This window comes from Shewanella sp. Scap07, from assembly GCF_013394145.1.
GTDB lineage: Bacteria > Pseudomonadota > Gammaproteobacteria > Enterobacterales > Shewanellaceae > Shewanella > Shewanella waksmanii.
The window spans coordinates 4,763,014-4,993,699 of sequence record NZ_CP041329.1 but is presented as its reverse complement, the minus strand read 5'-3'; the positions used below and the strand labels follow the sequence as shown (position 1 = coordinate 4,993,699).

General features: G+C 46.1%; 207 protein-coding genes and 1 tRNA gene (1 of these 208 cut by a window edge). 87 read left to right on the top strand and 121 right to left on the bottom strand.

Going from position 1 to position 230,686, the window contains the following annotated elements:
* Positions 1-418: 418 nt before the first annotated feature.
* Genes FLM48_RS22035 through flhA form a run of 7 tightly spaced genes read left to right on the top strand, consistent with a single transcriptional unit; the run spans position 419 to position 6,693 of the window.
* Positions 419-1,300 carry a FliM/FliN family flagellar motor switch protein gene (locus tag FLM48_RS22035; protein WP_179026156.1) on the top strand — a complete coding sequence of 294 codons (882 nt, stop codon included), beginning with the start codon at positions 419-421 and terminating at the stop codon, positions 1,298-1,300.
* Positions 1,293-1,646 (top strand): flagellar motor switch protein FliN, encoded by a 354-nt coding sequence (gene fliN / locus FLM48_RS22030; protein ID WP_028774278.1) that lies wholly within the window; start codon positions 1,293-1,295, stop codon positions 1,644-1,646. The genes FLM48_RS22035 and fliN overlap by 8 nt, the downstream gene beginning before the upstream one ends.
* 1 nt (position 1,647) lies before the next feature.
* Positions 1,648-2,376: a flagellar type III secretion system pore protein FliP gene (gene fliP, locus FLM48_RS22025; protein ID WP_028774279.1), complete on the top strand. Its 729-nt coding sequence runs from the start codon at positions 1,648-1,650 to the stop codon at positions 2,374-2,376.
* Positions 2,377-2,414: 38 nt separating this feature from the next.
* A complete protein-coding gene (gene fliQ / locus FLM48_RS22020) occupies positions 2,415-2,684 on the top strand; it encodes a flagellar biosynthesis protein FliQ (RefSeq protein WP_028774280.1) in 270 nt (89 codons plus the stop codon).
* 2 nt (positions 2,685-2,686) lie between these two features.
* Positions 2,687-3,466 carry a flagellar biosynthetic protein FliR gene (gene fliR / locus FLM48_RS22015; protein ID WP_179026155.1) on the top strand — a complete coding sequence of 260 codons (780 nt, stop codon included), beginning with the start codon at positions 2,687-2,689 and terminating at the stop codon, positions 3,464-3,466.
* Entirely contained in the window at positions 3,463-4,596 is a 1,134-nt protein-coding gene (flhB, locus tag FLM48_RS22010; RefSeq protein WP_028774282.1) for a flagellar biosynthesis protein FlhB, read from the top strand. Before fliR ends, flhB begins: the two co-directional genes overlap by 4 nt.
* A gap of 15 nt (positions 4,597-4,611) precedes the next feature.
* Positions 4,612-6,693 (top strand): flagellar biosynthesis protein FlhA, encoded by a 2,082-nt coding sequence (gene flhA / locus FLM48_RS22005; protein WP_179026154.1) that lies wholly within the window; start codon positions 4,612-4,614, stop codon positions 6,691-6,693.
* 54 nt (positions 6,694-6,747) lie between these two features.
* Here flhA and FLM48_RS22000 read toward each other — a convergent pair whose 3' ends face one another.
* The 7 genes from FLM48_RS22000 to FLM48_RS21970 all read right to left on the bottom strand — a co-directional run bounded on the left by FLM48_RS22000 (position 6,748) and on the right by FLM48_RS21970 (position 14,441).
* Complete coding sequence (locus FLM48_RS22000; RefSeq protein WP_179026467.1) at positions 6,748-7,695, bottom strand: alpha/beta fold hydrolase; 948 nt, start codon at positions 7,693-7,695, stop codon at positions 6,748-6,750.
* Positions 7,696-7,782: 87 nt separating this feature from the next.
* Positions 7,783-9,618: a DUF885 family protein gene (locus FLM48_RS21995; protein ID WP_179026153.1), complete on the bottom strand. Its 1,836-nt coding sequence runs from the start codon at positions 9,616-9,618 to the stop codon at positions 7,783-7,785.
* Positions 9,619-9,738: 120 nt separating this feature from the next.
* Entirely contained in the window at positions 9,739-11,115 is a 1,377-nt protein-coding gene (gene hemN, locus FLM48_RS21990; RefSeq protein ID WP_179026152.1) for an oxygen-independent coproporphyrinogen III oxidase, read from the bottom strand.
* A 152-nt stretch (positions 11,116-11,267) separates the two neighbouring features.
* Positions 11,268-11,744 (bottom strand): DUF2489 domain-containing protein, encoded by a 477-nt coding sequence (locus tag FLM48_RS21985; protein ID WP_179026151.1) that lies wholly within the window; start codon positions 11,742-11,744, stop codon positions 11,268-11,270.
* A 76-nt stretch (positions 11,745-11,820) separates the two neighbouring features.
* On the bottom strand, positions 11,821-12,357 hold the full coding sequence (gene yihI, locus FLM48_RS21980; RefSeq protein ID WP_028772004.1) for a Der GTPase-activating protein YihI: 537 nt from the start codon (positions 12,355-12,357) through the stop codon (positions 11,821-11,823).
* Positions 12,358-12,405: 48 nt separating this feature from the next.
* On the bottom strand, positions 12,406-13,074 hold the full coding sequence (locus FLM48_RS21975) for a class I SAM-dependent methyltransferase (protein WP_179026150.1): 669 nt from the start codon (positions 13,072-13,074) through the stop codon (positions 12,406-12,408).
* Between the two features lie 746 nt (positions 13,075-13,820).
* Positions 13,821-14,441: a cytochrome c gene (locus tag FLM48_RS21970; RefSeq protein ID WP_028772003.1), complete on the bottom strand. Its 621-nt coding sequence runs from the start codon at positions 14,439-14,441 to the stop codon at positions 13,821-13,823.
* A 168-nt stretch (positions 14,442-14,609) separates the two neighbouring features.
* On the opposite strand from FLM48_RS21970, the gene yihA reads away from it, so the two are divergent.
* Positions 14,610-15,275 (top strand): ribosome biogenesis GTP-binding protein YihA/YsxC, encoded by a 666-nt coding sequence (gene yihA, locus FLM48_RS21965; protein ID WP_028772002.1) that lies wholly within the window; start codon positions 14,610-14,612, stop codon positions 15,273-15,275.
* A 597-nt stretch (positions 15,276-15,872) separates the two neighbouring features.
* On the opposite strand, the gene polA is transcribed toward yihA, so the two are convergent.
* The 7 genes from polA to FLM48_RS21930 all read right to left on the bottom strand — a co-directional run bounded on the left by polA (position 15,873) and on the right by FLM48_RS21930 (position 24,367).
* Positions 15,873-18,623 carry a DNA polymerase I gene (polA, locus tag FLM48_RS21960; protein WP_028772001.1) on the bottom strand — a complete coding sequence of 917 codons (2,751 nt, stop codon included), beginning with the start codon at positions 18,621-18,623 and terminating at the stop codon, positions 15,873-15,875.
* A 407-nt stretch (positions 18,624-19,030) separates the two neighbouring features.
* Positions 19,031-19,882: a rhomboid family intramembrane serine protease GlpG gene (gene glpG / locus FLM48_RS21955; protein ID WP_179026149.1), complete on the bottom strand. Its 852-nt coding sequence runs from the start codon at positions 19,880-19,882 to the stop codon at positions 19,031-19,033.
* Between the two features lie 38 nt (positions 19,883-19,920).
* Positions 19,921-20,223 carry a thiosulfate sulfurtransferase GlpE gene (glpE, locus tag FLM48_RS21950; RefSeq protein ID WP_179026148.1) on the bottom strand — a complete coding sequence of 101 codons (303 nt, stop codon included), beginning with the start codon at positions 20,221-20,223 and terminating at the stop codon, positions 19,921-19,923.
* Between the two features lie 84 nt (positions 20,224-20,307).
* On the bottom strand, positions 20,308-21,333 hold the full coding sequence (tdh, locus tag FLM48_RS21945) for an L-threonine 3-dehydrogenase (protein ID WP_179026147.1): 1,026 nt from the start codon (positions 21,331-21,333) through the stop codon (positions 20,308-20,310).
* A gap of 9 nt (positions 21,334-21,342) precedes the next feature.
* Complete coding sequence (locus FLM48_RS21940) at positions 21,343-22,536, bottom strand: glycine C-acetyltransferase (RefSeq protein ID WP_179026146.1); 1,194 nt, start codon at positions 22,534-22,536, stop codon at positions 21,343-21,345.
* A gap of 398 nt (positions 22,537-22,934) precedes the next feature.
* On the bottom strand, positions 22,935-23,594 hold the full coding sequence (locus FLM48_RS21935) for a TetR/AcrR family transcriptional regulator (protein ID WP_179026145.1): 660 nt from the start codon (positions 23,592-23,594) through the stop codon (positions 22,935-22,937).
* A gap of 134 nt (positions 23,595-23,728) precedes the next feature.
* Entirely contained in the window at positions 23,729-24,367 is a 639-nt protein-coding gene (locus FLM48_RS21930) for a TetR/AcrR family transcriptional regulator (protein ID WP_028771995.1), read from the bottom strand.
* 146 nt (positions 24,368-24,513) lie between these two features.
* Between FLM48_RS21930 and waaA the strand changes: the two genes are divergently transcribed.
* A complete protein-coding gene (gene waaA / locus FLM48_RS21925; protein WP_179026144.1) occupies positions 24,514-25,773 on the top strand; it encodes a lipid IV(A) 3-deoxy-D-manno-octulosonic acid transferase in 1,260 nt (419 codons plus the stop codon).
* Positions 25,774-25,776: 3 nt separating this feature from the next.
* Here the strand turns inward: waaA and FLM48_RS21920 are convergent, their stop codons facing one another.
* The gene (locus FLM48_RS21920; protein WP_179026143.1) at positions 25,777-26,514 is read right to left on the bottom strand and encodes a 3-deoxy-D-manno-octulosonic acid kinase; all 738 of its coding nucleotides are present in this window, start codon (positions 26,512-26,514) and stop codon (positions 25,777-25,779) included.
* Between the two features lie 158 nt (positions 26,515-26,672).
* Here FLM48_RS21920 and FLM48_RS21915 point away from each other — a divergent pair, with 158 nt between their 5' ends.
* The 4 genes from FLM48_RS21915 (at position 26,673) to FLM48_RS21900 (ending at position 30,896) form a co-directional block, all read left to right on the top strand.
* Positions 26,673-27,716: a glycosyltransferase family 9 protein gene (locus FLM48_RS21915; protein ID WP_179026466.1), complete on the top strand. Its 1,044-nt coding sequence runs from the start codon at positions 26,673-26,675 to the stop codon at positions 27,714-27,716.
* A 100-nt stretch (positions 27,717-27,816) separates the two neighbouring features.
* Complete coding sequence (locus tag FLM48_RS21910; RefSeq protein WP_179026142.1) at positions 27,817-28,884, top strand: glycosyltransferase family 9 protein; 1,068 nt, start codon at positions 27,817-27,819, stop codon at positions 28,882-28,884.
* Positions 28,877-30,004, top strand: coding sequence for a glycosyltransferase (locus tag FLM48_RS21905; protein WP_256870999.1), 1,128 nt, complete (start codon positions 28,877-28,879; stop codon positions 30,002-30,004). The genes FLM48_RS21910 and FLM48_RS21905 overlap by 8 nt, the downstream gene beginning before the upstream one ends.
* The gene (locus FLM48_RS21900; protein WP_179026141.1) at positions 29,994-30,896 is read left to right on the top strand and encodes a polysaccharide pyruvyl transferase family protein; all 903 of its coding nucleotides are present in this window, start codon (positions 29,994-29,996) and stop codon (positions 30,894-30,896) included. Before FLM48_RS21905 ends, FLM48_RS21900 begins: the two co-directional genes overlap by 11 nt.
* Here the strand turns inward: FLM48_RS21900 and FLM48_RS21895 are convergent.
* From FLM48_RS21895 to FLM48_RS21885, 3 genes are all read right to left on the bottom strand, one after another.
* Positions 30,883-31,668 carry a glycosyltransferase family 2 protein gene (locus FLM48_RS21895; RefSeq protein ID WP_179026140.1) on the bottom strand — a complete coding sequence of 262 codons (786 nt, stop codon included), beginning with the start codon at positions 31,666-31,668 and terminating at the stop codon, positions 30,883-30,885. The two genes, FLM48_RS21900 and FLM48_RS21895, sit on opposite strands and share 14 nt — an antisense overlap.
* A 211-nt stretch (positions 31,669-31,879) precedes the next feature.
* Positions 31,880-32,728 carry a glycosyltransferase gene (locus FLM48_RS21890; protein WP_179026139.1) on the bottom strand — a complete coding sequence of 283 codons (849 nt, stop codon included), beginning with the start codon at positions 32,726-32,728 and terminating at the stop codon, positions 31,880-31,882.
* A 35-nt stretch (positions 32,729-32,763) separates the two neighbouring features.
* Positions 32,764-33,867 (bottom strand): glycosyltransferase family 9 protein, encoded by a 1,104-nt coding sequence (locus FLM48_RS21885; RefSeq protein ID WP_179026138.1) that lies wholly within the window; start codon positions 33,865-33,867, stop codon positions 32,764-32,766.
* Between the two features lie 223 nt (positions 33,868-34,090).
* On the opposite strand from FLM48_RS21885, the gene FLM48_RS21880 reads away from it, so the two are divergent.
* Together FLM48_RS21880 and FLM48_RS21875 are read left to right on the top strand one after the other, a co-directional pair.
* Positions 34,091-35,155 (top strand): CDP-glycerol glycerophosphotransferase family protein, encoded by a 1,065-nt coding sequence (locus FLM48_RS21880; protein WP_179026137.1) that lies wholly within the window; start codon positions 34,091-34,093, stop codon positions 35,153-35,155.
* A gap of 1 nt (position 35,156) precedes the next feature.
* Positions 35,157-35,549: an adenylyltransferase/cytidyltransferase family protein gene (locus FLM48_RS21875; RefSeq protein ID WP_179026136.1), complete on the top strand. Its 393-nt coding sequence runs from the start codon at positions 35,157-35,159 to the stop codon at positions 35,547-35,549.
* A 33-nt stretch (positions 35,550-35,582) separates the two neighbouring features.
* Here FLM48_RS21875 and rfaD read toward each other — a convergent pair whose 3' ends face one another.
* Both rfaD and FLM48_RS21865 read right to left on the bottom strand, forming a co-directional pair.
* On the bottom strand, positions 35,583-36,536 hold the full coding sequence (gene rfaD / locus FLM48_RS21870; RefSeq protein ID WP_179026135.1) for an ADP-glyceromanno-heptose 6-epimerase: 954 nt from the start codon (positions 36,534-36,536) through the stop codon (positions 35,583-35,585).
* 55 nt (positions 36,537-36,591) lie between these two features.
* Positions 36,592-37,599, bottom strand: coding sequence for a glycosyltransferase family 9 protein (locus FLM48_RS21865; RefSeq protein ID WP_179026134.1), 1,008 nt, complete (start codon positions 37,597-37,599; stop codon positions 36,592-36,594).
* A 230-nt stretch (positions 37,600-37,829) separates the two neighbouring features.
* On the opposite strand from FLM48_RS21865, the gene hldE reads away from it, so the two are divergent.
* From hldE to FLM48_RS21850, 3 genes are read left to right on the top strand one after another with little or no spacing between them, the layout of a single operon-like run.
* Positions 37,830-39,260, top strand: a complete 1,431-nt coding sequence (gene hldE / locus FLM48_RS21860) for a bifunctional D-glycero-beta-D-manno-heptose-7-phosphate kinase/D-glycero-beta-D-manno-heptose 1-phosphate adenylyltransferase HldE (RefSeq protein WP_179026133.1) — start codon at positions 37,830-37,832, stop codon at positions 39,258-39,260.
* A gap of 22 nt (positions 39,261-39,282) precedes the next feature.
* Positions 39,283-39,759, top strand: coding sequence for a pantetheine-phosphate adenylyltransferase (coaD, locus tag FLM48_RS21855; protein ID WP_028771981.1), 477 nt, complete (start codon positions 39,283-39,285; stop codon positions 39,757-39,759).
* Positions 39,760-39,769: 10 nt separating this feature from the next.
* Positions 39,770-41,275, top strand: coding sequence for a capsule assembly Wzi family protein (locus tag FLM48_RS21850; RefSeq protein WP_179026132.1), 1,506 nt, complete (start codon positions 39,770-39,772; stop codon positions 41,273-41,275).
* A 64-nt stretch (positions 41,276-41,339) separates the two neighbouring features.
* Here FLM48_RS21850 and mutM read toward each other — a convergent pair whose 3' ends face one another.
* The 8 genes from mutM to FLM48_RS21810 all read right to left on the bottom strand — a co-directional run bounded on the left by mutM (position 41,340) and on the right by FLM48_RS21810 (position 48,346).
* On the bottom strand, positions 41,340-42,155 hold the full coding sequence (gene mutM / locus FLM48_RS21845; RefSeq protein WP_028771979.1) for a bifunctional DNA-formamidopyrimidine glycosylase/DNA-(apurinic or apyrimidinic site) lyase: 816 nt from the start codon (positions 42,153-42,155) through the stop codon (positions 41,340-41,342).
* A gap of 8 nt (positions 42,156-42,163) precedes the next feature.
* Positions 42,164-42,625 (bottom strand): hypothetical protein, encoded by a 462-nt coding sequence (locus tag FLM48_RS21840; protein WP_028771978.1) that lies wholly within the window; start codon positions 42,623-42,625, stop codon positions 42,164-42,166.
* Between the two features lie 80 nt (positions 42,626-42,705).
* On the bottom strand, positions 42,706-43,692 hold the full coding sequence (moaA, locus tag FLM48_RS21835; protein WP_179026131.1) for a GTP 3',8-cyclase MoaA: 987 nt from the start codon (positions 43,690-43,692) through the stop codon (positions 42,706-42,708).
* 21 nt (positions 43,693-43,713) lie between these two features.
* A complete protein-coding gene (locus FLM48_RS21830) occupies positions 43,714-45,516 on the bottom strand; it encodes a bifunctional molybdopterin-guanine dinucleotide biosynthesis adaptor protein MobB/molybdopterin molybdotransferase MoeA (protein ID WP_179026130.1) in 1,803 nt (600 codons plus the stop codon).
* 13 nt (positions 45,517-45,529) lie between these two features.
* A complete protein-coding gene (gene mobA, locus FLM48_RS21825; RefSeq protein WP_179026129.1) occupies positions 45,530-46,120 on the bottom strand; it encodes a molybdenum cofactor guanylyltransferase MobA in 591 nt (196 codons plus the stop codon).
* On the bottom strand, positions 46,104-46,826 hold the full coding sequence (locus FLM48_RS21820; RefSeq protein ID WP_179026128.1) for an ATP-binding cassette domain-containing protein: 723 nt from the start codon (positions 46,824-46,826) through the stop codon (positions 46,104-46,106). The genes mobA and FLM48_RS21820 overlap by 17 nt, the downstream gene beginning before the upstream one ends.
* Positions 46,827-46,829: 3 nt before the next feature.
* Positions 46,830-47,537, bottom strand: coding sequence for an ABC transporter permease (locus FLM48_RS21815; protein WP_028771973.1), 708 nt, complete (start codon positions 47,535-47,537; stop codon positions 46,830-46,832).
* On the bottom strand, positions 47,534-48,346 hold the full coding sequence (locus tag FLM48_RS21810; RefSeq protein WP_179026127.1) for a substrate-binding domain-containing protein: 813 nt from the start codon (positions 48,344-48,346) through the stop codon (positions 47,534-47,536). Before FLM48_RS21810 ends, FLM48_RS21815 begins: the two co-directional genes overlap by 4 nt.
* Before the next feature lie 274 nt (positions 48,347-48,620).
* On the opposite strand from FLM48_RS21810, the gene FLM48_RS21805 reads away from it, so the two are divergent.
* On the top strand, positions 48,621-50,003 hold the full coding sequence (locus FLM48_RS21805; protein WP_179026126.1) for a sigma-54 dependent transcriptional regulator: 1,383 nt from the start codon (positions 48,621-48,623) through the stop codon (positions 50,001-50,003).
* Complete coding sequence (locus FLM48_RS21800) at positions 49,993-52,143, top strand: HAMP domain-containing sensor histidine kinase (RefSeq protein ID WP_179026125.1); 2,151 nt, start codon at positions 49,993-49,995, stop codon at positions 52,141-52,143. Before FLM48_RS21805 ends, FLM48_RS21800 begins: the two co-directional genes overlap by 11 nt.
* 637 nt (positions 52,144-52,780) lie before the next feature.
* Here the strand turns inward: FLM48_RS21800 and FLM48_RS21795 are convergent.
* Positions 52,781-53,245, bottom strand: coding sequence for a GNAT family N-acetyltransferase (locus FLM48_RS21795; RefSeq protein WP_179026124.1), 465 nt, complete (start codon positions 53,243-53,245; stop codon positions 52,781-52,783).
* Positions 53,246-53,349: 104 nt separating this feature from the next.
* On the bottom strand, positions 53,350-54,009 hold the full coding sequence (locus FLM48_RS21790) for a 7-cyano-7-deazaguanine/7-aminomethyl-7-deazaguanine transporter (RefSeq protein ID WP_179026123.1): 660 nt from the start codon (positions 54,007-54,009) through the stop codon (positions 53,350-53,352).
* 279 nt (positions 54,010-54,288) lie between these two features.
* Here FLM48_RS21790 and FLM48_RS21785 point away from each other — a divergent pair, with 279 nt between their 5' ends.
* Entirely contained in the window at positions 54,289-55,035 is a 747-nt protein-coding gene (locus FLM48_RS21785) for an ABC transporter substrate-binding protein (RefSeq protein WP_256870998.1), read from the top strand.
* A gap of 5 nt (positions 55,036-55,040) precedes the next feature.
* On the opposite strand, the gene FLM48_RS21780 is transcribed toward FLM48_RS21785, so the two are convergent.
* Positions 55,041-56,399: an isochorismate synthase MenF gene (locus tag FLM48_RS21780; protein WP_028771967.1), complete on the bottom strand. Its 1,359-nt coding sequence runs from the start codon at positions 56,397-56,399 to the stop codon at positions 55,041-55,043.
* Between the two features lie 388 nt (positions 56,400-56,787).
* On the opposite strand from FLM48_RS21780, the gene FLM48_RS21775 reads away from it, so the two are divergent.
* The 7 genes from FLM48_RS21775 (at position 56,788) to FLM48_RS21745 (ending at position 63,865) form a co-directional block, all read left to right on the top strand.
* The gene (locus tag FLM48_RS21775) at positions 56,788-58,884 is read left to right on the top strand and encodes a TonB-dependent siderophore receptor (protein WP_179026122.1); all 2,097 of its coding nucleotides are present in this window, start codon (positions 56,788-56,790) and stop codon (positions 58,882-58,884) included.
* 3 nt (positions 58,885-58,887) lie between these two features.
* Positions 58,888-60,240 carry an ABC transporter ATP-binding protein gene (locus FLM48_RS21770; RefSeq protein WP_256870997.1) on the top strand — a complete coding sequence of 451 codons (1,353 nt, stop codon included), beginning with the start codon at positions 58,888-58,890 and terminating at the stop codon, positions 60,238-60,240.
* Positions 60,233-60,910, top strand: a complete 678-nt coding sequence (locus FLM48_RS21765) for an energy-coupling factor transporter transmembrane component T (protein WP_256870996.1) — start codon at positions 60,233-60,235, stop codon at positions 60,908-60,910. Before FLM48_RS21770 ends, FLM48_RS21765 begins: the two co-directional genes overlap by 8 nt.
* 22 nt (positions 60,911-60,932) lie before the next feature.
* Positions 60,933-61,472, top strand: a complete 540-nt coding sequence (locus tag FLM48_RS21760) for a core component of ECF transporter (protein WP_179026121.1) — start codon at positions 60,933-60,935, stop codon at positions 61,470-61,472.
* Between the two features lie 4 nt (positions 61,473-61,476).
* Positions 61,477-62,217 (top strand): DNA-binding protein, encoded by a 741-nt coding sequence (locus FLM48_RS21755; protein WP_179026120.1) that lies wholly within the window; start codon positions 61,477-61,479, stop codon positions 62,215-62,217.
* A gap of 8 nt (positions 62,218-62,225) precedes the next feature.
* Positions 62,226-62,435, top strand: coding sequence for a hypothetical protein (locus FLM48_RS21750; protein WP_179026119.1), 210 nt, complete (start codon positions 62,226-62,228; stop codon positions 62,433-62,435).
* A gap of 245 nt (positions 62,436-62,680) precedes the next feature.
* Positions 62,681-63,865: an HD-GYP domain-containing protein gene (locus tag FLM48_RS21745; RefSeq protein ID WP_179026118.1), complete on the top strand. Its 1,185-nt coding sequence runs from the start codon at positions 62,681-62,683 to the stop codon at positions 63,863-63,865.
* Between the two features lie 15 nt (positions 63,866-63,880).
* Here the strand turns inward: FLM48_RS21745 and FLM48_RS21740 are convergent, their stop codons facing one another.
* Entirely contained in the window at positions 63,881-67,144 is a 3,264-nt protein-coding gene (locus FLM48_RS21740) for an ATP-binding protein (protein WP_179026117.1), read from the bottom strand.
* A gap of 260 nt (positions 67,145-67,404) precedes the next feature.
* On the opposite strand from FLM48_RS21740, the gene FLM48_RS21735 reads away from it, so the two are divergent.
* Positions 67,405-68,085, top strand: a complete 681-nt coding sequence (locus FLM48_RS21735; RefSeq protein ID WP_179026116.1) for a DJ-1/PfpI family protein — start codon at positions 67,405-67,407, stop codon at positions 68,083-68,085.
* 246 nt (positions 68,086-68,331) lie between these two features.
* Here FLM48_RS21735 and FLM48_RS21730 read toward each other — a convergent pair whose 3' ends face one another.
* The 5 genes from FLM48_RS21730 to FLM48_RS21710 form a co-directional block, all read right to left on the bottom strand.
* A complete protein-coding gene (locus tag FLM48_RS21730) occupies positions 68,332-69,279 on the bottom strand; it encodes a YeiH family protein (protein ID WP_179026115.1) in 948 nt (315 codons plus the stop codon).
* A 152-nt stretch (positions 69,280-69,431) separates the two neighbouring features.
* Positions 69,432-70,400, bottom strand: coding sequence for a TDT family transporter (locus FLM48_RS21725; protein ID WP_179026114.1), 969 nt, complete (start codon positions 70,398-70,400; stop codon positions 69,432-69,434).
* A gap of 266 nt (positions 70,401-70,666) precedes the next feature.
* A complete protein-coding gene (gene gorA / locus FLM48_RS21720; RefSeq protein ID WP_179026113.1) occupies positions 70,667-72,022 on the bottom strand; it encodes a glutathione-disulfide reductase in 1,356 nt (451 codons plus the stop codon).
* 114 nt (positions 72,023-72,136) lie between these two features.
* Positions 72,137-72,607 carry a hypothetical protein gene (locus tag FLM48_RS21715; protein ID WP_179026112.1) on the bottom strand — a complete coding sequence of 157 codons (471 nt, stop codon included), beginning with the start codon at positions 72,605-72,607 and terminating at the stop codon, positions 72,137-72,139.
* Between the two features lie 136 nt (positions 72,608-72,743).
* The gene (locus FLM48_RS21710; protein ID WP_179026111.1) at positions 72,744-73,517 is read right to left on the bottom strand and encodes a hypothetical protein; all 774 of its coding nucleotides are present in this window, start codon (positions 73,515-73,517) and stop codon (positions 72,744-72,746) included.
* Positions 73,518-73,790: 273 nt separating this feature from the next.
* On the opposite strand from FLM48_RS21710, the gene prlC reads away from it, so the two are divergent.
* Both prlC and FLM48_RS21700 read left to right on the top strand, forming a co-directional pair.
* Positions 73,791-75,830, top strand: a complete 2,040-nt coding sequence (prlC, locus tag FLM48_RS21705) for an oligopeptidase A (protein WP_179026110.1) — start codon at positions 73,791-73,793, stop codon at positions 75,828-75,830.
* 147 nt (positions 75,831-75,977) lie between these two features.
* Entirely contained in the window at positions 75,978-76,508 is a 531-nt protein-coding gene (locus FLM48_RS21700; protein ID WP_028771939.1) for a thioesterase family protein, read from the top strand.
* 20 nt (positions 76,509-76,528) lie between these two features.
* On the opposite strand, the gene FLM48_RS21695 is transcribed toward FLM48_RS21700, so the two are convergent.
* A complete protein-coding gene (locus FLM48_RS21695) occupies positions 76,529-77,173 on the bottom strand; it encodes a glutathione S-transferase family protein (protein ID WP_028771938.1) in 645 nt (214 codons plus the stop codon).
* A gap of 84 nt (positions 77,174-77,257) precedes the next feature.
* Positions 77,258-78,154 carry a LysR family transcriptional regulator gene (locus FLM48_RS21690; RefSeq protein ID WP_179026109.1) on the bottom strand — a complete coding sequence of 299 codons (897 nt, stop codon included), beginning with the start codon at positions 78,152-78,154 and terminating at the stop codon, positions 77,258-77,260.
* A gap of 155 nt (positions 78,155-78,309) precedes the next feature.
* On the opposite strand from FLM48_RS21690, the gene FLM48_RS21685 reads away from it, so the two are divergent.
* The 3 genes from FLM48_RS21685 (at position 78,310) to FLM48_RS21675 (ending at position 83,885) form a co-directional block, all read left to right on the top strand.
* Entirely contained in the window at positions 78,310-78,996 is a 687-nt protein-coding gene (locus FLM48_RS21685; protein ID WP_179026108.1) for a DNA-3-methyladenine glycosylase I, read from the top strand.
* Positions 78,997-79,556: 560 nt separating this feature from the next.
* Entirely contained in the window at positions 79,557-80,723 is a 1,167-nt protein-coding gene (locus FLM48_RS21680; protein ID WP_179026107.1) for an efflux RND transporter periplasmic adaptor subunit, read from the top strand.
* Between the two features lie 9 nt (positions 80,724-80,732).
* A complete protein-coding gene (locus FLM48_RS21675) occupies positions 80,733-83,885 on the top strand; it encodes an efflux RND transporter permease subunit (RefSeq protein WP_179026106.1) in 3,153 nt (1,050 codons plus the stop codon).
* A 104-nt stretch (positions 83,886-83,989) separates the two neighbouring features.
* On the opposite strand, the gene FLM48_RS21670 is transcribed toward FLM48_RS21675, so the two are convergent.
* Positions 83,990-84,127 (bottom strand): hypothetical protein, encoded by a 138-nt coding sequence (locus tag FLM48_RS21670; RefSeq protein ID WP_157577415.1) that lies wholly within the window; start codon positions 84,125-84,127, stop codon positions 83,990-83,992.
* Between the two features lie 168 nt (positions 84,128-84,295).
* Here FLM48_RS21670 and FLM48_RS21665 point away from each other — a divergent pair, with 168 nt between their 5' ends.
* Positions 84,296-84,700 carry a hypothetical protein gene (locus FLM48_RS21665; protein ID WP_179026105.1) on the top strand — a complete coding sequence of 135 codons (405 nt, stop codon included), beginning with the start codon at positions 84,296-84,298 and terminating at the stop codon, positions 84,698-84,700.
* A gap of 52 nt (positions 84,701-84,752) precedes the next feature.
* On the opposite strand, the gene FLM48_RS21660 is transcribed toward FLM48_RS21665, so the two are convergent.
* Complete coding sequence (locus FLM48_RS21660) at positions 84,753-86,366, bottom strand: AbgT family transporter (protein ID WP_028771932.1); 1,614 nt, start codon at positions 86,364-86,366, stop codon at positions 84,753-84,755.
* A 1,363-nt stretch (positions 86,367-87,729) separates the two neighbouring features.
* On the opposite strand from FLM48_RS21660, the gene FLM48_RS21655 reads away from it, so the two are divergent.
* Genes FLM48_RS21655 through FLM48_RS21645 form a run of 3 tightly spaced genes read left to right on the top strand, consistent with a single transcriptional unit; the run spans position 87,730 to position 90,062 of the window.
* A complete protein-coding gene (locus FLM48_RS21655; protein WP_179026462.1) occupies positions 87,730-88,299 on the top strand; it encodes a LemA family protein in 570 nt (189 codons plus the stop codon).
* 57 nt (positions 88,300-88,356) lie between these two features.
* Positions 88,357-89,367 (top strand): DUF3137 domain-containing protein, encoded by a 1,011-nt coding sequence (locus FLM48_RS21650; protein ID WP_179026104.1) that lies wholly within the window; start codon positions 88,357-88,359, stop codon positions 89,365-89,367.
* 41 nt (positions 89,368-89,408) lie between these two features.
* A complete protein-coding gene (locus tag FLM48_RS21645) occupies positions 89,409-90,062 on the top strand; it encodes a lytic transglycosylase domain-containing protein (RefSeq protein WP_372847490.1) in 654 nt (217 codons plus the stop codon).
* Here FLM48_RS21645 and FLM48_RS21640 read toward each other — a convergent pair.
* A complete protein-coding gene (locus FLM48_RS21640) occupies positions 90,059-91,450 on the bottom strand; it encodes an MATE family efflux transporter (protein WP_179026103.1) in 1,392 nt (463 codons plus the stop codon). The two genes, FLM48_RS21645 and FLM48_RS21640, sit on opposite strands and share 4 nt — an antisense overlap.
* Before the next feature lie 97 nt (positions 91,451-91,547).
* Here FLM48_RS21640 and FLM48_RS21635 point away from each other — a divergent pair, with 97 nt between their 5' ends.
* Together FLM48_RS21635 and FLM48_RS21630 are read left to right on the top strand one after the other, a co-directional pair.
* The gene (locus tag FLM48_RS21635) at positions 91,548-92,438 is read left to right on the top strand and encodes a LysR family transcriptional regulator (RefSeq protein WP_179026102.1); all 891 of its coding nucleotides are present in this window, start codon (positions 91,548-91,550) and stop codon (positions 92,436-92,438) included.
* A gap of 53 nt (positions 92,439-92,491) precedes the next feature.
* Entirely contained in the window at positions 92,492-92,866 is a 375-nt protein-coding gene (locus FLM48_RS21630) for a DUF4440 domain-containing protein (protein ID WP_028771927.1), read from the top strand.
* A 40-nt stretch (positions 92,867-92,906) separates the two neighbouring features.
* Here the strand turns inward: FLM48_RS21630 and FLM48_RS21625 are convergent, their stop codons facing one another.
* Entirely contained in the window at positions 92,907-93,749 is an 843-nt protein-coding gene (locus FLM48_RS21625; RefSeq protein ID WP_179026101.1) for a 23S rRNA (adenine(2030)-N(6))-methyltransferase RlmJ, read from the bottom strand.
* Positions 93,750-93,923: 174 nt separating this feature from the next.
* Between FLM48_RS21625 and FLM48_RS21620 the strand changes: the two genes are divergently transcribed.
* Positions 93,924-94,697, top strand: coding sequence for a class I SAM-dependent methyltransferase (locus tag FLM48_RS21620; protein WP_179026460.1), 774 nt, complete (start codon positions 93,924-93,926; stop codon positions 94,695-94,697).
* Positions 94,698-94,769: 72 nt separating this feature from the next.
* Here FLM48_RS21620 and FLM48_RS21615 read toward each other — a convergent pair whose 3' ends face one another.
* The 10 genes from FLM48_RS21615 to FLM48_RS21570 all read right to left on the bottom strand — a co-directional run bounded on the left by FLM48_RS21615 (position 94,770) and on the right by FLM48_RS21570 (position 103,984).
* Entirely contained in the window at positions 94,770-95,477 is a 708-nt protein-coding gene (locus FLM48_RS21615; RefSeq protein WP_179026100.1) for a phosphate ABC transporter ATP-binding protein, read from the bottom strand.
* Between the two features lie 20 nt (positions 95,478-95,497).
* On the bottom strand, positions 95,498-96,343 hold the full coding sequence (locus FLM48_RS21610) for a PstA family ABC transporter permease (RefSeq protein ID WP_179026099.1): 846 nt from the start codon (positions 96,341-96,343) through the stop codon (positions 95,498-95,500).
* Positions 96,340-97,143 (bottom strand): PstC family ABC transporter permease, encoded by an 804-nt coding sequence (locus FLM48_RS21605; RefSeq protein WP_218645317.1) that lies wholly within the window; start codon positions 97,141-97,143, stop codon positions 96,340-96,342. Before FLM48_RS21605 ends, FLM48_RS21610 begins: the two co-directional genes overlap by 4 nt.
* A 61-nt stretch (positions 97,144-97,204) precedes the next feature.
* Positions 97,205-98,035: a phosphate ABC transporter substrate-binding protein gene (locus FLM48_RS21600; RefSeq protein ID WP_179026097.1), complete on the bottom strand. Its 831-nt coding sequence runs from the start codon at positions 98,033-98,035 to the stop codon at positions 97,205-97,207.
* Positions 98,036-98,164: 129 nt separating this feature from the next.
* Entirely contained in the window at positions 98,165-99,202 is a 1,038-nt protein-coding gene (gene selD / locus FLM48_RS21595; RefSeq protein ID WP_179026096.1) for a selenide, water dikinase SelD, read from the bottom strand.
* Between the two features lie 60 nt (positions 99,203-99,262).
* Entirely contained in the window at positions 99,263-99,427 is a 165-nt protein-coding gene (locus tag FLM48_RS21590) for a hypothetical protein (protein WP_179026095.1), read from the bottom strand.
* Between the two features lie 86 nt (positions 99,428-99,513).
* Entirely contained in the window at positions 99,514-100,422 is a 909-nt protein-coding gene (gene focA / locus FLM48_RS21585; RefSeq protein WP_179026094.1) for a formate transporter FocA, read from the bottom strand.
* 394 nt (positions 100,423-100,816) lie between these two features.
* The gene (locus FLM48_RS21580) at positions 100,817-102,331 is read right to left on the bottom strand and encodes an ABC transporter permease (RefSeq protein WP_179026093.1); all 1,515 of its coding nucleotides are present in this window, start codon (positions 102,329-102,331) and stop codon (positions 100,817-100,819) included.
* A gap of 1 nt (position 102,332) precedes the next feature.
* A complete protein-coding gene (locus FLM48_RS21575; RefSeq protein ID WP_179026092.1) occupies positions 102,333-103,106 on the bottom strand; it encodes an ATP-binding cassette domain-containing protein in 774 nt (257 codons plus the stop codon).
* The gene (locus tag FLM48_RS21570; RefSeq protein ID WP_179026091.1) at positions 103,106-103,984 is read right to left on the bottom strand and encodes a putative selenate ABC transporter substrate-binding protein; all 879 of its coding nucleotides are present in this window, start codon (positions 103,982-103,984) and stop codon (positions 103,106-103,108) included. The genes FLM48_RS21575 and FLM48_RS21570 overlap by 1 nt, the downstream gene beginning before the upstream one ends.
* A 260-nt stretch (positions 103,985-104,244) precedes the next feature.
* Between FLM48_RS21570 and FLM48_RS21565 the strand changes: the two genes are divergently transcribed.
* From FLM48_RS21565 to fdhD, 18 genes are all read left to right on the top strand, one after another.
* A tRNA-Sec gene (locus tag FLM48_RS21565) sits at positions 104,245-104,336 on the top strand.
* 160 nt (positions 104,337-104,496) lie between these two features.
* Positions 104,497-105,873, top strand: a complete 1,377-nt coding sequence (gene selA / locus FLM48_RS21560; protein WP_256871150.1) for an L-seryl-tRNA(Sec) selenium transferase — start codon at positions 104,497-104,499, stop codon at positions 105,871-105,873.
* A gap of 54 nt (positions 105,874-105,927) precedes the next feature.
* Positions 105,928-107,796, top strand: a complete 1,869-nt coding sequence (gene selB, locus FLM48_RS21555; RefSeq protein WP_179026089.1) for a selenocysteine-specific translation elongation factor — start codon at positions 105,928-105,930, stop codon at positions 107,794-107,796.
* 589 nt (positions 107,797-108,385) lie between these two features.
* Positions 108,386-109,012, top strand: a complete 627-nt coding sequence (locus FLM48_RS21550) for a 4Fe-4S dicluster domain-containing protein (protein WP_256870995.1) — start codon at positions 108,386-108,388, stop codon at positions 109,010-109,012.
* On the top strand, positions 108,999-111,026 hold the full coding sequence (gene hyfB / locus FLM48_RS21545; RefSeq protein ID WP_179026087.1) for a hydrogenase 4 subunit B: 2,028 nt from the start codon (positions 108,999-109,001) through the stop codon (positions 111,024-111,026). Before FLM48_RS21550 ends, hyfB begins: the two co-directional genes overlap by 14 nt.
* Positions 111,026-111,979, top strand: a complete 954-nt coding sequence (locus FLM48_RS21540; RefSeq protein ID WP_179026086.1) for a respiratory chain complex I subunit 1 family protein — start codon at positions 111,026-111,028, stop codon at positions 111,977-111,979. Before hyfB ends, FLM48_RS21540 begins: the two co-directional genes overlap by 1 nt.
* A gap of 12 nt (positions 111,980-111,991) precedes the next feature.
* Positions 111,992-113,437, top strand: a complete 1,446-nt coding sequence (locus FLM48_RS21535) for a hydrogenase 4 subunit D (protein ID WP_179026085.1) — start codon at positions 111,992-111,994, stop codon at positions 113,435-113,437.
* Between the two features lie 19 nt (positions 113,438-113,456).
* A complete protein-coding gene (gene hyfE / locus FLM48_RS21530) occupies positions 113,457-114,107 on the top strand; it encodes a hydrogenase 4 membrane subunit (RefSeq protein WP_179026084.1) in 651 nt (216 codons plus the stop codon).
* Positions 114,108-114,112: 5 nt separating this feature from the next.
* Entirely contained in the window at positions 114,113-115,708 is a 1,596-nt protein-coding gene (locus tag FLM48_RS21525; RefSeq protein WP_179026083.1) for a hydrogenase 4 subunit F, read from the top strand.
* Between the two features lie 13 nt (positions 115,709-115,721).
* Positions 115,722-117,515, top strand: coding sequence for an NADH-quinone oxidoreductase subunit C (locus tag FLM48_RS21520; RefSeq protein ID WP_218645316.1), 1,794 nt, complete (start codon positions 115,722-115,724; stop codon positions 117,513-117,515).
* Positions 117,516-117,523: 8 nt separating this feature from the next.
* Positions 117,524-118,087 carry a hydrogenase 4 subunit H gene (gene hyfH / locus FLM48_RS21515; protein WP_179026082.1) on the top strand — a complete coding sequence of 188 codons (564 nt, stop codon included), beginning with the start codon at positions 117,524-117,526 and terminating at the stop codon, positions 118,085-118,087.
* Entirely contained in the window at positions 118,074-118,898 is an 825-nt protein-coding gene (locus FLM48_RS21510) for an NADH-quinone oxidoreductase subunit B family protein (RefSeq protein WP_179026081.1), read from the top strand. Before hyfH ends, FLM48_RS21510 begins: the two co-directional genes overlap by 14 nt.
* 6 nt (positions 118,899-118,904) lie before the next feature.
* Complete coding sequence (locus FLM48_RS21505) at positions 118,905-119,309, top strand: formate hydrogenlyase maturation HycH family protein (RefSeq protein WP_179026080.1); 405 nt, start codon at positions 118,905-118,907, stop codon at positions 119,307-119,309.
* A gap of 2 nt (positions 119,310-119,311) precedes the next feature.
* Complete coding sequence (gene hycI, locus FLM48_RS21500) at positions 119,312-119,800, top strand: hydrogenase maturation peptidase HycI (protein WP_179026079.1); 489 nt, start codon at positions 119,312-119,314, stop codon at positions 119,798-119,800.
* Between the two features lie 674 nt (positions 119,801-120,474).
* On the top strand, positions 120,475-121,023 hold the full coding sequence (locus tag FLM48_RS21495; protein WP_179026078.1) for a 4Fe-4S dicluster domain-containing protein: 549 nt from the start codon (positions 120,475-120,477) through the stop codon (positions 121,021-121,023).
* Between the two features lie 53 nt (positions 121,024-121,076).
* Entirely contained in the window at positions 121,077-123,236 is a 2,160-nt protein-coding gene (gene fdhF, locus FLM48_RS21490) for a formate dehydrogenase subunit alpha (RefSeq protein ID WP_179026077.1), read from the top strand.
* 248 nt (positions 123,237-123,484) lie between these two features.
* Complete coding sequence (locus FLM48_RS21485; RefSeq protein ID WP_179026076.1) at positions 123,485-125,623, top strand: sigma 54-interacting transcriptional regulator; 2,139 nt, start codon at positions 123,485-123,487, stop codon at positions 125,621-125,623.
* Positions 125,624-125,704: 81 nt separating this feature from the next.
* Positions 125,705-126,607 carry a formate dehydrogenase accessory sulfurtransferase FdhD gene (gene fdhD, locus FLM48_RS21480; protein WP_218645314.1) on the top strand — a complete coding sequence of 301 codons (903 nt, stop codon included), beginning with the start codon at positions 125,705-125,707 and terminating at the stop codon, positions 126,605-126,607.
* A 136-nt stretch (positions 126,608-126,743) separates the two neighbouring features.
* On the opposite strand, the gene hypA is transcribed toward fdhD, so the two are convergent.
* The 8 genes from hypA to rimK (FLM48_RS21440) all read right to left on the bottom strand — a co-directional run bounded on the left by hypA (position 126,744) and on the right by rimK (FLM48_RS21440) (position 133,109).
* A complete protein-coding gene (hypA, locus tag FLM48_RS21475; RefSeq protein WP_179026075.1) occupies positions 126,744-127,106 on the bottom strand; it encodes a hydrogenase maturation nickel metallochaperone HypA in 363 nt (120 codons plus the stop codon).
* A 2-nt stretch (positions 127,107-127,108) separates the two neighbouring features.
* A complete protein-coding gene (gene hypE / locus FLM48_RS21470; RefSeq protein WP_179026074.1) occupies positions 127,109-128,122 on the bottom strand; it encodes a hydrogenase expression/formation protein HypE in 1,014 nt (337 codons plus the stop codon).
* Positions 128,115-129,287: a hydrogenase formation protein HypD gene (hypD, locus tag FLM48_RS21465; RefSeq protein ID WP_179026073.1), complete on the bottom strand. Its 1,173-nt coding sequence runs from the start codon at positions 129,285-129,287 to the stop codon at positions 128,115-128,117. The genes hypE and hypD overlap by 8 nt, the downstream gene beginning before the upstream one ends.
* A 3-nt stretch (positions 129,288-129,290) precedes the next feature.
* Positions 129,291-129,530, bottom strand: coding sequence for a HypC/HybG/HupF family hydrogenase formation chaperone (locus tag FLM48_RS21460; RefSeq protein WP_179026072.1), 240 nt, complete (start codon positions 129,528-129,530; stop codon positions 129,291-129,293).
* A gap of 10 nt (positions 129,531-129,540) precedes the next feature.
* Complete coding sequence (hypB, locus tag FLM48_RS21455) at positions 129,541-130,296, bottom strand: hydrogenase nickel incorporation protein HypB (RefSeq protein ID WP_179026071.1); 756 nt, start codon at positions 130,294-130,296, stop codon at positions 129,541-129,543.
* A gap of 394 nt (positions 130,297-130,690) precedes the next feature.
* Positions 130,691-131,131 carry a RimK/LysX family protein gene (locus tag FLM48_RS21450; protein WP_179026070.1) on the bottom strand — a complete coding sequence of 147 codons (441 nt, stop codon included), beginning with the start codon at positions 131,129-131,131 and terminating at the stop codon, positions 130,691-130,693.
* Between the two features lie 44 nt (positions 131,132-131,175).
* Complete coding sequence (locus FLM48_RS21445) at positions 131,176-132,204, bottom strand: succinylglutamate desuccinylase/aspartoacylase family protein (RefSeq protein ID WP_179026067.1); 1,029 nt, start codon at positions 132,202-132,204, stop codon at positions 131,176-131,178.
* Positions 132,204-133,109 carry a 30S ribosomal protein S6--L-glutamate ligase gene (rimK, locus tag FLM48_RS21440; RefSeq protein WP_179026457.1) on the bottom strand — a complete coding sequence of 302 codons (906 nt, stop codon included), beginning with the start codon at positions 133,107-133,109 and terminating at the stop codon, positions 132,204-132,206. Before rimK (FLM48_RS21440) ends, FLM48_RS21445 begins: the two co-directional genes overlap by 1 nt.
* A gap of 355 nt (positions 133,110-133,464) precedes the next feature.
* Between rimK (FLM48_RS21440) and secD the strand changes: the two genes are divergently transcribed.
* Both secD and secF read left to right on the top strand, forming a co-directional pair.
* The gene (gene secD, locus FLM48_RS21435) at positions 133,465-135,252 is read left to right on the top strand and encodes a protein translocase subunit SecD (protein ID WP_179026456.1); all 1,788 of its coding nucleotides are present in this window, start codon (positions 133,465-133,467) and stop codon (positions 135,250-135,252) included.
* A gap of 2 nt (positions 135,253-135,254) precedes the next feature.
* A complete protein-coding gene (gene secF / locus FLM48_RS21430; protein WP_218645357.1) occupies positions 135,255-136,154 on the top strand; it encodes a protein translocase subunit SecF in 900 nt (299 codons plus the stop codon).
* A gap of 61 nt (positions 136,155-136,215) precedes the next feature.
* On the opposite strand, the gene FLM48_RS21425 is transcribed toward secF, so the two are convergent.
* From FLM48_RS21425 to FLM48_RS21410, 4 genes are read right to left on the bottom strand one after another with little or no spacing between them, the layout of a single operon-like run.
* Positions 136,216-136,656, bottom strand: a complete 441-nt coding sequence (locus FLM48_RS21425; protein WP_179026068.1) for a RimK/LysX family protein — start codon at positions 136,654-136,656, stop codon at positions 136,216-136,218.
* 44 nt (positions 136,657-136,700) lie between these two features.
* On the bottom strand, positions 136,701-137,729 hold the full coding sequence (locus FLM48_RS21420) for a succinylglutamate desuccinylase/aspartoacylase family protein (protein WP_179026067.1): 1,029 nt from the start codon (positions 137,727-137,729) through the stop codon (positions 136,701-136,703).
* Positions 137,729-138,634, bottom strand: coding sequence for a 30S ribosomal protein S6--L-glutamate ligase (gene rimK, locus FLM48_RS21415; protein ID WP_179026066.1), 906 nt, complete (start codon positions 138,632-138,634; stop codon positions 137,729-137,731). Before rimK (FLM48_RS21415) ends, FLM48_RS21420 begins: the two co-directional genes overlap by 1 nt.
* Positions 138,635-138,680: 46 nt before the next feature.
* Complete coding sequence (locus tag FLM48_RS21410; RefSeq protein ID WP_051484418.1) at positions 138,681-139,025, bottom strand: DUF413 domain-containing protein; 345 nt, start codon at positions 139,023-139,025, stop codon at positions 138,681-138,683.
* Positions 139,026-139,334: 309 nt separating this feature from the next.
* Here FLM48_RS21410 and FLM48_RS21405 point away from each other — a divergent pair, with 309 nt between their 5' ends.
* Together FLM48_RS21405 and FLM48_RS21400 are read left to right on the top strand one after the other, a co-directional pair.
* Positions 139,335-140,222, top strand: a complete 888-nt coding sequence (locus FLM48_RS21405; protein ID WP_028771921.1) for a LysR family transcriptional regulator — start codon at positions 139,335-139,337, stop codon at positions 140,220-140,222.
* A gap of 112 nt (positions 140,223-140,334) precedes the next feature.
* Positions 140,335-140,808 carry a peroxiredoxin gene (locus tag FLM48_RS21400; RefSeq protein ID WP_179026065.1) on the top strand — a complete coding sequence of 158 codons (474 nt, stop codon included), beginning with the start codon at positions 140,335-140,337 and terminating at the stop codon, positions 140,806-140,808.
* Between the two features lie 79 nt (positions 140,809-140,887).
* Here FLM48_RS21400 and FLM48_RS21395 read toward each other — a convergent pair whose 3' ends face one another.
* The 13 genes from FLM48_RS21395 to FLM48_RS21335 form a co-directional block, all read right to left on the bottom strand.
* Complete coding sequence (locus FLM48_RS21395; RefSeq protein WP_179026064.1) at positions 140,888-142,858, bottom strand: methyl-accepting chemotaxis protein; 1,971 nt, start codon at positions 142,856-142,858, stop codon at positions 140,888-140,890.
* Positions 142,859-143,004: 146 nt separating this feature from the next.
* Positions 143,005-143,739 carry a response regulator gene (locus FLM48_RS21390; RefSeq protein WP_179026063.1) on the bottom strand — a complete coding sequence of 245 codons (735 nt, stop codon included), beginning with the start codon at positions 143,737-143,739 and terminating at the stop codon, positions 143,005-143,007.
* A 166-nt stretch (positions 143,740-143,905) separates the two neighbouring features.
* A complete protein-coding gene (gene envZ, locus FLM48_RS21385) occupies positions 143,906-145,219 on the bottom strand; it encodes a two-component system sensor histidine kinase EnvZ (RefSeq protein WP_179026062.1) in 1,314 nt (437 codons plus the stop codon).
* Positions 145,220-145,228: 9 nt separating this feature from the next.
* The gene (gene ompR, locus FLM48_RS21380) at positions 145,229-145,954 is read right to left on the bottom strand and encodes a two-component system response regulator OmpR (RefSeq protein ID WP_179026061.1); all 726 of its coding nucleotides are present in this window, start codon (positions 145,952-145,954) and stop codon (positions 145,229-145,231) included.
* A gap of 312 nt (positions 145,955-146,266) precedes the next feature.
* Positions 146,267-146,968 carry an outer membrane beta-barrel protein gene (locus FLM48_RS21375; protein WP_179026060.1) on the bottom strand — a complete coding sequence of 234 codons (702 nt, stop codon included), beginning with the start codon at positions 146,966-146,968 and terminating at the stop codon, positions 146,267-146,269.
* 373 nt (positions 146,969-147,341) lie between these two features.
* A complete protein-coding gene (locus FLM48_RS21370) occupies positions 147,342-148,106 on the bottom strand; it encodes a hypothetical protein (RefSeq protein WP_179026059.1) in 765 nt (254 codons plus the stop codon).
* 373 nt (positions 148,107-148,479) lie between these two features.
* The gene (locus tag FLM48_RS21365) at positions 148,480-148,836 is read right to left on the bottom strand and encodes a hypothetical protein (RefSeq protein WP_179026058.1); all 357 of its coding nucleotides are present in this window, start codon (positions 148,834-148,836) and stop codon (positions 148,480-148,482) included.
* A 179-nt stretch (positions 148,837-149,015) separates the two neighbouring features.
* Positions 149,016-149,801, bottom strand: coding sequence for a lipid-binding SYLF domain-containing protein (locus FLM48_RS21360; protein ID WP_179026057.1), 786 nt, complete (start codon positions 149,799-149,801; stop codon positions 149,016-149,018).
* 38 nt (positions 149,802-149,839) lie between these two features.
* Positions 149,840-151,000, bottom strand: coding sequence for a BamA/TamA family outer membrane protein (locus FLM48_RS21355; RefSeq protein ID WP_245608380.1), 1,161 nt, complete (start codon positions 150,998-151,000; stop codon positions 149,840-149,842).
* A gap of 66 nt (positions 151,001-151,066) precedes the next feature.
* Positions 151,067-151,420 (bottom strand): hypothetical protein, encoded by a 354-nt coding sequence (locus FLM48_RS21350; protein ID WP_179026056.1) that lies wholly within the window; start codon positions 151,418-151,420, stop codon positions 151,067-151,069.
* A gap of 252 nt (positions 151,421-151,672) precedes the next feature.
* On the bottom strand, positions 151,673-154,804 hold the full coding sequence (locus FLM48_RS21345) for an efflux RND transporter permease subunit (protein ID WP_179026055.1): 3,132 nt from the start codon (positions 154,802-154,804) through the stop codon (positions 151,673-151,675).
* 4 nt (positions 154,805-154,808) lie between these two features.
* Positions 154,809-155,939, bottom strand: a complete 1,131-nt coding sequence (locus FLM48_RS21340) for an efflux RND transporter periplasmic adaptor subunit (protein ID WP_179026054.1) — start codon at positions 155,937-155,939, stop codon at positions 154,809-154,811.
* Between the two features lie 150 nt (positions 155,940-156,089).
* On the bottom strand, positions 156,090-156,962 hold the full coding sequence (locus FLM48_RS21335; protein WP_028771909.1) for a LysR family transcriptional regulator: 873 nt from the start codon (positions 156,960-156,962) through the stop codon (positions 156,090-156,092).
* 109 nt (positions 156,963-157,071) lie between these two features.
* On the opposite strand from FLM48_RS21335, the gene FLM48_RS21330 reads away from it, so the two are divergent.
* On the top strand, positions 157,072-157,758 hold the full coding sequence (locus tag FLM48_RS21330) for a hypothetical protein (RefSeq protein ID WP_179026053.1): 687 nt from the start codon (positions 157,072-157,074) through the stop codon (positions 157,756-157,758).
* A 27-nt stretch (positions 157,759-157,785) separates the two neighbouring features.
* On the opposite strand, the gene FLM48_RS21325 is transcribed toward FLM48_RS21330, so the two are convergent.
* On the bottom strand, positions 157,786-158,907 hold the full coding sequence (locus tag FLM48_RS21325; RefSeq protein ID WP_179026052.1) for an MFS transporter: 1,122 nt from the start codon (positions 158,905-158,907) through the stop codon (positions 157,786-157,788).
* 790 nt (positions 158,908-159,697) lie between these two features.
* Here FLM48_RS21325 and greB point away from each other — a divergent pair.
* The gene (gene greB / locus FLM48_RS21320; RefSeq protein WP_028771906.1) at positions 159,698-160,174 is read left to right on the top strand and encodes a transcription elongation factor GreB; all 477 of its coding nucleotides are present in this window, start codon (positions 159,698-159,700) and stop codon (positions 160,172-160,174) included.
* A 200-nt stretch (positions 160,175-160,374) separates the two neighbouring features.
* Positions 160,375-162,702 (top strand): Tex family protein, encoded by a 2,328-nt coding sequence (locus tag FLM48_RS21315; protein ID WP_179026051.1) that lies wholly within the window; start codon positions 160,375-160,377, stop codon positions 162,700-162,702.
* Between the two features lie 73 nt (positions 162,703-162,775).
* On the opposite strand, the gene FLM48_RS21310 is transcribed toward FLM48_RS21315, so the two are convergent.
* The 3 genes from FLM48_RS21310 to FLM48_RS21300 all read right to left on the bottom strand — a co-directional run bounded on the left by FLM48_RS21310 (position 162,776) and on the right by FLM48_RS21300 (position 164,707).
* The gene (locus tag FLM48_RS21310) at positions 162,776-163,264 is read right to left on the bottom strand and encodes a hypothetical protein (RefSeq protein WP_028771904.1); all 489 of its coding nucleotides are present in this window, start codon (positions 163,262-163,264) and stop codon (positions 162,776-162,778) included.
* A gap of 60 nt (positions 163,265-163,324) precedes the next feature.
* Positions 163,325-164,098, bottom strand: a complete 774-nt coding sequence (bioH, locus tag FLM48_RS21305; protein WP_256870994.1) for a pimeloyl-ACP methyl ester esterase BioH — start codon at positions 164,096-164,098, stop codon at positions 163,325-163,327.
* Between the two features lie 210 nt (positions 164,099-164,308).
* On the bottom strand, positions 164,309-164,707 hold the full coding sequence (locus FLM48_RS21300) for a hypothetical protein (RefSeq protein WP_179026049.1): 399 nt from the start codon (positions 164,705-164,707) through the stop codon (positions 164,309-164,311).
* Positions 164,708-164,906: 199 nt separating this feature from the next.
* On the opposite strand from FLM48_RS21300, the gene FLM48_RS21295 reads away from it, so the two are divergent.
* Positions 164,907-165,860 carry a DUF2860 family protein gene (locus FLM48_RS21295; protein WP_179026048.1) on the top strand — a complete coding sequence of 318 codons (954 nt, stop codon included), beginning with the start codon at positions 164,907-164,909 and terminating at the stop codon, positions 165,858-165,860.
* A gap of 97 nt (positions 165,861-165,957) precedes the next feature.
* Here the strand turns inward: FLM48_RS21295 and FLM48_RS21290 are convergent, their stop codons facing one another.
* From FLM48_RS21290 to FLM48_RS21275, 4 genes are all read right to left on the bottom strand, one after another.
* Positions 165,958-166,887 carry a LysR family transcriptional regulator gene (locus tag FLM48_RS21290; protein ID WP_179026047.1) on the bottom strand — a complete coding sequence of 310 codons (930 nt, stop codon included), beginning with the start codon at positions 166,885-166,887 and terminating at the stop codon, positions 165,958-165,960.
* Between the two features lie 115 nt (positions 166,888-167,002).
* Positions 167,003-167,944, bottom strand: coding sequence for a LysR family transcriptional regulator (locus FLM48_RS21285; protein WP_179026046.1), 942 nt, complete (start codon positions 167,942-167,944; stop codon positions 167,003-167,005).
* Positions 167,945-168,074: 130 nt separating this feature from the next.
* On the bottom strand, positions 168,075-171,134 hold the full coding sequence (locus FLM48_RS21280; RefSeq protein WP_179026045.1) for an efflux RND transporter permease subunit: 3,060 nt from the start codon (positions 171,132-171,134) through the stop codon (positions 168,075-168,077).
* A gap of 1 nt (position 171,135) precedes the next feature.
* Positions 171,136-172,227 (bottom strand): efflux RND transporter periplasmic adaptor subunit, encoded by a 1,092-nt coding sequence (locus tag FLM48_RS21275; RefSeq protein WP_179026044.1) that lies wholly within the window; start codon positions 172,225-172,227, stop codon positions 171,136-171,138.
* Between the two features lie 241 nt (positions 172,228-172,468).
* On the opposite strand from FLM48_RS21275, the gene FLM48_RS21270 reads away from it, so the two are divergent.
* On the top strand, positions 172,469-173,212 hold the full coding sequence (locus tag FLM48_RS21270; RefSeq protein WP_179026043.1) for a ComF family protein: 744 nt from the start codon (positions 172,469-172,471) through the stop codon (positions 173,210-173,212).
* Between the two features lie 17 nt (positions 173,213-173,229).
* On the opposite strand, the gene FLM48_RS21265 is transcribed toward FLM48_RS21270, so the two are convergent.
* Entirely contained in the window at positions 173,230-175,680 is a 2,451-nt protein-coding gene (locus tag FLM48_RS21265) for a M14 family zinc carboxypeptidase (RefSeq protein WP_306294407.1), read from the bottom strand.
* 279 nt (positions 175,681-175,959) lie between these two features.
* Between FLM48_RS21265 and nfuA the strand changes: the two genes are divergently transcribed.
* On the top strand, positions 175,960-176,535 hold the full coding sequence (gene nfuA / locus FLM48_RS21260; protein ID WP_028771900.1) for a Fe-S biogenesis protein NfuA: 576 nt from the start codon (positions 175,960-175,962) through the stop codon (positions 176,533-176,535).
* 87 nt (positions 176,536-176,622) lie between these two features.
* On the opposite strand, the gene FLM48_RS21255 is transcribed toward nfuA, so the two are convergent.
* Entirely contained in the window at positions 176,623-177,969 is a 1,347-nt protein-coding gene (locus FLM48_RS21255; RefSeq protein ID WP_179026041.1) for an MATE family efflux transporter, read from the bottom strand.
* A gap of 21 nt (positions 177,970-177,990) precedes the next feature.
* Here FLM48_RS21255 and FLM48_RS21250 point away from each other — a divergent pair, with 21 nt between their 5' ends.
* Positions 177,991-179,037, top strand: a complete 1,047-nt coding sequence (locus FLM48_RS21250; RefSeq protein ID WP_179026040.1) for a polysaccharide deacetylase family protein — start codon at positions 177,991-177,993, stop codon at positions 179,035-179,037.
* A gap of 72 nt (positions 179,038-179,109) precedes the next feature.
* Here FLM48_RS21250 and FLM48_RS21245 read toward each other — a convergent pair whose 3' ends face one another.
* The 5 genes from FLM48_RS21245 to FLM48_RS21225 all read right to left on the bottom strand — a co-directional run bounded on the left by FLM48_RS21245 (position 179,110) and on the right by FLM48_RS21225 (position 183,137).
* Positions 179,110-179,742: an SCO family protein gene (locus FLM48_RS21245; RefSeq protein WP_028771897.1), complete on the bottom strand. Its 633-nt coding sequence runs from the start codon at positions 179,740-179,742 to the stop codon at positions 179,110-179,112.
* A gap of 3 nt (positions 179,743-179,745) precedes the next feature.
* A complete protein-coding gene (gene cyoE / locus FLM48_RS21240; protein ID WP_179026039.1) occupies positions 179,746-180,657 on the bottom strand; it encodes a heme o synthase in 912 nt (303 codons plus the stop codon).
* 12 nt (positions 180,658-180,669) lie between these two features.
* Positions 180,670-181,653, bottom strand: coding sequence for a heme A synthase (locus FLM48_RS21235; protein ID WP_179026038.1), 984 nt, complete (start codon positions 181,651-181,653; stop codon positions 180,670-180,672).
* Positions 181,653-182,201, bottom strand: coding sequence for a hypothetical protein (locus FLM48_RS21230; RefSeq protein ID WP_179026037.1), 549 nt, complete (start codon positions 182,199-182,201; stop codon positions 181,653-181,655). The genes FLM48_RS21235 and FLM48_RS21230 overlap by 1 nt, the downstream gene beginning before the upstream one ends.
* A gap of 186 nt (positions 182,202-182,387) precedes the next feature.
* On the bottom strand, positions 182,388-183,137 hold the full coding sequence (locus FLM48_RS21225) for an SURF1 family protein (protein WP_256870993.1): 750 nt from the start codon (positions 183,135-183,137) through the stop codon (positions 182,388-182,390).
* Between FLM48_RS21225 and FLM48_RS21220 the strand changes: the two genes are divergently transcribed.
* Complete coding sequence (locus tag FLM48_RS21220; protein ID WP_028771892.1) at positions 183,115-183,333, top strand: DUF2909 family protein; 219 nt, start codon at positions 183,115-183,117, stop codon at positions 183,331-183,333. The two genes, FLM48_RS21225 and FLM48_RS21220, sit on opposite strands and share 23 nt — an antisense overlap.
* 20 nt (positions 183,334-183,353) lie before the next feature.
* Here FLM48_RS21220 and FLM48_RS21215 read toward each other — a convergent pair whose 3' ends face one another.
* The 6 genes from FLM48_RS21215 to lexA form a co-directional block, all read right to left on the bottom strand.
* Entirely contained in the window at positions 183,354-184,229 is an 876-nt protein-coding gene (locus tag FLM48_RS21215) for a cytochrome c oxidase subunit 3 (RefSeq protein ID WP_028771891.1), read from the bottom strand.
* A complete protein-coding gene (locus FLM48_RS21210; protein WP_028771890.1) occupies positions 184,226-184,795 on the bottom strand; it encodes a cytochrome c oxidase assembly protein in 570 nt (189 codons plus the stop codon). The genes FLM48_RS21215 and FLM48_RS21210 overlap by 4 nt, the downstream gene beginning before the upstream one ends.
* A gap of 2 nt (positions 184,796-184,797) precedes the next feature.
* A complete protein-coding gene (gene ctaD / locus FLM48_RS21205; RefSeq protein WP_028771889.1) occupies positions 184,798-186,402 on the bottom strand; it encodes a cytochrome c oxidase subunit I in 1,605 nt (534 codons plus the stop codon).
* A gap of 9 nt (positions 186,403-186,411) precedes the next feature.
* Entirely contained in the window at positions 186,412-187,962 is a 1,551-nt protein-coding gene (gene coxB, locus FLM48_RS21200) for a cytochrome c oxidase subunit II (protein WP_179026036.1), read from the bottom strand.
* Positions 187,963-188,378: 416 nt separating this feature from the next.
* Positions 188,379-188,873, bottom strand: a complete 495-nt coding sequence (locus tag FLM48_RS21195; RefSeq protein WP_179026035.1) for a cell division inhibitor SulA — start codon at positions 188,871-188,873, stop codon at positions 188,379-188,381.
* Positions 188,870-189,487: a transcriptional repressor LexA gene (gene lexA, locus FLM48_RS21190; protein ID WP_028771886.1), complete on the bottom strand. Its 618-nt coding sequence runs from the start codon at positions 189,485-189,487 to the stop codon at positions 188,870-188,872. Before lexA ends, FLM48_RS21195 begins: the two co-directional genes overlap by 4 nt.
* 265 nt (positions 189,488-189,752) lie before the next feature.
* Here lexA and plsB point away from each other — a divergent pair, with 265 nt between their 5' ends.
* Together plsB and mtr are read left to right on the top strand one after the other, a co-directional pair.
* Entirely contained in the window at positions 189,753-192,167 is a 2,415-nt protein-coding gene (plsB, locus tag FLM48_RS21185) for a glycerol-3-phosphate 1-O-acyltransferase PlsB (RefSeq protein WP_028771885.1), read from the top strand.
* A gap of 5 nt (positions 192,168-192,172) precedes the next feature.
* On the top strand, positions 192,173-193,429 hold the full coding sequence (gene mtr, locus FLM48_RS21180) for a tryptophan permease (protein ID WP_179026034.1): 1,257 nt from the start codon (positions 192,173-192,175) through the stop codon (positions 193,427-193,429).
* Between the two features lie 23 nt (positions 193,430-193,452).
* Here mtr and FLM48_RS21175 read toward each other — a convergent pair whose 3' ends face one another.
* Positions 193,453-194,472: an AraC family transcriptional regulator gene (locus FLM48_RS21175; protein WP_179026033.1), complete on the bottom strand. Its 1,020-nt coding sequence runs from the start codon at positions 194,470-194,472 to the stop codon at positions 193,453-193,455.
* 136 nt (positions 194,473-194,608) lie between these two features.
* Here FLM48_RS21175 and FLM48_RS21170 point away from each other — a divergent pair, with 136 nt between their 5' ends.
* Positions 194,609-194,935 carry an MFS transporter gene (locus FLM48_RS21170; RefSeq protein WP_179026032.1) on the top strand — a complete coding sequence of 109 codons (327 nt, stop codon included), beginning with the start codon at positions 194,609-194,611 and terminating at the stop codon, positions 194,933-194,935.
* A 3-nt stretch (positions 194,936-194,938) separates the two neighbouring features.
* Complete coding sequence (locus FLM48_RS21165) at positions 194,939-196,162, top strand: HlyD family secretion protein (protein WP_179026031.1); 1,224 nt, start codon at positions 194,939-194,941, stop codon at positions 196,160-196,162.
* A gap of 38 nt (positions 196,163-196,200) precedes the next feature.
* On the opposite strand, the gene FLM48_RS21160 is transcribed toward FLM48_RS21165, so the two are convergent.
* Positions 196,201-197,394, bottom strand: a complete 1,194-nt coding sequence (locus tag FLM48_RS21160) for a diguanylate cyclase (protein ID WP_179026030.1) — start codon at positions 197,392-197,394, stop codon at positions 196,201-196,203.
* Between the two features lie 320 nt (positions 197,395-197,714).
* Here FLM48_RS21160 and FLM48_RS21155 point away from each other — a divergent pair, with 320 nt between their 5' ends.
* Entirely contained in the window at positions 197,715-198,503 is a 789-nt protein-coding gene (locus FLM48_RS21155; RefSeq protein WP_179026029.1) for a VOC family protein, read from the top strand.
* Here the strand turns inward: FLM48_RS21155 and FLM48_RS21150 are convergent, their stop codons facing one another.
* The 7 genes from FLM48_RS21150 to FLM48_RS21120 form a co-directional block, all read right to left on the bottom strand.
* On the bottom strand, positions 198,504-199,493 hold the full coding sequence (locus FLM48_RS21150) for a ribonuclease T (protein WP_179026028.1): 990 nt from the start codon (positions 199,491-199,493) through the stop codon (positions 198,504-198,506). It abuts the gene before it with no gap.
* Positions 199,494-199,575: 82 nt separating this feature from the next.
* Positions 199,576-202,710 carry an efflux RND transporter permease subunit gene (locus FLM48_RS21145; protein ID WP_179026027.1) on the bottom strand — a complete coding sequence of 1,045 codons (3,135 nt, stop codon included), beginning with the start codon at positions 202,708-202,710 and terminating at the stop codon, positions 199,576-199,578.
* Positions 202,711-202,722: 12 nt separating this feature from the next.
* On the bottom strand, positions 202,723-204,414 hold the full coding sequence (locus tag FLM48_RS21140) for an efflux RND transporter periplasmic adaptor subunit (protein ID WP_256870992.1): 1,692 nt from the start codon (positions 204,412-204,414) through the stop codon (positions 202,723-202,725).
* Between the two features lie 24 nt (positions 204,415-204,438).
* Positions 204,439-204,912, bottom strand: a complete 474-nt coding sequence (locus FLM48_RS21135; RefSeq protein ID WP_179026026.1) for a heavy metal-binding domain-containing protein — start codon at positions 204,910-204,912, stop codon at positions 204,439-204,441.
* A gap of 245 nt (positions 204,913-205,157) precedes the next feature.
* Positions 205,158-205,568, bottom strand: a complete 411-nt coding sequence (locus FLM48_RS21130) for a hypothetical protein (RefSeq protein WP_028771876.1) — start codon at positions 205,566-205,568, stop codon at positions 205,158-205,160.
* 115 nt (positions 205,569-205,683) lie between these two features.
* Positions 205,684-206,112 carry a DUF2057 family protein gene (locus tag FLM48_RS21125; RefSeq protein ID WP_179026025.1) on the bottom strand — a complete coding sequence of 143 codons (429 nt, stop codon included), beginning with the start codon at positions 206,110-206,112 and terminating at the stop codon, positions 205,684-205,686.
* Positions 206,113-206,221: 109 nt separating this feature from the next.
* A complete protein-coding gene (locus tag FLM48_RS21120) occupies positions 206,222-206,650 on the bottom strand; it encodes a hypothetical protein (RefSeq protein ID WP_179026024.1) in 429 nt (142 codons plus the stop codon).
* 387 nt (positions 206,651-207,037) lie between these two features.
* Here FLM48_RS21120 and FLM48_RS21115 point away from each other — a divergent pair, with 387 nt between their 5' ends.
* Positions 207,038-207,601, top strand: a complete 564-nt coding sequence (locus tag FLM48_RS21115) for a NapC/NirT family cytochrome c (RefSeq protein ID WP_028771873.1) — start codon at positions 207,038-207,040, stop codon at positions 207,599-207,601.
* A gap of 167 nt (positions 207,602-207,768) precedes the next feature.
* Positions 207,769-208,236: a GNAT family N-acetyltransferase gene (locus FLM48_RS21110; protein ID WP_179026453.1), complete on the top strand. Its 468-nt coding sequence runs from the start codon at positions 207,769-207,771 to the stop codon at positions 208,234-208,236.
* Between the two features lies 1 nt (position 208,237).
* On the opposite strand, the gene FLM48_RS21105 is transcribed toward FLM48_RS21110, so the two are convergent.
* Both FLM48_RS21105 and rsmD read right to left on the bottom strand, forming a co-directional pair.
* Entirely contained in the window at positions 208,238-208,519 is a 282-nt protein-coding gene (locus FLM48_RS21105) for a DUF1145 domain-containing protein (protein ID WP_179026023.1), read from the bottom strand.
* Positions 208,520-208,621: 102 nt separating this feature from the next.
* Positions 208,622-209,203 carry a 16S rRNA (guanine(966)-N(2))-methyltransferase RsmD gene (gene rsmD / locus FLM48_RS21100; protein WP_028771870.1) on the bottom strand — a complete coding sequence of 194 codons (582 nt, stop codon included), beginning with the start codon at positions 209,201-209,203 and terminating at the stop codon, positions 208,622-208,624.
* Positions 209,204-209,474: 271 nt separating this feature from the next.
* Here rsmD and ftsY point away from each other — a divergent pair, with 271 nt between their 5' ends.
* From ftsY to rpoH, 4 genes are all read left to right on the top strand, one after another.
* The gene (ftsY, locus tag FLM48_RS21095; protein ID WP_179026022.1) at positions 209,475-211,178 is read left to right on the top strand and encodes a signal recognition particle-docking protein FtsY; all 1,704 of its coding nucleotides are present in this window, start codon (positions 209,475-209,477) and stop codon (positions 211,176-211,178) included.
* 93 nt (positions 211,179-211,271) lie between these two features.
* On the top strand, positions 211,272-211,964 hold the full coding sequence (gene ftsE, locus FLM48_RS21090; protein WP_028771868.1) for a cell division ATP-binding protein FtsE: 693 nt from the start codon (positions 211,272-211,274) through the stop codon (positions 211,962-211,964).
* Between the two features lie 12 nt (positions 211,965-211,976).
* A complete protein-coding gene (gene ftsX / locus FLM48_RS21085) occupies positions 211,977-212,942 on the top strand; it encodes a permease-like cell division protein FtsX (protein WP_028771867.1) in 966 nt (321 codons plus the stop codon).
* Between the two features lie 229 nt (positions 212,943-213,171).
* Complete coding sequence (gene rpoH / locus FLM48_RS21080) at positions 213,172-214,029, top strand: RNA polymerase sigma factor RpoH (protein ID WP_028771866.1); 858 nt, start codon at positions 213,172-213,174, stop codon at positions 214,027-214,029.
* A gap of 433 nt (positions 214,030-214,462) precedes the next feature.
* Here rpoH and menE read toward each other — a convergent pair whose 3' ends face one another.
* The 5 genes from menE to FLM48_RS21055 all read right to left on the bottom strand — a co-directional run bounded on the left by menE (position 214,463) and on the right by FLM48_RS21055 (position 219,999).
* Positions 214,463-215,908, bottom strand: coding sequence for an o-succinylbenzoate--CoA ligase (menE, locus tag FLM48_RS21075; RefSeq protein ID WP_179026021.1), 1,446 nt, complete (start codon positions 215,906-215,908; stop codon positions 214,463-214,465).
* 2 nt (positions 215,909-215,910) lie between these two features.
* On the bottom strand, positions 215,911-216,945 hold the full coding sequence (gene menC, locus FLM48_RS21070; protein ID WP_179026020.1) for an o-succinylbenzoate synthase: 1,035 nt from the start codon (positions 216,943-216,945) through the stop codon (positions 215,911-215,913).
* Entirely contained in the window at positions 216,945-217,721 is a 777-nt protein-coding gene (gene menH / locus FLM48_RS21065; RefSeq protein ID WP_179026019.1) for a 2-succinyl-6-hydroxy-2,4-cyclohexadiene-1-carboxylate synthase, read from the bottom strand. The genes menC and menH overlap by 1 nt, the downstream gene beginning before the upstream one ends.
* Entirely contained in the window at positions 217,721-219,421 is a 1,701-nt protein-coding gene (gene menD, locus FLM48_RS21060) for a 2-succinyl-5-enolpyruvyl-6-hydroxy-3-cyclohexene-1-carboxylic-acid synthase (protein ID WP_179026018.1), read from the bottom strand. Before menD ends, menH begins: the two co-directional genes overlap by 1 nt.
* Before the next feature lie 143 nt (positions 219,422-219,564).
* Positions 219,565-219,999, bottom strand: coding sequence for an Lrp/AsnC family transcriptional regulator (locus FLM48_RS21055; protein WP_028773567.1), 435 nt, complete (start codon positions 219,997-219,999; stop codon positions 219,565-219,567).
* A gap of 155 nt (positions 220,000-220,154) precedes the next feature.
* Between FLM48_RS21055 and yjeH the strand changes: the two genes are divergently transcribed.
* On the top strand, positions 220,155-221,405 hold the full coding sequence (yjeH, locus tag FLM48_RS21050; RefSeq protein ID WP_028773568.1) for an L-methionine/branched-chain amino acid transporter: 1,251 nt from the start codon (positions 220,155-220,157) through the stop codon (positions 221,403-221,405).
* A 47-nt stretch (positions 221,406-221,452) separates the two neighbouring features.
* Here the strand turns inward: yjeH and FLM48_RS21045 are convergent, their stop codons facing one another.
* From FLM48_RS21045 to FLM48_RS21035, 3 genes are all read right to left on the bottom strand, one after another.
* The gene (locus FLM48_RS21045) at positions 221,453-222,064 is read right to left on the bottom strand and encodes an energy transducer TonB (protein ID WP_179026017.1); all 612 of its coding nucleotides are present in this window, start codon (positions 222,062-222,064) and stop codon (positions 221,453-221,455) included.
* 282 nt (positions 222,065-222,346) lie between these two features.
* A complete protein-coding gene (locus FLM48_RS21040) occupies positions 222,347-222,805 on the bottom strand; it encodes a TerB family tellurite resistance protein (protein ID WP_179026016.1) in 459 nt (152 codons plus the stop codon).
* Between the two features lie 127 nt (positions 222,806-222,932).
* Complete coding sequence (locus tag FLM48_RS21035) at positions 222,933-223,451, bottom strand: DUF2780 domain-containing protein (RefSeq protein WP_028773571.1); 519 nt, start codon at positions 223,449-223,451, stop codon at positions 222,933-222,935.
* Between the two features lie 163 nt (positions 223,452-223,614).
* Between FLM48_RS21035 and FLM48_RS21030 the strand changes: the two genes are divergently transcribed.
* The 3 genes from FLM48_RS21030 (at position 223,615) to FLM48_RS21020 (ending at position 227,183) form a co-directional block, all read left to right on the top strand.
* Entirely contained in the window at positions 223,615-224,328 is a 714-nt protein-coding gene (locus FLM48_RS21030; RefSeq protein WP_028773572.1) for a hypothetical protein, read from the top strand.
* Positions 224,329-224,362: 34 nt separating this feature from the next.
* Positions 224,363-225,817 (top strand): DUF4145 domain-containing protein, encoded by a 1,455-nt coding sequence (locus FLM48_RS21025; protein ID WP_028773573.1) that lies wholly within the window; start codon positions 224,363-224,365, stop codon positions 225,815-225,817.
* Positions 225,818-225,905: 88 nt separating this feature from the next.
* Positions 225,906-227,183: a hypothetical protein gene (locus FLM48_RS21020; RefSeq protein WP_256870991.1), complete on the top strand. Its 1,278-nt coding sequence runs from the start codon at positions 225,906-225,908 to the stop codon at positions 227,181-227,183.
* Here FLM48_RS21020 and FLM48_RS21015 read toward each other — a convergent pair.
* Positions 227,173-227,502, bottom strand: a complete 330-nt coding sequence (locus FLM48_RS21015; protein WP_179026015.1) for a hypothetical protein — start codon at positions 227,500-227,502, stop codon at positions 227,173-227,175. The two genes, FLM48_RS21020 and FLM48_RS21015, sit on opposite strands and share 11 nt — an antisense overlap.
* Positions 227,503-227,661: 159 nt before the next feature.
* Positions 227,662-228,636 (bottom strand): LysR substrate-binding domain-containing protein, encoded by a 975-nt coding sequence (locus FLM48_RS21010; RefSeq protein ID WP_179026014.1) that lies wholly within the window; start codon positions 228,634-228,636, stop codon positions 227,662-227,664.
* Between the two features lie 141 nt (positions 228,637-228,777).
* Here FLM48_RS21010 and FLM48_RS21005 point away from each other — a divergent pair, with 141 nt between their 5' ends.
* Positions 228,778-229,980 (top strand): multidrug effflux MFS transporter, encoded by a 1,203-nt coding sequence (locus FLM48_RS21005; RefSeq protein ID WP_028773577.1) that lies wholly within the window; start codon positions 228,778-228,780, stop codon positions 229,978-229,980.
* A gap of 118 nt (positions 229,981-230,098) precedes the next feature.
* On the opposite strand, the gene FLM48_RS21000 is transcribed toward FLM48_RS21005, so the two are convergent.
* Positions 230,099-230,686: the 3' portion of a putative porin gene (locus FLM48_RS21000; protein WP_179026013.1), read on the bottom strand. It continues 390 nt past the right edge of the window; the window shows 588 of its 978 coding nt (coding positions 391-978); the start codon falls outside the window, past its right edge; it ends in the stop codon at positions 230,099-230,101.

The window sequence follows — 230,686 nt, the reverse complement described above, 5'->3', positions numbered from 1 at the left end:
TAGATTATAAGTAAATGCTTTTTTTGTGAATTATTGTATTTTTTGATCTGCTTGTAAATATTGGTTTTAAAATATTAAAAATATATTCCAATTTGATGGTTTAATATGTTTGAATGCTTTTTTGTGATTGTCGGTTGAGGTTTTTGTGGGACAAAAATCTCTGGTGAAACAAAATATTTCATTTTTAAGGTATTGTTTTTTAATGGTTTGGAATTTTTATTCGAAAAAACTCAAAAAATAATTTAAGTTTTATGAAAAATTGTCGCTATATGGTTTATTTTGTTTTTTGATACTCAGTTTATTTATTAATTTTATGGTTTAACTTTGTGGTGGCGTCATATAAATGTCACCTGTCATTTTATTGGTGTTTATATTTTTTGTGTTGAGTTTTTGACGCTAATATATATTGGGGTGAGTTTTGAAAATAACATCTAAAGCTAGATTGATTAAAAATCCTGCAATGGAGAATATTAGACCGGTTGTTTTAATCAAAGAAAAACTCGCTAGAAGTCGGTTAATCATACAGATTGAAAGCTGTCAAAAGCAGTTAATAGAAAACATTAACACCGTGCTTAATCCGATTATTCGCCAGGGGCATCATGGAGTCTATGAGGGTGTGTTGTCGACTCAAGATCAAACGGTGACACCGGATATCCATGGCGCGTGGTTTTTGCTGAGCTACCAAGGTTCGCCATTGGCGTGGTGGCGTATTGATCGTTGCACATTAGACCAACTAGCTAGTGGGTATTATGGCAGCGTTGATAGCCCCTTGTGTTCACCACTTCGAGAGCCTAGCCAATCTGAGTTTCGTCTTGCCAAAAAACTGATGTTAGCGGCGTTGTCGGCTTTGCCCGTTGTCACGTTAGATGAACACGCGTTGCAGCTTAGTTTAGTCACTAACCAAACTCCCTTAGATGCACCATTTAGCTGGCAACTGTCTTTTCCACAAGAGCAGTGCGGTGCCGACATGCGTTTTTGTATGACCGAAAAACTGTTGGGCCTAATGGCTGAGCAGCCAAGTCATTACATGGCGGCTGCGGATTTACCTGAGCAACTGGCGCAAAGATTGAGTCAGATCCCTACCAAAATACTGTTAGAACTGGGGCGGCAAGTGACGCCGGTTACCTCGCTAAGCAACTTAAGTGTGGGTGACATTTTACCCATGAGTTTACATTCTCGCTGTCCGGTTACGGTCGGAAAGCGGCCCTTGTTTTACGCCACGGTCCATACCCACGATGGTCAGATGGTGGCCAAATTGACCCAAGATGCTTTTCCACAAGAGGAGATTCCCCATGACTGAACAAAGCTTAATTGATGATGACTTTTTACTCGATGATGATCTATTTGCGGCCGATGACACCCTAGCGGCACCGGTGGCAAAAAAACCAGTGAAAGACATGTCGTTTTTTCAGCAGCTACCCGTCCAAGTCACCCTTGAGTTAGCCAGCGCTGAAATCGCACTTGGTGAGCTGACTAAGATGGGGCAAGGCGATGTCATTGGCCTAGATCGTATGGTGGGCGAGCCGCTAGATATTCGTGTGAACGGTGCGTTATTAGGCCGCGGTGAAGTGGTGGAAGTGAATGGTCGCTATGGCGTGCGTTTATTGGAAGTTGAATCGATTAGCCTGACCGGAGCCAACGACTAGCATGCGCTTACTGCTGATCCTAGGTTTACTCTTGTTTGCACCGTTCGCTACCGCCAATGATGGCCTGACTTTATTTACCTATGGTCAAGGGGATCAAGCCCAAGCCGTCAATATCAAACTAGAGATCCTTGCTTTGATGACGGTACTCAGTTTTTTACCTGCGCTACTGATGATGTTGACCAGCTTTACCCGGATCATTGTGGTACTGGCAATCTTGCGTCAGGCGATTGGCCTGCAGCAAAGTCCGCCGAATAAAGTGCTACTTGGGATCGCTTTGGTGATCACCATTTTTATTATGCGTCCGACCGGCAATGATATCTATCAGCAAGCCTACTTGCCTTATGACAATGGTGATATTGAGTTAACCGAAGCGGTGAAAATAGGTGAAGGGCCACTGAGGCAGTTCATGTTGGCACAGACCCGTGAAACCGATCTCGAGCAGATGCTAAAGATTGCCAATGAACCCACGACGTTAACCGCCGATCAAGTGCCGTTTTTTGTGCTAATGCCGGCTTTTGTGCTCAGTGAACTAAAAACGGCGTTTCAAATTGGTTTCTTACTGTTTTTGCCTTTTCTAATCATCGATCTGGTTGTCGCGAGTGTGTTGATGTCGATGGGGATGATGATGTTATCACCTTTGATTATCTCCCTGCCTTTCAAGCTAATGGTGTTTGTACTGGTTGATGGCTGGACCATGACCGTCAGTACCTTGGTGGGTAGCTTTGGCTAGTGATGATAGAGATGATGGCATGCCAATAGGAACTGCTCATGGATGTGAATGAATTAACGGTGATGTTCTCCGATGCAATCTACCTGGTGGTGGCCATGGTGGCTGTATTGGTTGTGCCAGGGCTGCTGGTGGGTCTAATGATTGCGGTGTTTCAGGCGGCGACCCAGGTCAACGAGCAAACCTTGAGCTTCTTACCTCGGTTAGTGCTTACCCTGCTAATGGTGCTGTTTTCTGGGTCTTGGCTGCTACAGCAGATCAGTGACTTTTTCGCCGAGTTGTTTATGACAATTCCGCACATTATTGGTTAACTATGCTGTCTTTAACTGCGCCGCAAATAAGTGCTTTCATTGGAACCTTTTGGTGGCCATTTTGCCGGATTATGGGGGCATTTCTAGTCCTCCCCTTTTTTAGCAGTAGCTATATTCCTGCTCGGCTGCGGATTTTGTTAGCGGTGGTGATTGCGGCATTGCTAGCGCCGATGCTGCCTAACGTTCCCGAGGTCGACGCACTGTCGATGGCCGCAGTATTTATTGCAATCGAGCAGCTTCTGCTCGGCTTCATGTTGGCGCTATTTCTTTCAATACTCATCCATGTCATGACCCTATTAGGGGCGATGATGTCGATGCAGATGGGCTTGGCCATGGCAGTCATGAATGACCCGGCTAATGGCACATCGAACCCCATTCTGAGTCAGTGGTTTTTGCTCTATGGTACCTTGCTGTTTTTGGCCCTAGATGGCCATCTTGTTGCCATTGGTATCTTAGTCGATAGCTTTCTTCTGTGGCCGATTGGCAGTGGCATTTTCGATTTACCCTTGATGGGATTAGTGGGTCGCTTTGCTTGGTTATTTGCCTCGGCATTTATGCTGGCGATTCCTGTGATATTAGCCATGTTAATGGTCAACATTACCTTTGGTGTGTTGAGCCGGGCTGCACCATCTTTAAACGTATTTGCACTCGGCTTTCCAATGTCGATGTTGATGGGCTTAGTGTGTGTGATGTTCTCTTTTAGCGGCTTGCCCAGTCGTTACAGCGACCTGTGCCTTGATGCACTCGCCGCCATGTACCAATTTATTGGGGGCGCGGTATGAGTGATAAAAACTCTGGTCAAAGTAAAACGGAGAAGGCGACACCACAAAAACTGAAAAAAGCCCGCGAAAAAGGTCAGGTACCGCGCTCAAAAGATCTGGCTTCAACCGCCCTTATTATCGGCTGTGCGCTGATGTTGACTCTTAGTGCGGATTGGTTTGCTGGGAACATGGCGGCGTTGGCGCAATTTAACATGCAAGTTAGCCGTGAGCAGCTACTGAGCGACGATGTGCTGCAACAGCACATAGGTGGCTCTTTGGTGGCGATGCTGAACTTGCTGGGCCCGCTGTTCATTATGGTGGCGCTTATTGCGATGATCGCCGGTGCCATGCCCGGTGGACCAGTGTTTAGCTTTAAAAATGCTGCGTTTAAGTACAGTCGTATAGACCCGATTTCAGGTATTGGACGCATTTTTTCGGTGAAATCCTTGGTCGAGTTGGTGAAATCCATTCTTAAAGTCACCTTGCTGTTGAGCATTATGGTGTACTTCCTTGAAGCCAATCTACAAACCTTGTTGAGTTATAACCAGCTGCCTGTTGATGAAGCAGTGCGCCATGGCATCAATATGTTGTCTTTGGGGATGTTCTATTTAGGGCTGGGCCTACTGGTGATCACCTTCATCGATGTACCGTACCAGTATTGGCATCATCACAAAGAGCTCAGAATGTCGCGCCAAGATGTCAAAGATGAGCAAAAACAACAAGATGGTAAACCAGAGGTCAAAGCAAAGATTCGTCAGTTACAGCAGCGAATTGGTCGCTCTCGGGCCGAAGTGGCGATTCCTCAAGCCGACGTATTATTGGTCAATCCCAGCCACTATGCGGTTGCGCTTAAATATGACCTTTCCCGAGCAGAAGCGCCCTATGTGGTGACAAAAGGAACCGATGAGTTAGCGCTGTATATGCGCCAAATTGCGCAGCGCCACGATGTTGAGGTGATTGAAGTGCCGCCACTAACCCGCGCAATTTATTACTCGACTCAGGTAGAGCAGCAGATCCCGGCAGCACTGTTTATTGCGATTGCTCATGTACTTAATTATGTATTGCAGATCAAGGCTGCAAGGGAAGGTAAGCAAGCTAAACCTGAGCCCTTGCCACAGTTTTTCATTCCGCCTCACTTACGCCATGACTAAAGGAAATATGATTCGATGAATTGGTTGTCTAACGCTTTTCAAGGTAACAAAGCTTATATCGGAATTCCGATCATGCTGTTAGCCATTCTGGCGATGGTGATACTGCCTTTACCGCCTTGGTTACTCGATATCTTATTCACCTTTAATATTGTGCTCGCGGTGATGGTGTTGTTGGTGGGGGTGTCGATTCGCCGGCCACTAGAGTTTTCGGTGTTTCCGACGGTTTTGCTACTGGCGACGCTAATGCGCTTAACCTTGAATGTTGCCTCGACACGTGTGGTATTGATTGAAGGCCATCAAGGTGGTGATGCTGCTGGTCGGGTTATTCAAGCATTCGGTGAGGTGGTGATTGACGGCAACTATGTTGTTGGTGGGGTGATCTTCTTAATTCTAATGATCATCAACTTTGTGGTGATCACTAAAGGTGGTGAGCGTATATCTGAAGTCTCAGCGCGCTTTACCTTGGATGCTTTGCCGGGTAAACAGATGGCGATTGATGCCGATCTTAATGCAGGCGTGCTCAGTCAGGAGCAAGCGCGCCAGCGCCGACAAGAGGTGGCCCGTGAAGCCGATTTTTATGGCTCAATGGATGGTGCTTCTAAATTTGTGCGTGGTGATGCGATTGCCGGGATCTTGATTCTCGCTATCAATATTCTAGGGGGTATCGCCATCGGTGTATTCATGCACGATTTAAGTGCTGCCGATGCATTTAAAACCTATGCGCTGCTGACCATAGGTGATGGTCTTGTGGCACAGATCCCATCGCTATTGCTGGCAACGGCGGCAGCGATTATCGTGACCCGGGTGTCCGATGCCGAAGAGATGCCCACCCAGCTAAGCCAACAACTGCTGGCCAACCCAAAAACACTGGCCACAGCAGCTGCGGTAATGTTGATACTGGGCATTGTTCCCGGCATGCCAGCGGCAGTGTTTCTATCTTTTGCAGCCTTGTTGGGTTTTGCGGCCTGGAAGCAAGGTCAGCGGCAGGCAAATCCGCCTGCGCAAGCGGTGGAGCAGCAGGTTGAAAAAAGTCTCGCAGAGCCTTCACTTCCCAGTTGGGATGCGTTGCCATTTACCGATCTGATTGAGGTGCGACTTGGCTATCGCTTAGTGCACTTGGTCGAGCGCAGTAAGGGCGCAGAACTGCAAAAGCGTTTAACCGGTATTCGCCGTACCTTGTCTGAGCAAGCGGGCTTTTTGTTAGCTGAAGTCAGGGTGCGGGATAATTTGGCGCTGGCGCCTAATGCCTATCAGATTAACTTGATGGGCAACCCTATTGTGACTGCCGAACTTGAACCCGATAAGCTGATGGCGATTAAGAGTGGTCCGGTTTATGGTGAAATTGATGGCATTTTGACTCAAGAGCCCGCTTATCAAATGGACGCAGTGTGGATTGATAATGAAGCTAAAGCCAAGGCGCTAAATTTAGGTTATTCGGTGGTGGACAACGCCACAGTTATTGCCACTCACGTGAGCAAATTGGTGCGCGAGTCATTGGCCGATATGCTGCAGCATGACGATGTGGTCGCAATGACGGACCGGTTGGCTAAACAGTCCCCTAAACTTGCCGAGGCATTAAGTAATGCGTTAACGCCCATCCAGTTACTTAAGGTGTTTCGTCTATTGCTCAAAGAGCAAGTGTCACTGAAAGATATTCGTACCATTGGCACCACGTTGTTGGAGTGCAGTGAAAACAGTAAAGATCCAATTTTGTTGGCGGCTGATGTTCGTTGCGCGCTCAAGCAATCAATATTGCATTCGATAGCGGGGAGCGACAACACATTGAATGTGATGACCTTAGCGCCAGAACTGGAGCAGACATTGACCAATGCGCTCACTCAAGCGCAGCAACAAGGTAAAGTGGCGATGGACAGCTTTCCGGTTGAGCCGCAATTACTGGCGCAACTGCAACAAAAAATGCCGCAATTACTGGCCGATGCCAAAGCACAGGGACACAGTCCGCTGTTGTTGGTATCTCCGCAACTGCGGCCTTTACTGGCGAGGTATGCGTTGGCGTTTGCCCGAGGATTACATGTGCTGTCTTACAACGAAGTGCCTGAAAGTCGCGAGCTAATGGTTGCTGGCCAATTAGGCTAATGCTGACATGGATGCCTGTGCCGCCAGCATATTATGGCGGCACGGGCACTGAGACTAAGGGTGTTGCTCAATAAACTGCAATAACTGGGTTAACGCCGCATTGCGTGGGGTGTCTTTTTCCATAAAAATTTCATGGCGGGCATCGGCAATGGGGACCACCTGACAGTGTTGACTGCGGGCTCGGTTTTGGGCCTGGTTGTCAACAATGCTGTCTTCACTCGCCTGCAATATCAGTTTAGGCACCTGTGTGTCACGCGCTGCGAAGATGGCTTGTTCACTGGCATCAATGGCTTCAACTAACCAGCGGTTGGTTGGTGAGCCAAGCTGCAATTGCGGCTCGTCACGATAAATGTGTAAATAGTCCTCATAACGCGCTTGGCTATAAGTCAGGTCATTGCCTTTAAATGGGTGTGGTGAGTAATCTTTGCCACCCAATATGTAGTTGGGTTGCTGTTGTCGACGCTGGCTATCAAGCAGGTTAGCTAACCAACGAATAAAGCCTCGGTTAATCGGTAATCTAATACCCAACATTGGTGCAGAGAACACCGCGGCTTTAAAGGTGCTCGGCTTAGACTGCATGTACAAACTCCCAATACAGCCCCCCATTGAGTGACCGACCAAATAAAGTTGCCCTTGAGCATTAGGCAGGACAACCTCGTCGATAAAGTGACTAAAATCGTCGATATAGAGGTCAAAGTTATCGATATGACCCTGATGATGATTATGGGTGGTGCGACTGGATAGACCTTGACCACGATGATCTATTGCGAAAATCTGATAGCCGGCCTGATACAGATCGAAAATTAGCTCATGGTATTTAAGATAGGATTCCACTCGACCGTTGCTGATCACTATGGTGCCTTTAGGCGATGGGTGATCGATACGACCATAGGCCAAAGTTATCCCATCGGCAGTGGTTAAGCGCTGATGACTCACCTGCTGCCAAAGGGTGCGTTGTGCCTCAGTATTAAGTTGGGATTCTTGGCTAAATATATGTGTCATGGCAATAGCTTGTTGGTGGCGAGTCAGTGTTGCTCGGTATCGATAAAACTGCAGCACCAGCATCGCTGGTGCTTATGCAGTAATGGCTTAGTTAGCTTGGCTGGTGGCGATGAACTCATCAATCTGCTGTTCAAGAATTGGCATGGGTACCGAACCTTGGGCTAACACAGCATCATGGAAAGCTCGAATATCAAACTTTTCTCCCAAAGTTTGCTCCGCTTTGGCTCTGAGACGTTTGATGGTCAGCTCGCCCACTTTGTATGACACTGCCTGCCCAGGCCAGGAAATATAACGGTCAATCTCAGTGGTGACATTGTGCAGTGATAACGCGGTATTTTGAGCCATAAAGTCTAATGCTTGTTGACGACTCCAACCCTTAGCGTGCATACCGGTATCAACAACTAAGCGTGCCGCGCGCCACATCTCGTAAGTGAGGCGGCCAAAGTTGCTGTAAGGGTCTTGATAGAAGCCGGCTTCAAGGCCTAAGTACTCTGAATATAATCCCCAGCCTTCACCAAAGGCCGAAATATAACTGTAGCGCCTAAAGTTAGGTAGGCTGCTGAGCTCTTTATTGAGTGAGATCTGCAAATGATGCCCAGGTACAGCTTCGTGTAAAGTTAATGCTTCCATCTCGTACATCGGGCGTTTGTCTAAGGCGTAAGTGTTGACCCAGTAATAGCCCGGCTCATCGTCGCGGTTGCTACCAGAATAACGGCCCGTGGTGTATTTAGGTGCGATTTCATCTGGGACCTTTTGGATACCGTAGGGCGTTCTGGGCAGTTTTCCAAAATACTTAGGTAACATCGCATCGGCTTTTTTGGCGATATACGCGGCTTCTTTAAGTAACTCTTCTTCGGTCTTGGGATAAAACTGTGGGTCGGTGCGTAAGAAGTGCAAGAAATCGGCAAAGCTACCGTCAAAGCCGACTTGCTCAATCACTTGCTGCATCTCGCCACGGATACGTTTGACTTCCTTTAACCCCAGCTGGTGCACTTCTTCGGCACTCATATCTAAGGTGGTGTAGTAGCGCACACGGTTTTCATAAAAGGCTAAGCCGTCGGGTAGACTCGCTGCTGCAATATTGCTGCGTGCACCAGGAATATACTCTTGGGTCATAAAATCATAGAAGTCTTGATACAGCGGTAAGACTTGCTGCTCTATCAGCTGGCGCCCTTTCGCTGTTAGGGTTTGCTTTTGTGCTTCGCTAAAATGTTTAGGAAATTGTTCAAATGGCTTGTAATAGCCGCTGTCTTCTACCGGCACAATAAATGCGCTAATACTGTCTTCAAAACCTTTTAGGGTGACTTTAGGCGGTGTATAACCTTCGGCTAACCCGAGTTTCATCCAATGCATTTGCTGTGAAAAATAGCGCGGTAAGGCCGCGAGTTTGCTGAGGTAGTTTTGATAGTCTTTTTCGGTTTTAAAACCGCCTTTAGCAATACTGGCTATGTAGGCATGGAAACCACTTTCGGCAGAAATGGGCGTGTAGTGGTCTTTGTACTGATATTGGTCAACCTGATTTTGCAGTTGGTACTGCAATATTTGTGCGTTAACGCTATCGGCTTTAGACAACTTGTTGAGGTCAATTTTCTTTAGTGAAGCCAGCAATGACTGTGCTTGGCTATTGCGCTGTGCAAGGGCTTGTGCAGACAGGTCGGTTAATTTACCGGCTGCAGATTGATCCCCTTTACTGTATGCCAGAGCAGGGTTGGCGCTAAGCGATAGTTGCCATGCGGCATCGATGATGGTTTTTAGATCACGATCGATGACCGCGACTTCTGGGGTTGTTGCTACCTGTTCAATGGCTTCAGGCTTGGCTTTTTGCGCATCATATGCGTACCGATTGTAGTCGGTGGCCGTGGTGTTGAGTTGGCAGGCGCTGAGGCTCAATGCGAGTAAACTCGGCACAAGTAGCTTAGACATATCATTTTCCCTTTGCTTCGTTATTGTTTTGTATAGCCGTTTGATTATGCCTCAAAGCTACAACAAAAGGGTATAAAAAAAGCCACCGTTTACGGGTGGCTTTTTGTATCAAGCTATTGCTTAGATAACGCGAGAGAACTGCTGTTGGCGGGCTTTCTCACGGTAGTAGACGTCAAAACAGATACAGATATTACGGATCAACAAGCGACCTGTTGGACTAATCGTGATCTGACGGTCGGTAATATCAACAAGCTTATCATCGACGAAAGTTTGCAGTAATTTTAGGTCTTCACTGAAGTAGTCTTCAAAAGTGATCCCTAGCTGCTCGTCAATCTTGTTCATATCAAGGTCGAAGTGGCAAATTAGCTGCTTAATTACTACGCGACGGATTTCATCGTCACGGTTAAGTTTGCAGCCTTTCCACAGTGCATGGCCTGATGCGTCAACAGACTCGTAGTATGGACGAATATCTTTCTGGTTTTGTGCGTAGCAATCGCCAATTTGGCTAATTGAAGAGACACCTAAACCTAATAAGTCACACTCTTCTTGGGTGGTATACCCTTGGAAGTTACGGTGTAGACGACCTTCGTTTTGCAGAATGGATAGCTCGTCATCTGGCTTAGCGAAGTGATCCATACCAATGTACTGGTAGCCGGCACCGGTTAAGGTCTCGATGGTTTGATGCAGCATGTCTAGCTTCTGTTGTGGCGAAGCTAAATCTTCATCTTTGATCTTACGTTGCGCCGCAAAGCGTGCTGGTAAGTGTGCGTAGTTAAACACGGATAAACGGTCTGGTGATAGATCCAGTACACGTTGCATCGTTTCAGCAAAGGTCTCTGGCGTCTGATGTGGCAGACCATAAATTAAATCGATGTTGGTCGATACAAAGCCCATCTCTTTGGCTTTTGCCATGAGGTCGAAGATAAACTGCTCATCTTGCTCACGGTTAACCGCCACTTGGACTTTCTTGTTGAAATCTTGCACACCAATAGAGATGCGGTTGAAACCCGCCTCTTTTAGGGTGTCTAGCATAGTGAGTTCGATTTCACGTGGATCCACTTCAATCGAGTACTCGCCTTTATCTGCCACATTGAAGTGTTCTTTAATCAATGCAGATAGACGCAGGATTTGCTCTGGGTTTAAGAATGTAGGAGTACCGCCACCCCAGTGAATTTGTGTCACTAGGTAGTCTTTAAACAGTGGTGCACGCTTAACGATTTCAGCTGCAAGATACTCGATGTATTGGTCAGCTTTATGTTGGTGACGAGTAATCACCTTATTGCAGCCACAGTAGTAACAAAGCTTGGCGCAGAAAGGAATATGGATATACAGCGATAGCTTGTCACTTTTGCTATTTTTGATTGAAGTCAGTAAATCTTCTTCTACAAAAGAATCGTCGAATTCAAGCGCGGTCGGGTAAGACGTGTAACGGGGACCGCTATAATTATATTTTTCGATCATTGACTGATCCCAATTAATTTGGGTGGGCTGCTTCAAGGCGTGTCCTCCGAGCTGGTAATTTAGCAACTTCCGAAGTATGCAATGTAATCGATTAAATAACCTTGATCCATGTTGAAAAATTTGAATCTGTACACACTTCGGATATTAAAAAACTGAAAACTATGAAGCCTATCATTGTTGAAGGCGTGTTAATGATTCTCGTTTGCTGTCACCTGATAGGTTTCGGCAATTTGTTTAGCTTCTTGTAAAATACGAGCTTCTAATGCGCTTTCCGATTTCATGCGGGCCAAATCTAGCTGCATACGCTGTTTTTTAGGCAAGGCCTTACGCGCTTCCATGATTGGGTGCGATTCAATGAGTGCAAAATGTTCAAACAGTGCAGGGTAGTTCGCCGTTGCTTGCTCTGCTAGGTTAGCTATGGCAAATAGTTTCCCTATACGCATCACCCCCTCAGACAGTTCACAGCGCTCTTCTAGCATGGCGGTGGCTATGTAATGGATGTCGGTGGTAATGGCTTGTTCACGTTGTAAAGCGGCTTGTTGCTGCTCTGCAAGTTTAGCTTGCTGGGCTTGCGTTTGCTGCCGCAGCTTCATTAACAAGAACCCAGCATAGGTTGCCAAGGCAATAATGACGAGTGAGCCGATTAAGAGTAAAGAGTTAGTCATTGGCGTTTGCTTTATTGGTTACTGATAGATAAATGGCATCGATATCGATGCCATTTATAGTTCATTGGGGACGAAATTACTTGTCTTGGTAATCTTTAAGTAGGTCTGCACCTGACTCAAATTTCTCTAACAAGTCGTCATCGCTACCGGTAGTGGTTTTCATGACATGTTCTAGATCGTCAGCTTCAGAAATGCCAAGACGCTCCATCAGGCGCTCGATTTCATTCAACTGTACATCAAGCCACTTCTGATCGGCATCGTTAAGATCACGGCCTTCTTCAAGCATGTCGAGCAGCTGATTTAGTCTAGGATCATCTTCAAGCTTGAGTAGCTTCTGCTCGTCGGTCAGCTTAGGCTGCTTTGGCTTGCTCACTGCCGCTTTAGGTGTCTCTGGCAAGTTGAGCGCAACCGGCTTTTTACTGCCGTGACGTGGATCGGCAGACTGCTTACTGCCACCAGGTGCTTTTTGATTGATGACCTTGGCGTCGTGACGGCTACCCGCACGGTTGCCGCTTTCTTGCTTTTTTCCCGCCAACACGCGGTCTTTCTTCTTGGTTCTTGGTGCGAGTTTAGGCGCATTTTCATTGGCTTTGCGCGTTTTTTTGCGGGACATAGCTTTATCTCAATAACAAATAAATAGTGTATCGGCTTGAGGTGTGATTCAAGCAGATGAACTTGGGTCGCGTGTTATATCAGATTCTGATGGTTTTTGCACCAAAATGAGATCATTTGCAGCGAATAATAGCCTAAAGTTGGCTTGATTGGCTAGAAACTCAAAAGTGGCGCGCTGATAAAAGCTCACGTGAGTTAAATTATCTTTGTGGTGCCATTTCTCAAAGCCGCTAAGTTGGGTTAGCAACTGAGTGCTAATGGCCATCCAGCCGCCAGGCTTTAATAGTGAGCACAATAGTTGCCATTCTCGATGGGGAAAGCGGAAGTGCTCAAATACGCGGTAACAGCAAATAAAGTCATACTGGCGTTGTAATAAAGTGTGGTCAGCAGCGAAAAATGGATCATATTGCAGCAATTGATGGCCTTGAGCCTCAACATTGGCGAGGGTTGAGGCATCGGCGATGCGTCCGAAATTAAGTCCGACTAACGGTGTGCTTTGTTGTTGCTGGCATTGGTCAACTAAGCTAGTAATAAACTGTTGTAGTGGCCGTTGTTTGCTGTTGGCTTGGCGATATTTACTTTGTTCGGCGCTCGGAGGCAGGTGAGAGCTGGCGTCGGCAAACAAGAGTTGGCATTCTTCGCAGCGGAAATAATGGCGTTTCCTATCTTGGTAGAAATTAACAACACGATTACGCGTACACAGGGGACATCTTCGCATGAATGTGGATTGACTCTTGTTAACGACAGCGTAGCGGTATTTTGCCATAAAAAAAGGCGACAGTATGACTGTCGCCTTCCAAAAAAGTACTCAAGGTACTTAATCCTGATTCCAAGTTTCCTTACTTGCTATGCGACTTTCCCGGTCAGTATCCATCTTTTTTTAGTCTGCTTTCCATGCATTTCTTTTCGTTTTCGGTCTTCCAGACACTTTATCTTCATCCTGTTGCCTTCCTGACCACAGCTTCCGTAGATGGTCTTCAATGACTCATCGTTTATCCATGCCGTCTTCTATGACGTTAAGCCAACCATCCATGTTGATTTTTTTTAGCTTAGTTGCTCAGGGAAATAATGCATCAACAGCCGCACTGCGTTGCTATCATCTCTGAACGAGTAAGGAGGAGTGCTTAATCAGCGATTGGCCTTCCTAACCAATTTCCTTACAAATATTCTGGACCTGGACTTCAAGTTGAAATCACTACTCTTATTATTTTTAGAGAGTGGTCTTAAGTATATTATTGTTATTGAATATATTTATTCTTATATCTTAAATGATTACATATCGAAATCTGTTCGTTGTTATTAAAAATTTTTGTTACAAACAGTTGGGTTCATCTCGATACGGGCACAATTAAACCTAAATCTGTGATCACTGTCAAGCATCAATTTAATGAAGTTTACGTAAACGTAAGCTTGGTGGTAATAAAAAAGGTGGCTTAGCCACCTTTCATTCACAAGCACTAATGGTTACTTAAGGCTTGAAATATATTTAGATAATGCTTCGATATCGTCGCTATTAAGTTTTTTAGCTACGTCGCGCATCATGCCATTTAAATCGTTGTTACGATTTGTATCATGAAACTTATTCAACTGAATCTTGATGTAGTTAGCATGCTGACCACCGATCATTGGGTAGCCGGCTGCTTCCATACCTTTACCAGAAGGACCATGACAGGCAATACATGCGGTAATGCCGCGAGTCATGTCACCGCCTTTATACAGTTGCTCACCTAAAGCGGGTACGTCTTTAACGTCTGCTGCAGTTTGAGTCTGTGAGGCATAGTAAGCCGCTAAATCTTCAATATCTTGATCACTTAGCGCGGCAGCCATCGGGCTCATCATTGGGTCGTTACGACCTTCTTTACCACCTGTGTGAGCAGCTTTACGTAGATCAACAAGCTGCTTTTTCAGGTAGCCTTCTTGCTGACCGGCGATTTTTGGGTACATGTCTATCATGCTGTTACCATCAACACCGTGACAGGCAGAACAAACGATTGATTTAGTTTTCCCTGCTTCAGCATTGCCTTCAGCCATTACTGGTGAAGAGATTGAGGCTAAAACTGATAGCGCAATTGCTAGCTTTTTCATGGCGTTCCAACTTTTAGTTAATTTTTTTGTCCTGAGCTTACTAGGGATACCTGCAAGCGTGATAAAATGTAATTTATGTGATCGGAGTAATATTTTACACGAAATTGTGCAAATGTAAGCAACTCTTCGATATTTAACGTACAGAATTAACAAATTTTGGAGTGGCAAGTGTCTGAATCTCGTATGGACTTCCGTAAGGCTAAATTTTTAATCAGTGCGCCAGACATTGCGCACCTTGATGAGCACTTGCCTGGCGACGTTGGGGTAGAGATCGCTTTTGCGGGTCGATCTAATGCGGGTAAGTCGAGTGCTTTGAACCTGTTAACAGAGCAAAAGAACTTAGCAAGAACCAGTAAAACTCCCGGTCGCACCCAGCTAATTAACGTGTTTGCCTTAGACGAGCACCGCCGCTTAGTGGATTTACCGGGTTATGGTTTTGCGCAAGTGCCGTTGGCGATGAAACGTAAATGGCAACAGGCGCTAGGGCAATACCTACAAGAACGTGAATGCTTAAGTGGTGTGGTGGTATTGATGGATATCCGTCATCCACTTAAAGACTTGGATTTACAGATGATAGAGTGGGGCGTGCAAAGCGACATTCCGGTATTGGCCTTGCTGACTAAAGCAGACAAATTGGCACAAAGTGCACGAATGAAAACCGTCAACAGCGTACGCAAGCAGCTGGCTGATTATGGTGATGCCGTGAAAGTTGAACCTTTCTCGTCGCTTAAAGGCTTAGGCAAAAATAAGGTACTGGGCATTCTTAATGAGTGGTGCCACCCGCAGTGGTTAGTTGAGGCGTTGGAAGAACAGGCTCAACAGCAAGAAAAGTAAGCTAATTGATTGCACGAATAGCGCTCCCATATGGGGGCGTTTTTTTATGCCCGTAGATAGGGCTTGGGGAACGTGCGGACAAAAAAATGCCGACGGATAAACCATCGGCAAAAATATAAATTAGCTCTTTTGGGGAGAAGCTAAATTCAACAAGACTCAAGTTCCATCAAGTTAGGTCGATGGCGCTCAATGACCACAGCATAGCGCATTTATATTACAGTTTAAAGTATTTGCTCTAAAATAAATTACAGACGAAAAAAAGCCCCAGCAGAGAGTCTCTGCTGGGGCGCCATAATTTGGCTGTCACTATAAAGTGAAATAAAAGGTCTGAAAGATAGAACATCTTAACCTCTGTACCCTACGCAGAGAATATTAGCGCATTAGACGGCATATGAAAAACTGTTTTTTGTAAAAAACGACAATAATGTGATCAAGATCTAACGAGTAGACTGATTTTTGAGCGGGTTTTGGTAGTAAATTTTCAATTTTATAGCGATATTTGAGCAACTTACGCACAATAAAACAAAAAACGTCCCTAAAATGATCTTTTAGAGACGTTTTACGTTTTTACTCGAGTTTGGATTCGCGCTGTGAGGTTTAGTGCGCTTGTTCCCAGTTGTCACCGATACCGGCTTCAGCAAGCAGTTCGACATCTAAACTGGCAGCTTTGGCCATAATGTCACAGACTTTGCTTTTCAGTGCCTCAGCATGCTCGCTATCGACTTCAAACACTAATTCATCGTGTACCTGCATCATCATAGTGATTTCACCGTGAGTCTCTTCTGCAATCCACTTAGCGACATCAATCATAGCTTTCTTAATGATATCGGCAGCCGTACCTTGCATTGGCGCGTTAATGGCGGCGCGCTCGGCAGCTTGACGGCGCATCGCATTGCGATCCTTAATGGCAGGAAGATACAGTCTGCGTCCAAATAACGTGGAAACATAGCCAAGATCTGCAGCTTCTGCGCGAGTATCTTCCATGTACTTCAATACCCCTGGGTAACGCTTAAAGTAGGTATCAATGTACTTTTGGGCTTCTGCACGCGGAATATCGAGCTGCTTGGCTAATCCAAATGCAGACATGCCGTAAATCAAACCAAAGTTAACCGCTTTCGCACGGCGGCGTTGTTCAGTGGTGACTTCTGTAAAATCGACGTCGAACACTTCTGCCGCAGTTGCACGGTGAATATCTTTACCGGCAGCAAACGCGCTCAATAAGCCCTTATCTTGTGACAAGTGCGCCATAATACGCAGTTCAATTTGTGAGTAATCCGCGGCAAGTACTTTACGGCCCTGCGCTGCAATAAAGGCATGGCGTATACGGCGACCCTCTTCTGTACGAATGGGGATATTTTGCAGGTTGGGCTCGCTAGAAGACAAGCGCCCGGTCGCAGCATTTGCTTGATGGTAACTCGTATGTACTCGCCCTGTTTGGGCGTTTACCATCAAAGGGAGCTTATCAGTGTAGGTACTTTTCAGCTTAATCAGGCTGCGGTGCTGCAAAATGATCTTAGGCAGAGGGTAATCAAGAGCCAGTTCAACCAGCACCTCTTCTGCGGTTGATGGTGCCCCCTTAGGGGTTTTTTTGATTACCGGGTATCCTAATTTTTCGAAGAACAAGGCTTGCAACTGCTTGGTAGAGCTAAGATTAAACTCTTCACCGGCAATGTCGTAGGCTTGTTGTTCAAGTTCATCGATCTTGCGAGCCAATTCGTCGCTTTGTTGCCCAAGCAGCATGCTATCAATCAGCACTCCACCACGTTCTATTTGCGAAAGAATTGTCAGTAAGGGCAGTTCAATATCGGTAAATACACTGGCTAGGTCGCTGGCTTTTTCCAGTCTAGGCCATAAATGCTGATGCAAACGTAGAGTGATATCGGCATCTTCGGCCGCATAAGGACCGGCGGTCTCTAGTGGGATTTGGTTAAAGGTTAGCTGTTTAGCACCTTTACCAGCAATCTCTTCAAAGCTGATATTCTTATGACCTAAGTATTTTAATGCCAGGTCATCCATGTTGTGCTTCGAGGCAACCGAATTAAATACATAAGACTCCAGCATAGTGTCAAATGCTACCCCTTTGAGAGTGATACCTACATTGGCCAATATGCTCATATCATATTTTAAATTTTGGCCAACTTTCTTCAGCTGTGGATCTTCTAGCAATGGCTTTAGCTTGGCCAGTGCAATGTCTGCGTCTACCTGTTCTGGTGCATCGACGTAGTCGTGGTTAAGGGGCAGGTAGGCCGCTTCACCGGCTTTGACAGCAAAAGAGACCCCGACTAACTTCGCTTGCATGTAATCTAAGCTAGTGGTTTCGGTGTCAAAGGCAAATAACTCGCTGTTGGACAGCTTGTCGATCCATTGATCAAGTTCATCAAGGGTTAAAATGGTGGTGTAATTTGCTTCAATAGCGGGTGATGCTGCAACCTGTTCACCGCCATCGTCTGCGGTTGCAGCAGGCTTGTTAGAAAGCACTTCTGCTAGCCAGCGTTTAAACTCCATTTCCCCGTAGCACTTTATCAACTCATCTTTGTTGGGCTCATTGATGTTCAGTTGGTGCCAATCTTGTTCAAGCTCTACATCCAATTTAATCGTGGCGAGCTCGTATGATAATTTTAGCATGTCACCATGTTCAGCAATTTTTGCAGGCATAGTTTTGGAGCCGCGGAAACCGAGTGCTGGCATTTTTTCTGGATTGGCTAATATCGCATCCACGCCACCAACACCGTTGAGCATTGCTAGCGCGGTTTTTTCGCCCACACCAGGTAAACCCGGAATGTTATCGGCCTTGTCTCCTTGTAGCGCCAACAGGTCGATAATGAGTTCAGGGCCAACACCAAACTTTTCAGTGACTTCAGCAGGGCCAAGGATAGTATTGGTCATGGTATTGATTAAGGTGACGTTGTCATCAACCAATTGCGCCATGTCTTTATCGCCAGTGCTGATAAGTACCGCGCGACCCTCTTTACTCGCCTGGGTGGCGATGGTGCCGATAACATCATCTGCTTCGACGCCAGGAATACTCACTAGCGGCAGACCAAGCGCTTTAATAATTTGATGAAGAGGGGCGATTTGGCTACGCAGATCATCGGGCATGGGTGGACGTTGAGCCTTATATTCCGCATACATCTCATTGCGGAATGTTGGGCCTTTTGCATCAAATACAACCGCCATTTGGCTAGGCTTATATTGATTCAATAAGCTGCGAAGCATATTAATCACGCCGTAAACAGCCCCCGTTGCTTCACCTTTAGAGTTAGTTAAATGTGGTGGTGCATAGTAAGCACGGTATAGATAGGAAGAACCATCCACAAGGATCAGCGGGTTATCGGCAATAGTAGGCATATAGTTGTTTCGATTTGGCAATTCTATGATGGCGCTAGCATGCCACAGACAGAGGATTTCGGCCACGCAAAAATCATCCACTGCCTGTGGATAAGTCTGTGAGCTAAAAATAGGATAAGATCCATAGACTTAGATAAGGCTACGGAGTGTGGATCTTAACTTACTGATTTATAGTTGAAAAAAATAAAAGTGTGAACTAGATAAGACTTCTTGACAAATAATTCTAATTTGTGGACTTATTATTTTTTTGTCGTGTAAATCGACTTGACTGCGACGCATATTTCCCCACATCAAAGTCGATGCACTAACTTAGCATGAAAAATAGACAGATCAAGCAGTTTGTTACAGTTTGGTTAAAACAAATAGATCTATAGCAATTGGTTTTAATGAACAAATCTACAAACCCGCTAGGGCGCGGAGTTAGCGCGGCGACGTTGACTGTCGATAAACCCTTGTAGCATGCCCACTAGCAAGCCACCTAAGTGGGCGCCATTGGCGATGGATAAGCCAAACATGTCGGTAAAGCCAAGTACTAACCATACCAACATGAAACCTACATAGGCGCGCGGTAAACCGATGCCGCACTGTGGTGCGCGGGTGCCCATTATCCAGGTGTACCCAAACACGGCATAGACAACCCCGGAGAGGCCACCAAAGTTGGGACCAGTCATATAATATTGCACTATATTGGGTAGAGTGCCGGCAACCACCAGTATGATGGCTAGCGGCGCTAGGCCAATGCGGTTTTCTATCTTGCCGCCCAAATACCACCACCACAATAAGTTGAAGATGATATGTAGCGCAGAGAAATGCATCAAGCTTGGAGTAAACACCCGCCAGAATTGGCTAAGTTCGGCCTGAGGTACAGCGCCAAAAAACGCTAGCTGCTCGAAAATTTGGTTTGCAAAACCAATATTGAAGCCAATAAAAATTAGGCTGCAAATGGCTATCACAGCAAGTGTCAGCGGCCCTGCACCAGTAATAAACTGACTAAAGAGCTGCAATGAGGGCGCACCATAATCAAATTTGGTTTGGGTTGAGCCGTTGTCCCACGAAGCCTGTAAATACTTCTCATCATAGGGGTTAGCTAAAAAGGCTTGATACTCTGTTTGCGCTCGGTGCAGATGGGTTTCATCGCTAACGGTAAGCATGACCCCTTCGGCAACAGGATGTATTTGGCAATCAACGCCTTGACCTTTGAGGTAATCGACTAAGGCTTGCGCTGCCCTTGGGTTAGGCAGGTGACCGATTTCCCACATAGGTAATCCTTAACGCGTTTTAGGAGTAATAGCTTGAACTATAACTGTTCTCGCCAAGCCTGAAAACCACCATCGAGGCTATATACATCATCGAAACCTTGCTCATTGAGGTAGGTTGCCGCACTTTGGCTGCTGATGCCGTGATAGCAAACCACGACTAATGGCTGGTCCATATCGGCATCGCCAATAAATTTCGCTAAATTTTCATTAGTGAGGTTGATTGATTGCGGGATATTGCCGGCTTCAAAGCTAGCGGCATCACGGATATCAACAATTTGTGGTTGGCTCTGTTCGCTCATTTGAATGAGTTGGTTAACGCTGAGGTGCTGAAAAGCAGACATGGTACTTCCTGAATGAATCTTTGCTAATGCAGCATAGTGTGCAATAAGGAGCTGCAGGTGTACAGCTCCTTATGCACTGGCAAATTAACGCCAGTCGAGAATGACTTTACCTGACTGCCCCGAACGCATGGCATCGAAACCTTGCTGGAAGTCATCGATGTTGTAGTGATGGGTGATAATAGGAGAGATATCTAAGCCAGATTGAATCAAACTGGCCATTTTGTACCACGTTTCAAACATCTCACGCCCATAAATGCCTTTGATCACTAGGCCTTTAAAGATCACCTTACTCCAGTCAATGGCCATTTCGCCACCAGGAATACCGAGCATGGCAATTTTACCGCCATGGTTCATGGTATCGAGCATAGAATGAAAAGCTGCGGGTACGCCGGACATTTCTAGCCCGACATCAAAGCCTTCTGTCATCCCCAATTCGCTCATCACATCTTCTAGCTTTTCCGTTGCCACGTTAACGGTGCGGGTTGCGCCCATTTTCTTGGCCAAATCTAGACGGTACTCATTCACATCGGTGATCACAACATGGCGTGCGCCCACGTGTTTACAGACCGCGGCAGCCATAATACCAATAGGGCCTGCACCGGTGATCAGTACATCTTCACCGACTAAATCAAATGATAGTGCGGTATGTACGGCATTGCCGAAGGGATCAAAGATGGCCGCTAAGTCATCAGAAATATCATCAGGGATCTTAAAAGCGTTAAAGGCTGGGATCACCAAGTACTCGGCGAAAGCACCATCACGGTTGACGCCGACACCTGAGGTATTACGGCATAGATGTGTGCGGCCCGCACGGCAGTTACGGCAGTGACCACAGGTAATATGACCTTCACCCGATACGCGGTCACCTAGGCTGAATCCACGGACTTCTTGACCAATACCAACCACTTCGCCCACATATTCGTGGCCAACGACCATAGGAACAGGAATGGTATTTTGTGACCACTCGTCCCAGTTATAGATATGTACATCGGTGCCACAGATAGCGGTTTTGCTGATCTTAATCAGTAAGTCGTTATGCCCTAGCTCTGGTTCAGGTGCATCGACCATCCAGATGCCTTCTTCAGGCTTAAGTTTACTTAATGCTTTCATGACGAACTCCTAAATAATGTCCATCTCTTTGGCGATACGGGTAAAGGCTTCGATTGCTCTATCTAGCTGTGCTTTAGTGTGCGCTGCTGACATTTGTGTACGAATACGTGCTTGGCCTTTAGGTACAACAGGGAAAGAGAAGCCAATAACATAGATGTGTTCTTCTAGCAGGCGGTTAGCGAAATCGCTGGCCAATTTAGCATCGCCAATCATCACTGGAATGATGGCATGGTCGGCGCCACCAAGCGTGAAACCTGCCGCAGTCATTTGCTCGCGGAAGTAGCGGCTATTTTCCCATACAGCTTCGCGTAATGCTTGGCCAGACTTGAGCATTTCAAGTACATGGATCGACGCGGTGACAATAGAAGGTGCAAGCGAGTTAGAGAAAAGGTATGGACGTGAACGTTGACGCAACCAGTCAATCACCTCTTTCTTACCTGAAGTGAAACCGCCAGATGCCCCGCCCAATGCTTTACCTAACGTACCGGTGATGATGTCGACGCGATCCATCACTTCGCAATATTCATGGGTGCCGCGACCTTCATTGCCGACAAAGCCTACAGCATGAGAATCATCAACCATGACCAGTGCGCCATATTTGTCTGCTAAGTCACAAACCCCTTTTAGGTTGGCAATCACACCGTCCATAGAGAACACGCCATCGGTCGCGATAAGGATATGACGTGCACCGGCCTCTTTTGCCGCTTTAAGTTGAGTTTCTAAGTCTGACATATCATTGTTGGCATAACGAAAACGTTTAGCTTTACATAAACGCACACCATCAATAATTGAAGCGTGGTTCAATGCGTCAGAAATAATGGCGTCTTCAGCACTAAGCAAAGTCTCGAACAAGCCTGCATTAGCGTCAAAGCAAGACGAATACAAAATGGTATCTTCCATACCCAAAAACTCACTTAAACTGGCTTCAAGTTGCTTATGGATATCTTGAGTACCGCAAATAAAGCGTACAGATGCCATCCCGAAACCGTGCTTATCTAAGCCAGACTGTGCCGCTTTAACTAGTTCAGGGTGATTGGCTAAACCTAGGTAGTTGTTGGCGCAAAAGTTCATTACTTCATGGCCATTAACTTCAATTTCAGTTTGCTGCGCAGATACAATGACACGCTCACTTTTGTATAGGCCTTCAGCCTTGGTATCGGCAAGCTGCTGATTGATTTGGTTGTAGAATGAGGTCGTAGACACCTGCTGTCTCCTTCACTTAATTGTTCTAGTTTTGCTCACTAAGTATCCGACTAATCATAGCGAAGATTCGCTCAATTGGTGTAGTGAGTGCATGGGTATTGGTTGTTGCCCGTTGTGTTTACATTAGCCATATCACCTAAATATTGCTGATAACACCTTGAGGGTATTCATTATCGCTCCAGGTTTTCGGCAAAATTGCGATGGCTTCTTTAGTTAAAAACAACGTTAAAGTGGCCGAATTCTAACCTTAAACTAAGGTAAGCAGACACTCTTTTTTTGTGGGATTACCTAAGATCGTGCATTCATCACTTTTAGATAACAAAAACTAATGCGAAAAATAACATTCAGCTGCCAACAAGTGTGGTTGCGGCAGCTGAAGGGAATAGCCCAAGTGTGGTTTATGCGACTTGCTGTGCTTGTTGCTTAGCGAGTTGTTGATAGTGTTGCTCAACTCTTAAGAATGTCGCTTTGGCTGACGGTGTGGCATAGGCCTTAAAAATCATAATGACCCGTAAGAGCCCTTCGTACAGTGATGTTTTAGTAATTTGACTGTGATCTGCGTGATGGGTGAGGCGATTGCTGATCCAAAAACACGCTACCATACGAATCGTGTCAGTTAAGGGGGTGATCTCTTCATCGGCAATATCAAGTACACCATCTTGCTTTAGCTTGACCAATATTTGCGAGGCTCGTTGCAGAAAGGTTTGATGGGTTTGCGCGTAGAGCTGATTCAACTCTGCATCACGGCCAAGAATGATCACTAAGTTGGCGTACATGAAGCGGAATTCCCATAGGGTATAAAACAGCGCATCGAAATAGCCCATCAACAAATCAATGCTGACCTCTTCATCTTCGTAGGGCTGAAATCCCGCAGTCAAATGCTCTTGATATAAGTTAAATATCGAGCGAATGATGTCTTCTTTGTTGCGAAAGTGATAGTACAAATTACCAGGGCTGATGCCTAAATGGGCGGCAATGTGGTTGGTGGTGATACTGCGCTCACCGTGTTCGTTGAACAACGCTAGGCTGGCATGAACTATTTTATCGCGGGTTTTCATGGTGTTCCTGTTCACTCTTATGTCGCTAGTGGCCTTAGTGTCAAATTGCTATTACCCAGTGGTGCAGGGCAATCAACACTATGCTGATTGCACCAATTTATCAGTAAAGTATTGACTAAGGCTACTCAGACCACTCAAGCATTGGCTAACTGGCGATAATGTTGCTCTAGGCGTTGAAATGTCGGTAAAGAGCTGGCAGTCGAATGCGCTTTAAGTAACATGATGACCCGCAGCAGTCCTTGATAGATGACGGCTTTGTCGATGGTGACGGTACTTAAGTGGGTTTGTTTATACCCAATCCAAAAACAGGCAATCATACGCATGGTGTCGGCCAGAGGGCTAATATCAGCGTCTTCAATTTCTAATAAGCCATCTTTTTTAAGATTGGCGAGAATGGCACTTGAGCGTGCCAGAGCTTGCTCTTGAACCACCAAATAACGTGCGAGAAGGGTTTGGTCACGATTGAGGATGTCGGTGATATTGGTGTACATGAAGCGAAAATGCCAAAGAATATCGAACATGGTATCGAAATACCCAACCAACAATTCCACGTCCACCTGTTGGTCGACATAGGGCTGAAAACCGACTTGTAATTTAGCTTCGTACAAAGAAAAAATAGACTGGATAATGTCTTCTTTGTTCTTGAAATGATAGTACAAATTACCTGGACTGATGCCAAGGTCTGCGGCGATATGATTGGTAGTGATGCTGCGCTCACCGTGCTCGTTAAATAACTTTAAGCTTCCATGCACAATCTTTTCGCTGGTTTTCATCGAGTTAGCAATCCTTTTTCATTTGTCGTTATCATTAACAATCTTTACTCTGAACGCAAGCCTTAACAGCGCAATCACAGATATTATGCTGGCTTATGTTAGAATTGCGCCATTAGCGCCCCAATTTGACTGTAAGTACACAATTTATGAATCGTTTTGTCTATTCAGTGATCCTATATGTTATTTCACCTTTGTTGGTGCTGTATTTACTGGTACGCGGGTTTAAAAGTCCGAGTTACCGTCAACGTTGGGGCGAGCGTTTTGGGTGCAGCTCCTTGCAACAGACTGACTTGCTATTCCATTGTGTTTCTATGGGGGAGACATTAGCCGCATTGCCGCTGATCAAACGGATTATGCAACTGCACCCCCAATTGACCATTACAGTGACAACCACGAGTCCAACCGGGTCAGCCGAAGTGGTTAAAGCGTTAGGTGATCAAGTTCAGCATTGTTATCTACCGTTTGATATTCCGGTTTGTACACGTCGCTTTCTTGCCCAGGTCTCACCGCGTGTTTGTGTGATTATGGAGACCGAGTTGTGGCCAAATTTACTGCATTACTCGCACAAAAATGGCGTGAAACTCATGCTTGCCAATGCACGCTTATCTGATAAATCGGCGCAGCAATACCAACGACGCCCCAAGTTGTCGTTGCCTATGCTAGGTTTGCTTGATGGTATCTTGGCGCAGGATAACAAGACCGCTGAGCGTTTTGTGGCACTGGGAGTTGCGCCTGACAAGGTTAAGGTGACAGGCAGCTTAAAATTCGATTTAAACATTTCAGCAGATTTGAGCTTACAAGCCCAGACATTACGCCAAACTTGGCAAGCACAGCAGCGCCCGATATGGATTGCTGGCAGTGTTCATCCGGGAGAGTTTGCCGCCATGCTTGCGGCTCATCAGCATTTACTGACTGAGTTCCCCAATGCGTTGATGGTCATGGTACCTCGTCATCCTGAGCAGTTTGACGCCGCGGCAGAGGCGGTGAGTGCGGCAAATTTAAGTGTCAGTCGCCGTAGCAGTCAGCAAGCTGTAACAGCTGCTACCCAAGTGGTTTTAGGGGACACGATGGGCGAGCTGTTGATGTTCTATGGCGCAGCAGATCAAGCTTTTGTCGGCGGTACCTTAATTGATAACGGTGGCCATAACCCACTGGAGCCGGCTGCGCTGGGCTTACCTGTCTATGTTGGACCACAACATTGGGATTTTGCCGAGATCACGCAGTTGCTGCAGCAGGCCGGCAGCCTGAGCGTGATTGATGATGGCGAGATGTTAGCTCAGCAGCTAATCAGCAAGTTTAAGCAGCCACAGTTGCACCAGCAAGCGAGCCAAGCAGGCCTTGATGTGGTGGCCAATAATAAAGGCGCGTTAACCAAGCAGTTTGATTTGATTGCTGCGCAATTATAGCTGTTACTTTTGACTTGATACGTGGTTGTAGCCATCAAGGAGTGCTTGCCACTGCGCCATATCGAAATCCAACGTTGGCTGTTTTAGCTTCTCTTTGTTGAATGAGCGTAGCAAGCGCTTAATGTTGGCTTGCTGCCAGCTGGAATGCGGCGATTTGATGCAGCCACGATCGAAATCAATCAGATAAAACTTATCGCCACTGATAAGGATATTTTTGGCATTAAGGTCAGCATGGTACACCCCACGCTGATGAAAAGTGGCAATCAGTTCACCTAATGCGCGCCACTGTGGCGTGGTCATGGCGGTTTCAGTGAGATAGGCGACGAGATCTTTTGCACCGCTTACCCGCTCGATAATAATATCGCCGCGATAATGCAGCCCCTGACGAGTAATTTGTGCCGCGATTGGTTTAGGGACGTTAAACCCTTCTTGATATAGCTGCTCTAACAATGCCAATTCGGCAACGGCTCGGGTGCGCGTTAACCCCGTGTACAAGTAGGCATCACGGCTTAACTTCTCCATCAAGCCCCCACGGTAATAGTGACGCAATACCCAATTGGCATTGGATTGAACGTCAATCACTGTCGGGTCAACAAACCAAGTGGTATAACGACCCGTTGACGAGCCGGTAACCGCGCTATGCTGGTGCCAAAAGGCTGCAGTAAACCAAAGCGGACTGATACAGCTTGGTGTGTCTTGGCAGTATGCAATGACGCTCTTTTCTATGGTTTTTATCTGCATGGATTGGCTTAATTAATAACAAACTATCGCGCTATTCTACTCCAACTGACCGCAGGGGGTAAGCTTGAGTTATGGATTAACAGTTTTTGTGGACATCACTTGGTGTGGTTGCGGTTGTAGATTACACTCGCTATATCCTTTTGCTAGCTTTTAGAGCCATGACACTGAATTTAGATTCTGCTCGTTCGTTATGTTTATTACGGCTGTCTGCCATTGGTGATGTTTGCCATGCAGTGGCGATGGTGCAGGCGATACAGAGACAATATCCGCAGCTGCGAATTACCTGGGTGATAGGGAAAGTTGAATATCAGCTACTACGTCACCTTGAAGGCATTGATTTTGTGGTGTTTGACAAATCTTTGGGTTGGCGCAGTTATTGGCAGCTAAAACAAGCACTATCGGGTCAGCGTTTTGATGTGCTATTGCATATGCAGGTTGCGCTGCGAGCAACGATTGCATCTATGATGATCAGTGCCAAGACTCGGGTTGGGTTTGACCGTGCTCGAGCTAAAGAAGGCCAGTGGTTGGTAACCAATCATCATGTTGAGCCCTTAGCGACCCCGCACGTGCTTGAGGGGTTTATGGGTTTTGCCAAAGCCATTGGCGTGCAAGATTTAACACCTACTTGGGATATTCCGGTACCCGCAAGCGACAGCGAATTTGCAGCGAACGTGGTTGGCAATGACAAAGTGATGATTATTTGTGCCGCGGCGAGCAAAGCCGAGCGCAATTGGTTGCCCGAACGATATGCGGCAATCGCAGATCATGCTGCAACATTGGGTTTTCGGGTCTTGTTGTGCGGCGGCCCGTCTGAGTTGGAGCTAAACTTAGCGACTCAAATTGCCGGCAACAGCCAATCTGCCATTGAAAATTGGGTCGGTAAAACATCACTTACCCAATTGTTGGCATTGCTCGGGCAAGCTAAGCTCGTTGTTGCGCCAGATACTGGGCCTGCGCATATGGCTGTGACCCAGAACACCGCGGTTATTGGTCTTTATGCACATTCAAATCCGGGCCGAACCGGCCCATATACTAGCCTAGATTACGTGGTCAATGTTTATCCGCAGGCAATAGCCCAGCAGTTTAATGGCTCTGTTCCTTGGGGAACCCGTGCTAAAGGCGCAGACTTAATGAAAATGATTAGTATTGATATGGTGAAAGCGCAAATTGACCGGATATCGCACCAACAAGCGCTGTTGTGATAAACTCGCTTATCCAGACGATCTACTTGGCTAAGTTATGCTTAAAAGCAGCTTTACTAGGATGTAAACATTAATTAGCTAAGCATTATGGAAGTATTCAATGTCAATTGCGCCTAAGTTCCTATTTGTGCCGGTTTCTTCAGATGAAGGCATCGGTGAATATATGCGCTCCAAAATTATTGCCGATGAAATTATGCGGCGCTGGCCAGCAGCACAAATTGATTTTGTGCTAAACCGTTACGCGCCATACAGTCAGCAATGTCCTTATCGGACTCATTTGGTGGATGACACGCCGACCAAGAAAGTCAAAGAAGTTAATCAACTCGTTACTGAGTTGCAGCCCGATATCGTCATTTTTGATGCCGCTGGCCGTAAAGCACAGCTTAAGCATGCCAATCGTCAAGGCGCTAAAGTGATTTTCATCAGTCAGCACCGTCGCAAGCGGGCGCGAGGCATGAAAGTTGAACGAGCTTTGGTTACCGACAGTCATTGGGTAGTGCAACCTGAGTTTGTGATTGGCGATCTTACCGCTTTTGAAAAATTTAAACTGCGAATGATAGACCGTCCTCAGCCAATTTATACCGGTTCGGTTTTTACCGAGCCTGACCCGCAACAGCAGCAAGCACTGTTAAAACATTACCAATTGCAGGCTAACGATTACGTGTTGTTTAGTGCCGGTTCAGGCGGCCACAAAATTAACGGCAGCTTAGCGGCTGATCTTTGGGCAAAAACCGCGCAGACAACTTACCAACAACTGGGTATAGCTTGTGTGGTGGTGTTTGGCCCCAATTATCCTAAGCCATTACCTACTATTCCCGGTGTGATAGCGATAGCGGAGTTAGATAGCCAAGCATTCATTCATTTACTGGGTGGTGCAAAAGCGGCGTTATTAAGCGGTGGCGATACCTTGCTGCAAGCCATTGCGTTAAAAACGCCCACATTGGCTGCAGCGGTATCGAAAGATCAACCAAGTCGCATTAAAAAGTGCCAGCAAGCGGGGGTTATCGTTACTGCAGACAATAATCACCCTGCCATGAGCCTTGCACTTAGCGAGTTGTTGCAGCCAAAGCGATTGGCCGAGTTAAAGCAGCATCTTGATGATGCCTCGTTAACCAATGGCTTAACGATATGTTTAGCTGAAGTGGAACGGTTGCTAAATTGTGATTGATCAGCCCAAACGTATAGGCATAGTTATCGACAGCTTAGCCGGTGGTGGAGCTGAGCGTGTTGTCTTGACCCTTGCTCAAGCTTGGTTAGCCCAAGGCCATCAACCGCATCTGTTGGTGTTACAACCACCTTGTGATTACCAACTTCCGGCGTCGCTACCAGTGCATTTTTGTTTTACAGAGCACGATAAGCAGATTGACAGTGTGTTCAAAATTAATGCGTCGGTGCGCCGCTTTAAGTGTTGGCTATCATCATTAACAGCACAATTTGGTCAGTTTGATCTGTTTATCTCCAACCTGGATAAGTCTAACTTGCTGACAACTCAGGCACAGGTAAAGCCACTATTTTGTGTGGTACACAACGCCATAGAAGCAGAGTTAGCACGGGAAATGAAACTTGGCCCGCTAGCTTTTTGGAATATGTGGCGTGCAAAGCGGGTATTAGATCAACAACATTTGATTACGGTATCGCAAGGTATTGCTGATGAGATCAGCCGCGGTAAGCGTATCAATCCGGCATCGATGACGACCATATACAACCCGTTTGATATTGACGATATTGTGGCGGCCGCGGCGCAGCCGATTGACATCCCCATAGAGGGGGATTTTATTATTCATGTTGGTAGAGTGGCTAAACAAAAGCGCCATGACATATTGTTTCAAGCATTGGCTCAAGCTGAGCACCAACTTCCCTTGGTCCTGTTGTGCGGTAACGTCAACAAGGCCCATAAGCTTGCCAGGCGTTATGGGGTGGCTGATAGAGTCATTCTGCCAGGGTTTCAAGCTAACCCATATGCTTGGATTAAACAGGCTAAGTTGATGGTACTGAGCTCCGATTATGAAGGGTTAGGCAATGTACTGGTTGAGTCGTTAATCTGTGGTACGCCAGTGGTCAGTACTGACTGTCCCTACGGACCTAATGAGATTTTGATTGGTGAACTCAGCAAGTTTCTGGTGCCGTGTCGCGACGTAAAACAATTGGCGAACAAGATGGATGAAGCTTTAGTCAGCTACCCAGAGATTCCGATGCCGGCGCTGATAGCGAACAAAACCCATGCGCATGTGAGCGAGCAGTACATGCTAGCGGCAGCGACATTGATGGAAGAGACAGATGCGAAATAAGTCATTGGCTGAATATCTTCAGCGCCTACAGCATAAGCATGTTATTTTTATTCCCAATCTAGGCAATGCCGGTGATGCGTTAATCAATGCTGCGACGTTCCAGTTCCTAGATCGGATTGGACTTAATTATCAAACTTTATCACCCCGGGCGGCACGTAAGTTGGTTGCTAAGCCGGCCCTGCTTGCTGAGCAAATTGATAAAACTCAAACCTGTATTATTTTGGGTGGTGGCGGTGGGTTTACTGAAGATTATCTTCACAGTCGCCAGCTCGTTGAAGGCTTACACAATAATGTGGATCGCTTGATTTTATTGCCTTGTACTATTGCTGGCCACAAAGATCTCATTGGTCAATTATCGGCTAATGTGAGCATTTTTTGCCGTGAGCAACGTACGTTAGATGATATCAAAAACATCAATTCAGCACTGCATGCCGAGTTAGCTCACGACATGGTTTTTGATGTCGATATGGATGCATTACGCGCCACGCACGGTAGGTTAAGTTCAATACGAAACTGGATTAAATGCTGGCGTTCTCGACGTGAAATCAACCATTTTGTGGCACTTCATGGTACCGCGCATTTAAATGCTTTTCGTCAAGATGAGGAGCAATCACAGCAGCCATTGCCGGCGGCTAATCTCGATCTGTCTGCGCTACTCGCATTGGGCACGAAAACTCGTGCGACCAATTTTTTTACCGCGCGTGAGTTTGTTGAGCAAATAGATCGTTTCGATAGCATTAGTACTAACCGCTTACATATCTGTATCGCGGCGAGTTTGTTGGGTAAAACGGTGCAGTTGTTTGATAATGGCTACTTTAAAAACCGTGCTATTTATCAGCACTCGCTAGAAAGTAACCCATCGGTGCAATTGAACAACCCTAAAACTCGTTAATACCCACACGACACCAAGTCGCTTTTTGGCGAATGCTACGCTGAAATATGTCATCATTTTTTGGCAGCATTTCACGGCAACTCTCGTTATGGTCGATATGAAAACCAACCGCTGAGAATTTGAGTTGTTTGCGTAATACATTGGCGTTAATCATGCGCTGTGCGAACTCCCTATCTTCCGGGCCCCAGCCTTCAAACTCTTGATTAAAGCCATTGATGTCGAGCACATCTTGACGCCAAAAAGCGAGGTTGCAGCCGTGAATACCCTCAATAGAGCGCAACACTTTCTTGCTCAGCATACGACTGATAAGGGGCAGCCGTATGGCTTGTTCTCGGCCCCGAGAAATACCTTGGCTGCAGCAGTTTAAGCGCGTTTGTTGCTGCAGAGCACGTTGACTGAGTTTAGGCGACATTTTGACTCGCTTGCCGGTAACAAAATAGCCGGGTTCTGCGACGAGCTGGTGATCGGCAATGAAATCTCGGTTGAGGATGATATCGCCATCAATCATCACGATGTAGTCATTTGAAGCCATATCGATGGCCTTATTGCGGCTACGCGCCAAGCGAAAGCCCTTGTCTTGTTGCCAGCTGTGCAGCAGTGGCACAGGAAACAGAGATTGGTAGTGAGTGACGAGCTGTTCAGTTGCTGCAGTTGAGCCATCATCAGCAATGATAACTTCATCTGGCATGCGGGTTTGTTGCAAAACACTGTTAAGCACAGCCTTTAGTGCTTCAGGCCAATTATAGGTGGTAATAATTAAACTGATTTTCATCGCAACCTCAATACAGAACTGTTCGACCTCTATATACTTTATTTTTCATAAGTCGTCGAATTTATTAGCTTTTTTGTTTTTACGAGGTTAAAGATGCAGCGATATTGTTGCACTGTGGTGAGATGTTTGGTGGGTCAATGGTGCCTGGTTTGTTAATGAAATAAGGAGAGCAAAATGCTCTCCTTATGGGGCAGGGCTGGGCAATCTGGCGTTAGTATTTGTGGCTTGGATGGATGAGGCCAAATACAAAGCTGAGCAGGCCAATAGGGAGTTTAGTTTTACGTTGTTGCTTCAACATATACACATGCCAAGCTTGTTTTTTGTATTCGAGTACTTGTGATGCGGTTAACTTGTCTTTAAAAATCTCACAATAGTCGATAATGTACTTCATATCTCTCATTGGCACTTTATCTTTATAACCACGCCCGGCGTAGTGAATAAAGCTCGCTTGTTGGTAATCAGCCGCACCTACCAAAGGCATGCGATTAAATGCTTTATCAACTGAGGCATTCTTAAGTTTATCTCGTCTAATCAAGTAATTGATGTAAGTTTGATCGTAAAACTTCACTTCGTTACAAATTGCTTGCATCTCTTCTTGGCTAGCATTATCGAATAGTTTGGCATTCTTCGAAGTTAAAATCATACCTGAGTTAAAATAGACCATCTTATCGTTTTCTATTGGCCATTCAACATCACCCAATACGAGATTGATTTGCTCTGCTTGAGAGGAGCGGTCGATGTAAGCCCCTTCATTGAACATATAAACTGTGTCTTGGTCTGGATATTTTTCGAAAATATTTTCTGCCCAAGGGGTGACCAGCATGTCGGCATCTAAATAAAGGACTCTATCGTAGTCTTTCAAAAGCTCTTTCATATAGAGCTTCTCCGACCAAGCGGGGCTGGCATCAAATCGTTTGTTATTGACATATAGCTTGTAGTGCAACTGGTCAGAAACTATCACATCTGCTCCGACTTTGTTGCCGTACTCTTTGAAACTTTCAATGGCTGCCTGATACATGGGGTTGTCCCCAATGGCGAGAGTAAAAATAACTTTTTTCATCTAGCGACCTTTTTGCTGAATACTCAATTACTTGGCTAACACATTGATTGATATGGCTCTAGAACGCTATCAACACTAATGTCGGATACATAACCTTTACCTTCTGTTGCATATAATACTTGCGAGGTTGAGGTAGTAGGTGGCGCCCAGTATGGTTTTTTGGAGCGCATTAAAGCTATTAATGGGGTGTTGGCTGCGGTAGCAAAATGCATAATGGCAGTTTCAACAGTAATCACCAAATCTACCGTGTCTATGATAGCTGGCAGCTCGAAAAAGTGATTCTGTATGGTAAATATGGCCACTTTACTTTGCATCTCAGTAGGTAATGCCTGCACAATCAACGCCATTGCTGACTGGACTTGTTCTTTGGTCACATTAATCACAAAACGAGAATTTGGGTCATACTGTTCAATTTTTTGGATTAATTCTACGACTTGTTGTGCTTGCCAGTCTCGCTTGGTATTCGTGGATAAGTGATTTATCAGTATGATCTTGTTGGGATTGCCGTCAAACTTCTCATTTAGCCAACTCTGCGCGCTGTTTTGATATTTGGGTGCCAATACCAGTTGTGGCATAAAGAGCTCTTTCGATACTGTTAGCCCAGTAATATCATGCAAGATTTGGTAAAAGCGGTCTGTAATATGGTGGTTCGCTGGTAGTGCATTCACATCCAATTGGTAAACAATATTACTATGCCTAAAGATCAGCTTATTCAACCATCCATTGAATGGCGCTTTTGCAATACTGGAAATAATAAATGCTGTCGGGGATATGTCACGGGCTAGTTTTGAAAAAACCGCACTCTTACTTCCTGAGTGGCAAATGATGATGTCATATTGCTGTTGATTTGCTTGCTTAACCTGAATCGCTTGGTCTTGTTTTGATTGAGTACAACCATAGCTAGCTGAGAATGCCGGTTCGGATTCAATCCATTGCTGCAGGATTTTACTGCGAGATAAACGCCATTCGTCATCATTACAGCGATTGTCATCTAGCCAAATATCAATTGTGACATGCGGAAATTGCTGTTTTAGGGCGATCAAAAAGGTCTTTAAATAAAGGAAATCGCCTAAGGCAACGGGAGATATAAATAACAAACGCTTGCATTGTGTAAGCTGAGTGGAAGAGATAATTGCCATGGGCTAGTTGTTCCTGTTTTTGACTGGCTAAGCATACCTTGAATTGGCTGGAATATGAAAGGTAGCGGCCAGTCTCAATGGGGAATAAGGTGATTTTTTTAACCAAGGTAGACAATTGCCTATCGCGATATAGTTTCATTATGTGATTATGCTATTATCGTCACCTTGGTATAGAACCCAGCTTAAGTCGTGTTTGCTAACAATTTAAAAGGCCGATTTTGATTTGATTTGCTTCGATGCATTACACCCCTACTATCTACCGCAATATCTTCCCGTTATGCATGAATTGCTGAAACGAGGCGAGTCGGTACACTTTGTTATCTACCGTAGTAAGGATCAGCAGGCTGCCTTAGAGCACTTAGTTGACGAGTATCAGCTATCGGTCACTTGGGTAGACAATCAGCAGCAAGCATTGGCTTATTATATTGATCAACTGCCTAAATGGGTGATTTTTGGTAATACCTTTGAAGGTGACTCGAAACTTAAAGGCATCTGTAAAACGGCATTGATGCAGCATGGTATCGGCCCAAAAGCTGTGTATTACACAGTGTCAGATTCTGATTTTGACGTACGTTTTGTTGAAGGTCAGTATCGCTTAAAGCGTTTACAAGGTATGTTTCCTGACAAAACGTTTATTGATACCGGCTACGCTAAACTTGACCCTATTATTCAGGGGGCCGAGTCTGGGCTTGATTTGGCAGCAATTGGTTTAGATCCGGCTAAACCCACCTTATTGTACGCACCCACATTCTATCCCAGCAGTATTGAGAAAATGGCTAAGCATTGGCCTACAGCCTTTAGTGATTACAATATTTTACTGAAGCCGCATTATTTTTCTTTGAGTAAGCCGGCTTATAAAAAGCAGAAGCAACTATTGGAGCACTGGGCGAGCTTTGACAATGCTTATCTTGCAACGGCAGAACAAACCAATTTATTGCCGTTTATGGCCAGTGCCGACCTATTGATTAGTGATGCTTCTTCAGCATTATTTGAATTTGCCGCGTTAGATAAGCCGGTTGTGTGGTGTGATTTTTACCATTTACGCTGGAGCTATCGAGGTATTTTCAAGTTTCGTTTTAATCAACGAATGGATGAAGACCTGTATCGATATGCTGGTGTTGCCGCCCATGCCAAGTCTTATAAAGATTTGAAACAGGTGGTAGATCAGCAAATTGCCCAACCTGAGTCTTTCGCAGCTGAGCGGGCTATGTATACTGATGAGTTGGCTGGTACGGTTGATGGGCAATGCAGTAAGCGCATTGTCGATTATTTAATGATAGAGAATTGACATGAAAATTATTACTTTTGGTACGTTTGATATGTTTCATATTGGGCATTTGAATATTATGGAACGTGCTAAAGCTGTCGGTTGCCATCTAACAGTTGGTGTATCTTCCGATGCTCTCAACTTTTCAAAGAAGCAACGCTATCCAGTGTGTAGTGAGCGCGATAGAATGCGAATAGTTAGTGCGCTTGGTTGTGTCGATGAGGTCTTCTTAGAGGAGTCACTAGAGCTAAAGGCGGAATACATCAAACAGCATAATGCTGACTGTTTGGTGATGGGGGATGACTGGTTAGGAAAGTTTGATCATCTTAAACCCCTTTGTGAAGTATTGTATTTGCCAAGAACCCCCGCCATCTCTACTACTCAATTAATTGAAGTGGTTAAAGAAATCCCATAAGTTCAGTTGAACTTATGGGATAAACCGGCTTTACTATTCGCCAATAAAGTGTTGCTCTGCTAGCCAAGCTAGGTATTCAGGCACTGCTTGCTCTACTGATTTGAACTCTGCACTATAACCGGCCTGTCGTAACTGGGTTAAGTCGGCCTGGGTATAGCTCTGATAAGCGCCTTTTAGCTTATCGGGGAAAGGAATGTACTCTATTTTACCTTTGCCATGATAACCAATCACCGCATTGGCTACGTCATTAAAGCTCTGAGCTTGACCGGTGCCGCAGTTATAAATTCCAGATATTTTAGGGTTTTGCCACAACCAAATATTGACCTTAACCACATCTTCAACATACACAAAGTCACGTAATTGTTGACCGTGTTCAAAGCCATCAACGCCTTCGAATAATCGACAAATATCGTTGGCTTTGATTTGGTTGTTGAAATGGAATGCCACACTGGCCATGCCACCTTTATGTTGCTCTCTTGGACCATAAACATTGAAATATCGCAATCCTGCCACTTGGCAATTTAACTGTTGCTGACGTACGTATTGGTCGAATAGAAACTTCGAGTAAGCATAAACGTTGAGTGGCTTTTCAAACTCGCGTTGCTCGACAAACTTCTCACTGCCACCATAAACTGAAGCAGAGGAGGCATAGATGTACTGACACTGGTTACGGTCACAAAAATGCAGCAGAGTTTTTGAGTATTCATAGTTATTGCTCATCATAAACTTACCATCCCACTCGGTAGTGGAAGAGCATGCGCCTTGATGAAAAATAACTTCTAGCTGGCCATCAAATTGCCCCGCTTCAATCTGTTGGAGAAATTGATCTTTATCTAAGTAGTCAGCCACTTCACAGTCGGCCAAATTGAACATCTTGGTGCCATCAGTTAAGTCATCGACGGCGAGGATGTCATTGCGACCCATATCATTGAGGGCTTTTACTAAGTTACTGCCAATAAATCCGGCTGCACCTGTTACGACTATCATATTCAATTCCACATTTAGGGCGACATTAAACGGCCATGTCGCTGTGCCTTAATCTTTATACTTTGTAGTGAGTATTCAAAAATTCTGCAATAGATTTTGCGGTAGCATCAAAATCAATCAGGCTCATATTACGGCCAGTTTTCTTCCCTTCTGGTGGGGTAAAAGCGAGTCGCTTATGACTTTGACTGAGTGTTTGCCAGCGCACTTTGGGTTGCGAGCTACGTCCGGCATAAAATCCAACCGTGGGTACATTGTGCAGCCCTGCAATGTGCAATGGCCCTGTTGAACCGGCCATAAACATATCTGCCGCCACGATCGATTTAGCAAAATCGGTTAAATCTTTCAGTGGGGTGGCCATTTCTACATTGATATTAGCTTGTGTAAGCTTATCAAAAATTGCCTGTGCCAATACAATTTCATCACCGCTATAAGTCAGAACAAAGCGGCATTTGTGGATACTGGCATGGTTAACTTGAGTCAATAGGTTTACAAAATCATCAGGGGTTAAACTGCCAGATGACCCACCCGTACCTGGATGAACAAAAATGAGTTTTTCATCGGCTTGTTTACCGTAATACAGTTGCCAGTGGTCGCGCTCAGCGCTGACATCCCAATATTGCTCTGGCAATGCAGGGATGTCGAGCTTGTGTTCGGTTAAGAAGTGCTCCACCAAAATGCAGCCTCCACGCCAACAACCTTCGCCTACTTTGTACTGTGCATCAGTGCGGTGCTTATAAAAATACTGATACCAGTTGTGCTTAGGGGCTAAAACATAAGGAATGGGTAAGTTGCGAATGATTTTGTAGATTCGAAACTGGGACAAGGAGACCAGCGCAGCATCATATTTTCTCTGGGCAATCTCTTTGCGAATGGCAGCATCATCACCTGTGTCAACAATCACATTATCGATGTATGGACACGCAAGCGCGAAAGACTTTAAAACTGGCGCGACAAAGACTTCAATACTGGCGTCAGGCAGTGCATTTTTGAGCAAGCTTAACGCCGGCCACAACAGCACAAAATCGCCAATTTTATCGTGCCTAAAAACCAGGATTCTTTTCATCGTTAATTCGTATAGTTAAATCGAATCATCTACAGATGTCTGAGTTCATCGCTGTGATTCAATAGGGTATTCGACAATAAGTGGCACATTATAACAGCTTTACCTGGTGGGTGGTGGCCAAAAATTAGCGCTAATACCTAAGTTAGCTAGATAAAAATCGATGAAAAGTAACAGATGACAATAAAATTAGGTACAATTACCAGCTAATTTTTTGCAAAAGAATGAGCGTTATGAAGGTTTCTCTGCCAGCATTTGAAAAAGCTAAAGTTTTAGTGGTCGGCGATGTCATGCTAGACCGTTATTGGACCGGACCCACAGGGCGTATTTCGCCTGAAGCACCAGTACCGGTCGTGCGGATTAATCAAAATGAAGATCGCCCTGGCGGAGCGGCAAACGTAGCATTGAATATCGCGACTTTAGGCGGGCATGTTTCTTTGGCTGGAATCGTTGGTCAAGATGAGAATGCAGACGCGCTCACTACAGGTATTCAGGCTTTAGGGGTAACGCCTAAGTGGCATACGGTGGCCGAGAAACCCACCATTACTAAGCTCCGGGTTATGTCGCGCAGTCAACAGTTAATTCGATTGGATTTTGAAGAACCTTATTCAGCAACAGATAGCCAAGCTTTGCTAGATAGTGCAGTGGCCTCGCTGCCTGATGTTGATGTGGTTATCTTGTCTGATTATGCCAAAGGCGCATTGATAGACCCGCGCGAATTTATTCAGCAAGCCAAAGCCCAAGGGGTTAAAGTACTGGTTGACCCTAAAGGTAGCGATTTTTCTAAGTATCGCGGTGCCACACTATTGACTCCTAACCTGCATGAGTTTGAACTCGTCGCTGGTACGGTGACCAGTGAAGCCGATTTAGTCGAAAAAGCCCATAAGCTGCTTAAGCAGTTTGATCTTGAAGCGCTGTTGGTTACGCGCTCAGAAAAAGGCATGACTCTGATTACTGCCGAAAATACTGAGTTGCACATTCCAACCGTAGCCCGCGAAGTCCACGATGTGACTGGTGCCGGTGATACCGTGATATCAGCGCTTGCCACAGCATTAGCTGCAGGTAGCGATATGCCTGAAGCGTGTGCCATTGCCAATACTGCAGCTGGCATCGTTGTTGCTAAATTGGGTACCTCAACAGTATCTCGAATTGAGTTGATTAAAGCGCTATCACACACCCAAGGTGAAATGGGGTTTGGGGTGGTGACCGAAGATCAGCTGGTTTATGCCCTCGAGCAAGCAAAATTGCGTGGCGAGCGAGTGGTGATGACTAATGGTTGCTTTGATATCTTGCATGCTGGACATGTGAGTTATTTACAAGAAGCACAGGCCCAAGGCGATAGGTTAATTGTCGCAGTGAATGACGATGACTCTGTTCGCCGCCTTAAAGGCGATGGCCGTCCGGTTAATCCGGTTGATCGTCGTATGGCGGTGTTGGCAGGACTTGCTTCTGTTGATTGGGTAATTCCATTTAGTGAAGACACGCCGCAGCGAGTGATTGCCCGTTTATTGCCAGATCTTTTGGTTAAAGGCGGCGACTATAAGATTGAAGAGATTGCTGGTGGTAAAGAGGTGATTGCGGCAGGTGGTGTTGTCAAAGTGCTCTGCTTTGAAGATGGAATATCAACGACCAAAATTATCGAAAATATTATGGCTAATCAGTAATTGAGTAGAGGCTAGTGACACTATGCATACCAGAGCTATCTATCCCGGCACCTTTGACCCGGTGACCAACGGCCATGCCGACTTGATTGAGCGAGCAGCCAAACTGTTTAAACATGTGGTGATTGGCATTGCGGCTAATCCGTCTAAACAACCAAGGTTTAGCTTAGCTGAGCGAGTTGAGTTATTGAAACATGTGACCGCTCATCTAGATAATGTCGAGGTGGTGGGTTTTTCAGGACTGCTGGTGGATTTTGCTAAAGAGCAGCAAGCCAGCGTGTTAGTTCGTGGTCTGCGGGCTGTATCTGATTTTGAATATGAGTTTCAATTGGCGAATATGAATCGCCGCTTAAGCCCAGAGTTAGAAAGTGTATTTTTAACGCCTGCAGAAGAGAATTCATTTATCTCTTCTACCTTGGTGAAAGAAGTGGCATTACACGGTGGTGATGTCAGTCAGTTTGTCCACCCAGAAGTGTCTAAGGCACTTCTTAAACAGGGATAGCAAATCAACCATGATGTTTATCAAACAAAAGTTGATAGCAAGTTGTATCGCTCTTTTCGCATTTTTTGGCAGTGCCCAGTTAGTTGCTGCGCCTTGGGTAGATACATCAGATATCTATTTGCGGGCTGATATTCAAGCATTAGCGGATGCGGGTGTGATTACTGTTCCTATCAATACGTATCCATTAATGTGGTCTGGCATCGGACAAGATTTGGCCAAAGCGGAACCGTCGTTGATGTCCGCTGGTTTAGTTGACGCATTTGCGCGAGTTAATTTTTATTATCGCCGTGCGGTAGGTAATTTTGGCAACACAAGCATCAAGGCCGCAGCTGCTACAGACCCCGCTCGCTTTCAGCATTTTGGCTCCGACTATCGTGAGCAAGGTGATGTGAAAGTATCCCACGAGTACTTAGGGGATCGGTTTGCGGTTAAAGTCTCTGCCTCTGCTCACTATGATCCGGCCGATGACAAAGAAGTGCGTTTAGATGATTCGTATTTTGCGATGGCGCTCGGTAATTGGATGGTCACTGCTGGGACCATAGATCAATGGTGGGGTCCCGGGTTTGATTCTGCTTTACATCGTTCGAGTAATGCTCGTCCGATGCCCTCATTGATGCTAACTCGTAATAATGCATCGGCATTTGAAACACCTTGGTTATCTTGGATCGGCCCTTGGACCTTAACAACTGGCATAAGCCGCTTAGAAGAGGAGCGGGCGGTAGAAAACCCACTTTTATGGAGCTTTCGCGGTACCATCAGGCCCTTGCGTCAGCTTGAGTTAGGCTTCTCTTGGACAACGATGTTTTGTGGTGAAGGCGAGCCTTGTGACATAGGTACACTGTGGGATGCCATTTCAGGCAATACCGAATGTGCTAATGGTGCCAGCTCATGCGATCCGGCTATGGAAACCAAAATCGGTAACCAAATGGCTGGCTTTGATGCCCGTTACGCTGATACTTGGTTTGATATTCCGGTAGGGATCTATTTAGAACGCACCTGTGAAGATTCTAGTGGTCCTATGCCTTGGGATTTGGCTGATTGTGCCAAAATGTTTGGTGTGGATACTCGTATCGACTTTGACAATCAACAATATAAGCTATTTTTTGAATACAGCGATACGATGGTCGCCTGTGGCACCAACCAGAATGTCTTTAATTGCTTCTACGAACACTCTACCTACAAAAGTGGCTCACGCTATTATGAGCGCTCACTGGGCAGCACCTATGATAGTGATGCTGTGGTCTATGCATTGGGTATGGTGGGTCAATTTAGTAACAGCAGAGGCATCACTTCTATACTACGCTATGCTCAATTGAATAAAGATGGCAGCAGCCCAGGACATGGGTGGGCGCCGCAACCACGCAAAGAAGATTTATTGATGCTGGAGCTCAGTTATCGCATGCCAATTTGGCAAGGTATGATGAGTATTGGCGGCACGGTATCACAATCAGAATTTGAATCGGCCGATAAAGATACTGATGCAACGTTATTTGGTACCTATGAATATCGTTTCTAAACCATTTGTTTAGGCACAAAAAAAGGGCTAACACTTATTGTTAGCCCTTTTTTATTCAGCTCGCTTATTTAGTCTGACATAAGCTACAAAATACTGTTGCCCGCTGCCCCAGTTTTATCTCACTGAGCAAATGGCCACATTGGCTGCAGGTTTCTCCTCCACGGCCATAAACATGCAGTTTTTGGGCAAAGTAGCCCGGTTTGCCTTCGGCATTGGTAAAGTCTTTCAAGGTGGTACCACCTTGCTCAATGGCTTTAGCTAAAATCTTTTTCACCTCGGCGACTAACTGCGTCAATCTTGCTAAGTCGACTTTGCCTGCTTCCATTTGTGGGTGAATGCCAGCGGCAAACAGTGCTTCATTGGCGTAGATATTGCCGACCCCCACGACGATGTGGTTATCCATCAAGCACAATTTAATGGCTTTCTTTTTATTGGCAATCGCTGCTGCAAGTTGCGCTGCATTAAAGTCATCAGTTAAGGGTTCCGGCCCCAGTTTTTGCAACAGTGGATGGGCTTGCTCTGGCAACTCACACCACAACCACGCGCCAAAACGGCGAGGGTCATTGAGCCTGAGCATTCTACCGTTTGCTAAGTGTAGATCGATATGATCATGCTTCTCAGCTGGAGTATGCCACGGCACAATACGTAAGCTACCGGACATACCAAGATGGACAATCGTGGTGCCTGCAGCTGTATCAATTAGTAAGTATTTGGCGCGCCTGCGAACCTGAGTGATGGTTTGGCCGACGATTTGCTGTGCCAATTCAGGCACTGGCCAACGTAGTGACGGATTTCGCACTGTAAGTTCAGTAACGGTTTGGTCAATCAGATACGGGGCAACACCTTGGCGGGTGACTTCAACTTCTGGGAGCTCTGGCATGGTGATGATTATTCCTGTCCAGCTTTAATAATGGGAGTTAAGGCTTGGCGTAAACTCGGTGGGATAAGATACCAATTCCCGGCAGGGGATTTAAGTAACCCTTCTTGGGCATAAAACCACCAACTTTGAGGTTCGTTGATATCACCCACTTGGATCTGTAATTGATGGGGTACGCTGTCCACCGCAGGTGAATAGCCCTGAGGTGAAATCATAATATTTTTCCAGGCTTCGGCCCATTGCTGGCAATTAAGAACACGCTCATCACATTGCCAGCGAAAGCCAGCACCATCAAGCCAATAGTCATCGAATTGGAGCTGCGACAGCGGCGCAGATTGGTCAAACATCGCCACTGCATCGTCTGGAAGTTTAGCGGTTTTATCATCTAGAAGGGTTAATACAGATACCATTAATATCGAGGCGATAATAATGATATTGTTCCATTTCTTCTTCGACTTTTGTGAGCGCGCCATGGCTAAATAAACTCGTCATTATCCTTGATAAGATAGGGTGAGTTTATCATGCAATGGCGCGGTCTCAATAGCGTAACTGCTTATCCGCCAGTGGCATTCATAAAGCGCAGTATTTGGGTATCGCCTTCTGGTCCAAAGTGATGTTCTTTTGGTTTGAGCTTAATGGCATCAAGAATGGCCGTTTTTAAGCGCTCAATATCACCGGGGTATTGGCGTACTATTGCTTTTAGATCGACAGAGTTTTCATTGCCGAGGCAGAGTAACAGCCGACCTTCAACCGTAACGCGGACACGATTACATTCATGGCAAAAGTTATTGCTATGGGGAGAGATGAAGCCAACATGAATATTGCTGCCCGGCATAGTGTAGTAGCGTGCCGGGCCACCAGTACGTTTGTCAGATAAGTGCAGTGCATAGCGTTGATTAATGATGGCTTTGACTTCGTCACTGCTGCAATGACGACTTTTTTTGCGTTCATCAATAACGCCTAATGGCATCTCTTCAATAAAGGCAATATCGAGTTCACGTTCTCGACAAAACTCGATTAAGTCGAGAACTTCATCATCGTTTTGACCACGTAAAATCACCGCATTGATCTTAATACGTGTAAAGCCTGCAGCTTTAGCGGCATCAATACCTGCAATGACCCGCTCAAGCTTGCCGTTTCGCGTCAGTTGAGTAAACAGCTCTGGTTTGAGTGTGTCGAGACTGATGTTGAGTCGACTAAGGCCTGATTGCTTCATTTCTTCGGCAAAACGGGTCAATCGAGAACCGTTGGTGGTCATGGATAATTCTTTTAGCCCAGGTAAATCACCCAGTAATTTCACCAACTGATCGCAGTCGGTTCTCACTAAGGGCTCGCCACCGGTCAGGCGAATCTTTTTTACCCCGAGTTCGGTAAAGGCTTGGCCGATCCAGGCTAGCTCTTCTAAGCTCAATACATGCTCTCTGTCTAAAAAACAGGGATCTTCGCTCATGCAGTACACACAGCGGAAGTCGCATCTATCGGTCACCGACAGGCGCAAATATTCCACCGTTCGCCCAAAGGTATCGACAATCAAACTCATAACTTTTACCTACAACAATACCTACAAGAGGTCGGAAAATGGTTGAATATAGACGGTGTCGCCAGGCAGCATTTGATCGTCATCTTCACCGATAACAATCAGGCAATTTCCTTTTACCATCGAACTCAACATTCCTGAACCTTGTGCACCTGTTGTGGTTACGTGCAGTTGGCCGTCTTGGCCAAGGTGGTATACACCGCGAGTAAACTCGGTGCGTCCTTTTCGGCTGCGCATCTTCACATCGGCAATCGCTGGAACTAACGGCGCTTGCCAATCTTGTTCGCCAGCCAATTTGCGTAATGCTGGCTGCACAAATTGCATGAATGACACCATTACTGCAACCGGATTACCGGGTAAACCAAAGAATAAGCTGTCACCAATTTGACCAAAGGCCAAGGGACGACCCGGGCGCATATTGATGCGCCAGAAGTTAATCTGACCGACTTTTTCAAGAGCCAGCTTGATGAAGTCAGCATCACCCACTGACACACCACCTGAGCTGATCACCACATCGGCTTTGATTGCGGCAGATTTTAGTGCCTCAATCAGTGCCGCTTCTGAATCGTGGATGATGCCTAAATCAATCACATCACAACCCAGTTGTTTAGCCATCGACTTAATGGTGTAGCGATTAGAATCGTAGATGCAGTTGGGTTGCAGTGGTTCACCCGGCTGACACACTTCATCACCGGTGGAAAAGACCGCTACAACGGGCTTTCTAAATACCGGTAGTTCGCCAAATCCAAGTGATGCCAGCATGCCTTGATGGGCAGCTTGCAGGCGGTTATGTGCCGCCAGTGCCGTTTTACCTTGGGCGATATCTTCACCGGCAAGACGCACATGTTGGCCATGGCTGATATCGCCAGAAAAACTGACGTGCTCAGCTGATTCGCTGGCCATCTCTTTCATTTGGATGGTATCGGCGCCCGCAGGGACGGGGGCACCCGTCATGATGCGTACAGCTTCACCTGCTTGCAGAGTTTTATCGTAGCTGTGGCCTGCCATCACATCGGCCACGATGGTGTAGCGTTCAAGCATAGGATCGCTATGTTTAAAGGCATAACCATCCATTGCTGAATTAGTTTGCTGCGGCACATTTACTGGCGAGATGGCGTCTTGGGCTAATACACGGTTACTCAGTTCATCCAACGCAACGGTTTGTTGTTCAGTGACCGGAGTGACATAAGATAAGATGTTGTCGATGCCGGCACGTACTGAGAGCGTTTTGCTGCTGTCGAGCTCACAACCGCATTCTGGCGCAGCTTGCAATGGCAATTTTGATTTAACTTGGTAGTTATCTTTGTATTCAATAACAAAGTCGGCTATTTGGGCAACATTGTTAATATCGAGACGGCGCAGGTCACTGGGTAGCTGGGTATCATCACAGCAAGCGATGGCCTGGATATTGTCATCGTGGGTGTGGATAAAAGGTTTACCGTGAGCTGCACGGTGTAACTCAATTTTTGGTAGTGCTAGTTTTTTAAATCCTTCGACTAACACGATATCAATTTGGTCTTGTTCAATCTGTTGCAGCAGGTGCGGAAGCTTAGGGGCATCTTCGACTTCATCTTCGGTCATTAACGCCCAACGAATGTGCGAGGCAACCAGCATTTGCCTTGCACCGGCCTTACGCATCTCAAAGCTATCTTTGCCAGGAATATCGACATCGAAATTGTGGTGAGCATGTTTAATCACTGCTAAGCGAATGCCGCGACGATTAAGCTCTGGAATGAGCTTTTTAAGCAAAGTGGTTTTTCCTGTGCCGCTATAAGCACAGAATCCGAGTACGGGAATAGACAGCGGATTATTAAACGGAATGCTCATTCACACCTCAATTTTAGTGGGCAATTGCCTCAGCAAGTTGTTGTTTTTGTTCTGGCGTATTTACATTGACGAACGCATTAGGTTGGTCTGCAAATTCGCAGACGACATACTGATGTTTCGCGTACCAAAAATCGATTTTTCGCTCACCTGCATCAAGAAACGCCTTCATGGAGTCTCGCAATTCAGGTTTCAGTAGCATCACTACTGGTTGTTCTCGTTTGCCATCACTGGCAACCGCTAAGTCTGCCCCTTGTTGCTCCAAGGCACTGACCATTCGCTCAACCAAATCGGTTGGCAGTAATGGGCAGTCACAGGGCACTACCATCAAATACTTGGCTTGAGTATGGGCCATGGCGGTAATCATACCTGCCAGCGGACCAAGGTAACCCGAGTCTTCATCGCTAATCACTGGGAAATCGAACTTAGCATACTCACTTTGGTTACGGTTTGCGTTGATCAGGATCTCCTTAACTTGCGGAAGTACCCTATCAATGGCATGTTTTATCATTGGTTGGTCGTTTAGCAGTACCAACCCTTTATCATCTCCGCCCATACGACGTGCTTTACCGCCGGCGAGGATCACGGCATCAACTTGCTGTGACATAACTAAATTCCTGAGATTGACCTGTGTTGCTGTATTTTGCCATGGTCGGCGTATGTTGCGTACTCGTCAAGCCTTGATGCTCAATCTTCCAAATTTGATTGCATAGCTGAGTTAACACACAGGCCTGATGGCTGCTGATTAACATGCCGGTTCCCTGTTTCTGCAAATCTTTAATCAGTGTTAGTACCAATTCTTGAGATAGCTTGTCCATGTTGGAAGTCGGCTCGTCCAGCATCAGTAGCTTTGGTTGCATGATCCAGGCCCTGGCTATTGCCAGTCGTTGACGCTCGCCACCAGATAAGTTGGCCGCGTTTTGCTGCATTAGGTGGTCGAGTTGCGCTAATTTAGCCGCTTGCTCGGTGCGCGCCATGATGGTGGCTTTATCACCTTCGCAAAGCGAATGCACATAACTTAAATTTGCGGCGACACTGCCCTCAAACAAGTATGGATGCTGGTGCAGATAGACGGCTTTGCCCAATAGTGGGTTACGTCGCCACCAAGGCAAAGGGTCAGCACCTTGAATATTGATTTCACCGCTTGAGGGGGCAATGAGTCCGGCAAACATTTTCATTAATGTGGTTTTGCCTGAGCCATTGTCACCTTGTAAATGTATGGTTTGGTTTTGCGCTAGGCTCAAATGTTGAAAACGATACAGCAGGCGTTCGCCAAAGCGCATTTCAATATTGTCAGCAGTCAGTTTAACCATCAATTAATGACTCCTTGGTTCGGCTTTGCCGCGCAATGTGCCTAAAGTAAAGTTAAGCACAAGTGACAGAATTAGCAGTACTAGGCCTAACGCAATGGCTTGTGCAAAGTCACCTTTACTGGTTTCTAAAGCAATGGCTGTGGGAATATTTCGAGTCACATCGGCGATGTTGCCACCCACCATCATTGAACAACCAACCTCGGTTAAAATCCGGCTAAACGCCGCAACAATGGCCATTAACAGCGGTACTTTTAGCTCACGGCAAACGGTCCAAACTGCTCGGGCCCACGATGCACCTAAGGTGCGTGAGGTTTCCCAAGCTCGCCTATCTACGCTGGTAAAAGCGGCCTGACTCATGGCGACGAGCACCGGCGCACAAATGAGCATTTGGCCTAAAATCATCCCTTTTTGGGTGAAAAGCCACTTAAGATCGCCCAAGGGACCCATGCGGGTTAGCATCAAGTAGACCAGTAGGCCGATGACGACGGTGGGAATGGATTGCAGAGTTTGAATTAAGTTGGTGACCAGCCAGCGACCAGGAAAACGGCCAAACGCCAATATAAACCCTAATATTAATGAGGGTATTAGTGTGATGGCTAATGCTGCAAAAGAGACAGAAAAAGAGACAGATACAATAGACCAAACTTCAGGGTCTAAAGAAAACAGCAGGCTCAATGCCTGCTGTATAAGGGCTAACCAGCCGTCGTTCATTCGCTATATGTTGCCTTGAATAGTTGCTCACCTTGTACTTTATAGCTATTGATCATGCCTTGAGCTTCGGCACTGATTAGCCAGTCACTTAGAGCTTTTGCCCCGGCGTGGTTTAAATCTGGGTACTTGCTTGGGTTGATTTGCATGATTTGATATGGGTTAGCTAGTGCAGCGCCACCATCAAAATCAATTGCTAAATCTAACTTTGCTTTATAAGCAACAAAAGTACCACGGTCTGAAAGTGTGTAGCCTTGTAATTCATTTGCCATCAACAATGTTTTACCCATGCCTTGGCCAACGGCCTTATAGCTTGGGAAGTTGTTGTCGATGTTAGCTTTGTTCCAGATGATAATCTCTTTCATGTTGGTGCCAGAGTTATCACCACGAGAGATAAACGTGGCACCAGAATTGGCTATTTTAGCAAATGCTTCCTCAGCTGTCTTACTGCCACGGATTTTAGCTGGGTCATTTTTCGGGCCTAAGATCACAAAATCGTTAGCCATAATGCCGCGAGGGTTCAAACCGTAACCTTCTTCAACAAATTTAGCTTCAGCATCAGGCGCGTGAGTCATGATCACATCCACATCACCTTGGCGTGCCAATTTCAATGCTTTACCGGTACCGGTAGCAATGACTTGTACTTTGTAGCCAGTTTCAGCTTCAAAAGTCGGCAATAAATTTTTCAGTAGTCCTGAGTTTTCAGTGCTGGTTGTCGTGGCAAGCTTAATAATTTCGTCAGCTTTAACTGGCGATACAATAATGAGTGTGGCTGCAATGGCGAAACCAAACGCTTTTTTTACGTTAAACATTGATGCTCCCTGGCAAAAAAAAGAGCGATGAAAGCCGATCCCATCGCTAAACAATAAATATCAGTCATTAGATAGCAAGTTGAATGCCAAGTTTTAACGGTTAATTGCCGAGTCACAAACAGCGATTAAAGTGTGAGCTGCGTCGCAAGCTCATAAATTAACATCCAGACATAATGTCCCAAAGCCCAGTATTAGTGGTTCAGGCTGACCAATTTTCTTAACTATGGTGATAGAATTAGGCTAATATGAGTCAAAATGTCCTAAAGAAGACAATATGAGCCAAACTAAGAAAGAGATTAAGCCACTGCCGTCAGCCGTTTCGGTACTGATTGTCGATGACGAACCCGGCATGCGCAGCTTTTTGAAAAAGGCGATGGCGAAAAAATTCGCTTTGGTCGAAACCGCCTCGAGCATCGAAGATGCTGAGCAATTACGCAGTCGTTGCCATTTCGACCTATTAATTGTTGATATCCGCCTACCAGGTCGCAGTGGTATTGAGTGGCATGAGGCGCTCAATGATCAAGAGCGCCGCTCTGACATTATCTTTATGACTGGCTATGCCGATATGGACGTAGCGATTAAAGCGCTGCGTGCTGGCGCATCCGATTTCATTATGAAACCGTTTCATCTCGAACAGATGATGAAGGCGGTTGACCGCTGTATTGAACGCCGTTTGCTCAAACGCGAAAACCTGATGTTGCGCCGCGAAGTGTCGATAAACCAATCATCAACGATTATTGGCAGCAGTGATGCGATGATGGAGGTGAAGCACGTTATCGAGCGCGTTGCCCCTACCAATGCGGTGATCTTAATTGAAGGTGAGTCTGGCACCGGTAAAGAGCTGGTGGCAAGACAACTGCACGTGCTTTCTGGGCGCCAAGGTCCATTTGTGCCGGTTAACTGTGGTGCCATTGCACCAGAGCTATTAGAGAGCGAGCTGTTTGGTCATGCTGCGGGATCGTTCACGGGGGCTAAGAGCAACCGTGAAGGCTTATTTAGTTTTGCCTCCGGTGGCACCATCTTCCTCGACGAGATTGGTGAAATGCCACTGAAAATGCAGACGGCATTATTGCGGGTACTAGAGCAACGTACCATCAGGCCTGTGGGTAGCGAAAAAGAGATCAATATTGATGTACGGGTCTTGGCGGCAACCAACCGCAAACTGGCGGAAGAGGTCGAAGAAGGCAATTTTAGGCGCGATCTGTTTTATCGCCTTAATGTGCTGGATATTGTTATTCCGCCACTCAGAGACAGGCCGGAAGATGTGGTGGAATTAACTCACCACTTTACTCGCCAATTAGCGTCAGAGCTGGGTGTGAAAGAAGTGGTGTGGAGCCATGAAGATCTGCTCAAACTACAACAGCATGAATGGCCAGGTAATATTCGCGAACTGCGCAATATGATTGAGCGCTGTATTCTATTGGGTAAGCCACCTGCTGAATACTGGAAGCAACAACCGAAGAATGAAGCTAATGGTGACTCTGGTTATCCATTAGATTGGACCCTAAAAGAGGTCGAGAAACACCACGTGACCCAAGTAGTGGACTTACATGGTGGTAATAAATCTGCTGCGGCGCGGGATTTGGGCGTATCACGTAAAACACTCGATCGTAAATATAAAGAATGGTTTGACGGTAATAAAGAAGATGAAGACTAGCACTTCTTGGTTCTCCCGCTTGTTTGGCGTTAATTGGCAACAAGTGCAAGCTAAGGTGCGTTATCGCATTCTTATTCTGACATTATTGCCGATCTTGCTGACCTTAGTGAGCCTAGTGTTTATTACCATCTACTGGAATATCAGCTACACGGGCAAGCAGTTATTTATGAAGGTCAAAGCAGATTTGACTGTTGCAAATAACACTTTGGTGGCAGTACAAAATACCCAAGAGAAACAGCTCGAGTTAGTGCAGGCATCTTGGGAATTTCAAAATGATTTTCGCAATATTGATCGCAATAGCAAGGCGACCCGTAAGCAGATTGAGCAATTTTTAGCTGAAAAACGTCAAACACTTAATTTAGACTTTTTGCGCTTAGTGACAGTGGCGGAAGCGGCTGCTGATCCCGATTTACGTTTGATGTTGCCCCAAATTAGTGACAATGCCGCCACGTCTGGATTGATGGTGTTAGCCCCCACGCGTTTAGCGCGCATTAATCCTGCGTTAGTTGATACCGCTGCCATCGATTTAGTCGAAACACCGCGCTCGCAAAAACCGGATAAAACGGTAGAAACACGCGGGATGTTAAGTCGCAGCTTGCTGCCTATCGTCGACGCCGACGGTGAAGTTTCTTGGTATCTTGATGGCGGTATTTTACTCAACCGTGACATGCGCATTGTCGACCATATTCGCGATCTGGTGTACGACAAAGGTACCTTACCTGAGCGCTCTATCGGTACCGTGACTATCTTCTTAGATAACACACGCATTAGCACCAATGTACCGCTGCACTTTTTCCCACAAGATAATCAGAGCCGAGGTCGGGCTTTAGGCAGCTTGGTTTCTGAAGAAGTGAAGCAAAAAGTGCTCGTTCAGGGACAGCTATGGGTCGACCGCGCTTTTGTGTTTAATGATTGGTTTATTTCAGCCTATGCGCCGTTAGAAGATATTCGCGGTCAGCGTATCGGTATGATCTATACCGGCTTTTCCGAATCGCCATTCATTCACAACTACTTACTGAACATTATTGAGCTGGGCACCATATTGATGTTGGTGCTACTCGTGTCTGGTTTGCTGGTATATCGCGGTGCGTACAGCTTACTGCAACCTATTGAGCGTATTCATCACGTTGTTAAAGCGGTGCAGTCAGGACGGAATTTGCGGATTGGATCTTTGGGTTTAGAGCGTGAAAATGAGCTGTCTAACCTAGCGGAGCAGTTTGATCGCATGTTGGATTTGCTACAAAGACGCAATGCACAGATTCAATCGGCCGCCGAGCAGTTAGAAGTCAAAGTTGAAGAGCGGACCCGCAGCTTGCAGGAGAAAACCGACGAATTACAGCGCAACGTCGCCTTGCTAAACGAAACCCGTCAGCAGTTGGTGACTAATGAAAAGCTCACCGCCCTGGGTGAGTTAACTGCTGGTATTGCCCACGAGATTAACAACCCGACCGCGGTGATTTTAGGCAATATGGAGCTGCTTAAATATGAGCTTGGCGATCAAGCGCAAGATGTGGAAGAAGAGATCGATATTGTTATCCAGCAGGTTGGCCGTATTAGCACCATTATCCGCAGCTTGCTGCAATACAGTCGACCAGGCGAGTTTAATGCCCCGCTAGAGATGCACCAGCTTACACCGATCATTGAAGAGATGTTGGTGCTGGTACGTCACTCTATTGAGAAACAGCAAGTGGTGCTTAACCAAGAGCTCAATGCCAGTTACCCGATCCAAGTCAATCGTCCGCAATTGCTGCAGGTATTGATTAACCTTGTGGTGAATGCCGCTCACGCGATGGACGGCCAAGGACGTATTTGGATCCGCACTTATGATTGGGTGGTGGCGGGTGAGCCTATTGGGGTCAAAATTGAAGTAGAAGATGAAGGTAAGGGCATACCCGAGGAACAGCTCGGACGTATTTTCGACCCATTTTACACCACTCGTAAAGATGGTACCGGACTAGGGCTATCGTTGAGCTACGGTATTATTAAGCGCATTGGCGGCACCATTGATGTGACTTCAACTTTAGGTAAAGGGACAATTTTCACTATTGGCCTGTACCATAAAGCCAAAGAAGATCAGATTAATTTGCCCTATGAAGGGCTGCACTTTTCAGGTGGCGTAGATAAAAAAATGCCAGGATAACAAGTATCCTGGCCTAAGAGTGTGTGAGCAATGTCGTGCTTGAAAACCTAAACCCTTTAGGGCGTGTTGACCTTTCGCGGTTAAATTTTGTTCGAGATAAAAGCGTTTTTATCGCGGCGAGAGGTTTGCCGCCTAGCATGCTAAGCAAAATACCTCTCAACAAAGAGTAAAACGCTTGTATCCGAACCCTTCGGGCAGCGTTTGTGGCTTCTTTCTACTGCGTTATTGGCTTATCAAGTAGCGCACTACATATCAAAGCCTCTGCCTTGTATAAAGAACTCACAAACTGCTGCAAAAATCAGCTCGAAAGGTCAACACGCCCTATATACAGCGTGATGTATTTAAGAGCCGGTCCTTGGAACGCATGTAAATAATAATCATTATCATTTAAGTTGGCAATGGTTTTTTGTGATTCTTAGTGTAAAGATTGCTGGCCTGTAAATTACAGGCAAAAAAAAAGCCAGGATAATTATCCTGGCCACAAAGAGTGTGTGAGCAATGTCGTGCTTGCGAACTCAGATTAAATTAAACAGAGATGAAGTGCTTAATTAAGATTGAGCTTTGGAACGCATGTAAATAGTAATCATTATCATTCGCGTCCGCAAGTCTTTTTGTTGCAAATTTGACTATTTTGTTATTAAGCTGCGATAAGCTTTTGTAATCTAATCTTATTCTGCGAAATATTTTTTTCGTCATTGGTGACAGAAGCGATTTGATACTGGTGGTTTATCAGCATTTTCAGCATCGACGTGAATTGGTTGTAAGTATTGACTTCCATGATGCTAAAGCCCTGAGCCAATGCCCATTGCTCTTGGTCTGCCAGTAGTTGTTGTGCCAAGCCTAACTGTCGATAGTCAGGTAAAACTGCCCCAAGCCAGCTATAAAATTTTTGCTCATCAATGGCGTAGCCCAGTTTAAAGCCCGCAATTTCCCCTTCAACACGAATCAATTGCAGTAAGCAGCGTCTTTCAGCTAGTCGCTGTTTGAGTGTTTCTGTATTGTATTGACGTTCAAATTCAGGTATTTGGCTGCACAGTTCAATGACTAAATTGATAGCGTCAGCATCAATTTGGGTGTGTTGTTCAATCGTAATTGAGTACATCGCGGCTCTCTCATAGGGCCGCAACAAAGATGGCGGCCTCAATATAGGTTAAATTTCGACCGCGAGATTCTATTACAAAATGACTGGTCAGGCCAGTTGTTGCGCTAACTTATTGCTGTTTGTGATGACGAACGCAAGATTTTATCCTGCAGTATGCGCAACAGCACACCGTAAGCCGGCAAGAATAGACATAAGCTGACAGCTAGCTTGAACCCATAATCGACCATAGCGATTTCAGGCCAATGTACTGCCATAAAGCTATCGGTAGAAGCGTAAAATGCCAAACTGAAGAACACTAAGGTATCGACTAAGTTACCAATCACAGTGGAAGCGGCAGGTGCTATCCACCAAGTTTGCTGCTTTCTTAACTTGGCAAATACGGTGATATCCATAAGCTGACCGACAAGGTAAGCAGCAAAGCTGGCAAAGGCAATTCGAAACACAAAGCTATTAAATTCAGCCAAAGCACCAGCGCCTTGGTATAGGCCATTGTGAAACATCACTCCAACTAAGTAAGAGATCACCAATGCAGGCAGCATTGCTTTGAGAATAATTTTGCGCGCCGCAGCTTGACCAAATATGCGCACCGTAAGATCGGTGGCCAGATAGACAAAGGGAAAACTAAACGCCCCCCAAGTGGTGTGCAAACCAAAAATTTGGAATGGCAATTGGACTAAGTAATTGCTGGCACAAATGATCAGAATATGAAAACTGACAAGGCAGAAAAGAGCACGTTTAAGTTGCTCGTTAGATAACATTAACATCTTGTGGCCTTTTTGATGGGTTAGCGCGGGGTGAGGGAACCCGCTAAGGTTGAATAAATCACTGACGACCGTTAAGTCATCAGTAAGCAAATTGCCGATAATTCGGGCGGCACATTATAGTGAGCTTTTATTATGGTGCAAGCCCAAAGACTCAATTTAAGTGACAGTTCACACTAAATTCTAGGTCAAACCTAGCGAAAAGCACCTAAACTTGATGGCAGAGTAGCTGGTTATGAGTTGGCTAAATGGAACTGTTGATTCGCCTTTTGGGGGTGTGAAGTGAAGAACTGGCAGTTGATGTTATCTGGCATGGCAATGTTGGTTTCGCTGGGCAGTACCAGTGCGCCTATTAGTATTAATGTTGCTACCGAATACTTACAGGGCTATACCAATCATGATGGTTCTGGGTTCTATTATGACGTGCTAAATCGTATTTTTCCGCAGCCAATGTGGCAGGTCAATGTTCAGGTATTGCCGTTTTCTCGAGTGAGGTACATGCTTAAGCATGAGCGAGTGCATATGGCGCTGGGATTCTATCGTGGCGATATGGCGGACATTCTCTACAGTGCTAAACCGGTTGAAATAGACAGTGTTGATGCCGCATTAAGTCCGCAAATGGCCAAAACATGGCAAGGGATAAACAGTCTTGAGAACAAAAAGGTGTTGGCGTTGCTCGCCTACCGATTTAACGACTTCATTGAGGTGCCAATGCACTATGAAGAATCTAGCGATCTGTTGAGTATGCTCAATCGTGTTAATGGCGGCAAAGTTGATGCGGTATTGGATTATAAGCCATCGATGCTGCGTTTATCGCAGCAGTTATCACAGCCACGTCAATACACGATCATCGAAGCGGTGATAAAAGCGCCGGTTTATTTTGTATTTGCTAATAACAGCGATGGCGAGGTGATAAAAACCCATTTTGATAAACACTTAGCTGTGCTGATCAGTAGCGGCGAGCTAGACAAGATGTTTGATTTATATGTGAAGGAGAACGACCGCCAAGGAAACCTTAAGCTTCCTTAACGGCGTTATAGTTCGGTCAAAATTGACAGCACGGTAGCAAGCTTATTTTCTAGCTCGCTCCACTCTGCGGTCGCTTCAGAGCCTTTTACAATGCCGGCACCGGCGAATAGATTAATGCGGTTGGGCTCAATAAGGGCGCTACGAATCGCCACCGCAAATTCACTCTCATGCTTATTAAAATAACCACAAGCTCCCGCATACCAGCCTCTAGCATAACCTTCTTGCTGACGAATAAAGCTCAGCGCGGACTCTTTAGGTAAGCCGCCGACAGCGGGTGTTGGGTGTAATGCCTGTAAAATCTGAAAATCATCCACACCCGCTTTGAGTTCGGCACGAATTGCGCGATGTAAATGCTGAATATGACTCAACTTAAACACTTTGGCGAGCTCATCGGCACCGACGTAATGACTTAAGGGGGTAAGCGCTTCAACAATATGCTCTCGTACCAATTGGTTTTCATGGCTGTTTTTGCCATCTTCAAGCAGCTGGTTAGCAAGCAATCTGTCTTCTTCTTCATTTAAACCACGGGTCGTGGTGCCGGCTAGTGCTTCGGTAAACAACTCGCGCTGACGTCGGCGATAAAGTCGCTCTGGTGTGCAAGAGATAAAGGCACTGTCGGGGTTGAACTGGAATCCAAATTGAAAACTGTTGCTGTTGCGGCCCTGCCAGCATGCAAGCAACATCCAAGGATCAACCTTTTCGTCGACTTCCAGTTGGGTCAACCGTGACAGAACCACCTTGGGTGTTTCTTTAATGAATTTGTCATGGGTGATCTGTTTAACGAGCTCAGTCCAGCGATTGCGGTCTGGGCGATCACTGCGTGCCAACAAATTAATCTTATTTGGCGGTGGCAAAGGAGCTGGAGGGGTAAGCAACTGCAATGCCTTGAGCGCTTGCTGACGCTCAGTTTCGGCGTCACAAGACTCAATATTAAGGTTGATCACCAATCGATATTGATTGCCACTGCGGCGCATCTCTATGCGCGGTAGCACGAAGTGGGCTCGACCATACTCGGGCCAGCTCGTGGTTTGTCGATCAAAAGCGACGCCACCGTAATAGCGAATATCTTGATTGCTCGACAGGGAACGTTGCTTTTGGTATTCCAGCGACATCTGATTGTCATCAGTGCTGTCATCAAATATGAAGTCTTTACAGCTGCCTATTGCCGCCACTTCTTCTTGGGTATCGCGGCCTTTCCAATAAATTTTCGGAAAGCACGTCTGTGCTGCCAACCACGCAATCGTCGGCAGTGCACTCATTTCGGTTGAGAGTTGCACTATCGGTTCGCCGTAGGGTTGAAACTGCAGCTTTTCAAGTTTAGCGGTTAGGGATTTGACAGCCTGTGCTAATGAGGTGGCGCTCAATCAATACTCCAAAAGTTACCTGAATAAATTGTTGCGTGCCGAGCCCATCTACTCAGTTCACTCCCACTTAAGTGGGATAAACAATTGGTAATAAGAATCTTTACCACAAACTAATGGCCTAGGTAAAAACTGTCAAGTCGTAGACTTTTAACCTGTGAACTTGCTCGGCAATTGCACAGTCGTTATCGCTATTTATGTGAGCTTAACGCTGTGAACTTTTGTCTGCCAAATTGTCCATGTTAGACATTTTGTCTTTAATAGTGATCTAATTCTTTTCCCTGTGTCGATATTTGTCGATCTAAGTTGGTTTTTCGGTTTTATTATCTTGTTGTTATCGCGTCGACTCTGAAAAATAACATTTTTTAATCGGTTAGATGTCATAACAACAATGAAAAACAAACATAATATATTGAGTCTGAGTACATTATCTATTGCACTAGCAGCCACGCCATTAATGAGTATGGCCGACGACCTTGGTAGTCCTATTTTAGATATTTCTGAAGTGATTGTGGTGAAAGGTGAACGCCCGACCAGTATAGAAACGGCCACGACAAGCTGGACAGTCACTAGCGATGAGATTGAAGCATTGGGGGTAACTAGGCTAGACCAAGTGCTTAAAAATGTCCCCGGTATATATGTGCGTGTTGGCGGCCAAGGCACCCCTCGAGTCGACGTGCGCGGTTTTAAAGCACGACATGTGCTGTTTTTCATCAATGGTGTGCCAGCCAATGGTGCCGAAGATGGTCAATTTGACCCTAGCGTGATTCCGGCTAGCCAAATTGCCGCTATTAACGTTTCGGTGGGGCCGACCTCGGTACTCTATGGACCAGGCGGTGCTGGCGGTGTCATCAATATTATTACCAAGCAAGGAGACAATGCCCCTGCTGTGTCGGGCTCGGTGGAGTTTGCAGACAACGATACTGTTAACGGTGATTTAAGTATTGCCGGTTCTGGTGAGCGCTGGCAGGGGTTGCTATCTGCTTCACATCAACAAACCGACGGTTTCCCATTATCCAGTGACTATCAGCCTACCGCTGATGAAGCGGGTGATGTTCGCGACAACAGTGACCGCAAGCTAAGTAGCCTATATGGCCAAGGCAGTTATGCACTATCTGATAGCACTCAACTGTCAGCTAATTTTAGTGTTCGTAGCGGTGAATGGGGTAAACCCGCACTGGATGGCAGTAGTGATGGTAACCCTAAATACGAGCGTGTCGATGATTATGACTCGCAAACATTTCAAATCGGCATAGGCCATCAATTCAATTCGTTGTTTACACTGCGAGGTTATGGCTATTACAACCGCAGCGATGTGATTGAAAACCGTTACGTTGATAGCGACTACCAAGTCCTTGAGCGCACCCAAGACGGTAGCTCTATAGTTCAAGGTGGCAATATCCAACTGATCAGCAGTTTTAGCCCTGAACACCTATTGACTACCGCTGTGATTGCTGAGCGTCAGCATTGGCAATCGGTTTCTACGGATCTGTCCAGTGATGACAACAGCGGCAGTGGCGACGGAAGTGGCAGCGGCGGTGGAAGTGGTAGCGGCGGTGGAAGTGGTAGCGGCGGTGGAAGTGGCAGCGGCGGAGGAAGTGGTAGCGGCGGAGGAAACGGTAGCGGTAATGGCAGTGGCAGCAGTGATAACTTTGATGATGCGGCATGGTTATACAGTGTGGCAGCGGAATACCAATACCAGCAACAAGACTACGGACTCTCGTTTGGTGGCGCATTACATCAGCAGCAGCGGGTTGTCGATGATGAGACCGACCATAGTTTGCAAGCGGCGGGCTATTGGCAAGTAGGTCATAGTACCCAATTGCATGCAGGCATAGCGCGTAAAGTGCGTTTTCCTTCTATGCGTAACCTTTACTCGCAGTCTTCTGGCAACGATGAATTAGTGGCGGAGCGTTCTAAACATGCTGAACTGGGTATAGAGCAGGGACTTGGCGCGCAAACATCATTGTCCGTTGCAGGTTATTACACGGACTCAGAAGATTACATTGCTAAAGATATCGACGGCATTTACCAAAATATGGGCCGCTACAAGTTTAAAGGGCTCGATGTTGCGATAACCAACACCAGCATTGATCAGTTGCAACTGAACTTTGCCTATAGTTTCTTAGATACTGAAGACAAAGATGCCGAAGTGGGTATGCAGTCTCTAGAATATCGCCCAAGGCATCAACTGCGCTTGCAAGCTGATTATCAATTTGATTTTGGCCTACGGGTGAATGTGAATGCAGAGCACATCATGGATCAGCAGTTCTATGAGCAGCAAAAAGTGTCGGGTCAACAAGTGTGGGTAGAACAGTCGTTGCAGGACTATACCCTAGTTGATATCAATCTTAGCCAGCCGATCATTGATGACACGCTCGACGTTTATCTGCGGGTGAGCAACTTGCTTGATGAAAACTACTATCAAAGCCAGGCCTTGCCACAAGCAGGTCGAGAGGTCTTTGCCGGTATCAAGTGGCGGATATAGCACATGGGCATGTCAGCATTAGTTGAACTTAAGCAAGTTGGTTTAGCCTATTCTAGTCGGCAAGATGCGGTACTCGATGGCGTCGACTTAACTCTGCGGGCTGGTGAGTGTCATTTGATCACCGGTGCAACAGGTAGCGGTAAATCGACCTTGCTAGGGATTATTGCTGGCGTGGTATCCAGACCCATTACAGGTGAACTGTACACTCAGGCTGTGGTGGGTATGGTCATGCAAGATCCACAGGTACAAATTCTACGGCAAACCGTAGGGGCTGAAATCGCTTTTGTGCTGGAAAACATGGCCGTTGAGCCAAGTCAAATGCTGGTGCGAGTGCAACATGCCCTGCGGGCAGTCGGTTTATGGGTTAGCTTGGAGACACCCGTAGATAGCCTGTCACTGGGGCAAAAATACCGCCTGATGTTGGCAGCTCAGCTGGTATGCGAGCCGGATGTGCTGCTACTTGACGAGCCTTGGGCACAGTTGGATGACCAGGGGGTTGTAGAGCTTAGTGCGGTACTCAAATCATTGTTGGCACGTGGAATCGCGATAGTCATTGTCGAACATCAACCTCAAGCTTTCGCAGATTTTTATAGCCACTGTTGGCACCTACATCAAGGGCGGCTAAATAAACAAGCGAGCTTGTTTGCTGTTTCACAGCCAAAGCGTTATCGGCCAGTTCAGTGCGCTAAACAGCGCCAGTTACTGATAGAAGCATCGGCATTTTCGTTACAGTTTACCGATGGCAACTGTTTGTTTAAATGTGCAGGTTTACAGTTGTTCAGTGGCGAATTGGTCACTTTGGTAGGCAGTAATGGTGCCGGAAAAAGCACCCTGCTTAAAACGTTACTCGGCGCTCAGGCCGACATTGTGCAAGTCCCCATAAAGGTGTTGGGTAAACGGCCTAAGCTAGGTGGCTTTGGCCAGCAATTGATGATGCTATTTCAGCGCCCCTCAAGGCAATTGTTCGAAACCACAGTTCTGCAGGAGCTGTGCTTTAGCCTTAAGCGCTTCAATCTGCCACTGGAGCGCGCAACTAGCATGCTACAGCGTCTTGGACTCTCTCACTTGAGTGAGCATTCGCCTCACACTTTATCGTACGGTCAGCAGCACCTTATCGCGATAGCTTCGCTATTGTGTCTTCAGCCCAAAATATTACTACTTGATGACCCTTTTGCTGGATTGGATGACGACTATTGTCAGCAGGTCGTTGCGTTACTGAACGAAGCGCAGCAACGGGGCTGCGGGATTGTGCTTGCTAGCCATAGAGCGTTGCCGCAGTTGCAAGTGGATAGGCAATGGCAGATCCAGGCGCAATATCTTAGTGGTGGGCAATTAGAGGTCGACCAAGTTGGCTAATAAAGCGCTCAGGTTCACTTCACGTACGCAGCGTGGCGCCTCGCAGCGCTATTTTGTCATCGACGATCCCAGTTGGTGTGCTGCAGCTTTACTGCTGGTGCTGACCTTGTCCAGCAGCGCATTCTTTATTGACCAAACTCAACTGGTTTATCTGTGCGTAGTGGATGGCATGTTGTTATTACATGGCTGCTATCTGCGCGGCAAACTGATGAGTTTGATTAAGTTGTTTGTGGTGCAGTTGCTAGTGACTTGCTGCCTATATCTATTAATGCAGCAGTCTGATCGCATGCTTGAAGGTGTGCTGGCGGTGTGTCGTTTATTGTTGGCCGCCATTCCGGGCTGGTGGTTGGCAATGAGCTGCTCGCCAGAGCGTATTGCGGAAGTGCTTAATTGGGTGATGCCGGTGAAATGGGCATTTGTTGTTGCAGCATCTATCTCGTTATTGCCATTTTTCTCCCGTGAAATACAGGAAATATACGCTATTCAGCGTATGCGCGGCGCTAACATTTCCGCTAAAGCGCTGCGCAATCCACGCCATTGGCCAGAGTTGGTGCACTGCATTTTGGTGCCGTTGTTGATTCAGCTGTTAAAGCTAGCCAAGCAGATGGCCAATGCTGCCAAATTGCGCCAGTTCGACCAGCGGCAAAAAACCACTTTCTGGCGTTATTAACTTTTTTGATTGAGAAAAACATATGTTTGATAAAAAACTCCAATTGCAAGATGCACTATTTATCGGTTTTTGTGCCACTTTGCTGGTGGCACTGAAAAGTATGCTGCGCTTAAAACTAGGGCTAACTGGGCACTCGATGTTTTTGATGTGCTTCTTTTATTTAGTTTGCTATGGCGGGGTGGGGCGTTGCGGCGCCATTACCTTATGCGGCGTACTCGCAGGCGTAGTCGCCATGATTTTAGGTGTTGGCAAAGGCGGGCCGTTAATTCTGGCCAAATTCGCCTTACCCGCGGTGGCCATGGATATCACCTTAATGCTACTACCCAGTGTTATGCCGCTGCTATGGCGCTTTATTGCGTTAGCATTGGCGGCGACGTTGGCGTGGGCGCTAAAGGGGTTTGTGGGCGATCTGCTGGTGGGCTTAAGTGTCGAAGTATCTCTACTAAAAGGTGCTAAGAGTTTATTTTTTGGCAGTTTATTCGCGATTGCAGCTGCACTGCTGGTTCCGAGCGTATTACAGCGACTGAAAAGTCATGATCTTCTCCATAAAGATGAGGTGTGATGCAATGACACCAACAACCCACTCATTACTGATTTGTATTGACGATACCGATGACATAGGCACTAAGGGCACGGGTGAGATTGCCCAAGAGATTGCCATGATAGTCAGCGAAGGCCAGTTGAGTCGCTGCGCGTTTGTCACCCGTCATCAACTTTTGGTTCACCCTGATATTGCCTATACATCGCATAACAGCGCGATGTGCTTCCAAATCAGGACGCGGTTATCGCTAGCTCAGGCTAAAACGTTAGCGATCGCCCACATAAAGCAGCAGATGGCGGCGGTAGCCGATCCGGGCTTGGCAATCATTGATCTGCACCAAGCTTTTGATGAAACGGCATTGATTGAATTTGGCTTAGCAGCCAAGCAGCAGGTCACGACCAAAGCAAACGCCTATCAAGTTGCAGCGGATGCCGGGGTTGATCTTAGTGAGCATGGTGGCACGGGTGATGGGGTCATTGGTGCGTTAGCTGGTTTAGGTTTACGGCTATTTGGCAATGATGGTCGGGTTAAGGGCCAGTTGTTGACGCAACAAGTTGGCCAGATCTACAGCGTTGCCCAGTTGATTGAGACAACGGGCGTGGATCGCGTGATTGATGCCAAAGACAATGCCCTCGCGTTGACGGAGTTGGTGATGGTGACCGGCAAATTAAAAGCAGTTTACCGACAACATCAAAATAGCATTTTGGTGATGCCACTTGCCGGCCAATGGGTTAATGCCGATAAACAATTGCTTAAAACTTATTAAGGTGGGCTATGAGCCAGTTTATTAAAATCGATAGCCGCTGGTATGCGGATTTTGGCAATGATCTGTCAGCCTCGAGAGACATTGCTGCTTGCTGTCACTATTTTGATGCCGATGATGAAGATGAGCAGGTCGATGATGTGGCTATTTCCTGTGTTAACTGTGCGTTTCGTCGCTGGTTAGCACAGGGAGTCGAATGTATGAAGCTACCGCCTAGTTGAGCTGTTGCGGCATAAACTATTTGATTAGTTTAGCTTTTGCTTATGCTTTTTGTCGTATGGTAGGAATTTGTGTGATTTTTTATCCAATGGACTACTGATTTATATAGCCATTTCCCTGAACTCAGCATAAAATGTCGCCCTTTTTCAGTATTATTTTGTTGTTCTTGTCACTATAGTGTTGATAAAAGGTCTAGAATTTAACGTAAAGTAACGTATTTGCTTTCATCCGGGGGGATGTAGTTCAGATGGGTGAAACCACCAAGCCAGGCGCCGACATGATGCGTATTCCTGTACCTCGTTTGCAGGTCGGAATGTTTGTCACTGCTGTGGATAAACGCGGTCATGTGGCGGTGGCTAATGCGGGTCAAATCCGCAGCCAAGAGTCAATCGATAAGCTGAGCAAAAGCGGTATCCAATATGTTTGGGTAGACGCCGAGCGCTCGGATGAAAGTTGTGGCTTGAAAAAAGCGTCATCTTTGCCGGCTAAACCGATAGTCAAGAAAACGGTTAATCGCGAACAGTCGCAAATTAAAGCTAAAAAACTGCTGATTGAAGCGAAAGGCTTGGTCAAAAAGGTGTTGTCTGAAACCTTCGAGGGCAAAGCGGTAGAAGTCGAGCCATTTGAAGCGTTAGCGGACAATATGATTGCATCAGTGTTAGACGATAGCGATGCGTTGAAGTGCGTATCGGCGTTGCGAACCAAAGATGCTTACTTGCTCGAACATTCAATCAATGTTGCCTTTTTGCTGATCACTTTTGGTAAATACCTCAAGCTAGAGAAGAACATTCTTAGGCAGATGGCAATTGGTGGAATTTTGCATGATATTGGCAAAATTAAAGTCGACGATGAGATCTTAAATAAGCCTGCTAGATTAACGCCTGAAGAGTTTGAGCATATGAAGTTGCATCAAGTCTATGCAGCAGAGATCATGGCTGAAACCACAGGGTTATCGCAGATCAGCAAAGACGTATGCTTAATGCACCATGAGAAGCTCGACGGTAAAGGCTATCCCCATGGACTCAAAGGTGATGAAATCCCCTTGCACGGGCGCATGAGTTGTATCGTGGATATCTTCGATGCACTGACGGCTACCCGCTGCTATAAAGAAGCCATGAGCCCTGCTGCTGCGTTTAAAGTATTGTTGAGCCTGACACCATTCCATTTAGATGAAAAACTGGTTTATGAGTTTATTCGGTGTGTTGGGGTATACCCGGTTGGTTCGCTCGTTGAACTTTCTGACGGCCGAGTGGGCATTGTCTGGGATGCGAAAAACCGTGATGCACTGCATCCAATCTTGAAATGTTTCTATTCTAATAAGCACAAGCGTTATGTTGATGTCGCTATGGTCGATCTGCTCAAGTCAGATTTACATATTGAACGCGGCGTATCGCCAAGTAGCTTAGACGTCGACCCTTCGCCTTTTTATTAGTCACCATTAGCCAGCTTAGCTTAGTTGGCTGCCATTTTGCTTGATTCTGTCATTGATTGCCGCCTCTACATCATCAAGTTGTGCGGCAATAACTGCCAGAGAGTGGCCAATTGTTGGCGCATCTTGTTGAGCTGCGGCTTGCTCGATCAGTTCACAGTGTTCGGCAATCTGCTTTATGCCCATGGTTTTTGCAGATGATTTCAGCTTATGGGCTATCTGACCTATGGTGGATATATCAAATTGGCTATCGCGCACCATAGCGCGTAATTGCGGCATGGTGAGCTCGATAAAGTCTGCCAGCGAAGCGATATAGTCAGGCATATCATCAGCAAACACATCTGTTATCACACTGTCATCAAAAATATCACTGACATCATCGTCCTGCATAGGCGCGTTCGCACCATGGGGGGCAGAGGGAGTCGGTGGCACAATTGAGGCTGGCGGACTAAATGTCATCGGTTCCATCGCGGGCAGCACTTTGGCAGTGGGTTGCGTTTGAGGTTGTAACCATTGCTGCAGCACTTTCTTGAGCTTGGCCATTTCAATGGGCTTGGCAAGGTAGTCGTCCATACCGGCAGCAAGGCATTTTTCTGCTTCTCCGAGTAGTGCGTTGGCGGTAATAGCAATAATGGGAATGTGCTTACCTTGATCTTGCTGCACAGCCTTGAGCGTTGCGGCAAGCTCATAACCATCTTTATTGGGCATATGACAGTCGGTCAGGACGGCAGCAAACTGGTGTTGCGGATAAAGTTGCTCAGCTTCAATGCCATCATTAGCTATCAAACTGCTGTAGCCTAGTTTTAGCAGTTGGCGCTTAATCACCTCTTGATTGGTTTGGTTGTCTTCGGCAACCAAGATCAGTCTGCCTGCGGCTTCAGCCTCTTCAATGCTGGCATCTGGGGTAAAGATCTCTTGGTTATCAAACTCAGACATCTCTAACGGACTGTCTTTACCTAGTGTCACACGGTATCCGTAGAGTAAGGTTGAGCGTTTTAGTGGTGATGCCGCAATGGCGAACGTGCGTTCATCCATAATGCCCGCCCCACGAGATGCATAATCCAGCACAAGAAATCGCAGTGGCAATGACAGTGGAGGTTGCATAAATTCGGTATATTGCGCCAAGGTTGACGTTAGGTTGTCGGTGATGACGGTAATGATGGCTTGGTTTGTGGCGGCAACGCTATGAAGATTGGCGGCCGACAATTCAGATAAGGGGATTTGGCTGTCACTCAGATACTCTTCAACCACTTGACGGTGCCAGTTCGATTGAATGTCGATAAAATTAATCGTGTGTTGATATTCGCTGAGGTTAATTTTCTCCTGCGCGACATAAGGCAATGAGAGGTCGATGCTAAAGTTGGAGCCTTTACCTACTTTGCTGTCTACCGCAATTGTGCCACCCATTAAATCTATCAGGTTATAACAAATTGCTAAGCCTAAACCTGTGCCGCCATAGCGCCGAGTTGTTGATGACTCAGCTTGCGTAAAGGGCTTAAACAGCATACTGATAACGTCGGCAGAAATGCCGATGCCGTTATCGACAATCTCAATGTTAAAGGTGACTTTTTTACTGCCAACGTCGGTCATCCTAAGCAGTATTTTAACGACCCCTTGTTGGTTGTCGTTGGCGGAAAACTTCACCGCATTACCAATTAGATTGAATAGGACTTGGCGAATACGGATAGGATCACCAATTAAATGTGTGGGCAAACTGGGGTCGATATACAGTTGCAAACTAACTTGTTGCTTGTCTGCGTTGGGGGTGATGGTATCAACCACCCCTTCGAGTAATTCATCTATAGAGAAACTGATGTGTTCAAGGGTTAATTTACCGGCTTCAATTTTACTAAAATCGAGAATGTCATTAATGATGTTGAGCAGTGAAAAAGCTGAGCTACGTATGGTTGAGGTCATCTGCCGTTGTTCATGGTTCATCTGCGTTGTTAACATCAGATCTATCATACCGATGACCCCATTCATCGGGGTGCGAATTTCATGGGACATGGTAGCCAAAAATGAGGCTTTGGCTTTAGAAGCTGCTTCAGCATTTTCTTTAGCCTCAACGAGCTCGCGCTCTGCAAGGTTGCGGGCGATGATATTTTTCTTAAATACCTCCATGGCTTTGGCCATATAGCCGACTTCATCATTGCGGCCGCTATAGACGATATCTACGTCAGTATCACCATCGGCAAGCTGCTTCATGGTGCCGCTCAGTTTAGTAATGGGGCGGGTGATGACTCGGTAAGTAAATAGGATAATACCGGCACAAAGAATCAACACCGATGCCAGGGAGGTGATCAGGACATATTGGTTAGACTGAGTGACATCATTGAGGCCGTTAAGTGAGATTGAGGCGCTGGATTCAGCCTCTTTTGACATGTCATCAAGCAACTGCTCTAGCCGCGCGAAGGTCTTATGCTCTAGCTCATCAATGGCTTGAATAGCCGTGATTTTGTTAGCAGAGTCATAACGCTGAAATACTTCAAATCCGCCGTCTCGCAGCACTTTGTAGAGCGCCTCAACATCATTAAGTTGTTCAACTTCTTTTGTACGTTGCTCAAGTGGCTTGAGCTTAGTTAAGAACTCTTCAAAGTTTTGCGCGTTTTCGACAAAGTCATTCTTTGCTTGATAGACTCCGGTAATGTACTCGGTCAGGTTTGCGACCATATCGCCAGCTTCATCAACCAGCTCTAAATAGTAGCGTACTCCCGGTAGGTCATCATTAATCACCTCGCGCAGATCCGCTTGAGAGCCAACATCGTTAATTTCGCTCTGCTTTAGCGAATCAAGTAACACCTCCAGTTTGCGCCCTGTTACCTCTGTGAGTCCCTTTACGCGTTGTTTGGCCCACTCTTCATTTTCTGGGTTATAGCGATTAAAAACCTCTGCCCGTGCGATAGTTTGGTAATCTTGAAACAGCTGCTCGATTTCTGCCACCCGTTTATCATTGTTTTTGAGGGCATTTTTAAGTTGGGCTAAATAGAGGTAGAACTCGGCTTGGTTGTTATCAAACTCTTGTTTTTCATCTACTTCGCCTAAGGAATACTCTAAAATGTTGGCATTCATGTCACCTATTTCATCAAGCATATTGATGGTGGCAATTGCCTTGGGAATTTCAAATTGACTCACTCTGCTGGTATCGGTTGAAACCCGCTGGTTCATCAGGTAATTGGAAGTAGACAAGATGATGACTAACAGGCTAATGGAGAGCATGGCGAGAATTACTTTGGTGCCGATAGAGTTGAGTGAAAGCCAAGTAGAAAACGAGCGCTGCGCCATTGAGCAAACCTTAGTTTTAATTAGTATGTATCAAGTGTAGAACAGCCATGTGGTTTTGCCTGTTTGTTGTCAAAATAAGGCCATAATTCATGGGATTATATAGACTGGTTAGCTCGCAATTTGCAGCACTACTGTGGTGAGTCCCTCAAACTGAGTTATCTGTAAAAAAGCCAAGGAACTCTACTAAGGTGATGTTATCCAAGTACCCGCAGGCCCCGTAGCCCGCAGGGGATGAAAGATCAATACGCAACGAGATGAATATGAATAGAAGAGATGTGCTAATTGGTGGCAGTGCAGCCATAGTCGCGGCGATGCTATCGCCCACAGCATTAAGTGATACCGGCGCTCGCCACAAAACGGTTGCGTTGGTCTTCGATGACTACGAAACGTTAGATCTGCATGGTCCGATTGAAATGCTCGGACACATGCGCAACAGACAGATATTGCTGGTGGGAAACCAAAGTGTTGTGCGCAGTTATCAAGGCCCTCGTGTGGTGACCGACAGACAGTTGCCAGATGTGATTCCGTGCGATCTATTTTTGATACCCGGTGGCTTAGGGACTCGCACTTTGGTTGATGATGATGAGCTGGTTGATTGGCTAGTACGCCAATGTGCAGTATCCAAAAAGGTGTTTTCAGTGTGTACTGGCAGTGCATTGTTAGCCAAAACCGCTTTGCTGAATCAAGTGAGTGCGACGACCAATAAAATGGCCTATAACTGGGTAACAAGTTTGAATAGCCAAGTGGTGTGGCAGCCGACAGCCCGCTGGGTTGATGATGGCAAGTACCTAACTTCTTCTGGGGTTTCAGCGGGTATCGATGCCGCCTTACATTACATTAAACAAACCCAAGGTGAGGCTGAAGCTCGGCGAATAGAGCAACTCACGGAATATCAATGGAACAGCGATAGTCGCCAAGATCCTTATGCTATTTCAGTATAGTCAAAATACCACTTATTAGTTTTAGCTATTTATTAGTGGATTACAATATTATCCCCAACGGCACAGATGCGAAATAATTAGCCTATCTAATTGTCGGCCGTGGGGGTAATCGTGCGAAAACTATTAATTATATTATGTTGCGTTGTTTTTGTTAGCGCCTCACTCAGTACTGAAGGTTTATTACGTTCAGTCATCGACTTAAGTGCTTTTTTACTGTTGCTCTATTTGTTGGTGGGGATGAAAGCCTCAAGTAAAGCTGATGATGTAGATAAGTGACCCACCACCGATTGCTAGCCATAACAACACACCCAGCAACAATGGTTTATGTCCGGCCTGACGCATCTTGTTCACTGTAATACCTGCACCAATAAAGAATAGGCAGACAATCAATAGTCGTTTAGCCAAGCTAAAGAGTATTTGGTAGAGCGCCTCTCCTTGTGGCAACCAATGTCCAATGGCAATCGCCACACAGTAGAATCCAATAAAATAAGGTACGGCCAAGCGCTTTTTATCACCGCCGAATAACATGGCGCTGAATAAAGCCAATGGCACTATCCATAACGCTCTGGCCAACTTCACTGTGGTGGCTGTGACCAGTGCTTCATCACCATAAGCTGCGGCTGCGCCCACAACCGATGAGGTATCATGGATAGCAATCGCGCTCCAAACCCCAAAATGATATTGGCTTAAGTCCAGCAAATGACCAATAGTTGGAAATACAAACAGAGCCACAGAGTTTAGTATAAATACGGTGGCTAACGCGATGGCGGTTTGATCGGGTTTAGCGTGTATCGCAGGGACGACCGCTGCAATGGCACTGCCGCCGCAAATCGCGGTTCCTGCCGAAATGAGGTGGCCAGTTTTACTGTCAAAATTAAGCAGCCTTGTCAGTAAAAAGCCTAGCAGTAGAGTGGCAATGATAGAGCCGACAATCAAAGGTAAGTTGGCCAAGCTGGCATTGATGGCTGACTCTAGCTGAATCCCAAATCCGAGGCCGACAATCGAATAGGCCAACAGCTTTTTGGTGATGGCGCCTAAATCCAGTTGCTTTGGTACTAGGCCTAAACTGGCTAAAGTTAATCCAAGAATGAGTGCAACAGGAGATGAGATAATTGGCAGCAAGCACACCACGGCGATGAGGCAAAATGGCCAGTAGCGTGCTTGTTTATAAAAAGGGCGGGCGTGCGCGGTCATTCAGCCATTACTCAAAGTCGTTGTCAGCTTCAACTATACAAACTGTTTGAGCTTTAATAAATTCAATTCATTTTATTTATAGATTAAATTAAATTGACTCTTTAGGCTGGTTGGGCGATCAAACGCTTTAATTGATGATGCTGCTGGCTCATTTACGCGCTGGCGGGGGACGTAGCTTGAGCGCCATAGTAGCAGATATACCGCAGCGCGACGTATCCCACAACCAAGGTGGCGATGGTTAGTTCGACAACCGCCAATAGGTTTACTTGTTGTACATATTGGGCCGCAATATTGACACTGTCCATCCACTGAGCGGTTTTAAATAGGGCCGTAGCGCCGATGACCATGGGGAAAGTAAAGGCCGCATAGCCTGGGCTGAAAGGCAATTGCAGTAGTTTGAAAAATGCGAAATAGATAATTAAGGTCATCAAAACGGCAATGCCGAATAATAGCGCGATAATTAATGGCGATGGATTGGCAGACACTGTTAGGTAGCCAGCTAATGAGAGGCTGGCGGGTGCAGCAAGAATCGCCACCGTTGGCTTAGCGGCATCGGGGATCTCATGGGTGAACATCAATCGGTAGATCATAATAGGTAACATGATGGCATAAGTTGCCATCCCAAATACCAGTGCCGCCATGGCCAGCAGGTACAAATTGGGGTTGCCTGAAAACGACACATCAGCGACCACAATGCCCACCGGCGGAACAAACCAGCTTGGCACCATATGGTGCAGCTCAAACTCGCTTACCCGATGGAATAAGAAACTGGCCAGAAAAATAATGTGTAGCGCAAGCCCTAGCAACCACAGAATGTCTCCCGCGTATGCAGAGAATTGTCCCACTGAGTTAGATACCACCATGGTTGCCATAGCAAAGGTCGGCACGACACTACCCACTACAGGATGGGCAAGATCTTGCAAAAGACTGCGTGGGTGAGCAATAAATCGGCTGGTTAGAATCAACAGCAGTACGCTGGCAATGGCAGCGCTACTCCACTGACCGTAACCGTGTAAGTCAATAAAACTCTCCCAACACCAACCTAAACTGGCAATGGCTAAGGCCAAACCTGCCATAGGCGTGGGCGCACTGAGTAACTTTCGTTTAGCGGTGTTGATCATAGTGACCTCATTGGCAAAGAATAAGTGGTGTCGTCTAGGTTTTCAGTTGGGTTTGCTGCGGCAGCAGCTTGTTTAGTGAGATTGAAAGCCTGAGTACTGGATGGGGTCACTATACAAATTGCCGGTGATTAATAAAATTCAAATCATTTTATCCATAGCATCAATTTTTCTTACTTAAGGGCAGGTAACTGGCAATAAAAAAGCTAGCCTGAGTTGGCTAGCTTTTAGCGTAGGCGTTGGCTAAATAGGTTAGCCTAACGTCGTCGTTAGCGCATGGTAACGAACTCTTCTGCGCCAGTGGGGTGAATAGCAACAACTGCATCAAAATCGGCTTTGGTGGCGCCCATTTTCATTGCGACACCAAATCCTTGCAGGATCTCATCCATGCCAAAGCCGATACCGTGGATACCGACAACCACTTCATTGTCACCGGCACAAATTAGCTTCATTTTGCATGCTTGGCGGTGGGCAGTAATGGCGGTGTACATTGAGGTGAAACCAGAGGTATATACCTTGATATTATCTTCACCATATTGGGCGATGGCTTCTGGCTCGGTTAACCCCATCGTACCAATTGCTGGGTGGCTAAATACTACTGTTGGGATCACGCTGTAATCCATCTTCGCATCTGGCATGTTGCCAAATAGGCGCTCCGACAGTAAACGGCCGGCTTTAACTGCAACTGGCGTCAACTCTACGCCACCTTCCATAATGTCGCCCACACAATAAATACCTTTAGCGGTCGTATTTTGTTGCGCATCAGTGACCACATAACCTTTAGCATTGAGCTGCACATCGGTATTTTCTAAACCAATGTTTCCGGTTGCGGGTGAGCGACCAATGGCCCAAATAAGGGTATCAACGGTGATGCTCTCGCCATTTTCTAATGTCAGCGTCAAGCTGTCATCGGCATTCTTGCTGACTGATTTTGGAATACTGTGGGTATGTAAAGTCGGGCCGTCAGTCGCCATTGCATCCATTAATGCTTCGGTGAGCATTGGGTCAAAGTTACGCAGAGGCGCATGCTTACGCACTAACAAGTGGGTTTCACTGCCTAATGCGTGTAACACACCTGCAAGTTCGACAGCGATATAGCCCGCGCCTACCACAGCAACGCGTTTGGGTTGTTCACGCAGAGCGAAGAAACCGTCAGAATCGATACCGTATTCAGCACCAGGAATATCAGGAATAGTCGGTGCGCCGCCTGTGGCGATGAGAATGTGGTCGGCTTGGTAATGTTCACCATTGACTTCAATGGTGTTGCCATCAACAAAGCGGCCGTAGCCATTGATGACGGTAACATTGTTGCTGGCAAAACCACGGCCATAGGCTTCATGAATACGACCGATATAGGCTTCACGGTTATCGACCAACGCGTTCCAATCAAACTTATTGACTGAAACATCAAAACCGTAATCTTTAGCGTAAAGGTGCATTGCTTCAGCGACATGGGCACCATACCACATGACTTTTTTCGGAACACAGCCCACATTGACACAGGTTCCACCTACGTGTTTTGCTTCAATCACTAGCACCTTAGCGCCACGCATTGCCGCGCGATTACCTGATGCGATGCCACCGCTGCCGGCGCCTAAACAGATGTAGTCAAAATGCTGAGCCATATCTTTCTCCAAAGTTTTGCATTGATGCAGATGCTGGTCATTGTAGGGGCAATTAAATTTGCAAACCAGCTTTCGATATAGCTAAGACCCGTTTATTGAGTTTTGTATTGCAAGTTAACGTCGATATTGGCAACGGCTATGGTCGCTTGGTTTTGGTCCCGTGTCGCCACACTGCAAACATTGCCACTCTTGCTGACGCACGGCGAGCTCCTCAGCATGATGACTAAATTGCTGGCGTCTTTGACTGTTTAGTTGTTTTTCTAATCCTTGCATACGTTTATCGAGCCAGCGACAACTGGGGTTATCGGCTACGTTTGGGCGGCGTTTGTTCAAGCGGCGATCGGCTTTTGAATGTTTAGTCGAGTGTCGGGGCTGAACTCGTTGAGGTTGGCTGCTTACCGTAGGCGTGTATTGTAACGCCACGTCGGCTTTTTCTGGCATGGCAATGGGGTTGCCGTGACTATCGAGCACACTGCCTAACGGCAGGTGTGATTGCGTTTCATTGGCGCTTACTTGACTGAGCGTTATCCAAACTAACAGACAGAAACTGCCCCAACACCAATAGGGACGTAGGTTGACTGACATAGGCCATTCCTTGTGCACAATTGAAAGCGTTCCTTCGCTTTAATAGCTAGTAAATGTAGTCAACGATTGTCCCATTGGCAAAGTGTTGCCTGAGTTTAACTCAAACGCTTAGGCTTAGTTGAGTTGACTCATAGGCTTAGAAGGTAAAGCTCAGGTGAATACCAGCATAAGTTTCATCAAGGTTGTCTACTTCTTGACCCATTTCACGCTTGATGTCGTCTTGCGCGATGGTGTGGCTGATGTGACCTGAAAGCATGATTTGCTCACTAAGGGCAAATTCAGCTTCTACACCCAGCTGAAAGTGATTGGGGCCGTTATGATCTTCTGTGGCGTATTGAAAATCGAATGCTTGAGTGACATAGGGGGTCACGGTTAGGCGCTGTGTTAGCTCCCAGCTACTGTGTAAGCTGGCTTCAACAAAGTAGCCACCGGCTTCGGTTGAATAGGTGTATGCAACCGAGGGGGTAAGCCAGCTGATGCCGGTATAAGCGAGGTCTGCAAATATCTCATTGTCGAATTCACGTTCATCGGCATAAACCTCAATCCGCTGATAGCCCACAGTGGCTTCTATGCTGTCACCAATATCAAAACCATATTCAATACCAAAGTTCCACTCAGTGTAGTTGTCTGTATCACCACGCCCCACCGTAGCGTACAGATTGATATTGTCATACTGAATAGCGGCGGTTCCCCAGTAGATGCCCCCATTTTCGAGGTTGTTACGCCCTTCGGAAATATATTTTGAGTCCCAACCAAGATCGAGCAGTATTTGCACATCTTGGCTGTCGTTGTGGGCAATGAGATTTTTGCTGTGGGCATCGTCCACATTGGCACTAGTGGTTTGGGCGTAAGCCTGAGTGCCGGTGAGCATGAGCGCAGTGGCTAAGGTGGCATTAATTAGTCTAGACATAGAAAGACTCTAATTTAGGTGATTGGCGAAAGATTCACTGTCATCTTAAAGCGCTATTCGCGACTGTAAATGATAATGGGTTGTATTTGCGAACAACTTATCAATACCTCAAATGTAAATTATGTGTAAATTATTTTCTTGAGCATGATCAAGGTTTTTTATGCAATAGGCTGTTAGACGTGCGCTAGGTTGTTGTTAGTGGCAGATTTAACTTGAATCTAGCCGCGTGCGCCCATATCTCATCAATTAACACAATGATTTTGAGGCCAAGACATGAGTAACCCTTTGCTACGCGGTACCGAGTTGCCACTTTTTTCTGAAATTAAACCTGAGCATATCCAAGCCGCAGTAGAACAGGGGATAGCTGATTGTCGGCAAAAAATTGATCAACTATTAAGTAATGATAGTGGATTCACCTGGGATAACCTCATTGCGCCGCTAGAACAAGTTGATGACCAGTTGAGCCAGATTTGGTCGCCTATTTCCCACATGAATTCGGTGCTCAGTACCGATGAGTGGCGCGCAGCACATGATGCCTGCTTACCGCTATTATCTGAATACGGCACCTATGTCGGCCAACACCAAGGTTTATATCAAGCGTATAAGCAGATCCATCAATCTGAGCAGTTTGCCGCATTGAGCCAAGCTCAGCAGCAGGTGATCAGCCAGAGTTTACGTGATTTTGAGCTTTCAGGTATTGGATTGAATGATGAGGGTAAACAAGAATATGGAAAACTGGTTAAACGTTTATCTGAACTAACCAGTGGTTTTTCAAATCAATTGCTTGATGCCACCCATGCATGGCAAAAATTAGTGACCGATGAAGGGCAGTTAGCAGGATTACCAGAGTCTGCGATTGCAGCTGCTAAAGCTATGGCAAGCGCTAAAGAGCAACAAGGCTGGCTGTTTACCTTAGACATTCCTTCATACCTACCGGTGATGACCTACAGTGATAACCGCGAGCTGCGTGAAGAATGTTATCGCGCGTTTGTGACCAGAGCTTCTGATCAAGGCCCAAATGCCGGTGAGTTTGATAACAGTCCACTTATGGATGAAATCGTCGCGTTACGCCATCAGCTTGCTCAGCTACTTGGTTTCGACAGCTTTGCTGACAAATCATTGGCAACCAAGATGGCTGAAAGCCCAGAACAAGTGATTGAGTTCCTCAATGAACTGGCGTCGCAGTCTAAAACTCAAGCACAAAACGAATTAGCTACGTTAACTGCATTTGCTAAAGAGCATTTTAACGTAACTGAGCTAGCCCCTTGGGATTTGAGCTACTATGCCGAAAAGCTCAAGCAGCATAAATATGAGATTTCACAGGAAACCTTACGCCCGTATTTCCCTGAAGATAGGGTGTTGTCTGGATTGTTTTATACCGTATCGCAGCTATTTGGTTTGCGAATAGAAGAGCGACAAGGTGTTGATACATGGCATAAAGATGTGCGCTTTTTCGACATTTTCGATGCAGAAGATTGCCATCGTGGCAGCTTTTTCCTCGATCTATACGCCAGAGAAGGTAAGCGTGGTGGCGCATGGATGGATGATTGCCGCGCACGACGTTTGACTGCCAATGGCTTGCAAAAACCTGTGGCTTATCTCACCTGTAATTTCAATGCACCGGTTGATGGTAAGCCAGCGCTATTTACCCATGATGAAGTCACGACGTTGTTCCATGAATTTGGTCATGGTATCCACCATATGTTGACCAAGATTGATGTGGGTGGTGTTTCTGGCATTAATGGTGTGCCTTGGGATGCAGTCGAGTTACCTAGTCAGTTCCTTGAGAATTGGTGTTACGAAGAGCAAGCGTTGGCAGAGATATCTGGCCATTTTGAAACCGGTGAACCACTTCCTAAAGCCCTGCTAGATAAGATGCTGGCGGCAAAGAACTTCCAGTCAGGCATGATGATGTTACGTCAATTGGAGTTTTCACTATTCGATTTTCGCCTGCATCACGAGTTTGATGCCGATAAGGGCGCGAATGTGCAGCAAAAGCTTGATGAAGTTAGACAGCAAGTGGCAGTGGTAAAAGCCGCAGACTTTAATCGCTTTCAACACAGCTTTGCTCATATTTTTGCTGGTGGTTATGCAGCGGGTTACTACAGCTATAAGTGGGCTGAAGTATTATCTGCTGATGCGTTCTCACGGTTTGAAGAAGAGGGTATTTTCAACCGTGAAACGGGCCGCAGTTTCCTAGAAAACATTCTTGAGATGGGCGGCAGTGAGTCACCTATGGTGCTGTTTAAACGTTTCCGTGGCCGCGAGCCAAAAATTGATGCGCTACTGCGACACAGCGGAATAGAGCAGTAATTACGGCGGTACTATTTAAAAGGGAAAGTGAAAGCTTTCCCTTTTTTATTGCGCGACTGGTCACCTACTGTAATGATTTTTTGTGACTTGTGATCTGGTAAGACCTCTGATAGCCTTTTCGGCCTTACAAACAAGGGAAAGTGGTAAATGAATCTCTATTTTAGGTTGATATGGTTAATGGTTTGGCGGGTACGTCATTGTAAAAAAATCGATTTCTTGGGGACGAGTCATATCGATTTTCGCGCGCTACCGCTCGATTGTGATATCAACTTGCACATGACTAATTCGCGTTATCCGGCGCTGATGGATTTAGCGCGAACCTATATGTTAGCTGAAATGGGACTGCTTAAGCGCTTTTTAGCTTTGAAGTGGTTTCCGATCGTTAATGCGGCAGAGTTTACTTACATTCGCGATATTAAGCCCTTTGTTAAGTTTGAAATTGAATCTAAGCTGGTGGGTTGGGACGAGAAGTACTTTTACATTGAGCAGCGTTTTGTCAGTGCAAAAGGCCTGCATTGCATTGTCCATGTTCGTGGGGTATTTGTGTGTAAAGGTAAGCAAGTGCCTATTAGTCATATTGTTAAAGAGGCCGGTTTTACTGGCCCCGAGCCAGAACTGCCGCCTGAAGTGCAAAAGTGGATTGCATTTTTGCAATTGAAAAAAGAGCGCAATATCTAGTTTAGCACTACACAAAGCCATTAGCGGATCGGTCGATATCCCGCTGAGGCTTTGTCTTTAGCCACACTGACTTCGTCAAATACCTGGGTAAAAGCGCCGCGGGCCATAGCTTGATGTAAATAGCGGTTAATTTCTTGGTATTGGTAGAGTTTTACATGGTGCTTTGCTTCTACTAAGCAAGGAATCAGCCCGCAATCTGCCAAACTAAACCGGTCACCACAAAGCCAATGTTGTTGGCTCAATTGACTATCAAGCTGATCAAGCAACAGGGCCAAACGTTTATTCAGACTGAGTAGCTTAATTTCATCCAATGTAGCCTGCTTTGCACATTCTATTTGATAGAGTATGTCATTAAAATCATGATCAACCAGGCGATCGAAGCGTCTGATCTCTAACGCTTGCTGTGGCTGTAAACTGATAAGTTGTGTGCCTTGGTTTAGTTGCTGATCTAAGTATTCAATAATAATGCTGGCTTCGTGTATATGCGTGCCTTCAGCAGTTTGTAGCAGAGGCAATTTACCTAAAGGGCTTAAGGTTAGAAATTGTTGCCGAGATAAAGGGTCGTCTAAATGTACAATGCGGGCATAAAAATTGGCCTGCTTTTCATATAAAGCCAGCAATACCTTTTGGCTGTAGCGAGACAAGGGATGGTAAAATAGCTCCATCTTAACTGCCTCCTTTGTTTAACTAGAGTCTTAATTTTAGCCCCAAAGTCGGCCTATTGCAGAGAAAAGTAGTCAATTTTATTCTTATGGATTGGCAAACTGTTGCTGCAGCAAATTGAGTAATGCAGCGACTCTTGGCGGCAGCTGATCTTGATATGGATGTGATGCAAAAAAGCCTTTATTACCAAGATGATAATCTGGCAATAGTCGCACTAGCTCACCGCTAGCTAATGCATCACTGACGAGGTGCTCTTCTAGCATGCCTATGCCGACACCACTAATAACCAGTTCCATCGTCCCGTTTAGCGTATTGCAGCAGGCAAAGGGAGTGATGGCCACGCCGAAGCGCTCTTTGTCGCTATTATCTAGCTGCAACTTGATGGGTAATTGATTGCCACTATGCAGTACCCAGCGGTGTTCGCCTAAACTATCGGGGTGCAAAGGAGTGCCTTGCTTCGCGGTGTATTTGGGACTGGCAACAATGTACTCGTCATACTGGGCAATTTTGACACTGGTGAGGCGAGTATCGTTAAGTGGTTGTGCCGAAATAGCCAAATCAATCTTATGTTCAATCAGGTCTCGTTGATTGTCGTCAAGTTGCAAGTTGAGGTGTAGATGCGGGTACTGTCGATGAAAATCAGTGAGGATTGGAATTAAGCAGCGCTCGCCAAAGGCCACCGGAGCGGTGAGTTTAATACTGCCCCTTAGCTGGTCATCTGCGGGAATAAGGGCGCTATCAGCTTGGTTTGCTAAGTGCAGTAGCTCGGCGCAATAGAAATAGAACGCTTGGCCTTCGGTTGTTAGGCTAATCTTGCGAGTGGTGCGGTGTAACAGACTCGTCCCACATCGCTGCTCTAAGCGTTTTAGGTGTTGGCTGACCATTGAGCGGCTAATTGCCAGACTATCCGCTGCCGCAGTTAAAGAACCATGTTTTACCACACTGGCAAAAACCAGCATGCGATACAGTTGCCCCGCGTCCATGTGATACCTCAATTGGTTATCAGAACTAACAGATTAACTATATTACTTGTTTATTAATTACTCAAATTTAATGGTTGGCGAAGCAAAAACCGCTAGTTAAACCGGGTAACACTTTTATAATGGGCTGACTAATTTATGATTGAGGGCCATCTAATATGACCGCCGAATCTTTTGCAACTATCTACCAGCGTGCTTGTGAGCGTAAAGGGGGCGAGGAGCAATTACAGTTACTATTAGCACAATGGCAAACGCCATTGGCCTTGGCTGAGTTATCTGATGCTGAGCTGTTGTCGCAGATGAGCAAAAAGGTATTTCAAAGTGGATTTGTATGGCGGGTTGTCGACAATAAGTGGCCAGCGTATCAGCAAGCTTTTTTCGATTTTGAACCCCACAAAGTGTTGATGTTGTCGCCAGATCAGATTCAACAGCGTGCAGAAGATGTAAAACTAATCCGCCACTTTAAAAAGACGCAAGCCATCTATGACAATGCGTTGATGGTGCATGAACTTGCTATCGAGCATGGCAGCTTCGGCAAGTTTTTATCGCAATGGCCGCAGGAGGATATGGTTGGGCTTTGGCAAACCTTAAAGCGCAAAGGCCAGCGACTTGGCGGCAATACTGGCCCTTATTTTCTGCGAGCAGTGGGTAAAGATACCTTCTTACTTACCCAAGATATCCAAGCCTATTTCAAGGCTCATAAGTTGGTTGATGCTGGGTTTACTTCTAAACGAGGACTGCAGCAAGTCCAGCAAACGTTTAACCATTGGCAGCAACAGTCAAATCGAAGCTTCAATGACATCAGTCGAATTTTGGCGCTCAGCGTGGGTGACAACCGTTTATAGTGGCCATATCTTATCTCTGAAGTGTCGATTGCTAGCCGTAAAAGATAATTACACTTTTATCGCAACAAATTGCCAACTTTTATCATAGTTGTGACAATAAATTCATCCTAATCAACTATATTAATGCTAATGTAGCGTAATATGTTGATTGGATTGCAAAGTGCAGTCTAGTGATAGGTGACCCGAATACGGGTACAGCATGGGCAGTGAGCGCAGCGTGTTGATGACCTGATGTTAAAATTAAGTTTGCAGCGGAAAGTGTGACATTCAGTAAAGGGTTGCGAGTGGCAAGATTAGCAGTTGTTTACAAGTGTGTAACTTTCACTGTAGCACTGATCATTAGTTAACCGACGGTTAACATAACATCATGATTTATCCCATTTATTTGCACAAACTTACAATTTAACTCGCCTGTTTTGCTTGTTGGTTTCGGTAACTTGTGAGATAACAGCACGTTCAAATATTACCCATATATATTATGTTTTTAATCCACTTGAACTGGATAAATTATCTACGTTTCAGGTGGGTTGGTTAATGATAAGTAAAGATCAGGAGTGCTCATGCGGCAAATAGTTAAAATTGCCTCGATAATCAGTGTGGCGTTATGGATGACTGCTTGTGGGCAGAAGGATGAACAAGGGCAAGGTCAAGCACAGCAAGGGCCGAATAGTGTCGAGGTGGGAGTATTAACCATCAGCGCACAATCGCAAGCCATTGAAATAGAGCTTCCTGGTCGTAGTAAAGCGTTTTTAGAAGCTGAAGTTCGACCACAAGCGACCGGCATCATCACTGCGCGTACCTTTGTAGAAGGTGGCGTGGTTGAAGAAGGGCAGTCTTTGTACAAGATTGACTCAGCCACTTATGAAGCTGCGCTGAAAAGTGCTGAAGCAGACCTTGCTCGTGCTGAAGCCTCGTTAGTATCAGCTAAAGCGAAAGCTTTACGCTTTAAAGAATTGATTAAAACCGACGCCATTAGTCAGCAAGATTTTGATGAAGCTGACGCGCTGTATAAAGAAGCCCAAGCGAATGTCGTTGTGGCTAAAGCTGCGATTCATACTGCCAAAATCAACTTGGTATACACCGATGTAAACGCACCAATTTCCGGTCGTATTGGTAAATCATCAGTGACAGCAGGTGCATTGGTGACAGCCAATCAAGCTGACACGCTAGCTAAAATTCAACAACTTGACCCAATTAACATTGATATCGCTCAGTCGAGTGCTCAGTTGTTACGCCTGAAGGCAAAATTGAAGCAAGGTTCGTTGCAGGCGGCTGAGAATGCTGATGTATCGCTGATTTTGGAAGATGGTACGCATTACGATCACATCGGTTCTTTGCAGTTCTCTGAAGTGAGTGTGGATGAAAACACCGGTTCAGTGACATTACGTGCAGAATTCCCTAATCCAGAAGGTGTGTTATTGCCTGGTATGTATGTGCGTGCGGTATTAAATGCTGGTACCGATCCTCAAGCGATTATGGTGCCGCAGCGAGCGATTACCCGTAACACTAAAGGTCAGGCAGTCGCCATGTTGGTTAACGCTGACAATAAAGTGGAATCACGCATTATCACCACGGCTGAAGTGATTGATAACCAGTGGCGAGTGGTTGATGGTCTTGCAACTGGCGATAAACTGATCGTTGAAGGCTTACAAAAAATTCGTCCTGGCGCGCCAGTATCGGCTAAAGAAGTTGATATGAATAAGTCAGAAACTTCGCAACAGAAATAGGGTTAAGTTATGGCACGTTTTTTCATCGATCGCCCTATTTTTGCTTGGGTGATCGCCATTTTGGTGATGTTAGCGGGTGTGCTATCGATTTCCAAATTACCGGTTTCGCAATACCCTAGTATTGCGCCACCTTCGGTGGTTATTCAGGCGGTGTACCCTGGTGCATCGGCTAAAACCATGGAAGATACGGTTACTCAGGTGATCGAGCAACGTATGACAGGTTTAGACCATCTACGTTATATCTCTTCCACCAGTGATAGTTTTGGTAATGCGCAAATTACCCTAACGTTTAACGCTGAAGCCGATCCAGATATTGCCCAGGTTCAAGTGCAGAATAAACTGCAATTAGCCATGCCTTTGCTACCGCAAGAAGTGCAAGCCCAAGGGGTAAACGTTTCTAAGTCGGGTGCGGGTTTCTTGATGGTACTGGGTTTTGTATCGCAAGATGGCTCGTTAGAAAAGAATGATATTTCTGACTATGTAGGTTCAAACGTTCAAGAACCGCTAAGCCGTGTGGCTGGTGTGGGCTCGATTCAATTGTTTGGTGCTCAATACGCGATGCGTATATGGGTTGACCCAATGAAATTGACTCAATACAACCTCACTACACAAGATATCATCGGCTCAATTCAAGAACAGAATGCGCAGGTTTCTGCTGGTCAATTAGGTGGTGCGCCATCGGTTGCAGGCCAAGAGCTTAATGCGACTGTATCTGCCCAAAGTCGTCTCACGACAGCGGAAGAGTTCCAAAAGATTATCATTAAGTCTGATCCATCAGGCGCTAAGGTATTCTTAGAAGATGTGGCTCGTGTTGAGCTAGGTGCTGAAAGTTATGATGTTGAGTCATACTACAATGGTCTGCCAGCGGCGGGTATTGGTATTCAGCTTGCTACTGGCGCCAACGCTTTGGCAACCGCAGGCTTAGTACGAGAAAAGATTGAAGAGTTAAAGCCTTTCTTCCCTGAAGGGATGGAAGTGGTTTATCCCTACGATACTACGCCATTTGTTGAGAACTCGATTGAAGGTGTTGTCCATACCTTACTAGAAGCCGTGGTATTGGTTTTCTTGATCATGTTCTTATTCTTGCAGAACTTCCGCGCCACCTTGATTCCAACTATTGCGATTCCTGTGGTATTGCTCGGTACATTTGCCGTGCTGTCAGCGCTAGGTTTCTCAATCAACACTTTGACCATGTTCGCTATGGTTCTGGCCATCGGTCTGTTAGTTGATGATGCCATCGTAGTGGTGGAGAACGTTGAGCGGGTCATGCAAGAAGAGGGCTTGAGCCCTATCGAGGCGACCAAGCAATCCATGGATCAGATCACTGGGGCATTGGTGGGTATTGGTTTAACCTTGTCTGCCGTGTTTGTTCCTATGGCATTTATGTCAGGGTCAACCGGGGTGATTTATCGTCAGTTCTCGGTGACGATTGTGACCGCAATGGCGTTGTCAGTGATGGTTGCAATTATTCTGACACCAGCACTGTGTGCCACCATGCTTAAGCCGATTAAAAAGGGTGCCAGTCATGCTAAAACCGGCTTCTTTGGCTGGTTTAACCGTAGCTTTGACAACTTAACTGCTCGTTATGAAGCGAACGTCGCTAAGATGATCAAGCGTACCGGTCGAGTGATGTTGGTGTACTTGGCAATTTCAGTTGCCGTTGCCTGGGTGTTTATGCGTATGCCTACTGCATTCTTGCCAGACGAAGACCAAGGTATCTTGTTTACTCAGGCGATTTTGCCGGTGAACTCAACCCAAGAAAGCACCAAAGAAGTGATGGAAAAAGTCACTGACTTTTATCTGAACCAAGAAGGCGACAATGTTAAGTCGGTCTTCAGTGTTTCGGGCTTTAGTTTCGCGGGTAGCGGTCAAAACATGGGTATCGCATTCGTTGGCTTAAAAGATTGGTCGGAGCGTAAAGGCGAAGGCCAAGATGTGCAGTCTGTTGCTGGGCGTGCCATGGGCATGTTCATGCAGATGAAAGAAGCCTTTGTATTTGCTTTCGTTCCGCCAGCAGTGATTGAACTTGGTACCGCTAACGGTTTTGATTTGTATCTGCAGGACCGTAGTGGTCAAGGCCATGAAAAGCTGATTGAAGCCCGTAACATGTTGCTTGGTATGGCGTCGCAAAATCCCAACTTAGTTGGCGTGCGACCTAATGGCCAAGAAGATGCACCTATGTATCAAATTCATGTCGATCACGCCAAATTGCGTGCCCTTAGTGTGGACATTGATGCCGTAAATAGCGTCATTGGTACCGCTTGGGGTGGCAGCTATGTTAACGATTTCATCGACCGTGGCCGTGTTAAGAAGGTTTACGTTCAAGGTGAAGCGCAATATCGTATGCAGCCAGAAGACTTAGACACTTGGTATGTGCGTAATGCACAAGGCGAAATGGTGGCATTCTCAGCCTTTGCTACAGGGTCGTGGGAGTTTGGTTCACCTCGTCTAGAACGTTTTAACGGCTTACCGGCGGTGAACATTCAAGGTGGTACAGTCCAAGGTTATAGTACCGGTGCAGCCATGGCTGACATTGAAGCTATGGTGCAACAGCTACCACCTGGTTTTGGCGTTGAGTGGAACGGGCTATCTTATGAAGAACGTTTATCAGGTAACCAAGCACCATTGCTATATGCACTGTCGATTATTGTGGTGTTCTTAGTACTTGCGGCTCTTTATGAAAGCTGGTCTGTGCCTTTTGCGGTCGTACTGGTAGTGCCATTAGGGATTATTGGTTCATTGATAGCGATGAATGCCCGCGGGTTACCTAACGACGTATTCTTCCAAGTGAGCTTGCTAGCTACCGTGGGTCTGGCAACTAAGAACGCGATTTTGATTGTAGAATTTGCTAAAGAATACTATGAAAAAGGCGCGACTTTGGTTGATGCAACCTTGCACGCGGTTCGAGTACGTTTACGTCCTATTATCATGACCTCACTCGCTTTCGGTCTCGGTGTTGTACCGTTAGCCATTAGCTCGGGTGTAGGCTCTGGTAGCCAAAACGCGATTGGTACGGGTGTACTTGGCGGTATGATGAGCTCGACCTTCTTAGGTATTTTCTTTATCCCAATCTTCTTTGTTGTGGTAGAGCGGATATTTAGTAAGCGCGAACGTCAAGAAGCCAAAGCGGCAAAACAAGCCCGCTCGACTAGCACTGACTAAGTCGTGTTAACTCGATAAAAAAGCCCAGCTTAGCTGGGCTTTTTTGTGCCTGACGTGACTAGCTTATACCAATCAGTATAAACATTTAGTCACTCAGCGAGAATTTAGCGGTTCTGAGGTAAGGCAACGAGTGAAGAGCATAGTTGTTCTACGGTTAAACTCGTTAACACAGCATCAGAACCGCTAAAACTCGCCATTCTGGCGCGTTTTAGGCTGCCTACTTCTGCGTTGAATAATTTCACAAGGGAACAACCATTGTTTCAATCATTCTCCTTGAATTAGTTTGCCCAAAGCGCGCTGAGTAGATCAATTTCTTATACTGATTGGTATTATTGCAATTGTCACCTTGCTGCTTGCATACTCATGCTATCGCCTCAAAAGCTGTTTTAGTTACAAGGACAGATGTCACTGTGCAATCAACCAAACCCGCGCGCATAATTTTCCTGCTGAGTATGCTGTTATCTGCCATGGCTTTGTTGGCCGTTGTGGTAACAGTGCCTTATTTTGGTAAGGCGACGGCAACTAGAGGCCTAGCGGTTTATCTATTGGTGTACACTTTGCTGCCCATGGTGACTGTTTGGTTGCTTTGGCTTCGTCCACGTTTCGGCCTCGGTTTAAGCTTAATTTGGGCTGCATTGCTCAGTGTACGCGCGATTGGAGGCAGTAGTGCAATGATGTTGGGAGCACCGCTTTCGCTGGGGATTCCTGTAGGGGACTTCTCTGAAGGCACAGGCTGGTTGATTGACCCACTGTTTATCGGGATTAGCTCAATCAGTGCAGTCGCTTTAGTGCAGCTACGCAAGCGTGCTAGATAATAAAAAAGGCATCAAATATGATGCCTTTTAGGGTGAATTCTAAAGAGGATATCTACGGCGTGTAGTAAGTTGCCGCGCCGGGTCCAACTGGCAAGCCAAATACAAATACCCACAGGAAGAAGAAGCAGGTCCAGCCAATAAAGAACACAATAGAATACGGCAACATGGTTGCCACTAACGTTCCTATGCCCAAATTCTTCTTATATTGCGATGCAACCGCGAGAATCAAACCAAAGTAACTCATCATGGGGGTAATAAGGTTAGTTACTGAATCACCAATACGATAGGCTGCTTGAATGGTCTCAGGCGCATAACCTACTAGCATCAACATAGGTACAAAGATAGGGGCTGTCACCGCCCACTGCGCCGAGGCGCTACCTAGCATTAAGTTGATAAAGCCACACATCATAATGAACAATACAAACACCAATGGACCGGTTAGGCCAATGGCATTGAGTGCGTCTGCACCGGTTACCGCCAATACGGCACCTAGGTTAGTCCATTTGAAGAACGCGACAAATTGTGAGGCAAAGAATACCAGTACGATGTACATCCCCATGGTGCTCATGCTGTGAGACATGGCATCGATGACATCTTTATCCTTTTTCATGGTACCGACGACTTTACCGTAGACTAGGCCTGGAATGGCAAAACAGATAAAGATGAAGGCCACAATCCCTTTAAGGAATGGCGAGCCTGCAACTAAGCCCGTGTCTGGGTTACGCAGCGGAGCGCCTTCTGGAATAATGGTTAGAGCCAGCACACCACCTAACAATAGAATTGATAGACCAGCGGCTTTCAGGCCGCGTTTTTCTTGTGCGGTCACGCCATCCATTTTTTGCTCATCAAGATTAATTGATGCTTCAGAGGCGTCGTATTTACCTAGTTTAGGTTCAACAATCTTCTCTGTAACGATGGCGCCTAATGTGGTGATTAAGAACGTAGAGACAAACATGAAATACCAGTTCACCTCAGGACCCACGAGATAATCAGGGTCAATCATTTGTGCGGCAGCTTCAGTAATCCCCGATAACAATGGGTCTACTGTGCCTAATAGTAGGTTAGCACTATAGCCCCCTGATACCCCGGCAAATGCCGCAGCTAGACCCGCTAGCGGGTGTCGGCCTAATGAGTGGAAGATCATCGCAGCCATCGGGATGAGTACTACATACCCAAGTTCTGAAGCGGTGTTAGACACGATACCAGCAAACACAATAGTTAAGGTTACTAAGCGTTTTGAAGCGCCCATAACCAGTGTACGCATAGCCGCTGAAAGTAAACCAGAACGTTCAGCAATACCGACACCTAGTAAAGCGACCAATACCGTACCTAGTGGTGTGAACCCGGTAAAGTTAGTGACCAGGTTTGATACGATCATCCGCAAACCTTCGGCATTCATCAGGCTGACGACATGAATCATACCGTCGGCACTGCGGCCAGAGGCACCTTCGGGTCGGGGATCGATAACTGTGAGTTCAAAATAACCGGCGATGCCACTGATTGCGATAACCGCAAGACAGAACATGGCAAATAGCGTGATGGGATGTGGTAACAGGTTACCCAATCGTTCTACAACATTAAGAAAACGTACAAATGCACCACTCTGGGCGATCTGTTCAGGTTTGGTGTTTGGCGGGGAGCCGCTGTCACACTTGTTTGCACTCATACCATATCCTTCAAATTTTGTGGGTATCTTCTGTACCCTAAATATCGTTTTTTTCGGCGAAAATACTCGGTAATTTCGAGTAGACCGGCCATAGTGGCGTAGAAGTTTTAATTGAAACTTAAAAACTGGTCAATATTGCTGTTATTAACAGCAGAGGGAGCATTATAAAGGACAAAAAAAAAGGATCCACAGTGAGATCGGCAAGTCGGCGCCGCAATTGAATATTCCGGCCCAGGTAATGTAGAATTTGAGCCAAAAAAAAGGAACCGCTAAGGGTTCCGAAAGGGTATTTGGGATTGAACTTTTAACCTTGCGCCATGTTGGGATTGATCATGGTGGTCTCGCTTGGTTAAGTTGATATTACGCCTTGATGTCTGTACCTAAGCTGAACCAAGTTTGCAGTTATTAATTTTCCATTTAGCTAGGTAAAGCTCATGAAATTTAAGCAAAAAAAAGGAACCGCAATGGGTTCCGAAGGGATATTTGGATTGAACTTTTAACCTTGCGCCATGTTGGGATTGAGCATGGTAGCCTCGCTTGGTTGAGTTAATATTACGCCATAATATCTGTACCTAAGCTGAATCAAATTTGTGCAGTGAAAACTTGTATTGCCGTAGATGAGATTAATGAAATTTGGGCAAAAAAAAGGAACCGCAATGGGTTCCGAAGGGATGTTTGGGATTGAACATTTCACCGCACGCCATGTTGGGGTTAACCATGGTGGTCTCGCTTGGTTGAGTTAATAATACGTGTTTATGTCTGTACCTAAGCTGAACAAATATCGAGCGGTAACAAGGCTGGTTTGGCTGCTGAAATTGGGACAAAAAAAAGCCTCTTATGCAATAAGAGGCTAAACGGGAATATTCACAAGCTTCCTTTAAAAGGATGGCGTAATTATAGGCTGTGCTTACTTAAGGCTAACTGAAACTAAACTTGAAAAAGGCTAAATTGCCGATTAGTGCGATCAAGATCTCACTATTGCGGGCTTTTAATGAAGCTTTGACGGCATAGCCACTCAATCAAGCCGAGATATCTGTCATGGTGATTAAAAACTGTCACTACATAAAGGGATGAAGAATCCATACAAAACAGGTTGTTACTGAAATATTAGCGTACAAGGGATTAAGAATATTTGTTGTTATAGCCAGTTGAGTAATGATTACCCCTGTAGCCTTGGAATTGATGTATCAATCTTTACCTTAAAGGCTTTTTATGGCCGTTGAGAGTGAAAAAGGCGTATTTAGTAACCAACAATAATTTTGGCTAATATTGTATAAATAGCTGGAATTGTTAGACAAAATAGGTAATGTTAGGGGGTTATAGCGAGTGTAGTGTGCCGTTAAAACAATAATAAGGACGTATGATGGAAGGGTTACTGTTAGCTTTGGCGCTGGTCGCAATTGTGGCTTACCTTTGGTATGTGAGTCTGATCAAGAAGCGCAATACCACCAGGGAAGCCTTGTCAGGCATTGATGTGCAGCTAAAAAAGCGCGCCAACCTAGTGCCTAATATTCTTAAAATCGCCCAAAAGTTCATGGACCATGAACAGAGCCTACTCTCCGAAATTACTGCGCTGCGCACGCAAGTGGCGGGGGGGTACGACCAACAAGATCCGCAAGCGATTAGTCAACACTTAGCCGCTGCTGAGCAACTTAATCAGAAAATGGCACAACTGATGGTTAATGTTGAGAATTACCCTGAGTTAAAGTCAGACAATACCATGTTGCAAGCCATGCAAACCTACAATGAGGTTGAAGCGCATATCTCCGCTGCAAGACGTTTTTATAATGCAGCGGTTACTGAACTCAACAATGCCGTGGAGATATTTCCAGGTTCAATTATTGCCGCAATGGCTAGCGTGAAGGTGATGCCGTTTTATCAGGCTGATGAGGCAGCAAAACAAAGTGTTGATGCCAGTGATTATTTAAAGTAACCACCAACAGCCAAAGTCAGTCGTAAGTTATGATGTTGAAACAAGGATTGTCGCGGTATGAACCTGTTTAGCTTTTTGTTTGGTGCGCCAATTAAGGCACAACGAGAAACGGGCAAACTCAGTGGCGAGAGCGATGAAATTGCGGCGTTAACCCAATACTATCAACAAGAAATCGCTCCCCATACGCGCCAATTTGAAAACCGTCGAGTTGCTTGCCTGAAATCACTTCGACAAAGAATCTATGCCAGCATTGGCATGTACGCGATGTTGGCAGTCGCCATCACTTTATTTGCCACACGGCAGTGGAGTGACATGATGTTCTTGGTCTATATCGCGATATTGCTACCCTTTATATGGTGGTGTTCTCGGCCTGTTAGCCAGTTCCGGCTTGCGGTTAAAACCACTATTTTCCCCAAAATTTTTCGATACTTTGGTCACGATTTTATTTATAGCCAAAGTCACTCCATGAGCTTAAGTGCCCTAAAGCGATCAAAGTTGCTTCCTAGTTACGATGACGCCGATTTTGATGACTATGTACAGGGCACTCACAAAGGCGTCGAAATCGCCATCAACGAACTGCATCTGACTATTGATGTCAAACGCGATAAGCGGACTGAAAAACAAACCGTGTTTAATGGTGTGATGGTGCAACTTAGCAGTCACAAAGCATTCAGTGGTCATACTGTGGTGGTAAAGAGTCGTGGTGGCTTAATTAATTTCTTATCAGCATCTTTCAAGCGTTTGTCACGGGTTAAGCTCGAAGACCCTCGGTTTGAACAGCAATTTGATGTGTTTTCTTCTGACCAAATAGAGGCACGCTATCTTCTGACCGTCGTTTTTATGGAGCGCTTATTACAACTGGCTGACTGTTTTGGTGGCAAGATCCAATGTGCGTTTTATGAAGACAAGTTATTGATCATGTTAGCGTGTAACAAAAACCGCTTTGAGCTTGGCTCGATATTTCAAGGCGCCACATTTGAATATGAATTTAGTCAAATAAACCGCGAGATGAAGCAGCTGTTTGCTATGATTGAAGTACTGAAACTCGATCAATACACGGGATTATAGTGAAACATTGGCCGCATTATTGTGTGATAGCTTTAATCTGCATCGCAGCGCCTTGGTGGGTGTGTGCCAATGATAAACCGCATTACAAAGCCAAATATTCTCAGCAAGGCATACTTAATAATGCCAGTGTCGATGCTAGCCTCGACGAAAATCAGGTTAAGGTTTACCAGTATACCCAAGACAATGGCGTAGTGATGTTTGCCGATCATGCGCCGAGTCAGTCAACTTATCGGGTGCTGCTTTACGACTGTTTCGCTTGCGATCTGGACTCTGATATCGACTGGCAGAATATGCCGCTAAAAGATCATGATTACAGCGAGCTGATCCAGGCCGCAGCGAAAGAGTATGACTTAGAGCCGGCGCTCATTCGCGCCGTGATCCACGCCGAATCAGCGTTTAATGTGTATGCATTGTCCCGTGCAGGGGCGATGGGACTGATGCAGTTAATGCCTGATACGGCCAAGTCATTAGGGGTAACCAATGCTTTTCACCCGCAACAAAATATTGATGGTGGCAGCCGCTATTTAGCCAAAATGCTGCAACGCTTTGACGGTGATATCGAGCTGGCTTGCGCGGCATACAATGCTGGCCCAACTACAGTGAGCCAGTATCAAGGCATTCCGCCCTATCCAGAAACTCAAGCTTATGTAAAGCGCGTGCAAATTTTACTGAGCCGTTATCGTGACCAAGGTTAGTGTGCTTGAGTGCAAGCTTGCACCTTATTGATCACGGGTTGACCGCGGTGCAAGTCACGCCACACCAATGGCATAACCACACAGCTAAGTAGCACCGTTGAGATGGGGAGTGCCAACCACACGCCTGTTAGGCCCAGGTATTGTGGCAATAAAAATAAAAATGGCAATTGAATTAGCATGTTGGCGACTGATATCGCTAAAGCTTTGCTGCCTTGGTTTACGGCCATAAAGTACATGGTAGCTAGCACAATAAAGCCATCTAAAAACATCGCAAATAAATGCAGGCGTATGCCGGTTTTTGCCTCGGCAACCAATGTGGCATCGTCGCTGTTGAATAGGGCTATCATGATTTCCGGCATGCCATTGAGCAGGAGCATCCAGCCAATGCCCACACCAATCACCACTTTAGTGGCCAGCGTCATCAGCTGTCTAATTTTGACCTGCATATTCGCGCCATAAAAATAGCTCGCCGGCGGTTGTACCCCTTCTCCTATCCCCTCGGCAATCAAATAGTACAAGGCCATTAAGTAACCTACGATGGCAAATGCGCCGACCGTTATCGTGCCGCCATACTCCATAAATAATCGGTTGTGCAGAGCAAATACAAAGCTGGTATACAAATACATCACCAAACTAGAGGAGCCTAGTAAACTGATTTGCCCCAGCAGTTTATAGCTAAATTTGGCTTGTTGCAGTGGCAATAGCGCAGTAGACCGCAGAGTAAAGTAGCCAAGTCCAAGCAGGCAAACACATGATTGGGCAATAATGGTCGCAATTGCAGCCCCTTGCAGCCCTAATCCGTAGACGCCAATTAACACGTAGTCGAGCACAATGTTTAAGCTGGCGCCCACAATCATAAGTATTGTGGCAAGTTTTGGTTGCTCATCGTTCCGAATAAGTATTGGCATTGCGGCAGCCAAAATGGTTATCGGCGCCCCCCAGATGAACGGAAAAATGTACGCTTGAGCCATGGCCAATGTAGCGCTATCCGCACCTTGTAGCAGCACTAAATCATTGGCAAACAGCAAGAGAAAACCGGCGCCTAGTACGCCCATGGTGAGCATAAGCGCCAAAGCATGCCATAAAATCTGGCTAGCTTGCTGACCAGAGGAGCGAGCGCCCCGTGCAATAGAAATTAAGCTACCCGAGCCCATGCCAATCATTAAGCCCAACCCGGCAATGACATAAATCACTGGCCAAGCCATTCCGATAGCAGCTAAGCCCACAGACCCTATGTAATGGCCGATAAAAATGCCATCGGCAATTTGATACACACCATTGACCAACATCGCAGCAATAGACGGGATGGCATAACGCCAAAAAACACGGCTAATATTGTGCTGTTCTAGTGGAGAAGTCGGGTCTGATACTGCTGTGGTTGTACTCATGGTTTGCTCTAGCCAATGTTTGAGCGGATAGGTTAATCTCTTTGTTAGTAGGAGATAAAGTTAGTTACTATCCGAAAAGCGGATATTAGGAGTCGATATGAATTGGTCAATCGCACAGTTAGATGCTTTTGTAACCACTGTGACCGAGGGGTCATTCTCTGCTGCTGCACGCAAACTGGGTAAAGCGCAATCAAGGGTCAGTACTGCTGTTGCCAATCTGGAGATTGACCTTGGGGTAACGCTGTTTGATCGCAGTGGCAAAGTACCTGAGTTGACTGCCAATGGCCGAGAAATGTTTGCCGAAGCGCAAGCGGTTTTAGCTCAGTGTCAGCGTTTGCAATCGCGGGCACTGACGGTCACTAGCGGAGAAGAGGTTGCCTTGAATGTGGTGATTGATGAAGCTGTGCCGCTAAATGCGTTTGAGCAAGTATTTGCCCGTTTAGCCAGCCGATTTCCGTTGCTGCGTCTATCGATTTTTAATGGTACTCAAGATGACATCGCCCAGTGGGTTGATGAAGGGCGGGCTGATTTAGGCATTTTGTTTCATGTTAAGCCGCTGCAAGATAGTCTGGAATTTATGTCAATCGGTCAATTCCGCCATCACTTGATTGTGGCCAAGGACCATCCATTAGCGGCGATTGCGGTACCGACCATCAAGGATTTAAGCCAGTATCGGCAGTTGGTTATTCGTGATCGCGTTGGTGATACACAACCCAAAGCCCTGGCTGCAAACCATTGGTATGTCGACAGCTACTATTACATTACCGCTTTAGTCAGCCACGGCGTTGGCTGGGCTTTGGTGCCCGACCATGTGGCGACTTCGCACTGGTATGCCGGGGTGGTATCACTCGCCACAGAATTCATTCCGGATCCTTTGTTAGTGGAAATTGGGGTGGTAAATCGACGTGACCAAGCATTTGGGCCAGTCATGGAGTGGCTCTACGCTGAGATCGAACAAATCGCTAAGCAACAACAATTGCAGGCATAAGTGTAAAAGCGTGCTAAGTTAACTGGAGCAAGTAGCGTAGGGGGAACATCACAGTGGAAGCGGGATTAAAGCGGCAATTAATTGAATTAGAACTCTATTTACTTAAAGCCGAAGTAAGAGCGTCGGTGGCTGAGCTGGGACAATTGATTCATGATGAGTTTATTGAGTTTGGCGCATCAGGGCAGCGCTTCGGTAAACAAGTGGTGTTAAGTCGCCTGCCTCAAGAAAGCTGCCCCAAATTTCATACCAGTGATTTTGAAGTGCGCATGCTTGCTGAAGGGGTAGCGCAACTGCTGTACCGGGCAAAGATGCACAAGCCCAATGAATTTGCACCGCGCTATTCCCTGCGTAGCTCAATCTGGAAACTCAATGCCGGCCAATGGCAAATGGCTTTCCACCAAGGTACGGTGTGTGAAGCATTTGATTAAGATGCCTCTGCAATGGGCACCTTAATCAAAGTCAAAAAGGTTACTCGCCCACTTCCCAATCAACGCGAATATGGCCGTCACCTTTATTTAAGATAGGGTCGAGGTAATTCAAGGTTTGTGTGGCAATATCATCAAGCTGCCAAGGTGGGTTAATTACCCATAAGCCTGCGGCAGTCATGCCAAACTCATTACTGTCGGCGCGAATCGCTTGCTCAATACGCAATTGTTTTTTTATACCACTGTTTTTTAATAGCTCGAACATGGCTTCGGTTTGTGCACGATCGACCACGGGATACCAAATCATATAGACCCCAGTCGCAAAGCGCTTGTGGGCTTTTATCACCGCTTTAGCCACATCGATGTAATCGGTCTTAATCTCGTAGCTTGGATCGATCAATACCACCCCTCGACGCTCGATAGGCGGTACGGCAGCCATGAGGCCTTTTAGACCATCCCCTTTAATCACTTTAATTTGCCTATCACCCGCGAACTGTTCAGCTAAAGTAAGATGATCACTGCTGTGTAACTCGTGCAGTACCATGCGATCTTTTTCACGCAGGTTCATATCCACAAAAGCAGGTGAACCTGGGTATAAATCAAGCTCTGTCTTGCCGTCATTGAAGTGCTTTATATCATCAACATACTGTTGCAGTGCTGGGGGTAAATCATTGTTAGTCCAGATTTTGCCAACACCTTCAATATACTCACCGGTTTTTTGGGCAAATTCGTCGTTGAGCGAATACCCCCCCGCGCCCGCATGGGTATCGACATAAACCAACGGCTTATTTTTCTTGTGCAATAACTGTAGAACTTGCAACAACATAGTGTGCTTGAGTACGTCGGCGTAATTGCCAGCGTGGTAGCCATGGCGATAACTTAACATGGGATTTCCAAAGTAGTGGGGGGCAGGGGTGCTTAATCAGGCAAATTATAGGGCCAATCAGCACTGAGGTAAATTAAACATGCTGGTGGTAGCCATTTTATATTCAACAGCTGAGGCTTTTGGCATAATAGGGCCTCACTTGCCAACCAAAGATAACTAATCGTGAGCCAAGCTATTTCTGCCGTTACTACTGGGATTTTCTTCAATCGTCACTATCCTTCATTGGAGGCGATTTGTGCCCGCTGGAACTTGGTCTTTGATGCCGATGCGGCCTTTGAGCTGGTTTTTGAACAGGACCAATTGATTTTAAACAAACGAGACGAGCCAAAACTAAAAGGCATTAGCGTCGATTTTGTCTGTGGTGCGGTGGCCCATCGCCGTAAGTTTGGTGGCGGTCGTGGCCAAGCTATTGCAAAAGCGGTTGGGCTAAAACAAGGTGTGACGCCAACGGTCGTTGACGGCACCGCAGGGCTAGGCCGAGACGCATTTGTACTAGCTTCACTGGGCTGTTATGTCACTATGGTTGAGCGCAATCCTGTGGTGGCAGCATTGCTTGAAGATGGATTACGCCGTGCTTACGAAGATGCCGAAATTGGTGATTGGATGCGTGAGCGTATGCAGCTTTTTCATGGTTCAAGTTTAGAAGCCTTAACCGATGCAGGTGCGCAAACCGGTGGCGATGTGGATGTGGTTTACCTCGATCCTATGTATCCGCATAGAGAAAAATCAGCGCAAGTGAAAAAAGAGATGCGGGTATTTCAGTCACTGGTTGGCGCAGATCTTGATGCCGATGGACTATTGACCCCGGCAATGGCACTAGCCAGTAAACGAGTGGTGGTGAAACGCCCAGATTATGCAGATGACCTCGACGGTGTAAAGCCGAGCACCGTTATCGCAACCAAGAAAAACCGCTTTGATGTTTATGTCAAAGCGGCAATGAAAAGCTAGTTTGCATAGGCGTTTTATAACAATGGTGCTGACATCGAGCGCACATGTTAAGCCAAATACGCCCCGGTGTTTCTAAACAATACGTCCATGTTCTAGGTAGCTCAATTGATCTGCAAGTACTTTAGTTTGTTGATTTGAGTGTGAAACCATAATGATACTGTGGTGGAGTTTCAATGTGAGGATTAGTTGCTCAATTTCAGCTGTTGTTTCGGGATCAAGCGATGCTGTGGGTTCGTCCAGTAACAAAATTTCTGGCTCGAGAGCTAAGGTTCTAGCAAGACATAACCTTTGCTGTTGTCCACCTGATAATGACTGAGCGGGTGCAGCTAACCTTTGTTTGACTTCATGCCACAGTGCTGCTTGTTTTAGGCTTGCGGTTAACTTTTCTCGAGCAATGTCGCCTTTGAGCTTACGTGTTACCTGTAGCGGCATCAGTATATTGTTTTCTATAGAACCGGGAAGCAACATTGGATGCTGAAATACCATTCCCACTTTTCTACGTAGTTTTGGGAGTTGGGCTGATTTGAGGGATTGTACAGTGGTCGAGCTCCCGTCAATATTGAGCGCAATAGATCCGATTGTTTTACAATTGCTGAAACAGTCATTTAGACGATTAAAGGCTCGCAGTAGCGTGCTTTTTCCAGAACCTGAGGCGCCGCAAAGTACATGGATTTGGTTGCGTTTTACGGTGAGGTCTACTTCGGAAACAACAGCTTTGCTGTTAAAGAATATCGATAGTTCGGATACTTTAGCGACATAGTTAGTTTGTGTCTTGTGCATGGTGTGTTAAGTCTCCGCCTTTAACGGCGTCCAAGTATGTGAGCCGATGAAAAGATGATTGCGGTAAAGCACAGCAAACTCAATGAGGCACCAAAGGCCATATCGAGCTCTGCATTACTTTGATACTGAGCACTGAAATAGAATATGGTAAAGGGGATGGCCTCAAAGCGCTCAAATATTCCTCCAGGCAAGCCGGCATTGGCCACGGCCCCGGTTAACATTATCACCGCGGTATCTTCTGCCGCGCGACCGATTGAAAGCATGATACCGCTGATTATTCCTGGCTTGGCTTGTGGTAATAGTACATACCGAAGTGTTTGCCAAGGTGTCATGCCAGCACAATAAGCACCTAATGTAAGTGATGTAGGTAAGGCGAGCAGTGCACTGCGGGTAGTCACCGTTAAGTATGGGATGATAAGTATTGCCAAACATGCCGCCGATAAAAGCAAGCAAGTATTGGCTGAAGGCAATAATTGGTTACGTAGAAAGAGTATCAAGGTGAAACCAAACAGGCCCATCAAAATTGACGGTATACCCGCAAGAATCACAATCCCGAGTTCTAATAGTGTTTTAAACTTGCTTGGTTTAGCAGTTGCAAGCCAAATTCCGGTAGAAATACCGGGCAGGAGAGCGAGGGCAAGTGCGCCTGTGACCACCGTCAGTGTTCCCATGCAGGCAGGCCATATACCATCCCAGATAGGCGCTAATCCGAGCATGCCATCAATTGGGGAAGTATCCCCAAAATAAAGTGTGGTACTGAGTGTCGGTGCGCCTTTAACGATAATAAAACCGACAAAAACTGTTGTACTGATGACTAAGGCGCTAGTTGAGATTAGGCACCATATATGGAAAAGTTTAGCTTTCATCGCAGTGAACTCCCATGCTGATAGGCATGTTCGACTCTTCTTATCAGCAATGTGATGAAGACGTTGATACACAGTAGTAAAAAGCCTGCTGCGAAAAGCGAGTTGTACTCCGCACTAGCATTCTCGGTAGCAATCACCAGTCCAATATGTGCGGTTAATGTACGGATAGAGTCAAATACATTTTCGGCTACTTGCGGTGCATTTCCGGCTAGCATTAACGGCAGTAACGTGTCTCCTATCGCGCGACTAAACCCTAGTAAAGCTGCGCTGCCTATAACTTTCTTAGCAGCAGGAATGATTACATGAAAAACAACCTGTGTATCACTCAACCCCATAGAGGCCGCGGTTAAATTCAGTTGCTTAGCGAGCGGCTGACAAAAACTGTCTAACACCATCACCATGACGGGCAAGATTAGCAACACAATCATTAAAGTTGCCGCTAACAGGCTAAATCCTGATCCACATTGAGCGCTGTTTCGCAGAAAGGGTACGAGTAGAAACACAGCAGCGATACCATACACAACCGTAGGGACACCCGACATCAGACGGATTAATCGACGTATCCAAGTGGCAATTGTTCTATAACGATTGAGTTGGCAAAAACCTGCAATGCCTACGGCAACCGGCAAGGCTACAACTAATGACATGACACCTAGCATGCTTGATGCTGCCAGCATGGGCAATATGCCGTAGTGGCCATGTTCGGGTTGCCATAACAATGAAAACGTCGTCGAATCTGGAGTAAAAAACACTGGCAGAGCAAACCAAAACAAAAATGCAAAAATCAGCAATATCATCATTAAAACGATACCGCTCAATAGCTGTTGAATTCGCTCTGCCATAGGTTCAGATGATACCGGATTAAGTCTTTGAAACAGGTATGTAGCCTGACTCTTGGATGAATATTGCGCCTTGGGGACTGTAAATGAAATCAATAAACTGGCGCACCAGACCTTGAGGCTCCCCTTTGGTATTCATATATAGTCTGCGAACTACTGGGTATTCACCGGATGCACAGGCTTCGTTGGTAGGCATAACATTGTCTAACATGGGGGCTTTCACTGAGATGTCGATGTACCCAACACTGCTATAGCCAATTGCGCCGGGATCACGTGCAATGGCGGTTTTCATTGCGCCATTAGAGGGTACAACATTGGCTGAATTTATTACGGGTGAATTGTCTAGTAGCTTTTTGACAAAGACTGAGCGTGTACCACTGGCTTCGTCGCGAGTAAACAGATTAATTCGGCGGTCTTCGCCACCTAGTTGCTGCCAATTTGTGATTTCTCCAGCATAAATATCCGCCACCTGTTTTTGGGTTAGTCCTTGAATTGGATTACGCGGATTAACAATGATGGCTACGCCATCAATTGCAAATGGAAAAGAGTTTAGTCCTTGCTCGGCTTCACTAGGTTTTAATGGTCTGCCGGTATTACCTATATCAACCAGTCCGCTGGCAACTTGTTTGGCACCCACCCCCGAACCACCGCCTGCAATGGTAATACGGATGTTGTTATTCGATGTCATGATCGATCTAGCAGCCTGCTTCATGACGGGGATATGAGCGGTACCACCAGCAATATTAATAGTGCCTGATAGTTGGTTAAACTGCTCGGTATCAGTAGCTTGAGCTGTATTCATCAAACTGAGGCTACATACAAGTAGCCCAGCTAAAGTAGATTTAGTGCGCATAAGAATTCCTAGTTTTGACTGCACTGGCAGGCCAAGGTGATGACAATGGCTATGGCTGTGCTGATTGGTTTATCTAGATAACCTGAACGCTGGTTAGTCGTTCAGGTTTAACAGAGTCAGACCTGACTCTTATAGTTGGATCATGGTTGTGTTTTTCTGTACCGGAATGAGTTCGCCAATGGCGATAGGCTTGATACCTTGCTCCGCAAGTAGCTTTTGTAGTGTTATTTCAGCCTCTTTCGATACGCTTATCAGTAGACCGCCACTTGTTTGTGGGTCACACAGAATATTTTGCTGTCGTGGCGTGAGTTCAATCAGGTGCTTAATGCTGTCGTAGTTACGTGTGGTGCCACCTGGAATAGAACCCAATTCTATGAACTTGTCGACGTTGTCGAGCAAAGGAATCGCGTCGAAATCTATCTTTGCCTGTAAGTCTGAACCCTGACAAATTTCGATTAAGTGTCCTGCTAATCCAAAACCTGTGACATCGGTAAGGGCAGTAACACCGTCAACTTCGGCAATGAGCTGGCCAACTTTGTTTAAGGTACACATTGCATTTATGGCATTGTCGATATCAGCGGTGGTGGCAAGTTTTTTCTTTTGTGCCGTGGACAGCACGCCAATGCCCAATGGCTTAGTGAGGTAAAGCTTATCGCCCGCCTTGGCAGTATCATTTCGTTTTAACCGTTTGAGGTGTATTTGACCCGTTACCGCAAGCCCAAAAATGGGTTCTGGTGAGTCAATACTGTGGCCTCCCGCCAGCGTGATGCCGGCTTCTGCACACTTTTGACGGGCGCCATCAATGACTTTTTGAGCCACTTCAGGTGCAATTTTACTTATTGGCCAACCAAGAATTGCAATTGCCATGATGGGGGTGCCACCCATGGCATAAATGTCGCTGATAGCATTGGTTGCTGCGATTTGGCCAAAAGTAAATGGGTCATCAACAATCGGCATAAAAAAATCGGTGGTACTGACAATGCCCGTGTGCTCGTCTAACTTGTAAACCGCAGCGTCGTCACGGCTGCTGTTGCCTACCAACAAATTGGGATCATGATATGTGGGTAGCGAAGACGCGAGTATGGTATTGAGTACTTTGGGCGATATTTTACATCCGCATCCTGCGCCGTGGCTAAATTCCGTGAGTTTAATATTTTCATGACTCATCTATGGAGCTCCTTGGCTAAAGTGGTTCTATTAGTGATAGAACTGAGTGTGGAGTAGTTTCTATCTGCGCTTTTTTACCAACCAAAGGCCGAGAACGATGACAATGGCACCTATTACCGGTAATAAATCGTACATGTGGTGGAACAGGCCTAACCCGCCATGGCCTTCATGGGCGAGTGCAGAGAAAGGTAATAGTAAAATCATACTGAGGATTGATTTTTTCATGGTTTTCCTTATGCATTTTTTTGAGTTTATATTCATTGTTGTGTTGTTGAAGTTGCCAGGATTCTGGCAACTTTAAATAAAATCATTTATCTTGCTTTTTGCTTTATAAAAGTACCGGATGCTTTTTCTTTCTTAGACTTTTCTAATTCTAATTCAGGTCTTCTGTTTACAACCCAATAAGCAAATCCAACGAGTAATCCTCCTCCTATTGTATTGCCAATAGTTACAGGTATTAAGTTTGCAAATATAAAGTTGTTGATATTTAAATCGGCAAAGTCAGCTGGGTTATATCCAGTTGCAATCCAAAATTCTGGAGATGCAAAGTTTTGAATAAGAATTCCGGTTGGTATCATGAACATATTTGCAATACTATGTTCAAAACCACAAGCAACAAACATACTGACGGGTAATATCATAACTAATACTTTGTCAGTGTTCGTACGGCATGAAAAAGTCATCCATACGGCGAGACAAACTAATAAGTTACAAAGCGTGCCCAAGATGACTGCTTGTAAAAAGGTATGGTGGACTTTATGCTGGGCTATCTTCATGGCGTTTATACCCCACTCGCCGCCTTTTCCCATATAAAGTCCCGCTAAAAAGATGACAATTGCGAAGAATATCGCCCCGATAAAGTTGCCTAGGTAAACCGTACTCCAGTTTCGTGCAAGTTGGGCATTGGTGAGTCGACCACTGGCTCTTGCCACTACCGTTAGAACTGTAGACGTATAGAGTTCTCCGCCACATATGACGACTAAAATGAGTCCCAAACTAAAGGCTATACCACCAACAAACTTAGTCATTCCCCAAGGAGCGTCTCCAGCTCCAGTGGTGACTGTGACATAAAAAACAAAAGCGATTGAAATAAACACCCCTGCCGACATCGCTAAAAATAGTGCTTGCAGTGGTTTTTTTGTTGCTTTGGCTACACCGACATCTTCTGCTTTACGGGTCATTGCTGGCGGCATCAATGCGTCAAAAGGATTGTTATCCATATTGCACCCTCCTTAGGTGACTTTATGGCCTGGCACGCTTGACTGACCAGCCTTGGTGCCGCTTTATTATTGATCAGCAAACTGCTGACATTATTCTCGTAGGTCATACCAAGTTCAGTTGGTGTATTATTAAAAGCAATACTAGTGCCAACCCTTTTGCATGTGGTTAAATTGTTGTTATTTATATATATTTTGTAGTTTGTGTTTGCAGGGGAATACCATTGTCGACACTTATGTCGAGGGGGGAGAGGTGTGATCGACACAGGTTATTCTTTCAGTAGGTAAAGTGGGATCATATTTGCAGTTGGTTATGAAAATTGCGAGGCGTCAGGAGGGCTTTAAGTGCGCTAACAGCATTTAAATAAAACGCATAATCAATCGCGACAAGTGGCTATCAACAGGTTTGCGCTTGTTGTGGCATTTTTAGTAAGCGTCTAGACATGCTATCAATGAATACGTTTAAGAGTGCTGTACAGGCAATAAGCACAATGGCTTGACTGTAACGTATTTCGCTAAAATTACTATCAATGTAAAAGCCCAGTGTCATCACTCCTAACATGCCAAACACTGCTGTTTCACGAACGATGATCTCAAAACGATAGAACAACAACGCCATTAAGCTAGGATATATGGTCGGTACGATATGGTAGTGGTAGAGATTAAACTTACCTTGGTTAACTTGCTGGGGTTGTAGCTGCCGGCTTTGACGTGTAGTGAGGTAGGCGATCACTGTGCCGTTGTGTATTCCGAGCGCAAGGATAGCTGGCAGCATCGAAGGGCCCAGTATCATTAAAAAAATGAACGCCAAAATGTACTCAGGTATAGAGCGACCGACTAATAGCAACAGCTGACCTATGTTAGCAAGTGGTTTTGGCAAAAAATGGCGACAGCCGATAGCGTGAGCTTGCAGTGTCATCAAATGAGTGGCAGCAAGTGCGAGCAAGGCAAGGACTACAGTGACTATTGTGCCTGGGAGCGCCTGTTCAAAGAGTATCGTTTTATACCATTGGCCTAGTGCAGACCAATCTATCGTTAGTATATTTGTCGCATCAGATATCGCTGGGGGCAAAATATCTTGGGTCAGAAATCTTACAAGTAAACTAGTATCAACTGCAGGTATGTCGGCAAGAGTGAGTATCGCAATGACAAGGTAGAATGGAATCAGTTTGGCTCGACACCAAAACCTGATGCAGCCAATAAGCACAATAAAAATCATCAAGAGTGCAGCGCCTTCATGGTAATTGCCTTGCCTAAAGGCCGTTTCCAAGTAGAAGCCTAAAGTCGGCATGCCGATAAACCCTAGTACAGCACTACTTCGCAAAGCGCACTCAAAGCGATAACGGGTGTAAGACATCATTTGTGGTAACACTTGTGCGATTTTGCAGTAGGTGTAACGACTAATCCTGTCACTTTGCTGGGAGACACTATTTAGCGGGGCGTTTGAGGATTGTTCGAGTATATCGCTAAATACGCGCGCAAATGTTGCTGCAAAAGGAATAGTGATGGCCAATATGCCGGTGATTGGTGATAAACCAAATACTTGCAAGAACAATAGTGCCCAGAAGACCTCATGGATAGCCCGAGAGAGTGAGCACAAGGTAGCGATCCATGGATGGCGATAGATTAGTGCCAGAGGCAATCCAAATAACAAGCCAAAAGTAATACCTAAAAGGGCAAAGTTAATCGTTTGAACGATTGCGGATATTAGATATTCTGTCGCAAAAAAGTCCGGTGAAGCAATTCCTTCAATCATCAAGCCTAGTTCAATCCAAGGGTCGAAACTGACGATCTCTAGGTCCGCAAAAGGGAGCACTATGATAGCCAGAGTCCAGATGAATACGGTGACTTTTTGCCAGTAACCCACAGCGTAACTGGGTCGGGGAGTGATGCCTGGAATCGTTTGTGTCATCTTAATCCACTACTAAATGGGCACTTGGCGTTGATTTGTGAGTGCGAGGGGCTAGTTGTGTGTTTTGGCCAATGCTGTTTTGATTTGCCGTATTGAGTACAGGTTTTTTATATAATTCAGATATTTTCTCTGCGGTTACCACTTCTCTATGGCTGTCTATAGCTAAAGTACCGTTATGCAATGCGATAACATGATTGAAATGACTGAGAGCAAGCTCCTTGTCATGGACAATCATGATGACAGTATCGTGAAGGCTAAATATCTGCGTTATGAGCCGCCGTGCCATCAAAGGGTCTAGTGCAGAGAACGGTTCATCACCGATGAATATTGGTTGATGTTGATAGAGTGCTCTGGCCAAAGCCACTCGCTGGCGTTGACCGCCTGAAAGTTGATCGACTTTTTTGTCAAGTGGTTGATCAAGTTCAAGTTGTTGGCATAATTGTTGTATCGCTTGTAAGTGTTGATTAAAGGGCTTAACCAGATTAAACAGGTTATAACTCCAGTGATGCCGAGATAGCGCCCCCATATAGATATTGTGATAAACACTGAGATTATCTACCAGTCCTTGCGCTTGTGAGCATAGTGCTGCGCGACTATGCAACTTCTGGTAGATATGGTTCAGTAGTGTTGACTTTCCAGCCCCTGAAGGGCCGATGATCGCGACCTTTTCGCCTTTTACAATGTCGAGATTAAGATCGAAAATTACCTGTGTTTGTTGTGCTTCAGGCATTGGACCGGCAGCGTAAAATAAGTTGAGGTCGCGAAGTGTTAACATTAGTCGATTAATCCTATTTGTTTGGCCACATCCTCAACGGGTTGGTAATCGTCATTAGTTGCTGCAACGAAAGAGGAGCGCGGGAAGCTACTTAGTAGATCGGCATCGTCCATGCTAAGTAGAGTTTCTTTCACTTTTTGAGTGAAACCCTCACCATATTTGTGGTCTACATCGGCGCGGATTGTCCATTGGTAATCGGGATAAGTAGGGCTTTCCCAGATGACATCGACTTTACTCGTATCAATTTTTCCTTCCGCCAATTCTTTTTCCCAGACTTTATAATTGACTGCACCCACTTGGTAAACACCCGCTTGAACTTGGGCAATTGTGCGACTGTGATCACCAGAGAAGCCTACCCGTTTAAAGATATCTTTTGGTGAACTATGTAGTTGTTGCTCGATAAAATACTGTGGCATCAAACGACCAGAAGTTGACCCTTTTGAACCAAAAGTAAAAGTCGTGCCGCTAATGTCGGGGAAATCGGTACTTGGCTTAAGCCCAGTGCTTTGATGAGCAATGATATAACTTTTGAAAAACTGGTCTTCGTATCCTTGAGCGATAGCTTGTGAATCTTTAACCAGTTTTCGTGCCTGTACGCCAGACAAGCCACCAAACCAAGCGAGCTGTACTTGGTTGTTTCTAAAGGCGGTTACAGCAGCGGAGTATGATTTTACCGGTACATAGCTAACCTCTACCCCAAGTTGTTGTTCAAGGTAGTTGGCCACTTTATCAAAGCGGGTTCTTAGTTGGCTTTCATCGGCATCAGGAATTGCGGTAAAGGTAAATGTCGCCGCTTCTACGCAGAAAAAAGGCACTAAAGTCAGGGTAGCGATGGCTGAGAATTTAGCGAACGCTTGTTTGGGGTTGCGAATTAACATAGTTACTCCATAAATAGGTAAACAACAGTTTACGAACTTATAAGCTTCTCTTATTTATTATTAAGTAAAAGCTTATTCTAGTAACCATCTAAACTCAGCATGACCTTTAATTAATGGTAATGCGTTAAACTTTATGTAAAAGTGATTGGTGTCACATTGTTACGTATATTTTATCTTTAAAGTATTTTTGTGTTTTATTTTATATTGAGACTTGGTTCAAGTATTTAATTTTTTAGCTCAGTATACTTGATTGAAATTAAGGAAGTTGATGAGGTCTGGTGGCCTTCTCGGTCTTCAAAACCGATGTGAGCCTAATAGGCTTTGGCAGGTTCGATTCCTGCCTCTTCCGCCAATTTATATAATAGAATCTCATTGTTTTTTATTGGTGTGACGTCTTAATAAGATGCTTCTTAATTGTCGCTTTATCTAGATGATTTCATCAATCAGTGGAGCGATAATATATGAATACACCAAAAAACAATAATTCAGATACTGCTCTCTGTTATTCTGATTTGAATAATTATTCACGTGAGTGGGTAAGGCTTCCCCAAGTTGAACAGTTTCTACAGCTTGCTTGCATACAGCCTTATATAGCGTTATTGAGCAGACCGCTGGTGACTCAAATCGTTCGTGAGCATTTTAAAACCGTTCGTCATGATAAAAATCGTCAGCACTCTGGGCATCAATGGCTTGAGGCTGACGTATGTCGTCTGCTTTCACAACGCTTACATGTCCGTCAAAGCAGAGTCATCAATGCTACCGGTACAATCATTCATACCAACTTAGGCCGTTCACCCATAAGTTCAAAGCTTTGGCAGCAAGTGAGCGATGTGAATACTCATTACAGTAATTTGGAACTGGCCCTGAATACGGGCAAACGAGGGCAGCGCAAAGGGTTAGTCGCGGAGCTATTGGGTTTACTCACTGGCGCGGACGATAGCCTTGTGGTGAATAATAACGCTTGTTCCGTGTATCTCATTATTCTTGCGCTTGCTCAAGGTAAAGAGGTGATCGTATCACGTGGGGAGCAAATTCAAATTGGTGGTGGGTTTCGTATTCCGGATATATTGGCTATGTCGGGGGCCAAATTGGTGGAAGTTGGTACCACGAATGTGACGACATGTGATGACTACATTAATGCCATCACTGAAAACACCGCTATGGTGTTGTTGGTACATCAATCAAATTTTGTAATTCGTGGTTTTACTGAATCAGTAGACATTAGACAGCTAAAAGCAAAGTTGCCGGCAAATGTGATATTGGCGGTCGATCAAGGTTCTGGTGTTTCTACAGAAAGTTTCTGTCCTCAAGAAAAAGCCATAGGCCGCTACATTCAGTATGGGGCCGATTTAGTGTGTTTTTCTGGTGACAAGATATTGGGAGGACCGCAAGCCGGGATTGTTTGCGGCCGAAATGATCTCATCAAAGTTCTCGAGAAAAACCCTATGATGCGGGCGTTTCGGCCTGGGCGCATCATCTTATCTCTGCTTGAAGCATTACTAATTGAAAAGCTCAATCAACATGAAGCGGGGAAAGGAATTAGCGAAACCCTACTTGAACGACTGCCGTTAACTAAGGCGCTTGCTGAAAAGCTAGCAAGCCACCTGCCAAACAAAGCAGAGGTGATTACTTTAACGGCAGTTGTCGGAGGTGGTACGTTGCCCGACTGTGACTACCCCTGTTATGGGGTGGCAATTAGCGGTGAAGCTAAGCGCATTAGTGAGCAATTCCGTGCCTGTTCTGTGCCTGTGATTGGGGTCATCAGTCACGGCCGATTCATCCTTAATTTAGCTGGTGTTACAGAAGACGATTTTGAGATTTTGCTTAAGCAGTTTTGCATTTTGTTTCCGGCGCAAAAACCTGAAATTAAATGGGTGGCAACTAAGTGAGTTCAGCCTCGCTATAGTTATTGATAAATTAAAAAATAATCAGGATTTTACGCTATGACCAGCCAAGTTGCCTCACCGGATTGCGATTGTCACCACTCTTCTGTTGTAGCTTTGGCTGGTCATGTTGATCATGGGAAAACCGCGTTGATTCATGCGATGACTGGCATCATGACTGCGCGCAAGTTCGAACAAGAATGTGGTATGACCCAGAACTTGGGCTTTGCGCATTTTCAAGATGATTCGGGACGTCAAATAGGTATTATTGATGTCCCAGGTCATGAGCGGTATATCCGTAATATGGTGGCAGGGCTATGGAGTATCGACTTGGTGCTGCTCGTCGTGGCAGCCAATGAGGGCTGGATGACGATGACGCAAGCTCACTTAGAGGTGGCGAGTGCGATGAGTCATGCCAAGATACTCGTTTGTATTACTAAATCTGATTTGGTTGACAAGCATAGACTGATAGAGCTGGAAGAGGAATGCATGCAGCGGGTGATGGATGCATGTGAGCAGCTACCAAACGTTATTTGCGTGAGTGCACACACTGGTGACAACATTACTGAATTGAAAGCCTTGATAAGTGATGAACTCATTGAGTCAGCAGCTGTGCCGGCTTCGCCGCAACAAGAAACTCAGCACGATCAGAACCACAAACGGCACTATGGTTGTCACCTATATGTTGATCGGAGTTTTAGCATAAGCGGCATCGGTACAGTGGTTACCGGGTCATTAGTGGGCGGCTCGCTTGCTGTAGGGGATAGCGTGTATTTGATGCCGAGCCAGCAAGTGGTTAAAGTGCGAAATTTACAAACCTACAATCAACATCAAGACGAGGTTTTCGGTACTAGTAGAGTTGCAGTGGGTGTCAAAGGTGTTAACTACAAGCTTATTCAGCGTGGTGACTGTATAACGAAACATCCGCAAATTCATCAAGCCACTTGTGAAATCATATTGCGCCTAAATTTACCAGCTAAGCAGCTCCGTAATTGCCAACTTGAAGTCGCGATAGGCAGCTGGAATGGTATCGCGCAGGCAATTAATATCACTGACACTTCGCTAGTGCGGATAAAGCTTAAATCTGCAGTCAGTTGTTACTTTGGTCAGCCCGTTGCCTTAATTCAGCAGGGAGGAAGCCGTCTCATTGCGGGTGGAAGAATCGCTTGGATTGAGCCGGTTGCCCGCTGGCAACGCAGGAGGCTGTATGGCTTGCTCGATATAATGCCAGAGCATTTTAGTATCGCTGACCAACTGAAAGTACGGTTACAGTTAGATGGGGTAATAGCTAGGCAGCACGCTGCTGATGTCAATATGGCTGAAACCGTGGGGAACTTGGCGCTGATAGAAACAGAAAGTCACGTTGTTTTAGCAAGTGTAGCAGCACATGCTGAACTTGAGATCATGATGCTGTTATCAGAACCAGCAGCGGCAATTACCACTGCTGAATTTGAGTCCCGATTAAAGCTAAATCTAATCGTTATTGAAACGGTGTTACACCGCCTAAAACAACAACAAAAAGTATATTTAACTTGTGGCACTTGGGTGCTTGGTCAAGGTGTTAGCGAAGATGACTTGTGTTCAGCCAGTCAGAATCTACTCAGTAAAATTCGTCATGCTGAACGTGCGGGACTGAGTGCGTCAAAGCAACTGACTAGTACCGAAGCAAAGCTGATAAAAAACCTTGCTAGACTAAAGTATGTGACTTTATTGGATGATCAAATTTATTATGATGCTCAGCTATATGAGCAGTTAGTACGCGATGTACTTACTGGCACCAAACAGCTGGATTTGTTGTCTATGGCGGATATCAAAGATCGTACTCAATTGAGTCGTAAATATGCTATTCCACTAGCTAATCGCATGGAACGAGATGGTTGGGTGAAGCGCCAAGATAATCATCGCTTGGTGCTGAAGAGTATTCAATAACCCTATTTATAATTGCAGCCTTTATGGGTTCACTATTCTAGGTTGCAATGGCTGTGAATCCCACGCTACCGTGGCGAAGTTTTGGGGTAGGCTATATTTTCCTCGCTGGCTCGCATTCAAGATTTTCCTCGAAGTTTTCCTCTGAAGTTGGAAGCCGTTAACAATCTGTCACGGCGGTTTGCCCCTTCTTGGTAAAAAGGTATTTTTCGGCGGTGTTCGTGGGACTACGAGTACCCAGAGAAGCCTGCACTAATTTGCTTCCAAATATCAGTGGCTTGTCAACAACACGCTGTGATCTTCGTCACTGTCATTCCCCTTCTTCGTATTCGACATTAGTGTCGACAGTATTAAAAAAGCTTAATGCGTTTAGTGTAAAAAGCTATTTGATTAGCGTTCTCTGATGTTTGTGGTGATTAAAAACCTTTTAATAACATTGGCTTGAGTTATTTTTTTTCAAATCGTACATCGAGGTAAAAACTTGGTGTGGAACTTGTAATACCAGTCTAAGTACTGCAATAAAAACAAAAGGCTGATTATGAATAGTTTCCTTATTGCAGATCCAACGCAATGTATTGGATGCGGAACATGTATGGCAGCATGTTCCTCAGTGCATAAGGCGAAAGGACTGCAAGCAAAACCAAGATTGACGGTGATGCGGCACAAAAGCGCAACTGCGCCGGTGATGTGTCGTCATTGCGAAGATGCACCATGTGCTGCTGTTTGCCCGGTAAAAGCAATTACTCAGGAAAACGGTAAGGTGCTTTTAAATGAAACTGAATGTGTCGGTTGTACTTTGTGTGCAATTGTTTGCCCATTTGGCGCTATTGCATTAGACGGTAGCCGTCCCATTGCAATGGCAAATTCCTACGATATCCATATTCCTTCGGATATTCATTCAAGTAACCCGTCAACATCATCGCCTGCGTGTTTTGGTCATGACTTATTGGCTTGGGAGCCAGGCGTAAAGAGTATCGCTATCAAGTGTGACCTTTGCCAAGGTCAACCAGAAGGGCCCGCTTGTGCCGCGGCCTGCCCAACACAGTCGATTTTCTTTGCTAATGAAGGAAATCTGGCCAGTGATGCGGCACATAAACGTAAGCAAGCCGCGAGCTGTGGTGCCAATATCGATTTAGGCATAGATACGCCAAAGCAGCCCTTACTGATCGCCAAAAAACCACACAACGTTGCGGAGGGTGACGGCCATGACATCGCTTGATTTCTTACTGTTATCAGTCATTTTATATGTGGCGGCAGCATGTGGTTCATTGTTGTTCTACAAACAAGAAGCAATAGCTGCAAAGCTTTCCGGCGTGTTAGGTATTGGTGCCGGTTTAGCCGGTATGGCCGCAAGTCTTCCCATTTTACTTTCTAGTGATGTGATCGTAAAAGCGATATACAGCCCTTTTTATTTTTCTGATTTCATCATACGCCTTGATGGCTTGTCGGCATTTATGTTGATGGTTATCTCGCTATTGGTGGTGGCGACTTCTGTTTATTCTATCTCCTACATGAAGGAATACTATGGCAAGGGCGCTTATGCCATGGGGTTCTTCATGTATAGCTTCATCGCTTCTATGGTGGCCTTGGTTGTCTGTGACAATGCTTTTTACTTCATCGTCTTTTTCGAAATGATGTCACTTGCCTCCTATTTCTTGGTAATTGCTGAGCAGAATGAGAAAAGTGTGAAAGCCGGTTTGCAATATTTCCTTATTGCTCACGCGGGTTCAGTCTTGATCATGATTGCTTTTTACCTCCTGTATCGAGAAACAGGCAGCTTGAACTTTGCTGACTTTGCCAATGCCGAGCTAACGGAATTGCAATCATCTGCTGTATTCCTGTTGGCATTTTTTGGCTTTGGGGCTAAAGCCGGGATTATCACCTTACATGGCTGGTTACCTCAAGCTCACCCAGCGGCACCTTCGCATGCATCAGCAATGATGTCGGGCGTTATGGTGAAAATAGGTGTGTTCGGTATCATCAAAGTGAGCATTGATTTCTTAGGTGCTGAAACTGCTTGGTGGGGTTATCTAGTACTTGCCTTTGGCTGCGTGTCTTCAGTGCTTGGGGTGCTATATGCGCTTGCTGAACATGACATCAAACGTCTGCTTGCTTATCACACCGTTGAAAATGTCGGCATCATCTTGATTGGTGTGGGTATCGGTATGATTGGGATAGCTAAGGATATGCCAATTGTTGCTACCCTCGGCTTATTAGGCGGCTTGTACCACTTACTCAATCATGCAGTGTTCAAAGGTTTGCTCTTTCTTGGTGCCGGCTCAGTCATTTACCGGGTACACACCAAAGATATGGAAAAAATGGGTGGCCTAGCCAAGTTAATGCCGCTTACTGCAATTGCATTCTTGATTGGTACCATGGCTATTTCAGCACTGCCACCGTTAAATGGTTTTGTTAGTGAATGGTTTATTTATCAGTCACTGCTGACTATGAGCAGAGAGGGCACGCTTGCAATGCAAAGTGCAGCACCTATCGCCGTGGTGATGCTAGCGATTACCGGTGCACTCGCATGTATGTGTTTCGTTAAGGTATTTGGTATTTGCTTTACTGGTGGTGCTCGAAGCCCACAGGCAGCGAAAGCGACCGAAGTGCCGATGACGATGGTCGTGGGTACAGCTAGTTTAGCCATACTGTGTATTGTGCTTGGGGTTGGCTCACCTTGGATCGCCCCTATTATTTCATCTGTCGCCAGCACCTTGATTGACACTCAAACCGTGACAGTAACGCAAGGCTTTGCGCTTATCCCGAGCGACCCTAGCCAAGCCATTCTCTCTACACCAGTGATCGTCATCGCCTTAACCGCATTATTCATTGTCCCTATTGCATTAGTTGCTCTGTTCAAAGGACCGAAAATGGCGAGCCGTAACGCTGGCGACCCTTGGGCATGTGGATACGGTTACGAAGACAAAATGTCAGTGTCAGCAAGCGGCGTTACTCAACCCGTGCGTTCGATGTTTAAGCCACTTTATACACTACGTAAACGCATAGACCCAGCGCCATTGATGTCGAAAGCCTTACAGGTCACTACGCAGGGGGCGGGCTCACTTGAACCGCAATTTGATAACAAGATGATTCTACCTATTGTTGCGTTTGCGCAACGTATTGGCCGAGTGGTTCAACGGCTTCAGTACGGCGACTTCCGCGCTTATTGCTTGTACATCATTGTGGCACTGCTTGTGTTGCTATTTGTTCCATTTAACTTAGGAGTAAACTAATGCAAGGGCTTGAAATGCCAAGTCCTGAGTGGATTGCTTTAGCAGTCATTCAGGCATTAATCATGATTGGTCTTGCTCCACTGGCCACCGGCTTTACTCGTGTGCTTCGCGCTAAGATGCACTCTCGTAAAGGGCCTGGCTTGCTGCAAGACTACCGCGATATCGCTAAGCTGCTTCGTCGTCAAGAAGTGGCCCCTAATCCTTCTGGGCTTGTCTTTAAAGTGATGCCGTTTGTCCTTATTTCAACGATGTTGTTGATAGGTATGGCGTTACCAACAGTGACAAATAGCTCACCGTTTCCCATTGCTGGTGACGTGATTACTGATATCTACTTATTTGCCATATTCCGCTTCTTTTTCTCTCTATCGGGTTTGGATTCCGGCAGCGTATATGCTGGCGTCGGTTCTAGTCGTGAATTGACGTTAGGGGTGCTGGTTGAGCCAATTCTGATGCTTGCTATATTCACTATGGCGCTGTCAGCTGGCACCTTTGACTTAGGTTATATCAGTACCTATATGGCGACTGAGACTTGGGCGGTACCAGGGGCGGTGTTGCTAGCGGGTGTGGCTTGCGCTTTTGCTGTGTTTATTGAGATGGGCAAGTTGCCATTTGATAGTGCAGAGGCAGAGCAAGAGTTACAAGAAGGCCCGTTAACTGAATACTCGGGTTCTGGTTTCGCCCTAGTAAAGCTGGCTTTAGGCCTTAAGCAATTAGTTGTTGCGCAGTTATTCCTTGCCATATTTATTCCATTCGGAAAAGCGGCAGAGCTTACCTTTAGTGCTTTGCTAGTCGCCACGCCCATCCTATTTGCGAAGTTGTTCATGGTGTTCTTAATTGCCGGTGTTATCGAAAACAGTGTAGCTCGTACCCGCTTTTTAAAAACACATCATTTGACGTCGGTGGGATTCGGTATTGCGGTGCTGGGTTTCATCTTCTACCTAATCGGTTTATAGGGAGCAATTAAGATGACGTTAGAAACACTTGCTCTACTCACCATTTTGTCACCTTTTATCGGTGCGGTATTAACGGTACTAGTGCCCAAAGACACTGCGAAGTGGGTTTGTCAGTGCTTTGCTGCTATAGCATCAGTGGGTGCGATTGGCATCGGGTTTGCTCTATTTAGCTCCGGCGAACAAAGCGTGAGTTATTCATTGCTCTCGATTGGCCAAATTGAATTGTTTGGCATCACCATCGACAAAGTTAGCTCGCTCATTACGGTAGCGGTGGTGGTACTAGGCTTCTTGGTCAGCTTGTACTCGCTGGGCTATATGTCTGAAGGTAACCGAGAGCATCCACATACGGGCCAGCCTAGGTACTATGCCTTTTTACTGATATTTATCGGTGCGATGGCCGGGCTGGTTTTATCTTCGACACTGTTAGGTCAGTTGTTCTTCTTCGAAGTCACAGGTGCATGTTCATGGTCGTTGATTGGCTATTATCAGTCACCGAAATCGCTTAAAGCAGCACTTAAAGCGCTGTTGGTTACCCATGTGGGTTCGATTGGTTTGTTTGTTGCTGCGGCGTTGGTCTTCAATGCCACAGGTACATTTGCGGTTAGTGCTCTGGCGACGTTAGATGACAATACCAAGACTCTTGTGTTCATCGGTATTTTGTTTGCGGCCTGGGCAAAGTCCGCTCAATTGCCTTTGCATGTGTGGCTACCCGATGCAATGAATGCTCCCACTCCTGTTAGTGCGTATTTGCATGCAGCCTCTATGGTAAAGGTGGGGGTATATATATTTGCTCGCGCCATCATGGAGGGGGGAGAAATCCCTGAAATAATTGGTGTCATCGGTGTCGTTAGCGCCATCATAACGCTGATTTATGGGTTTGTGATGTACCTGCCACAAAAGGATATGAAGCGGTTACTTGCTTATTCCACTATCACTCAGCTGTCGTATATTTTCTTGGCATTATCTTTGTCTATTTTCGGCTCCAAGCTCGCACTGGAAGGAGGTATTACCTACATCTTCAATCACGCGTTTGCTAAGAGTTTATTCTTCTTAGTCGCTGGCGCATTTAGCTACAGCATGGGGACACGCATGTTACCTCAGCTAAAAGGGGTTGTGAAAAAGTCGCCACTGCTGGCGGTTGGATTTTGCGTGGCCACTTTAGCCATTACTGGGGTTCCTCCATTCAACGGTTTTTTCAGTAAGTTTCCATTGTTTGCTGCAGGTTTTGAATTAACCGCAACCCACAGTTGGTTAATGCCAATCATGATTTTGGCATTGATTGAGTCGGTAGCGAGTTTTGGTTGGATTTTATATTGGTTTGGCAAGTCAGTAGTTGGAGAACCTTCGCAAGAGGTGGCCAGCGCGCAGCCGTTACCAGCATCGATGAAAGTAGTGATCGTCATTTTAATTGTGATGTCACTGTGTTCAAGCGTTATTGCTGCGAACTGGCTCATATAGCACAAATAAGGAAGGGTTTATGAATCCAGATATTGTAATCAATAACCTTGCAGGGTTGCTCATCATTACCAGTGTGATGTTGATCGGCACGCGTAAGGCGAAGTCCGCGGCGATTCTCTACTCGGTGCAGTCGCTGGTCTTAGTGTTAACTTTCTTGGCTATAGCTAAGTCAGTTGATGCCACCGAGCTATACCATTGGTCTATTACCGCATTTTTTACCAAAGTAATCGCGTTACCAGCGTTACTTTACTATGCGCTGAGCAAGATGAGTGATCCTAGCGCTGACAAGCCTGTACTCAGTATGGGTTGGTTAATTCCCATTGCTGGGCTTATTTCAGTTGCCAGTTTTCAGGCCGTCGCGACAGTTGAGCTCCCTATCGTTGAGCACCTTAAGCCCGCACTAGCGGTCTCGTTGGGTCACTTCTTTTTGGGATTACTGTGCATTGTCAGTCAACGCAACATACTTAAACAGCTGTTTGGCTATTGCCTGATGGAAAATGGGTCGTCGTTGACCTTAGCGCTATTAGCAAACAAGGCTCCTGGTATTGTTGAAATTGGGATCACTACTGACGCCGTATTTGCGGTGATCTTTATGGTTATCCTTGCCCGTCAAATCTACAACAAGTTGAACACACTCGATGTCAATCAACTTAATCAACTCAAGGGGTAGTAAAGATGTCTGCAACTGAAATGTTGACTCTGCTTATGGTGATCCCTTTAGTCGCGGCAGGTGTGTCATTTGCTAGCATTAAAGGTGGAGAAGGTGCCCGTAAAGTGGCAATAGGTTGTCATGGACTATCAATGATTGCCATTTTGGTCTTGTCTTTTACGCTAGCAGGTACAGTGTTCTTCGAAGGGCCGGTTTTGTCGGCGGGGAAGTGGCTGTATCTTGATGGATTGTCCGGTTTATTCTTAGGTGTATTGGGCTTAGTTTCTATTCTTACCGGCATGTACTCCATTGGTTATATTGGCCATGAATATAGGCACGGTGAAATCTCTGGCACCAAAGTGTCGTTGTATTACGGTTTGTTTAATCTGTTTATTGCTTCAATGCTAATGGCGGTGACCGCAAATAACGTAATTATGATGTGGGTTGCCATTGAGGCTACCACGATTTGTTCGGTGTTCTTAGTTGGTTTATACGGTCAAAGATCATCGTTAGAGGCAGCTTGGAAATATATTGTCATTTGTACCGTCGGCTTAGCCTTTGGTTTATTTGGATCTATATTAACTTACTCCAATGCAGCAGCGGTTTTTGCTGACCCAGCTAATGCGGTTTTCTGGACTGACATTCATCAAAATGCGCAAGCGTTAGATACAACCTTGGTGCACCTAGCATTCATTTTTGTACTCATAGGATTTGGGACAAAAGTGGGCCTGTTTCCAATGCATGCGTGGCTTCCTGATGCGCATTCTGAGGCCCCCAGTCCGGTGAGTGCATTATTGTCAGCTGGCTTATTAAATTGCGCGTTATTGGTCGTTTTGCGCTACTACATTATTACAGTGAAAGCGATTGGCCCTGCTTTGCCACAGAATTTGATGCTGGTATTTGGCTTCTTATCTGTAGTGACTGCCGCCTTCTTTATTATCACTCAGCGTGACATTAAACGTTTGCTTGCATACTCCAGTGTCGAAAATATGGGGCTGATTACCTTAGCTATTGCTCTTGGGCCATTAGGCGTTATTGCGGCGTTATTACATGTCATCAATCATAGCTTAGCGAAAACCCTGATGTTTTGTGGTGCCGGTAATATTTTACTGAAATATGGTACTCGCGATATTGGCATTGTTAAGGGGGTGTTGAAGGTTGCACCTATTACCGGTGTGTTTGTGGTGGTTGGCGCTCTAGCCCTTGGAGGTGTTCCACCGTTTAGTATTTTTGTCAGTGAGTTCACGCTTGTCACTGCTGCAATCGGTGAAGGACGAATGCTCTTCACTCTTATATTGCTATTGGTATTAACCATCGTTTTGGGAGGGCTAGCTTATATGGCCGCCCAATGTGTGATGGGAGAGCAACCTAAGGAAGTGGAGAAAGGTGAACTTGGTTTTATGACTTTAGCGCCAATGGCGGCAATCGTTGTCATGCTGGTTGTCATGGGTACAGCCATTCCAACCTCTGTACTAAAAGGCATAGACAGTGCTGCGCTGATTATTCTTGATAGCGAAGAGAGTAGCGTGATGAACACGTTGAACCTCCCATTTGAATCTCTTAATCACATTCAGCATCAGGCCAATGCCCAAACATCTGAATTACCACTAGCGCAGCAATAAGCGAGGAGTTCCTGTGGATTACAATACTAATTATCAAAACAGTGAGGCCCAAGTTGGGGCTGAAAAGCAAACCTTTAATCTCGCCAATCACACAACTGAAAATAAGATTGGTTACGGCTATGTTGCAGGTGTCCATCAGTTTTTCCCTTCAGCGATTCTCGAAGAGGAATGGCAAACAGAAAACCAGGTCACTATTACTGTGAAAGCGACGTCGCTAGTTGAAGTGATGAAGTGGTTGTACTACGAACAAGGTGGCTGGTTAGCGGTGTCATGGGGTAATGATGAGCGCAGTATTAATGGTCATTTTGCAATTTATCATGCGCTCTCTATGGAAGGAGAAGTCAAAAGTTGGGTTACCGTTAAAATATTGGTTGACGAAAAATCGCAAGAATTTCCATCGATCACCCCTTATATTCCTGCGGCAGTGTGGGGTGAGCGTGAAGTGCGTGACATGTACGGTTTACGCCCTGTTGGGTTGCCAGATGAACGTCGTTTAGTATTACCTGATGACTGGCCTGAAGATCTACATCCATTGCGTAAAGACGCTATGGACTATCGACAACGCCCAATGCCAACCACTGAGGATGAAACTTATCCGTTTGATAACCAACTTGGTGATGACTCGAACCGAATTGTGCCGGTTGGTCCTTTACATATCACGTCTGATGAGCCCGGTCACTTCCGTTTGTTTGTTGATGGTGAAGACATCATTGATGCTGACTATCGTATGTTCTACGTCCATCGGGGAATGGAAAAGCTAGCCGAAACGCGGATGGGTTATCACGAAGTGGCCTTCCTTACCGATCGTGTGTGTGGTATTTGCGGCTTTACCCATAGTGTTGGTTACTCAAATAGTGTTGAAAATGCCCTAGGAATTCAAGTTCCTGAGCGTGCCAAGATGATTCGGACAGTATTGCTTGAAGTAGAACGATTACATTCGCATTTACTCAATATTGGTTTATCAAGCCACTTTGTTGGTTTTGATACAGGTTTCATGCAATTTTTCCGAGTGCGTGAAAAGACCATGGAGTTAGCTGAACTGCTCACCGGTGCGCGTAAAACTTATGGTTTGAATCTCATTGGAGGGGTACGACGCGACATTCTTGCCGCACATCGTTCGCAAGGTATCAAAATGGTACAGGAGGTACGTAGCGAGTTTAATGAGCTGGTGGACTTCCTTATGGCCACGCCGAATCTTGAAAGCCGTATTAATGGTGTCGGAGTTCTAGATAGACAAATTGCTAGAGATTTTAGTCCTGTGGGACCGGCAATTCGTGGCTCTGGCTGGCAGCGTGACGCTCGAATTGTTCATGGTCAATCGCTTGAATCTTATGGAAAGATGCCGATGGACTTACAGATTGAAAGTACAGGGGACGTGCGAGCGAGAGTGCTGGTGAGGGTTCGCGAGGTCTATGACTCGCTCAATATGGTCGAATGGGGACTTGATAACTTAGCGCCTGGCAAATTATTAATTGAAGGGTTTGATTACCAGCCCAATAAATTCGCTCTTGGATTTACAGAGGCCCCCCGCGGCGAAAACGTACATTGGAGTATGACAGGTGACAATCAGAAGCTGTTTCGTTGGCGATGTCGCGCTGCGACTTACGCGAACTGGCCTGTATTACGCTATATGCTGCGTGGCAACACGGTATCTGACGCGCCACTGATTATTGGTTCACTTGATCCTTGTTACTCTTGTACTGACCGCGTCACTATTGTCGACAAGCGTAAGAGCAAGTCCAAAACGCTCTCTTATAAAGAGTTTGAACGTTACGGAATGGAACGTAAGCATTCACCGCTCAAGTAGGAGAGATCATGTTTAAATTATTTAAAACTATCGCTAAAGCGGGCGAGTCAACCACAAAATATCCATTTGCTCCATATGAAACGAGTGATGATTTTCGCGGTCGCCCTGAATACCAGCCTGAGCAATGTATTGCGTGTGCTGCTTGTACTCGCGCTTGTCCAGCTAATGCGCTAACGATTGAGACTAAGCCCAATGACAATACGCGTTGCTGGCAGCTTAACTTAGCACGCTGCATATACTGCGGTCGCTGTGAAGAAGTGTGCCCAACAGGGGCAATAAAACTCTCTCAAGACTTTGAACTTGCTGTTGCCAATAAAGCCGATCTTTATCAGAAAGCCGTGTTTAAATTGGCCCATTGCCAAGTCTGTGAGACTCCTTTTGCACCCAAGAAAGCGGTGCAGTATGCACTTGATTTACTTGTGCAATCGGGCCTAGAGCCAGAGCAACTTCAGATCCGTAGTCAGCAGTTAAACACTTGTCCTGAATGTCGTCGTAAAGCCAACATGCTTGAAGGCGAAAACCTCATGAAAGGCAATGGTATACAACAGGAGGTGCTCAATGAAGGGTATTAAAAAAATAGTTGGCAATGACCATACACAAGCAGTACCGGTTGAGATAGATGCAGAGGCGGCTAAGTTAAAAGGCACGCTTTTAAAAGACATTAAGCGATCAGCGTATGTGTATCGTGTCGATTGTGGTGGATGTAATGCCTGTGAAATTGAAATTTTTGCCGCGATAACGCCGGTGTTCGATGCGGAACGCTTTGGTATTAAAGTGGTGGCATCGCCTCGTCATGCCGATATATTACTCTATACCGGTGCTGTGACTCGGTCTATGCGTATGCCCGCTTTGCGGGCTTATGAAGCGGCGCCTGACCCTAAGATTGTTGTCTCATATGGTGCGTGTGGCAATGATGGGGGAATTTTCCATGATCTTTATTGCGTCTGGGGCGGCACCGACAAAATCCTGCCGGTTGATGTGTATATTCCTGGGTGTCCGCCAACTCCAGCAGCGACGATTTATGGCTTTGCAGTGGCGTTAGGTCTACTTGATCAAAAACTTAAAGCTAAGCACCATGACGAGGTTGATGGAGAGGTTGTGACATTAAAGCATACCGGGATTCCTTTAGAAATTAGAGTATTGATTGAGCGAGAAGCGCGACGTTTTGCTGGTTATCGTTATGGTGCGCAAATTGCTGATGAGTTCATGACGGTGTTGGCCGATTCATCTCCAGCGAATGTTGATGCCAAAATAAAGGCTTACCTTGATGAAAAAGGTGACCCGCGGCTAACCGAGATTATTACCAGCATTAATCGTGCTGTGCTAAATCGAATGGGGCAACCCGCGACCATGGGCGAAGCTGTCGCTGTTAATCAAGGGTAGGTGTCTATGTCGGATAAGGTGTTATTTTATGCGTTAAGCCGAAAGTTTGTTGATGAACAAACCAATGTGCCAGAAGAAGCTAAATCAGTGATCTACTATGGCTTAGCTATTGGCCATCATTTAGGTGTTGTCGATTGCCTAACAGCAGTGGTGAGTTGTTCTCGCTATGAGTATACAACGTGGTTAGAGTTTCTACCTGAATCTAGTCCAGCTAGACGCAAGATGGAGGGTTTTTTCACCTTCGGTGAAATTACTATTTTTCCTGAACATATTCATATGTTAGCGAATGCGTTCGAAGCCGCTATTGCAGTGCAACCAGAAAAATACCAAACACTGAGTCGAGACTTCATTAAGGCTTTAGGTGCCGTTTATCGTGAACCCGACATGTACATTATGATAAGGGAGAGATAATCATGTCAGATCTTAGTACGACTGAACCATCCAAAGTGAAAAATGTGCTTTTAGCGGTAGGTAATAACATGATGGGGGATGATGGTGCTGGCCCACTTCTAGCTGAGTTAATGCAGAACAATCCAATAGCAGGTTGGGCCGTTATTGATGGAGGTAGTGCGCCGGAAAACTGTATACATCAAGTTCGTCAGTTGGCACCAGAACGAGTGATTGTGTTTGATGCAGCAGAAATTGGCGAGCAAGCTGGTGAGGTCAGGGTTATTGACCCTGATGCCATTGCTGATATGTTTATTATGTCGACTCATAGTTTACCACTCAACTTCTTAATCGAAGACTTAAAGACTTTCGTGCCAGAAGTGCTGTTTGTTGGTGTGCAGCCTGCAATTGTGGCATTTTCATTCCCGATGACAGAAATGGTTGAGAATGCAGTGGGTGATCTTTATCAGCGTTTACCTAGCTGGCAAGGCAATGGTGGTTATGGCGCCATTTAGCCGTACAATGACATGCTGAAAATGGTGGCGGCGAGGTTTTGATGCCGCTACCTATTTTGCGATAGCAAGACAACCTGCAGCAATTAACCCTTCTTGGTATTTTCTATCATGCGTTTGACCTTTAACGCGGCTATCTATCCTGCACTAATTTACTCAGACAGTCCCTTATGCTTGATGAATATAGTGTCGTGCTGAGTTCTGTCATATCAGCTCAATCAAACTCTTCCTCCGTGCAATATCGCGGCTGATTCATCTTCGTAACGTCCTCTGCGTTGAATAATTTCACAAGGGAACAACCATTGTTTCAATCATTCGCCTTGAATTAGTTTGCCCAAAGCGCGCTGAGTAGACCAAATTCTTATACTGATTGGTATGACACCCACATTGTATGCAGCATAAGCCAAGACGTCTGGTTTGAAGGCCATAGCTAGGTGTCGAATTTGGTGACGAACCTGGTGTCGAAGTAGACGGAAATTACTCAGATATTGCACCGCTGTTAGTTGTCGTTCTTTGTTTAAGCTGTTGTTTTTAAATTATTTAAAATATAAGTTTTGGTGGTTTTACTTAACTGGTACGTATCCTGCTTTATAAGGGTATCTGGCATAGACGTAGCAGATATCCAATTTAAGTATTAGGTTGAATTTGATGTTGATCGATTGAAGAGGAAATCACTTATGAATCGATTTGTGTTTGCAGACCCCAATCAGTGTATCGGTTGCCGTACCTGTGAGGTGGCTTGCGTTTTATCTCATCAAAAGATAAGCAGGGTAGAATCGCTTGATTCAAGCAAGTTTTACCCTCGGCTTAGCTTGGTGAGAAATGGTGATGTGACTACACCGATTATGTGCCGCCAATGTGAAGATGCGCCTTGTGAACAAGTTTGCCCCAATAACGCCATCTATCGTGAAAATGGCCAAGTACATGTCATTCAGTCTCGCTGTATAGGTTGTAAAACTTGTTCCGTAGCTTGTCCATATGGTGCGATGAATGTCGTTGCCTTCGCGGCACCGCAAAGTGGGCCGTCTGAGTTATTCAAAATGAATACCATTAAGGCACAGGCATTAAAATGTGATTTGTGTGAAACACGCTCACAGGGACCAGCTTGCGTTGAAGTCTGCCCAACCAATGCTATTCGTATGATTGATTCTCAAGATATGGAACAAATAAAGCAAGATAAACGTAAACAGGCTGCTGTGGCGGCATTAGCCGGCCTACCTGTTTAATAAATTAACATGATTTCTAAGACGGTCTTGTTTTGAGATAACGGAGTGTAGATATGAAAAAAACTCTAACGGTATGCCCCTATTGTGGTACCGGATGTAAACTAAACCTCATTACTGAAAATGGTAAAGTGGTGGGGGCTGAGCCCGCTGATGGGCGCACCAATCAGGGAGAGCTCTGTCTTAAGGGTTACTACGGCTGGGATTTTTTAAATGATACTAATTTACTTACACCACGCTTAAGAAGTCCAATGATTCGTCGTACGAAAGATGCGAATCTGGAACCAGTCTCTTGGGCAGAAGCGATTAAGTTTGCTGGTGATAAATTAACTAAAATTAAGAAGCAGTATGGCCCAGATTCGATTATGACGACGGGTTCGGCTCGTGGGCCGGGTAATGAAGCTAACTATGTCATGCAGAAGTTTGCTCGTGCTGTGATTGGTACTAACAATGTTGACCACTGTGCTAGGGTGTGACACGCCCCTTCAGTTGCCGGTCTGGTAACAACAGTTGGAAACGGTGCAATGAGTAATGCCATCACCGAGATTGAAAAAGCTAAATGTCTATTAGTGTTTGGGTACAATGCTGCCGACTCACACCCCATCGTTGCTAAGCATATTCTTAAAGCCAAGGCTAACGGCGCTAAGATCATTGTGTGTGATCCACGTAAAATCGAAACGGCCCGTATTGCTGATCAATGGATTCAGTTAAAAAATGGCTCCAATATGGCAATTATCAATGCTTTTGCCAATGTGATCATTGAAGAGGGCTTATATAAGCCTGATTTTGTCGCAGAAAATACCGATAATTTTGAGCAATATTGTGAAACTCTGAAGAAATATACCCCTGAATATGTTGAGTCTATAACAGGCGTTACAGCGGCTGAAATACGCAAAGCAATTAGAACCTATGCAGAAGCATCTGAAGCCATGATTTTATGGGGAATGGGTGTTACTCAATTCGGTCAAGCAGTTGATGTAGTCAAAGGCATCGCTTCTATTGCAGCAATTACTGGTAACTTTGGGCGCCCTGGCGTGGGTTGCGGTCCAGTGCGTGGTCAAAATAATGTTCAGGGTACGTGTGACATGGGCATGTTGCCTAATGTTTACCCAGGGTATCAGAATGTCATTGATGATAAAGCGCGAGAAAAATTTGAGCAAGCGTGGGGAGTACCATTGTCCCCTAATCCGGGTTACACGCTGACTACTCTAGGCCATAGAGTCAAAGATGGCAGTTGTCGTGCTTATTATATATTCGGTGAAGATCCAGCTCAAACAGAAGCGGATTTAGCTCACTTACGAGAAACTATTCGCGGTATGGAATTGGTCATCGTTCAAGATATTTTCATGACACAGACTGCTGAAATGGCTGATGTTATCTTTCCTTCAACGAGCTGGGGCGAACATGAATGTGTTTATTCAAGTGCAGACCGAGGCTTCCAGCGCAGCCATGCTGCAGTAACCCCGCCTGAAGGTGTTAAGCATGATTGGGAAATATTCTGTCTATTAGCAACCGAGATGGGATATCCGATGCAGTACAACAATACTGAAGAAATATGGGATGAGCTGCGCAGCGTAGCACCGCTATTTGCCGGTGCGACCTATCAAAAAATGGAAGGCTTAAAGTCCGTGCAGTGGCCGTGTCCATCGGAAGAGCATCCCGGTACTTCTTACCTATTCGAGGGGGGTAAATTTACCACGCCAAATGGTAAAGCACAGCTATTTGCGACTGATTGGCGGCCGCCGCTTGAGCAACCAGACCATGAATATCCATTGGTGTTATCAACAGTACGTGAAGTGGGACATTATTCGTGTCGATCGATGACTGGTAATTGCAGCGCTTTGCAAACACTTGCAGATGAACCCGGATATGTACAGATTCATCCTGATGATGCTCGTGCGCTAGGTCTAAAGGATCAGCAGTTAGTATGGATATCCTCACGCCGAGGGAAAGTCATTACCCGAGTTGCGGTCAATGAGCGTGTGAATATCGGTGCTGTGTATATGACATATCAATGGTGGATTGGTGCTTGTAATGAGCTAACAATTGAGCATCTAGACCCTGTGTCATTCACTCCTGAATATAAATACTGCGCTGTGAAGATAGAGGGGATAGAGGATCAGCTTTGGGCGGAGAACTATGTGAAATCAGAGTATAGCGCGCTTAAATCTAAGCTTAAGAAAGCGGCTAGTGGAGTGCCTGAATCTACTAACTAGTTAATTGGTACACAATTGAAACTTAAGTTTTGATTATAAACCTGTGGAGCCTGATGCCACTCTGTGGCATCAGGGGTAATTAGCTAAAAGTGTATATGAATTACACTTTAAATTAGGTGATAAATGTGGGAGGTGGCTTAAATTTAACCTGAAAATCAAGATTGTTGGATCTCAATCACTGTTAAATTTTAGTGTCTAAATATAATCTATAAAGATAACTAAAATGATAAATTTAAAGAGGTTCACCAATGCTAAAGATGACACCTTTGATAGATGAAATCTCCACGAAATGGGAGCCGATATTTATTGATGTTGCCCAAGATATATTGCTGGCGACAGATGTAAGGCAGCTGGTATCAATTGTTAATAAATATCACTTTAGATTCGTCAATATAAGCGGTATTCATGTTGTGTTACGTTCTTTTAATGAAGAGAACTCTAATTATTATAGTGAATATAATTATGTTAATTGTGAGGTTTCCACGTACAAGAATTATCAATATTTAGATTTTGATGAACAGCCTGGCTTGGCTATCATGAGTTATGAACAGTTTGAATATCATCATCCTACATTAGTAAAAGAAGTTAAATATTTAAATTTTTCAAGCTACTGCAGAATGCCACTAAAAGTTAATGAACGAATTGTTGGTTGGGTTGAGTTTCAGAGTCGGCAAGTCGATGAGTTTAATAGCCTAACAGTAAGTAAATTAAGGCAGTTAGCCAATATTATAACTATTGGTATAGGAAATGTACTTAATAAAGAAAAGTCAAAAACAAAGGAAAAACAGCTAAGAGAAGAAAAGAAAAGCTGTGAAGTTTTGGTTGATATTACAAATGCAGTTCTACGTCAAGAAAGTCTAAAAGGGTTGGCAATAACTTTACAAGACCATATGAGGAAGCATTTTAATATTGAGCATTTGAGTCTGATGTCAATTGATCATGAGCAGAAAGAATTAATATGCCATGATGTTTACAAAATGAAGAAAGTTGAGTTTTTAGGTGACAATAGTGACCCCGGTGGGACCGAAATAAATGTCAGGCTTATAAAAATATTCGAAACGCCAGCAGAAATAGTTTTTAAAACTAAAAAGCCACTACTTATATGCAAGGAACAGTTACAAAGTTATCAGCTAAAATACAAGTTTTGCGAGCACATTATTTCTCATGATTTGCAATCAGCATGTGTAATACCACTGGTTTTTAGGGGAGAGATCTGGGGGGCGTTGAAGTTTTGTCACAGCGACAAAGACTATTTTAAGCAATGCGACCTTGATTTGCTTTTACAGGTCGGCGCAAGAGCGGCGATGGGACTAAATCACTTTCATCTTAATGCTGAATTTGCTCAAGCTGCTCAGTTGAACGAACCCGTAGCTGATGACATTGGTAATCAGAGTGAGTTCAGTGAGATTGTTTATCAGTCTCAAGCGATGGAGGAAGTACTGGCAAAGGTCAAAATGGTTGCGCCAAGTGATTGTACCGTTTTGATTTTGGGAGAAACAGGCACGGGTAAGGAGTTGATTGCTACAGCTGTGCACCAGTTGAGCGCACGTAAAGGTAAACCTATGGTGAAAATGAACTGTGCATCTGTGCCATCAGGATTATTTGAAAGTGATTTGTTTGGCCATGAAAAAGGAGCTTTTACTGGGGCACTCACTCAACGCATAGGCCGATTCGAAATGGCCAATAAGGGCACCTTCTTTTTGGATGAAGTCGGGGATATGCCGCTTGATTTGCAGCCCAAACTACTGCGGGTGCTGCAGGAGGGAGAGTTTGAGCGGGTTGGTAAGCATCAACTCATTCCCGTCGATGTTAGGCTCATAGCTGCGACCAATTGTGACCTACTTGAAATGGTAAAAAACAAAGAGTTTCGCTCCGATTTGTACTATCGATTGAATGTATTTCCAATTGTGCTTCCCCCGCTGCGGGAGCGCCGAGAGGATATCGGTTTGTTAGCTAAGCATTTTGTGCAAGAAGTTGCTGCGAAAATGGGTAAGAACATTACCTCTATTCCGTCAGAGACTTTGCGTTTGCTGGCATTGTTACCTTGGTATGGCAATATCCGCGAATTAAGAAATGTGATTGAAAGAGCTGTAATAACAACACAGGGAAAAACACTAGTTATCCCAACAAATGAGTTAAAGGCATTGTTGCCTAGTGGTCAAGAGCAAGTATTGAGAGCACAGTCTGTGTCAGAGACGGATAAATTGCACTGTGCTGAGCAAGATGAACAAGATTTAGAACGAGAACAAATTATCGCAATCTTAAAAGAGACCAACGGTATCGTTGCAGGCCCTAAGGGTGCAGCAGTGAAACTGGGATTGAAGCGCACAACTTTGCTATCTCGCATGCAGCGACTAGGGATCTCTTCAAGAAGTTACAGTAGTTAATTTAGCTACATAGCATAACTTGGCTTATAGATTGCGAAATAGTCTACCAAACACAAATTTTGTAATTTATGGGCCAACAATATGCAAATGAATGAAGTGATCGAGTGTTGTTCAAACAACAAGGTAAAAATGGTTAGCGCTAGGCAACGCAGTCATATTGCTGAAAATGGTAGCGATGTTGCTTTTAGTAGTAATGTTCATCAGTATCGCGACGCTCATTGTCAGCAAGCGGAAGATATGTTGGTGGTCGAAACTCCCGTAGCCTTAAGTTATAACGGCATTTCCCACGTTGTTTTAATGTGTACCAATAATGATCTTGAAGAACTTGCTGTGGGCTTTTCACTCACTGAAGGAATTATTGACAATTATCGTGATATTCATGATATCGAAGTCGTGCCCAGCTGCAATGGCATAGAGCTACGGATTGAACTGGCTAATCGGTGTTTACATAAACTTAAGCAATTGAAAAGAAACATGGTGGGTCGTACTGGTTGCGGAATATGCGGCACTGAGAGTTTAGACCGATTTTCCAAACCTATTATTCCGCTAGATTTTAACGTTAAATTGGATATTTCAAGTATTGATGGTGCACTGGCACAGTTACGTGAGCATCAAGCGTTAAATCAATTAACCGGCGCAACTCATGCCGCAGCTTACCTGTCAGCTAGCGGAAAGTTAGTGGCAATATATGAAGATGTTGGCCGCCACATCGCGTTAGATAAGTTGATTGGCTATATTTGCAAGCATGGCCTTAGCGGCGGTGCGATATTAGTGACGAGTCGGGCCAGTTATGAAATGGTGCAAAAGACTTTGCTTGCTGGTATTGAAGTTCTTTTGGCAATATCTGCGGCGACGGAAATGGCTGTTAAGTTAGCTGATGCAAATAATCTTACGTTAGCGGGTTTTTGTCGCCCAGGCAGGGCAAATGTATATAGTCATGTTCATCGTCTTGAGCAAGCTAAGGCAGATGTGCATCAGCCTTAGCTTGCTGTTGCAGAAGTGAAAGCTGTCCAAAGGGGTAAACCTTGTAGTGACCCCTGAACAGTTGACCTCTGAATAAATTGTTTGTGCTTTTTCTTTCACTAACATCACTGGCTAGACGATAAGCTGTAAGGTTCAATTAGCTCGTTTGAGTTATTCGTGGGCCAACTTCTAACTGCATTAAGTACATATCTTCACCGTCCAATACCCGGGTTTGGGTACTTTGACACTTAGGACAGCTGATATTGTATTGAGTAACCTCTTGGTGGTTATCACAGGCTTGACAGTGGATAACCAAAGGTTGAATGTGCATTTCCAATTCAGCATTTTTGCAGATCCCTTCTTCTTTAAAGGTATCAAATGCCGTTTTAAGCAACTCAGGCTCGACACCGCTAAGGACACCAACTTTTATTGAAACACGTTTAATACTATTGGCTTGATGCTGTATCGCATGCTGCTCACATTGTTCGATCAGGGCTAATACGATGGAGTACTCGTGCATAGTTAACAGATCCTTGGAAGCAGTTCACCTTGGGGAAGGTCGACATATCGGCAGCTTCCCCAGGGGGTTTCGAGTATGACTTTGCCATTATGATCTTGGGTGACTTTGCCAATAACAGCTGCATTTTTGCCAGGTTGATGTTGCTTAATCAAGGTTAAGGCTTGTTCTGCATACTCACTGGGAAGGGCAAAAATACAGGTTCCTTCATTTGCTAGATCAAATGGTTCAAATCCGTAAAGTTCACACAGACCTTTGACTTCATCAGTAACGGGTATTGCGTCCTCGTATATCTTGATACCGACTTCTGACGCATTTGCCCATTCGTTCAGCACCGCAGCAAGGCCGCCACGAGTTGCATCCCGCATGGAATGAAGAGGAATTTTTGCATTAATCAGTGACTCAACCAAAGGCCACAGTGTCGCGCAGTCGCTAGTCAGTTCAGATTCTAAAGTAAGCCCTTCCCTAGCCATCAACACTGTAGCCCCATGACGACCAATGTCACCAGAGACAATGATGACGTCGTCTGTTTGTAGGTTGCTAGTAGAAATACCTTGCTGCAAAATCTTACCAACACCCGAAGTATTGATGAAAATACCATCTGCGCAGCCTTTGGGAACCACTTTAGTATCACCACACACAATTGTAGCGCCACTGGCTGTAAGCTCTTTGGCCATGGACTCTACAATGGTAGTAAGGTCATCAATAGCAAATCCTTCTTCAATGATGAAACTGCAACTGAGATATTGTGGCTTGGCAGCCATCATTGCTAAATCGTTGACAGTACCAGCTACAGCCAATTTGCCAATATCTCCGCCAGAGAAGAATAAGGGTGAGACGGTAAAAGAGTCGGTGGTAAATGCTGTTAGCCCATTAAGTTCTATTGTGGCAGCGTCTTCTTCACTGCTCAGAATTGGGTTGTCGAATGCAGTAAAAAACAATTTGTGGATCAGGGCATTCATTTCTTTCCCACCCCCACCATGACTGAGCTGAACTTGCTTAGGTAATTTGTTATTCATCGTTATTAACCCTTAGTGAGTGTGGCATTGTGTTGCTGACTCCACCGTAACGGAAGTGTGCATTACAGGCGCCTTCTGAACTCACCATACAACTCCCCATAGGGGAATCGGGCGTGCAGCCTCGAGCAAAAACTTTACAGTCTTTTGGTTTACATAGCCCACGTAAAATATCGCCACATTGACAAGCTTTATGATCTTCAATGGGGTCGTGAGTGAGTAATTCAGCGAATTTGAGTTCAGCATCAAGGTGCTTAAGTTCGTCCCTTAACCGTAGAGCTGAATTAGGGATAGGTCCTAACCCTCGCCATCGGAATTCACTGCGTATACACAGATAACGGTCAACGAGTTGCTGCGCTTTGATGTTGCCTTTAGGCGTCACAGCGCGGTTGTATTGATTATCAAGCTTTGCAATGCCATTTGCTCGTTGTTTGGCGATTCGAAAAATGGACTCCATCACATCTACAGGTTCAAATCCGCTAACGACAACGGGTGTATTGTATTCATCGACGGCAAATTGGTAGAGTTCGCTGCCTTGAATGACACTGACATGGGCAGGACCAATGAATGCGTTAACCTTGACCTTACTGTCAGCCATGACTGCTTCCATTGCAGGCGGAACCAGTACATGGTTGATATGAAATAGTAGATTTTTTAACCCTAGCGCTTGAACTTGCTGAATGAGCACTGCTGTCATAGGTGTCGAAGTCTCAAAACCTATGGCGAAGAATACCACCTGTTTTTTGGGGTTATCTATCGCAATTTGCAGCGTATCGAGTGGGTCATAAATGGCGCGAACGTCGTGGCCGCTTGCTCTGCATTGCGCCAGTGAGCCTTTGGAACCAGGAACTCGAATCATATCACCAAGTGTGACTAAGATGACCTCAGGTTGAGAAGCAAGGGTAATGGCATGGTCAATACGCTCTTTAGGCATGATGCACACTGGGCAACCAGGTCCATGAATAAACTCAATGTTGGGGGGTAATAATTGGTCGATGCCATACTTCATTATGGTGTGTGTATGTCCGCCGCAGACCTCCATGACATAAATGTTTTCATCTGGAGAGCGTCGACGTACAAGTTCTGCTTGGCCCGCTATTTTCTTCGCTATGGTCGCTATGGTTTTTGGGTCTCTAAAACCTTGATATAATTGCTTTAGCTCCAGCATTTTTTACCCCTCAGGTTGCATTTTTTCCGCCATTTCTTCATAGAGAGCTAGCGTCTCAAGTGCCTCAGCTTTATTGATCTTGTTCATGACAAATCCAATATGTATCAGCACGTAGTCGTCAATTTCTATCGGATCATCAATGAGGTGGTAACTCACTTTACGTTTTACACCTAAGGTGTCGACGGTAATGCTGGTTTCTTCAGGGTGTAGCGCTACCACCTTAGAGGGAATAGATAAACACATGATTGACTCTCTATGATTGCGAAGCTGGATTGATGATAGTCTGCTGGTGGATATTGGTTAGCCACTTACTGACTGCGTGTAAAGATTCAGGTTGCTTAATTGACACTTCTAAAATAGTGGCAGTGGGGTTGAGCCGAGTGATATGGGATTTAGCGGCAGACATGTCAAAATCGAAATAGGGTAGTAGATCGCATTTTGTTATCAGCACTATGTCTGCACGGCGAAACATAACTGGGTATTTTTCAACTTTATCGTCGCCTTCAGGTATAGATAGTAGGACGATGTTTTTATGGGCTCCGAGGTCATAACTGGCGGGGCAGACAAGATTGCCAACATTTTCTACGAAGCAAATATCGGCGCTTTCGAGTTGGATATTATGTAATGCATCGTGCACCATAAATGCGTCTAAGTGGCAGGCCGAGCCAGTTTGTATTTGATACGCTTCAACTCCTTTGGCCTTTAAGCGGTCCGCGTCACGACTGGTCTCTAGATCACCTTCGATCACGGCGTAGTTTAAGTCACAATACTCCACAAGATGTTCTAACAGTGAGGTTTTTCCGCTCCCAGGGCTACTCATCAAGTTATAGGCACTAATGTTATGACTCTGAAAATGTGTGCGGTTGTGATTCGCTTGACTATCATTTTTGTCTAAGATCTTGTGAATGACAGACAATGTCTGTTGATCATTTAGCTGAGGGTTACTTTGGAGATTAGTCTGGTGATTTTTATCAGAACGGGTAAAACTGCATCCGCAATCTGTGCACATAATGTATCTATCCTGTCATCTAGTCCTCACTTGATTGTTATCTAACCAACATTTTAGTTGTTTGATCTAGGTCGACTTTCTTTCGTTACAATTCGGTGAATGGTAAAAGCTTGAAGTGCATCGGTTAATCGGTAATTATGCGATGGGAACGTGGTTTCGTTTTTACTAAAACAGCATTCTAAATCAGTAAGATATATGCATCTTAACCTTTTTTTAAAGGTGCATATCAGCTGCGACTTGAGGTGAGGCAATAACGTCGTTGGATAGACTAGTTTTTGAGGCTGATCTGTTTATTTTTACCTAGTGCAAAGTGGGCTAAATTGGCATGCTAATGCTGTCATTACATTGGACCGGTGCTATCCAAGCATTGTACTTGTGATAGCACCAATAATGATTAGCCGTTGTCGCCACTGACTAAATATGTTGCTGCTGGGTCAACATAAACTCGTTCACCCATGGCTTGTCTGCCAAGTAGCATTAAATAGCTCATATCTTTGCGATTGCTCAGCGTCACTTCAATTAACCACTTTTGTTCGCCTAATTGGATCGTGGTTTGAATCACGCAGCGTTGCTCAACCTCACCGTTTGATGACTTAATACGTCTAGAGTCATGCAACTGCGCTTGGCAACGCACCGTTTGTTCAAGGTTGTACACATCTGGGTGCAAATCAAACTCGACATAGGGCTTACCATTGACCTTTAGCTGGCGTAAGTTGTCGACATGCAGTGCCGAAGTTTTTGCGCCGGTATCTACTCTGACATGAAGGTCGTGAATCCCTAAGTCAGGTAGGTGACAGGTTTCTAAGTTACCAATGATCATTCTGTTGCTGGTCATTTCTCTATCTCACTGTGTATGCGGTAAATCATGCCATATGCCGCTTAAAGCATCGGCATGGCTGCACTCACGGGTTGTACTTGCTCTTGCATGGTTTCAATATGCTCGGCGACTTCATCGTCGGCATCACCAAAGTAGGCGATATGGAACATGGCATCGCCTTCTTGCACTAATGGTATGTTCTGTTTGCCAATAATAATGCCAGCGCGATGGGAAACCACCTCGGCAATCACTCGGCCTAACGGACTGTTTATCTGGGATAATACCGCCCCTTTTTCCACTTGTTGGCCCAGCTCGACAAAGTCGTGCACAAAACCGCTGGCACTGGCGCGGGTCCAGTCACTGCGATAAGCCACAAACGGCGCAATTTTCCGTTTACTGCTGCGCTTTCGAATCATGGTCAAAGTCGATAACACATTCAGTACGCCTTTAATGCCGGTTTGAATCGACAGTTCATCAAAGCGTAGCGCTTCTCCGGCTTCATAAAGCAAGATTCGTGCGCCATTATTGACCGCAGATTCGCGCAGTGAGCCATCGCGCAAGTTAGCGTTCAGCAGCACCGGCACGCCAAAAGCTTCGGCAAGTGCTAAGGTTTGCTCATCTTTCAAATTAGCGCGAATTTGCGGCAAGTTTGAGCGATGAATCGCACCGGTATGTAAATCAATGCCATAGTCACAGTGTTTAACGATTTCATTTAAGAAAATATGCGCTAAACGTCCAGCTGGTGTGCCTTTGGCGCTGCCTGGAAAGCAGCGGTTCAAATCGCGTCTATCGGGCATATATCGGCTTTGGTTGAGCACACCATACACATTCACCATAGGCACAATAATCAAGCTGCCACGGCTGAGCTTGAGATTTTGCGCAATTAAGCGGCGGGTGATCTCAATACCATTGAGCTCATCTCCGTGTACAGCCGCGCTAACAAACACCGTTGGACCGGGCTTTTTAGCCCGGATCACATGCACCGGCAGCGACATTTGGGTGTCGGTATACAGCCTTGAAACCGGCAATTGCAGTTGCAACTGTTGTCCCGGGGCAATATTCACCCCGCCGATGGTCAAAATGTTTGGCATTAGCCTTTGCCTCGTGTTTTATTGGCATTGGGCTTGGCATGTTTTTCAATGAACTGAAACACCAAGTCAGCCACATCTTTATTGGTGGCCATTTCAATGCCTTCAAGACCCGGTGAGGAGTTCACCTCCATCACCACAGGACCATTGTTAGACTGCAAAATGTCCACGCCACATAAATTTAGCCCCATCGCTTTTGCAGCATTGACTGCCGTTGCGCGTTCTTCTTTGGTTAAGCGCACTAACTGAGCACTGCCACCACGGTGAAGGTTAGAACGGAACTCGCCTTCAGCCGCTTGGCGTTTCATCGCCGCGACGACTTTATCGCCTACCACCAAGCAGCGAATATCAGCGCCGCCGGCTTCTTCAATAAACTCTTGCACCAAAATATTAGCTTTTAAACCCATAAACGCTTCAATCACGCTTTCTGCCGCTTTATTGGTTTCAGCCAGTACCACGCCAATACCTTGGGTACCTTCAAGTAGCTTAATGACTAACGGCGCGCCGCCGACGTTTTTAATCAAATCTTGAATCTTATCTGGCCGGCTGGCAAACCCTGTTCTAGGCAAGCCAATACCTTTACGAGACAGTAACTGCAAAGAGCGCAGCTTGTCGCGTGAGCGGCTGATTGCGACAGATTCGTTGACACAAAAGGTCCCCATCATCTCAAACTGACGCACAACAGCGGTGCCGTAAAAGGTGATAGATGATCCAATACGTGGAATCACCGCATCATATTGCGGCAATACTTCACCCATGTAACGCACTGTTGGGTTGCTGCTAGTGATGTCCATATAACAATGCAAGGTATCAATAATATCTACTTGGTGCCCACGGGCTTCGCCCGCTTCTTTTAGGCGGCGAGTAGAGTAGAGAGTTTCACTTCTAGAAAGAATCGCTATGCGCATTTGGTTAACCTTAATCATTGTTAATGTTGTCGCCACAGTGATGAGTTTGGCGATTGATGCCACTGCCTGTAATAGGCCCCTTGTCATTTAATTTACTCGTTTCAAGTAATTAAAATGATTTTTAATCAATGTTTTACGTGAATCGCTTTGGTTTGTTAAATACTTAAAAAATACCTGTTTGCTATTAATTATTCGGCGCCTATTATCAATTTTGATTTTTAAAAGGCCATAGCAAAAATGAATTTCAGCAATTCATAGGGTGACTGGCTGAAATCACTTAATATTGCCTTTTGTAGGCACTTTCCTGTGGCTTATTGCGATAAACAAAAGGGGTTTCATCTTGAAATCAGCCAGAATGCAGCCAGTAAGGCCAGTTAATTACTCATCAAAATGGAAGCAAGTGGTATTGCTGGTAACTGTGCTGTTACTTTTTTTCAGTGCATTGCCATCGGTGTTTGGTGAACGTGAAGCCGTGCATGTCTCTCATCGTCTTCCTGTTGCTGCCGATGTCTCTGCAATGGCAAAGCATCTCAATCAGCACGGATTGGTTGTGCATCAAATTGAGCAGCGAGATGAGCGCTACATTGTGTCATTAGAAGGTTCGGGCCAGCAGGAGTTGGCGCGGAATGCTCTGCATAAATTTTTTGCTGATGATGAGGTCACTATCGCCTTAGCAATGGAGCCTGCAGCACCGAATTGGCTCACCGACAGGGGCTTAAAACCTATTAAACTGGGCCTAGATTTACGTGGCGGTGTGCAGTTCTTACTTGATGTCGATTTGGCACCGGTCTATGAGGCCCATGCTCAATCGGTGCTTGATGAAGTACGTCGAGAGTTTCGCGGAGTGCGCGGGCGTATTATCGATGGCGACTTACAGTTTAATTTACGTGAAACACAAGATGCTACCCAAATAAAACGCCAATTAGACAGCCAGTTTCCGCATTGGTCTACCAGCTTTGCTGACCAACAGATCCGCATGGTGTTCTCTGATGATGAAAAGCGCAACATTCGTCGCTTAACAGTGCAGCAGAATTTGCAAACTATGCGTAGCCGAATTGAAGAGCTCGGTATCACAGAAGCCGTAGTGCAACGACAAGGTGAAAACCGCATTCGTATCGAACTGCCCGGCATTCAGGATCCCGCAGCGGCTAAAGATGTGATTGGCGCGACGGCCTCGTTAGCATTTCATGCGCTGTATTCACAGCAATCAAATCGCGCATTGATGGTAGAAGATAACACTGGTAACGAAATGCCGCTGATAAAAAGGCCTATTTTAGATGGAAAACACATCATTGATGCCAGAGCTGGGGTGGGCGAGTTAGGCACCGCTGAAGTGAATATTTCGCTAGATTTTGCTGGTGGACGAGTGATGTCCCGATTTTCTGGCGACAACATCGGACAACCGATGGCGACGGTGTTTAGCGAATACAGTCGAGACAAGTCTGGGGCGAGTCAACAGCAGCATACCGTGATTAGTGTTGCGACCATTCAATCGCAATTAGGCAACCGCTTTCGCATAACGGGTGTCGGTTCAATGCAGCAGGCGCAAGAGCTGGCACTGTTATTACGTGCGGGCTCATTGACTGCCCCAGTGACGATTATTGAAGAACGCACTATTGGCCCAACATTAGGGGCGGAAAATGTCAAAAGTGGGTTTGCCGCATTAGCCTTAGGTTTGAGCTTTACTCTGGTCTTTATTGCCTTTTGGTATCGTCGTTTAGGTTGGGTGGCGAATGCGGCACTACTTACAAATTTAGTCTGTTTGTTTGGGCTGATTGCTTTGATCCCAGGGGCTGTGCTGACGTTGCCAGGGATTGCAGGTTTAGTACTTACTGTCGGTATGGCGGTAGATGCCAACGTCCTTATTTTTGAGCGAATAAAAGACAAAATGCGCGAAGGTAGAAACTTATCTTTGGCGATTGAGCGCGGCTTTAACAGTGCTGCATCCTCAATTTTCGATGCTAACTTGACCACGATGATCGTTGCTATCGCACTCTACTCCATTGGTAATGGTCCGATCCAGGGCTTTGCCTTGACGTTAGGTTTAGGGTTGTTGACCAGTATGTTTACTGGAGTGTTTGCTTCCCGAATAATGATTAATCTCTTTTGGGGTAAAGATACCCGTAAAGATGTGAGGATTTAATGATGAAGTTAGATCGTATGACCTCAATTCGTTCAGCGATGACCACTGTATCGTTAATTTTATGCTTGCTCTCAGTGGTATTTATCAGCACTAAAGGCTTTAACTGGGGCTTAGACTTTACTGGTGGCGTGGTGGCTGAAGTGGAGCTGGAGCAGCAGTTATCTGCCGAGAGTATAAAAGCGTATTTGGACCATCAACTACAGCAAGATGTACAAGTGATTGCGACCCAAGATGGTCGTTGGTTGTTGAGATTTGGTGTTGATGCTGCGAATGACAGTCCATCTTTGCAGCAATCGATAGCAACGTTTAGTCCGCAATACAGCATTATCAGTAGCAGCTTTATTGGGCCACAGGTAGGCCAAGACATGGTCGAGCAGGGTGGGCTGGCGGTGCTGGCTTGTTTTGTATTGATCTTGGTGTATTTGAGTATGCGTTTTGATTGGCGCTTAGCGTTAGGATCCATTGGGGCATTGGTGCATGACGTGCTATTGGTTTTGGGGTTATTTGCTTGTTTGCAGCTGGAGTTTAACCTGACAATTTTAGCCGCAGTACTTGCCATTATGGGGTATTCATTGAATGATTCGATTATCATCTCAGATAGAATTCGCGAGGTATTCCGGGGCAAGCCAGATGGCGAGGTGAATCCGTTATTGGATCAATCTGTCCGGTCAACGTTTTCAAGAACTATTGTGACCTCGGGTACCACGCTCGTGACCGTGTCAGCATTATGGTTACTAGGCGGCCCAGTGCTTGAGGGCTTTGCCATAGCCTTGTGTGTGGGCATTGCCAGTGGGACTTGGTCGTCAATCTCAATTGGGACGACATTGCCTACCTTATTGGGTTTGCAACCGCAGCATTATCAAGTTAAACCAATTGACGATGCTTTGAGTAATGCACCGTAGAGGTGTAACGGCCAGTGAGATCACCAGAAGTGAGATATCTGGGGTTATCTCACTGGCTTGTTTATTCGCTATAGCTGCTTACCAAGTAGGTGGCTGAGGGATCGACATAAACTCGTTCACCCATGGCTTGTCTGCCAAGTAGCATTAAATAGCTCATATCTTTGCGATTGCTCAGCGTTATTTCAATTAACCACTTTTGCTCGCCCAGCTGAATCGTGGTTTGAATCACGCAGCGTTGCTCAACCTCACCGTTTGATGACTTAATACGCCTAGAGTCATGCAACTGCGCTTGGCAACGCACCGTTTGTTCAAGGTTGTACACATCTGGGTGCAAATCAAACTCGACATAGGGCTTACCATTGACCTTTAGCTGGCGTAAGTTGTCGACATGCAGCGCCGAAGTTTTTGCGCCGGTATCGACTCTGACATGAAGGTCGTGAATCCCTAAGTCAGGTAGGTGACAGGTTTCTAAGTTACCAATGATCATTCTGTTGCTGGTCATTTCTCTATCTCACTGTGTATGCGGTAAATCATGCCGTGTGCCGCTTAAAGCATCGGCATGGCTGCACTCACGGGTTGTACTTGCTCTTGCATAGTTTCAATATGCTCGGCGACTTCATCGTCGGCATCACCAAAGTAGGCGATATGGAACATGGCATCGCCTTCTTGCACTAATGGTATGTTCTGTTTGCCAATAATAATGCCAGCGCGATGGGAAACCACCTCGGCAATCACTCGGCCTAACGGACTGTTTATCTGGGATAATACCGCCCCTTTTTCCACTTGTTGGCCCAGCTCGACAAAGTCGTGCACAAAACCGCTGGCACTGGCGCGGGTCCAGTCACTGCGATAAGCCACAAACGGCGCAATTTTCCGTTTACTGCTGCGCTTTCGAATCATGGTCAAAGTCGATAACACATTCAGTACGCCTTTAATGCCGGTTTGAATCGACAGTTCATCAAAGCGTAGCGCTTCTCCGGCTTCATAAAGCAAGATTCGTGCGCCATTATTGACCGCAGATTCGCGCAGTGAGCCATCGCGCAAGTTAGCGTTCAGCAGCACCGGCACGCCAAAAGCTTCGGCAAGTGCTAAGGTTTGCTCATCTTTCAAATTAGCGCGAATTTGCGGCAAGTTTGAGCGATGAATCGCACCGGTATGTAAATCAATGCCATAGTCACAGTGTTTAACGATTTCATTTAAGAAAATATGCGCTAAACGTCCAGCTGGTGTGCCTTTGGCGCTGCCTGGAAAACAGCGGTTCAAATCGCGTCTATCGGGCATATATCGGCTTTGGTTGAGCACCCCATACACATTCACCATAGGCACAATAATCAAGCTGCCACGGCTGAGCTTGAGATTTTGCGCAATTAAGCGGCGGGTGATCTCAATACCATTGAGCTCATCTCCGTGTACAGCCGCGCTAACAAACACCGTTGGACCGGGCTTTTTAGCCCGGATCACATGCACCGGCAGCGACATTTGGGTGTCGGTATATAGCCTTGAAACCGGCAATTGCAGTTGCAACTGTTGCCCGGGGGCAATATTCACCCCGCCGATGGTCAAAATGTTTGGCATTAGCCTTTGCCTCGTGTTTTATTGGCATTGGGCTTGGCATGCTTTTCAATGAACTGAAACACCAAGTCAGCCACATCTTTATTGGTGGCCATTTCAATGCCTTCAAGACCCGGTGAGGAGTTCACCTCCATCACCACTGGACCATTGTTAGACTGCAAAATGTCCACGCCACATAAATTTAGCCCCATCGCTTTTGCAGCATTGACCGCCGTTGCGCGCTCTTCTTTGGTTAAGCGCACTAACTGAGCACTGCCACCACGGTGAAGGTTAGAACGGAACTCGCCTTCAGCCGCTTGGCGTTTCATCGCCGCGACGACTTTATCGCCTACCACCAAACAGCGAATATCAGCGCCGCCGGCTTCTTCAATAAACTCTTGCACCAAAATATTAGCTTTTAAACCCATAAACGCTTCAATCACGCTTTCTGCCGCTTTATTGGTTTCAGCCAGTACCACGCCAATACCTTGGGTACCTTCAAGTAGCTTGATGACTAACGGCGCGCCGCCGACGTTTTTAATCAAATCTTGAATCTTATCTGGCCGGCTGGCAAACCCTGTTCTAGGCAAGCCAATACCTTTACGAGACAGTAACTGCAAAGAGCGCAGCTTGTCGCGTGAGCGGCTGATTGCGACAGATTCGTTGACACAAAAGGTCCCCATCATCTCAAACTGACGCACAACAGCGGTGCCGTAAAAGGTGATAGATGATCCAATACGTGGAATCACCGCATCATATTGCGGCAATACTTCACCCATGTAACGCACTGTTGGGTTGCTGCTAGTGATGTCCATATAACAATGCAAGGTATCAATTATATCTACTTGGTGCCCACGGGCTTCGCCAGCTTCTTTTAAGCGGCGAGTAGAGTAGAGGTTTGCGTCTCTTGATAGGATTGCTATACGCATTGTAGTTGGCCTTGTGTTGTCAAAAATTTCAATTAATTTAATGTTGCTAATATTCACTGCTTGGCATGAGTGCGGGCTGCTTGCTTAAGTTCCGCTCACCGGACAAAGAGAAGAATCGCTTTGGTGTGGTGACTAAACTCATGTATTTCAACCAAGTAAATTCAATCAAGGTATTGGCGGCTTCAATGCCGTTAACTACATTGATAAAGTGTTGCTCTTCTTCGTTCTCTGCCAGTAACATGCCAGCAGCCAGTGCGCGCATATTTAAACCGTACAGTGTCAGTAGTTCTGCTTGCACTCGAGTGAACTCCCCGCAACGATTGAATCCTCTTGGAAAATTCGCATCGTCATAAAAATGGCTGGCACTGAGTCTAAACTTAAGGTTGCTCACGTTATTCATCCTTTTGATTAAAAAGATATTAGTCACAAATTTTTGTGATAAATCCTAAACCGTTTATGGGGTAGTTCGTGGGGCGAAAGTTAGTGTTAAACTGCTTAAAAAGAAAACGAAAAATTTCTATCGTCACAACAAAACTTGTTTGTTAGTCTGCTAGGTGGCAACCGCTGCAAAGGTGATCGTTTGCCGAGTGGCTATGGGAAGTAAATAAGGGGCTATTTGGGCGGCGTGTCGACCCGGAATAGTCTTGGTCAATATGTCAATTTTAATGGTGATGGGCTCAAGGTTTAGCAAGGAATAATTATGGATATAAAAGTCTTTAGAACCTTTCTAGAAGTGGTGCGAGAAAAACACTTTGGCCGAGCTGCAGATAACCTCTATATCACGCAAGCGGCCGTGAGTGCGCGCATAAAGCAGCTTGAATCGTTTTTTGATACCACCTTGTTTGTGCGCGATCGTAATGCGATTAAGTTAACCAGCGCCGGCGAGCGCTTAGTGCCCTATGCGCAAAATATGGTACGCACCCTTGAGCAAGCCAAAACTGAATTACTGTTGACCAAAGATTACGCCATTCAATTAACCATTGCCGGTACGCCGAATATTTGGGATGCCTTCTTGCAGCATTGGCTGAGTGTGGTCACAGAAGAGCTGCAGGGTTATTCGTTTCGCGCCGATGTTTTGAGTTTAGATCAGATGACACGGGCGCAGATTGAACGTACCTTGGATATTGGTGTCAGCTTTGACCCGATGAAGTCCGATGAAATTGCCAGCCAGCAGGTGGCGATGTTAGAGCTGGTCATGGTGTGCTCTGCGAAGAAAGATCAATCAAGTGCTTTAAGTGAAGGCTATGTTTATGTTGATTGGGGCACGCGATTCGCATCGGAGCATGCAGAGCGACACGCTAAGATGCCACCGCCCTACTTACGCACATCCAATGGTCAAATTGCCTTGAACTTCATTTTAGAAAAAGGCGGCGCAGCCTACTTGCCTAGGGTAGTCGCGGCGCCGTTTATTGAGTCTGGCCAGTTATATGAAGTCGATGGCCAGCAGCCTTGGTATCGCCCAGTGTATTTGTCCTATCGTAAAGATGCGGTGGCACTTTCAGCCATTACCCAAGTGGCCAAGCTAATTGATAAGACCGAGCCATTAACCCCATTTGTACTGCAACAAGCGGGTGAAGGTAGTGAGTAATGGCATAACGCTTCGCTTAGCGCTGATTTGCGAAAGCCAGTTATTGTATGCAAGGATAGTGGTTGTTTAACAAAATAATAACCATCAATAATCAATGGGGGCTCTCAGTAACATGATAGAACAAGGTCAAACATTACCCAGTGGCGTACTCAGTGAACTTACCGATGAAGGTATGCTCAATCACAAAACCGATGAGCTATTTGCCAATAAAAAAGTGGTACTTTTTGCTGTACCTGGCGCATTTACGCCAACTTGCTCAGAAGCCCATTTGCCCGGTTATGTGGTCAGCGCCGATGTATTTAAGCAGCAAGGTGTGGACATTATCGCATGCGTATCGGTCAACGACGCCTTTGTTATGAAAGCGTGGGGTCAGCAACACAATGCTGAGGCGCTGATGATGCTCGCAGATGGTGATGGTAGTTTTACTCAGTTACTTGGGCTTGAAATGGATACTGGCGGATTTGGTGGTTTACGTTCGCAGCGCTATGCGATGATTATCGATAATGGTGTGGTGACAACTTTGAATATTGAAGCGCCGAAAACCTTTGAGGCCAGTAAAGCTGAAACCTTACTTGCAGCTCTTTAAAGCTGGTAGACGAGTAAAAGGCGCCATTACAGGCGCCTTTTTGTGGCCATGGTAACTGGTGACAGCCGAGATAAAGAGCTTAGGCTGCGTGTTCTAAGGTGACCGGCGCGGCCTCGGTTTCGATACCTAAGCTGCTTTCAATGCGTTTGACACTTTGCTGTACTTCTTCGGCTATTTCATCACTTTGGTTAGATGCCCCTTGTGCGTGCAGTTTCAACTCTGCCATGGCACTGACAAAATCGTCTAAGTGACTCACTTGTGCCAACGAGTGGGCAGAGCCCTGCTTAGCCGTTAGGGTCATCTCGTGGGCTTGGGTTTGGACATCTTGCGCCACTTGCCACAGTGCTTGGGCGCGCTGTTTTTGCGTTTCAGATGCAGCACCAATGCCTTGGACACTTAGCTCTAACTCACCATTTGCTTCGGTCAGCTGAGTGAGAATGGTCATGATCTCTTTGAGTGAATGTTGGGTACGTAGCGACAAATTACGCACTTCATCAGCAACAACCGCAAAGCCTCGGCCTTGCTCACCGGCTCGCGCAGCTTCAATTGCGGCGTTCAGTGCTAATAGGTTCGTTTGCTCGGCAATGTTGCCAATCACATCAATGATTTTTGAGACATCACTGACTGAGGTCGTGAGGCTCGATAGCGATTGATGGCAGTTATTGACTGCCTGTTGGGTTTGCTCGGTGGCTGACAAGACCGCTTCGGCTTCGGTTTGTGAACGTTGCATATCAGCACGGGTAGATTCAGCACTGCGCTCCACTTGCTCTGAGCTTAAGTTCACTTCGCGGGCCAATTCGCGTACTTGCTCAGTTTGTTCGAGGGCTACGGCCACAATTTGTTGAGTTTGTTCTGTGCTAGAGCTGATCATACTAATTCGTTGCACCAACTGGCTTAGCGATTGGGATACCGTGGTGATTTGTTGGCGCTGTTGCTCATCTTCGCTTTCAAAACGGTCTAGCAGCTGGTTGAAGTGACCGGCAATCTGACCGGTTTCGCAGCGACGCTGAATGATCAGACGCTCACGGCTATTGGTTTCACTCAATTGCATAAAGGCACGGTTAAGATTCTTAAGCGGTTTGACAACGCGGCGTTGCTGTAAAAACAGATAGCCCAAAGCAAAAACGGCTAAGATTGAAACCATGGCATATAGTGCCATTTGTAACTCTTGCTTGAGCTGCAAGTTTTGGGTTTTCTGTACCTGGCCAAGGGCAAGTAATGATTGCTCAATGTTGGCGATTGCCGTGCGCATGGCTGATTGGACGTTCTGATTCTCTATCAGCAGATTATGGGTATTTTCTACTTCTTTGCCGTACCGTAAAGTCAGGCTGAGTAATTCACTTCGGTAGGCTTCACCCACTTCATAACGTTCACCTTCATCGTCACCTAAGGCAAACTCATCAACTTCTTCAACTTGATAGATACCGATTAACCCCAGTACCCGCAATTGATCATGCCAGTCGGCTAAGTTGTTGATGTTACGCTCTAGAAACGGCTTAAGTTTTTGCTCTTTGCCAATCAAGTAATCTTGGGTCAACTGGGAGAGGCGATAAACTAACGGCCCCAGCTCGTTGGTGAGCACTAAATATTTTGCGGCAAGTGCTGGGTTTTCTGGTAACCCGTCAAAGGCGTATTGGGCTAATCGTCGATTGTTATCGAGCATCTCTGATTCTGCATGTGATAACAGTTGCCGAGGATTACCCGCGAGCTTTCCGGCGGCAAGGTATTCATTGTCTAACGCTTGAATGAATGTTGATAGCTGGCTTTGTACTTGTTGGGCCGTGGCATGATTGATGTCATTAACCTCTGCCGATATCGATTGCAGTTGCTGTTTTGCAGCGGCTAAGCGGGTGCTATCACCTGTGTTGAGATAGCTTTCCAGTTCACGACGAATCTCGACAAGAAAGGTTTGTTGAATTTGCGCCAGTTGCTCAGTTTCTTGCTCAATTTGCTGACGTTGCTGGCTGCTCCATATAACCACCGCAGCTAAAGTGGCAGCAAGCAACAGCAGGCTAGCTGAAGCTGTTAATGATAGGGTTGATATTCTCATTGAAGCGGGCCAAGCGATTAATTTGCCGCCAGATTATTGCACTTATGTTGCAAAATGATGACGCTCGCTCGACCACTTTATAGAACAGTATGTTTTACTAATATTCAGCAGATTTGAAGGTGAATTGAATTAGCCTTGCGCTTGAATCATGCTTTTTCTGCTGTCATTACCTCTGTCGCATCGGGAATGAAAACATAGCCTAGTCCCCACACCGTTTGAATGTAATCTGGGTGGGAGGTATCAGCCTCTATGATGCGTCTAAGCCGAGAAATCTGTACATCGATGGCGCGATTTGAAGGCATATGGTCACTGCCTTTAGAGAAAGCGGCAATTTTCTCCCGGGTTAGCGGTGTATTAGGGTGGTTGGCAAATACCTGCAAAATGGCAAATTCGCTGCTGGTTATCGACACGTTTTGATCGTCTTTGTACATTTTTCTGCTGTCTAAATTGAGCGTGAAATGGCCAAATTTAATTTCATGGGGTGCGTGCGCAGACCCATTGTCGATAGGTCTGCGTCGAATCACGGCATGTAAGCGAGCTAGCATCTCTCGTTCATTGCATCGGTCTGGAAGGAAATCATCAGCACCGATTTCGAGTCCCAGTATACGGTCAATCTCGTCGCCGTATTTAGATTTCATAATGATCGGGATGTGGTTGTCTTTTTGCCGCAACCTCTTGCAGACTGACAGTCCATCTTCGCCGTTTAATTTAATGTCGAGTAACAGTAGATGATACTCTTCCCTTTCTAGCATTTGGTCCATTTGGCTGGCATTTTCAGCAAAACACACCTCTAACCCTTGCTCTGATAGGTATTTACCTATGGTGTTTCTACTGTTTATATCTTGATCTACCAGCAATATTTTCGATCTCACTTCGTCCATAAACAATATGCTCCTGACACGGCCCTGTTAATTAGCATTGTGTACTAGATAAATATGTCATGTTGGTCGTTTATGTAAACAGGTATTACAGGGGGAAATGGCTAGCTCGAAGTATAGGCGAAAACCGCGAATACTGCGGTTTTTCGTTGCCGCTAGTTATATGATTTTAGTCTAAAGGTAACCAGACTTGGGCTTTTAAGCCACCTTGGGGGCGGTTGGTCAGGGTGACACTACCGTGATGACGATCGACAATACGTTTGATAATTGCAAGGCCTAATCCTGAACCAACACTGCCACGGGCGGTATCGCCTTGAGTAAAAGGTTGGAACAGTTGGTCAATCTCGCTGGCATCAATGCCGGGGCCATTATCTTCGACACTAAAGCCTACTTTATTGTCACTTAAGGTGGAGCTGATAAGCGTCCAGCCACTACCATAACGCGCTGCATTTTCCACTAAGTTACTAATGACTCGTTTTATTGCTATGGCCTGCATCGGGATGTCGGGCAGAGTGCTGAGGTTAAGCTCAATCGTACCAGCGCGATTGGCTTCCGCTTCGGCAACATCGTTAATCAAATCGTTAAGTTGTGCAGGCTCGCGATTGCTTTCCTGATCTTGGCGAATATAGGCAATAAACTGATTAATAATCGCATCCATATCCTCAATATCATGGGCGATGCCGTCTTTGAGGTATTCATCCTCTTCTACCATCATTTCAGATGCTAAACGAATGCGAGTAAGCGGAGTGCGAAGGTCGTGGGATATCCCAGCCATTAGCAGCGCGCGGTCTTGCTCGAGTTGCTTCATACTGTGGGACATCTGGTTAAACGCATGGGTTACTTCGATAATTTCTGTTGAGCCACTATCGGTTGGTAGTGGCGCAGGGTAATCACCATGTGAAACCGACAATGCGGCTTTTTGTAAGCGTTTTAACGGTCGATTTTGCTTGCGAGCAAACCACCATCCACCGGCCACACTCAGTGCACCAATCACCATTAAATAAAGGGTGAGTGGCGATAAACCAAAATCTTTAAAACCCGTTAGCGGTACTTTGATCCAAATTGAGGGGGCTTGCGGTGGCTTAATCCAAATTTCAAAGTTCTCACCTTGGGCAATACGTACTTCAGCTTTCCCCCCTAAATGCTCTGACATCTGTGAAGATAATAAGCTGTAATAGGTTGCTCGCTCAATTCCCGCTTCGCGGGCCTGCTTTTGGTTATAGATTTCCATGGCATCGTCGCGCACTTTGGCATTGAGCGCATCGACCATGGTTAAATGTTCACGTCCCACATCCACGCCATCAACAAACAGCAAATTGACTTGTCGAGCGATGAGCTGATTGATCTGTTGATAGGTAGGCTGAATAAAGTAGACCGCAACTGATAGATAAGACACCAGTTGATTGACCAACAGCAAAGAGCCAATCAGTAAAACTGTTTGGCTAAATGCACTCGCGGGTAAGAATTTTTTAAACCATTTCATGCCGAATATTTATCGGCGCGCCGCACCATCGGGCACAAATACATAGCCCAATCCCCATACGGTTTGAATATACCTAGGATTGGCGGCATCTTTTTCGATTAGGCGGCGTAAACGTGACACCTGTACATCGATTGAGCGTTCAAGGGCGGAATAATCTCGACCTCGGGCCAAGTTCATTAACTTATCACGTGATAGTGGCTCGCGAGGATGGCTAACGAGTACTTTAAGCACAGCAAATTCGCCACTAGTCAGTGCGATAGACTCATCACCGTGGTACATCTCTCGAGTAGCAAGGTTAAGTGAAAATTCGCCAAATTCGATTTGCTCTTCTTTCTGGGTGGGGGCACCGGGCACTTCTGGCGCTTGGCGACGCATCACCGCTTTTATGCGCGCAAGTAACTCGCGCGGATTAAAAGGTTTAGGCAGATAATCATCTGCGCCCAGTTCCAAACCGATAATCCGGTCGACTTCATCACCTTTTGCGGTCAGCATAACAATAGGGATGGTATTTTCGTTTTGGCGCAATCGACGACATATGGATAAGCCATCTTCGCCAGGTAACATCAAATCGAGTACAAGCAGGTGGAAGTTTTCGCGCTCTAGCAATCTATCCATTTGCTCTGCATTGGCTGCACTGCGTACTTGGTAGCCTTGTTCTACAAGATACCGCTCTAGTAAAGAACGCAGTCTCATATCATCATCGACAACGAGGATTTTCGAGGTTTCTTGTCCCATGCTTGTAGTCCTTTAAACAGTTTGCGGCAGCGGCTGATGACAGCTCAACTGGCTGATCTTCATAATGTTGTTAATATAGCTGGTTTGGCGCGTAAAAGACTAGGATGATTTTGGATTTACAGGTGTGAACTCAAGTGCGTATTGGTATTTTGTGATTGCTAATTAATTGTTATTAAATATAAATTTTGATTTTTCGAAGTGTTGGACGAGAAATTGTAACTAAATTGATACTAATTGAATTATTAGGCAATGAATCGTAATGCTTTGTGATATAAGCCCAATGCGCTGCGCGCATTGGGCTTGAGGAGTTGCTTAGAACTTGTAAGTAACACCAACGACAGTTTTGGTCTCCCATTTGCCGTCATCTTTCTTGCTCTTCATTAGCGCAGCTTGATCTGCGGTATCAGCAGCGCCTACTTTGGCATAAAGTGAGAAGTTGTTGTTGAAGTTGTAGCCAGCAACCGCAAAGACTTCACGCTTATCATCTTTGATGCTGTTAATGCCTTTCAACTTGGTATCTTCGCGTGTGAAAGCCGCTTCTACACCAGCGCTAAAGCCGCTGTCAAATTGATAACCGCTGCCAATCTCAACGCGATATTCGTTCAAAGTCCCTTCAAGTAAGGTGTTGCTGTTACTTTTCATTGGTGCAGCAATCGGACCTTGTACTTTAATGTGGTCTTTCACCATTGCGCGGCCTTCGGCATAGGCGTAGAAGTTGTCGAAATTGGTTTCTACTCTTAATCCGCCGCCAATCGCGCCGCGGTCAAAGCCTTCTGCTTTATCTGTGATGACATCTTTCTCGCCAGAATAGCCGGTTTCTGCTGATAAGAAGGGCACAACCGATACGGCGCCTAAGTTAAAATCGTATCCAAGCTGCGCTTCAACATTGGCATGCTTGTCTTGAGTGGTGTATTCCGCTTCAATCTTACCGGTAAAACCGTTCATAACATCTGCATTGGCTGCACCAGTTGAAAGTGCTAATAGGGCTGCAATGGCAATGGCTGACTTTTTCATTACTGTATTCCTCATAGAGTTTAATTGGGTTGTAAGTTAATAAGCGTTAGTGCTTATTAAGTGAGGCTATTATCTCAGTGAATTTCAAATTCATTTAGTCAATAACTATTCGACATTCGAATGGGTTATTGCCGGTGTATTGGCACGGGTTAAGACGGGCATTGTTGATTTAATGGTGTTTATTTTGGAGCTTTCTTTGTGGTAGAAGAGATGGGTAGTAAACGTGAGAGAGCCGAGAATTGTGAATCGAGAGCTTAGAGTTGAGATCAGGCAATAGGGTTAGACGGCAGGGGGAGAGTGAATGGGAGTCTGTGGCGTTACTGCAAAAAAAAGCGAGCTCAAAATGAGCTCGCTTTTTTAGTGTACTAGGTCATTAGAATGCGTAGCTTACGCCGATAACCGTTTTTGTTTCCCACTTACCGTCATCTTTGCTCTTTTTATACGGCTCAGCTTGGTCGCCGGTATCAGCTGCACCCACTTTAGCAAATAGCTTTAAGTTATCGGTGAAGTTGTAGCCAGCCACGGCGAAAATTTCGCGCTGGTCTTCTTTGAGATCTTTAAAGCTCTCACGCACCATGGCGGCTTCAACACCTGCACTAAAGCCATTATCGAATTGGTAACCGGTACCGAGCTTTACGCGGTATTGATTAACGGTACCTTTTACTAAAGTATCGCCACCATATGGCTGTGCGCCTGGTAATTCAGGTAGCTCTGGAATAGGCAGTTCAGGTAGTTCAGGAGTTGGCAGTTCAGGCAACACACCATCAGGAACTGAAAGCTTAATGCGATCTTTGACCATGACGCGACCTTCAGCATAAGCGTAGAAGTTGTCAAAGTTAGTACGCACTGTAAAACCACCGCCTAATGCGCCGCGGTCAAAACCTTCATACTTGTTTGTCAGGATATCTTTTTCACCTGAGTAGTTAGTTTCTGCTGCCAAAAATGGAATGACAGAAACTGCACCAAAATTAAAGTCATAACCGAGTTGTGCTTCAACTTTAGTGTTCTTTTCTTGAGTGGTGTAATCGGCTTCAATTTTGCCGGTGAAACCGTTTAGCAATTCAGTGTTAGATTGTGCATTGGCTGCACCTGTAGATAGGGCTAGTAACGCTGCGATAGCAATGGCTGACTTTTTCATGTGTTTGTCCTCATCAAATAATTATGTTGTTTAACTCGTCAACAATGATGCTGCTGACTAAGTGAGGCTATTTTCTCAGTGTCTTTCGGATTGTTTGAGTTAGGTATTATTTGATTTTCGAATAGATTGATGAGTAACAAGTGACTCGGTTCAGTTAAAGTTCAACTAATGGCTGTTATGGCGAAAGTGTGAGTAAATGCTAGAGATTGAGATTTTTCGCTAGGTTTGACCTTGAGAGTGATGTTGGGCGTAGGTACTAGTAAGAAAAGAGATTTGTTGACGCAAAGAATAGCTGGCGACTTGGGCAATAAAAAACGGACCTAAGGTCCGTTTTTATGGGTGAATGTGGATCATTGGCAGCGCCACCATGGAGTTAATCGCATTTGTCAGTTTGTTCACCATGGGCACTTTTGATGCAGATGTTGTGCGCTTGCTTTAAATACTTAGCTTCCGTTTTAGCTTTAGCTGCCAGTATGGCTTGTTGTTCCTCGAAAGCGGCCAGTCGCTTATCCAGCTCCTGTTCTATATTGGCACTGCGTTGCGCCTGACAGGCTAGGTCATCAGCTGCGCAGTAAAATTCAGCGTTGGCTTTACCAATCATGATAATACTGAGCATGAGCGCAGGTAAGGCTACTACCATAAAGTTCGCCACTTTAGAGCGTCGTTTCCCCTGTGTCGGGAGCTTAGGCAATAGCAGTGATGATGTTGAGTTAAGTTGGTTAGATTGCATTGTCTGTACCTTTTAATCTGTCCGAGATGTGTGATTTTATTGGTCAACGATTATATATAAGCAAATCGATTGCTATTAATTAGTATGTATTCGACTTTCCAATAGGTGGGTCCATTTGTATAGGGCCCATTGTCGATAGCTGATATTTGATAGTCAGCAGGCTCAATGGGCTAAGTGAATTACTCACTGCGAATCACTTGAGGTGATGAATACACCGCTTGATAACCCACCTTTGAGAGCTTCTCGCGCATCGATTGGGCGAGTGCCTGTGGGGGTTGCAAGTGAAATTGGGCTAATGCGCTGGCATCGAAATCATCGCCGTAGGTTAAATGATTTAAGTGGTCATCTAGCTTTAACTGGATGCCTTCAAAGCTACCGCCAAAATAGAGGCCGCTGTTGGAAGAGACGATGAACATTTCTACCCCTTTGCTACCGCCAGCGGCTTTGCCGCTAATCCCAGGGCCTAGAGTTAGATCGGCTGAGCCACCGGCTTTGTAATTGCCATCGATCACTTGTTGCAGTGCGTTATCGCTCAGTAGCACTCCAACCCCATTGACTGATTGGGCGCCAGCAAGCAGGCCAAACTGCAGACTATTTACTTCGACAAAGATCGGCTGACTCCATTGATGGTGATGGCGCACCATTAGAATGCCCTTTCCCCATTGCGCCCCCAGCACAAAACCAACCTGTCCACCGCGGGGAAGGATGAATATGGCACGGGCGATGCCGGTGAGATTACGTACCGCAGCCCAGTGCTCATCTGTAAGAAAGGTATCTAAATGCTGCTCTGCATCCTTGATGAGTTCACTGGCTTGGATGTTATTGGTATTGTCAGGCGTAGCTTCAAGCAGCTTGGCACTGCTTGGAATGCTGCACATTGACACAAAAGTGGCTATCAATACTGGTATTGCCAGCTGGCGATACCTGTTATTGATAATGGTGCCAAGTAGAGTAAATAGCTTCATTGAGTGAGCTCCATTATTAACTGGATTAAAGGGCAGCGTTACCAAGCGCCGCCGACTTGTAGATAAACAGTCCATTCTTCAGGGCCTTTAGCAATATCGACACCGGTGCGCAAACCGAGTTGACGTGCCATTAAGTATCTGAAACCCGCACCTTGGGCATTTTGCCATTTGGCATCACTAAAGCTTTGATTGTTGTTCACCGCTTTACCCGTGCCGGCGAAGCCCAGAATGGTCCAGCGATCATCAATATCGTAGGTGATTTCAACTTCACCCAAAGCGGTGTTGTCGGCTTGATAACGCATGGCAGCCATACCGCGCATGTCGAGGTAGGGTTTAGCGTAAAATGGTGCTTCACCAACTGTTGATTTAGCATTTACACGCCAGTTGAGGCCCCATTTTTTATTGAGTCTATGGTAGCTATTGATGAACGCTGAGTAGTCTTGGTAGTTAAAATCACCGCCAATTTTTTCGTGGTGCATGTTTGCTTTTACGCGAGCTTTAATACCTGAACGCGGGGCAAACTGATTATCAGTGCTGTCATAGGTGAGTTTTACGGCGACTGATGCATCGCTACTATTGAGCGCCAAGTTGTCTATTTCTGGGATACCGGAATCAAGATTAAAATTGGCTTCTGAACTCATGTTGACGTATTCAGCACCCAGGAAGAAGTTGCTGCCCGCGAGTCTAAAGTCAATGTCCTGGAAGAAATACAGCCCTTTAATGCCAAATTGTTGCGCGGTGGAGCTATCGGCATCGGCATAATATTTTAAGTTTAAATCGGCACCAAATAGGCCACCTAAATATCTGACATTGTCGTTAAACCAATTGCCAGAATGAAACACGCCGGCAATTTTGCTGCCGTTATTGGTTGCGGCACCGACAACGCCCGTAACACTAGGGGGGATGCCTGAGACAGCATTAGGGTTTTGCTCGCGAATGGCCTTTTGTTCGTCATTCTCATGGAAAAACAACAGTGCCGCACCGCCACCGACACCAACGGCAGGTTCAGTGATCACTATGGGTACCGGCAAGAAGCCGTGGGCATTGTTAAGGATCCATTGGCTGGCATCTAGGCGACCATCAACGGGATCTTTAAATTGATCCATAAAGCTAGCGTTGGCACCTGCTGACAGTAAAGATGTGGCGATAAGCAGTGTGCTCATCGCTGTGGTATTAAATTTTTTGGCTGACTTAAACATAATTTGGGCTCTCGTTTGTGGGTGGCCCCGGGAAGATGACCACCTAACTCAACATTAAATAGGTGGTTAATCACCAAATAGAATGGCGTCGTCAATAATGGCGTCTTCGATGTACATATCTTCAAGCTCACCTTCAACAACTGCGTCTTCAAGGTCTTCAAAGTCACGTTTACAGCGCTCACGTCTCACTTCACCTTCGACTAAACCGTCAATGGCACCGATCATGCCGCCGATTGCAGCGCCGCGTTTGGCGCCTTCTCTGCCATCAGCGATAGCGCCTACAGCTGTGCCCATTAGGCCACCTTCAAGCGCGCCGCCGACAACACTGCCTAAGGTGTCATCGCAATAGTCTGCGTGAGCGAAATTGGTTAGTGTTGCCAAGCTCAATGCCATACAACACGCTAGATGTTTTGCTTTCATATCAACCTCGATTGGTTAGGAGTGGATTAAATTCGAGTTGATGATACGTAACAAAAACGAATGATTTAAATTAGTATTTATTCGTTTTTATAATAGTTGGCGATTTTTGACAGTGAACGAGTGAGCGCGGTATGAAGGAGTGCGCCCAACTTAGGTTGGGCGCAGGCTGACTATCGTGGTTGAAAAGGTGTTCCCCAGCCAGCTGCGCCGTCAGCCAAAACATTGATAGCTGGTGAGGAACGAAACTGATATTTAGTGCCCAGTTGCGGTCGATGGTATTGCGTTAGTTCCAGGGCGATATTCTCTTAATCGCTGCAAAGCGATGAAGAATACTGGCACCAATACACAACCGATTAATGTGGCGGCAAACATGCCACCAAAACTTGCCTGACCAAGGGCGTTACGGCTGGCGCTGCCCGCACCACTGGCAATGACCAAAGGCAGTACCCCTAAGATAAAGGAGAAGGCTGTCATCAAAACGGCACGCAAACGCAGTGCGATGGCTTGTTTAGCGGCATCTATAATCGTCAATTGCTGCTCTTCTCGGAGCACTTTGGCAAACTCGACTATTAGGATTGCGTTGCGGCTGGCCATGCCAATTAACAGGACTAAACCTATCTGGGTGTAGAGGTTCATCGTACCGCCAGCAATCAAGGTGTAGCCCAGGGCACCAAGCAGTGCGGTGGGCACACACAGTATGATGGCAAATGGAATTAACCAGCTCTCATATTGAGCGACTAAAAATAGATAGGTAAATAGCAAGGCGAGTGCAAACAATAGCGGCGCAGCATCACCCGCTTGTAGCTCCTGATAGGTCATGCCCGTCCACTCATAGGCGTAGCCTTGAGGTAATTGATTTGCTTGCGCTTCAATGGCGGCAATCGCATCGCCTGAGCTATAACCTTCAGCGGGTATGGCAATGATTTGTGCTGTGTTGTACAGGTTGTAGCGAGCGGTACTATCTGCACCGACCAATGGCTGATAGTCGGCGATGCTCGATAGCTTGATCATGTCACCTGTCGCAGATTTAAGGTAGATATGCCCCAAATCTTGTTCGCTATTGCGGTAGTCTTGCTCGGCTTGCAGGTTAACCTGATAGTTCTTACCAAACTTGGTGAAGTCGTTGACGTACATGTTGCCCATCATGGCTGCAAGTGTGGTATTGACCTCGGCCAAATCAATACCTAGCGCCATGGCTTTGGCTCGGTCCACATTCAAATAGAGCTGAGGAACATTAGCACTGTACGTGGTAAATGCCATCATCACTTCATCAGATTGGTTTAACTGTGCTACAAATTGCTCAATAACAGGAGCCATGGTTTCAACGGGTCGACCATTGAGATCTTCGAGTTGCAGAGTTAAGCCGCCAGCAGTACCTAAACCTGGAATGGCGGGCATTGAAAACGCCATGCCGCTAACATCTGGATTTGCATCAATGGCTGCTTGCGCTTGTGCAACGATGGCAAACTCACTTTGTTGGCTATTGCGGTGTTGCCAGTCATCCAATACGACAATCATCATGCCAGAATTAGGCGATGCCGCCCCTTTTAGCAAGCTATAACCTTTGGCTGCCACAACATGCTTTACGCCATCAATTGCGGTAATTTGGCTCACCATGTCACTGACCATGTCATCAGTACGGTCGAGGGCTGAGGCTTCGGGTAAATTGACATCAACCATAAACGAACCTTGATCTTCTGCTGGTATAAAGTCTTTGGCTAACGAGAGGTTAAAGCCATAAATACACAGCAGTAAGATGGCAAACAGTCCGCCACTAAGTAATAAACGTTGGCCTAGAAAACTCACCGAATTAACATAGCCGCGGGTTACCCAGGCAATGAAACGGTTAAACTGCGCTAAAAAGCCGTGGCTCTTTTTGGCTTCATGACGCATCAGTAGCGCACATAATGCCGGTGTCAGCGTGAGTGCGACTAAGGTTGAAATTACCGTAGAAACTGAGATTGTCACGCCGAACTGTTGGTACATTTGACCCACCATACCGGGGGCCATAGACACGGGGCCAAATACCGCCAGCAGCACTAAGGCGGAAGCAATCAGCGGCGCCGTTACCTCTTTCATTGCTAGTGAGGTTGCTTCTGGGGCATCAAGGTGGCGCTCTTCCATCAAGCGTTCTACGTTTTCTATCACCACAATTGCGGCATCGACCACCACACCAATTGCCAATATTAAGCCAAACATTGAAATGGTGTTGATATCAATTCCCATCGCGGCCATGACCACGAACGTGCCGATCAGTGACACCGGAATGGCTAGGGCTGGAATTAAAGTCGCGCGCCAGCTTTGCAAGAATAAATAGGTGACTAACACCACTAGACCGAGGGCGATATACAAGGTTTCAAACACTTCGTCCATCGACACTTCAATAAAGGTGGTCGAGTCATAAGAGACCACATAATCCATGTCGTCGGGAAAGCGTTGTGATAGCTGCTGCATTGCTTCGCGTACGCCTTGTGCAACTTCAAGTGCATTGGCGCCGGGCGCTTGATAGACAGCCAAAATTGGGCTTTCATGGTCGCCATAGCTGGCAATAGCTGCATACTGCTCGGCAGCCAGTTCAACCCGCGCAACATCTTTCAGTTTGACAAAACGTCCCTCTTTTTCAGCCCGTAGAATAATAGACTCAAATTCTGCCGCTTCAACTAGCCGGCCTTGAGTCTGGATTGTGTACTGAAAGACCTGGTTACCTGCCGTTGGTCGCTCACCGAGTTTTCCCGCTGCGACAGTGGTGTTTTGCACGCTAATGGCGGTGGCTATATCATTAGCCGTAATTGACTTGGCTGCCATTTTCTCTGGGTCAAGCCATACCCGCATTGAATAGTTTTGCTCGCCAATCACTTGCACCTTGCCGACGCCCTTAACACGTAACAGCGCATCTTTAATATTAAGTGAGCTGTAGTTAGACAAAAATAGATTATCTAGACTGTGATTCGGTGAGTAGGGGTTGACCGTCATTAAGATTGAGTTGGCAACCTTTTCGACGGTGACGCCCTGGCGCTTAACTTCATCAGGCAGCTTGGCCATGGCTTTGTTTACCCGGTTTTGCACTAACGTTTGTGCTTTGTCTGGGTCGGTGCCAATAGCAAAGGTGACATAAGCAAGATAGGTATTGTCGTTGTTAGACTTTGATTCAATGTAGATCATGTCTTCAACGCCGTTAACTTCTTGCTCAATTACTGTGGCGACAGTATTACGGATTGTGTTGTGATCTGCGCCGGGATAAAGGGCAAAGATTTCGATTGATGGCGGCACAATATTAGGGAATTGTGATACCGGCATTTTCATTAGGGTAAGCATACCCGCCAATGTCATCACCACTGATAACACAATGGCAAATTTGGGGCGGTTAATAAAGAAATCGGCCATGAGTCTACTCCTTAACCATAGTTAATTGAGCATCATTCTTAACGGTCACCTGCATGCCTGGTCGTACTGAACTGATACCGCCAATAATGACTTGGCTACCTGAGGTTAAACCTGCCTCTACAATCCAGTCCTGCTTGAGTCTTTGCCCGAGGGTAAGGTATTTTTTATCAACTGCTAGGTCACTATTAACCACGAAGACATAACGGCCGCCTTGGTCTTCTTGCACAGCGCTTTGGGGCAGCACAAGTTTAGGTGTCGGCACGCTTTGGGCTGATGTGACGGTGACAAATTGGCCTGGTAGTAATAAGCCATCGGGATTGGGGAAATTGATGCGAAAGCGTACCGTACCATTGTCGGTATCGACCTGATTATCGATAAAGTCGATGCTGCCTCGGTGTTTATAAGGGGTACCGTTAGCGAGCTGCAACTTGATATTGGGCGGGTTGATAGCCGCGCCAGCTTGGAGTTTTTTTTGCAAGTCGTTGAGATACTCTTTCTCATCCAACTGAATGTTGACGTACATTTTGCGGTAGCTAACCAAATGCGTCAGCGCTTGGCTATTTGGCCCAACTAATGCGCCGGGGCTCACATTGCTATCGCTGATATAGCCATCAAATGGCGCAACGATCCGCGTGTCTTTCAAATCTAAGCGTGTTTTCTTTAGGCTGGCCTGAGCCGCTAGGGCTTCAGCACTCGCCACTTGGTGTGCTGCAATGATTTGGTCAAGCTCAATTGCGCTTAGTGCTTGTTGTTGCCTGAGCTTATTGGCTTTTTCTAATTTCTTTTTATGCAATGCCAATTGTGCTTGTTTTTGCGCCACAACGGCTTTGGCTTTTTGCACTTCTATTTGAAAAGGCTCTGGGTCTATTTCAAACAACAGATCACCTTTGGCGACCAAGGCACCATCTTTAACGTGTTGTTTATAAATATATCCCGATACCTTCGGCAGAATATCTACTTCATCAACGGCTTGGGTTTTACCGATAAACTGCTCGGAAATATGAGTGTCTTGCAAAGTAAGGTGGTGAGTGGTCACAGCGATGCTGCTGTTAACTTGTGGTGTGGCTGACTCATCTGAGCAGGCACTTAATAAGCTAACAGTAGCAATGGCGACGAGTTTGGCTGACGTTCGCATAATAACCCCTAAGAGTGGCAATAAAGATATTGGCGCCATCTTATATTTGCCTAGAGGTTATCCACAGTTACTTATTATAGTTAAATCGAATAGGTGGTAGGATCAATGGTCGCCCAGTTAGCGTTGAGCGACCAGTAAACTTGGCAAGGGCTACTCACTGAGCTGAGCAATCAAAAATTTGGCCACGGGCCCATGTTGCACATTGGAGCGCCAAGTGATTTCAGCGGCATTAATCATAGGAGTGCGTTGGTAGTCAGGCACAAACTGGACAATGGTACCTAGGGCCATTTTCTCCACTAACAGCTGTTTTGGCACAAATGCCCAGCCTAGATCTTGCTCAACAAGGCGGATTAAATCATCTTGGTCATAGGCTTGCCAAATTTGCTGTGACATCTTGCTCATGGCTGCTAAGACACTATTTTCAATCATACTGGTACAAACGATTTGCCGTTCGCTGATCAGAGTTTCGGTATCAACAACATCCATATCAGCAAATTGTGAGTCAGGACTGCATACGCATACCCACTCCAGCTGATAGAAGGAGATAAAGTCGAGATGCTCTGGCACAGCTTCTAGTGGCAAAGTGATACCAATATGCACCTGTTTATCCAAAATGGCTTGCGCTAGATCGGTGGAGTTTTGTTTAACGAGCTTAATTTGTGTATGGGGGTATTGCCTGGCTAGTTTTTCCAGCGCTGCATCAATACTATAAAGTGGCACTAAAGGATCAAGGCCGATAATCAGCTCATCTTCTACTTCTTCAATCACACCTTCAGCATAACTTTCCATTCGCTCTGCTTGGCGAATAAGTACTTTAGCTTGTTGATAAAGGCGCTCGCCTTGTGCTGTCAACGTCGGGTATTTAGTACTGCGGTCAAACAGTGTTAATCCTAAATCGAGTTCAAGATTGTTAACGCCAATACTCACAGAGCTTTGACTTTTCCCTATGTGACGAGCGGCTGCAGAGAAGGAGCCTTTTTCCGCTGCGGCCACAAATGCATTGAGCTGTTCTAAGTTAAGCATAGTTCACCTATTCGATATGTCGATAGTTATCACTTTTAAGTATTAAACATCAATTGGCATAATTTAGCCACACCAACAAGACATTTAGTTTATTTAGAGGGCACAAATTATGAAAAAATCACTTACTAGCGTAGCACTTATCTCGTTATTAACAGCAACTAGTGCGTTTGCGAATGAAGAAGCGGCCAAAGAAGAGGTTAACTATGGCGATCCTACAGCAAGTTTCACCACCGTTGGGGTCAGCGCCAGCAAAGATGTCACTCAACTTAACGGTATGATGGGGCTGGGCTCAAATATTTTCCAACTGGATATTAGCCGTAATAACAAAAGTGGCGACTTAAGTGGCCGCGGGCGTTATTTCCATGTGACGGACGGCTTAGGCTACTCTGTCGACGTGATTGGCGATGAGAACAACCAAACGGTACTGGGTGGACTTATCTATAAGTTTCAGGTGACCGACAACATCTCTATTTTCCCTATGCTTAGTGCTGGTGGCACCCAGAACAAACGCATTGGTGAAAAAGACAAGTACGATCGCAGTGGCCTAGCCCAAGCTGGTGTCTATGCGATGTATGGATTTGATGCTGGCCACTGGTTATACATCAACCCTAAAACCACGTACCACTTTAAAGACAAAACTTTTACTAACCAAGTGGAAGTGGGTGGGGGATTCATGTTGTTAGACAATGTGTCTGTGGGCGCCAAGGTTGAATACACCGGCGAAGTCAAAAACAAACATGGCTTTAATATGCCTGAAGATACGGTTACTTGGATACAAGCAAACTACTACTTCTAAGCCGATTGTCGATAATAAAAGCCGCATTTATTGCGGCTTTTTTGATCGGCGCCACGACTGCGAAGCAGGCAATAGCGGTAACACTAGTAATAAGGTCAAACTGAGAAACACCAATAATTCCGACAGCGCCCAACCTTGCAGTAAGATATAGGGGCCAATCGCTGCGCCAAAGGTTTGCGAAGCGACCGCTAAGCGAATAACTGACCCATCCTTATCAATACTGGCAATGGTGCCCATATAAAGTGGCACCAGTAAATTCCACAGCAGCATAAATAGACTCACTGCCGCAAAGTAACTCCATGGTGTGGTTGCCAAAAAAATCGTTGCGATACAGGCACCTTGAGTGACCACCGCTATCACAATAATCCACTTTTTAAATTGGCTGTAGGCTAAGTAACTGGCTAGCACCGCGCCCACTAAGCTAAACAGGGTACCCGTTGCCAAAATATTGCCTTGAGACTGCGGAGTTATCTCAAGTTTACTGGCAACGACTCCCAGTAGTGACCAAGCGCCTGAGTGGGTGAGGATTAGCATGAACATGGCACTTAAAGCATAAAACATCGCATGATTTGATTGCGGTGCTTGGTAATCATTGCTGGACACCCGCACTTGTAATTGTGGCAGTAGCGCGATAACCAGACTCAATAGTGCTAGCACAAAGAAAAAAGCATGTACGCCAAATTGAGCCAAAATTGGCGGCAATATGACAAACAAAACGGCGCTATATAGCATCTGCATGGCAATGGCTTTGCCAAAAGCATTATCTGGATTGGGCTGCGCCGCCAAGGTTTCATAACTTTTCACCAGCACTAAACCGGCGCAAACACCGGCGATAATCCGTACGGCAATAAACAAATTGATGTCATGGCAAAATGCGCTAAGCAAGTGAGCTAAAAATAAGCCAGCACAAGCCCATTGCTCGTTAATATTGATGTGTTTTTTTTGGGTGATAATAAAAGAAAATAATGACGCGACAGCAAAACCGCTAAGTTCGATGGAGGCTAAGTAAGTGAGTGAATAAACGGATGCATTAAACTGGTGTGAAATTGCATTTAAATAGCTGGGCATGAGTAAAAAAATACTCGACACCACGGTCATTTTTAATGCCGCAATAAACCACGGGGGAAGACGCTGTTGTGAGCGTTGCAAATTAACCTCTAAATAACTGAGTTATTTGCTAGGTTAACCAGTATTTTAGGGCAAGTAAATAGAATCTCGTTGAGGTTATTGAGCTAATTCTTCGGCTCAAGATTAGCCTAGCACTAGCGTGTAACTCATTAGGCCGCTATAGCGCATACACTCAAGTAATATCAGTGCCAGTAGGCATTTACGCTTAAAGTGTTTCTCATTAAGTATACTGTTCATGTTGTTGGCTCATCTCTGTGTATTGTTGTTGGTGCTAACTTGTTGCCGTTAATTCGTTAAGGCTGCTAACCCTGGATTCATCATCCTGCAGAAAAAAGCAGCCGTCCTTGGCGTGCAACAGCATCACATTCGGTGAGCTACAGGATAATGATGAAGTGCTATTATCTCGAAGTTTTGTTAATTTTAAACGTTAATAAGTATAGTTAAATCGAATACATTGAGAGACGACAAAGGCCTGCCATACTGGCTGTGAAGCGCAGCTATTACTTTATAAAACAATCGGAAAATGGTTTTATGGTGCTAAAAGAAAAGGGTGCCAATGTCCGAGAGCGTTAGACAATGGCACCCTAAGGGAGTCGTAAGGCAAGTTTTGATTTTCATGCCGCTTACGTCGACTTGGCTATCTTGTCATGGCATCGCACAATTGCTGAATTAGTTTCTATTTGACTATCGAATAGTTTAAGCAATAAGAGATACGCCCATGAGCTGCGAGCTAGCACGCATAGCAATATTGCTGCGCTAGCGCTAAAATCTAGCTAATTCTCCGTTATTGCACAGTATTTGGAAGTTCAACATGAAAGCAATGCTCATAACCCGTGAAGGCTGGCAAGCCCTTGATCGCGAGTTGAAGTATTTATGGAAAGAGTACCGCCCCGAAATCACTAAAAAGGTGCAAGAAGCCGCAGCGCAGGGTGATCGTTCAGAGAATGCTGACTACACCTACAATAAGCGTTTATTACGCCAAATAGACAGCCGTGTTCGCTATTTGGTTAAGCGAGTTGAAGATCTCAAGATCGTTGACTATTCACCGCAGCAAGAAGGTAAGGTTTATTTTGGCGCCTGGGTCGAGCTGGAAAACGAAGCGGGTGAAATCGTGCAGTATCGAATTGTTGGTAAAGATGAGTTAGATACCAAGCAAGGTTACATTACCATTGATTCACCCATGGCACGGGCGTTAATTGGTAAGCAAGTTGATGATGAAGTGCTCGTTAAAACGCCGGCTGGTACTAAAGAGTGGTATGTGAACAAAATTCAGTATCAAGCATTCTAAGTCGTCATTTGTTAACCACAATGCAGAACCGCGATGGTGTAAACGGCGACAGTTAATGGCCGTTCTCATCACGCTTGGCTGCGTTAAAGCAGCTTAAATCGATATGGCGCAAGCTATACTGTTTTACAATACACCTTGCCCCAAGGCTGTGGTATCTTTGGCGGCATTAAACAAATTCCTATCTAGGCTCTAAGCTCTCTATGCAAAACATCGCTCGTATTATCGCTGAAGAATTGAATGTCCGTGAGCAGCAAGTGACTGCCACAGTTACATTATTAGATGAAGGTGCCACAGTACCTTTTGTTGCCCGTTATCGTAAAGAAGTGACAGGTGGCTTAGATGATACTCAGTTGCGTACCCTCAATAGCCGCTTAGGCTATTTACGTGAACTCAATGATCGCCGTGCAGTGATACTCTCTAGCATTGAAGCCCAAGGTAAACTTAACGATAGCCTGCGACAGGCCATTAGCAGCGCAGATAGTAAAACCCGTCTTGAAGATCTTTACTTGCCGTTTAAGCCTAAACGTCGCACTAAAGGGCAAATAGCCATTGAAGCTGGGCTTGAGCCATTAGCCAATCGCTTGTTTGATGGGCGTGGCAATGAGCTAGACAGTCAAGCTCAAGCATTTATTAACAGTGAAGCAGGCTTTGGTGATGTTAAGGCGGTCCTTGATGGTGCGCGCTTTATTCTGATGGAACGGTTTGCAGAAGACGCTGACTTAATTAATAAAATTCGTCGTCATTTGAAGCAAAATGCGGTGTTGGAAAGCAGCTTAGTGGCAGGCCAAGAAAAGGCTGGCAGTAAATTTAGAGACTATTTTGAGTACAGTGAGCCATTTAGCAAGGTGCCTTCGCATCGTGCGTTAGCAATGTTGCGTGGTCGCAATGAAGGTGCGCTGTCTCTAAAAATGAATGCTGATCCCGCAAGTGAGGCGAAATCGGCCAGTTATTGTGAGGTGATTATTGCTGAGCACCTGCAACTGAATTTGACTGATAGTGCGGTGGACAGTTGGCTTAAAACGGTGATTACTGCCACATGGCGAGTCAAGATTGGCTTGCAGATGGAAACTGAATTCATTGCATCGCTACGCGAGCAAGCTGAAGGCGAAGCGATCAATGTCTTTGCGCGCAATTTAGGTGACTTGCTAATGGCGGCGCCGGCGGGGGCCAAAACCACCTTAGGTTTAGATCCAGGTCTACGTACCGGGGTGAAAATTGCCATTGTTAATCAAACTGGCAAGCTGGTGGCGCATTCAACGATATTTCCCCATGCACCACAAAACCTATGGGATAAGTCGATTCGCACCCTAAGCAACTTAATTAAAATGCATAAGGTTGAGCTGATCGCCATTGGTAATGGCACGGCATCGCGCGAAACCGATAAGTTGGCGGCGGAAGTCATCGCGGCTATGAAAGCTGATGTGCCGCAGCTAACTAAGATTATGGTCAGCGAAGCCGGTGCTTCGGTGTACTCTGCATCTGAACTCGCGGCACAAGAATTTCCGCAATTAGATGTATCTATTCGTGGTGCAGTCTCTATTGCACGCCGTTTGCAAGATCCGCTAGCGGAACTGGTTAAAATCGAGCCTAAATCTATCGGTGTAGGTCAATATCAGCATGATGTGAGCCAGAGCCAGTTATCTCAGTCGCTTGAAGCGGTGGTGGAAGATTGTGTGAACGGTGTGGGTGTGGATCTCAATATGGCCTCAGCACCTTTGCTGGCCCAAGTTGCTGGTCTAAACAAAACTCTAGCCCGTAATATTGTTGATTATCGTGATAGCAATGGTGAGTTTAGCCAACGCAAACAGTTGCTAAAAGTGGCGCGTTTAGGACCAAAAGCTTATGAACAAGCCGCTGGTTTTTTACGTATTAGTGGCGGCACCAATCCACTGGACAGTTCAGCGGTTCACCCAGAGGCCTATACACTCGTAGAAACCATTGCCCAGCAGCATCAACTCCCGGTTGAGGAGCTAATTGGTAACAGTGACCTGCTTAAGAATATTGATGCCAAAGCCTTTATTAATGACAGTTTCGGTCTGCCAACGGTGACCGATATTTTGGCTGAACTGGATAAACCGGGTCGAGATCCCCGTGGTGAATTTAAAACGGCGACGTTTAAAGAGGGCGTAAACCAGATCAATGATTTAAAGCCCAATATGTTGCTTGAAGGCGTGGTGACTAATGTGACCAACTTTGGTGCCTTTGTCGATGTGGGTGTGCATCAAGATGGTCTCGTGCATATCTCATCACTGACAGACAAATTTGTCAGCGATCCACATACGGTGGTCAAAGCCGGTGATGTGGTGAAAGTCAAAGTCATGGAAGTGGATGTTGAGCGTAAACGTATTGGCTTAACGATGCGATTGGATGACCAAGCTTCTGCGAAACCAGCAGCTAAGCCCAAGTCAAATTCGGCTAAAGGCAGCAGTCAGCAAAAGCAGCATAAGCCAAGGCATAATCCCAAACAACCGGCTAATGCCGCAATGGGTAACGCCTTTGCTGATGCCTTTGCCAAGTTGAAAAAATAGTTCTAGCTAACAATAATAAAAAACGCCGGATAGATTATCCGGCGTTTTTTTATGGGTTTTGCTTTGCGCGATTTTAAACCGAAGAGGACAGTGCAGGTTCTGGTTTAGGCTGAGTTTGTTGCTGATAAAATTGACTCACATGATGGGCCACAGCTTGGTAAAACTCCTGCGATTGATTAACTAACAGTTTGGAGACATTGTTGTTGCTCTTCGGTTGGGGCGTTTGTTGTTGAGCGCGAATATCTCGGCGTTGTAATGCCGGTTTCCCTCGCAGTGCAGCCTTTAATATACTTGGTAACGCAGCGGGTTTTTGCTCTTGCTGTTGCTTACCTTCTTGTTGCTGCTGACCTGAGCCTTGCTGTTTGCCTTGCAGTTTTTCATTAACTTTAGCTTGCTCGGCCGCGCGTTCATTTTGTGGATTAAATGCGCGTTCTTCGTGGCCTTTAGTCGCTTCCTGTGGTGGGACAATAGGTGGTCGCTGTTGACTATCCACGCGCGCAGCATCGGTTGCGGCGTTGGTCGTCGCAATCGGTACTTGGGGATAGTTGGTTACCACTAACATTATTGAACTCCTACAGTCATGGTTAAATAATAACCAAAATAACTAAAGAGTTAAAGTCGATTACGCTAAAGTTGATAACCAGTTCATAAAACCGTCGCTGAATTCTTCGGTATGAGAGAAAAATGGCGCATGGGAAGCCTTGGCCAGCATCAAATCTTGATGTGGGTGCGGATGCGCAGGCATACGTGGTGGCACTCGGCGAGGAACCAGTCCATCTAACCGTCCCCATACCCTCAGCCATGGCTGGGTAATTTGCGGTAACTGAGGTCGCAAATCAATCTCTTGTAGCATGGCTAGGCTTTGCTGTAACGCTAATTGATTGGGTAAAGGCTTAGCCAACACTAAATCACGTAATCGCTTAATGTCTTCTTTGGCTGTGGCACTGCCCATCGCTTGAATTGCCAAAAATCGCTCAATAGTTTTGGGTAAATCTTGGCCTAATTGATCGCCAAACTGAGCCAGTATCGCTGCAGGTATTCCCGGCCAATTGTCACTCTCTTGTGCCATAAAGCAGGGAGACGAAGCGATAGTGGCCAAAGCTGAAATGTGTTGTGGATGACTGATCGCCGCTTGAGTTGCCAATAACCCACCTAATGACCAACCAGCCCAAATCGCGCCTGACGGGGTATGGTTCACTAAGTGCTCAACCCATTGCTCAAAACAGCCGTCAATGGCTGGACTATGGCCAAAACCAGGCAGATCTACATAGTGCACACAGTAATCTTGCAGGTGGTCATGTAATGGTGCGAATACTGCGTTGTTCATGCCCCAGCCGTGGAGCATGATAATAGGTTGTCCTTGACCTAAGGTATGGATGCTTAGCGCTGAACTCACGATATTGGCCGATTGTAAAAGTAAAAAGGTGGTGGCTAGTCTACCCCAATTGCAGTCAGACATACCACTGAAAGCAAGTGGGTGCTTTAGTTTGAGGGTGTAAGATTCGGCCTAAAAGCTTTGCCCTGACAACTTTATGCTGATTACTCTGTACTGGCAATTTGGGCCGATAAGGATATAGCTGTCAGGCCGATGTATCGCTTGTAGTTATTAAGAACCGATGTGACCCAGTTGTCGGTGTTTTAGTGACGCATTAAACTCGTTTCTGATTGCTGTGATGCGATATAAAGCATCTATTTTAATATGGTTTACCTCATTTTTTATCTCTACTTCTTCTAGCCAAAATACATCTAATAAAAGGTGTAAGTCACGAATTAAGCATTGTTCAACAATGTAGAGTTTGTTTCGATGCAACACCTTTGATATATCGACAATGATAATGCGTTGTCCTTGAAGCAAAGTTGGCTGCCGACTTAAGTATTGGTCGATATCATCGACAATGATGATCAGGCAATGGCCCTCGCCGATGTCGAGTACGTTATAGGGTCTATCATTGAGGTAAAGCGTTGCTTGGTATTGGCTTTCATTTAACATACAACTTAAGTTCATTGTGGTTCTCAATTTAAAGGTTGTACAGATAATTTATATAAAAACTCAACAAACAAATATGAATAAGAGATATTCATATTTAACTGTTGTCTTATTCATAATTGCATATCTGTTATCCATATTATTTCTCAAAAATAAATTTAACATGTGTCTCATCAAACGAGAGTAATTAACAAACTTATTAATGAGAGATATTGAAATGAACACAAAAACGATTTTATCTGCAGCAATCCTATCTGTATTATCTGCTGGCGCAATGGCATCAGAATCATCAAGGTGGAGTGGTGAGCTAATCTTTGGTAGTGGTTTTAAGTCAACTAATTCAAATCTCAGTGTAGAAAGCGATGCTCTGCTTAGTGATAACACGAAAAAGGGGAACCATAATGAGGAGTTTATCGGTATGGTGTTGGGTAATGTTGCTTACGACTTAGGTGAGAATCGCAATCAACGTTTTTATATGGGTACCTCCCGTGATGATTTAGCCGTGGGCGACTTAGCATTTGAAATTGGCTATCAGTTTGATATGCAAAATGGCACGCAAATCGATATTGCCTACTTACCTACGGTGCTGTCTGGTGAGGTATGGCAAAACCCCTATTTAGAGGGGCGCCGCAAAGAAACGGACATTGAAGGTCATGCCTATAGACTGCAGTTTAATAACATTTGGGGATCAGGGTTTTCGCTAGATATGGCTTATGCCACCACAGAAATTGAGCATGAGCGTGTTGAATATGCCGAGCTGCTTCGAGACAGTGAAATGTACTATATTAAAGGCAGTTACACCCAGTTTTTTACCCCGCAAATGGGACTGATGACCAGTGTGGGTTATGTGCATAATGACGCTGATGGTGAGGCACAAACCTATGATCAGTACGAGTTAGAGATGACTTATTTTGTTAGTCATAATGCCCATACTTTTGCAGTCACTGGTGGCTATGCTTACCGTGAATATGAGGGTTATAACCCGATTTACAGTAAAACTCGTGAAGATCATCGCCACATGTTATTTTTAGCTTATGAGTATGCCAATATTGGTGGTTGGGACAACTGGAGCTTAGTGTCATTTGCAGGTATCAATGTTAACGACACTAATATTGATTTTTATACAAGTGATGACTATTTGGCGACAATTGGTTTGAGTTATAAATTCTAGTTGTTATTAGTTGAAAATTAAAGTTAGTCTTTAAATAATAAATAAACCCCAAATAATATTTTATTATTTGGGGTTTATTTTTAGATCTTCATATTTATTACTTGGGCTGAGTGATGCCATCAAAAAAAGATTGCACGGTTTGGTGCAAATATTGGTTTAATGGATAACCCCGTTTCGACTGTAAATAACCACCGGCAATACTTAACTCTTGTAACTCTTTGGGTAACGTCGGTAATGGATAGCATTCCAGCTCATCACTGTGAGTTAATAGATAGCTACTACTGAATTTGATTGCATCACTGGTGAGCAGCTTATCCACCGCGATCGGAATACTGTGGGTGACTAGACTGATATTTGGCTGGTAGCCTCTGGCAATGGCAATTTCATCAAATGGATCGTGCTTTGCGTTAACCGCATTGGAGACCAGTTTGACTAAAGGCAAGTGATGTATCGCTTCCCAGTCAGAGGATTGACTGAGAACTGGGTGGTTTTTTTTAGCGACTAAGCTTAGGGCGATATTGGATAGATGATGGGTGTAAATATCTTGTGGTAGAGGATATAAGCTAAAATGCACCAAGTAATCCAGTTGCCTATCAAGCATATTTTGCAATGAGCCTTCTTGCCAATAAATCAGTTTTAACTTGGCTTGAGGAAGGGCTGCACTCAGTGCTCGATACAAACCTTTGCCGAACATTTCCAGTAAGCTGACTTCAAGTGCAATTACCACTGATTCTTGATATTGCTGCGGGTCGAATGCCGAGTAAGCTTCTAATACTTCCGCAAAAGGTAGCAGCATATTGTCAGCCGCTTCGGCCAGTTTTTCTGCTAACTCTGATGGTTCAACACCATGGGCTTTGCGAATAAACAGCTGGTCGCCAAACGTTTCCCTAAGCTTAGCCATACCGCGGCTGACACTGGTTTGTGATATCCCTAACTTCTCCGCAGCAACCGAAGTGTTGCGGGTTTCAACCACGACTTTTAACAATCGCAATAAGTTTAAATCTAGATTGTCTAGATGTTTCTCCATGACTCACCGCTATTTAATGCCAATACTTGTAGTGACAACATAGCATAAACTGCTAAATAGTTAGCAGTTTATTACTTTCGAGCTCAAGCTGCTTAGGGGAAGGTGGTGTAAACCGTCATGGCTGTTTTTGCTGGACTGGCTGGGTAATCGCGTTAAAAAAGTCTTGAATGGTTTGGTGAAGTAATTGGTTTAACGGGTAGCCGCGGCGCGATTGCAAGTAACCGCCAGATATCGACAAGGCTTTTAAACGTTCGGGCATAGGTGGCAGCGGATAACAAGCAAGTTGCTGATTATTTTTGAGAAGGTAACTACTGTTGATAGAGATGGCGTCAGAATGAACCAGCTTATCAACGATGATAGGTACGCTATGGCTTACTAGCGAAATATTGGGCTCGATCCCCTGGGTGATAAATAGTTCATCATACACGTCGTATTTTGCAGAATAATCAGAAGCATGTTTGACAATGGCAATATCTTTGATCGCCTGCCAGTCAGAGGTGGTTTTAAGGATAGGGTGATTTTTACGTGCGACTAAATTGAGCGCGATGTTAGATAAGTGATGGGTATATATCTCTTGTGGCAAGTTGTACATACTGTAATGCAACACGTAGTCGATATTACGTGCCAACATCGCTTGTAGTGATTGTGGCTGCCAATAAACCAGCTTAAATTTGGCCTGAGGTAAAGCTTGCCTTAATGATTGGTATAAGCCATTACCAAAGATATCTAGCAGTGTCAGCTCACAGGCAATGACAATATCGCCCTGATATTTTGTTGCGTCGAAACTTTGATAGGCGTCAAGCACTTGGGTAAAAGGACTGAGCATTTGCTCAGCTGCTACCGCCAGCTTTTCTGCTAACTCGGATGGCTCTACACCATGGGCTTTACGAATAAATAGCTGATCACCAAAGGTGTCTCTAAGCTTTGCTAGCCCTCTACTGACACTGGTTTGAGAAATGCCTAATCGCTCGGCGGTCACCGAGGTGTTGCGGGTATCTACGACAACTTTCAAAAGCCGCAATAGGTTGAGGTCTAGCTGTTCGAGATTGTTTTTCATAGTCACTTCACTTACGTATCGATTGCCATGATGTAACAAGGGTTCTGCGACGGTGAACTGGGTTGTTGGTATGGCCATGAGTAAAGCAAGCCCGAGCTGCTTCGGGCTTGCTGTTGATAGAGATGGCTAGCTATTTAACTAGCGTGGCTTTGGGCTTTACACGGAAGAACAGCGCGTAGTTCAGTGGAATAACCACTAAAGTCAGTACCGTGGCGAACAGTAAACCAAACATAATTGTCACCGCCATGCTCTTGAAGAAAGGATCAACCAGTAGTGGCGCCACACCCAGTATGGTGGTGGTAGCACCTAGTATTACCGGTCTGGCTCGGCTCATAGCGGCTTCAATTATGGCGTCATAAGCCTCTTTGCCGTCACGGATCTCATTCTCTGCTTGGTCGACCAGAACAATGGCATTTTTTACCATCATGCCCACTAAGCTTAAGAATCCTAGTGTTGCCATAAACTCAAATGGTGTTTGGAATATAACCAATCCAACAGCAACGCCCAGTACAGCCAATGGTACAGTGCACCAGATCACCAATGCCTGACGTATGCCGTTGAACATAAACACGACGGCTAATACCATGGCAGCAAAACCATAGGGGGCTGCAATCATTAAGCCTTCGTCGGCTTCTTTGGCGTCTTTATATTCGCCGTGCCATTCAAGCTGATAACCCACAGGTAAAGGGATCTGCTCAATTTGTTGTTTCACCGATGCTAAGGCTTCAGAGGCTAACACGCCAGCGCGAGGATCGGCTTGCGCCATAATTGTCGGTACGCGATCAATACGTCTGAGCATTGAATCTTGCCAGTCTAGATCAACGCGCTCAACAAACTGCGACAGTTGCAGGTACTTGTTAGCAGTAGAGCTAAACACTTGGGTGTTCTCAATACTTCTATCATGATTACGCTCGTGCTCTGGGGCGCGTACCACAATTGGAATCAGGTCATTGCCCTCACGATATACACTTACCTGTTGTCCAACTAAAGATTGTGCTAATGCTTGATTGAGCTCTTGGGTGGTTAAACCAAACTGTTGGGCTCTATCTGATGCGTACACTGGGCGAATAACAGGTACCTGTTGGCGCCAGTCATCTTGCACAGCAATAAGCTCTGGATTGTCGGCCATAATTTGCTTTGCTTGCTCAGCCAACCCTCTTAAGACTTGGCTATCTGGGCCGCTAAAAGCTGCCTCAATTTTTTTACCGCCGCCAGGGCCAAGCATAAACTTCCAGACATTGACTGAAGCTTGCTCGTAGCGTTCACTAAGCTCTGCTTGCAATGTCTCAATCAACGGCTCGATGATGTTGAAATCACTGACATCAACAAGCATTTGGGCGTAACTGGTATTTTGCGCTTCAGGCGAGTAAGTCAACATGAAACGCAGTCCGCCAGAGCCGATAAAGCTCGTAGTGTTAGTCACACCGGCTTTTGCTAGGACGTCGAGTTCTATGTCTAACATGACCGCTTCAGTGGTGCGTATATCTGTGCCTTGAGGTAAGAACACGTCAATGACAAACTGCTCGCGTTGTGATTCTGGCATAAAGCCAGGAGGCACATAACTAAACATTTTCACCCCAAGCACAAATACCGCGAGTACCACACCTAGACTTTTGAGTTGATTGTTAAGTACCCATTCTAAAGACGCGCGATACCAAACTGCTACTTTTGCTGGTGGCTTGTCTTGGCTTTGCTTGTTTACCTTCAAAAAGTCGTGGCACAACAATGGCGTTACCGTAATCGCAAGTACCCAGCTTAAGAACATTGAATACAGAATTACCCAGAACAGTGAACCTGCATATTCGCCCATGTTCGACGGTGAAAGACCTATGGCACTAAATGCACAGATACCCACAATGGTGCCACCAAGCAGCGGCCATTTGGTTTCGTTGACGATATCGTTGATCACTGTTTGCTTGTCGGCATCGGGGTTTTTCTTTAGGCGGCTTAATACGCCGTCAGTAACCACGATAGCATTGTCGACTAGCATGCCCAGGGCAATAATCAATGCGCCTAAGGATATGCGCTGCATGGCGATATCATCAAAGAGCATCACCACCAATGTACCTGCCACCGTCAGGGTTAATACAAAGCCAATGACGATGCCGGTTCTGACCCCCATAAACAGCAGTAGCACCAAAAATACAATTACTACTGCGGCAATGAGGTTATTGATAAAGTCAGCGACCGACTCGCGCACCGAATCCGATTGAATCGAGATTTCATGCAATTCAATGCCGTGGGGACGTTGACTGTCCAGCTCTGCAAGTCGCGCTTTGACCGCATCACCCATTTCCACCACATTGCCACCGGCCACATTGGAAATCCCTAAGCCAATCGCGCGCATGCCGTTGTAACGCATCAATACTGAAGCAGGCTCTTCATAGCCACGAGTGACATTAGCAATATCTTGCAAACGCATGACTGTCTGGTTATCACCTAGGGCAATTTGTAGCATCTTCAGTTGCTCGAAAGAGCTAACATTGGCACTGGGCATCACCGATACCCGCATGCCATTAGCATCCATTGCCCCAGCAACGGTGACAATATTTTGCTTTTCTAGTACCTGATAGACCTGCTGGGCTGACACGCCAAAATTGGCAAGTCGCTCACTGGATATTTCTACAAAAATGGTCTCTTGCTTCTCGGCCATAGTGGCCGTTTTAGATACCCCAGGGACTAACACGAGTTCTCGGCGTAGGGTATCGACATAATCCTGCAGCTGCTTGTCACTGTAGCCTTCGCCGGTTACGGCATAAAACTGGGCAAAAACGTCAGCAAAATCATCATTGACGATAGGGGAGCCGGCACCTGGAGGCAGTGAACGCTGTGCATCGTTAATTTTGCGCCTTAACTTGTCCCAAACTTGCTGCAGCTCGGCTTCATTGTTTGAAAACTCGCGTTTAATCTCAATGGTGACTTCTGAGACACCCTGTTTAGACACCGAGGTGATCTCTTGCACTTCTTGCAATGACTGCACTGCGCCTTCAATCACATCGGTGATCTCGTCAGCGACTTCTTGCGCTGTGGCGCCAGGGTAAGGCGTGACAATCACCGATTGACGGATAACAAACTCAGGATCTTCAAAGCGACCTAGCTTCATGTAGCTGATATAGCCACCAATTAGCATTAGCGCGATAAGCACCCAAACACTGGTGCGCTTGGCAATGGTATGTTGTGCAATATTCATGTTAGTTAACCTCCACTTGCTCAGGGCGAACCAAAAGGCCGACTTGTAGATTTTGGGTACCAGATATCACCACCTGCTCACCAACCACTAAGTTGGCTTGGATATTGACTCGCTCCCCGCTTAAGCTGCCGGTAACCACGTGGCGTTTTTGCAGGGTATTTTGCTCATCGACGATCCAGATAAATTGTTGACCCATATTGTCAGGGGATATCGCCGATAAGGGGATTTGGATGGTTTGTGAATCACTGTGAACTTCTGCCGAAAACACATGGACATTCATCCCAGGAAGCAGACGGCTTTGGGCATCGGTGTGCACGCTGAATGTTACCGCATAAGTACCCGTGACACTGTCTGGCTCAGTTTCATATTTTTTTAGACTCAGGTTAAATTGCTCAAAAGGCGCAATGGTCGATTGCGCATAGATTTGACCCACTTGAGTGTTACGGGTCATGAGCGTTTCGGGTACATGGATAACAGCTTCAAGATCATTGAGATCGTGCAATACAACAATGGCTTCATTGCTTTGCACTAACACGTGATTGTCGACAAAACGACGGCTGACCACTCCGGAAAAAGGTGCTTTTAACGCAGTGTCTTCTAGTCGGCGTATGGCTTCTTTGTGCTGGTTTTTTGCTAAGCTGAAACGCAGCGTCAGTTCTTCAAATTGGCTTTTTGAAATTGATTGCTGGTTTTCAAACAAGGTCTTGGCTCTTAGGTATTCAGAGCGGGCATTGTTGAGTTCAATTTCGGTCGCGCTGAGTGCGATCTTGGCATCAGTATCATCTAACTTGGCTATGAGTTGATTTTTTTCAACATAGTCGCCTTCTTGTACAAGTACTTCAACCAAGCGACCACTGGTGCGAAACGAAAGTTCTGCACGACTCGCTGAGTGGATAGTGCCATTAAAAGACAGATCCGCTATTGCAGTATTGCTGGCGAGCTCAACATAAACGGGACGCACTATGTCAGTGGTGGTGCTTGAATCCACTTTAGGGCTGCAACCACTCAGCAATGCAGTAGTTGAAAATATAACAGCAATAGCAGTAGCTGTAGGAACGAGGGACTTAACAGTGACAGGGGCTATGTATTTCACAACCATCTCCAAATGAATTAATTGATTGGTCGTGACCGTGGAATAACCGCACTTGTCATCGACACCTTGTTGTTAGTGACAAGTCTAACGAGACTGTTTTTTATCTCGACGTATAAGAGTTATTCATTTTTGCAGTAACAGATTATTCAATGAGAAATGGCTAGGGCATTAAGCGTATTTTTAGCCTATAGTTTGCAGCTCAAGGACGGGAATTATCACAACATGGCTTACGGATGAGCGCATGAAACAGAGTAGGATTTGGAGTTGGTTGCAAAAGGGCTGGCAGTGGCTTATTACAGGGCTCCCCAATAGCTGTTTAATGTGCCATCAGCAGGTAGAGCGTGGCGCACAAGGTGTGTGCCAGCAGTGTTTTACTGCCAGTATTTACCAAGCTGATACTTGCTTAGGATGTGGTAAAGTTTTACAAATACGGGCGAAGTACTGCGCTGCTTGTCAGGTGATCCAACCGCTAAGCGTGGTGGCAGCGTGTCGCTACTATGATGGCTTAGGCGTATGGGTTGCGGCAATCAAATACCACACTCAATTAGCGATCCTGCCCGCCTTGTCCGCCGAGCTTAGTCAACGAATCTTGTACGCTAACGAGCAGGATTGGATTCGTATGCCACAGGTGGTCGTCCCAGTGCCATTGCACCCAAATAGGCTGCGCCAGCGTGGCTTTAATCAAGCCTTTCTTATTGCACAGCGCGTAGCTAAAGCTCTTGAACTTCCTATCGATCATACCTGTATCAAACGCATACTTGATACTCCAGCTCAAGCGGGACTGTCAGGCAAACAACGCCGCGCTAATCTCGCTAATGCATTTAGTGTTGCGCAGCCATTTGCTTATCAGCGCATTGCCTTAGTAGATGATGTGGTGACCACAGGCACTACTGTTCATGCCATAGCCGGGTTATTAGCCAAACAAGGGGTGCACGTGCAGGTTTGGTGCTTAGCCCGAGCAGAAGCCCCGAAACTGTCGGACTAATTTGTAACTATGAGCGCTTAGTGAAGTTTGGGAATGAAATACAAGGCATTGGCATAGGTGCGCTGTGAACCGAGCCAAATATTTCTAAACACTAAGTTGTCAGCAAGTGCCACCAGTGCCCCTTTGCCGTGGGGCTCGACGACAATGGCGGGCGTGTTGGCTAAAGCATGTTGGTATTCAGGCGCTAAAAAGCCGTCAATTAACGGCTGTGCTTGATAGCGTGCCGCGTTTTGGAAAGCTTTACTGGAAGGGCTAAAGCCAAAGGCCTTATTTTTCAAAACTGGTAGGTTTGTTTGTCCCAAACCGAAATTAATCGGATGACTACTATCGAGTTGTAACCCGACAATAGCACCGCCTATTGATTGTTTGGCTTTGAGTTGTGACTTTTCAGCAAAACTTAAATTATCCTGGTCAAATAGCTGTTGAAAGTAGCGTTTGTTACGGATATCGGCTTTAAGGAGATTGCCTTTCGATAGCCAAGTTAGTGCGCCTTTTTGCGCCACAATCACCCCACCACGACTCATAAACTGACTGAGCTTACGGGCATATTTTTCATCGAGGTTATCGTAGTTGCCATCGGCCAAAAAAATGTGGCTATAGGGCTGCAAGTCCAGTTTAGCGAGGCGAGGGCTACTAACTTGAGTCAGCGGCACGCCAAGTACTTGGTCTAGGTAGTACCACAGCTGACCGACCTCTTCAGGGTCGGTACCGTATCCGGTCACAATCATAGGTTTTATTGGCTTGATACTGTGGAAATCCGGGCTGCCAAGATCAATGCCTGAACGGGCGGCGCTGGTTGTGGTGGCATCGACTTGCAATTGCAAGGCGTTGGCCAGCTCGCGCACCTGCTGTTTGATGGCTTCAGCGGAGTGGTCGGTTTGCTTGAGTGGGATCATTAAGCTGCCAGCAACATATTGCTTAGCTTTGGTTGGCGCTTTAATCGCGAAAGGCTTGGCGGCAAATTTGACCAGAATGTTTCGCGACAATAATTGCTGCAGCAAGGGCGCGGCATTACCTTGTTGCCAATCAACGAGCAGGGCAACAGAATTGCTTGGCCATTGAGCTTGCTGAAATGTGGCGGGCTCAGTATTTAACGAGTCGATATTCAGGTTGACATTGCGCTTGATTTTTAAGTTATACGCTAAGGCAAAGTTCCAGGTCGACACGTCATAAAAAGTGGCATTCTCATATTCAGTGCGTTCATCGAACATGGCCAATAACAAGCTCTTTTGTGGCTGATTAATTGGAATAAACAACGCATCATTGGGTGCGAAGTCGATATTGCTTTGAGATATCGACTTAGGCAGGTAATAAAAGGCGATTTGATGCTGCGCTAAGGTCGACGCGAGGTCGTCACGACGCTGAGTATCACCTGAGGCTGATACCAATATGCCAGCCTCTTTCCCTGCTGGTGGGTGTTTGTCTTTGCGCCCATAAAATAACTGCTGGTATTCAAGCAACTGCGCTTTTAATGCAAGTGCACCTTTGAGACTGGAGTGAGACGTGGCCAATTGATTGGCTATGGCTTCTGCAAAGTGTACCTTACCATTGACCGAGTCTTGCACTTGGCCACGGGCACTGGCCTGTTCAAACAGTACGCCTATGGCGCCATTAATATCTGGGTAGGTTGATCCTTTGCCATAGTAAAAATCATCAAATAGTTGTTTGCTAAAGTACCCTTGTTTGCGTTCATCCAATGCTTGGCGATGAAAGTCGGCCAGTTGTTCAGTGAGCTGCTGATTTTCTTTGGGGGTGAGTGGGTGAGTGCGATCCGGTACGCCCGGCTGAAAGAAATAGCTTTGATTGTGACCCATTTCGTGAAAGTCGCCCACATAGTGGGGCTGCCATTTATGAAACAGTGCTACTCGGCCTTGGGATTCTGGGTGACGTAAGAACAGCCAGTCGCGGTTTAAATCGGCAAAGTAGTGATTGCGCCGACCTGCTGGCCAAGCTTGCTTGTGTTCATTGTGTGCAGGATCGCTGACTTTCGTGACGCCAGTGTAGTTGTTGGTCCAAGTGGCAAATCGGTCAAGACCATCCGGATTTTGACTCGGGGTAATTAACACCACGGTTTCATCCAGTAACTTTTGCGTCCAAGCATCGTTGGCAGTTGCTAGCTGGTGTAGCAGTAATAATGCCGCATGGGAGCCACTGGCTTCATCACCATGAATCGAGTAAGCGAGCCAAATGACCAATGGTCCTTGTTGTTGCTCGCCGGATTTGGCCTGTTGTCGTTGCTGTAATATGTTGTCTAAATTGCGCTGGTTGGCTGCGGACGTAACCACCGCTGTTAGCTGTGGTCGATATTCGTGACTGCGACCGGCTTGCTCTAGACTTATACGCGGACTTTGCTGTGCCAAAGTCTGTAAGTAAAACTGTAATTGGTCATGACGTAGATGCCACTCGCCGAGTTCATAACCTAAGAATTCTGCAGGCGAAACCACCGCTGAATTTGCGATAGAGTTCACCTTTTTTGGGTCTGCCTGTACTGGTAGGGAAAGGCAGCAATAACAAATAAAAAGCAGCGACTTTTGCAAGGCAGAACGAATCTTTATCATTGTATTTTCTAGTTAAATTATTATTTAATTTGCTGGGTTACTATAGCTTAGTCGTGACAAAAATGCCGTTTTCTTTCACAAAAAAGCTTCACAAAATGTAATCAAGACTACAAAGCTTTGCACAGTAGGAGTATCATACCGCTAATTCTTACTAAAACACTCGGGTTTAACCTGACGGAGCATGTCTTAATGATCACCATTTCCGATGCAGCTCAGGCACATTTTGTAAAGCTACTTGCTGACCAGCCTGAAGGAACTCATATTCGCGTTTTTGTTATCAGCCCTGGCACCCCATCTGCGGAGTGTGGCGTTTCTTACTGCCCACCAGATGCTGCTGAAGCGGATGATATGGAACTAGAGTTTAATGGTTTTAATGCCATGGTTGATGAAAAGAGTGCGCCTTTCTTAGAAGATGCGTCTATCGATTTCGTTACCGACCAACTTGGTTCGCAACTGACCCTTAAAGCCCCTAATGCGAAAATGCGTAAAGTGAGCAGCGATGCACCACTGAAAGAGCGTATTGAGTATGTTATTCAATCTGAAATCAATCCGCAGCTTGCTAGCCATGGCGGTAACATCATGTTGGTTGATATTGAAGATGGCGTAGCCATTTTACAGTTTGGTGGTGGTTGTAATGGTTGTTCAATGGTCGATGTGACCTTGAAAGATGGCATTGAAAAGCAACTATTAGATATGTTCCCTGGCGAACTATCTGGCGTGAAAGATGTGACTGAGCATCAACACGGTGACCACTCTTATCAGTAAATGTTAGCGGTGGCATCACCGCCTTAGCATTGAAAAAGCGAGCTGATTTATCTGCTCGCTTTTTTTGTGGCTCAATGGCGCGGCAGGTTAGCCCCTCACCAGTTGACTGTGGCGTAGACGGCCATAGTAATGCACAGCTAATAGCACGCTGCGGCTGAGCATAAACAGACTCATTGCCGCCCATAATGCATGGTTGCCACTCGCTTGTAAGGTATACCAAGTGGGGAAAAACACACAGAAGGTAGAAATCAGCATGCTATTGCGCATTACCTTGCCTTGGGCCGCACCAATATACACACCGTCAAACAGGTAAGATCCAAACGCCAGTAAGGGTAAAAATATCACCCAAATCAGATAGGTATTGGCCACTTCTCGGACCGCATCTATGCTGGTCAGCAGCGCGATAATCTGGCTGCCCGCAAGGGCGAATAACAGACAAAATCCGACCGACGCAATGGCCGACCACATTAGGGCTAAAGTGACCGATTGTTGTAAACGGCGGCGATTGCGCTCGCCAAACGCTCTGCCGACTTCAGCTTCAGCATAATAGGCGACACCATCAAGGGCATAAGAGATCAGCAGTAACAGGTTTAATAGCACCGCATTGGCGGCCACGGTATTGTCTCCCAAACCTGCGCCATAAAAGGTCATAAATGCAAAAGTGGATTGTAAACATAAACTGCGCACAAAAATGTCGGCGTTCAGGCTCAGTAGCTGTCGATAGCTGGCAAAAGAGAGTTGTTTTACCGTATCACTGAAGCGCCAACCTCCCATTTTGCCCAGCTGACGATAAACCATAGTGGCGGCCACGCAAAGACCGGCTAGATCTGCAAATACCGACGCCCAAGCTGCGCCCTTGACGCCCATGTCTAAACCGATGACAAATGCCACATCGAGAATAATGTTGACACTATTGGCGATAATTAATTGCCACATAGCTGCGCGGGGCTGTTGCCGGCCTAGCAGCCAGCCGAGTAGGACTAAGTTAAGTAACGCAAAAGGCGTCGACCAAATACGAATGTGGAAATATTCTCGGCAATATTGCTCTACTGCCGCACTGGTATCTGACAAGGCCATAGCGGTATTCATGATGGGATACTGCAGCGCAATAGCGAACAATCCTAAAATGAGTGCTAAACTTGCCGCTTGTAACAGTAAACGATATTGCTGCTGGGTATCATTGGCGCCGTAAGCTTGGGCAACTAGCCCGGTGGTTGCCATGCGTAAAAAGCCGAGAATCCATAGGATTAGGGTAATAATCGTTGACCCGACTGCCACTCCGCCTAAATAATAAGCATTGCTTAGGTGACCAATGACGGCGGTATCGACTAGACCCAATAGCGGCACAGTGATATTGGACAAAATCATTGGCAGAGCGAGTGCCAACAATTGCTTATTTTTTTGTTTGTCGAATAGTAGTGCTAGCGGCGACATAGACTCTCTGGGGTATACAGTATGTTTAAACGCTTGATCATTTCGCTGATCGCGATGGTTAGTTTCTCATCTCACGCGGCGGTGATCTTACAATACCATCACGTGGCGACCGATACGCCGGCAATTACCAGTGTAACGCCGGAACAGTTCCGCGAACAGATGGATTATTTAAAGCAGAATCAATTTGTTGTTAGACCGCTTTCAGAAGTATTGGCGGCAGTAAAAGCGGGTGAGCCATTAGCAGACAAAACTGTGGTGATCACCTTTGATGATGGCTATAACAATATTGCCGACACCGCGCATCCTATCTTAAAGGAATACGGCTTCCCATACACCATCTTTGTGGCTATTGAGCCAATAGAGAAGCAGTACAGTGAAATGATGAGTTGGCAACGCTTGCGACAGTTGGCCGATGAAGGCGCTGAAATAGCCAATCATAGCTGGGCCCATGAGCACCTTATTCGTAAGCAAGCTGATGAGAGTGATGAGAAGTGGCTAGCGCGCATAGCAAAGAGCATTCTAGATACCGAAGCCGCCATTGCTAAGCACATTGGTCATAATTACAAAATGCTGGCTTATCCCTATGGTGAGTACAACACTGAGATAGAGCAGTGGTTAACAGAACAAGGCTATGTTGGCTTAGGCCAGCAAAGTGGTGCGGTTGGCAAATATACCTCGATGACGGCGATTCCACGCTTTCCAGTAGCAGGTGTCTATGCAGACCTATCGAGTTTGAAAGTGAAACTGCACAGTTTAAATATGCCGGTGACCGCGTTAAGCCTAACTAACCCTGAGCTTAGTGATGGCCAGTGGCGTCCTGAGTTGACAGTCACGTTAAATATGGACGATATCTATCCACACCAGTTAATGTGTTTCGTGCAAGGTCAAGGTGAAAAAAAGCCGCTGTGGATCAGTGAAAACCAATTTACTATCCGTGCAGGGTTAGACTTGCCGCCGGGGCGATCGCGTTACAATTGTACCGTACCGAGCAAATCTAGCGGCCGCTACTACTGGTTCTCCCAAGCCTGGGTTCGACCGAAAGATGATGGTAGCTGGATAAAAGAGTAGGCCTAACAGCTAGCCTGCCATACCTAATAGCAGGCTGCATAAACTTGCACAGTCGTAGTGCTTCGCTGCCTATTAACCCCGTTGGTTGTCAACAATTGCCACCACATCGCTCACGAGCGCGGCGTTGGCAATCTGCGGGATTTGACCAAGTTTTAATGACTTAGGTTTAATTGTCGCAACCTTAAGCCCCTGTGGCGAAATCAATGTCATCGATGCACTATGGTCGACTTGATAATCCTCACCGTCCCCAACCATGGCATAGACAAAGCCTAAATCACGGCTTAGTGGGTGTAACTGCTTATGCTCACCGGTAATGGCAATAAACTCTGGATTAAAGAAGTTCATATAGTCCAGTAACCGAGCCTGGGTGTCGCGCTCAGGATCGGCGGATAAGAATATCACTTGGATGTCCATCTGTTGTTTCAATTTTGGGTACACCGCAGACAGTTTACCCATTGTTGTCGGGCACACGTCAGGGCATGAGGTGTAGCCAATAAAGACTAAGCTCCACTTACCCAGCAATTGGTGTTCGGTGAAGGCGTTACCATATTGATCTTGCATCTTAAACGGTGCAACAGGTCGTGCTTGTGGCAGCACAAAACTGGTTTGTAACTGCAAGGCTTTTGGTTCACTTAAACGCACAGCGGTTAAACTACCGGCGGTCATAATCACCACCGCAACAACAATCCAAAGTAGTTTAGGCATAAATTAGGTCCATAAATAGTGGTCAACTAATAGGATTAAGAACAAAATCATTAAGTGATAGATGGAAAATTTAAACACGTCCATCGCCAGTCCAGGTTTGTCTCGGTACTTAAGTTGCCATGCTTTATAAATAAAGCCACAGCTGAGCAAGGTTGAGCCTACCAAATACAGCGGACCGCACATTCCCACCAAGACCGGATACAAGCAGGCAACGGCTAACAATACGGTATAAAGCAAGATACAGGTCTTAGTGAACTCTACGCCATGGGTGACCGGTAACATCGGTACATCAACCTTGGCATATTCAGCTTTACGGTGGATGGCTAACGCCCAAAAGTGGGGGGGTGTCCAAGCAAAAATGATGATCACCAACAACAGCGCGTGGCCATGAAACTCCCCAGTGATAGATGTCCAGCCTAACAGCGGCGGCATTGCCCCCGCTAGCCCACCGACCACGATATTTTGCGGAGTGGCTCGCTTAAGATAAGCCGTATAGATAACGGCATAGCCAATCAAGCTGGCAAAGGTTAACCAAGCGGTTAGCGGATTGACTACCGCATAAAGCAGAACAAAGCCGCCCAGTGCCATGCTGGTGGCAAAGGTGAGTGCCTTATAGATCGACACGCGGCCCTTTGGCAGCGGTCGATTGTAAGTGCGTGCCATCAAACCATCGATACGTCTGTCTATCATATGGTTATAGGCAGCAGCGGCGCCAGCCATCATGCCGATACCGACTAACCCTGCGATCATAGGGACAACTGGAACGGCGCCGGGTACGGCTAGGCACATGCCCACGAGTACCGTCAGCAGCATCAGTGCTACCACCTTGGGTTTGGTCATCTCTAAGTAAGCACGCCACTGCAATGTTTGTGGTTGTGATTGTGTAAGTGGCGTTGATTGTTGTGTGACTGCCATAATGGAACCTCGCTAAGCTTTGCGCCAAATGGCGTAGTTGATGAATACCATGGCTAACAGCAGTAAGGCTGCGCCACCGTTATGGGAAACGGCGATGCCAAGTGGTAAATGCAACACCACATTGCTGATGCCAAGCCCAATTTGCAGTGCAAGTAATGTCAGTAGTATCCAAGCGCTGCGTTTAAGCAGGGCCGATTGCGAATGTTTAAGTAGTTTGACCGCTAAAATGATCAGCATTGCTGCGGTGATCACTGCGCCAATACGGTGGGTCACGTGGATGGTCATCCGTGAACCGTAATCGAGTACACCAAATTCATAGGTATCATGTTGCCCCTGAAACGGGTTGAAAGCGCTAATGAAATCGAGCTTGTTATACCAATCCCCTTCACATATCGGCAGCACAGTGCAAGACAGTGCGGCGTAGTTTGATGAGGTCCAGCCTCCTAACATGATTTGCACTACTAATACCGCTAAACAAGCCATGGCGAAGGGGGCCAATTTGCGAATATGCGGGTCCCCTCCGGGAATGCGGATCTGTCCGGTACGCAGGTAAAGCAGCAACAATAGTGAGATTAAACTAAAGCCGCCAATGAGGTGGGCCATCACAACGATTGGCATCAGCTTCATGGTAACAGTCCACATACCTAATGCGGCTTGAAATAGAATCAACAGCGCAATAAAAGTGGGCAGTTTCTTGGGGGCATCCTGTTGGCGCAAGCACAGGTACAAGATGTACAGCACAAATAAGCCCAGAGCACCGGCGATGTATCGGTGAATCATCTCTAGCCAGGCTTTGGTTGGCTCTATCGTATGTCCAGGAAAGGCAGATTGTGCAGCCGACAGCTCATGAGTTTGGCTAGGAACCTTCAGCATGCCATAGCAACCGGGCCAGTCGGGGCACCCAAGGCCAGCGTCGGATAAGCGGGTATAAGCGCCCATCAATATCACGCACAGGGTGAACACTAGGGTGATTTTTAACACTAACTGCAAACGCATTAGCCAACCCTCGACAATTTCAGTAACTTGCGTAGGTCGGCAACCATAGACTTGCCTTGCATGATCTGCTGCTCTTTGTCACTCACACTGGGGTAGCGCATCACAAACGATCCTAATGGGTCGACTACCACAACGGCTTGCTGCTCAAGTACACTGGGGTTTTGCGCGCCAATATCAACAACATTAAAATCGTATTGACCAAGATGGCGCGTATCACTGTGTTGGTTAACTAACACCACAGGTTGAATGCGCTCTTGTTCACGACCCATCGCCGTATGGCTTTGTTTGAGAATATAGAGGCGGTTTTGGCATTGTTGAGCACAATCACTAGGGACTAAGTACACCAACTGCCAGTGGGCAGGTAAGGGGTTGGTGATGGCTAAGCTTTGATAGCTGATGTCATTGCTTAGCAACTCGCCTTTGTTAGTGGCTCCGCCTTGGTAGAGGTCAAAGGCTAAGACAAGCTTAGCGACGGCCACTGGCATAACAAATACCAGCAATAATATGATTAAGGATTTAGCGCCGTTCGTTTTTGTTGGGGAGTTCATTCCATCTCCTCTCGTTAGTTATCCTAAGCCGTGCGCTGGCATCAAAAATACCAAGCAATGGCTTGCTGAATAGTCACTCCCGAGACGGCTAGGAGACAAGTTTATTATTGTTTATTGTTTCTTTCTTTTGCTTAAGTTCTAACCTACTCGCTCATTTATCGTTACGCAACATGCCAACGATGTTTTCTAACGTTTTCTTTTAGATATCAAAAGATAACTGCTTAAAATAATCAGGGCTAAAGCCAATGAAAACCACTGCAGTGCATAACCGATGTGCTTTTTAGCGGCCATCGGAATGGGCTGCCATGGCTGAGGCAATGGGTTGTGCTCGATGTTATTTGCCTGCACCACAAATGGGGCTATCGGTTGAGATAAGTGTGCGCTCAACTGCGTGAGATTGAGGTTTTGTATGCGCATAGGCCAACCGGGTTCTGCCTGCAATTGCGAGCTAACAGGATTAATGGATTTTTGATAAACCCGCCCGCTAATTTGCTGCTCGGTGGCTAAAAACTCCACCTGAGGCAGTTGTTGTCGATCGAACCCTGCGGCAATAAAACCTAACTCAATCAGCATTAACTGGTCACTGGCCACGGGCCGCACAACCTGATATGCAAGGTAGCCAACTTTGGATTGATAGACTTGGTTATCGAGTAAAATCAGCCCTATTGGCGTTGGTTTAACGCTGATGTTGGCATTAAAACCAGTAACGGCTTGTTGTGTGGACAGCGCCATTAACTGGCTAAAGTTTAGTGGGCTAGCTTGCTGGCGCTCTGCTAGCGCGGCCCCAAGCGTTTGTTTTTGTTCTGCGCGATCTAGTTGCCAAAATCCTAGCTTGACCAATATCGTAAACAGTATCAAAGTAACAATAACCACTAAGGTTTTTGAACGCAGCACAACACGCAAAGGAGAGCGAATGACGCCATCACTATTGTTCAAGTTACTACTGGTACTGCTACTACTGTTCATTTTATTTAATTTGGGCCGTGCGCTATTTGTGATGGTTAAAGGCGACAAGCAAGTGCCGATGAGTCAGTTTCTTGGTCGCCGAGTGATATTTTCTGCGTTGGTGGTGGTGCTGTTGTTAGCGGCCATGGGGTTAGGCGTGATAGCACCCAATCCCAGACCTTACTAAGGGATAGTGTTTATTGTTGTTTAAAGTACATAAACGAACACAAATAAACACAGCCATACCACATCGACAAAATGCCAATACCAACTACCTGCCTGAAAAGCAAAATGGTTTTCAGGGGTAAAGTGACCTTTTAATACCCTAAAAAACAGCACCAGCAGGAATACAGTACCTAAGGTCACGTGCATGCCATGAAAGCCGGTTAACAAGAAGAAAGTGTTACCGTATACACCCGAAGCCAGCGTTAGCCCCATCTCTTGGTACGCATGAATGTACTCTTCTACCTGCAAAAATAGGAAGCCGATACCCAGTAAAATGGTGATCGCTAACCAAGCTGTTAGTGCTTGGCGTTTGGATTTTTCTAGGCTGACATGTGCGAAGTGTAAAGTGACCGATGAGGCTAACAAGATAAGGGTGTTATAAAGAGGCAGACCCGTCCAAGGCATTGCCTCAGTGGTGGTCCCGTCAGGTGTTTTAATTAAGGGCCACACGGCTTCAAACGTTGGCCATAGTACCTCATGGGTCATGGCATTGTTTGACGCGCCACCTAACCAAGGTACTGCAATCATTCGGGCATATAGCAAGGCGCCAAAGAAGGCGACAAAGAACATTACCTCAGAGAAGATAAACCAGCTCATACCTTGACGAAACGAGCGGTCCATTTGTTGGCTGTATAAGCCCGACATTGATTCGTTGATTACAGTACGAAACCAGCCAAAAATCATGTAAATAATGACGGCGATACCAGCAGTAAGAATATACCCACCGCTGGTTTGCTCGGTTTCGAGTTGAGTGACATAACTACCGGCACCCACCGCGATCAGAAATAACCCTATGGCGCCGATAATCGGCCAGGCGCTTTGGGCGGGGACGTAATAGTGTTCATGTTTTGCATTCATTGTTCAGCTCCTTGCTCAACACGCGCGACATAGCCTTTGTCGGTGATGTTGTAGAGAGTATATGACAGAGTCAGCGTGGTGATGGACTCTGGTAGATCGGGATCTACATAAAATATAAGCGGTAATGCAGCGTCTTGTTTGCCAGCCAAGGCCTGCTGATTAAAGCAGAAACACTCGGTTTTGTTGAAGTAGGCAGCCCCTTGTCCGGGTGATACTGAGGGGATAGCTTGGCCAACTATACTGGCGTTTGACATATTCTGTGCGGTGTAGTGAGTACGTACTAACTCGCCAGGGTGCACTTTCATGCGCCTGACTTCTGGCGTGAATTCCCATGGCAAATCACTTTGGATTTGTGCCATAAACTCCACGGTAATGGTTCGTGACTCATCTACAGCGATAGGTGTGTATTGAGCAGCGGTACTTTGGGTTTTACCGTTAATGCCTAGTTGTTCGCACAAAACGTCATAAAGCGGCACTAAAGCAAAGCCAAAACCAAACATACCAATTGCACCAGCAATCAACATCATGATGAGCTTACGGTTCGACTTTGCTTGAGTTTGGCTCATGGCTACTTCACCTCTGGTGGTGTGGTAAATGAGTGATAGGGCGCAGGACTGGCGATAGTCCATTCAAGTCCTTCTGCTCCATCCCAAGGTTTAGCTGCCGCTTTTTCACCGCCGCGGATACACTTGATCACTACCGCAAGGAAAATCAGCTGCGATAATCCAAATGCAAATCCACCAATTGAGACTATTTGGTTTACGTCAGCAAACTGAATAGCATAGTCGGGAATACGACGTGGCATACCGGCTAAGCCCAAAAAGTGCATGGGGAAAAACAGCACGTTGACTGAAATCGTTGAGCACCAAAAGTGGATCTTGCCTAACTTCTCGTCATACATATTACCGGTCCATTTGGGTAGCCAATAATAGGCGGCTGCCATAATGGAGAAGATGGCCCCGGTCACCAACACATAGTGGAAGTGAGCCACGACGAAATAGGTATCGTGATATTGGAAATCAACCGGCGTAATAGCCAGCATCAACCCTGAGAAGCCGCCAATGGTGAACAAGATAATGAAGGCCACGGCAAACAACATAGGGGTTTCGAACGTTAACGAACCGCGCCACATTGTCGCAACCCAGTTGAACACCTTCACCCCAGTGGGCACCGCAATTAACATGGTACAGTACATAAAGAAGAGTTCGGCAAACACCGGCATCCCCGTGGTAAACATATGATGCGCCCACACCAGAAATGACAATATTGCAATACTGGCTGTGGCGTACACCATTGAGGAATATCCAAACAGGGGTTTACGACTAAAGGCCGGCACAATCGCTGAGATAATACCGAAGGACGGTAAGATCATGATGTACACTTCGGGGTGTCCGAAGAACCAGAAAATATGTTGGAACATTACCGGATCGCCACCGCCGGCAGCATCAAAGAAGCTGGTGCCAAAGTACTTGTCGGTCAAGACCATTGTGACCGTTCCTGCCAGTACCGGCATGACGGCAATGAGCAAGAAGGCAGTGATGAGCCATGTCCATACAAACAGCGGTAGCTTCATCCACGTCATACCCGGGGCACGCATGTTGACAATAGTCACCACGACGTTGATCGCACCCATGATGGAGCTGATACCCATAATGTGTACCGAGAATACGAACAGTGCTGTGCTATCTGGACTGTAAGTGGTCGACAACGGGGCGTAGAAGGTCCAACCGAAGTTAGGGCCGCCACCTTCCATGAACAGTGAGCTTAATAGAATCGCAAATGCAAAAGGCAGAATCCAAAAGCTCCAGTTATTCATGCGTGGCAGCGCCATATCAGGCGCACCAATCATCATTGGAATCAGCCAGTTTGCTAATCCAGTAAAGGCGGGCATGACTGCGCCAAACACCATTATCAACCCGTGGACCGTGGTCATTTGGTTGAAAAAATTAGGGTCCACTAACTGCAACCCTGGTTGGAACAGTTCTGCACGGATCACCATCGCCATGGCGCCGCCAGTTAAAAACATAATAAAACTAAACCACAAATATAAAGTACCGATGTCTTTATGGTTGGTGGTTAGTACCCAGCGCATTAAGCCCTTTGGCGCACCATGATGATGGTCATCATGGTGATCGTCGTGAGCGGCCGGTGCGTCTTGTGTAATTGTGCTCATTTGATTCCCCTACTTTCCGTGACCATCAACGTCAGATGCCTGCACAGCATCACCAGAATTGTTACCCCAGGCGTTACGCTCATAGGTAATCACTGCGGCGAGTTCTTGCGGGCTGAGTAAACCACCGAAGGCCTGCATTGCAGTACCGGGCTTACCATTAATCACCATTTCAAGGTGATCGCTAACGGGCCCCTTAATAATTGGGCTTTGAACCAATGATGGGAATGCACCAGGAAGACCCATACCGGTGGGCTGGTGACAGGCAACGCAGCTCGTCATGTAGACTTGCTCGCCTAACGTCATTAGCTCATCCATTGTCAGGTCATCGAGTACAACTTCTGCGGTTTCGGTAACGACAGCTTCAACTTGTGTGGCAGCCTCAGGCAAAGTGGCTGGCAAGGTCACGGGAACCTCAGCATCACTGCTACTGGCGCCAGAGTCTGCGCCTCCACCGTTAACATCTGCTGCTTGAACACTATCGCCAGAGTTGTTGCCCCATGCGTTACGCTCGTAAGTCACTACGGCTGCAATTTCGGTTGCAGTTAGCTGCTTAGCAAATGCCTGCATAGCAGTGCCGGCTTTACCATGGAGTACGATATCGATATGTTCACCCACTGGGCCAACAATCAACGGACTGCCAATCAGTGATGGGAATACCCCAGGAAGACCCGCACCATTAGGCTGGTGGCAAGCTGCACAATTAGCTAGATAAACTTGCTCACCTTTAGCCATTAGCTCGTCCATGCTCAATGTGCTAGTTAACGCGGCTTGCGCAGCGGCTTCAGCATCGGCAGCGAGTTGCTTTTGCGCTACGATCCATGCGTCAAAATCTGCTTCCGATAACACCTCAACCACAATAGGCATGAAGCCATGGTCTTTGCCGCACAATTCAGCACATTGACCACGGTAAGTACCGGGTTCGTCGACCCGCGTCCATGCTTCATTGATAAAGCCTGGGTTAGCATCTTTCTTTACTGCAAATGCAGGTACCCACCATGAGTGAATAACATCATCGGATGTCATTAAGAAACGGACTTTTCTATTGGTGGGGATAACTAAAGGTTTGTCGACTTCAAGTAGGTAAGTTTCACTCTTTGTGGCGTCACCCTCAATTTGATCTCTAGGAGTTGAAAGCACACTGAAGAATTCAATGTCATGATCAAAGTAGCTGTAGTGCCATTTCCACTGTGAGCCCGTCACTTTAATGGTGATATCGGCATCACTAGTATCTTCCATTGCAATCAGTGTTTTAGTGGCAGGAATAGCCATTAAAATTAGGATAACGAAAGGAATCACTGTCCATGCGATTTCAACCTTGGTACTTTCATGAAAGTTGGCGGCGACGGCGCCTTTAGAGCGGCGGTGATTGATGATCGAGTAGATCATTACGCCGAACACGACCACACCGATAGCACAGCAGATATAAAGGATCGTCATATGTAGACTGAACACTTTATTACTGATGTCCGTTACCCCTTTTGTCATATTTAGGGGCATATCGGCGGCGAAAATGGGGGGCGTAAACAGCAACGCCAGCAAATAATACAACACTTGCTTCACTAGACTTCTCCTCTGTCAATTGCGAAGGCAACTACAAAGAAGAGCCACACAGTAAGTCTCTGCTCTATGCAAACTCTTCGGTTCCCAAAAAAGCAACGATGACTTCAAAGTGCGTTGGTGGTTTAGCGCGGTGTTGTTATTTGCCAGTTGGCTACCACTCTATGCACTTACGGCTGAATATATCAGTCCAATTTCTACTCTTTTCTCGCACGGAGCTCACTGCATAAGCCAAATTGACGAGAGGAAAAGTGACGACTAAATCGCTCGGATATAACAAATAATCGTTGTTATCTTGTTCTAACTTACTGCCTGTTGAATTTTTGATCAAGATCAAACTTTTAACTTTTATTAAAAAAAACAGCAACAAAAAAGCCTCCCGAAAGGAGGCTTAGATGGGAAAAACAGTCTTATACGGACTAATGAAACGCGCTAAATAACGAACCTTGATTAACGTGAACATCCGCTACTGAGGGTAGCTGAGCAGCAATGTGGTCACTGCCGCTTTCAATTACCACGCCTAAAGCTGTGGCACTTTTTGCAACTAATTCTAGGCGGCGATTGTCGCGGCTATCTAGCATAGGCGCCCAACATATTACTGCGCTAGAGGTGCCACTGGTTAGCGCTTTTTCCATTGCCCATAGCGTTTCTATCTCGTCTTTAGCATGTACCAACAAAATGCGATCCATGCGTACGCCAGCTTGAGCCAACATCTGTTTATAGCCAATATTGGGTGGACTAATTAATACAATCCACTGGCCTTGCTGACTGAGTCGTGCGAGTTCAGGTGTCAGGGTTTGCAGCTCTTGCACACCTTGAGTGTGGCTGGGCATACGTGACACCCCTTTACTGAGTTTGGCTTCATCTTGCCATAGCCCTGGGTGGCGTGGGCTGCTTCCAATCAAGTTGTTCATTGCCAGTCTCCATTTCTAATCACACCTACCGCCAAGCCTTCAATGGTCAGGGATTGGTAGTTTAAGTCGACTTCAATTGGGGCGTACTCTTCATTTTCTGCATGCAGAAATACCGTGCTACCGACTTTTTCGAAGCGTTTAACGGTGACATCGTCTTCTACTCTAGCAACCACGACTTGACCGTTACGGGCCTGAGCCATTTTATGAACCGCCAATAGATCGCCTTCTAAAATGCCGATGTTTTTCATACTGTCACCACGTACTCGCAGTAAGAAATCAGCGGCGGGTCTAAACATGGCTGGATCCACTTGATAGTGCTGCTCAACATGTTCTTGGGCGAGTATTGGCTCACCTGCGGCAACTTGACCAATCAAGGGTAAGCCAGATTCAGACTCATCATCTTCTTGGGTGAGGCGAATACCGCGAGACGTGCCAGGAATAATTTCAATACAGCCTTTTTTGGCTAGCGCTTTCAGATGCTCTTCGGCAGCATTGGCACTCTTAAAACCCAACCTTTTAGCAATTTCTGCACGGGTAGGTGGCATGCCAGTATCAGCAATATTATTTTTGATGAGATCTAATATCTCAGATTGTCTCGGGGTTAGCGGTCTCATATTTAAACCTGTTTTTCCATACAGTACCTGTCAGTATATACAGTATTGTAAGTAGTGCAAGTATTAACCAGTGATTAATTTTATCTATTGCAGCAGGGACTTGGCGATAGGCTGAATTGAACCGTTATCACTGTACGCTGTAATTGTGCTGGGCAGCTAGCAGTATTGTGGTCGGCAGATTAATAATGTGCATGGTTAATAGCGACCTGATGAGTTTTTCTGATATTCTATGGGGCTAACAACGAGACTCAAAAATAATAAACTCATGTCCAAACAAGACTCTATTTGGCGCAAATCACTGCGCTGGATTCAAAAAAAGTTAGTGCACACTATCGTTGTGCCTCATGATCCATTTGCCGATCTTAATTTAGACCCGAGTAGGCCGGTGGTTTATGTGATGAAAACTGAATCCGTCAGCGATATTGCCGCGCTGAGTGAAATTACCGCTAATTTTGGTTTGCCTAGCCCCTATGAACCGCTGCAGGTCGATGGTGAACAGACACCGCGAGTAGTCTGTCTTGAAGGCGCTAAGCCGCTTTTGGGCAAGCGTGCCAGCAACTCGCCTTATTTAAGCACTTTTATGCGCCTATTGGGCGCACATAAACGTCGGCCAGAGCTAGATGTTCAATTGGTGCCAGTAAGCTTGTATTGGGGCCGTACCCCTGGCAAAGAAGATGACACCATGCGTGCGGCAGTGTTGGAGCGTCAAAACCCCACCTGGCTGCGTAAATGTTTGATGATTCTGTTTCTTGGTCGCCACAACTTTGTGCAATTTTCTAATGCGCTGTCGCTACGCCATATGGCTGATGAGCATGGAACGGATAAACGCATCGCCCAAAAACTGTCGCGAGTGGCTCGGGTTCACTTCCATAGACAGCGTAAGGTGATGACGGGTCCTGTACTGCCTAACCGTCAAGCGTTGTTCCATGCGCTGCTTAAGTCTGAGTCGCTTAAAAAAGCCATCGTTGAAGAAGCCAATAATAAGAAGATCTCTGAAACAGAAGCACGCGCTAAAGCGATGGAGTACTTAGACGAGATTGCCGCTGATTACTCAGATAGTCTGGTGCGTATTGCTGAGCGTTTTCTTACTTGGTTGTGGAACAAGCTTTACAAAGGCATCAATATTAAAGGCGCCGAGCAGATCCGTCAGTTGCACCACGATGGCCATGAGATTATTTATGTGCCTTGTCATCGTAGCCACATGGATTATCTACTGCTGTCTTATATTCTCTATTATCAAGGCATGGTACCGCCGCATATCGCTGCCGGTATTAATTTGAATTTCTGGCCTGCGGGTCCCATGTTCCGCCGTGGCGGGGCGTTTTTTATCCGTCGTAGTTTCCGTGGTAACAAGCTTTATACCGCGGTATTTAGAGAGTATCTCGACCAATTGTTCACTAAAGGCTATTCGGTTGAATACTTTACCGAAGGTGGACGTTCGCGCACTGGTCGCTTGCTAGCGCCGAAAACCGGCATGATTGCGATGACGGTTAACAGTGTACTGCGCGGAGTAGAGCGTCCGGTAACCTTAGTGCCGGTTTACCTTGGTTATGATCATGTCATGGAAGTGGCGACTTATCATAAAGAGCTTAGTGGTAAGAAGAAAAAGAAAGAATCAGTTTGGCAAGTATTTGGTGCTATTCGTAAATTGGGTAATTTTGGCCAAGGCTATGTTAACTTCGGCCAGCCAATCACGCTGCACAGTTTCCTCAATGAGCAAGCGCCAGAATGGCGTGAAGAGATTGCTAAAGATCCAGAGCAAAAGCCAAGCTGGCTAACACCTGTGGTCAATACATTGGCCAATCAGGTGATGACTAATATCAACGATGCCGCCGCCGTCAGCTCGGTCACATTAACCAGTTTAACCTTACTGGCCGCAGAGCAGCATGCGCTACAGCGCAGCCAATTAGAGCAACAACTAGACCTGTATCTAACCCTACTTAAGTCACTGCCTTATACCGAGTATGCGTCGGTGGTTGAAGGTGATGGCAGTAAGTTGGTGCAACAGGGGTTAGAGCTGAAAAAGCTCAAGCTCGATAGTGATCCGCTAGGGGATATCATCTCCATTGATGACAGTATCGCGATTGCGATGACCTACTATCGCAATAACATTATCCACTTATTGATTATTCCATCGTTGATTGCCAGCTGCGTAACTCGCGTTAAGCATTGTCAACGTGATGAAGTGATCGCCACTGTTGAAGATCTCTATCCACTGCTGCAAGCCGAACTGTTTATGGGTATTGAAGATGTAGCCCAATACGTTAACCAGGTGCTAGATCTATTTATTGAGCAAGGGCTTGTGCGCGAATCTGGTGAGCTGGTGGTTGAAGCTGACGCAATTAATCAAATGTTATTGCTAAGCAATACCGTGAGCGAAACCTTGCAACGCTATGCGATTATCTTCAATTTATTGGCGACCAAACCGCAGATTGAACGTTCTGATTTAGAGCGTGAAAGCCACACATTAGCGCAACGCTTAGGCGCGCTACATGGTATTACTGCACCAGAATTTTATGACAAAAAACTGTATGGGACTCTTAGTGTGAAGCTAAAGGATTTGGGTTACCTATCTGATAAAAATCAGTCTGATATCCAACGGATCCGCACACGCACTAATGGCTTGCTTCGTGCCTCTGTTAGACAGACTATTGTAGACAGCGTCGCTGCGGAGCAATAAGCCAAATGGCAAATCATATGAATGCTGCCAAGCATAAGGTAGCAGGTAAATCTATTTTAGGTGGGGCAATGATTATTGCCGGTACAGCAGTCGGTGCAGGGATGTTCTCTCTGCCTGTTGTGGGTGCCGGAATGTGGTTCAGTTACTCGTTATTGATGATGGTACTGGTGTGGTTTTGTATGTTGGTGTCGGGCCTGCTGTTACTCGAAACCAACTTGCATTTTGAACCAGGCGCGAGTTTCGACACCCTTACTAAAGATACCTTAGGTAATTTTTGGCGTATTGTTAACGGGTTGTCTATCGCCTTTGTACTGTACATTCTAGCGTATGCTTATATCAGCGGTGGTGGCTCTATTGTTAATCACAGCCTACAAGCACTGGGCATTGCGCTGCCACAAGGTATTGCTGGGTTAGTGTTTGCGTTAGGCCTAGCGTTTGTGGTGTTTATTAGCACCAAAGCCGTCGACCGTATTACCACCATCATGCTGGGTGGTATGGTGATCACCTTTTTCTTGGCCGTGGGTAACTTGCTGATGGGCGCTGAGCCTGCCAAGCTATTTGAACCCAATGGTGAAGCGACTTACCTGCCTTATTTACTGGCCGCACTGCCATTTGGACTAGTCAGTTTTGGTTATCATGGTAACGTGCCGAGCTTGGTTAAGTATTACGGCAAAGATGCCAATACCATTATTAAAGCGATTTTGATTGGTACCAGTATCGCCTTTGTGATCTATTTCTGTTGGCTCGTGGCCACCATGGGCAATATTTCCCGAGTCGAATTTATTGATGTGATTGCCCAGGGCGGCAATATGGGCGTACTGGTCGCTGCATTGTCAGATGTGATGTCCAGTGATTGGTTAACAACAATGCTGACCCTGTTCGCTAATTTAGCAGTGGCATCATCATTTTTAGGGGTAACCCTAGGTTTGTTTGATTACTTAGCGGATCTGTTTGGTTTTGATGAATCAAGGCTAGGTCGTCTAAAAACCGCTGCGGTGACTTTCTTACCACCTACGGTACTTGGCTTGTTATTCCCTAATGGCTTCCTTATTGCAATTGGTTTTGCAGCATTGGCTGCAACAGTTTGGGCGGCAATTGTGCCAGCTTTAATGGCTCACAAGTCGCGCAAAATGTTTGCTAATAGTGATAGCTATCGTGTTCCCGGTGGCACTGCGGTGATTGTGATTGTGATTGCCTTTGGCGTCATTACCGGAGCTTGTCATCTGCTTGCCATGGCGGACCTGCTGCCTGTGTATGGCTAGTGGCTTAACGCCTGCCCCGCAGTTTAATCTGCGGGGTGTTGTTGACCTTGAAGACGCTGTAAGTATTGCTGTGGCGTGCACAAACGGAATGTTTTAAAGGCCTTGGTGAAACTTTGCTTATTGCCATAGCCAAGCAATTGGCTAATCTCTTCAATTTGTTTACCTTCCAACATATATTTCACCGCTTGATTGCTGAGCACATACCCCCTTAGGTAAATAAAACTAAAGCCCTTTTCTTGCAGGCGCCGCTGTAGTTGCTGCTTTGATAGGCCTAACTTACCGGCGACATCGGTAATACTCGGCAAACCGTAATAGCGACTGAAATTGACCAGTTCATAGAGAATTTTGGGCACATCGTCAGGCTGTGGCATGTTGATGTATTTTTCAAACAGTGACAATGGCATTTGTAAGGTGGGGTCGTGTAAGCCTTGCATCTGTTTAGATTGCAACAAAACCGTGTTGTCAGCCCATATCTCTGTTTGCTTAGTGTTGTACACCACTGGGCAATTAAACAGTTTTTCTAGCTGCAGATGGCTCATGGCTGGGCCACTCAAATGCACTTTATGCGGACTAAAATCAACACCCAAATAGTGCCGCATCGTATTAACTAGCATAAGTGCGACTCGCAAAGAGTCGTAACTGCGCTGCAGCCCTTTAGCATAGCGGGTGTTATAGCACCATTTGATAATTCGTCCCGACTGAATAACGTAGTAACTTGCGCCAGATTGAAACGCAGTGATGCCATAATTAATTCGTCGTAAACTGATAGCAAAGTCGGGCGCTGACATGAACCAGTCAGCGGGCATATTCATTTCGCTCAAGTTAAGAGACTGGGCAATATCACCTAAGTAGTTTTCGCCACATTGTACGCTGAGTTGTTCTAACCACGCCAAGTAGTCCCCCATTGGCACTAACGCCATCGGATCCTTGTACAGAGCATTTGGGATACCGAGATCGTTAGGTTCAAGCTGAAATTGCTCAAACGCGGCGCTTAAGACAATGTTGACGTAGTTCATGCGGATAAAAGCGATATCAGATTTCATCAACTCACTTTAGCTAGTAAGGGTTCCAATTTAGTCAAATTTAGCACGAAATTGATATAAATAGACTGTCAATATTGTTGCCTTGCCGGTATTTGTCAAAAATGGCCGCCATTTTGAGATGAAAAGGGTGGGGAAGATGAGTTTAATGGCAATGCCATTTGTTGATAGTGGGGTGGATACGACTCTGCATGTGATCAGTACTGTGTTTATGGTGGCAACCATTGCAGCGTTAGCGTTTGGTTTTTGGAAATTACATGAGCTACCGATTAACCAAGCACATAAAAAGCAACATCAGCAGATAGGCTTGATCACCGCGCTCACTTGGATAGGCTTTGTCTGGCATTGGGTGTGGGTGCTGGCCGTTATCGTGGCATTTGTCGATGCAGAAAAGGCCTTGATCAAGGTGCGTGATATATGGCGCCAACCACACAGTAGCGATAACATCGCTAACGACAGAGGGTAGACTATGTTAGAGGGATTAGCGGTTTGGGCCCTGTTTATCTACATTCTGCGTATGGTGGGCATGCCGTGGAATAAATACAGCAAGTCTTTTGCCTATGTCGGTGGCGGCAGCTGGCTGTTGTTTGTGTGGGTTGGATTACTTAATTATGCGCCAATGGATGTCTCTGGTGGCTCCGTTGTACAGTCACCCCATATCCAGTTGAGGCCCGCTTCAACTCAGATTAAGGGGCAAGTCGAAGCGATTCATATTAGTCCCAATCAGCAAATTGATGCAGGACAGTTGATTTACGAGCTAGATGATGAGCCTTTCCAAATTGCGTTGAATAAGGCACAGGTACAACTGCAAGCCGCAGAAGTGATGTTATCGGTAGCCAAAGAGGATGTGAAGTTAGCCGAGAAGCAACGTCAAACGGCCCTCTCTGACATTGATATGAAACTCAATCAATTGAATGCGGCCAAAAAAGATCTTATCTGGAAGCAAAAAACCTTAGCCAGATATGTTGAGCAGAATGACAAAGTCAAAGACACTATTTCCCAGAGTCAATTTGACGAGCAAATCAATGCGGTTGATATTGCGAGTGCACGCGTCGATACCTATACCTCTGAATCTGAGCAAGCTGAGTTGGCGCTTCATAAAAGCCATTTGGACATTGAAAAAGCGGAGTTGACGGTGAAAACCCGCAGTGCAGAATTGGCCGGTGAAATTGAAAATGTGGCTCAAGCGCAATGGAATTTAGACCATACCAAAGTATTTGCACCTACCGATGGCTTTGTGACTAACTTTATTATGCGCGAGGGACAACTGATAGGCCTAGTGCCGCGATTACAGATGTACACCAATGAAAAGTACGTTTTGATGCGCGTTAACCACCAAGCTATTCGTAACGTTAAAGTCGGGCAACTGGCTGAGTATACTTCCGCGGTATTTCCCGGCAAAATTTTTAGCGCAGAAGTCGAAGGGATTGTCGAAGCCACCGGGGAGTCCCAAGGTAGGCTGTTGGCGCTAGATGATAATGTTCGCCAAACTACGGTGCGCAACGTCAATAATAAGCACCATTTTGTCCGTCTAAAACTGCATGACGCACCGGGCTATGACATTCCTGTTGGCTCGGTTGGACTGGCATGGGTATCAGGTGAAAAGCCAATTGCCTTCTTGTCATTCTTGGATGTGATTCGCGGTATCGTGATCAGGATGAAATCGCAGATCTACTATTTCTATTCGCTGTAGGAATGCAGATGGTAAAAAGCCAAGCCGATGCTTGGCTTTTATTGGCAAACCTGATTTCGGCCTTTTTTCTTAGCACGGTACAAGGCTTCATCAGCCACTTTCATGCATTGATCAAAAGTTTGTCCTTTTAGGTGCTCTGCGACACCAATAGATACCGTAACGCTAACTGTTTGCTGGTTTTTACTATTGGCTTTACCACGTGTTTGCTTGGTTTGTTGCTTGCGCTTTTCATCGCGCAACACAATTTGGTATTGCTCAATCGCCTCACGGACTCCTTGTAGGTGATCTAGGGTTTCGTCGGTATTTTTTCTTGGGAAAACAATGGTGAACTCTTCACCACCGTATCGGAAAACCTTACCGTTACCGGTGACTTTGGCCAGTTTGGCGGCCACTAATTTCAATACTTGGTCGCCGACATCGTGGCCGTAGGTATCGTTGAATTTCTTGAAATGGTCAATATCAACCATAGCAACACTGTAGGTTCTACCCAGCGACAGGACCAAGTTATACAGTGCGCGTCGTGATGGTAATCCTGTCAACTCATCTCGGTAGGCAAGAAAGTAGGAATCAATCAAAATAGCTAACAAATAGGCCACGGCGACAACGCACAGCAGCACACTGAGCGGCAATAGTTGTGGCTGCAGTGTATGCATGAGCCACAAACCAAAGGTGATACTGATGGCGCTGTTAACTAGGTTAGCCTGCCAAAGTGTACGGGCGATGACGATGAGTGCAACGAGCCCTATGGGAGCGTATATCTGCACCATAGGATCCAGTGTAATTCCCAGCTTTTGTTGCACAAACAGATTAATGTCATCCAGTCCACGCAGCCAAAGATAGGCTAATCCAAAGCACACAATAATTGCGGCGCCTCTTAATAGACTGTGGGGGGATAACAGCCCTCTATCTTTAGTAAGTAATAGCACGCCAATCACTAACCCAATGGCGACGGCCCACACATCTTGGTACAAGGCTAAGGTGTTATCGGTTAACCACTGTTGATTGACCACACTGTAGTACAGCAATAATAAACCGGCGATATAAGCCAAGCGGCTACGGTTAAACTGAATGGCTAATAGGCTGGTAATGGTCAGTAACCAATAGGGGGCATAATCGATACTCGATTGCCAAGACTGCCAATTTTGCTGGGAAAAGTGCAGCGCGACAATGGCACACAAGGTGATAAGCACTGGCACACCTGCGTAGCGACATCCATGAAAAAATGAGACCAAGATTACTCCCAACTAAACAACTATTTTGCGTAAATACCGTTTCCTACTTCAACATATCAACCGCTGTTGCGCATTTATGCGGTAGGTTTTTATTAGTAGATCGACACTGAGAACATCAAATGAAGTCGATAATAATATTTGTACGTGATTGTGGTTAATAAGTCTATGTTATCTCAGCGTTGGCCACTACCTAAGGCTGCAATCAATAGCAGGTAATCGTTGACGACTAAGGCAATTAAATTTACCTAGCAGCATTAGACAGAGTGGCCAAAACCAGCTTAACTAGTTGTTATCACCGTTGGTTAGACAAGGACACACAGATGAAAATATCGAGTTACCAACAGGGGCAACCTTGCTGGATTGAATTGGCCAGTACTGATGCGGCTTCAGCAAGGCACTTTTATGCGGCACTATTTGATTGGGGCCTTAATGATATGCCGATCCCTGAAGGGGTTTATACCATGTTCACCATTGATGGCGATGATATTGGTGCCATGTATCAAATGCCACCTGAAATGTCTGAGCAGGGAACGCCGACGCACTGGGGAGTTTATTTTGCAGTGGATGATGTTCAATCTAGCGCTAAACTGGTCGCGCAGCAGGGAGGCAAGATAGTGATGGGGCCTCATGATGTTGGCGATGCTGGCAGCATGGCGCTGTGCCAAGACCCGGAAGGGGCGCACTTTTCACTTTGGCAAGCCAAGCAACATATTGGTTCGGCGCGTAAGGATGAGGTTAATACCTTGTGCTGGGTTGAATTAGCTTGCCGCGACAGTGCTCAAGCCAACGCTTTTTATACCAAAGTGCTTGGCTGGCAAACTCGTGTTTCCAAAATGGCCGGCATGGATTATACCGAATGGACTACCGCGGCAGGCCCACAAGGCGGCATGATGGAGATGACCGAGGAATGGGGTGATATTCCTGCCCATTGGATGAGTTATTTTATGGTGGAAAACTGTGATGCGGCGGTGGCCAAAGCCACGGAGTTAGGTGGCCAAGTGTGTGTCCCCCCAACCGACATCGAAACTGTCGGTCGGTTCTCAGTGATCAACGACCCTCAAGGTGGGGTATTTTCGGTCATCACACTTAGTCCACAAGCGGCCCCGTAGCTACGGGTATTGCGATAGCATAAAGCGTTGCCCGCAAGAGCCTTTGCGGGCATGGCTACCTTGTCGCAGCAATTGCGAAATTGCTCCGCCACTGAGCTGTTTTGGCAGCTGCAACTGGATCTCTACCAATTGGCCTTGGCGGCATTGCAAACTGACATGACGATAACTGCCTTGGCCGAAGCTTGCATCTAACGCCTGATTAAACTGACTGCGCGACACCGTTTTACCTCGATTGGCCTGCACAAATTCTTGCACTAATGTGGATTGATTGACCTGCTGGGTTAACTTAATGGCGAGCTGATAATATTGCTGCGCACTACTATCTCGACAGGTGCCATGCTTCCACCATTCATGACGTTGCAGACAAGTACCGTATGCCGCACTGGGCATGATTTGATGCAGTTGCTCGCGGGTATGCTGGCTTAAGTCGATTTTAGGGTAGTTGCAAAACTGCGCCGGTTGCTTAGTTACCTCTCCACAGTAGCCATAACTGATACCGCATCCTTGGCGGTTAGGCCATAAGCCATGCAAGCTAAATTGTTTAGCACTGAGCTGCTGATTGTTGCTCTGTTGGCATTCGGTGCGCTGACTGCCACGGGTCTGACAAAAGCCGGGTTGCCAGCTTAGGGCGAGCACATGGCTGTCATATTGCTTGGCTATTTGACATTGCGCCGCATTATTGTTGGTTTTTACAGCAGATAAAGACGTGTTGCCTGCAATATCGGTGCAATTAGCCGCAATCCAGCGCAATGGATGTGGTTGCTGCTTTGTGTCGACTCGCACCCATGTGGGGGCTTCGTGCGGGCCTAATGTTTGCTTTACCGCGTAGCGACTACCTACAATCGCTTGCCGGTTATCTGGATTAGTTTGCTTGTTTTTCGATTGGTACAACGGGCAGTTAGCGGTGATACTGATGTTTGCGCCAAAAGCGGATAGGGTAGGCAAGCAAAAGAGCAATAGCGTGAGTAGTAAGCGGTAACTATTGAGCATAATAATGAATCGTTAACTCTAGGATTGCTTAACTTAGCATAGAAAATACCGAGCACGGCAAAGGCCGTGCTCGGTAATGTGACTAAGCGGCGAGTTTGCGTTTATAAATCAGTAAGTAGATTGCCGGTAATACAAACAAAGACAACAATGGCGCGGTTATCATGCCGCCCACCATAGGTGCAGCGATTTTCTGCATCACTTCGTTACCCGTGCCTGTGCCCCACATGATCGGTAGCAAGCCGAAGAAAATGGTGGCGACGGTCATGGCTTTCGGGCGAATCCGCATCACGGCACCATGGACCAGGGCTTCAACTAAGTCTCGCTGTTGACGGTAGTTGCCCGCTAGTTGACGGTCTTTAATGGCATTGTTGAGGTACACTTGCATGACCACGCCAAATTCAGCCGCGACCCCAGCCAGTGCGATCATTCCCACCGAGACAGCCACCGAAAAGTTAAAGTCCAGCGCATATAACAACCAGGCACTGCCGACTAGAGAAAACGGCAAGCTGAGCATAATTACACTCGCCTGTACAAACGAGTTAAACGTCATCATCAGCAGCATGAAAATCACTGCCACCATGAGGGGAATAACCAACTGCATTTTTGCTTCGACTCGCTGCATATATTCATATTGTCCGGCAAAACTGTAGCTGTATCGTGCGGGCAGATTGACTTGTTCATCTAACGCAGCACGCGCCATAGTGATGTATTCACCAATTGAGATATCTTTTAAATCGACAAATACCCAACTGATTAAACGGCCATTTTCACTGGCTAACATAGGTGCACCGTCACTGACTTCTATGGTGGCTAGATTCCCCAGAGGGACATACTTACCTGTTTTAGTCAGTACCGGCAGATCACGCAGCTTTTCAATACTGTCTCGCAGTTCACGTGGATAGCGAATATTGATTGGGTAGCGCTCTTGCCCTTGTATTGATTGACCCACCTGCATACCGCCAATGGCCATTTGTACGACATCTTGAATATCCTTTAACGTCATGCCGTAGCGAGCAGCATTCTTCAAGTTAGGGTCGATGTCGATATAGCGTCCACCACTGGTGCGCTGGGCGAAGGCTGACATGGTGCCCGGTAACTGACTGACTACGGCTTCTATTTCAGTACCAATACGTTGCAGCTCGTCAATATCGGCTCCGGAAATCTTGATGCCAACGGGGGTACGAACGCCGGTAGAAAGCATATCGATACGGGTCTTAATCGGCTGCACCCACGCATTGGTCATGCCGGGTACGCGTACTGTTTTTTGTAGTTCAGCAATGATGCCTTCTAAAGTCATGCCTTCACGCCAAGTTTCTCTTGGATTGAGCATGATGGTGGTTTCCAGCATCGTCAGCGGCGCCGGATCGGTTGCGGTCATCGCGCGGCCCACTTTACCAAATACTCGTTTCACTTCAGGAATTGTTTTAATGAGCCTGTCGGTTTGCTGCAATATTTCCGCCGCTTTGCCGGAGCTAACGCTAGGCAAGGTGGTGGGCATGTATAGCAGATCACCCTCTTCTAGCTCTGGCATAAACTCACTGCCCATTTTACTCATAGGGTAGAGAGCACTGGCCAACGCCATCAGAGCCAGCAATAGTGTCACCTTGGGAAAACGCAGTACCAGTCGCAGTGTGGGCTCGTAAATGGCAATCAGCACGCGACTAATAGGGTTCTTGTTCTCGTCGGGGATCTTGCCGCGAACAAAATAACCTAATAGCACTGGGATTAAGGTGATGGCTAATATGGCTGATGCCGCCATCGCGAAGGTTTTGGTGTAGGCGAGTGGGTGGAATAACCGTCCCTCTTGTGCCTCTAACGCAAATACCGGTACAAAACTCAAGGTAATGATCAGCAAGCTGAAAAACAGCGCCGGTCCCACTTCTATTGACGCTTTACGCACCAAATCCCAATGGGCATCACCCGTGGGGGCTTGGCCGTTATGTTGGGCGCGATAATGCTCTAAGTGCTTATGCACGTTTTCCACCATCACGATGGCGGCATCCACAACGGCGCCAATGGCAATGGCGATACCGCCTAAGCTCATGATGTTGGCATTCACCCCAATCATGTTCATGACAATAAAGCTGATTAAGATGGATATTGGTAGTGAGATTATCGCCACCAATGTAGAGCGGGCATGCAGTAGGAAAATGAGACAGATGAAGCCAACCACTAGCATCTCTTCAATCACTTTCTGCTTGAGGTTGTCGACTGAGTTAAGGATGAGCTCAGATCTGTCATAGGTAATCACCAGCTCGACTCCGTCTGGCAGACCATTTTCTACTTCTTTGAGCTTAGCTTTCACATTGTTGATCGTCGCTAAGGCATTCTCGCCATAGCGCATGACCACAATTCCCCCAACCACTTCACCCTGACCGTCCAGCTCAGCAATACCGCGCCTTGCAGCTGGGCCGGTACGTAATTGCGCCACATCTTTCATCAGTACTGGAATGCCAGAATCAGACACGATGCCGAGCGGGATCTCTTCAAAGTCAGCCAAGGTTTGGCGGTAGCCTGATGAGGTGATCATATACTCAGCTTCGGCCATCTCAATGACCGAGCCACCCGTAGAGCTATTAGAGTTGTCCAAGGCATTTTTCACGGTCATCAAATCAATTTGATATAGCGCGAGTTTATGCGGGTCGACAATGATCTGGTATGACTGCTCCATGCCTCCTATGGTGGCAATTTCAGATACCCCAGAGACACTTTGCAGCTCTAACTTTAAAAACCAGTCCTGTAAGGATCTGAGTTGGGCTAAGTCATGTTGGCCTTTGCGATCAACTAAGGCATATTGAAACACCCAGCCGACTCCGGAGGCATCGGGGCCGAGTGTCGGGGTGACGTTTTCTGGTAGCTGGGCTTGGGTTTGTGATAAATACTCCAATACCCGTGATCGTGCCCAATATATGTCGGTGCCGTCTTCAAAAATAATATAAACGTATGAATCACCAAACATAGAAAAGCCGCGTACGGTTTTTGCTCCTGGTACGGCTAGCATGGCGGTTGATAACGGATAAGTGATTTGATCTTCAACCAGTTGCGGGGCTTGGCCCGGATAAGAGGTTTTGACGATCACTTGTACATCCGACAAGTCAGGAAGGGCATCAAGCGGTGTCATCCGCATTGCCTGATACCCAATAAGTGCAACGACAAAGGTCAGCAATAGCACCATGGCACGCTGTTTAATCGAAGCGCTAATAATTTTTTCTAACATAGCGAACTCCGATTAATGATGCGCATGAGGGTCAGACTCAGGTGCCTGACTATTACTGCCGCTCAAGCGTTGTAATGTGCCTTGAATACTGGCTTCAGAGTCAAGCAAGAACTGTCCAGATACAATGACTTTATCGCCTTCATTTAGCCCTTCAATGATCTCGGCATGGCCCTGGGTGATAATGCCAACTTTAACCGGTACCGAGGCAAAGCGAGTGTCATCGCGCTGCACGACCACACGGTTTTCACGACCGGTCAGAATAAGTGCTTCTGTGGGAACAGATAACACTCCGCGGCTGGGGCCACCGAACAGCTTGACGTCAACCAAGGTACCAGGTTTGAGCATTTTATTGGGGTTATCCAATTTGATACGCACGCGCATGGCTCGGGTGACAGGGTCGAGTTCAGGATAGATATAGTCGATGCTTGACTCGAGATCGAACAATCCTTGCGCTGAAGAGGTGATCTCCACAGGGCGACCTTGCTCTAACCAGCTTTGTTCATTCTCAAATACATCAGCAATAACCCACACGCTGCTTAGATCGACAATCTCGATTAAGGTGTCGCCAGGTTGCACATACATGCCGTGGCGCACGGTGAGCTGACTAACAAACCCATCTTGGTCGGCATAAAAAGGTACCCGGTAGATGGTTTCGCCAGTGCGTTCTAGTTGTTTGATGGTGGCGTCATTCACGCCCAATAATTCCAAACGTTGGCGTGCTTTTTTCAGTAGTACATTGCCGCGGTTTTTATCTTGCTTTAAGTAGTCCTTGGCCTGCATATAATCATCTTGGGCGTTGACGAGCTCGGGTGAGTAAAGCTCATACAGCAACTCGCCTTTCTTCACCCGCTGGCCCACATTGTGGACATGCAAGGTTTCAATCCAACCCGTTACGCGCGTATGGACATGACCAATGGCATTTTCGTTGTACTCTACGGTACCTATGGTTTTGACTAGCTTCCACAAAGTGCCGCGTTCAACGGTTTCACTGCGCATGCCCAAAGCTTGCTGCATACCACCGTTGACGCCGACGACCACTTCTTCTCCGGCTTGGCCGCTGGTAGAGACTTGCTCTAAATCCATGCCGCAGATTGGGCAGCTGCCCGGTTCATCTGAAATAACATGGGGGTGCATGGGGCACACGTATTTAATATTGCTGCTATTGTCATTGCTGGCAACGAGGGTGGGTTTAGGCTGATCTAATACTGATTGCGGCTCTGCATCAGTTTCTTCTTCCTCTTCTTTGCTGACTAAAAACATATTGCACTTAGGGCAGCGGCCCGCTTCATGGCTGGTAACCTCTGGGTGCATTGGGCAGTAGTACTTAGCCTCATTGGTATGTTGATGCGTATCAGCTTGATCGCTAACTAAAAACATATTGCACTTGGGGCAGCGGTCATCTTTATCACCGGTGACCTCTGGGTGCATTGGGCAGTAGTACTTGACCTCATCGGTATGTTGATGCGTATCAGCTTGATCGCTAACTAAAAACATATTGCACTTGGGGCAGCGGTCATCTTTATCACCGGTGACTTCTGGGTGCATTGGGCAATAGTAGTGCGCATCGCTAGGTGCCGATTGTGCTTGCTGGTGTTGATGTTGCTCATGCTGGTGGCCATTAGCCATCGACATGTGTGGGGTAAAAAACAGTGTCAGCCCGACTAGATAGGTTACTAGCGGACGACTTAAATTCAATAAACTCATAATGCCTCAACTCCACTTAGTTACTTAATGATGCTTGTGCGGTTGAGCACTAGCAGATTTTACGGGTTCGAGGTTCATACCACATTTAGGGCAAGTGTCGCCTTTTTTACCTGTGACTTCAGGATGCATCGGGCAATCATATTGGGCTTGTGCGTGATGCTGTCCTTTAGCTGGGCAGTTTTGGCACTTATGCTCTGCATTCTCAGAATGAGGGCACTTTTTGGCTTGCGCGTGTTGACCATGAGGGCAGTTTTTACACTGCTCTTTTTTGGCGTGTGGGCAGTTAGGGTGTTGGCTATCAGCAGCAACTTTCTTGGCGGTTAGATCCATACCACATTTAGGGCAAGAGTCGCCCTTAGCGCCTTGCACTTCTGGATGCATTGGGCAGTGATGGCTTTGGCTTTGTTCGCTGTGATGTCCGTGTGCATGCGCGGATACCTGTGGCGCCATAGCCAAAACAAGAAAAGCTGATACGACTAAGCTGATTATGGTTTTCATTTACTCACTCCATCATGATGATGGCCTTTGCTGTGTTTACCAAAAAAGCATCTGGTAAGACAAATTCAGGCTAATATAAATAACCGCAATTAATATCAGTAGTAGCATTTTTCTGCGTTATCGCAGCACTAAGCATAGGGGCCGATAGGCATACACTCGGTGTAAACTAACTCACATCAATTGTGATTGATATAGACATTTTTTACTAAGAAATTTCCCATTACTGGGTTGAACCAAGTTGCAGTTTAGGCAATTGGAGGGCGTAAATTTCTCGGTAATGAAATAGAGTGGAAATGAGGCATTTGAGTGGCCGTCGCGATTTGTGAACCGACAAAACCTGGCCAAGATTCTATCGTTAACAAGGTACCTGCAACTGATATCACTAGGCAGTGATTACAGTCTCCTTGGCAAAACCCTTCGCCTTCACAACAATTTGATTGCTGTTGAGCCGCTGACTGCATTTGGTCACAACAGTGGCTTTGGTCAACGGCATTGTTGCTGTGACAATCGGCTTGTTCCATCATCTGCATAGCGGGCATATCTTCACTGGCATGGGCAACGTTTATCATCGCGAAACCATTAGACAACAAAGTTTGACCCACAAGGGCAAACAAAGTCATGGTGACGAGAAAATGGCGTCGAATAGCAGTAAACATATTGATTCCAACTAATAAGATTGTTCAAGTTTATCACGAAGCAATCTTGCTGCGTTGATTTAATTCACGTTTTGATTAATCAACGCAGCTTTTTGTGTGCACATGTAGTGCGTGATTACTGCTTGGCAAACAACAGTTGTGCCATAAGTTGGTGATGGGTCATGAGTGTGACCTGCTCACCTTGGCCTTGGGCGTTACGCAAAGTTAACATAGGTTGCTCGAGGAAGTCGTAGGCGTCATCTTCAGAGTATATCTGCGGCAACTCCAGTTGGTAATCGCCTTCATCGGCAAACTTAACCAACAGATATAACGGATCTGATTTCACCCAAGCGCCAGAATCGTCGGCATTGGCGGCAAAAATATCGTGATATTGAATCTCGATAAGTTGCTGCCCTTGTTGTAGGTCAACCATTTGGCTGTGGCTATTATGTTCACCGTTGACGCCGGTAACTTTAATGGTGTCAGGAAACGCGAGTGTAGTCGCATTAGCATTCAATGTTGCAAATAAACCAGTGATAAGTGCAGTTTTTAGTAAGGTATTCATAATAAGCTCCAAAATCGTGTTAGCTGGCTTCAGGGTGTAGCGATCCAATATCGCTGTCAGTGGCTGAAGCAATCATTTAATTTGTCGATAGATAAATAAGTGATAGGGACTAAACGGTTATCGGTGGCCGATGAATGGGGGCTAAATATGCCGTCTCGGCATACCAAATATATAGCACTAGCGGATAGTGACTGCTTGGCTGAGCAAGGCTCATGGGATTATGCAGTAACATAGCGCTGGCGCTAGCACAGTGAGTTAAGCAATTGCCACTACTGAGCATTTCACATAATGCATCACAATCTATTTGTGGAACATTGGCGTGAGCATTGGGTGTGTCACAGTGCTTGCTATTGGTCAGTGATAGCTCAGTAATGCCATCTTGTGGTGACCAAACATCATCAGATAACGGCTCAGCTAATTCACTGTGTTGATGAGAAGCAGCGTGCAGGAAACTCGGCATCGCCATTGCTGGTGTGAGCAGTGCCTGCCCAACCAGTGCGATAATTAAGAGTCCCCGTATCAGTTGCTGTTTCATCATCTGCAATCAGGTTTAACTGTGAGTGTGTTGACAAAATAGACCGCTAATACTCGAATTTAGTTTCATAAAGATCGGAAATTTCTTCGCAGATTTGCCCGTTTTTCTTAGCTTATTAAGTATTTATACAAATCAAAAAACATGAAATTCTAGAAAATTCATTTGTTTAAGCACTAAACCTTGCAGAAAATAGGTCTATGCATTAGCTTTAGGTTTAGCGAAAGTACGTTTTGAGCAATACGTTTTTCTCGCTTTTGGAAATTAGAGTTAGAGCTAGCTCTCATTTTGCGCTATTAAACCCAGATTAAAATTGGTTAATGGGTTTATAATCTAACCATAGAGATGAAGTGCTGTAAGAATATAAAATAATCATAGTTTTGGAGAAGAGTGATGAACTGGCGTGCACTATTTAAACCGAGCGCGAAATACTCAATATTAGCCCTTTTAGTGGTTGGTATTGTAGTGGGTGTTGTGGGCTATTTCGCTACACAACAAACTTTACACGCAACCAGTACAGATGAGTTCTGTATGTCTTGCCACAGTAACCATTCTTTGAAGGATGAAGTACTGGCTTCGGCTCACGGTGGTGGACGCGCAGGTGTGACTGTTCAATGTCAAGATTGTCACTTACCTCACAACCCAGTTAAGTACCTAGTTAAGAAGATCATCGTATCGAAAGATCTATATGGTTACCTAACGATTGACGGTTTCAACACTCAAGAGTGGTTAGACGAAAACCGTAAAGAGCAAGCAGACCTAGCGCTTAAGTACTTCAAGGGCAATGACTCTGCTAACTGTACTCACTGTCACACTCGTATTTACGAGAACCAGCCTGAGTCAATGAAGAAAATGGCTAAGAGAATGCACGAGCGCAACTTCCAAAAAGAACCTGCGGATCGTAAAACTTGTGTAGACTGCCACAAAGGTGTTGCTCACGTTTATCCAAAAGGCTAATCGCCAACTGAGATAAAATAGCAATACGCTGTCATAAAGCCTCAACTATGTTGGGGCTTTTTTGTGTCCGCTTGTGACTATCTCTAGTCGACAACGGCCATGAAACTGATTAGGTTATATTGGTAGGAAGTTGTTTGGATAGACTAACCAGTGAGGGTTCAATTTTGATGCGTATTTCCGTGGGGGACTTAACTCACCCCCAAGTGATAGCGCTATTGGAAGCGCATTTACAAGATATGCATGCGACTTCACCCATTGAAAGTGTGCATGCATTAGATTTGAGTGAACTCAATCATGCTTCAGTGACATTTTGGACCCTGTGGCAAGGTGACCAACTTGCTGGCTGCGCGGCAATAAAGCAATTAACGCCGCAACATGCCGAGATTAAGTCTATGCGCACCGCAAATGCTTTTCGTAAACAAAAAGTGGCAGTGACCTTGTTGAAACATCTATTGCGACAAGCGGCGAGCCGGGGTTACCAGCGCTTAAGTTTAGAAACCGGCAGTATGGACTTTTTCATTCCTGCGAGAAATTTATATCGGAAATTTGGTTTTGAGGAGTGTGGGCCTTTTGGGGATTACCAATTGGATCCCCATAGCGTATTTATGACCCGGAAAATAACCGGCTCGCTGTAGATCAGTTGTGTTTATCGCTACTGAGCACTTTCTGGCGGTAGCCAATTAAAGCAAATGCGCCAAAAGCAAAAACCTGCAGATAGTCAGCGGCTTTGAGAGTTAAGTAGGACTTAAAAAGGCTATGAAAAATGGCTACCTGAAACAGGTGCATCAATGCGGTGGCTGCCAGCAAAATGTTTAATATGGTGCCGATCTCCCCTTCAAAAGGCTGAATGAGATTAATGGCCATTAATAGCCATGCCCCTAAGGTCAACATTTTGCCGATCACGATTACCAATTTCATATAGCCTCTCTATCTACTGCATTGTCATAATTGCACTGTTAGCCGCCATTAAGTTAAATCACTATGTCAGGGGCAACATCATCTACCACGGGGTTTATATTGTTACGCTTGGTATTGATATAAGCGATATATCACCTGGCCGGCTTGCTTTTCTTTCAGCATCACCCAATCGCTGGGTACCTCAAGTGATTGCAGTTCACTTTCAGTTTCAACATAGATTTGCGCGTTGTTATTGAGCCATTGATGTTGACGCAGTCGATCTATGGTTTGCTCTGCTAAGCCTTTGCGAAAGGGTGGGTCGATATAAACGATATCAAATCCTTGTTCCGGCGGCTGCTCAAGTACTTTAAGGGTGTCGCCTTGAATAACCTCAGCCATAGCGGCATCACATTTAAGGGTGGTTAAATTATCTTGTAACTGCTTAGCGGCACTTTTTTGTAGTTCAATAACTTTAGCAAACTTAGCATAGCGCGATAGTGACTCGAAAAATAACGCGCCACTGCCACCATAGCAATCCAACACGCGGGCGCCAGTTACGTCGCCAGCTAACCAATTAAACAAGGTTTCTCGAACACGGTCTGTCGTTGGGCGCAAGCCCTCTAAATCATGGATGGGGAGTCGTCGCGAACGCCACTGTCCTGAAATGATCCGTACTTGTCCGCTCGAAGGTCGGTTTTTTGCCATAGATGTACACCGCCATTGCTTAGATGTTGTCCGGCTACTGAAAGTGCTAGACTGTTTTGCTAAATTTAGCTCGCTATTTTACCCCAAAGCCACAGCAAATAGTGAACCGCTGTGTGTTATTGATGTGCGGCGAGCAGTTTTATGGCATTTTCCTCGCTGTGACAGGTTAATTTTTGTGACGATTGGGTATAATGCCCCCCACATAAGTGCCCACTTCATTTCCCGTGGGAGAGCATTTTTCAAGTCAGTTAGTTGAGTACTGGTATTACACATGGCAAAAAAAGGTTTTTTTTCCTGGTTTCGCAAAGATAAGTCGAAAGAGGAAGTTAAGGCAGCAGAGGCTGAGAGCACCACACCAGTAGAAGCTGACCAATCAGCAGATAATCAAGCTGAAGTAGAAGGTGTTGCTGCCCAGCAGGCAGAGCAAGCAGAAACCGAACGCCTTGAACAGGAGCGTATTGAGCAAGCACGTATTGAAGCTGAACGAGTCGCTGCCGAGCAGGCAGAACAAGCGCGTTTAGCCGCTGAGCGAGCAGAGGCCGAACGCCTTGAACAGGAGCGTGTTGAGCAAGCACGTATTGAAGCTGAACGTGTCGCTGCCGAGCAGGCAGAACAAGCGCGTTTAGCGGCTGAGCGAGCAGAGGCCGAACGCCTTGAACAGGAGCGTATTGAGCAAGCACGTGTTGAAGCTGAACGTCTTGCTGCCGAGCAGGCAGAACAAGCGCGTTTAGCGGCTGAGCGAGCAGAGGCCGAACGCCTTGAACAGGAGCGTATTGAGCAAGCACGTGTTGAAGCTGAACGTCTTGCTGCCGAGCAGGCAGAACAAGCGCGTTTAGCGGCTGAGCGAGCAGAGGCCGAACGCCTTGAACAGGAGCGTATTGAGCAAGCACGTCTTGAAGCTGAACGTGTTGCTGCTGAGCAAGCAGAACAGGCTCGTCTAGAGCAAGAACAAGCAGAAGCGGAGCGTCTTGAGCAAGAGCGCCTTGACGCTGAACAGGCGGCACAAGCACAGCCAGAGCCACAGGCTAAACCTAGCAAAGAAGGCTTTTTTGCGCGCCTTAAGCGTGGTTTGAAGCGTACCAGTGAAAACATTGGTAGCGGCTTTATTGGTCTATTTAAAGGCAAAAAGATCGATGACGACCTTTTTGAGGAGCTCGAAGAGCAGTTACTGATCGCCGATGTTGGGGTTGAAACCACAACCAAACTCATTGATAGCTTGACCGAGCAAGCCAGCCGCAAACAGCTAAAAGACGGTGAAGCACTGTATGAGCTGATGCGTGAAGAGATGCAAAATACTCTAGCACCGGTTGATGTGCCATTGGTGCCTGAAAATAAAGACGGCCCATTTGTGATCTTGATGGTGGGTGTCAATGGCGTGGGTAAAACCACCACCATTGGTAAGTTGGCTAAGCAATATCAATCACAAGGTAAGTCGGTGATGTTAGCGGCAGGGGATACTTTCCGTGCTGCAGCGGTAGAGCAACTACAAGTATGGGGTCAGCGTAATGATATCCCTGTTGTCGCCCAGCATACTGGTGCAGACAGTGCCTCGGTATTGTTTGATGCACTGCAAGCGGCTAGAGCCCGGAATATTGATATCTTGATCGCCGATACCGCCGGTCGTCTGCAAAATAAAGCCCACTTAATGGATGAGCTTAAGAAAGTGGTGCGGGTGATGAAGAAACAAGATGAGTCGGCGCCCCATGAAGTCATGCTGACCTTAGATGCAAGCACAGGTCAAAATGCCATTAGCCAAGCGCAGTTGTTCAAAGAAGCGGTGGGCGTGACCGGTATTACCATCAGTAAACTAGATGGTACGGCTAAGGGCGGGGTGATTTTTGCGATTGCCGATAAATTTGGTATTCCAATCCGTCACATTGGTGTTGGCGAGCAAATTGACGATTTACGCACCTTTAATGCCAAAGATTTTGTTGATGCGTTATTTAGCCAAGCAGAAGAAGACAAGTCTGCCTAAGGTGATAAGATTTAGGTTGTTTTTTGCAAAGCTAGGTCGTTCACGTTAAGTTGCAGGAGCGACATAATACAAAATCTATAATATTGGGTAATCATGATTCGATTTGAGCAAGTAAGCAAAGTCTATCCCGGTGGACAAAAAGCGCTCTCAGACGTGAGTTTTCATTTACAGCGTGGTGAAATGGCGTTTTTAACCGGCCATTCTGGTGCGGGTAAAAGTACCTTGCTCAAATTGATCACTGTGATTGAACGTGCCAATGCGGGTCGCGTATCGATTAATGGTCATGACATTGCCAAAATTAAACGCAGTGATGTGCCCTTTCTGCGCCGTGATATTGGCATGATTTTCCAGAACCACCATCTGCTGATGGATCGCAGCGTGTTTGATAACGTGGCCTTACCGCTGGTTATCGAAGGTTTTTCCCATAACGAAATTAAAAAGCGGGTGCTGGCGTCATTAGATATGGTGGGCTTGTATGGCAAAGAACGCCACAACCCAATCATGCTATCTGGTGGTGAACAGCAGCGGGTGGGGATTGCCCGAGCGATTGTGAATAAGCCACCATTGCTATTAGCCGATGAGCCTACCGGTAACTTAGATCCTAAGTTATCGATGGACATTCTCCGCTTGTTCGAAACCTTTAACGACGCGGGTACCACAGTGTTGATTGCCACCCATGATTTAGGGCTGATAGCGCGAATGAAGTACCGCACGTTAACCCTAAAACAGGGACGGGTGCTGGGTGGAGAAGAGCTCAGCAGTCACGTCAACGTGCCGGCACAGTGAGGTAAATAGTTTATGACTCAGCAGCCTCAACTAAACCGCAGCAAGCTCCCCCTATCTGGACGAATAGTGATGTTCTTTATTCGCCATATTCAACATGCCATGGCGAGCATGGGTGAGTTATGGCGTAACCCGTTGTCGTCGTTAATGACCATGGCAGTGCTAGGCGTGAGTCTCAGTTTGCCTGCTGCACTGCAAGTGTTGGTAAAAAATGCCGAGACAGTGACGGCTTCGTGGAACAGCGCGGCAGAGATTTCGCTGTTTATTAATGAAGGCCGCAGTGAGCGAACTATCCAGAGTTTAATCACCCGAATCGAAACCTATCCAGAAGTCAGTGACGTTAACTACATCAACCGTGATCAAGCACTGGAAGAGTTCCAAAGCTTATCTGGGTTTGGTGAGGCATTGGCTTACCTAGATGAAAACCCATTGCCGGCAGTTGTGACTGTGACGCCAAGTTTGAAATATTCCAGTCCGGCTGGTGCTAGACAGCTGCTGGGCAAGCTTGAGCAAGAAGCTGAAGTGAGTTTTGGTCGCTTAGATATTGAGTGGCTGGAAAGACTGCAAGCGGTCGTCAAGCTATTAGAGCGCACGGTGTTGGCCATTGCGGCATTGTTGGTGCTCGCAGTGGTGCTGGTGATTGGGAATACCATTCGTTTAGCTATCATGAATCGCCGCACTGAGATTGAGGTCATGAAGCTGGTGGGCGCCACTGAAGCGTTTATTCAGCGTCCTTTTTTATACACAGGTATTTGGTATGGCGTGATTGGCGGCATATTGGCTTGGATGATTATTAATTTACTTGTGTGGTACCTCGATGGGGCATTGGCTGAATTACTTGGCTTATATGGTAGCCAGTTGCAAATGCAGGCATTAACCTTTACCGAGCTTGGGCAATTGGTTGCTTTAGCATCGTTTTTAGGTTGGTTGGGCTCCTACCTTTCGGTCCGCCAACACCTTAGAGCCATCGAGCCTTCGTAGGGTTAATTTGCCCTTAGATGAACTATTTTTCATTTGCAAAGTCTATTAAATTGCGCAAAATCTAATTTGTGATATCGCCGACGGTTGACATCACCGATGAGATCGCCGATAGTTCATCAGCTTGGCTCCAATGAAATGATTATTTTGAGCCACACAGCATGGGTGTCATCAACACTTCATGTGACTAAGCTAAGTTTAACCCAGTAGTAAAATGAAAGTAGGAGCGTTAATGACAAGTCAAACGCAATCAATGGCACTGATGGTACCCCAAAGCTCTAGCAGCTTAGAGGCGTATATCCATTCTGCTCACAACATCACTATGTTGGAGGCGGAGCAGGAGTATGAGCTTGCAAAACGTTTGCAAGAGACCGGTGACCTGCAGGCTGCGAAGCAGTTGATTATGTCTCACTTACGGTTTGTCGTTCATGTGGCGAAAGGTTATTCGGGATATGGTCTGCCGCAGGCGGATTTAATCCAAGAAGGTAATATCGGCTTGATGAAAGCTGTTAAACGCTTTGACCCAGATGTTGGGGTGCGTTTGGTTTCATTTGCTGTGCACTGGATTAAAGCTGAAATTCACGAATACGTATTGAAAAACTGGCGTATTGTTAAGGTGGCTACCACTAAAGCCCAGCGTAAATTGTTCTTTAACCTTCGTAAGGCGAAAAAGCGTCTAGGTTGGTTTAGTGATGCTGAAGTGGGTATGGTTGCTGAAAGCTTAGGCGTATCTAAGTCTGATGTGACTGAGATGGAGTCGCGCATGGCGGCCCAAGATCCAGCATTTGATTTAGCCAGTGACAATGATGACGACCAAGACTATGCTCCCATGCATTACTTGGAAGACCATTCATCAGATCTTGCTGCTCAGGTTGAAAACGATAACCTAGAAGCCAATAACCAAGCGCGATTATTGTCTGCGATTAAGACATTAGATGAGCGTAGCCAACATATTTTGCAAGCTCGCTGGTTAAATGATGAAAAGACCACATTGCAAGAATTGGCTGAAACCTATCAAGTGTCTGCTGAACGTATCAGGCAACTTGAAAAAAATGCCATGAATAAGCTGAAAGGGCGAATGGAAGCCTAATTAAGCTATATTTTGCGCCTAAGTACTGAATCTAAAAAACCTGCCACTGGCAGGTTTTTTGCTATTTGGCTGCTGGTGGTGAGGCTAATACCAATCAGCATAAAGATGTGATTGCTCAGCGAGAGTTTATCGCTTTTGAGACAAGGTCATTAAATGCTCCTCGGTAACTGCTCCTGCGTTACTCTACCTCCTATATCCCTATAGTCGTGCATTAATGACATTCACCACATCCATGTGGCTTGCAACGAATTAAGGGCATAGTTACTCTACGTCCAAGTTCGTTTACACAGTATCAGAAGCGCTAAAATTCGCCCTTTGGGAGCTTTTTTGGCTGCCTACTTCTTCGTTGAATAACTTCCCAATAGAACCACTATTACTTAAGTTATTCGTCTCGAACTAGTTTGCCAAAAATAGCTCTGAGTAGATCACTTTCTTATGCCGATTGGTATAATACGGCAGCGATTATCGCTTTACGCGATATCTTTAACCCTGTTTGCGGCACATTAGGCCAAGGCGAGTAATGTCGTGGGCGCTTAAAGCGGGCTATTTTGGCTTGCAGAAATTGATCCAATTGAGATTGCTCAATAGCTGAGGCTGCAATGGGGCCTTTTACTATGGCGGCTGGTAACCAGCCAAATCGGTCATCTTCAATTGGATAGACAATGGCGTCATCAATCAATGGGTGACAACATAGCGCCTGTTCAATCTCTTCAGGTTGAATGTTCTCACCACCACAGATAAACATATTGTCGCTCCGACCTAAAATATGCAGTTGGCCATTATCCAGCCACTCGCCACGGTCTTGGGTATCAAACCAACCTTCGGCATCGACAGGGCAGTACCAGCCTTGTTGACCTTCAGCATTGTCTTGCGGATACAGATAGCCTTTAAACAGGGTTTCACCTTTCACGTAAATGCGTTGCTCAACCAGTTTGAGTTGCCGATAGCTCAGTAGCTCACCACTGCCGTGAAGGTTGGCATCGCCAGTGGTAATTTGCGAGCTCATCTCTGTCATACCGTAACTGGTATAGGCGCTACAGCCTAGTTGTTTTAATTGCTGGGTTAAGCTAGTTGCTACCGCTCCGCCACCGAGTAGCAGCGCTTTTAGCGATTTAACCTGTTGTGGATTGTCAGCTAATAACTTAATGAGCTGCGCGGCTACCAATGACAAATGCGATAGGGAAACCGCTTGTAGCTGCTCGGCGAGGCTGGCTGTCGGTATTGGCAATACTACAGCCGCTCCCGCTACGGCGCAGCGATTCACAATCGCTAGTCCACCGATATGAAACAGCGGCAATGACAGCAGCCAGGCATCGCCGATACTCAGGTCAATGAGCTGCGCCGAGCCACGGGCACTGGCGACATGATTGTCCATGCAGTGCACCACACCTTTAGGCGTGCCGCTTGAACCAGAGGTTAGGATCACATTGCTACCACGTTGCCAGTCAAACTGACCCGCGTCGTTGGCCGTTGATCTGTTGTCGGCAGACAAGTCGATGTCGACTGTAGTGCTATTTTTAGGCCGCAGTGACAGATATTTCAGACTGGTCCAGCAATATTGATAGTGATATCTGTTGGCTAAGTCAGTGACTTGTTGTGCTGGAAATTTGGCCGAAATAGGGCAAAACAGTACGCCTATCTCAACACAGGCCCAATACAAGATGATTTGTTCTAGGGAGTTGTCATCTGTCACCATGAGGCGGCTATTTAGCGTTAACCCTTGCTGACTCAATTGCTGCGCGACACTGAGCACTTGTTGGCTTAATTGCTGATAACTTATCGGTTGATAGCTCGCGCTAGCCGCATCCCAATATTGCACTGCAACTTGGTGTGGCCATCGCTTTGCAGCTTGATGCAGTGGCGATATTGCGCAGCTCATCTTTAAGCGCCTGTACTTGCCAAAGGGGTGAGCTCTTCAAAGCCTAAACAGGGTTTGCTGCCAGTGGCGATAATAATATCTTGGCTAAATGGCGCCAAAGTATCGATGCCCGGGGCTTGGTCTGGGCTTAATTGCACGCTTAAATCTTTGAGCATGTCTATTCCGAGGCTTGATTCTAAACTGGAGCTGAGGATGACGTTGACGCCATGTTCATAGGCCACCGAGGTCCATTGCTGTATTGCTGTAATATCCCCAAGTAACATAGGTTTAATGACAACAGCAGCTAGTCCGTTTAAGGCGGCAAATTGGTAATCAGCACTATTGAGGGTTTCATCGAGTGCAAACGGCACATCGACCGCTTGGTATAGGGCAATATTATCTTCGATGCAGGCGCAAGGTTCTTCAATATATTCAATTGCGGCTAGCGGTAAGCAGGCGATGAAATCGATGGCATCGTTAAGAGCAAAGCCTTGATTGGCATCGAGTCGTAAGCGCAGATCGGGTCTGACGGCCAAAATGCCATGAATCATGGTGATTTCATCTGTCATTGCCATTTGAGCCACTTTAACTTTTACACGAGTGATGTCATCTGGGAGCTGGCGAACTCTCTCTTGCAGCGCAGTAAGCGATTCATCATTGGCTTGGTAAAGCAGTGGGATAGCAATGGGTGTTTGTCGGGCTTTGGGTAACTGATTAGTGAGCTTAGCATGCAGCATACTTAACCCATAGCCTAACGAAGGCAACTTAGTTGCTGCCGCAGCGGATTGTAGCCCTTCGACACCTTGTTCGGCCAGTTGCGGCAACAGATGCAGCAGCTGCTGTTCCACCTCGGTGAGGTTTTCTTGGCTAAAGTCCTTTATTGGCTGGCCATCAATATCGACACCTGATAACGGTGCAATTTCGACATAGTGGCGTTGCTGTTGATAATCTGCGGCTAAAACTAAGCCGTGGCGCTCGTTGATACGTTGTGCAGCAACAGGTAAGTCGCGCGACAATGGCACATGATAGCGAGCTAGGTGCAGCGTCAGAGAAGTCATCAGGCGTCCTTAAGTAACTGAGCTAACAATGTTTGGTTAAACAAGGTTGGCTGGGCAAGGTGGGCATTGTGGCCCGCCGCATTAATTATGTGCATGTGCAGTTGGGTTTGCTGCTGCCAGCGTTGCCCTAGGGCAAGAAACTTAGCATCTTGATCGCCCACATAGAAATGGCTAGTTCCGATAATTGAGTCAACAACAGTCATTAAATCTTGTTGATTAGCTAATGAGGTGGCGCGATACATTTGTGCTAGTGCATGTGGGTCATTCGCGCTGCGGCGAGTCACTAAGTCGCGACGTTGTTGCTCACTGAGCTCGGCAAACACGCCCTGTTGATACCAAAGCTGTAGAAATTCAGCTATCGGCAGGGTGGCGAGTTTTTGCGCCCATAATGCATCTGATTGCGCTCGTGCCTGTCTATCCTGCTGGTGAATTAACCCTGGATGGCACGACTCTAAATGTAAACTTAAGATCTGCTGCGGCGTGCGCTTGGCAATGTGCAAAGCGATGCGGCCTCCGAGTGAATAACCAAGTAAATGAAACTGGCTAACCCCGAGTGCGTGTAAATCAGCCAAAAGGGCGCTGACCACATCATCAAAGCTATCAATGTTGCGTGGTGGGTGATGACCATGGCCAGGCAGGTCGATACAAATACAGTAAAACTGCTCGCTTAACGCCGCCACTGTAGCTTGCCAGTCCTGCTGACTACCCAGAAAACCATGCAACATGACAAGGGCGGGCTGTTGGCGTTGGCCAAAGCAGTTTATATGAGTTGCCATCAGTGTTGTTTTATCCAGCTAGCAAGGCGGGCAATTTGCTCACTGGCCTGATGTTGGCTGACGCTGACTTCAATGACGGAGGTGCCTTGATAGCAACTGGCTTCGCGATATACCGCCTTAAAGGTGTCAATGTCATCGACTTGGTTATAGGGCAAACCAAACATGGCTGCCGCATAACCAAACTCTAGCCCATGGGCTAAGCGGTAGTAGTCACTGCGCAGCTTTTCGTCCGGAACGGGCAGTAAATTAAAGATATTGCCGCCGTCATTGTTGAGTATTACCACAATAAAAGGACCCTGGCATTGCTTAGCAATCGCCAATGAGTTGAGGTCGTGTAGCTGTGAAATATCACCAATAATCAGTGTTGTGGCCTGATCTTGGTGCTGACTAATACCACAGGCTGTTGCCAGCAAACCATCAATGCCGCTGGCGCCACGGTTGGTGTATACCTTGGGCCAAGCCGGACTTATCGGCGCAAACATATCATAAAGCCGCACGGGTAAACTATTGCCAATAAATAGTTGTTCACAGTGCTGACTGATATGACGCACTACCGCTGCTTCACCAAACTCACCGTGATCGATCTGTTGCTCAAATAACTGCTCCATAGTTTGATTGAGCTGGGTAAGACTAAGCGCCCACTGAGCTTGTGATGAACGTGGCCAAGGCAGTTGGCAGAAATGGGCTAACTCAGATAGCCAAACTTGCTTGGTATTATGGTGCGGATCTAAACGTTGTTGATGGGGTAATACTTGCCAGTATTCTTTCCATTTCTGCTCATCAATAAAGCTCATTAGGCGTTTAGACAGTAAACGACCACCGAAAACCAATACTTTTTCTGCTTGGCGCAGCAGTGCGGTTGCTTTGGGCTGGTGCAGTAATTGATCAATGTGACCGATCACTGCTGGATGCTGCCGCAGTTGTGATTGGGCATCGGCCACAATCGGCCACCCCAGTTTTTGCGCCAGCAAGACCAATTGTTCAGGGTCACTTTCCGGCGCTAAGGTGCCAGCCACAATCACGCCTTTAGCGTGAACAAATCGCGCTAGCATATCATTGGCAGGAGTGGCTTGTGTTGGCTGCGTGACATATTGGCTGTAGGGCGCATGACCATGTTGCCAATTGCCTAAACTGGCAAGGTAGTCAGTAAAGTCACTGCTCATTTGACTCGGATACAACGGCTCTCGATACATACAGTTAATATGTACAGGCCCTGATGTGCTCGCGAGCGCATTGTCTACACTGGTCAATAATACTTGCGGGGCAATACTTAACTCTGCGGTGGGGAGGTTGAGCTGCACTGCATAGTCGGCAAAAATTCCTGTTTGATTGATTGCTTGATTGGCACCGCAATTAATTAGCTCTGGAGGCCTATCTCCTGAAAGGACAATCAAAGGCACTTTAGTGAGCCAAGCCTCAACAATAGCCGGATAAAGGTTAGCCACCGCAGTACCTGAGGTGGTGATAATCGCAACTGGTGCTTTGCTGGCTTTCGCCAAACCGAGTGCTAAGAAGCCCAAACCGCGCTCATCAAAATGCAGGTGTTGTTTTAGTTTGGTTTGTTTCGCTGCCGCGAGCGTGAGCGGCGTTGAACGTGAGCCGGGTGCAAGGCAAACATGTTTGGCGCCCAAACGAGCCAACTCTTCTAAAATTAGCGTGCCCCACAATAGGTTGAGCTCAGCGGTCTTATTGATCTGCATAGTATTTACCTAACTTATTGACCTAGTAAGTTTAACGTTATTTTGGCTCTAGGAGTATGCCTAAGCGTGTTTTTACTATGGCAGTGTTGGACCGTATTGTGTTTTATAAGGTGTGGCATGACTTGTTCGGGTGAATCTTATGTCTAACTACTGGCCTGATTGTCAATCCACTCACTCATTACCACATGGGTTTTGATTTTTATGATGTCGGTTTGGGCATCGATATACTCGCGAATTTCGTGAAGACGCTTCATCGAACTCGCGCGCACGTATACGAGTAAGTCCATATCGCCAGTGATGCCGCGGCAGGTGATGATCTCTGGAATGGTCTGAAATACATGAACGACATCGGCACAACGAGGGCAGCGATGTTGTATTTCAAAATAGGCCGATACCCCTTCTTTTTGTGACTCGCTCAATAAGACTTGATAGCCACGAATAATGCCGCTTTGTTCTAGCTTTTTGATCCGCTCTGATACCGCACTGCGAGAAAGATTCACCGAGTCAGCAATGTGGGAGATACTGTGGCGAGCATTTTGTCTTAGGGTGGCGATAATTGCTTTATCAAACTTATCCAATGATTTTTCCTATCAAAATCCGGCAATTTGTCGGTTTAAGTTATTAAAGCCGTCAAATTGTCGGTTGTTAATCTGTTTTTGTAGGTCAACTCCAACAGAATGTTGCGGTGACTAGATCTATACTAGCGCAATTGAACACTAGAGCGGTATTCGTTATGACACATATTCAAGGAAACATTGGACGTTGGCAAGGCGCTGGATTAATGGCCACCACTTTGCTTGGTACTGGGGTATTTATTTTGCCGCAAATGACCATCGCCACAGCTGGCATTGGCGCCTTATGGGCGTGGATTGGCTTAACTATTGCGATATTGCCGGTCACTTTGGTGTTCGCTCGCCTAGCAGGTGTCTTTCCTCATGCCGCTGGCCCCGCTTATTTTGTCGAGCAAGCGTTTGGTAAAATTGCGGGTCGCACTATTGGCTTGATCTTTCTCTTGGTGGTACCACTTGGTGCACCTGCTGCTATTTTGATGACATTTCAGTTCGTTAATGAACTCGTGAGTCTATCGGGTCTTTATCAACTGCTAACAGAGTTGTGTTTGTTACTACTATTGTTGCTATTGAACCTACGTGGTATTCAGGTTTCTGCCAAACTGCAATTTGCGCTAACGCTGGCAATTGTGTCTGTGGTGGTGGCGATGTTTGGTAGCGGTGGTGCCAATATTGCGGCACTGGAAGTTAATGTCAGTAAAGATTTTGATTTGAGTGTGGTTATGGCCGCTGCTGGTATCGCTTTTTGGAGCTTTTTAGGTGTAGAGGCGATGACCCATTTAGCCAATGACTTTAAAAACCCACGTGCTGATATGATCCCAGCGATGATGATCGGTACTGCATTGGTGGGTTTAGTGTATTTAGCCTGCACGCTATTGTTGTTATTTGTGCCGCAAGGTGAAGGATTGGCCATGGTGCGCGCATTTGATGAGTTGCTCGGCGGCTATGGAGCACAAGTGATTGGCGTACTCGGCATTGCAGGCGGCTTAGCGACCGTGAATGTGTATACCGCAAGTGTGGCCAGGCTAATCTGGAGCTTTAGCCGTGAAGGAGTGCTGCCAAACTACTTTGATAAGCTCAATCAACATCAGGTGCCAGTGCGTGCGCTTACCACGGTTTTGTTAGTCATGGCGGTGGTGATCACGTTGACCCACCTAACTGGGCAAGAGTTAGAGCATCTGATTGCTTGGACTAACGGTGTATTCGTGATTATCTATCTTGCTGCGATGTTAGCCGCGATTAAGTTATTGCGCCGCCGCTATTTGCCTTTAGTGGCCATGGGCGTGTGCTTCTGTCTATTGTTGATGGTGGCTCTGGGTCAAAATATGTTGTACGCCTTGTTGTTAACAACGGTTGTATCGACTGCGCTAATGGCTAGAAAAAGACACCAACATCGTCGATGCCCTCAGCCTTAGGGGCTGTTTAAATAAGGCCCTTAGTATTGTAACCAAGGGCCTTTGGGTTAAATCATTTGGTCGAGTTTAAAATCAAGTTGGACGTGCTGATTGCCTTGGGGGACCGCTTGGCCGTTTTCAATTTTTGGCTTGTACTTCCACTTTTTAATGGCTTGTATTGCCGCACGATTGAAGATGCGCTTGGGGTGCGCCTCAACGACAGAGACATTCTCGACGCTGCCCGAGCTTGATATATCAAAATTGACAATGACATAACCTTCCTTACCTCGTTGAGCAGCATCAATGGGGTATTGTGGTGATATCTGAATCACCGGCAGTGCTTGTGCGTCTGTAGCTTGCCTACCTTGATAATTTATTGTGGGTGTAACCATGGACGGCATAGTTACCGCAACGGCCATAGTATTATCATCGGTTGGTTGTAATTTAGGGATAGATGGCGGTGCAACAGCGGGTTTCGGCGGCGTTAAATCGTAGGTTTTTTTCTCAGGTGGAGACTCGTCTGGGATAAAACTTAAGTTAAATTCAGGTGCCTTGGCAATTTCGCCAGGCGGTTGATGTTCGATATTGATTAGGCTTGCCATAAAGGCAAACAGGGCCAAGGTAATAATACCGCCAAATAGTGCGGTGAGAGTGGGTTTTAGTAGTGCAGTTCTGCTCATAATCGTATCCTTACATTATGTACTCAGTCGCAGCTTTGAAGTTTTTTTACTTGAAAGTTTGCTCATGAGTAGAAGAAACACACTTTTACATTTAGCAGTGTTTTGTTACTCCCGCTAGTAATAGTTTGATTTTTATTCGGTTTATTTCATATTGATAACAAGGTTGCAACCTTGTGTTTACAGGTGCGGTGGGTAAAGCCTAGCGGCTAACGAAGCAGATCTTAATGCGGTGCTAAATATGCAAGCTAGGCTCTTGAAACATGAGCCTGTAATAAAGGACGTTTATTGGCTGCGTTGTGTCTCGATTGCTAAGTTACGCATCTGAATCAGTTCACTGTGTTTTAGGTACAATAGCTCTGCCGTGCGGCGCACAATTTGATCTTCATATTGGCAGAGTTGACCATCTGCGTAGGCCAATTGCCACATTGCTAAAATGAGTTTTTGTTTCTGCTCAACGCTACATTGTTGGTTAATCTCTTGGGTAAATTCGTACAAAGAGGTGGCATTGCCTTGAATCAATTTCGCCTCATTAATTAACTCATTTGCCTCATCGATAGAAAGTTGCATGGATGAAGTCAGCAGCTGCGGCAATAGATCGGCTTCATTATCACTCAGGGTTTCGTCAGCATAAACGACTTCCAGCAGTAAACTCACAGCGGCAAGGCGTAATTGGCGCTCTTGCTCTTCTGGGGTGACCGCTTCGGTGTGAGAGGTCAAAAATTGCTTTAGTTTCGCTAGCATAGATAGGTACCTATTCGCTGTGACAATGATACTGATGGGTATTAGAGTCCGATAAAAAAGAAGAGTTCATCATAATCGCTTAGGATGAACTCGATTTAATCTTAGCTAATGCCGTCTTTATAGTGGTTTATAGCAGTGCGCCTAATCCCTGCATCAGTAAATCGGTGGTGCCGGCACCGGCCGTTTCATCCACATAGCCTTTGAGAATATCTACCATAGGTGCGGCGAGCTCTTTTGATATACCGAGCTGTTCAAAAGCATCGTAAACCTGAGCCCCACCTTGCAGCGAGCTACCTAAATCACCGGCTTTAGCGAGCAAACCTGACATACCAGAGTCACTATCCACTTCTGGTGCGGCAGCAAGTAGACCGTCAATGCCCGGTATCGCTGCGGCAATGGGACCAAATTGATCACCACCTAAAGTTGACTGGGCCAAAGATAATAGGCTGCCTAATCCACCTTCGGCTTGATTTTGATTGAGACCGAGTTGCGACATGACACTATCGACGAGTCCACTTGACTGGCTGTCAGTCACCTCAGTTTTACTCTCTTCTTTCTTGGTTAAATCATCAAACCAACTCGCGTGCGAGGGAAAGGTTAGAATTGTGGCACTGATTAGTAGTGCAAATGCAGCAGAAAGTCTCATTGTTTGCCATCCTATGGTTACAACATCTAAATTAGCGAACCATTCTAGCGTAATTTGTCACACAGTTTGCAGTTATTTTATGACATCAGTTGTGCAAAAAAACTCAATTTTCGGTATCCTGTGCGACTTACTACATTGTTTTAATTATTTATTGGAAAGACACATGTCATTGTCAGCGATATTAAGCGAAGCGTTTAATTTCTTTCGCAATCATATTAGCCAGTTAGCGATACTTACTGTGCCTATTCTGTTTGTCCAAGTCGGCATTCAGTTATGGATTGGAATGGAAATGGCCAATGCCGATCTAGAAAATCCTCAGTTTGGTGCGCCGCACATGGCGGCCATGATGGCATTGTTATTGGTATTTTCACTGTTGATTGCAGCTTTGACGCTGTTTTTAGAGCTGCGTTCGCAAGGGCATGACCCAAGCACTGGGCTTATTTTAAAAACCAGTTTGAACTTTGTGCCGGGCTTATTGCTTGCTGGTGTGTTTTCAGGTCTAGCCATTTTAGCGCCGGTGATGTTATTCGCAGCGTTTGGCCCATTGTGGCTCATTGGTTTGACGTTAAGTATCTATATTTTTGCGCGCCTAGCCTTCGTTAATTTCATGGTAGTGGTAGAGCGCCTTACGCCATTAGAGGCGATAAAAGGTAGCTTTAAGTTCAGTGGGCCAATTGCGTTTAAAACCCTAATGGTGTTGATGCTCTATATCCCGCTGTCGCTATTAGGCGGCACGTTTTCGCAGATAGCTCAAAGTGCTGGCTTTCCGGTGCAGCTTATCGTTGAAGTCGGCTTTGCGTTTATCGGCCTATTCGTCAATGTGGCCCTGTTCCGCTTGTATATGGTGTCGCGTCCATCTGTGGACGAGCAAGTGTAATTAACGCTGAAACTTGTGGGTTTGTCGCTAAAATATTGGAGCCATTAACGTGTTAACTGATATTGAATTCGTGACGCAGTTTTCAGCTGAACTAGGTGAAGATTACGCCATTGCCAAAAGCTACGTACGTGATGTACCGACCCATGCTTTACTGCATATTCGTAGCTTTACCCACAAGTTGACCGATGCGTTGGCGGCTAGCCGACAAATCATTTTTGATAGCCCTAACCTGTATGATCGTATTGAGCGACTCAATCAGCAGCGTGTTATCGATGTACGCGTCACTCGGGCGCTTCATCGCTTACGCGGGGACGGTAATCGCGGCGCCCATCCAGAAAAATATCACTTAACAGCAGAGCAGCTGCAAACATTGGGTGAACGCTCCATCGAACGCTTACTTAGTTTGGTGACGAGTCTTTATCCGGTGTTAAAACAGCAACCCACGCCTGAATATCATTTTGAAGCATTCGATTCATTTGCTGGCCGTGACCTGTGTTATCGCGCAGTGATGGAAGATGATGTACAGGCGCAGTACTTATTGGGCATGTCACTGAAAACACGTGCTTTGATGCAACGAGAACAAGAGCAAGCGTTAGAGCAAAATGCGCAAAACTCCCAGTCTGTTGACGTTAAAAGTGATGCGACCTTTGCCAAAGCCGCTTATTGGTTTGGTTTAGCCGCCGAACAGCATCATGATGCCATGCATGAACATGGCGTTAGCTTAATTCATGGCTATAGCGGTAGTGTTGACGTGGCTGCCGGTGAGCAAGCGATTGCCCAAGCGGCTAAGCTCGGGGTGGCCAATGCGATGGCGCTGTTGGGTTACTTCTACTTAGTGGGTGGCGAGACCATTCAAGCCAATAGCGGGGATGCATTGCATTACTTGCAAGCGGCAGCTGCTAAAGAGCAATCTGAGGCGATGGCGAATCTGGGCGTACTTTATTATCAACAAGGCAATATGCCACAAGCTCATCATTTCATTTCTAAAGCGGCTCAAGCTGGTTTTCCCCATGCCCAGTATCATCTAGCGTTAATGCTGGCCCGAGGTGAGGGCTGTACCGCGGATGCAATAGCCAGCGAGCAGTGGATGGCCGAAGCCGCTGAACAAGGTCAGCTAGATGCAATGCTGACTCGTGCACAGCATATGCTTAATGATGAAAATGCATTTGGCAATGACCTTTCACAAGCAGAGCAGTATTTGCGTGAAGTCGTGCGCTATGGCCATAGTGTCCCGGCGATGATTGAACTTAGCATTGCCTTAGCAGATGGTATTTTGGGGCGCATTGATGTAGTGGGTTCGGCGGCATTACTGAATATGGCTCGCAGCCGTGGCAATGAACAAGAGCAGCAGGTTATTGCGCCTTTATGGCAATCATTACAGCAGCAAATCAGCAGTGTGTTGGCGGTAACCGATGATACTCACGAGCGCCAAGCGTTAACACGTGCACAAGAGTTGCTTAATGATGATCATGACTTGGCTTCAACATGAGCATTTTCGTCGATAAACCCCTACTTATTGAATACAATATTCAAAAATAGTACATTGGCGCATGATTTTCCACTGTAAGGTGAGCTCAGTGCCTATTTCAAGCCCGATCCAAGTTCAATTCCCGGTTGCCGAACAGCGTGTTAACAGTATGCTCGATCAGCAGGCCGAGGCGTATGTGAAATTAGTCTTGGCGGTGGGGTGTCATCAAAGTGATTATGTCGACGCCTATTATGGTCCGCAATCATGGCGTACAGAGCAGCGCTTGCTGCCACTACCTTTACTGCTACAAAACGCAAAGGGCATCAACACTCAGTTTGCGGCTTTAGCGCAGCAAACCCTCAGCCAGACGCAGTCGCAGCGTTTGTCGTTCTTGCAGTTGCAACTCGACTCAGTCATTTTTTACATTGAACAGTTACAAGGCAAATCGGTTAGCTTTCGTCAGCAGTCGGCTGGCTTGTATGATGCGCTGGCTCCTGAGTATCAACTGAGTGATTTTGCGCTTAGTTTGTCGACGCTTGATCAGCTTTTGCCGGGCAATGGTGATTTAAGGCAGCGTTTTGAAGATTATCGTGCCCAATTTATTGTGCCCAGTCATGCAGTCGCCTGCGTATTTAACGCGTGCGTGCAAAAAGCGCGGCAACTGACCGGATTGCACATTACGCTCCCAACGGCTGAAAACTTTAAAATCGAATATGTGACAGACCAAATCTGGACGGCCTATAACTGGTATCAGGGCCAGTTCAATAGTGTGATTCAGCTAAATCAAGATCAGCCTTTGTATCTTGAGCGAGCCATGGAGCTAGCCAGCCACGAAGGTTATCCAGGCCATCACGTATTTAACGTGCTACAAGAGCAAAGCTTAGTACAGCAACAAGGCTGGGTAGAGTACGCGATTTACCCACTATTTAGCCCAATATCTTTTCTGTCTGAAGGCAGTGCCAATTATGCGCTTGCTATGATCATGACAGATGAGCAAAGACTAGCTTTTGAACGTGATGTGCTAATGCCAATGGCAGGTATTGAGGCGGATATTGCGCATTATCAGCAAGTGATGCAGGTCTATAAGCAGTTGGCGTATTTGGACAACTATGTATGCCAAAAGCTGACTGATGGCCACATTGATACCGATACCGCGGCTGCACTATTGGTCAAATATGGGTTGTACTCAGATTCGCGTGCCGCCCAGCGGGTACGCTTCTATCAAGCCAATCAAGCTTATGTGATCAATTATAACTTTGGCGAACACAGTGTGAAAAACTGGGTTGCGGCACAACAAGCCAAGGGCGCAACGGCTTGGCAAGCGTTTGAGACCCTACTTAGAGGGCCTCTGAGTGCTTCACAAATATTGGCAGGACTTAGCCGTTAGGATCGTGCTCAAACGTACGGCCTTGGTGAGGGCGTGGACTAAATGAAGTCTCGCGCTGGCCGAATCGTTGCGGTTGTGCAGGTTCAAAATCGCTTTGTTGTTGCTCAAACTGCTGTCGGTTAAATTTAGCTAGTTGGCGTTTCAAAAATACTCTGCCAAATAAACTTAACGCTATAAAACTGATCGCACCAACCAATAATACAAATGGCAGTGCGATTAAAACTAATGTCATCACTAATAAGCCGATCACAAATGCTAACCAGCCTCTGCCGCCAGAAAAACGCTGCAATGGACTTTGGTTGAATTGGCTATAAATCATTGGGTACTCCCTTGGTTACTTCGACTCAGTCTGCCTATTTACTAAACGAATTTCACGTTAAATCCGCTTAATCTTGATGCGCAAATGTAACTGAGTTTTTCATTGTTGCCATGGCAATGATAGCAGCTGGCGGATTAACCTAAGCTGAATCAGTACGAATTAAGGGGCATCATGGTTATCGCGAAATGCTTCGGCGACTTTCTGACAAATCGTTTGCCTTATCCATTTATGCCCTGGCTCATCGTTATTACGTTCATGCCATAACAGTACATAGGCCAGCGGCAGAAACTTAATTGGCAGTGGCAGCTCAACCAATGGGTAGAGCTTGCTTGCATGGCGGGCGAAACTCGATGGCAAGGTAAAGATCAGATCGCTATGGGCACAAATACTGGCAGCACCATAAAAGTCCGGTACCGTGGTACTGAGGCGTCGGCGGTGCCCTTGGGTGGCTAAGTGGTAGTCTAGCGCCCACCATTCGTTACCCTCACAACGCACTTGTACATGGCTCATTTCCAAATAAACCGCTAAATTCCACTGTCCTTGCTGCACCGTAGATAAGATGGGGTGGTCTTGACGGACGAGACAAACCTGATGGTCGGTAAACAAAGTTTGGTGGGCGATGCCTTCGGGTAATTGCTCAACGCGAAAATCTGACTGGGGATGCAGATCGCGACCGGCAATACCAAAATCGATTTGACCTTGTTGCAGCGCTGGCATCGACTGCTCCAACCAAAAATAGGTATCTAGGCGCAGGTTGGGGGCGTTGTTCAGCAGTGGGCCAATAAAATAAGGCATTAAGGTTTCATAGGCGCTTTCAACCATGGCAAAAGAGAATTGCCGCGTACTACTGGCTGGTATGAAACTCGGTGGCTGAGTTAGCTGATGCAAGCGCTGCAACATATCGGGTAATTGCTGACTGAGTTGCACCGCATGGGCTGTCGGTTTTAATCCATGAGCGGTACGAATAAATAAGGGATCGTCCAAGGTTTCTCTTAGTCGATTTAAGCTTTTACTTAGCGCAGATTGGCTTAGGTGGAGCCGATTGGCGGCCCGCGTCACGCTGTGTTCTTCAAGTAATACCTGCAAAATTACTAACAGGTTAAGATCGATACGGGCTAGGTTATCTAGGCTCATCAAGATATTCCTCAGGGGAAATTCAGTTCTGAAATTATACCATTTCTATTCATAACAATGTTTGGGTAATATCAACACTCAATAACGGATACACCAAGGCTCAACTGAGCACACTCACTGAGCTGTAATACTGAGAGAATCATGCGTCGAAATTTACTGCCAATACTGATGTCGATGGTGGTGTTAAGCCCACTTGCCATTGATATTTATCTACCCTCTATGCCCACAATGGCCGCCGAATTTTCGGTATCGGCCAGTGAAGTGCAGTCGACATTAGTATTGTTCCTATTTGCGATGGGTGTCGGGCAAATTCTGATTGGCCCGCTTGCTGATCGTTATGGTCGTCGACCTGTCGCTTTAGGTGGGGTGTTACTCTATATCGCCAGCAGTATATTAGCGGCAATTGCCATTGAGTTTCATTGGTTGCAAATTGCCAGAGTGCTGCAAGGTTTAGCGGCTTGTTCCACCTCTATTGTGGTGTTTAGTGCTGTGCGTGATTGTTTTACACCAAAAGAGGGCGCACGTTACTACAGTTATCTCAACGGGGTGATTTGTGTCATTCCAGCTTTAGCACCCACCCTTGGGGGCTTACTAGCACTGCAATTTGGTTGGCGATCTACTTTCGTATTTATGACGCTTTATGCGGTGGTCATTATGGTTTTGGTGGGTTACCGATTACCTGAAACTCGACCTAGCAATACCGTGACTACTGGCCCTCTATATCGTTGGGCCCGTTATCAGCCGGTATTGAAAGAACCGCATTTCTTATTCTATGCCTTTGCATGTATGGCCGGTATGGCGGCGATTTTAACCTATGTGTCTTATTCACCCGTGTGGTTAATCGATCGTCTCGGGGTATCTGAGCTGACCTTTAGTGGGCTTTTTGGACTTAATGCTCTGGTCAATATTGTGGCCTGCTTTGTGGCACCTATGGTGATAACACGCTTAGGCAACCGGCCAACGGTAATTGTGGCCTTGTCGGCAATGTTAGCATCGGCGGTGATTCAGGTTATTACCCAACAGGTTGGTCCGCAGCAAGGTCTAGCTGCTGCGTTTGCCTTTATGTTACCTATGATGCTGCTGTGTATAGGTTTTGCGTTATTGCTTGGCCCCGCAACTAGTATGGCGTTGTCAGCATTTGGTGAGCGGGCAGGTACAGCAACGGCAACGTTAGGCTTTATTCAGATGAGTGGTGCGTCATTGCTGACCGGATTAGTGCAGCAAACGGCAATTCCCGCCCCTTATGCTGTGGCATTGGTGATGGGCTGTTTAGCCAGCGCACTGTTATTAATGATGGCGATGCCAAAGTTTGATAGTTGGCACCAAGAGCAACATCACCACTAAATTGCACCGCAGTGACTCAAGTTGCTGCTCGCAATATCACTTAGTGATCTCTTACCCTATCACTCAGTGCTAACCCCAAACGCCACTGCTCACCACAGTGGCGTTTTTCTATGGTTATCTAAAAACGCCCTATTAGGCTCGCGCCTGCGGAAAAGCCCTCTAATGTGCCATCGTATCGGTCACCAAAAAACTGTTCTGCATGAAATTGAGCGGCTAGATGATCAGAAAATTGCCACCAGTAGGCGGTGTTGAGGCTAAGCTGATCAATAGTGTTACTACCGCTCTCATAATAGCCATTATTGCGGTCAGAACTCGACTCATAGCTGCGGTCTAACCACATGTAGCTTGCGCCCAATGACCACGAGGTATTAATGTACCAATCTACCGATGCCGAAACTGCATACACATCAGCCTGATATCGGGTTGTGGTAGGGCCGGACTGCTGATGACCTAATATAGTATGGTCGATGTCCTGTTTTTCACCAACGAGATTAAAATCAATACCGGCGGTAGTCTCGAATCGGAAAAAATGTTGATATTCAACCCCAAAACGATCGACGCTCCTTTCTTCACTGCTAGGTTGGTTATCGATAAGCGTTCGTGAATCATCCTGTGATTCGTTGCTATAAAACACTGTAATTGATGCGTTATCGTTAAGGTAATATCCTAAAGATAAACCATATTCATCACTGTCTTGGGAAAAGGC

Bases quoted from the DNA above. Each gene is read 5' to 3' on its own strand.
- fliN (WP_028774278.1), top strand. From the start codon at position 1,293: ATGACTGAACAAAGCTTAATTGATGATGACTTTTTACTCGATGATGAT.
- fliP (WP_028774279.1), top strand. From the start codon at position 1,648: ATGCGCTTACTGCTGATCCTAGGTTTACTCTTGTTTGCACCGTTCGCT.
- fliQ (WP_028774280.1), top strand. From the start codon at position 2,415: ATGGATGTGAATGAATTAACGGTGATGTTCTCCGATGCAATCTACCTG.
- fliR (WP_179026155.1), top strand. From the start codon at position 2,687: ATGCTGTCTTTAACTGCGCCGCAAATAAGTGCTTTCATTGGAACCTTT.
- flhB (WP_028774282.1), top strand. From the start codon at position 3,463: ATGAGTGATAAAAACTCTGGTCAAAGTAAAACGGAGAAGGCGACACCA.
- flhA (WP_179026154.1), top strand. From the start codon at position 4,612: ATGAATTGGTTGTCTAACGCTTTTCAAGGTAACAAAGCTTATATCGGA.
- FLM48_RS22000 (WP_179026467.1), bottom strand. From the start codon at position 7,695: ATGACACATATATTTAGCCAAGAATCCCAACTTAATACTGAGGCACAA.
- FLM48_RS21995 (WP_179026153.1), bottom strand. From the start codon at position 9,618: ATGTCTAAGCTACTTGTGCCGAGTTTACTCGCATTGAGCCTCAGCGCC.
- FLM48_RS21985 (WP_179026151.1), bottom strand. From the start codon at position 11,744: ATGACTAACTCTTTACTCTTAATCGGCTCACTCGTCATTATTGCCTTG.
- yihI (WP_028772004.1), bottom strand. From the start codon at position 12,357: ATGTCCCGCAAAAAAACGCGCAAAGCCAATGAAAATGCGCCTAAACTC.
- FLM48_RS21975 (WP_179026150.1), bottom strand. From the start codon at position 13,074: ATGCGAAGATGTCCCCTGTGTACGCGTAATCGTGTTGTTAATTTCTAC.
- FLM48_RS21970 (WP_028772003.1), bottom strand. From the start codon at position 14,441: ATGAAAAAGCTAGCAATTGCGCTATCAGTTTTAGCCTCAATCTCTTCA.
- polA (WP_028772001.1), bottom strand. From the start codon at position 18,623: ATGCCTACTATTGCCGATAACCCGCTGATCCTTGTGGATGGTTCTTCC.
- glpG (WP_179026149.1), bottom strand. From the start codon at position 19,882: ATGTGGGAAATCGGTCACCTGCCTAACCCAAGGGCAGCGCAAGCCTTA.
- glpE (WP_179026148.1), bottom strand. From the start codon at position 20,223: ATGTCTGCTTTTCAGCACCTCAGCGTTAACCAACTCATTCAAATGAGC.
- tdh (WP_179026147.1), bottom strand. From the start codon at position 21,333: ATGAAAGCATTAAGTAAACTTAAGCCTGAAGAAGGCATCTGGATGGTC.
- FLM48_RS21935 (WP_179026145.1), bottom strand. From the start codon at position 23,594: ATGAAAACCCGCGATAAAATAGTTCATGCCAGCCTAGCGTTGTTCAAC.
- FLM48_RS21930 (WP_028771995.1), bottom strand. From the start codon at position 24,367: ATGAAAACCAGCGAAAAGATTGTGCATGGAAGCTTAAAGTTATTTAAC.
- waaA (WP_179026144.1), top strand. From the start codon at position 24,514: ATGAATCGTTTTGTCTATTCAGTGATCCTATATGTTATTTCACCTTTG.
- FLM48_RS21920 (WP_179026143.1), bottom strand. From the start codon at position 26,514: ATGCAGATAAAAACCATAGAAAAGAGCGTCATTGCATACTGCCAAGAC.
- FLM48_RS21915 (WP_179026466.1), top strand. From the start codon at position 26,673: ATGACACTGAATTTAGATTCTGCTCGTTCGTTATGTTTATTACGGCTG.
- FLM48_RS21910 (WP_179026142.1), top strand. From the start codon at position 27,817: ATGTCAATTGCGCCTAAGTTCCTATTTGTGCCGGTTTCTTCAGATGAA.
- FLM48_RS21900 (WP_179026141.1), top strand. From the start codon at position 29,994: ATGCGAAATAAGTCATTGGCTGAATATCTTCAGCGCCTACAGCATAAG.
- FLM48_RS21895 (WP_179026140.1), bottom strand. From the start codon at position 31,668: ATGAAAATCAGTTTAATTATTACCACCTATAATTGGCCTGAAGCACTA.
- FLM48_RS21890 (WP_179026139.1), bottom strand. From the start codon at position 32,728: ATGAAAAAAGTTATTTTTACTCTCGCCATTGGGGACAACCCCATGTAT.
- FLM48_RS21885 (WP_179026138.1), bottom strand. From the start codon at position 33,867: ATGGCAATTATCTCTTCCACTCAGCTTACACAATGCAAGCGTTTGTTA.
- FLM48_RS21875 (WP_179026136.1), top strand. From the start codon at position 35,157: ATGAAAATTATTACTTTTGGTACGTTTGATATGTTTCATATTGGGCAT.
- rfaD (WP_179026135.1), bottom strand. From the start codon at position 36,536: ATGATAGTCGTAACAGGTGCAGCCGGATTTATTGGCAGTAACTTAGTA.
- FLM48_RS21865 (WP_179026134.1), bottom strand. From the start codon at position 37,599: ATGAAAAGAATCCTGGTTTTTAGGCACGATAAAATTGGCGATTTTGTG.
- hldE (WP_179026133.1), top strand. From the start codon at position 37,830: ATGAAGGTTTCTCTGCCAGCATTTGAAAAAGCTAAAGTTTTAGTGGTC.
- coaD (WP_028771981.1), top strand. From the start codon at position 39,283: ATGCATACCAGAGCTATCTATCCCGGCACCTTTGACCCGGTGACCAAC.
- FLM48_RS21850 (WP_179026132.1), top strand. From the start codon at position 39,770: ATGATGTTTATCAAACAAAAGTTGATAGCAAGTTGTATCGCTCTTTTC.
- mutM (WP_028771979.1), bottom strand. From the start codon at position 42,155: ATGCCAGAGCTCCCAGAAGTTGAAGTCACCCGCCAAGGTGTTGCCCCG.
- FLM48_RS21840 (WP_028771978.1), bottom strand. From the start codon at position 42,625: ATGGCGCGCTCACAAAAGTCGAAGAAGAAATGGAACAATATCATTATT.
- moaA (WP_179026131.1), bottom strand. From the start codon at position 43,692: ATGAGTTTGATTGTCGATACCTTTGGGCGAACGGTGGAATATTTGCGC.
- FLM48_RS21830 (WP_179026130.1), bottom strand. From the start codon at position 45,516: ATGAGCATTCCGTTTAATAATCCGCTGTCTATTCCCGTACTCGGATTC.
- mobA (WP_179026129.1), bottom strand. From the start codon at position 46,120: ATGTCACAGCAAGTTGATGCCGTGATCCTCGCCGGCGGTAAAGCACGT.
- FLM48_RS21820 (WP_179026128.1), bottom strand. From the start codon at position 46,826: ATGGTTAAACTGACTGCTGACAATATTGAAATGCGCTTTGGCGAACGC.
- FLM48_RS21815 (WP_028771973.1), bottom strand. From the start codon at position 47,537: ATGAACGACGGCTGGTTAGCCCTTATACAGCAGGCATTGAGCCTGCTG.
- FLM48_RS21810 (WP_179026127.1), bottom strand. From the start codon at position 48,346: ATGTTTAACGTAAAAAAAGCGTTTGGTTTCGCCATTGCAGCCACACTC.
- FLM48_RS21805 (WP_179026126.1), top strand. From the start codon at position 48,621: ATGAGCCAAACTAAGAAAGAGATTAAGCCACTGCCGTCAGCCGTTTCG.
- FLM48_RS21800 (WP_179026125.1), top strand. From the start codon at position 49,993: ATGAAGACTAGCACTTCTTGGTTCTCCCGCTTGTTTGGCGTTAATTGG.
- FLM48_RS21795 (WP_179026124.1), bottom strand. From the start codon at position 53,245: ATGTACTCAATTACGATTGAACAACACACCCAAATTGATGCTGACGCT.
- FLM48_RS21790 (WP_179026123.1), bottom strand. From the start codon at position 54,009: ATGTTAATGTTATCTAACGAGCAACTTAAACGTGCTCTTTTCTGCCTT.
- FLM48_RS21775 (WP_179026122.1), top strand. From the start codon at position 56,788: ATGAAAAACAAACATAATATATTGAGTCTGAGTACATTATCTATTGCA.
- FLM48_RS21770 (WP_256870997.1), top strand. From the start codon at position 58,888: ATGGGCATGTCAGCATTAGTTGAACTTAAGCAAGTTGGTTTAGCCTAT.
- FLM48_RS21760 (WP_179026121.1), top strand. From the start codon at position 60,933: ATGTTTGATAAAAAACTCCAATTGCAAGATGCACTATTTATCGGTTTT.
- FLM48_RS21755 (WP_179026120.1), top strand. From the start codon at position 61,477: ATGACACCAACAACCCACTCATTACTGATTTGTATTGACGATACCGAT.
- FLM48_RS21750 (WP_179026119.1), top strand. From the start codon at position 62,226: ATGAGCCAGTTTATTAAAATCGATAGCCGCTGGTATGCGGATTTTGGC.
- FLM48_RS21745 (WP_179026118.1), top strand. From the start codon at position 62,681: ATGGGTGAAACCACCAAGCCAGGCGCCGACATGATGCGTATTCCTGTA.
- FLM48_RS21740 (WP_179026117.1), bottom strand. From the start codon at position 67,144: ATGGCGCAGCGCTCGTTTTCTACTTGGCTTTCACTCAACTCTATCGGC.
- FLM48_RS21735 (WP_179026116.1), top strand. From the start codon at position 67,405: ATGAATAGAAGAGATGTGCTAATTGGTGGCAGTGCAGCCATAGTCGCG.
- FLM48_RS21730 (WP_179026115.1), bottom strand. From the start codon at position 69,279: ATGACCGCGCACGCCCGCCCTTTTTATAAACAAGCACGCTACTGGCCA.
- FLM48_RS21725 (WP_179026114.1), bottom strand. From the start codon at position 70,400: ATGATCAACACCGCTAAACGAAAGTTACTCAGTGCGCCCACGCCTATG.
- gorA (WP_179026113.1), bottom strand. From the start codon at position 72,022: ATGGCTCAGCATTTTGACTACATCTGTTTAGGCGCCGGCAGCGGTGGC.
- FLM48_RS21715 (WP_179026112.1), bottom strand. From the start codon at position 72,607: ATGTCAGTCAACCTACGTCCCTATTGGTGTTGGGGCAGTTTCTGTCTG.
- FLM48_RS21710 (WP_179026111.1), bottom strand. From the start codon at position 73,517: ATGTCTAGACTAATTAATGCCACCTTAGCCACTGCGCTCATGCTCACC.
- prlC (WP_179026110.1), top strand. From the start codon at position 73,791: ATGAGTAACCCTTTGCTACGCGGTACCGAGTTGCCACTTTTTTCTGAA.
- FLM48_RS21700 (WP_028771939.1), top strand. From the start codon at position 75,978: ATGAATCTCTATTTTAGGTTGATATGGTTAATGGTTTGGCGGGTACGT.
- FLM48_RS21695 (WP_028771938.1), bottom strand. From the start codon at position 77,173: ATGGAGCTATTTTACCATCCCTTGTCTCGCTACAGCCAAAAGGTATTG.
- FLM48_RS21690 (WP_179026109.1), bottom strand. From the start codon at position 78,154: ATGGACGCGGGGCAACTGTATCGCATGCTGGTTTTTGCCAGTGTGGTA.
- FLM48_RS21685 (WP_179026108.1), top strand. From the start codon at position 78,310: ATGACCGCCGAATCTTTTGCAACTATCTACCAGCGTGCTTGTGAGCGT.
- FLM48_RS21680 (WP_179026107.1), top strand. From the start codon at position 79,557: ATGCGGCAAATAGTTAAAATTGCCTCGATAATCAGTGTGGCGTTATGG.
- FLM48_RS21675 (WP_179026106.1), top strand. From the start codon at position 80,733: ATGGCACGTTTTTTCATCGATCGCCCTATTTTTGCTTGGGTGATCGCC.
- FLM48_RS21660 (WP_028771932.1), bottom strand. From the start codon at position 86,366: ATGAGTGCAAACAAGTGTGACAGCGGCTCCCCGCCAAACACCAAACCT.
- FLM48_RS21655 (WP_179026462.1), top strand. From the start codon at position 87,730: ATGGAAGGGTTACTGTTAGCTTTGGCGCTGGTCGCAATTGTGGCTTAC.
- FLM48_RS21650 (WP_179026104.1), top strand. From the start codon at position 88,357: ATGAACCTGTTTAGCTTTTTGTTTGGTGCGCCAATTAAGGCACAACGA.
- FLM48_RS21640 (WP_179026103.1), bottom strand. From the start codon at position 91,450: ATGAGTACAACCACAGCAGTATCAGACCCGACTTCTCCACTAGAACAG.
- FLM48_RS21635 (WP_179026102.1), top strand. From the start codon at position 91,548: ATGAATTGGTCAATCGCACAGTTAGATGCTTTTGTAACCACTGTGACC.
- FLM48_RS21625 (WP_179026101.1), bottom strand. From the start codon at position 93,749: ATGTTAAGTTATCGCCATGGCTACCACGCTGGCAATTACGCCGACGTA.
- FLM48_RS21615 (WP_179026100.1), bottom strand. From the start codon at position 95,477: ATGCACAAGACACAAACTAACTATGTCGCTAAAGTATCCGAACTATCG.
- FLM48_RS21610 (WP_179026099.1), bottom strand. From the start codon at position 96,343: ATGAAAGCTAAACTTTTCCATATATGGTGCCTAATCTCAACTAGCGCC.
- FLM48_RS21605 (WP_218645317.1), bottom strand. From the start codon at position 97,143: ATGATGATATTGCTGATTTTTGCATTTTTGTTTTGGTTTGCTCTGCCA.
- FLM48_RS21600 (WP_179026097.1), bottom strand. From the start codon at position 98,035: ATGCGCACTAAATCTACTTTAGCTGGGCTACTTGTATGTAGCCTCAGT.
- selD (WP_179026096.1), bottom strand. From the start codon at position 99,202: ATGAGTCATGAAAATATTAAACTCACGGAATTTAGCCACGGCGCAGGA.
- FLM48_RS21590 (WP_179026095.1), bottom strand. From the start codon at position 99,427: ATGAAAAAATCAATCCTCAGTATGATTTTACTATTACCTTTCTCTGCA.
- focA (WP_179026094.1), bottom strand. From the start codon at position 100,422: ATGGATAACAATCCTTTTGACGCATTGATGCCGCCAGCAATGACCCGT.
- FLM48_RS21580 (WP_179026093.1), bottom strand. From the start codon at position 102,331: ATGACACAAACGATTCCAGGCATCACTCCCCGACCCAGTTACGCTGTG.
- FLM48_RS21575 (WP_179026092.1), bottom strand. From the start codon at position 103,106: ATGTTAACACTTCGCGACCTCAACTTATTTTACGCTGCCGGTCCAATG.
- FLM48_RS21570 (WP_179026091.1), bottom strand. From the start codon at position 103,984: ATGTTAATTCGCAACCCCAAACAAGCGTTCGCTAAATTCTCAGCCATC.
- selB (WP_179026089.1), top strand. From the start codon at position 105,928: ATGACCAGCCAAGTTGCCTCACCGGATTGCGATTGTCACCACTCTTCT.
- FLM48_RS21550 (WP_256870995.1), top strand. From the start codon at position 108,386: ATGGCAGCATGTTCCTCAGTGCATAAGGCGAAAGGACTGCAAGCAAAA.
- hyfB (WP_179026087.1), top strand. From the start codon at position 108,999: ATGACATCGCTTGATTTCTTACTGTTATCAGTCATTTTATATGTGGCG.
- FLM48_RS21540 (WP_179026086.1), top strand. From the start codon at position 111,026: ATGCAAGGGCTTGAAATGCCAAGTCCTGAGTGGATTGCTTTAGCAGTC.
- FLM48_RS21535 (WP_179026085.1), top strand. From the start codon at position 111,992: ATGACGTTAGAAACACTTGCTCTACTCACCATTTTGTCACCTTTTATC.
- hyfE (WP_179026084.1), top strand. From the start codon at position 113,457: ATGAATCCAGATATTGTAATCAATAACCTTGCAGGGTTGCTCATCATT.
- FLM48_RS21525 (WP_179026083.1), top strand. From the start codon at position 114,113: ATGTCTGCAACTGAAATGTTGACTCTGCTTATGGTGATCCCTTTAGTC.
- hyfH (WP_179026082.1), top strand. From the start codon at position 117,524: ATGTTTAAATTATTTAAAACTATCGCTAAAGCGGGCGAGTCAACCACA.
- FLM48_RS21510 (WP_179026081.1), top strand. From the start codon at position 118,074: ATGAAGGGTATTAAAAAAATAGTTGGCAATGACCATACACAAGCAGTA.
- FLM48_RS21505 (WP_179026080.1), top strand. From the start codon at position 118,905: ATGTCGGATAAGGTGTTATTTTATGCGTTAAGCCGAAAGTTTGTTGAT.
- hycI (WP_179026079.1), top strand. From the start codon at position 119,312: ATGTCAGATCTTAGTACGACTGAACCATCCAAAGTGAAAAATGTGCTT.
- FLM48_RS21495 (WP_179026078.1), top strand. From the start codon at position 120,475: ATGAATCGATTTGTGTTTGCAGACCCCAATCAGTGTATCGGTTGCCGT.
- FLM48_RS21485 (WP_179026076.1), top strand. From the start codon at position 123,485: ATGCTAAAGATGACACCTTTGATAGATGAAATCTCCACGAAATGGGAG.
- fdhD (WP_218645314.1), top strand. From the start codon at position 125,705: ATGCAAATGAATGAAGTGATCGAGTGTTGTTCAAACAACAAGGTAAAA.
- hypA (WP_179026075.1), bottom strand. From the start codon at position 127,106: ATGCACGAGTACTCCATCGTATTAGCCCTGATCGAACAATGTGAGCAG.
- hypE (WP_179026074.1), bottom strand. From the start codon at position 128,122: ATGAATAACAAATTACCTAAGCAAGTTCAGCTCAGTCATGGTGGGGGT.
- hypD (WP_179026073.1), bottom strand. From the start codon at position 129,287: ATGCTGGAGCTAAAGCAATTATATCAAGGTTTTAGAGACCCAAAAACC.
- FLM48_RS21460 (WP_179026072.1), bottom strand. From the start codon at position 129,530: ATGTGTTTATCTATTCCCTCTAAGGTGGTAGCGCTACACCCTGAAGAA.
- hypB (WP_179026071.1), bottom strand. From the start codon at position 130,296: ATGTGCACAGATTGCGGATGCAGTTTTACCCGTTCTGATAAAAATCAC.
- FLM48_RS21450 (WP_179026070.1), bottom strand. From the start codon at position 131,131: ATGACCAGCAACAGAATGATCATTGGTAACTTAGAAACCTGTCACCTA.
- FLM48_RS21445 (WP_179026067.1), bottom strand. From the start codon at position 132,204: ATGCCAAACATTTTGACCATCGGCGGGGTGAATATTGCCCCGGGACAA.
- rimK (WP_179026457.1), bottom strand. From the start codon at position 133,109: ATGCGCATAGCGATTCTTTCTAGAAGTGAAACTCTCTACTCTACTCGC.
- secD (WP_179026456.1), top strand. From the start codon at position 133,465: ATGCAGCCAGTAAGGCCAGTTAATTACTCATCAAAATGGAAGCAAGTG.
- secF (WP_218645357.1), top strand. From the start codon at position 135,255: ATGAAGTTAGATCGTATGACCTCAATTCGTTCAGCGATGACCACTGTA.
- FLM48_RS21425 (WP_179026068.1), bottom strand. From the start codon at position 136,656: ATGACCAGCAACAGAATGATCATTGGTAACTTAGAAACCTGTCACCTA.
- FLM48_RS21420 (WP_179026067.1), bottom strand. From the start codon at position 137,729: ATGCCAAACATTTTGACCATCGGCGGGGTGAATATTGCCCCCGGGCAA.
- rimK (WP_179026066.1), bottom strand. From the start codon at position 138,634: ATGCGTATAGCAATCCTATCAAGAGACGCAAACCTCTACTCTACTCGC.
- FLM48_RS21405 (WP_028771921.1), top strand. From the start codon at position 139,335: ATGGATATAAAAGTCTTTAGAACCTTTCTAGAAGTGGTGCGAGAAAAA.
- FLM48_RS21400 (WP_179026065.1), top strand. From the start codon at position 140,335: ATGATAGAACAAGGTCAAACATTACCCAGTGGCGTACTCAGTGAACTT.
- FLM48_RS21395 (WP_179026064.1), bottom strand. From the start codon at position 142,858: ATGAGAATATCAACCCTATCATTAACAGCTTCAGCTAGCCTGCTGTTG.
- FLM48_RS21390 (WP_179026063.1), bottom strand. From the start codon at position 143,739: ATGGACGAAGTGAGATCGAAAATATTGCTGGTAGATCAAGATATAAAC.
- envZ (WP_179026062.1), bottom strand. From the start codon at position 145,219: ATGAAATGGTTTAAAAAATTCTTACCCGCGAGTGCATTTAGCCAAACA.
- ompR (WP_179026061.1), bottom strand. From the start codon at position 145,954: ATGGGACAAGAAACCTCGAAAATCCTCGTTGTCGATGATGATATGAGA.
- FLM48_RS21375 (WP_179026060.1), bottom strand. From the start codon at position 146,968: ATGAAAAAGTCAGCCATTGCCATTGCAGCCCTATTAGCACTTTCAACT.
- FLM48_RS21370 (WP_179026059.1), bottom strand. From the start codon at position 148,106: ATGAAAAAGTCAGCCATTGCTATCGCAGCGTTACTAGCCCTATCTACA.
- FLM48_RS21365 (WP_179026058.1), bottom strand. From the start codon at position 148,836: ATGCAATCTAACCAACTTAACTCAACATCATCACTGCTATTGCCTAAG.
- FLM48_RS21360 (WP_179026057.1), bottom strand. From the start codon at position 149,801: ATGAAGCTATTTACTCTACTTGGCACCATTATCAATAACAGGTATCGC.
- FLM48_RS21355 (WP_245608380.1), bottom strand. From the start codon at position 151,000: ATGTTTAAGTCAGCCAAAAAATTTAATACCACAGCGATGAGCACACTG.
- FLM48_RS21350 (WP_179026056.1), bottom strand. From the start codon at position 151,420: ATGAAAGCAAAACATCTAGCGTGTTGTATGGCATTGAGCTTGGCAACA.
- FLM48_RS21345 (WP_179026055.1), bottom strand. From the start codon at position 154,804: ATGGCCGATTTCTTTATTAACCGCCCCAAATTTGCCATTGTGTTATCA.
- FLM48_RS21340 (WP_179026054.1), bottom strand. From the start codon at position 155,939: ATGCGAACGTCAGCCAAACTCGTCGCCATTGCTACTGTTAGCTTATTA.
- FLM48_RS21335 (WP_028771909.1), bottom strand. From the start codon at position 156,962: ATGCTTAACTTAGAACAGCTCAATGCATTTGTGGCCGCAGCGGAAAAA.
- FLM48_RS21330 (WP_179026053.1), top strand. From the start codon at position 157,072: ATGAAAAAATCACTTACTAGCGTAGCACTTATCTCGTTATTAACAGCA.
- greB (WP_028771906.1), top strand. From the start codon at position 159,698: ATGAAAGCAATGCTCATAACCCGTGAAGGCTGGCAAGCCCTTGATCGC.
- FLM48_RS21315 (WP_179026051.1), top strand. From the start codon at position 160,375: ATGCAAAACATCGCTCGTATTATCGCTGAAGAATTGAATGTCCGTGAG.
- FLM48_RS21310 (WP_028771904.1), bottom strand. From the start codon at position 163,264: ATGTTAGTGGTAACCAACTATCCCCAAGTACCGATTGCGACGACCAAC.
- FLM48_RS21300 (WP_179026049.1), bottom strand. From the start codon at position 164,707: ATGAACTTAAGTTGTATGTTAAATGAAAGCCAATACCAAGCAACGCTT.
- FLM48_RS21295 (WP_179026048.1), top strand. From the start codon at position 164,907: ATGAACACAAAAACGATTTTATCTGCAGCAATCCTATCTGTATTATCT.
- FLM48_RS21290 (WP_179026047.1), bottom strand. From the start codon at position 166,887: ATGGAGAAACATCTAGACAATCTAGATTTAAACTTATTGCGATTGTTA.
- FLM48_RS21285 (WP_179026046.1), bottom strand. From the start codon at position 167,944: ATGAAAAACAATCTCGAACAGCTAGACCTCAACCTATTGCGGCTTTTG.
- FLM48_RS21280 (WP_179026045.1), bottom strand. From the start codon at position 171,134: ATGAATATTGCACAACATACCATTGCCAAGCGCACCAGTGTTTGGGTG.
- FLM48_RS21270 (WP_179026043.1), top strand. From the start codon at position 172,469: ATGAAACAGAGTAGGATTTGGAGTTGGTTGCAAAAGGGCTGGCAGTGG.
- nfuA (WP_028771900.1), top strand. From the start codon at position 175,960: ATGATCACCATTTCCGATGCAGCTCAGGCACATTTTGTAAAGCTACTT.
- FLM48_RS21255 (WP_179026041.1), bottom strand. From the start codon at position 177,969: ATGTCGCCGCTAGCACTACTATTCGACAAACAAAAAAATAAGCAATTG.
- FLM48_RS21250 (WP_179026040.1), top strand. From the start codon at position 177,991: ATGTTTAAACGCTTGATCATTTCGCTGATCGCGATGGTTAGTTTCTCA.
- FLM48_RS21245 (WP_028771897.1), bottom strand. From the start codon at position 179,742: ATGCCTAAACTACTTTGGATTGTTGTTGCGGTGGTGATTATGACCGCC.
- cyoE (WP_179026039.1), bottom strand. From the start codon at position 180,657: ATGGCAGTCACACAACAATCAACGCCACTTACACAATCACAACCACAA.
- FLM48_RS21235 (WP_179026038.1), bottom strand. From the start codon at position 181,653: ATGCGTTTGCAGTTAGTGTTAAAAATCACCCTAGTGTTCACCCTGTGC.
- FLM48_RS21230 (WP_179026037.1), bottom strand. From the start codon at position 182,201: ATGAACTCCCCAACAAAAACGAACGGCGCTAAATCCTTAATCATATTA.
- FLM48_RS21220 (WP_028771892.1), top strand. From the start codon at position 183,115: ATGACGCCATCACTATTGTTCAAGTTACTACTGGTACTGCTACTACTG.
- FLM48_RS21215 (WP_028771891.1), bottom strand. From the start codon at position 184,229: ATGAATGCAAAACATGAACACTATTACGTCCCCGCCCAAAGCGCCTGG.
- FLM48_RS21210 (WP_028771890.1), bottom strand. From the start codon at position 184,795: ATGAGCCAAACTCAAGCAAAGTCGAACCGTAAGCTCATCATGATGTTG.
- ctaD (WP_028771889.1), bottom strand. From the start codon at position 186,402: ATGAGCACAATTACACAAGACGCACCGGCCGCTCACGACGATCACCAT.
- FLM48_RS21195 (WP_179026035.1), bottom strand. From the start codon at position 188,873: ATGAACAACTTGATTGGAAGCAGCCCACGCCACCCAGGGCTATGGCAA.
- lexA (WP_028771886.1), bottom strand. From the start codon at position 189,487: ATGAGACCGCTAACCCCGAGACAATCTGAGATATTAGATCTCATCAAA.
- plsB (WP_028771885.1), top strand. From the start codon at position 189,753: ATGTCCAAACAAGACTCTATTTGGCGCAAATCACTGCGCTGGATTCAA.
- mtr (WP_179026034.1), top strand. From the start codon at position 192,173: ATGGCAAATCATATGAATGCTGCCAAGCATAAGGTAGCAGGTAAATCT.
- FLM48_RS21175 (WP_179026033.1), bottom strand. From the start codon at position 194,472: ATGAAATCTGATATCGCTTTTATCCGCATGAACTACGTCAACATTGTC.
- FLM48_RS21170 (WP_179026032.1), top strand. From the start codon at position 194,609: ATGAGTTTAATGGCAATGCCATTTGTTGATAGTGGGGTGGATACGACT.
- FLM48_RS21165 (WP_179026031.1), top strand. From the start codon at position 194,939: ATGTTAGAGGGATTAGCGGTTTGGGCCCTGTTTATCTACATTCTGCGT.
- FLM48_RS21155 (WP_179026029.1), top strand. From the start codon at position 197,715: ATGAAAATATCGAGTTACCAACAGGGGCAACCTTGCTGGATTGAATTG.
- FLM48_RS21150 (WP_179026028.1), bottom strand. From the start codon at position 199,493: ATGCTCAATAGTTACCGCTTACTACTCACGCTATTGCTCTTTTGCTTG.
- FLM48_RS21145 (WP_179026027.1), bottom strand. From the start codon at position 202,710: ATGTTAGAAAAAATTATTAGCGCTTCGATTAAACAGCGTGCCATGGTG.
- FLM48_RS21140 (WP_256870992.1), bottom strand. From the start codon at position 204,414: ATGAGTTTATTGAATTTAAGTCGTCCGCTAGTAACCTATCTAGTCGGG.
- FLM48_RS21135 (WP_179026026.1), bottom strand. From the start codon at position 204,912: ATGAAAACCATAATCAGCTTAGTCGTATCAGCTTTTCTTGTTTTGGCT.
- FLM48_RS21130 (WP_028771876.1), bottom strand. From the start codon at position 205,568: ATGTTTACTGCTATTCGACGCCATTTTCTCGTCACCATGACTTTGTTT.
- FLM48_RS21125 (WP_179026025.1), bottom strand. From the start codon at position 206,112: ATGAATACCTTACTAAAAACTGCACTTATCACTGGTTTATTTGCAACA.
- FLM48_RS21120 (WP_179026024.1), bottom strand. From the start codon at position 206,650: ATGATGAAACAGCAACTGATACGGGGACTCTTAATTATCGCACTGGTT.
- FLM48_RS21115 (WP_028771873.1), top strand. From the start codon at position 207,038: ATGAACTGGCGTGCACTATTTAAACCGAGCGCGAAATACTCAATATTA.
- FLM48_RS21110 (WP_179026453.1), top strand. From the start codon at position 207,769: ATGCGTATTTCCGTGGGGGACTTAACTCACCCCCAAGTGATAGCGCTA.
- FLM48_RS21105 (WP_179026023.1), bottom strand. From the start codon at position 208,519: ATGAAATTGGTAATCGTGATCGGCAAAATGTTGACCTTAGGGGCATGG.
- rsmD (WP_028771870.1), bottom strand. From the start codon at position 209,203: ATGGCAAAAAACCGACCTTCGAGCGGACAAGTACGGATCATTTCAGGA.
- ftsY (WP_179026022.1), top strand. From the start codon at position 209,475: ATGGCAAAAAAAGGTTTTTTTTCCTGGTTTCGCAAAGATAAGTCGAAA.
- ftsE (WP_028771868.1), top strand. From the start codon at position 211,272: ATGATTCGATTTGAGCAAGTAAGCAAAGTCTATCCCGGTGGACAAAAA.
- ftsX (WP_028771867.1), top strand. From the start codon at position 211,977: ATGACTCAGCAGCCTCAACTAAACCGCAGCAAGCTCCCCCTATCTGGA.
- rpoH (WP_028771866.1), top strand. From the start codon at position 213,172: ATGACAAGTCAAACGCAATCAATGGCACTGATGGTACCCCAAAGCTCT.
- menE (WP_179026021.1), bottom strand. From the start codon at position 215,908: ATGAGCTGCGCAATATCGCCACTGCATCAAGCTGCAAAGCGATGGCCA.
- menC (WP_179026020.1), bottom strand. From the start codon at position 216,945: ATGACTTCTCTGACGCTGCACCTAGCTCGCTATCATGTGCCATTGTCG.
- menH (WP_179026019.1), bottom strand. From the start codon at position 217,721: ATGGCAACTCATATAAACTGCTTTGGCCAACGCCAACAGCCCGCCCTT.
- menD (WP_179026018.1), bottom strand. From the start codon at position 219,421: ATGCAGATCAATAAGACCGCTGAGCTCAACCTATTGTGGGGCACGCTA.
- yjeH (WP_028773568.1), top strand. From the start codon at position 220,155: ATGACACATATTCAAGGAAACATTGGACGTTGGCAAGGCGCTGGATTA.
- FLM48_RS21045 (WP_179026017.1), bottom strand. From the start codon at position 222,064: ATGAGCAGAACTGCACTACTAAAACCCACTCTCACCGCACTATTTGGC.
- FLM48_RS21040 (WP_179026016.1), bottom strand. From the start codon at position 222,805: ATGCTAGCGAAACTAAAGCAATTTTTGACCTCTCACACCGAAGCGGTC.
- FLM48_RS21035 (WP_028773571.1), bottom strand. From the start codon at position 223,451: ATGAGACTTTCTGCTGCATTTGCACTACTAATCAGTGCCACAATTCTA.
- FLM48_RS21030 (WP_028773572.1), top strand. From the start codon at position 223,615: ATGTCATTGTCAGCGATATTAAGCGAAGCGTTTAATTTCTTTCGCAAT.
- FLM48_RS21015 (WP_179026015.1), bottom strand. From the start codon at position 227,502: ATGATTTATAGCCAATTCAACCAAAGTCCATTGCAGCGTTTTTCTGGC.
- FLM48_RS21010 (WP_179026014.1), bottom strand. From the start codon at position 228,636: ATGAGCCTAGATAACCTAGCCCGTATCGATCTTAACCTGTTAGTAATT.
- FLM48_RS21005 (WP_028773577.1), top strand. From the start codon at position 228,778: ATGCGTCGAAATTTACTGCCAATACTGATGTCGATGGTGGTGTTAAGC.